Source organism: Amphritea pacifica, from assembly GCF_016924145.1.
Classification (GTDB): Bacteria; Pseudomonadota; Gammaproteobacteria; order Pseudomonadales; family Balneatricaceae; genus Amphritea; species Amphritea pacifica.
Map to the genome: position 1 here is coordinate 1 of NZ_JAFFZO010000003.1, position 177,678 is coordinate 177,678.

Annotated in this window: 162 protein-coding genes, 4 tRNA genes and 2 pseudogenes; 71 read left to right on the forward strand and 97 right to left on the reverse strand. The window is 50.8% G+C overall.

Features of this window, described 5'->3' with window-relative positions; translation table 11 throughout:
* From JW499_RS01780 to trmJ, 3 genes are all read right to left on the reverse strand, one after another.
* The coding region (locus tag JW499_RS01780) for a beta/alpha barrel domain-containing protein (RefSeq protein WP_463427518.1) at nt 1-602 on the reverse strand (602 nt) is incomplete at its 3' end.
* A gap of 555 nt (nt 603-1,157) precedes the next feature.
* Entirely contained in the window at nt 1,158-2,315 is a 1,158-nt protein-coding gene (locus JW499_RS01785; protein WP_205208979.1) for a ribosomal protein uL16 3-hydroxylase, read from the reverse strand.
* On the reverse strand, nt 2,312-3,079 hold the full coding sequence (trmJ, locus tag JW499_RS01790; protein ID WP_205208980.1) for a tRNA (cytosine(32)/uridine(32)-2'-O)-methyltransferase TrmJ: 768 nt from the start codon (nt 3,077-3,079) through the stop codon (nt 2,312-2,314). The genes JW499_RS01785 and trmJ overlap by 4 nt, the downstream gene beginning before the upstream one ends.
* Before the next feature lie 202 nt (nt 3,080-3,281).
* Here trmJ and JW499_RS01795 point away from each other — a divergent pair, with 202 nt between their 5' ends.
* Nucleotides 3,282-4,571 carry an MBL fold metallo-hydrolase gene (locus JW499_RS01795; RefSeq protein WP_205208981.1) on the forward strand — a complete coding sequence of 430 codons (1,290 nt, stop codon included), beginning with the start codon at nt 3,282-3,284 and terminating at the stop codon, nt 4,569-4,571.
* Here the strand turns inward: JW499_RS01795 and JW499_RS01800 are convergent.
* From JW499_RS01800 to JW499_RS01820, 5 genes are all read right to left on the reverse strand, one after another.
* A complete protein-coding gene (locus tag JW499_RS01800) occupies nt 4,568-5,407 on the reverse strand; it encodes an alpha/beta fold hydrolase (RefSeq protein WP_205208982.1) in 840 nt (279 codons plus the stop codon). The genes JW499_RS01795 and JW499_RS01800 overlap by 4 nt on opposite strands.
* A 79-nt stretch (nt 5,408-5,486) precedes the next feature.
* Complete coding sequence (gene purB, locus JW499_RS01805) at nt 5,487-6,851, reverse strand: adenylosuccinate lyase (protein WP_205208983.1); 1,365 nt, start codon at nt 6,849-6,851, stop codon at nt 5,487-5,489.
* Between the two features lie 126 nt (nt 6,852-6,977).
* On the reverse strand, nt 6,978-7,649 hold the full coding sequence (gene hflD, locus JW499_RS01810; RefSeq protein ID WP_205208984.1) for a high frequency lysogenization protein HflD: 672 nt from the start codon (nt 7,647-7,649) through the stop codon (nt 6,978-6,980).
* A gap of 17 nt (nt 7,650-7,666) precedes the next feature.
* Nucleotides 7,667-8,809: a tRNA 2-thiouridine(34) synthase MnmA gene (gene mnmA, locus JW499_RS01815; protein WP_205208985.1), complete on the reverse strand. Its 1,143-nt coding sequence runs from the start codon at nt 8,807-8,809 to the stop codon at nt 7,667-7,669.
* A gap of 72 nt (nt 8,810-8,881) precedes the next feature.
* On the reverse strand, nt 8,882-9,340 hold the full coding sequence (locus tag JW499_RS01820) for an NUDIX hydrolase (protein ID WP_205208986.1): 459 nt from the start codon (nt 9,338-9,340) through the stop codon (nt 8,882-8,884).
* A gap of 153 nt (nt 9,341-9,493) precedes the next feature.
* On the opposite strand from JW499_RS01820, the gene moaE reads away from it, so the two are divergent.
* On the forward strand, nt 9,494-9,949 hold the full coding sequence (gene moaE / locus JW499_RS01825) for a molybdopterin synthase catalytic subunit MoaE (protein WP_205208987.1): 456 nt from the start codon (nt 9,494-9,496) through the stop codon (nt 9,947-9,949).
* A 19-nt stretch (nt 9,950-9,968) separates the two neighbouring features.
* Here moaE and JW499_RS01830 read toward each other — a convergent pair whose 3' ends face one another.
* A complete protein-coding gene (locus JW499_RS01830) occupies nt 9,969-10,649 on the reverse strand; it encodes a pseudouridine synthase (protein ID WP_205208988.1) in 681 nt (226 codons plus the stop codon).
* A gap of 130 nt (nt 10,650-10,779) precedes the next feature.
* On the opposite strand from JW499_RS01830, the gene icd reads away from it, so the two are divergent.
* The gene (gene icd / locus JW499_RS01835; RefSeq protein WP_205208989.1) at nt 10,780-12,033 is read left to right on the forward strand and encodes an NADP-dependent isocitrate dehydrogenase; all 1,254 of its coding nucleotides are present in this window, start codon (nt 10,780-10,782) and stop codon (nt 12,031-12,033) included.
* Between the two features lie 150 nt (nt 12,034-12,183).
* Here icd and JW499_RS01840 read toward each other — a convergent pair whose 3' ends face one another.
* Entirely contained in the window at nt 12,184-12,414 is a 231-nt protein-coding gene (locus JW499_RS01840; RefSeq protein WP_205208990.1) for a cold shock domain-containing protein, read from the reverse strand.
* A gap of 244 nt (nt 12,415-12,658) precedes the next feature.
* Here JW499_RS01840 and clpS point away from each other — a divergent pair, with 244 nt between their 5' ends.
* Together clpS and clpA are read left to right on the forward strand one after the other, a co-directional pair.
* Nucleotides 12,659-13,015, forward strand: a complete 357-nt coding sequence (gene clpS, locus JW499_RS01845; protein ID WP_205209117.1) for an ATP-dependent Clp protease adapter ClpS — start codon at nt 12,659-12,661, stop codon at nt 13,013-13,015.
* A gap of 13 nt (nt 13,016-13,028) precedes the next feature.
* Nucleotides 13,029-15,287, forward strand: coding sequence for an ATP-dependent Clp protease ATP-binding subunit ClpA (gene clpA / locus JW499_RS01850; RefSeq protein ID WP_091359139.1), 2,259 nt, complete (start codon nt 13,029-13,031; stop codon nt 15,285-15,287).
* Nucleotides 15,288-15,340: 53 nt separating this feature from the next.
* On the opposite strand, the gene infA is transcribed toward clpA, so the two are convergent.
* From infA to trxB, 4 genes are all read right to left on the reverse strand, one after another.
* Nucleotides 15,341-15,559 (reverse strand): translation initiation factor IF-1, encoded by a 219-nt coding sequence (infA, locus tag JW499_RS01855; RefSeq protein ID WP_091359137.1) that lies wholly within the window; start codon nt 15,557-15,559, stop codon nt 15,341-15,343.
* Nucleotides 15,560-15,843: 284 nt separating this feature from the next.
* On the reverse strand, nt 15,844-16,554 hold the full coding sequence (locus tag JW499_RS01860) for an arginyltransferase (protein WP_205208991.1): 711 nt from the start codon (nt 16,552-16,554) through the stop codon (nt 15,844-15,846).
* A complete protein-coding gene (gene aat / locus JW499_RS01865) occupies nt 16,551-17,264 on the reverse strand; it encodes a leucyl/phenylalanyl-tRNA--protein transferase (RefSeq protein WP_205208992.1) in 714 nt (237 codons plus the stop codon). The genes JW499_RS01860 and aat overlap by 4 nt, the downstream gene beginning before the upstream one ends.
* 10 nt (nt 17,265-17,274) lie before the next feature.
* Entirely contained in the window at nt 17,275-18,228 is a 954-nt protein-coding gene (gene trxB, locus JW499_RS01870) for a thioredoxin-disulfide reductase (RefSeq protein WP_205208993.1), read from the reverse strand.
* Nucleotides 18,229-18,484: 256 nt separating this feature from the next.
* Here trxB and JW499_RS22990 point away from each other — a divergent pair.
* The 7 genes and pseudogenes from JW499_RS22990 to JW499_RS01900 form a co-directional block, all read left to right on the forward strand.
* Nucleotides 18,485-19,090 (forward strand): annotated as a pseudogene (locus tag JW499_RS22990) (DNA translocase FtsK 4TM domain-containing protein); the annotation flags it as partial.
* 657 nt (nt 19,091-19,747) lie between these two features.
* Nucleotides 19,748-21,238, forward strand: a pseudogene (locus JW499_RS22995) (DNA translocase FtsK); the annotation flags it as partial.
* Nucleotides 21,239-21,240: 2 nt separating this feature from the next.
* Nucleotides 21,241-21,897 carry an outer membrane lipoprotein periplasmic chaperone LolA gene (gene lolA, locus JW499_RS01880; protein ID WP_205208995.1) on the forward strand — a complete coding sequence of 219 codons (657 nt, stop codon included), beginning with the start codon at nt 21,241-21,243 and terminating at the stop codon, nt 21,895-21,897.
* A complete protein-coding gene (locus JW499_RS01885) occupies nt 21,897-23,243 on the forward strand; it encodes a replication-associated recombination protein A (RefSeq protein WP_091359117.1) in 1,347 nt (448 codons plus the stop codon). Before lolA ends, JW499_RS01885 begins: the two co-directional genes overlap by 1 nt.
* Nucleotides 23,244-23,246: 3 nt before the next feature.
* A complete protein-coding gene (gene crcB / locus JW499_RS01890; protein WP_205208996.1) occupies nt 23,247-23,621 on the forward strand; it encodes a fluoride efflux transporter CrcB in 375 nt (124 codons plus the stop codon).
* Nucleotides 23,622-23,643: 22 nt separating this feature from the next.
* Nucleotides 23,644-24,915, forward strand: coding sequence for a serine--tRNA ligase (gene serS, locus JW499_RS01895; RefSeq protein ID WP_205208997.1), 1,272 nt, complete (start codon nt 23,644-23,646; stop codon nt 24,913-24,915).
* Nucleotides 24,916-25,114: 199 nt separating this feature from the next.
* Complete coding sequence (locus JW499_RS01900; protein ID WP_205208998.1) at nt 25,115-26,338, forward strand: UbiH/UbiF/VisC/COQ6 family ubiquinone biosynthesis hydroxylase; 1,224 nt, start codon at nt 25,115-25,117, stop codon at nt 26,336-26,338.
* 94 nt (nt 26,339-26,432) lie between these two features.
* Here JW499_RS01900 and JW499_RS01905 read toward each other — a convergent pair whose 3' ends face one another.
* Nucleotides 26,433-27,053, reverse strand: a complete 621-nt coding sequence (locus tag JW499_RS01905) for a phasin family protein (RefSeq protein WP_205208999.1) — start codon at nt 27,051-27,053, stop codon at nt 26,433-26,435.
* 364 nt (nt 27,054-27,417) lie between these two features.
* Here JW499_RS01905 and JW499_RS01910 point away from each other — a divergent pair, with 364 nt between their 5' ends.
* Together JW499_RS01910 and JW499_RS01915 are read left to right on the forward strand one after the other, a co-directional pair.
* The gene (locus JW499_RS01910) at nt 27,418-30,324 is read left to right on the forward strand and encodes an insulinase family protein (protein WP_205209000.1); all 2,907 of its coding nucleotides are present in this window, start codon (nt 27,418-27,420) and stop codon (nt 30,322-30,324) included.
* A 55-nt stretch (nt 30,325-30,379) separates the two neighbouring features.
* Nucleotides 30,380-31,264, forward strand: a complete 885-nt coding sequence (locus JW499_RS01915; protein WP_205209001.1) for a DMT family transporter — start codon at nt 30,380-30,382, stop codon at nt 31,262-31,264.
* A 3-nt stretch (nt 31,265-31,267) separates the two neighbouring features.
* Here JW499_RS01915 and JW499_RS01920 read toward each other — a convergent pair whose 3' ends face one another.
* Nucleotides 31,268-32,215 (reverse strand): 5'-nucleotidase, encoded by a 948-nt coding sequence (locus JW499_RS01920; RefSeq protein WP_205209002.1) that lies wholly within the window; start codon nt 32,213-32,215, stop codon nt 31,268-31,270.
* Between the two features lie 153 nt (nt 32,216-32,368).
* On the opposite strand from JW499_RS01920, the gene mtgA reads away from it, so the two are divergent.
* The 3 genes from mtgA (at nt 32,369) to JW499_RS01935 (ending at nt 34,261) form a co-directional block, all read left to right on the forward strand.
* Nucleotides 32,369-33,061 carry a monofunctional biosynthetic peptidoglycan transglycosylase gene (mtgA, locus tag JW499_RS01925; protein ID WP_205209003.1) on the forward strand — a complete coding sequence of 231 codons (693 nt, stop codon included), beginning with the start codon at nt 32,369-32,371 and terminating at the stop codon, nt 33,059-33,061.
* Nucleotides 33,062-33,211: 150 nt separating this feature from the next.
* Nucleotides 33,212-33,442, forward strand: coding sequence for a DUF350 domain-containing protein (locus JW499_RS01930; protein WP_091359092.1), 231 nt, complete (start codon nt 33,212-33,214; stop codon nt 33,440-33,442).
* A gap of 6 nt (nt 33,443-33,448) precedes the next feature.
* Nucleotides 33,449-34,261 (forward strand): transglutaminase-like domain-containing protein, encoded by an 813-nt coding sequence (locus tag JW499_RS01935; RefSeq protein WP_205209004.1) that lies wholly within the window; start codon nt 33,449-33,451, stop codon nt 34,259-34,261.
* A gap of 68 nt (nt 34,262-34,329) precedes the next feature.
* On the opposite strand, the gene metH is transcribed toward JW499_RS01935, so the two are convergent.
* From metH to JW499_RS01950, 3 genes are all read right to left on the reverse strand, one after another.
* A complete protein-coding gene (gene metH / locus JW499_RS01940) occupies nt 34,330-38,046 on the reverse strand; it encodes a methionine synthase (RefSeq protein WP_205209005.1) in 3,717 nt (1,238 codons plus the stop codon).
* Nucleotides 38,047-38,295: 249 nt separating this feature from the next.
* Nucleotides 38,296-39,123 (reverse strand): FTR1 family iron permease, encoded by an 828-nt coding sequence (locus tag JW499_RS01945; RefSeq protein ID WP_205209006.1) that lies wholly within the window; start codon nt 39,121-39,123, stop codon nt 38,296-38,298.
* 19 nt (nt 39,124-39,142) lie between these two features.
* Entirely contained in the window at nt 39,143-39,463 is a 321-nt protein-coding gene (locus JW499_RS01950) for a cupredoxin domain-containing protein (protein ID WP_205209007.1), read from the reverse strand.
* Between the two features lie 469 nt (nt 39,464-39,932).
* On the opposite strand from JW499_RS01950, the gene panD reads away from it, so the two are divergent.
* From panD to JW499_RS01980, 6 genes are all read left to right on the forward strand, one after another.
* The gene (panD, locus tag JW499_RS01955; protein WP_091359212.1) at nt 39,933-40,367 is read left to right on the forward strand and encodes an aspartate 1-decarboxylase; all 435 of its coding nucleotides are present in this window, start codon (nt 39,933-39,935) and stop codon (nt 40,365-40,367) included.
* Between the two features lie 338 nt (nt 40,368-40,705).
* Entirely contained in the window at nt 40,706-42,595 is a 1,890-nt protein-coding gene (locus JW499_RS01960) for a propionyl-CoA synthetase (RefSeq protein ID WP_205209008.1), read from the forward strand.
* Between the two features lie 158 nt (nt 42,596-42,753).
* A complete protein-coding gene (locus JW499_RS01965; RefSeq protein ID WP_205209009.1) occupies nt 42,754-43,134 on the forward strand; it encodes a VOC family protein in 381 nt (126 codons plus the stop codon).
* Between the two features lie 224 nt (nt 43,135-43,358).
* Nucleotides 43,359-43,925, forward strand: coding sequence for a hypothetical protein (locus JW499_RS01970; RefSeq protein WP_205209010.1), 567 nt, complete (start codon nt 43,359-43,361; stop codon nt 43,923-43,925).
* A gap of 244 nt (nt 43,926-44,169) precedes the next feature.
* A complete protein-coding gene (locus JW499_RS01975; RefSeq protein WP_205209011.1) occupies nt 44,170-44,403 on the forward strand; it encodes a hypothetical protein in 234 nt (77 codons plus the stop codon).
* A 177-nt stretch (nt 44,404-44,580) separates the two neighbouring features.
* Complete coding sequence (locus tag JW499_RS01980; protein WP_205209012.1) at nt 44,581-46,758, forward strand: alkaline phosphatase family protein; 2,178 nt, start codon at nt 44,581-44,583, stop codon at nt 46,756-46,758.
* 53 nt (nt 46,759-46,811) lie between these two features.
* Here JW499_RS01980 and JW499_RS01985 read toward each other — a convergent pair whose 3' ends face one another.
* The gene (locus JW499_RS01985) at nt 46,812-47,846 is read right to left on the reverse strand and encodes a deoxyribonuclease II family protein (protein WP_205209013.1); all 1,035 of its coding nucleotides are present in this window, start codon (nt 47,844-47,846) and stop codon (nt 46,812-46,814) included.
* Nucleotides 47,847-48,130: 284 nt separating this feature from the next.
* Here JW499_RS01985 and JW499_RS01990 point away from each other — a divergent pair, with 284 nt between their 5' ends.
* On the forward strand, nt 48,131-49,885 hold the full coding sequence (locus JW499_RS01990; RefSeq protein ID WP_205209014.1) for a hypothetical protein: 1,755 nt from the start codon (nt 48,131-48,133) through the stop codon (nt 49,883-49,885).
* Nucleotides 49,886-50,778: 893 nt separating this feature from the next.
* Here JW499_RS01990 and JW499_RS01995 read toward each other — a convergent pair.
* Both JW499_RS01995 and JW499_RS02000 read right to left on the reverse strand, forming a co-directional pair.
* Nucleotides 50,779-51,621, reverse strand: a complete 843-nt coding sequence (locus JW499_RS01995; protein WP_205209015.1) for an SDR family oxidoreductase — start codon at nt 51,619-51,621, stop codon at nt 50,779-50,781.
* A gap of 74 nt (nt 51,622-51,695) precedes the next feature.
* Nucleotides 51,696-54,950, reverse strand: a complete 3,255-nt coding sequence (locus JW499_RS02000; protein ID WP_205209016.1) for an EAL domain-containing protein — start codon at nt 54,948-54,950, stop codon at nt 51,696-51,698.
* 373 nt (nt 54,951-55,323) lie between these two features.
* Here JW499_RS02000 and fahA point away from each other — a divergent pair, with 373 nt between their 5' ends.
* Nucleotides 55,324-56,634, forward strand: coding sequence for a fumarylacetoacetase (gene fahA, locus JW499_RS02005; protein WP_205209017.1), 1,311 nt, complete (start codon nt 55,324-55,326; stop codon nt 56,632-56,634).
* Nucleotides 56,635-56,692: 58 nt separating this feature from the next.
* Here the strand turns inward: fahA and JW499_RS02010 are convergent, their stop codons facing one another.
* Nucleotides 56,693-56,863 (reverse strand): hypothetical protein, encoded by a 171-nt coding sequence (locus tag JW499_RS02010; protein WP_175483538.1) that lies wholly within the window; start codon nt 56,861-56,863, stop codon nt 56,693-56,695.
* Nucleotides 56,864-56,934: 71 nt separating this feature from the next.
* Nucleotides 56,935-58,023 (reverse strand): site-2 protease family protein, encoded by a 1,089-nt coding sequence (locus JW499_RS02015; RefSeq protein ID WP_205209018.1) that lies wholly within the window; start codon nt 58,021-58,023, stop codon nt 56,935-56,937.
* Between the two features lie 120 nt (nt 58,024-58,143).
* On the opposite strand from JW499_RS02015, the gene JW499_RS02020 reads away from it, so the two are divergent.
* Nucleotides 58,144-58,821, forward strand: coding sequence for a glutathione S-transferase (locus tag JW499_RS02020; protein WP_205209019.1), 678 nt, complete (start codon nt 58,144-58,146; stop codon nt 58,819-58,821).
* A 6-nt stretch (nt 58,822-58,827) separates the two neighbouring features.
* Here the strand turns inward: JW499_RS02020 and JW499_RS02025 are convergent, their stop codons facing one another.
* The 3 genes from JW499_RS02025 to JW499_RS02035 all read right to left on the reverse strand — a co-directional run bounded on the left by JW499_RS02025 (nt 58,828) and on the right by JW499_RS02035 (nt 60,461).
* Entirely contained in the window at nt 58,828-59,244 is a 417-nt protein-coding gene (locus tag JW499_RS02025; RefSeq protein WP_205209020.1) for an EVE domain-containing protein, read from the reverse strand.
* Nucleotides 59,241-59,612 carry a VOC family protein gene (locus JW499_RS02030; RefSeq protein WP_205209021.1) on the reverse strand — a complete coding sequence of 124 codons (372 nt, stop codon included), beginning with the start codon at nt 59,610-59,612 and terminating at the stop codon, nt 59,241-59,243. Before JW499_RS02030 ends, JW499_RS02025 begins: the two co-directional genes overlap by 4 nt.
* Before the next feature lie 162 nt (nt 59,613-59,774).
* Nucleotides 59,775-60,461 carry a helix-turn-helix transcriptional regulator gene (locus JW499_RS02035; protein WP_205209022.1) on the reverse strand — a complete coding sequence of 229 codons (687 nt, stop codon included), beginning with the start codon at nt 60,459-60,461 and terminating at the stop codon, nt 59,775-59,777.
* 606 nt (nt 60,462-61,067) lie between these two features.
* On the opposite strand from JW499_RS02035, the gene JW499_RS02040 reads away from it, so the two are divergent.
* The 3 genes from JW499_RS02040 (at nt 61,068) to JW499_RS02050 (ending at nt 63,370) form a co-directional block, all read left to right on the forward strand.
* Entirely contained in the window at nt 61,068-61,481 is a 414-nt protein-coding gene (locus tag JW499_RS02040; protein ID WP_205209023.1) for a universal stress protein, read from the forward strand.
* A 67-nt stretch (nt 61,482-61,548) separates the two neighbouring features.
* Nucleotides 61,549-63,174 carry a BCCT family transporter gene (locus tag JW499_RS02045; protein WP_205209024.1) on the forward strand — a complete coding sequence of 542 codons (1,626 nt, stop codon included), beginning with the start codon at nt 61,549-61,551 and terminating at the stop codon, nt 63,172-63,174.
* 7 nt (nt 63,175-63,181) lie between these two features.
* Nucleotides 63,182-63,370 carry a hypothetical protein gene (locus JW499_RS02050; RefSeq protein ID WP_205209025.1) on the forward strand — a complete coding sequence of 63 codons (189 nt, stop codon included), beginning with the start codon at nt 63,182-63,184 and terminating at the stop codon, nt 63,368-63,370.
* Here JW499_RS02050 and umuC read toward each other — a convergent pair.
* A complete protein-coding gene (gene umuC, locus JW499_RS02055; protein WP_205209026.1) occupies nt 63,346-64,608 on the reverse strand; it encodes a translesion error-prone DNA polymerase V subunit UmuC in 1,263 nt (420 codons plus the stop codon). The two genes, JW499_RS02050 and umuC, sit on opposite strands and share 25 nt — an antisense overlap.
* Before the next feature lie 7 nt (nt 64,609-64,615).
* Complete coding sequence (gene umuD, locus JW499_RS02060; RefSeq protein ID WP_205209027.1) at nt 64,616-65,053, reverse strand: translesion error-prone DNA polymerase V autoproteolytic subunit; 438 nt, start codon at nt 65,051-65,053, stop codon at nt 64,616-64,618.
* 240 nt (nt 65,054-65,293) lie between these two features.
* Between umuD and JW499_RS02065 the strand changes: the two genes are divergently transcribed.
* On the forward strand, nt 65,294-65,746 hold the full coding sequence (locus tag JW499_RS02065) for an Mpo1 family 2-hydroxy fatty acid dioxygenase (protein WP_205209028.1): 453 nt from the start codon (nt 65,294-65,296) through the stop codon (nt 65,744-65,746).
* Between the two features lie 237 nt (nt 65,747-65,983).
* On the opposite strand, the gene JW499_RS02070 is transcribed toward JW499_RS02065, so the two are convergent.
* The 4 genes from JW499_RS02070 to JW499_RS02085 all read right to left on the reverse strand — a co-directional run bounded on the left by JW499_RS02070 (nt 65,984) and on the right by JW499_RS02085 (nt 69,937).
* Complete coding sequence (locus tag JW499_RS02070) at nt 65,984-66,223, reverse strand: hypothetical protein (RefSeq protein ID WP_205209029.1); 240 nt, start codon at nt 66,221-66,223, stop codon at nt 65,984-65,986.
* Between the two features lie 64 nt (nt 66,224-66,287).
* Entirely contained in the window at nt 66,288-67,001 is a 714-nt protein-coding gene (locus JW499_RS02075) for a response regulator (protein WP_416135396.1), read from the reverse strand.
* A complete protein-coding gene (locus JW499_RS02080; RefSeq protein ID WP_205209030.1) occupies nt 66,976-68,478 on the reverse strand; it encodes a sensor histidine kinase in 1,503 nt (500 codons plus the stop codon). Before JW499_RS02080 ends, JW499_RS02075 begins: the two co-directional genes overlap by 26 nt.
* 7 nt (nt 68,479-68,485) lie before the next feature.
* On the reverse strand, nt 68,486-69,937 hold the full coding sequence (locus tag JW499_RS02085) for a TrkH family potassium uptake protein (protein WP_205209031.1): 1,452 nt from the start codon (nt 69,935-69,937) through the stop codon (nt 68,486-68,488).
* A 300-nt stretch (nt 69,938-70,237) separates the two neighbouring features.
* On the opposite strand from JW499_RS02085, the gene JW499_RS02090 reads away from it, so the two are divergent.
* The 3 genes from JW499_RS02090 to JW499_RS02100 all read left to right on the forward strand — a co-directional run bounded on the left by JW499_RS02090 (nt 70,238) and on the right by JW499_RS02100 (nt 73,591).
* Nucleotides 70,238-71,134 (forward strand): DMT family transporter, encoded by an 897-nt coding sequence (locus JW499_RS02090; protein ID WP_205209032.1) that lies wholly within the window; start codon nt 70,238-70,240, stop codon nt 71,132-71,134.
* Between the two features lie 122 nt (nt 71,135-71,256).
* Nucleotides 71,257-72,162 (forward strand): dienelactone hydrolase family protein, encoded by a 906-nt coding sequence (locus JW499_RS02095; protein ID WP_205209033.1) that lies wholly within the window; start codon nt 71,257-71,259, stop codon nt 72,160-72,162.
* A 187-nt stretch (nt 72,163-72,349) separates the two neighbouring features.
* Nucleotides 72,350-73,591 carry an MFS transporter gene (locus JW499_RS02100; protein ID WP_205209034.1) on the forward strand — a complete coding sequence of 414 codons (1,242 nt, stop codon included), beginning with the start codon at nt 72,350-72,352 and terminating at the stop codon, nt 73,589-73,591.
* A 94-nt stretch (nt 73,592-73,685) separates the two neighbouring features.
* On the opposite strand, the gene JW499_RS02105 is transcribed toward JW499_RS02100, so the two are convergent.
* From JW499_RS02105 to JW499_RS02115, 3 genes are all read right to left on the reverse strand, one after another.
* On the reverse strand, nt 73,686-74,348 hold the full coding sequence (locus JW499_RS02105; RefSeq protein WP_205209035.1) for a carbonic anhydrase: 663 nt from the start codon (nt 74,346-74,348) through the stop codon (nt 73,686-73,688).
* 89 nt (nt 74,349-74,437) lie between these two features.
* The gene (gene oadA / locus JW499_RS02110; protein ID WP_205209119.1) at nt 74,438-76,243 is read right to left on the reverse strand and encodes a sodium-extruding oxaloacetate decarboxylase subunit alpha; all 1,806 of its coding nucleotides are present in this window, start codon (nt 76,241-76,243) and stop codon (nt 74,438-74,440) included.
* A gap of 100 nt (nt 76,244-76,343) precedes the next feature.
* Nucleotides 76,344-77,759, reverse strand: a complete 1,416-nt coding sequence (locus JW499_RS02115) for an acetyl-CoA carboxylase biotin carboxylase subunit (protein WP_091359006.1) — start codon at nt 77,757-77,759, stop codon at nt 76,344-76,346.
* A gap of 138 nt (nt 77,760-77,897) precedes the next feature.
* On the opposite strand from JW499_RS02115, the gene JW499_RS02120 reads away from it, so the two are divergent.
* From JW499_RS02120 to JW499_RS02130, 3 genes are all read left to right on the forward strand, one after another.
* Nucleotides 77,898-78,839, forward strand: a complete 942-nt coding sequence (locus JW499_RS02120) for a LysR family transcriptional regulator (protein WP_205209036.1) — start codon at nt 77,898-77,900, stop codon at nt 78,837-78,839.
* 212 nt (nt 78,840-79,051) lie between these two features.
* The gene (locus JW499_RS02125) at nt 79,052-80,509 is read left to right on the forward strand and encodes a two-component system sensor histidine kinase NtrB (protein ID WP_205209037.1); all 1,458 of its coding nucleotides are present in this window, start codon (nt 79,052-79,054) and stop codon (nt 80,507-80,509) included.
* Between the two features lie 105 nt (nt 80,510-80,614).
* Complete coding sequence (locus JW499_RS02130) at nt 80,615-81,082, forward strand: DUF3465 domain-containing protein (RefSeq protein ID WP_205209038.1); 468 nt, start codon at nt 80,615-80,617, stop codon at nt 81,080-81,082.
* Nucleotides 81,083-81,353: 271 nt separating this feature from the next.
* On the opposite strand, the gene JW499_RS02135 is transcribed toward JW499_RS02130, so the two are convergent.
* Nucleotides 81,354-82,394, reverse strand: coding sequence for a hypothetical protein (locus tag JW499_RS02135; RefSeq protein WP_205209039.1), 1,041 nt, complete (start codon nt 82,392-82,394; stop codon nt 81,354-81,356).
* A 370-nt stretch (nt 82,395-82,764) separates the two neighbouring features.
* Here JW499_RS02135 and JW499_RS02140 point away from each other — a divergent pair, with 370 nt between their 5' ends.
* The 3 genes from JW499_RS02140 (at nt 82,765) to JW499_RS02150 (ending at nt 86,531) form a co-directional block, all read left to right on the forward strand.
* On the forward strand, nt 82,765-84,408 hold the full coding sequence (locus tag JW499_RS02140) for a fatty acid--CoA ligase (RefSeq protein ID WP_205209040.1): 1,644 nt from the start codon (nt 82,765-82,767) through the stop codon (nt 84,406-84,408).
* Nucleotides 84,409-84,570: 162 nt separating this feature from the next.
* Nucleotides 84,571-85,881: a sulfite oxidase gene (locus JW499_RS02145; RefSeq protein ID WP_205209041.1), complete on the forward strand. Its 1,311-nt coding sequence runs from the start codon at nt 84,571-84,573 to the stop codon at nt 85,879-85,881.
* Between the two features lie 11 nt (nt 85,882-85,892).
* Nucleotides 85,893-86,531 carry a c-type cytochrome gene (locus tag JW499_RS02150; RefSeq protein WP_205209042.1) on the forward strand — a complete coding sequence of 213 codons (639 nt, stop codon included), beginning with the start codon at nt 85,893-85,895 and terminating at the stop codon, nt 86,529-86,531.
* Nucleotides 86,532-86,709: 178 nt separating this feature from the next.
* Here the strand turns inward: JW499_RS02150 and JW499_RS02155 are convergent, their stop codons facing one another.
* Complete coding sequence (locus tag JW499_RS02155) at nt 86,710-87,516, reverse strand: ion transporter (protein WP_205209043.1); 807 nt, start codon at nt 87,514-87,516, stop codon at nt 86,710-86,712.
* Nucleotides 87,517-87,999: 483 nt separating this feature from the next.
* Here JW499_RS02155 and JW499_RS02160 point away from each other — a divergent pair, with 483 nt between their 5' ends.
* From JW499_RS02160 to JW499_RS02195, 8 genes are all read left to right on the forward strand, one after another.
* A complete protein-coding gene (locus tag JW499_RS02160) occupies nt 88,000-90,312 on the forward strand; it encodes a diguanylate cyclase (RefSeq protein ID WP_205209044.1) in 2,313 nt (770 codons plus the stop codon).
* Nucleotides 90,313-90,581: 269 nt separating this feature from the next.
* Complete coding sequence (locus JW499_RS02165) at nt 90,582-90,761, forward strand: type I restriction-modification system subunit M N-terminal domain-containing protein (RefSeq protein ID WP_232846178.1); 180 nt, start codon at nt 90,582-90,584, stop codon at nt 90,759-90,761.
* Nucleotides 90,762-90,858: 97 nt separating this feature from the next.
* Nucleotides 90,859-92,415, forward strand: coding sequence for a type I restriction-modification system subunit M (locus tag JW499_RS02170; protein ID WP_205209045.1), 1,557 nt, complete (start codon nt 90,859-90,861; stop codon nt 92,413-92,415).
* Nucleotides 92,412-93,569, forward strand: a complete 1,158-nt coding sequence (locus JW499_RS02175; RefSeq protein ID WP_205209046.1) for a restriction endonuclease subunit S — start codon at nt 92,412-92,414, stop codon at nt 93,567-93,569. The genes JW499_RS02170 and JW499_RS02175 overlap by 4 nt, the downstream gene beginning before the upstream one ends.
* A 1-nt stretch (nt 93,570) precedes the next feature.
* Nucleotides 93,571-94,746: an anticodon nuclease gene (locus JW499_RS02180; protein ID WP_205209047.1), complete on the forward strand. Its 1,176-nt coding sequence runs from the start codon at nt 93,571-93,573 to the stop codon at nt 94,744-94,746.
* Between the two features lie 340 nt (nt 94,747-95,086).
* Nucleotides 95,087-96,088, forward strand: coding sequence for a RhuM family protein (gene rhuM, locus JW499_RS02185; RefSeq protein WP_205209048.1), 1,002 nt, complete (start codon nt 95,087-95,089; stop codon nt 96,086-96,088).
* A gap of 19 nt (nt 96,089-96,107) precedes the next feature.
* Nucleotides 96,108-99,206: an HsdR family type I site-specific deoxyribonuclease gene (locus JW499_RS02190; protein ID WP_205209049.1), complete on the forward strand. Its 3,099-nt coding sequence runs from the start codon at nt 96,108-96,110 to the stop codon at nt 99,204-99,206.
* Between the two features lie 243 nt (nt 99,207-99,449).
* The gene (locus tag JW499_RS02195; protein ID WP_205209050.1) at nt 99,450-100,427 is read left to right on the forward strand and encodes a restriction endonuclease; all 978 of its coding nucleotides are present in this window, start codon (nt 99,450-99,452) and stop codon (nt 100,425-100,427) included.
* A 208-nt stretch (nt 100,428-100,635) separates the two neighbouring features.
* On the opposite strand, the gene JW499_RS02200 is transcribed toward JW499_RS02195, so the two are convergent.
* The 6 genes from JW499_RS02200 to JW499_RS02225 form a co-directional block, all read right to left on the reverse strand.
* Nucleotides 100,636-101,538 carry a methylenetetrahydrofolate reductase gene (locus JW499_RS02200; RefSeq protein ID WP_205209051.1) on the reverse strand — a complete coding sequence of 301 codons (903 nt, stop codon included), beginning with the start codon at nt 101,536-101,538 and terminating at the stop codon, nt 100,636-100,638.
* A gap of 407 nt (nt 101,539-101,945) precedes the next feature.
* The gene (locus JW499_RS22795; protein WP_205209052.1) at nt 101,946-103,172 is read right to left on the reverse strand and encodes a tyrosine-type recombinase/integrase; all 1,227 of its coding nucleotides are present in this window, start codon (nt 103,170-103,172) and stop codon (nt 101,946-101,948) included.
* A 1,176-nt stretch (nt 103,173-104,348) separates the two neighbouring features.
* A complete protein-coding gene (locus tag JW499_RS02210; RefSeq protein ID WP_091358946.1) occupies nt 104,349-104,627 on the reverse strand; it encodes a hypothetical protein in 279 nt (92 codons plus the stop codon).
* Nucleotides 104,628-104,678: 51 nt separating this feature from the next.
* Complete coding sequence (locus JW499_RS02215; RefSeq protein WP_205209053.1) at nt 104,679-105,344, reverse strand: response regulator; 666 nt, start codon at nt 105,342-105,344, stop codon at nt 104,679-104,681.
* Nucleotides 105,345-105,420: 76 nt separating this feature from the next.
* On the reverse strand, nt 105,421-105,879 hold the full coding sequence (locus JW499_RS02220; RefSeq protein ID WP_205209054.1) for a response regulator: 459 nt from the start codon (nt 105,877-105,879) through the stop codon (nt 105,421-105,423).
* A 20-nt stretch (nt 105,880-105,899) separates the two neighbouring features.
* Nucleotides 105,900-106,772: a DNA-binding protein gene (locus JW499_RS02225; protein WP_205209055.1), complete on the reverse strand. Its 873-nt coding sequence runs from the start codon at nt 106,770-106,772 to the stop codon at nt 105,900-105,902.
* Nucleotides 106,773-106,957: 185 nt separating this feature from the next.
* Here JW499_RS02225 and gap point away from each other — a divergent pair, with 185 nt between their 5' ends.
* The gene (gap, locus tag JW499_RS02230) at nt 106,958-107,974 is read left to right on the forward strand and encodes a type I glyceraldehyde-3-phosphate dehydrogenase (RefSeq protein WP_205209056.1); all 1,017 of its coding nucleotides are present in this window, start codon (nt 106,958-106,960) and stop codon (nt 107,972-107,974) included.
* 36 nt (nt 107,975-108,010) lie between these two features.
* Here the strand turns inward: gap and JW499_RS02235 are convergent.
* The 7 genes from JW499_RS02235 to JW499_RS02265 form a co-directional block, all read right to left on the reverse strand.
* Nucleotides 108,011-108,086, reverse strand: a tRNA-Gly gene (locus JW499_RS02235).
* Nucleotides 108,087-108,126: 40 nt separating this feature from the next.
* Nucleotides 108,127-108,213: transfer RNA gene (locus JW499_RS02240), tRNA-Leu, on the reverse strand.
* A 10-nt stretch (nt 108,214-108,223) separates the two neighbouring features.
* Nucleotides 108,224-108,297, reverse strand: a tRNA-Cys gene (locus JW499_RS02245).
* A gap of 42 nt (nt 108,298-108,339) precedes the next feature.
* Nucleotides 108,340-108,415, reverse strand: a tRNA-Gly gene (locus JW499_RS02250).
* A 112-nt stretch (nt 108,416-108,527) separates the two neighbouring features.
* Complete coding sequence (pgsA, locus tag JW499_RS02255; RefSeq protein ID WP_205209057.1) at nt 108,528-109,076, reverse strand: CDP-diacylglycerol--glycerol-3-phosphate 3-phosphatidyltransferase; 549 nt, start codon at nt 109,074-109,076, stop codon at nt 108,528-108,530.
* 55 nt (nt 109,077-109,131) lie between these two features.
* Nucleotides 109,132-111,093 carry an excinuclease ABC subunit UvrC gene (uvrC, locus tag JW499_RS02260; RefSeq protein ID WP_205209058.1) on the reverse strand — a complete coding sequence of 654 codons (1,962 nt, stop codon included), beginning with the start codon at nt 111,091-111,093 and terminating at the stop codon, nt 109,132-109,134.
* Nucleotides 111,094-111,118: 25 nt separating this feature from the next.
* On the reverse strand, nt 111,119-111,439 hold the full coding sequence (locus JW499_RS02265) for an excinuclease ABC subunit C (protein WP_091358934.1): 321 nt from the start codon (nt 111,437-111,439) through the stop codon (nt 111,119-111,121).
* An 83-nt stretch (nt 111,440-111,522) separates the two neighbouring features.
* Between JW499_RS02265 and JW499_RS02270 the strand changes: the two genes are divergently transcribed.
* A complete protein-coding gene (locus JW499_RS02270) occupies nt 111,523-112,485 on the forward strand; it encodes a DUF1853 family protein (RefSeq protein ID WP_205209059.1) in 963 nt (320 codons plus the stop codon).
* A gap of 88 nt (nt 112,486-112,573) precedes the next feature.
* On the opposite strand, the gene JW499_RS02275 is transcribed toward JW499_RS02270, so the two are convergent.
* Together JW499_RS02275 and JW499_RS02280 are read right to left on the reverse strand one after the other, a co-directional pair.
* Nucleotides 112,574-112,717: a hypothetical protein gene (locus JW499_RS02275; protein ID WP_205209060.1), complete on the reverse strand. Its 144-nt coding sequence runs from the start codon at nt 112,715-112,717 to the stop codon at nt 112,574-112,576.
* A 200-nt stretch (nt 112,718-112,917) separates the two neighbouring features.
* On the reverse strand, nt 112,918-113,781 hold the full coding sequence (locus tag JW499_RS02280; RefSeq protein ID WP_091358931.1) for an NAD(P)-dependent oxidoreductase: 864 nt from the start codon (nt 113,779-113,781) through the stop codon (nt 112,918-112,920).
* A gap of 98 nt (nt 113,782-113,879) precedes the next feature.
* Between JW499_RS02280 and JW499_RS02285 the strand changes: the two genes are divergently transcribed.
* The gene (locus JW499_RS02285; RefSeq protein ID WP_205209061.1) at nt 113,880-114,416 is read left to right on the forward strand and encodes a TlpA family protein disulfide reductase; all 537 of its coding nucleotides are present in this window, start codon (nt 113,880-113,882) and stop codon (nt 114,414-114,416) included.
* Nucleotides 114,417-114,484: 68 nt separating this feature from the next.
* Here JW499_RS02285 and JW499_RS02290 read toward each other — a convergent pair whose 3' ends face one another.
* The 3 genes from JW499_RS02290 to JW499_RS02300 all read right to left on the reverse strand — a co-directional run bounded on the left by JW499_RS02290 (nt 114,485) and on the right by JW499_RS02300 (nt 117,456).
* Nucleotides 114,485-115,666 (reverse strand): pyridoxal-phosphate-dependent aminotransferase family protein, encoded by a 1,182-nt coding sequence (locus JW499_RS02290; protein ID WP_205209062.1) that lies wholly within the window; start codon nt 115,664-115,666, stop codon nt 114,485-114,487.
* Between the two features lie 63 nt (nt 115,667-115,729).
* Complete coding sequence (gene mtnN, locus JW499_RS02295; protein ID WP_205209063.1) at nt 115,730-116,488, reverse strand: 5'-methylthioadenosine/S-adenosylhomocysteine nucleosidase; 759 nt, start codon at nt 116,486-116,488, stop codon at nt 115,730-115,732.
* A gap of 182 nt (nt 116,489-116,670) precedes the next feature.
* Nucleotides 116,671-117,456 carry a pseudouridine synthase gene (locus JW499_RS02300; RefSeq protein WP_205209064.1) on the reverse strand — a complete coding sequence of 262 codons (786 nt, stop codon included), beginning with the start codon at nt 117,454-117,456 and terminating at the stop codon, nt 116,671-116,673.
* A 199-nt stretch (nt 117,457-117,655) separates the two neighbouring features.
* Between JW499_RS02300 and JW499_RS02305 the strand changes: the two genes are divergently transcribed.
* The 8 genes from JW499_RS02305 to JW499_RS02340 all read left to right on the forward strand — a co-directional run bounded on the left by JW499_RS02305 (nt 117,656) and on the right by JW499_RS02340 (nt 122,145).
* On the forward strand, nt 117,656-118,336 hold the full coding sequence (locus JW499_RS02305) for a Bax inhibitor-1/YccA family protein (RefSeq protein WP_205209065.1): 681 nt from the start codon (nt 117,656-117,658) through the stop codon (nt 118,334-118,336).
* A gap of 96 nt (nt 118,337-118,432) precedes the next feature.
* Nucleotides 118,433-118,825, forward strand: coding sequence for a sulfurtransferase complex subunit TusD (gene tusD, locus JW499_RS02310; RefSeq protein WP_205209066.1), 393 nt, complete (start codon nt 118,433-118,435; stop codon nt 118,823-118,825).
* Nucleotides 118,826-118,827: 2 nt separating this feature from the next.
* Nucleotides 118,828-119,196: a sulfurtransferase complex subunit TusC gene (gene tusC / locus JW499_RS02315; protein ID WP_205209067.1), complete on the forward strand. Its 369-nt coding sequence runs from the start codon at nt 118,828-118,830 to the stop codon at nt 119,194-119,196.
* 2 nt (nt 119,197-119,198) lie between these two features.
* On the forward strand, nt 119,199-119,492 hold the full coding sequence (gene tusB / locus JW499_RS02320; protein ID WP_205209068.1) for a sulfurtransferase complex subunit TusB: 294 nt from the start codon (nt 119,199-119,201) through the stop codon (nt 119,490-119,492).
* Nucleotides 119,492-119,827, forward strand: a complete 336-nt coding sequence (locus JW499_RS02325; protein WP_205209069.1) for a TusE/DsrC/DsvC family sulfur relay protein — start codon at nt 119,492-119,494, stop codon at nt 119,825-119,827. The genes tusB and JW499_RS02325 overlap by 1 nt, the downstream gene beginning before the upstream one ends.
* A gap of 13 nt (nt 119,828-119,840) precedes the next feature.
* On the forward strand, nt 119,841-120,761 hold the full coding sequence (locus tag JW499_RS02330; RefSeq protein ID WP_205209070.1) for an NAD(P)-dependent oxidoreductase: 921 nt from the start codon (nt 119,841-119,843) through the stop codon (nt 120,759-120,761).
* A gap of 41 nt (nt 120,762-120,802) precedes the next feature.
* Nucleotides 120,803-121,579, forward strand: coding sequence for a hydroxypyruvate isomerase family protein (locus JW499_RS02335; RefSeq protein ID WP_205209071.1), 777 nt, complete (start codon nt 120,803-120,805; stop codon nt 121,577-121,579).
* Nucleotides 121,580-121,590: 11 nt separating this feature from the next.
* Nucleotides 121,591-122,145, forward strand: a complete 555-nt coding sequence (locus tag JW499_RS02340) for a chemotaxis protein CheW (RefSeq protein WP_091358908.1) — start codon at nt 121,591-121,593, stop codon at nt 122,143-122,145.
* A gap of 94 nt (nt 122,146-122,239) precedes the next feature.
* Here the strand turns inward: JW499_RS02340 and nhaC are convergent, their stop codons facing one another.
* The 18 genes from nhaC to JW499_RS02430 all read right to left on the reverse strand — a co-directional run bounded on the left by nhaC (nt 122,240) and on the right by JW499_RS02430 (nt 138,181).
* Nucleotides 122,240-123,751 carry a Na+/H+ antiporter NhaC gene (nhaC, locus tag JW499_RS02345; protein ID WP_205209072.1) on the reverse strand — a complete coding sequence of 504 codons (1,512 nt, stop codon included), beginning with the start codon at nt 123,749-123,751 and terminating at the stop codon, nt 122,240-122,242.
* A gap of 303 nt (nt 123,752-124,054) precedes the next feature.
* A complete protein-coding gene (locus JW499_RS02350) occupies nt 124,055-124,477 on the reverse strand; it encodes a secondary thiamine-phosphate synthase enzyme YjbQ (RefSeq protein WP_232846179.1) in 423 nt (140 codons plus the stop codon).
* 69 nt (nt 124,478-124,546) lie between these two features.
* A complete protein-coding gene (locus JW499_RS02355; RefSeq protein ID WP_091358902.1) occupies nt 124,547-125,647 on the reverse strand; it encodes a malate dehydrogenase in 1,101 nt (366 codons plus the stop codon).
* A 201-nt stretch (nt 125,648-125,848) separates the two neighbouring features.
* The gene (locus JW499_RS02360) at nt 125,849-127,051 is read right to left on the reverse strand and encodes an MFS transporter (RefSeq protein ID WP_205209073.1); all 1,203 of its coding nucleotides are present in this window, start codon (nt 127,049-127,051) and stop codon (nt 125,849-125,851) included.
* 78 nt (nt 127,052-127,129) lie between these two features.
* Complete coding sequence (locus JW499_RS02365) at nt 127,130-128,038, reverse strand: radical SAM protein (protein ID WP_205209074.1); 909 nt, start codon at nt 128,036-128,038, stop codon at nt 127,130-127,132.
* Between the two features lie 2 nt (nt 128,039-128,040).
* Nucleotides 128,041-128,823, reverse strand: a complete 783-nt coding sequence (locus tag JW499_RS02370; RefSeq protein ID WP_205209075.1) for a TatD family hydrolase — start codon at nt 128,821-128,823, stop codon at nt 128,041-128,043.
* Nucleotides 128,824-128,838: 15 nt separating this feature from the next.
* Nucleotides 128,839-129,189, reverse strand: coding sequence for a PilZ domain-containing protein (locus tag JW499_RS02375; RefSeq protein WP_205209076.1), 351 nt, complete (start codon nt 129,187-129,189; stop codon nt 128,839-128,841).
* 95 nt (nt 129,190-129,284) lie between these two features.
* Nucleotides 129,285-130,304, reverse strand: coding sequence for a DNA polymerase III subunit delta' (locus tag JW499_RS02380; RefSeq protein ID WP_205209077.1), 1,020 nt, complete (start codon nt 130,302-130,304; stop codon nt 129,285-129,287).
* The gene (gene tmk / locus JW499_RS02385) at nt 130,297-130,935 is read right to left on the reverse strand and encodes a dTMP kinase (protein WP_205209078.1); all 639 of its coding nucleotides are present in this window, start codon (nt 130,933-130,935) and stop codon (nt 130,297-130,299) included. The genes JW499_RS02380 and tmk overlap by 8 nt, the downstream gene beginning before the upstream one ends.
* A gap of 40 nt (nt 130,936-130,975) precedes the next feature.
* Entirely contained in the window at nt 130,976-132,007 is a 1,032-nt protein-coding gene (mltG, locus tag JW499_RS02390) for an endolytic transglycosylase MltG (RefSeq protein WP_332874405.1), read from the reverse strand.
* Nucleotides 132,007-132,864, reverse strand: a complete 858-nt coding sequence (gene pabC / locus JW499_RS02395) for an aminodeoxychorismate lyase (protein ID WP_205209079.1) — start codon at nt 132,862-132,864, stop codon at nt 132,007-132,009. The genes mltG and pabC overlap by 1 nt, the downstream gene beginning before the upstream one ends.
* 36 nt (nt 132,865-132,900) lie before the next feature.
* Nucleotides 132,901-134,139 (reverse strand): beta-ketoacyl-ACP synthase II, encoded by a 1,239-nt coding sequence (fabF, locus tag JW499_RS02400; protein ID WP_205209080.1) that lies wholly within the window; start codon nt 134,137-134,139, stop codon nt 132,901-132,903.
* Nucleotides 134,140-134,227: 88 nt separating this feature from the next.
* Nucleotides 134,228-134,461: an acyl carrier protein gene (gene acpP / locus JW499_RS02405; RefSeq protein ID WP_091358884.1), complete on the reverse strand. Its 234-nt coding sequence runs from the start codon at nt 134,459-134,461 to the stop codon at nt 134,228-134,230.
* A gap of 160 nt (nt 134,462-134,621) precedes the next feature.
* Complete coding sequence (fabG, locus tag JW499_RS02410; protein ID WP_205209081.1) at nt 134,622-135,365, reverse strand: 3-oxoacyl-ACP reductase FabG; 744 nt, start codon at nt 135,363-135,365, stop codon at nt 134,622-134,624.
* Between the two features lie 24 nt (nt 135,366-135,389).
* Nucleotides 135,390-136,322: an ACP S-malonyltransferase gene (gene fabD / locus JW499_RS02415; protein ID WP_205209082.1), complete on the reverse strand. Its 933-nt coding sequence runs from the start codon at nt 136,320-136,322 to the stop codon at nt 135,390-135,392.
* Between the two features lie 108 nt (nt 136,323-136,430).
* Entirely contained in the window at nt 136,431-137,462 is a 1,032-nt protein-coding gene (gene plsX, locus JW499_RS02420; RefSeq protein ID WP_205209083.1) for a phosphate acyltransferase PlsX, read from the reverse strand.
* A 2-nt stretch (nt 137,463-137,464) separates the two neighbouring features.
* Entirely contained in the window at nt 137,465-137,647 is a 183-nt protein-coding gene (gene rpmF / locus JW499_RS02425) for a 50S ribosomal protein L32 (protein ID WP_091358877.1), read from the reverse strand.
* 18 nt (nt 137,648-137,665) lie between these two features.
* Complete coding sequence (locus tag JW499_RS02430) at nt 137,666-138,181, reverse strand: YceD family protein (RefSeq protein WP_091358874.1); 516 nt, start codon at nt 138,179-138,181, stop codon at nt 137,666-137,668.
* A 121-nt stretch (nt 138,182-138,302) separates the two neighbouring features.
* Here JW499_RS02430 and JW499_RS02435 point away from each other — a divergent pair, with 121 nt between their 5' ends.
* The 3 genes from JW499_RS02435 (at nt 138,303) to JW499_RS02445 (ending at nt 140,201) form a co-directional block, all read left to right on the forward strand.
* A complete protein-coding gene (locus tag JW499_RS02435; RefSeq protein WP_205209084.1) occupies nt 138,303-138,881 on the forward strand; it encodes a Maf family protein in 579 nt (192 codons plus the stop codon).
* Between the two features lie 103 nt (nt 138,882-138,984).
* A complete protein-coding gene (locus tag JW499_RS02440; protein WP_205209085.1) occupies nt 138,985-139,584 on the forward strand; it encodes a YiiX/YebB-like N1pC/P60 family cysteine hydrolase in 600 nt (199 codons plus the stop codon).
* A gap of 26 nt (nt 139,585-139,610) precedes the next feature.
* Complete coding sequence (locus JW499_RS02445; protein ID WP_205209086.1) at nt 139,611-140,201, forward strand: YiiX/YebB-like N1pC/P60 family cysteine hydrolase; 591 nt, start codon at nt 139,611-139,613, stop codon at nt 140,199-140,201.
* A gap of 17 nt (nt 140,202-140,218) precedes the next feature.
* On the opposite strand, the gene JW499_RS02450 is transcribed toward JW499_RS02445, so the two are convergent.
* On the reverse strand, nt 140,219-141,139 hold the full coding sequence (locus JW499_RS02450; protein ID WP_205209087.1) for a cation diffusion facilitator family transporter: 921 nt from the start codon (nt 141,137-141,139) through the stop codon (nt 140,219-140,221).
* Nucleotides 141,140-141,320: 181 nt separating this feature from the next.
* On the opposite strand from JW499_RS02450, the gene JW499_RS02455 reads away from it, so the two are divergent.
* Nucleotides 141,321-143,726 (forward strand): fatty acid cis/trans isomerase, encoded by a 2,406-nt coding sequence (locus JW499_RS02455; RefSeq protein ID WP_205209088.1) that lies wholly within the window; start codon nt 141,321-141,323, stop codon nt 143,724-143,726.
* A 137-nt stretch (nt 143,727-143,863) separates the two neighbouring features.
* Here JW499_RS02455 and JW499_RS02460 read toward each other — a convergent pair whose 3' ends face one another.
* The 12 genes from JW499_RS02460 to paaN form a co-directional block, all read right to left on the reverse strand.
* Nucleotides 143,864-144,271 (reverse strand): GFA family protein, encoded by a 408-nt coding sequence (locus JW499_RS02460; RefSeq protein ID WP_205209089.1) that lies wholly within the window; start codon nt 144,269-144,271, stop codon nt 143,864-143,866.
* Nucleotides 144,272-144,308: 37 nt separating this feature from the next.
* Nucleotides 144,309-144,854, reverse strand: coding sequence for a GNAT family N-acetyltransferase (locus JW499_RS02465; RefSeq protein ID WP_205209090.1), 546 nt, complete (start codon nt 144,852-144,854; stop codon nt 144,309-144,311).
* A 57-nt stretch (nt 144,855-144,911) separates the two neighbouring features.
* Nucleotides 144,912-145,193 carry a hypothetical protein gene (locus tag JW499_RS02470; protein ID WP_205209091.1) on the reverse strand — a complete coding sequence of 94 codons (282 nt, stop codon included), beginning with the start codon at nt 145,191-145,193 and terminating at the stop codon, nt 144,912-144,914.
* A gap of 125 nt (nt 145,194-145,318) precedes the next feature.
* Nucleotides 145,319-147,229: a bifunctional glutathionylspermidine amidase/synthase gene (gss, locus tag JW499_RS02475; RefSeq protein WP_232846180.1), complete on the reverse strand. Its 1,911-nt coding sequence runs from the start codon at nt 147,227-147,229 to the stop codon at nt 145,319-145,321.
* A gap of 107 nt (nt 147,230-147,336) precedes the next feature.
* Nucleotides 147,337-148,176, reverse strand: coding sequence for a DUF817 domain-containing protein (locus JW499_RS02480; RefSeq protein WP_205209092.1), 840 nt, complete (start codon nt 148,174-148,176; stop codon nt 147,337-147,339).
* A gap of 776 nt (nt 148,177-148,952) precedes the next feature.
* Nucleotides 148,953-149,627 carry a class I SAM-dependent methyltransferase gene (locus JW499_RS02485; protein ID WP_232846181.1) on the reverse strand — a complete coding sequence of 225 codons (675 nt, stop codon included), beginning with the start codon at nt 149,625-149,627 and terminating at the stop codon, nt 148,953-148,955.
* A 233-nt stretch (nt 149,628-149,860) separates the two neighbouring features.
* A complete protein-coding gene (locus tag JW499_RS02490) occupies nt 149,861-150,247 on the reverse strand; it encodes a cupin domain-containing protein (protein WP_205209093.1) in 387 nt (128 codons plus the stop codon).
* Nucleotides 150,248-151,092: 845 nt separating this feature from the next.
* Entirely contained in the window at nt 151,093-152,100 is a 1,008-nt protein-coding gene (gene sppA / locus JW499_RS02495; protein ID WP_332874406.1) for a signal peptide peptidase SppA, read from the reverse strand.
* Between the two features lie 38 nt (nt 152,101-152,138).
* Nucleotides 152,139-152,801, reverse strand: a complete 663-nt coding sequence (locus tag JW499_RS02500; protein ID WP_205209094.1) for an HAD family hydrolase — start codon at nt 152,799-152,801, stop codon at nt 152,139-152,141.
* Between the two features lie 100 nt (nt 152,802-152,901).
* Nucleotides 152,902-153,648, reverse strand: a complete 747-nt coding sequence (locus JW499_RS02505) for an SDR family oxidoreductase (RefSeq protein ID WP_205209095.1) — start codon at nt 153,646-153,648, stop codon at nt 152,902-152,904.
* Nucleotides 153,649-153,790: 142 nt separating this feature from the next.
* Nucleotides 153,791-154,576 (reverse strand): enoyl-CoA hydratase-related protein, encoded by a 786-nt coding sequence (locus tag JW499_RS02510; RefSeq protein ID WP_205209096.1) that lies wholly within the window; start codon nt 154,574-154,576, stop codon nt 153,791-153,793.
* A 39-nt stretch (nt 154,577-154,615) separates the two neighbouring features.
* A complete protein-coding gene (gene paaN, locus JW499_RS02515) occupies nt 154,616-156,295 on the reverse strand; it encodes a phenylacetic acid degradation protein PaaN (RefSeq protein WP_205209097.1) in 1,680 nt (559 codons plus the stop codon).
* Between the two features lie 419 nt (nt 156,296-156,714).
* On the opposite strand from paaN, the gene paaF reads away from it, so the two are divergent.
* From paaF to JW499_RS02545, 6 genes are all read left to right on the forward strand, one after another.
* Entirely contained in the window at nt 156,715-157,494 is a 780-nt protein-coding gene (gene paaF / locus JW499_RS02520; protein WP_205209098.1) for a 2,3-dehydroadipyl-CoA hydratase PaaF, read from the forward strand.
* Between the two features lie 4 nt (nt 157,495-157,498).
* Complete coding sequence (paaG, locus tag JW499_RS02525) at nt 157,499-158,290, forward strand: 2-(1,2-epoxy-1,2-dihydrophenyl)acetyl-CoA isomerase PaaG (protein WP_205209099.1); 792 nt, start codon at nt 157,499-157,501, stop codon at nt 158,288-158,290.
* A gap of 14 nt (nt 158,291-158,304) precedes the next feature.
* A complete protein-coding gene (gene paaH / locus JW499_RS02530; protein ID WP_205209100.1) occupies nt 158,305-159,819 on the forward strand; it encodes a 3-hydroxyacyl-CoA dehydrogenase PaaH in 1,515 nt (504 codons plus the stop codon).
* A 1-nt stretch (nt 159,820) separates the two neighbouring features.
* Complete coding sequence (gene paaI, locus JW499_RS02535; protein ID WP_205209101.1) at nt 159,821-160,264, forward strand: hydroxyphenylacetyl-CoA thioesterase PaaI; 444 nt, start codon at nt 159,821-159,823, stop codon at nt 160,262-160,264.
* Between the two features lie 359 nt (nt 160,265-160,623).
* Nucleotides 160,624-160,908, forward strand: a complete 285-nt coding sequence (locus JW499_RS02540; protein WP_205209102.1) for a c-type cytochrome — start codon at nt 160,624-160,626, stop codon at nt 160,906-160,908.
* 64 nt (nt 160,909-160,972) lie between these two features.
* Nucleotides 160,973-162,265: an NAD(P)/FAD-dependent oxidoreductase gene (locus JW499_RS02545; protein ID WP_205209103.1), complete on the forward strand. Its 1,293-nt coding sequence runs from the start codon at nt 160,973-160,975 to the stop codon at nt 162,263-162,265.
* A gap of 72 nt (nt 162,266-162,337) precedes the next feature.
* Here JW499_RS02545 and rraA read toward each other — a convergent pair whose 3' ends face one another.
* A complete protein-coding gene (gene rraA / locus JW499_RS02550) occupies nt 162,338-162,829 on the reverse strand; it encodes a ribonuclease E activity regulator RraA (RefSeq protein ID WP_205209104.1) in 492 nt (163 codons plus the stop codon).
* A 92-nt stretch (nt 162,830-162,921) separates the two neighbouring features.
* On the reverse strand, nt 162,922-163,476 hold the full coding sequence (locus tag JW499_RS02555) for a class I SAM-dependent methyltransferase (protein WP_205209105.1): 555 nt from the start codon (nt 163,474-163,476) through the stop codon (nt 162,922-162,924).
* Nucleotides 163,477-163,565: 89 nt separating this feature from the next.
* Between JW499_RS02555 and JW499_RS02560 the strand changes: the two genes are divergently transcribed.
* Entirely contained in the window at nt 163,566-163,799 is a 234-nt protein-coding gene (locus tag JW499_RS02560) for a hypothetical protein (protein ID WP_205209106.1), read from the forward strand.
* A gap of 35 nt (nt 163,800-163,834) precedes the next feature.
* Here the strand turns inward: JW499_RS02560 and ydiJ are convergent, their stop codons facing one another.
* On the reverse strand, nt 163,835-166,894 hold the full coding sequence (gene ydiJ, locus JW499_RS02565; protein WP_205209107.1) for a D-2-hydroxyglutarate dehydrogenase YdiJ: 3,060 nt from the start codon (nt 166,892-166,894) through the stop codon (nt 163,835-163,837).
* Between the two features lie 106 nt (nt 166,895-167,000).
* Here ydiJ and JW499_RS02570 point away from each other — a divergent pair, with 106 nt between their 5' ends.
* The gene (locus tag JW499_RS02570; RefSeq protein ID WP_205209108.1) at nt 167,001-167,966 is read left to right on the forward strand and encodes a LysR family transcriptional regulator; all 966 of its coding nucleotides are present in this window, start codon (nt 167,001-167,003) and stop codon (nt 167,964-167,966) included.
* On the opposite strand, the gene JW499_RS02575 is transcribed toward JW499_RS02570, so the two are convergent.
* The 5 genes from JW499_RS02575 to JW499_RS02595 form a co-directional block, all read right to left on the reverse strand.
* Nucleotides 167,954-168,514 carry an acyl-CoA thioesterase gene (locus JW499_RS02575; protein WP_205209109.1) on the reverse strand — a complete coding sequence of 187 codons (561 nt, stop codon included), beginning with the start codon at nt 168,512-168,514 and terminating at the stop codon, nt 167,954-167,956. The genes JW499_RS02570 and JW499_RS02575 overlap by 13 nt on opposite strands.
* 68 nt (nt 168,515-168,582) lie before the next feature.
* Nucleotides 168,583-170,397, reverse strand: coding sequence for an SLC13 family permease (locus JW499_RS02580; protein WP_205209110.1), 1,815 nt, complete (start codon nt 170,395-170,397; stop codon nt 168,583-168,585).
* Nucleotides 170,398-170,443: 46 nt separating this feature from the next.
* On the reverse strand, nt 170,444-171,331 hold the full coding sequence (locus tag JW499_RS02585; RefSeq protein WP_205209111.1) for a DMT family transporter: 888 nt from the start codon (nt 171,329-171,331) through the stop codon (nt 170,444-170,446).
* Nucleotides 171,332-171,405: 74 nt separating this feature from the next.
* Complete coding sequence (locus JW499_RS02590; protein ID WP_205209112.1) at nt 171,406-171,813, reverse strand: GNAT family N-acetyltransferase; 408 nt, start codon at nt 171,811-171,813, stop codon at nt 171,406-171,408.
* Nucleotides 171,814-171,861: 48 nt separating this feature from the next.
* Nucleotides 171,862-172,731 (reverse strand): AraC family transcriptional regulator, encoded by an 870-nt coding sequence (locus tag JW499_RS02595; protein ID WP_205209113.1) that lies wholly within the window; start codon nt 172,729-172,731, stop codon nt 171,862-171,864.
* Between the two features lie 150 nt (nt 172,732-172,881).
* Between JW499_RS02595 and JW499_RS02600 the strand changes: the two genes are divergently transcribed.
* Nucleotides 172,882-174,021, forward strand: a complete 1,140-nt coding sequence (locus tag JW499_RS02600) for an aminotransferase-like domain-containing protein (protein WP_205209114.1) — start codon at nt 172,882-172,884, stop codon at nt 174,019-174,021.
* Nucleotides 174,022-174,203: 182 nt separating this feature from the next.
* Here JW499_RS02600 and JW499_RS02605 read toward each other — a convergent pair whose 3' ends face one another.
* The gene (locus JW499_RS02605; protein ID WP_205209115.1) at nt 174,204-176,810 is read right to left on the reverse strand and encodes an MFS transporter; all 2,607 of its coding nucleotides are present in this window, start codon (nt 176,808-176,810) and stop codon (nt 174,204-174,206) included.
* A gap of 186 nt (nt 176,811-176,996) precedes the next feature.
* Nucleotides 176,997-177,416 carry a hotdog fold thioesterase gene (locus JW499_RS02610; RefSeq protein WP_205209116.1) on the reverse strand — a complete coding sequence of 140 codons (420 nt, stop codon included), beginning with the start codon at nt 177,414-177,416 and terminating at the stop codon, nt 176,997-176,999.
* Nucleotides 177,417-177,678: the final 262 nt, after the last annotated feature.

Consider the following 177,678-nt stretch of genomic DNA (forward strand, 5'->3'; position numbering starts at 1 on the left):
TGCTTGGCCATCAGGTAGGTTGCTTCAGCGTTACCGAAACCGGCATCGATATCGGCGATGATAGGCACTACGTGAGTGATATGGTTATCGATTTTTTCCTGAGCGGCCGCTTCAGCAGCGCTGTCGCTGGCCTTACGGGCAGCATCGACTTCACGGAACAGGCCGCCCAGTTCGCGGGCATCAGCCTGACGCAGGAAGGTGTACAGCTCTTCAATCAGGGATGCTACGGAGGTTTTCTCGTGCATAGACTGGTCAGGCAGGGGACCAAACTCAGAGCGCAGTGCAGCAACCATCCAGCCAGACAGGTAGAGGTATTTACGGTCGGTGCTGTTGAAGTGCTTCTTAATAGAGATCATTTTTTGCTGACCGATAAAGCCGTGCCAGCAGCCCAGAGACTGAGTGTACTGAGAAGAGTCGTTATCGTAACGCTCCATGTCTTTGCGCATGATAGCGGCGGTGTATTTAGCGATATCCAGACCGGTTTTAAACTTGTTCTGTGCACGCATACGGGCAGCGTATTCAGGGTTGATCGCGTTCCAGGCAGAACCGTAGGTCTCTTTCAGCGCGGCAACTGTTTCGATATCTTTATTCAGACTAGACATGGTAAATCCTTATATTGATAGCTCTCTGAATCAGCGTTTATGCTTTATAGATTCTGATCAGGGAGCGGTTTACTTCTTGCGTCAGCATATTGTCGAAGTGGCAGACGCCTCACGGAGAGCCCATGATGCGGAGTTTGAACGGGTGGGTCAAAGCTTTTTTGTGCAGGGCAGCAAAGCTGTAGTTGTACTACAAAATCTGATTAAGCTGACTTGTAATTTAATTACACAGGGGATGCTGTGTTGCATTGCAGCAAAGCCAGAAGACATCAGTGATCAGCGCCTTATAGTCTAAAGTCTAGCGACTTTCGGTGGGGTGGATAAACCGTACATTTACACAGAATTTTAGTTATAAAAACATATTGATTATATAGCTAATTATTATAGGCGGTCTTTGACTACAACATCCATAAGACCCTGAAAGTGCGGCAGATCAGAAAAAGATGATAAATATCAGTTAACTAAAACAGAAAAAGGCCAGAGTATCTGACCTTTTTTGGTAAATTGCTGATGACTGCTCAGGGGGAGCCAGAGAGTGAAACCTATAACCCTATGAGGTTATTCTGTATACAGCGATCCCTGATTATACAGATCAGCCAGTAACTGCAGCTGCTGTTCACTCCAGTCTCCCTGATTGATCACAATCAGAGGGGACTGGCAAAGACTGGTGGCTAAAGTGCCGCAGCTTCCCGAGACTTTAAAACAGCTTCCATCGGCATAGAGCTGAATCTCATCACCCTCACCGGCACTGTAGGAGAAGCGACTTCCCTCATTGCGGATAAAGCAGAGATCACCCTCCTTGAGAGCTTCACGAATCTCGTCTACGGTGGCGGGCTGTTCCGGACGCTGATCCAGTTCAGGGTATTTCGGATCAGTGACGAATTTCCCCAACCACTCGCCCAGCCGGGCATCATCCTCAAGGTAGGAGGTAAAGATCTCGCGTACTTTTTGCAGGGCCTCGGGCCGGATTTCGCCGGGATTATCCTGCAGGGTCAGATCAGGATCGGTATAGCGGGACTCTGAAGTCAGCTTTTCACCGATGAAATCGGTAAAGCTACGCATAATCTCAGCGTGTGAGGGCGCTCTGAAACCCACCGAGTAGGTCATGCAATCATCGGACTCACCTATGCCGTTGTGGCCAACCTGTGGTGGAATATAAAGCATATCTCCCGGTTCAAGTACCCAGTTATATTCTGGCTCCCACTCGGTCATGATCATGACCGGCGTATCGGGGCGACGGGGCGAATTTTGATCAAAGAAACCGCCAACCTCCCAGCGGCGCTTACCCTGGGTCTGGATCAGAAATACATCATAATTATCATAATGGGGACCCACGCCGCCGCCCTGACTGGCGAAGCTAACCATCAGGTCATCGTAGCGCCAGTTAGGAATAAAGCGGAACTGTTCGACAATCTCACTGGCTTCAGGCACCCAGTGATCCACCGCCTGTACCAGGAGTGTCCAGTGGGAATCGGGAAGGTTGCTAAAGGTGTCTTCATCAAAAGGCCCATGCTGTATCTGCCAGTCACTGCCATCCGGGCTCTGGACAACCAGCCTTGACTCAACATCCTCTTCAAGCGACAGGCCTGCCAGCTCATCTGCTCCGACAGGAGCTTCAAAGTCAGGAAAAGCGTTGCGAACCAGTAGCGGCTTCTTCTGCCAGTAATCACGCAGAAACTCTTCGATTGAGATGTCGCCGAAAGGTGAATCACTCATTGATCAGATCCTTTATCCTGGGATTGTATAGTCTCTTGCTTAGCGTCAGCTAACTCAGAGGTGGTTTCGTCTATCGATGTCAGAATGCCCCGCAACATGTTTAACTCGGTGCGTTCCGGCCGGGAACGGTTAAAATAGCGGCGCAGTTTATCCATCACCTTGCCCTCATGCTGAGGGATGATGAAGTGGGTTTTGCGCAGTGCACTTTCCAGGTGTACGTAGAACCGTTCCATATCCCGGGTCAGGGGGTAGGGCTCATCGCGTTTAATAAAGTCCTGCTTGCTATGGGCCTGCCAGATCTCGTAACACACCAGCTGAATAGCGGCAGACACGTTAAGCACCGGGTATTCAGGATTGGCCGGGATATAGACATGGTAGTTGCATCGTTGCAGTTCAGCGTTATGCAGCCCCATCGTTTCACGACCAAAGATGATGGCAACCTTGCCATGCTCCGCTTCACCGACCACCTTGCGGGCACAGTCATGAGCATCAAAAATGGGCAGATCAAAGGTGCGGTTGCGGGCGCTGGTACCGATCACCAGTTGGCAATCAGCTATCGCCTCATCCAGAGTGCTGACCACCACTGCACTATCAAGGAGGTCTTTGGCGCCTGCCGCGCGGGCATCGGCTTCCACATCCGGAAACACCCTGGGTTCTACCAGGTAGAGCTGACTTAAGCCCATATTTTTCATCGCCCGGGCGGCGGCTCCGATATTGCCGGGGTGAAAGGTATTGATCAGTACGATACGGATATTGTCTAGCATAGTGTCATCGTTAGTCAGTTCAGGCGGCTATGATAGTCAGTTACGGCCTGGAAGTTATTGTTTCAGATCAGGGTTACTGGGCGCTGATGATCTGCAAAAGGTCGCACACATCGCGTTCCGGTTTGCCAGAAACGAGAGGTTTGTCTGAGTGTATGGTGGTCTGTCGTGGCTGGTTTAAGGTGTTCAGAATGGCGTAAGTTTAATGAGTTTTGAGTCGACAATCCAGAATGATTCCGTTGCGATCCGAGGTCAGGGAGCGTCAACGGGAAAAGAATCGCCAGAGAGGTATAAACCGGTCTCTGGCCGCAAAGATCAATATATTGACTGTATAGGTAAATCCGAAGCCGCCGCTGTCCGGTTTAAACATGCTAATCTGAACGGCCAGTGGATCGCTCTGGCTTTCGACTCAATCCTGATTCTTGAGGGTGTTATCGTGAATTCAATAGTTACCGCCAAATACGCTGTGCCGGAGCCCGGTCAGTTGCTTGAGGTGGCCCCCGGCGTATTGTGGCTACGGATGCCGCTGCCTTTCGAGCTGGATCATATCAATCTCTATCTGATCGATGATACCGATGGTTGGGTTGTGGTGGACTGCGGACTGGGAAACTCTGACACCCGCGCTGTGTGGCAGAACGTCATAGCCAGCTACTTGCAGGGGCGGCCGATTAAAAAAGTTATCCTGACTCATGCTCACATTGATCATATCGGCGCGGCGGGCTGGTTGTGTCAGTATACCGGTGCTCCGCTCTGGATCACGGCAGGTGAGCAGGCGACTGCTGAAGAGTATTTCCAGTTAGAGGGCGAGTGCGGCGATACCATTAAGGATCAGGCTCGTTGTTTCCTGCACAGCCTGGGAATGGATCAGCAACAGGTCACCGGGATTATGGGGATTTTTAGCGGTATCTCATCACTGGTTCATCCGCTGCCGGACACTATCCGCGAGCTAAAAGAGGGTATGGGTATTCAGATCGGTACTGCTGAGTGGCGGGTGATTGTCTCAGAGGGGCATTCAGAGGCCCATGCCTGCTTGTACTCGGAGGCACTGGGCGTACTGATCTCCGGCGATCAGGTGTTACCCCGGATAAGTTCTAATGTCAGTGTCAGGGCGGGGAAGCCTGATGCTAATCCGATGCGGGCCTGGATCGGATCACTGGAGCGGCTGCAAGCGCTACCGGCTGACACTCTGATACTGCCGGCCCATGAACGCCCATTTTATGGCCTCAGACAGCGGCTTGACGAGCTGATTGAGGAGCATATGGAGACCCTGCTGAATGTTGAGCGGGCCTGCTCTGAGCCGGTAACGGTCATGCAACTGGCGGGGCTGATCTATCAGCGCAAGCTGACACTGTTCGACCTGTTGCTGGCGGGAGGGGAGTGCCTGGCTAATCTGAACTACCTGCTGGCAGAAAAGCGTCTACAGTGTTTGCCGGATGCCGATAGTGTGCTGGTTTTTTCCCAGCTCCAGTCTCAGCAGCGTCAGTCAGACGATTAATGGTTTAGTTTCCGGGCAAATTTTTGCAGATCCCAGATAAACCGCTCGCGGTGGAATAGCTGAGGCGAGTGATCTGATTTTTCGTAGATATGCAACTCAGAGGCGGCAATATTATCCCGCACGTACTCTGCCACCGATTGGCTATAGAACTGACTCTCATCACCATATATCAGTAGTGCGGGGATCGTTATGGATGGCAGTATATCTCTGTAGTCTGCAGCGGTAAGGCTTTCCCAACACCGTATCAGAGGTTCACTCTCCAGGGTTTGCAGGTGCTCCCGCATCTGCTGAAAACCCCGCGAGTTGCGACGGTAGTTCTCAAGGGACTTACCGTTATAACCATTGGCGACCAGTTGCAGCAATCCTTCGGCAAAGTTATCACGCAGTCTGCCAACAAACTGCTTATTGGCGGTCTGATCAAAATTGCCATAAATACCGTTTTGCCAGTGCCCATCGGTGATAAGTCTGGGAGACTGATCGATAATGCAGACGCCGGCTAAACGCTGACAACCAAAATCACGGATATATTGCCACAGGGTCAGTGCGCCCATGGAGTGGCCGACCAGTAACACCTTTTCCAGATCGTGGTGTTCAATCAGGGTTTGCAGGTCGTTAGCCATATCGCTGACATGGTTGCTGATGTCAGGGCTTTGCTGATGGCCGCCGTGGCCCCGGGCATCCCAGCAGATCACTTCATGCTGATCAGCCAGTGCGGAGGCGAAGGGGAGCCAGTCTTTTGCGCTGGCACTCCAGCCATGCAGAAAGATAACCGGGCTGCCTTTTCCCAGTCGCAAATAGTGTATTTTTGCCCCATCGGGAGCAGTAATTATTTCCATTATTTCAAATGCTTGTGAAATTAAGTTAAAGCAATAAAAAAGCAGAGCCGGAGCTCTGCTTTTATACTACCAGCGATCTTCAGATCGCTTTAGCCTGCTCGACAGCGTTGCCGATGTAGCTGTGTGGTGTGAGCTGTTTAAGCTCCTCCTTCGCTGCCTCAGGCATCTCCAGAGTATCAACAAATGCCATAATGGTCTCTTTGTTCATCTCCTGGCCACGGGTCAGGGCTTTAAGTTTTTCATAGGGTTCTTCAATCCCGTAACGGCGCATCACCGTCTGAATCGGCTCGGCCAGCACTTCCCAGCTGTTTTCCAGATCGGCATCCAGGCGGGCCGGGTTCAGTTCCAGCTTGCTGATACCTTTAAGGCTGGACTGGTATGCAATCAGGCTGTAGCCAAAACCAACGCCCATATTCCGCAGAACTGTCGAATCGGTCAGGTCGCGCTGCCAGCGCGACACCGGCAGTTTGGCCGCCAGGTGTTGCATCACGGCGTTGGCAATTCCCAGATTACCTTCGGAGTTTTCAAAATCGATCGGATTAACCTTGTGCGGCATAGTGGAAGAGCCCACTTCGCCAGCAATGGTTTTCTGCTTGAAGTAACCCAGAGAGATATAACCCCAGATATCACGGTCAAAGTCGATAATGATGGTATTGAAGCGGCATACCGCATCAAACAGTTCAGCGATATAGTCGTGGGGCTCGATCTGGGTGGTATAGGGGTTGAATGTCAGCCCCAGACTCTCGACAAACTCCTGCGCATTCTGTGCCCAGTCAATATCGGCATAAGCTGACAGATGAGCGTTGTAGTTGCCTACAGCGCCGTTGATCTTGCCCAGCAGCTCAACCTTTTTGATCTGATTGATCTGCCGTTGCAGACGGTAAGCGACGTTCGCCAGTTCTTTGCCGACAGTGGTTGGCGAAGCGGTCTGTCCATGGGTACGGGATAGCATGGGCTGAGCGGCATAGTTGCGGCCCAGCTGTGCGATCTCATCCGTTACCTGTTGCATGATTGGTAACATCACTTCCTGACCCTGTTTCAGCATCAGCGCATGGGACAGATTGTTGATATCCTCGGAGGTGCAGGCAAAGTGAACAAATTCACTGACAGCAGCCAGTTCGGCATTATCGGCAATATGTTCTTTAATCAGGTATTCAACCGCTTTCACATCATGGTTGGTGGTGCGCTCAATCTCTTTTACCCGGTTAGCTTCAGTTTCGCCGAAATTATCAACCAGAGCGTTCAGAACTGCATTGGCTGCATCGCTTAGTGCTGGCACTTCAGTCACTTGAGGGTGAGCGGCCAGTTTCTGCAACCAGCGAACTTCAACGGTTACACGGGCGCGTATCAGACCGAACTCACTGAAAACCGGGCGAAGATCGGCAGTTTTGCTGCCGTAACGACCATCAACTGGAGAGATCGCAGAAAGAGAAGAAAGATCCATATCGAGTAGATACCTGACTGGGTTAAATTTTTGAGGGCGAATTATAGCTAAAATAGCTCCACAGGGAAAATCCGATGGGTATTTATTTATCGCTGAGTAAAATCGATTAAGTGCCGGGGGCGCATATCAGTCCCGCCCGCTGATCTGCCGCACCGATGGACGTAGTCTGGATTTAAAAAATAACAGGTGCCAGCGTTTACCACCTACCTGTCGCCACAGCATGGCGGAGCGGATGCCCGCTAACAGAAGCGCCCGTATTTTGGCCGCATTTTCTGCATTCTGAAGATGGCGGGGTTCGCCGGTGACCTGTATGCGAAAGCTGAATGTACTGAGGGTATCCTGATAGAGACTGGCCAGATTTGCCACGACGCTGGGATGAGTATAGGCCGCAGGATTGTCTTTGAGGCTGGTGCCGGCCTCGGCAAAATAGCTGGCTTGCTGAGCGATCTTGTCGATACGCCCACCAATCACCTTCAGCAGATCCGGCCGCTTATTCAGCTTTCTCTCAAGATGGATAAGGCTCAGGCCATAACGGATGATATCCTGATTCTGGTCGGCACGACTCTTGTCCAGCAGTTCCTGAAGTCCGCGAAATCCCTGACTCAGGTTGATCGGAAGATCATGAACACCACCAAAGATCTCTTCGGTGGTCTGCGGGTTGGTGACAAAGATGCTGGCCAGCGATGTTTCAAAGCTGTTCTGCGACACCATTCCCCGGGTTGCAATCTGTTCCACCAGGCTGGCCGCCTGAAACAATCCGGCCAGGGCGATTGCCTGTTGATCTTCTGCTCTGGACATATTATCGATCGATCTCCCTATGCTGCTGTGGAATCTGTTTTCCCGGTGGTTTCAATAACGCCACCGCCAAGACAGATGTCGTTATGGTATATCACAACTGACTGCCCCGGGGTAACAGCTCGCTGGGGCTCGTCAAACTCAATGCGAAAGCTGTCACCCTCAGCGATGACAGTGCAGGCCTGATCAGACTGACGGTACCTTACCTTGGCGCGGCAGCGAAAAGGCAGGGTGGGGGAGTCGCCACTGATCCAGAAGATCTCGCTGGCGGTCAGCCAGTTACTGAACAGTAACTCATGCTGCTGCCCCTGCACTGCAATCAGTACATTGCGTTGCAGATCTTTTTCCGCCACAAACCAGGGCTCTTCCGGATAATCTTTCAGGCCACCGATACCCAGCCCCTGTCGCTGACCAATGGTGTGATACATCAGTCCCTGATGCTGGCCGATGATATCCCCCTCCGGTGTTTCGATATTGCCCGGTTGGGCGGGCAGGTATTGCTTAAGGAAGTCAGTGAAACGGCGTTCGCCGATAAAGCAGATGCCGGTGCTGTCTTTCTTGTTATGGGTAATAAGGTCGTGCTGTTCGGCCAGACGGCGCACTTCGGGCTTTTCCAGTTCGCCCACCGGAAACAGTGTCTGTGCCAGCTCTTCAGAGCCAACCTGATGCAGGAAGTAGCTCTGGTCCTTGTTGTTATCCAGACCTTTAAGCAGTGCTGCTTTACCATCGATCTCACCCCGTCGTACATAGTGCCCGGTGGCTATCATGTCAGCACCCAGCATCTTCGCATATTCGAGGAATGCCTTAAACTTAATCTCACGATTGCAGAGAATATCGGGGTTTGGAGTGCGGCCTGCTTTATACTCTTCGAGAAAATGTTCAAATACATTATCCCAGTACTCCGCGGCAAAGTTAGCGGTATGCAATCTGATACCCAGCTTATCGCTGACCGCCTGAGCATCCGCCAGATCGTCCATTGCCGTGCAGTATTCAGTACCATCATCCTCATCCCAGTTTTTCATAAACAGGCCTTCAACCTGATATCCCTGCTGTTGTAGTAACAGCGCAGAGACCGATGAGTCGACACCGCCGGACATGCCGACGATGACTTTTATGGCTGCAGGATCATGTGTTGCAGGGGTGTTGTGTGCTGCTTCTGACATAGGGAGTATATGCGACCTTAAAGCTGTGTATGTTCTGATTAATATGCGACCGGAGTCATGTAATTCAATGCTTCACTGCCGATTTGCTTCAACAATGACCGACAGAGGGAAGCGGATGCCCGCCAGGTAATCATCGATGCAGCGGGTGACCATGGGGCTGCGCAACCTGTCTTTGTGCATCTCCAGCTCCGCCCGACTCAGCCAGACAGCCCGTTCAATACCGGTATCCAGTGGCTGTTCAGGATTATGACTGTCCGTCTGCGCGGCGAAGCAGTAGCGGTGGTACGTGATCCCGTTGGCGGGTGCCGTATAGACATAGATGCCTATCAGGGCAGTGGGGGTGACGCTCCAGCCTGTCTCTTCCTGCGTTTCGCGTATCGCAGCTTCGATAAAGGTTTCATTCGCTTCGACGTGACCAGCAGGTTGATTGATAACCAACTGCTGCAGTGATAACGACTGCTCTTCGACGCAGAGGAACTTACTGTCCCGCTCAATAATGGTTGCCACAGTTACGTGGGGTGTCCAACGCATTCTTCATCCCGTATATTAGGGGGCATAAAACTTTGTGAAGCCCCGTTGTTTCGATTTTGTTTCGATCACCAGCAGGCCATTTTTCACTGCAGTGTGTACAGGCGGCCAACCTTACCATTTTTGATCACTTTTGGCTGTATTTTGGAGTCCCCATTGTTCAAAGATTTTGTTTCGGTTCAGACAGATGATTTCTCCTTAGCTGAGCTGGCTGATCAGGTCAGATCAGAAGATGCCAGTAATGGTGCAGTTGTGACCTTTACCGGTATCGTGAGGCAGCTCACCAGTGGTCCGGGGTTGCAAGCGATGTACCTTGAGCATTACCCCGGAATGACTGAAAAGGCGCTTAATGGGATCATATGTCAGGCTCGCAGTCGCTGGTCGCTAGGGAATGTGGTGGTGGTTCACCGCATTGGGCGCCTGGAACTGAATGAGAATATTGTCTTTGTGGGGGTTGGTAGCGCTCACCGGCGGGCGGCGTTTGAAGCCGCTCAGTTTATTATGGATTATCTCAAGCGTGATGCGCCGTTCTGGAAGAAAGAGATCACGGTTGAAGGCGAGCACTGGGTTGAGGCTAAGCAGAGTGATCTCGATGCCGCTGAGAAATGGTAATGGGCCGCGCACTATAGGGTTAGCGCGGCCTGTTTTTTGCGGTGCGGCCAGTGTTGGAGGCTCTGGATTTCGTGGTTGCAGATCTGCCTGAGGGAGATGTCCTGGCTGCATCCCGGTTTTCACTGCGCCTGGCAGATAGTTTTGGCGCCGCAGCGGGGATGTAAACTTCTTCAATCCGTAGCTCACCGGGTTGTAGTCCCTCCAGGCTCCAACTGCCTATAGCGACACGGATCAGCCTGAGTGTGGGAAAACCCACCGCAGCGGTCATCCGTCTTACCTGGCGGTTTTTCCCCTCGGTGATTTTCAATTCAATCCAACTGGTAGGCTGGTGCTTGCGTTGCCTGATTGGGGGGGTACGAGGCCAGACGGCGGGGGCAGCCATTTTTTTGGCAGCAGCGGGACGTGTTACCCCATCCTTAAGCTTCACGCCCTGGCGTAACTGTTTTAACGCGTTGTCATCTATATCACCTTCAACCTGTGCCCAATAGGTCTTCTCAAGCTTAAACTTAGGATCGGCCAGTTTATGTTGTAGCTGGCCATCATCCGTCAGGATCAGCAACCCCTCTGAATCGTAGTCCAGTCGCCCGGCTGCATACACCCCTTTGTGCTGAATATAATCAGCTAACGTCGGGCGGCCTTCGCTATCGGTAAACTGGGTCAGCACCTGAAAAGGCTTGTTAAACAGAAGTATACGGGACATAGAACTTTCCAGTGCAGCAATTGGATTGTACGGGCAAGCAGATTATCAGCGTCTATACTGTCTCTGCAAGTTGATCATCGCAAGTAGCAAAAACTGCGAAATTACAGGACAGATAAAAGGAGGGTGAACGATGGCTTATTCAAAGATCACAGTTCCACAGGGCAGTAAGATTACAGTGAATGACAATAACTCACTGAATGTCCCCGACCATCCGATCATTCCCTATATCGAGGGTGATGGCATCGGTATCGATGTCTCCCCGGTGATGCTGGAGGTTGTTGATGCCGCCGTGAGCAAAGCCTACGGAGGGCGGCGTAGCATCGCCTGGATGGAAGTGTATGCCGGAGAAAAGGCCACCGGCATATATGATCAGGATACCTGGCTGCCGCAGGAGACGCTGGAGGCTTTTAAAGAGTTTGCCGTGGGGATCAAGGGGCCACTGACCACGCCGGTCGGTGGTGGTATACGCTCACTCAATGTCGCTTTACGGCAGGAGCTGGATCTGTATGTCTGTCAGCGTCCGGTGCGCTGGTTTAAAGGGGTGCCCAGTCCGGTTATAAACCCCGGAGATGTTGATATGGTGATCTATCGCGAGAACTCTGAAGATATCTATGCCGGTGTTGAGTGGAAAGCGGGAAGCCCGGAAGCAGACAAAGTGATCCGTTTTCTCAAGGAGGAGATGGGGGTGAGCAAAATCCGCTTTGACACCATGTGTGGTATAGGTATCAAACCGGTCTCTGAAGAGGGTACCAAGCGACTGGTAAGGCGGGCGCTGCAATACACAATCGATAATGACCGCAGCTCGATGACTCTGGTGCACAAAGGCAATATCATGAAATTTACCGAAGGGGCTTTTAAAGACTGGGGCTATGAGATTGCCAGAGATGAGTTTAGCGCTGAATTACTTGATGGCGGCCCCTGGATGAGCATGACAAACCCCAACAACGGTAAACAGATTATCGTCAAAGATGTGATAGCCGATGCGATGTTGCAACAGATCCTGCTTCGCCCTGCAGAGTATGATGTGGTAGCTACCCTGAACCTGAATGGTGACTATATCTCTGATGCCTTAGCTGCAGAGGTTGGAGGGATCGGTATTGCACCGGGGGCTAACCTGTCGGATAAGGTGGCGATTTTTGAGGCAACTCATGGCACGGCGCCAAAGTATGCTGGCAAGAATATGGTGAATCCCGGTTCTATCATTCTCTCTGCTGAGATGATGCTGCGTCATATGGGCTGGTTTGAAGCTGCGGATCTGATAATAAAAGGGATGGATGGAGCAATTACTGCGAAAACAGTGACATACGATTTTGAACGTTTGATGGAGGGCGCCACCCTGCTTAGTAGCTCTGAATTTGGAGAGGCAGTTATCCGCCATATGTGAAGCAGTTGTCCGGAAATCTGCTGAGGATATTCAGCCCTGGATTCCGCAAACCGGGTAGCTTAGTTGCAAGAAAGGCAGTTAATAAACTGCCTTTTCTGTACTCAATGGGGAATGAAACACCGCCTGACCTGAGAGGTGTGTGGCCTGCTGTTAATCAATCTCCTCAGTTTCTGATAATGCTAATAGTCTGATATTTATAGCGTGAATGCCTTTTGGCCCCGGAGTCGTTTCAAACTGAACGCTCTGTCCTGCTTTGAGACTTTTGTATCCTTCGCTCTGTATTACTGAGTAGTGCGCGAACAGATCCTCTTCAAAGTCCGGTGAAACAATAAAGCCGAAACCTTTGGCGTTATTGAACCATTTTACTTTCCCTGTGTGCATTGGTGCCCCCCCAATTTCCAAATTACATAGACCCAATTGCCTTTGGGCCTGTCACCACAACAAACTCTCTTGCTACAATAAAGCAATATGAGTGAGATTGTTCCTTGTCATCATGCAGGGACAACTGATACTGCACATACTCTTAACTCCTGCCCTTGCATTATATCATTGGGCTGGAGGCCCCGGATAACAAGGGGTGCCCATAATGGTGCATGAAAAACTGTTAATTTTTTTGAGATATGATATGCGTCAAGAGCTTTGCGAGATTAAACTTTCAGGTGATGCAGACGATTTTAGTGACCATAATAATACGGGTGTAGTCACTGAAGAGGCCAAGCCTGAACTGAAGAGACCCTCGATGTATCGGGTGGTATTGCTAAATGATGACTATACTCCAATGGATTTCGTGGTGCAGATTCTGATGGGTTTTTTTGCAATGAATCAGGAAAAAGCTACACAAGTGATGCTGGCGGTCCATACTAAAGGGAAGGGGGTATGTGGTGTATTTACCCGCGATATAGCTGATACTAAAGCAGCGCAGGTTAATCAGTGCGCCAGAGAGAACAAACACCCTCTTTTGTGTGAAGTAGAAAAAGCGTAGCGGAGCGTTAGGTATGTTAAATAAAGAGCTTGAAGATACGCTGAGCGTTGCCTTTAAAAGTGCGCGCGCTAAGCGTCATGAATTTATGACAGTAGAGCACTTGCTATTGGCTCTGCTGGATAATTCCGAGGCCCGTGCAGTTCTGGACGCCTGTGCAGTTGATCTTGAGAAGATGCGAAATTTATTGAGCACCTTCATCGAAGACACGACGCCTCTGCTACCTGAGAATATTCCCGATGTAGAGACCCAGCCCACCCTTGGATTCCAGCGGGTATTGCAGCGGGCGGTATTTCATGTGCAGTCTTCCGGCAAGGCTGAAGTGAATGGTGCCAACGTACTGGTGGCAATCTTCAGTGAGCAGGAGAGTCAGGCTGTTTATGTGCTCAATCAGCAGGGCATTGAGCGCATCGATGTGGTCAACTATATCTCTCACGGAATCTCCCGTGTCGAGGAGGACGACAGTCGTCCCAGCGACGAGGGGCTGCTGGAAGGCGATAATGCGACCGATAAAGAGAAGAGCCCGCTGGCGAACTTCTCTGTCAATCTGAATGAGCAGGCATTATCTGGCAGAATCGACCCGCTCGTGGGGCGTGATGATGAGATTGAGCGGGTGGTGCAGATTCTCTCCCGCCGCCGTAAAAATAACCCTCTGCTGGTGGGTGAAGCGGGTGTGGGTAAAACGGCTATTGCTGAAGGGCTGGCCAAGCTGATTGTTGAGGCTCAGGTGCCGGATGTTATCGCTAAGAGCGTGGTGTATTCGCTGGATCTGGGTGCGCTTCTGGCAGGGACTAAATACCGGGGGGATTTCGAAAAACGACTGAAAGGCCTTCTCAATGAGATAAAAGATCAGGACCATGCCATCCTGTTTATCGACGAGATTCATACCATTATAGGTGCGGGGGCTGCCTCTGGTGGCTCAATGGATGCGTCCAATCTGCTCAAGCCGCTGTTGAGTTCAGGGCAGTTGCGCTGTATCGGCTCAACGACCTTCCAGGAGTTCCGTGGAATTTTTGAGAAAGACAGGGCGCTGGCGCGGCGCTTCCAGAAGGTGGATGTTCTGGAGCCTTCGGTAGAGGATACTTATCGTATTCTTCAGGGGCTTAAAAGCCGTTTTGAGGCCCATCATGATGTGAAATATACCGATGAGGCGCTGCGGGCCGCTTCCGAAATGGCTGACCGCTATATCAATGATAAGCATATGCCCGATAAGGCGATCGACGTGATCGATGAAGCGGGGGCCTATCAGCAACTGATGCCTGCAGAAAAACGCAGTGCGATTATTGATGTTGCCGAGGTCGAAATTGTGGTGGCTAAAATTGCCCGGATTCCAGCTAAAAGCGTTTCTGTGTCTGATAAAGAGCAGCTTAAAAAGCTGGATAGCAACCTTAAGATGGTGGTTCTGGGGCAGGATCAGGCGATCGATACGTTGTCTGCTGCCATCAAGCTCTCCCGTGCCGGGCTGAATGAGCCAAATAAGCCGGTGGGCTCATTCCTCTTTGCCGGTCCGACCGGGGTGGGTAAAACTGAGGTGACCACGCAGCTGGCCCGTATTATGGGAATTGAGCTGATCCGTTTTGATATGTCTGAATATATGGAAAGGCATACTGTCTCTCGTCTGATTGGTGCGCCTCCCGGGTATGTGGGTTATGATCAGGGCGGATTGCTGACAGAGGCGGTTTCGAAGTCGCCCCATGCCGTGTTGCTGCTGGATGAGATTGAGAAGGCGCATCCGGAAGTGTTCAACCTGCTGTTGCAGGTGATGGATAACGGCACTCTGACGGATAATAATGGCCGCAAGGCGGACTTCCGCAACGTCATCCTGGTGATGACGACCAATGCCGGTATTGAGCAGATGACACGTGCATCTATTGGCTTTAGTCAGCAGGACCATACAACGGATGGAATGGAGGCAATTAAGAAGTTGTTTACTCCTGAATTCCGCAACCGTCTGGATGGTATCATTCAGTTTAAATCACTCTCTCCGCAGGTTATCACGGGGGTTGTCGATAAGTTCCTGACCGAGCTGCAGGCCCAGCTGGATGATAAAAATGTGGTGCTTCATATCGATGATGCTGCCCGTCAGTGGTTTGCTGAGAAAGGCTATGATGCCACGATGGGGGCACGGCCGATGAAACGCCTGATTCAGGAAAAACTGAAAAAACCGCTGGCTGAGATGATTCTCTTTGGCGAGCTGGCAGATGAAGGGGGTGAAGTGGATATCACCGTTAATGCGGATAACGATATTGAGATACATGCGGGGGTGGCGGTTTAATGCCGCCAGCCACCGTATAGATATAAAAAAACGGCCTGCGGGCCGTTTTTTTATTAGCGGGCGCGGTAGGTAATGCGGCCTTTAGTCAGGTCGTAAGGCGTCAGTTCAACCTTTACCTTATCGCCAGTCAGGATGCGGATATAGTTTTTACGCATCTTGCCAGAGATGTGAGCTGTAACGACGTGACCGTTTTCCAGTTCTACCCGGAACATTGTGTTAGGCAGTGTGTCGGTCACAACGCCTTCCATTTCAAAGCTGTCTTCTTTAGACATTCATTACCTACCTAAGTTAATTAATTGCAATACTACATTTTGCAGCGCAGTATTTTGCCCTATTTTATTATCTATATCAAAGAGATTTGGTAAAAATAGCAAACAAATCCTGAGTACCTGTTAAACCGGCGTCGATTATATTGTGGTTATGCAGCGGGAATCCAGCCTCAGGGTGTCATGGCGTATACCAGAAGGGTTGAATCATTACAGCAAAGGGCCTGGGCTGGCTTGCTGTTTATCGCTGATAGCCGAATACTGCTACTGATTCTGCTGATGGGGGCGTGTTAGTCAACGACTATCCACTGCCCATGCAGCAACATTTCAATGGGGTTATAGGCTATTTTATAGGACATCTTCTGACACTCGCGTATCCAGTAGCCCAGATAAAGATACTCCAGCTCCAGCCGCTTAACTTCCTCAAGCTGCCAGAGTATCGCGTAGCTGCCCAGGCTGCGACGATCCTCTTCGGGGTCGAAAAAGGTATAGATGGCCGATAGTCCCTGCGTCAGATAATCGGTGACCGCAAGCACCAGCAGTTTATCGTCCTGATCTCTGAACTCGTAAAAGCAGCCTTTCTGCCCCCCCTCTATCAGGAAAGCGCTGAACTGCTCCGGTGTAGGAGGGTACATATCGCCGTCACGGTGACGGGTGTTGATATATTTTTCATACAGGGCGTAGTATTCATCAGTAAACTGGGGAGGTACTGCTGTAACCTGCAGGTCTTTGTTTTTATTGTAGATTCGCTTCTGGCTTTTACTGGGTCTGAACTCGCGTCCATTTACCCGCACTGAAATGCATGCCTGACAGTTGCTGCAGTAGGGGCGGTAGATATGTTTACCGCTGCGGCGAAACCCAAGGTCTGAAAGCTGGCTGTAGGCGTCGGTGGAGATGACCTCCTGGGGGTCAACAAACAGCGTTTTTGCTTCAAATCCTTCGAGGTAGCTGCACTCATGTTCCGGTGTTGCATAAAAATGCAGGGTTTTCAGGTTGGTCACTCAGTTCTTACCACGTCTTCTTTATCTATATCAAAATGCCAGCGATGGCTTAATTCTGTTTCCAGATGGGTATCAAGATACTGCTTAAACTCTGTCCGCGGAATGCTGTGAGCTCCCAAACTGGTCAGATGATCATTTTCAATCTGGCAATCAATTAAAGCATAGCCCCATTTTTCCAGTTGTCTGGCAAAAAATGCAAACGCGATCTTGGATGTATTGGTGGCCCGGCTAAACATCGATTCACCAAAAAACAGGCGTCCCATAGCGATGCCGTAGAGTCCGCCGGTCAGGGTGCCATTTTGCCATAACTCGACCGAATGGGCGTAACCCCTAAGATGCAGCTCGTTGTAAGCTCTTTGCATCGGAACGCTGATCCAGGTGCTGTCGCTGTAATGCCTGGGGGCAGCGCAGGCTTCGATCACCTGGTAGAATGCCCGGTCAAAAGTAATCTCATATTCAGTGTTTCGAATCGCCTTGCGCAGACTTCTTGAGATATGTATCTGCCCCGGAATCAGAGTGCAACGGGGATCTGGCGACCACCAGAGAATAGGCTCTCCGGGGCTGTACCAGGGAAATATCCCCTGTCTGTATGCCGCAATCAGACGCTCTGGGCTGAGATCGCCTCCCGCAGCCAGTAAACCATTAGGATCATCCAGCGCCTGAGTGATCGGGGGGAACTGGTTGCTGTTGGGATCAAGCCACAGAATCATCCGTTGCTACTCAGGCCTGATCGTCCAGGTAGCGCTCAGCATCCAGTGCTGCCATGCAGCCAAAACCAGCTGAGGTGATCGCCTGACGATAGATGTGATCCGCCACATCGCCCGCGGCAAACACACCGTCAACCGAAGTCTGGGTTGCATTACCGTCGCTCCCGGATCTGATTTTCAGGTAGCCATTGTTCATCTCCAGCTGACCGCTAAAGATCTCAGTGTTGGGTTTATGGCCGATAGCAACAAATACGCCCTGAAGTTCGAGCTCGCTCAGTGCAGCATTCTCTGTGCTTTTAACCCGGATTCCGGTGACGCCCATCGGATCACCCAGTACTTCGTCCAGTTGATGGTTCCAGAGAATGTTGATGTTGCCATTTTCAGCCCGCTCAAACAGCTTGTCCTGAAGAATCTTTTCGCAGCGCAGTGAATCGCGTCGGTGAATCAGGGTGACTTCGGCAGCGATATTGGACAGGTAAAGGGCTTCTTCGACAGCGGTGTTGCCGCCACCGATTACCGCCACTTTCTGACCGCGGTAGAAAAATCCGTCACAGGTAGCGCAGGCACTGACCCCTTTGCCCATAAATGCTTCTTCTGAAGGCAGTCCGATATACTGAGCGGATGCGCCAGTGCAGATAATAAGAGCATCACAGCTATACTCTGCCATGTCGCCTTTAAGACGGAAGGGGCGATGACTGAGGTCAGTCTCACTAATGTGATCAAAAATTACCTGAGTGTCGAAACGTTCTGCATGGGCCTGCATCCGCTGCATCAGCTCAGGCCCCTGAACCCCCTCAGCATCTCCTGGCCAGTTATCTACATCGGTCGTGGTGGTTAACTGACCGCCTGCCTGCATGCCGGTAATCACAACGGGGTTAAGGTTGGCCCGGGCTGCATACACTGCAGCGGTGTAGCCTGCGGGGCCGGAGCCGAGAATAATCAATTTATGGTGTTGTATTTCGCTCATTGGTGATCCGTTCTCTGTTCACACATTATATTGACGCCTATTATGCCCGTTTCATGGAGCGGACAAAACAGGAATGAGTGCTGAATTTTTTTATCTGTTGCGGGTCTGACTCTTCCTGTCGGGGCGATTGAACAAACACACCTCAGAGGATGGATATTGAGTAGGGCGTTGTTGTTCAGTTTATGCTCAGTCTGGGCCGGTAAGCTGAATAAAGCGTGTAAAAGGCACTATTGTGTCTGGGGGGCTGGGGCTAAATATGTTATTTTTTAGCTCTTATTTATGGATAGTTGTAAGGATATTTTTCTTGTCTCAGAGTGGTCAAACAAATAGTCATGAAGCCAGTGTTAAAACTGCTGCGAACGAAACCAGAATTGTGTCGTTTTCTGAGCTGCTAGGTCGGGTAGTGAAAGAGGGCGGGCTGATCATTGTGATTGGCTTCGCTGTTTTTCTGCAGCTTGCGCTGCTTGGCTATGATAGCCGGGACCCGGGTTGGTCACACCTGGGATACCAGCCTGAAGCGCGAAATTTCACCGGTTATGTCGGTGCCTGGCTGGCCGATCTCGGTCTGTCTGTGTTTGGTCTTGCCGCCTGGCTTATACCACTGATGCTGATTGTACCTGCGTTACGCTTTATGGTGCGACGGCATGTCTCGCTGCTGGATGGGATCCCCTTTATGATGTTGCGGGTTATCGGAGCGGTACTGGTGCTGCTCTGTCTTGCCACCCTGGCTGCAACCCATCTTTCTAATGCTACTGCACAGCTGCCCTTCAGTATGGGGGGGCTGGTCGGGCAGGCCGTGTCTGATCTTGCAGTCTCTCTGTTTAGTCTGATCGGTAGTTCGGTGGTGATCTGGACAGTACTGCTATTTGGCATCACTCTGATGCTTGAGCTTTCCTGGTCGCACCTGCTGGAACGGCTGGGAGGGCTGTTGTTCACAGCCGGAGCCGCATTGAAACCCGCTGCACGTGAAAAGCCTCAGAAACCCGCGGTTAATCCTTACGCCGCAGAGGATGAAGAGAAGCGCAACCTTCTCAGAGCTGCTGCCCGACAGGGACGTTCAGCTGATGTCTCACAGCGTTCAGAACCCGTTGTTGATATTGACCTGCCGACCCTGAAAGATCAGCCCGTCCGGGACGGTTTGCACAGGGCGGAGCAAAAACATGAAGCACGCCGTCAGGAACCGTTTTTTGAGCAGCCATTGATGGAGCCTCAGGACGTTCCAGTTGCTGCCGACAATTACTATGCTGATCAGACCATCACTGAGCAGGTGTTTGACCGGGCAGACTATCCCGCTGCCCATGATCCGGGCCACACTGAGGATATTCCTCTGGTCACTGAGTATGCTGATGCGCACAGCGGACAGGCTTATATGTCTGAGTTGGATCAGCCGCTGACTGTCGTCGATCGCAAAGGTGTCAGGGTGGTGCCGCTGTCGGAAGCGCATACGCCAATGAAGGACAGCGAACTGGGGCTGGATCATATTTCTCAGGTCACCCGTCGGCGCGAACCCCGCAGAAAAATACCCTCGCTGGATCTTCTTGATGCTCCAGAACTCAAACAGGGGCACTGTTACAGTGATGATCAGCTGGAGGAGATGTCGCGTCTGCTGGAAAGCAAACTGAAAGACTTTGGTATCGTAGCTGAGGTCGTCGAGGTTAACCCGGGCCCGGTTATTACCCGGTTTGAGCTACAGCCGGCACCGGGTGTCAAGGCCAGCCGGATAACCAATCTGGCCCGCGATTTGGCACGATCTATGGCGGTGATGAGCGTGCGGGTAGTCGAGGTCATTGCGGGTAAATCGGTGATCGGTATCGAGATACCGAACGAAGAGCGGCAAATGGTGCGCCTGAGCGAAGTGCTCAACTCTAAACCCTATAAAGAGGCCTCATCCAAGCTGACGCTGGGGCTGGGTAACGATATTGCCGGTAATCCGGTGGTTGCCAATCTGGCGAAAATGCCTCACCTGCTGGTAGCCGGTACCACCGGCTCCGGTAAGTCGGTGGGGGTGAACGCGATGCTGCTGAGTTTGCTGTTTAAGGCAACGCCGGATGAAGTACGGCTGATGCTGGTCGACCCGAAAATGCTTGAGTTGTCGGTTTATGAGGGCATTCCGCACCTGCTGGCACCGGTTATTACCGATATGAAAGAGGCCGCCGGTGGATTACGCTGGTGTGTTGCTGAGATGGAGAGGCGCTATAAACTGATGTCCAAAATGGGTGTCAGGAACATTGCAGGTTATAACGATAAAGTCAATGAAGCGCGCGATAAAGGCACTCCATTGCTGGACCCTCTGTGGAATCCGGAAGAGCAGGGGTTACCATCCGACGCACCGGCACCCTACCTGGAGACACTGCCCTATATTGTGGTGTGTATCGATGAGTTTGCCGATATGATCATGGTTGTCGGCAAAAAAGTTGAAGAACTGATTGCCCGGATAGCGCAGAAGGCCCGGGCCGCCGGTATCCACCTGATTCTCGCAACTCAGCGCCCCTCGGTGGATGTTATTACCGGTCTGATCAAGGCTAACATCCCCACCCGTATCGGCTTCCAGGTGTCCTCAAAGATCGACTCGCGGACGGTGCTTGACCAGAGTGGAGCGGAGCACCTGCTGGGTAACGGCGATATGCTCTATCTGCCGGCAGGTAGCAGCCTGCCAAACCGGGTGCATGGTGCGTTTGTCAGTGATGACGAAGTGCATCGGGTGGTCGAATCCTGGAAGAAGATCGGCTCGCCTGACTATCTGATTACCGATCTGTCAGAGGTTGTGGAAGGCGGGAGTGGTGGCTTTTCCGGCGATATGGATGATGAACAGGATGCCTTGTATGACGAAGCGGTGGCGTTTGTTACCGAAACCCGCAAAGCCTCAATTTCCTCTGTACAGCGTAAACTGAAAATTGGTTATAACCGGGCCGCCCGGATGATCGAAACCATGGAAGCGGCTGGAGTTGTTTCTCCGGCCAGTCATAACGGCGCCCGTGAAGTACTGGCTCCACCACCGCCTAAGGATTGATAATGATGTTTAAAAAAATAGCAGCTGTCGCTCTGCTGGGGTGTTCACTGAGTTTCTCTGCGCTGGCTGATATCCAGGAAAATGCGGGGCCGCAGCTCGACAATCTGCTGGCAAAGTTTGACAGTTTCAGCGCTGACTTCGATCAGGTGTCTGGCAGTGAAGATAGCCGCCGTATGGAAAACTCCCGGGGGACCCTGTTGCTGGCCAAACCCAATAAATTCAGATGGATTGCTACCGAGCCATTTGCCCAGACACTGGTCAGTGATGGTGAAACGCTGTGGATCTACGACCCGGATCTGGAACAGGCAACCCGCCGCAAAGTGGCTGATAGTGACTCAGGGGTTCCGGCTCTGATTCTGAATGGTCAGATAGACCAGTTACAGTCTCAGTACCGAATTCGGTTATTGCAGGAGAAGGGCGGTAATCAGCTGTTTGAACTGCTTCCCATTAATGATGCTGAAGTCTTTACCCGTATCCGTTTGCTGTTTACTGATGGTCTTATTAAAGAGTTGCAGATGGAAGACTCTCTTGGTCAGAAAACTTCAATAATGTTTAATAATCAGAAGCTTAATCCAGACTATTCAGAAGATTTCTTCACATTTGTGCCGCCTGAAGGCACCGATGTTATTATCGAGAACACCGCGGAGCCTGTTAACTGATGGCAGACCTGTTTGACGATCTCCAGCCGCCCGGATATGAACCCCTGGCCGCCCGGATGCGACCCCGGTCGCTGGATGAATACTGCGGCCAGCAACATCTGCTGGGGCAGGGCAAGCCACTACGCAAAGCCCTGGAGCAGGGGACTGTTCACTCAATGATTCTGTGGGGACCACCGGGGGTGGGTAAAACAACCCTGGCCCGCCTGCTGGCCCATCAGGTGGATGCCCATTTTATTATTCTCTCGGCGGTGTTGTCCGGAGTAAAAGATATTCGTGCGTCAGTCGATCAGGCGTTGCAGGTGAAAGCGCAATCCGGGCGCAAAACCATCCTGTTTGTTGATGAGGTGCATCGTTTTAACAAGTCTCAGCAGGATGCGTTTCTGCCATACATTGAAGATGGCACCTTTCTGTTTGTCGGTGCCACCACAGAAAACCCCTCCTTTGAACTGAATAATGCGTTGTTGTCCCGGGCCCGCGTCTATCTGTTACGCAGCCTGGAGCAGGACGATATCGAGGCGCTTTTGCAGCGCGCACTGCATGATCCTGACCGGGGTATTCCTCAGCAACCGCTGGTCTTCCAGGATGGGGCGCTGGATCAGTTGGCCGCGGCCGCAGATGGTGATGGTCGGCGGGGGCTGAACCTGCTAGAAATCGCTGCCGATCTGGCTGATTTTGATGGCACTCAATACACTATCGGACCGCAGATTATTGAAGAGGTGCTGAAGTCCAGTGCGCGCCGCTATGATAAGCAGGGAGACCTGTTCTACGACATGATCTCAGCCTTTCATAAGTCCGTGCGCGGCTCGTCGCCCGATGGTGCCCTGTACTGGTATTGCCGGATGCTGGATGGTGGCTGCGATCCGCTCTATATCGCCCGGCGACTGGTAGCGATCGCGTCTGAGGATATTGGCAATGCTGACCCCCGGGCGATGCAGGTCGCCCTGTCGGCCTGGGATGCCTTTGAGCGGGTCGGGCCTGCAGAGGGCGAGCGGGCGATTGCCCAGGCCGCGATCTATTGCGCCAGCGCGCCGAAGAGTAATGCGGTCTACCGGGCCTTCAATCAGGCAATGGCGGATGTGCGCAGTGATCCCGGTTATGAGGTCCCGGTTCACCTGCGTAATGCGCCGACCAGTCTGATGCAGGACCTTGGATATGGCGCTGAATATCGTTATGCTCATGATGAACCGGATGCCTATGCAGCCGGGGAGTGCTATCTGCCTCCGGAAATTGCCGAGCGTCACTATTACCAGCCACAACCCCGGGGACTGGAGATCCGCATCGGTGATAAACTTGAACATTTGAAAGCACTGGACCGCTCCAGCAGCAAGCAACGATATAAGGATTAGCCAATGCTACACCTGCTTTCAGTCGCCGCAGGCGGCGCTACCGGCGCTCTGGCCCGCTATTGGGTGAGCGGGGTGCTGATCAATAATGCCCAGTATAAGCTGCCTTACGGTACCATGCTCTGTAATGTACTGGGCTCCTTCCTGATGGGAGTGTTTTTTGTGCTGATCATGGAAAAAGCCCGTATCAATCCGGAATTAAGGCCGATTCTGATGGTTGGTTTTCTGGGGGCTTTCACGACTTTTTCCACCTTCTCGCTGGAAGCCGTGACCATGTTGCAAGAAGGGCATATAATGTCCGCCGCAATTTACATATTAATGAGCGTGGTGCTCTGCATGGTCGCCCTGTACAGCGGCCTATGGTTTACTCGCCTGTTCTGACTTTAAGGTTGTTTCTGACATTATGCTAGATCCTAAATTTATACGTTCTAATCCGGAGGAAGTAGCGCAGCTGCTGACCAAGAAGGGTTATAAGTTTCCGGTTGACGAGTTTAATGCGCTGGAAAATCAGCGTCGCGATGTGCAGGTTGAGTCTGAGCGCTTGCAGAACGAGCGCAACACCCGCTCTAAAAATATCGGTAAGGCGAAAGCTGCGGGTGAAGATATCGCCCCTCTGTTGGCTGAAGTCAGCACCCTTGGAGAGCAACTGGATGCCGCTAAAGAGCAGCTGAAAGAGGTGCAGGAACAGATGGATGCGCTGCTGATGGGGATGCCGAATATTCCCCATGAGTCAGTACCTGCCGGTCTGAGCGAAGATGATAATATTGAGATCCGTAAATGGGGTGAGCCAACCCAACTGGATTTCGAGCCTAAAGATCACGTTGATCTGGGGGAGCAGAATGGTGAGCTGGACTTCGCCACCGCCGCGAAAATTACCGGCGCCCGTTTTGCGGTTCTGCGCGGCGGCATCGCCCGTATGCACCGGGCATTAATTCAGTTTATGCTGGATACCCATATCACAGAACACGGCTATGAAGAGACCTATGTCCCTTATCTGGTCAATGCAGATTCATTGCGTGGCACCGGTCAGTTACCCAAGTTTGAAGAGGATCTGTTCAAGGTTCCGGGCGAGCGTGACTACTATCTGATCCCGACAGCAGAAGTGCCGGTCACCAATATCGTTCGCGATGAAATTGTTGATGCCGGGCAGATGCCGCTGAAATTTGTTGCTCATACGCCCTGTTTTCGCAGTGAAGCGGGCAGTCATGGGCGTGATACCCGTGGCATGATCCGTCAGCATCAGTTTGAGAAAGTTGAACTGGTACATATCGTAGAGCCATCACAGTCATGGGATGCGCTGGAAGAGCTGGTTGGTAATGCCGAGAAAATTCTGCAGAAACTGAATCTGCCATACCGCGTAGTCACCCTGTGTGGTGGTGATCTGGGCTTCAGTGCTGCAAAAACATACGATATTGAAGTATGGCTGCCAGGTCAGCAGAAATATCGTGAGATCTCTTCTTGCAGTAATATGGGAGATTTCCAGGCCCGGCGGATGATGGCGCGCTGGCGCAACACTGAAACCGGCAAGCCAGAGCTGGTGCACACGCTGAATGGCTCCGGACTGGCTGTTGGCCGTACTCTGGTGGCGATTCTGGAGAACTACCAGACGGCTGAGGGTAAGGTTAGAGTCCCTGAAGTACTGCTTCCATATATGGGCGGTATTACCGAACTCTGAGTTAAGCAATGAATGTCTTAATCGATAAATAAAAAAGCGCAACTGGCGCTTTTTTTGTGTCTGTAACCATCCTGTGTAGAGATCACCCGACAGCCGTTCAGCGTAGCGGTCCAGGTTGCACAGTAAAACCGCTTTAGAAGCCGCGGACTGAAAGGTACAATTCACTGCTATTTGAGCAGGCTAGCGCTTCGGAGAGAAAATGAAAAACAGGTATGATCTGTTAATAGTCGGTGGGGGTATGGTGGGGGCAACCATCGCTGCAGCACTGGGGAACACCGATCTCAGGATCGCCGTGGTTGAGCAGCAATATCCGGCATCTTTCCAACCGGATTCTGAACATGACCTGCGGGTTTCAGCATTGAGCGTCGCCTCTGAACAGATCTTCAGAACGCTGGGTGTCTGGGATGGCATTGTTGCCCGAAGAGTCTGCCCTTATCGGCGGATGAAGGTGTGGGAGAATGATGAGAAGCGAGCCTCTACAGAGTTTGTCAGTGATGATATCGGCGCGGATCATCTGGGTTATATTGTTGAGAACCGCGTAATTCAGCTGGCACTGCTGGAACAACTTGCTCGCTTCGATAATGTCGATCTGATCTGCCCGGCTGAAACCGTGGACATCGATTACTCGCCTGGCTGTAGCATGTTGCGCCTGACGGATGGCCGGGAACTGATAGGTAAGCTGATCATTGCCGCCGATGGCGGTGGGTCCAGAGTCAGAATGGCCGCTGGAATCGGCGTGCATAGCTGGGATTACGACCAGCATGCACTGGTGGCTTCCGTGGCAACTGCATTGCCTCAGCAGGATATTACCTGGCAACAATTCACGCCCGATGGCCCGCTGGCATTTCTGCCACTGTCGGGTCACCGCGGCTCTCTGGTATGGTACAACCATCCGTCACAGGTCAGGCGACTGCTGAATCTTGATAGCACCGCCTTTGTCGATGAACTGACCCAAACCTTTCCTGAGTGTCTCGGCGGGATTGAGAATCTGATTGAGCGAGGGGCTTTCTCCTTGCGGCGTCAGCATGCTCAGCAATATGTCAAAGAGGGGGTGGCTCTGGCGGGGGATGCTGCCCACATGATCAACCCGCTGGCGGGTCAGGGCGTCAATATCGGTCTGTTGGATGCGGCAACCCTGGCAGAGGTAATACTTCAGGGGCATTATGCTGGGGTTGAGATCAGTGATCTGTCGCTATTACAGCAGTACGAACAACAACGGCGGAGTCACAATCTGATGATGATGCAGTTGATGGATGGCTTTTACCGGGTCTTCTCCAATAATCTTCTGCCGTTAAAAATATTGAGAAATCTGGGGCTTGGAGCAGCTGAGCGAATTTCACCTGCAAAAAACAGAGTGATGCGTTTTGCGATGGGACTGGAGGGGAAACTGCCGGCCCTTGCCAGAGGGGAGCCCCTTAGATAATTTGCGGTTATTCAAACAGCAACGAAAGTTTGTTCGCAGAAACAGAAACGGAACCCTGAGGTTCCGTTTGTTTTTTTAATTCTGATAGTAAATCTTATTTAGCTTCATCAGCCTTGGGAGCTGCGACAGCAGCAGGTGCTGCGGCTTTCTTCGCAGGCGCTTTCTTGGCGGCAGGTTTTGCCGCTGGCTTAGGTGCAGCGGCCTTTGCCGGAGCAGGTTTGGCAGCAGCTTTTGGTGCTGCAGCTTTTGCTGGAGCAGGCTTGGGAGCTGCAGCTTTTTTGGCCGGAGCAGGCTTGGCAGTCGCCTTAGCTGCAGGCTTTGGGTCAGCTTTTTTAGCTGTAGGCGCTGCAGCGGTCATGAACTTACTCAGGTCTTCAAAGTAGTTCATATCTTTCAGGCCGAGGCCAGCGAAGCTTTTCTCAATCACAGCTGTCAGTTCAGCTTTGGCTGAATTCAGTGCTGCCATCTCTTCTTCAGCAACATTGGTCAGTTTAGTTTCAAGCGTCTTAACATATTCAACCTGAAGATCGATCGCTTCTTTCGGGTCTTTGATAGAAGACAATGCCTGCATTTGCGCCATGGTCGCGTTGACAAAGTCAGACACATAACCAGACTGCAGCTCGATCAGTTTCTCTGCTGCTTTTTTGTTGATTTCAGCCATATCAACAACTGGCTTCATGTTTTCCTGAACGTCTTTCATCATTTCTTCGTACATGTTTTTTCACCTGTGATCGCAAGAGTTTCAATCTTTGTGCGTTGCAGCAATTTTGCTCACTATATTCGGCGAACGCAATAATGTCAATTATCTTGCTGCGGTGCAGCAAAGCGATATTTAACAAAGAACACAACTGTTTGGCAGAAGTTCCCGGCAATACTAACCTAAAGATCATAGATGAAATAAAGATGACAACAGGTTAAAAAAACTACGGCCGGAGGGTTCCTGATAGTTACTTTAGCTCAGATATCTGATGGCGTATCACTAATCGGCGATTTCTTTGATGTGAGCGGGTCAAAAGAGATTGATTTAGTTACAATGATCGCAATATCTACCATTGAGATCACTGACATTGGATAACACTATGACCTGTCACCCGGCTTTTCAACACAAGCGCACCGAAACAATCGAATCACTGGGCATCGATGTTCAGGAATATGTGCATACCGATACCGGTGCGCTTCACTATCATATTGCTGCTGATAACCAGGAAAATGTTTTCCTTGTTGCTTTTCGTACTGTGCCGGAAGATAACTGCGGAGTTGCCCATATTCTGGAACATACTGCGTTGTGCGGTAGTCGCAACTATCCGGTACGCGATCCCTTTTTTATGATGAGCCGGCGCTCCCTGAATACCTTCATGAACGCCTTCACCAGCAGTGACTGGACTGCCTATCCATTTGCCAGCCAGAACCGTAAAGACTTTTTTAACCTGCTGGATGTTTATCTGGATGCGGCATTTTTTTCCCGTCTTGACCCGCTGGACTTTGCTCAGGAGGGACACAGGATTGAGTTCAGTGAGACGAATAATAGCGATAGTCCGCTGGTCTACAAAGGGGTGGTTTACAATGAGATGAAAGGGGCGATGAGTTCACCAGTCTCATACCTGTGGCAGACCCTGACCCGTTATCTGTTTCCATCTACCACCTATCATTACAACTCCGGAGGGGATCCCGAAGCGATTCCTGATCTCAGTTACGAGCAGTTGCTGCACTTTTATAAGACCCATTATCACCCATCCAATGCGGTGTTTATGACCTTTGGTGATATCCCGGTTGAAGAGTTGCAGCAACGTTTTGAAACCCAGGCGCTATCCAGTTTCGACAAACTCGATGCGGAGATAGCCGTCGGTGACGAGAAACGCTATTTCTCTCCGGTCAGAGTTGAGGAGGCCTATGCCCTGGATGATGAAAATACCAGCGCTAAGACCCACCATGTGCTGGCCTGGTTGCTGGGCCCGAGTATCGATCTTGAGCAGCAGTTAAAAGCGCACCTGCTGTCCCGGGTTTTGCTGGATAACAGCTCCTCTCCATTACGCTATGCCCTTGAATCCACCGAACTTGGAACGTCGCCTTCACCGCTTTGCGGCCTGGAAGACTCAAACCGGGAGATGGGCTTTATGTGCGGCATCGAAGGCAGTGAACCTGATAAGGCAGCAGAGTTTGAGCAACTGGTGCTGGATACGCTGGCCAAAGTTGCGGAGGAAGGCGTACCTCAGGAGCACCTCGAAGCCGCATTGCACCAATTGGAACTGAGTCAGCGCGAGATCAGTGGTGACGGATACCCCTACGGCATGAGCCTGATTCTGGCTTCGTTGTCATCTGCGATTCATCGCGGTGATCCGATTGCACTGCTGAATCTCGATCCGGTGCTGGCTAAGTTGCATGAAGAGATTACTCACCCGGACTTCATTCCGTCGATGGTACGTGAGCTGCTGGATAATCCTCACCGGGTCAGGCTGACGCTGCGGCCGGATGCTAAGCTGGCGGCAAAACGCGATGCAGCGGAAACGGCGAAACTGGAAAAAATTCGCCAGTCGCTGGATGAGAAACAGAAACAGGCGGTTATACAGCAGGCTGAAGCACTGGAACGGCGGCAGAACCAGGTAGACGATGAAACCCTGCTTCCAAAAGTGACCATCGTGGATGTGCCGGCGCAGATGCGTATTCCTCACGGGACGGAAGAGTCACTACAGGGCTTCAGATACCACTTCTATCCTCAGGGGACTAATGGTCTGGTATATGAACAGGTGATTATCGATCTGCCTGCCCTGAGTGAAGCGGAACAACAACTGATCCCACTCTACAGTCACTGTCTGACTGAACTGGGTTGTGACGGTAAGAGTTATCAGGACACCCAGGCCTTGCAATCGCAGGTGTGCGGCAGCATCAGTGCATACTCTTCGGTGCGCGGCAGTATTGAGGATGAACAGAAGGTCAGCGGTTATATGACGCTGTCAGCCAAGGCGCTACTGAGCAAACAGGCTGAAATGACCAGTCTGGTGTATAAAACTCTCACCAGTGTCCGTTTTGATGAACTGAGCCGGATTCGTGAGCTGGTATCGCAGCAGCGTACCCGCAAGGAACAGAGCGTGACAGGGCAGGGACACAGTCTGGCAATTATGGCTGCGGCCAGTCAGTTGTCACCTGGCGGGCAGTGGTCGCATAACTTACGAGGGTTACAGAGTATTCGTGCAATCAAAGCATTGGATGAAAGTATTCGTAACGAGGATAACCTGAAGCAACTTGCCAGTGCACTGGAAACGCTGCATCAGAAGCTGTTAAAAGCGCCGCGGCGCTTCCTGATTGTGACAGAAGCTGAACATCAGCAGCAGGTTGCTGAAACCCTGGCTTCACAGTGGCAGGATGTTGCGACTGAGGATGGTTTTGTTCCTTTTACTCTGCCCTCAAGCCGCAGTTGTGTTACCCAGGCCTGGACCACGAGTACTCAGGTGAACTTCTGTGCTAAGGCTTATCCGACGGTTCCGGTGGAGCACGCTGATGCGGCAGCGCTCACTGTGCTGGGGGACTTTTTGCGAAATGGTTTCCTCCACAGAACCGTGCGTGAAAAGGGTGGTGCCTATGGTAGTGGTGCCGGGCAGGATTCGGCGGATGCGGTATTCCGCTTCTTCTCCTATCGTGATCCTCGCCTGAGCGAAACTCTGGCGGATTTTGATGCCTCTCTGGTTTGGTTGCAGGAGAGCGAACTGGAAGCACAAAAGCTGGAAGAAGCGATTCTGGGGGTTGTCAGCAGTATTGATAAACCGGGGTCTCCCGCAGGAGAGGCGAAACAGGCTTATCACAGTGCGCTGTTTGGCCGCACGCCAGAACAGCGCGAACAGTTCCGTCAGCGTATTCTCAAGGTCACCCTGGACGATTTGAAGCGGGTGGCGGCAACCTATCTCAAGCCGGAACAGGCCAGCGTTGCGGTAGTGACCAGCCCGGCTGCGGCAGCCAAACTGGATGAACAGTTTGAAATCATCGCTCTCTGACTGTCTGCTGGAGTTCAATAGCCCCTCTGAGTGATACAGAGGGGCTTTGTTATTTATGAAAAATCATAGTTTTCTGATCGGTGCGGCTCTGATCCTGATATCAGAAATGTTTCTGGTGCTATCCGGCATGGTGATACGACAGGTTTCTGCTGAGTTGCCTACCGAGATGATCGTATTCTTTCGTAACCTGCTGGGGCTGATGCTTTTTGTACCCTGGATGCTGCGTAATGGTATCTCAGTCCTGCACACCACCAAGCTCCACTTTCATCTGATGCGCGCGGGGGTAGGAGTAACAGCAATGACCTGCCTGTTTTATACCTGGGGTCATCTTCCTCTCGCTCAGGCGGCACTGCTGAAACAGACGGCCCCGTTTTTTATGCCGCTGATCGCCTTATGGTGGCTGAAGGAGCGGATAAACCTGCAGGTGAAACTGGCGATTCTGGTGGGGTTTATCGGCGTCGCGTTTATTATCAATCCAACAGAGACAGCGGTGAATGTCGGCATTTTAATTGCCCTGTTTGGTGCCTGTCTGGGGGCGCTGGCGAAAGTGACGGTACGCCGGATGCGGGACACAGAATCACCCCAGTTAATCGTGTTCTATTTTGCGCTGTTCGCCGCAGTGTTGTCGGCTATTCCGGCCTGGCTGAGCGGGGCAGGTTTAACCCTGATTCAGTTTGGCTGGCTGGTGTTGCTGGCGGCCACCTCAACCGTAGCGCAGTTATTGCTCAGCAAAGCCTATGGTATGGCTCCGGCCGGTCAGTTAGCACCCTACACCTACGGTTCGGTTGCCATGGCTGCGGTTCTTGGCTGGCTGGTATGGGATGAGGTGCTGGGACTGCATACCCTGCTGGGCATTCTGCTGGTTTGCTGTGCGGGGATTGTGGCGATGGCGGGGAAACGTTCGCAACCGGTAAAGCCGCTGACAGACCCGGTCCTGTAACGGTTAATCCTCCCCGGTTTCACTGTGGGAGGCCTGAGGCAGGCTGTTGATCAGTGAATCGCTGCGGTAGGGAACCTGACTGCTGGGAACCCGTTTTGAGGCTGATACCAGGTGCGCGGGCTGATCGTCAAAAAAGATATGGGGACGTAAAGCACTCAAAACCGGCTCTTTACTCATCCCTCCGAGAAAAAAAGCCTGATCAACATTGACTCCCCATTGCCGCAAGGTCTTAATAACCCGCAAGTGCGCCGGGCCGTTGCGGGCCGTCACGATGGACAGTCTCAGGGGAGAGCGATCTGCTCCCAGTTTACTGTTGAGTCTGGAAAGCACTCTGACCAGTTTGGCAAAGGGACCATCGGGAAGCACGACATCTTCATTGTCTGACTCATTTTCCTGAAACCGTTCCAGCCCTTCGGTTTTATAGATATATTCTGACTCATCAGAGAATAGTACCGCATCAGCATCAAAAGCTATTCTGATAGTGTCATGGTCCGGCTGAAAACTCTCGGGGGGATCGTATATCAGCGCCGCAGCACAATCCTGGGTATCGATCGCCACCTGCGCATCATCCGGGTGTCGGGTTAACAGCAGATCGACACTGTATGCCTGCAGGAAAGGGGCGAGTGATTCACCTCCGGTAAAGGCTGATCGGGTAATATCCAGGCCGTAGTGCTGAATTGATTTCAATACGCGCAAACCGGTATCAGGGCTGTTTTTAGACATCACCACCACTTCGACCAGTCGCTCGTCGGAAAGGGTGTTCAGGCTGAGCAGCGCTTCCACCAGATGAAAGGCGGTCCCTTTCTCGAGAATTTTATTCTCCTGTTCAAACTGGTAACGGCGGTAAGCCTCTACATCCTGTTGCTGGTAGATACGGTTTTCATGTTCCAGGTTAAACAGCGCGCGGCTGGAAATACCAACCACCAGAACCTCATCCAGGGCAAGTGTCATGTTACTGTCCATTATTATGATCGCCAGATCTGTGTTGTTAGTTAACCATACAACGGGTCGCGAATCATTATTGATCGCTGTTCAAAAAATGGACTGTGTTGGGTATGATCAGTTCTACATCTATTGTGCCCCTAACTCTGCGGTAATCCGATATTGACTGTTTCCCGTTTCTCTATTCGCAAGTGGCTGATCCGAGTGCTGCTCATACTGATTCTGCTTCCGGTACTACTGGTGCTGATGCTGCGTTTTATCGACCCGGCTATATGGATGTGGAAGATACAACGGGACCTTAATCCGCCACAGGGATATCCGGCTCACAGTCAGCATATCTGGGCGCCTCTTGATCAGATTTCCGGGGCGATGCAGCTCGCGGTCATCGCCTCTGAAGATCAGAAGTTTCCGCAACATTGGGGGCTGGATCTGGAATCAATAGCAGATGCCCTCAGTGACAATGAGAAAGGCGGCCGAATCAGAGGCGCCAGCACCCTGACACAGCAGACCGCAAAAAACCTGTTCCTGTGGCCCACCAAAAGCTATCTGCGCAAAGGACTTGAGGCGGGGCTGGCGGTGTTGATGGAGGCCCTGTGGACCAAGCAGCGTATTCTGGAGGTTTATCTCAATATTGTCGAGTTTGGTCCGGGGATCTATGGTGTTGAAGCGGCCAGTCAGGCTTATTTCCATAAACCGGCTCAGCGACTGTCCCCGATCGAAGCGGCGCGCTTAGCCGCGGTGTTACCCAACCCGTACCGTTTGCGTGCTGCCAACCCCAGCAACTATGTCTGGCAGCGCATTCGCTGGATCACCCATCAGATGCAGTTGCTGGGGCCGGAGCACTGGAACCCGTAACGCGGGCCATAGCAGATTGCCTGATGTCACAAAAGATATGCAAAACTGACTGGATTAGTGACGCCTATTGATTCAGAATCAGCGTCAGCCAGACTGATTTGGCTGGCTATCTGTCTTGTCCTGCTAACCTGAATTTAAGGATCGTCCTCTATGGAAATGGAGTTTTTCAGCGCCTCTCTGATCAATCTGTTATTGAATCTGAGTTACACCATCATCGCTCTGGTGGTGGGAGTGTATGCTCTGTTATGGATCGATAAGCGGTTACTCAAAAATATCGATATTGAGGAGGAGATGAAGAAGGGCAATATCGCGGTTTCGATATTTGCCTCAACCGTACTGATCTTCGTCGCCATTATTGTTGCCTCGGGTCTGAAAGGGTAACCGGCCATGTTAAAACGCCTGGGTCAGGGCGCGCTGTTTATTCTCGTCATCATACTGACCTCAGCGCTACAGCAACACCAGCGCTCGCCGGATCTTATGATTGCCGAGGCATTAGAGCGTCTGCCACTGCCATCTGACCCCAACGCATCTCCCGGGTTATTACGCAGCGGATCGCTCCAGTTAATGGCGAATGGCATCACGCTGAATCAGTTGGATATTGATAAGATTCTCAATAAACACCGGGAAAAACCCAGCATCTATCTGTTTGGTCAGGCCGACCTGGGAGCATATATCATGATCGCTCCGGGTGTCGACCGGCGTTATCATCTGGTGAACAGCTATTTTGATGGCTATATGCCGTTCCGGGTTGAGAATCCGGTACTGGCGCTCTATACGGTAGCCCGTCGAAAAAAGTATCAGTTTGACCATATCACCTATCCGGGCCGCCCTGAGGTCTGGCAAAGTAGCCAGCAGGCGTTTTTTTCTGAGGTAGGGGACTGTGAAGACCACGCCATTCTGGTGGCCGACTGGCTCATCGGCCTGGGCTACGATGCCCGGGTTGTCGTTGGCGACTATGATGGAGAGGGGCACGCCTGGGTTGTGTTGTTTGCAGAGGGCCAGGAATTTCTGCTTGAAACAACCCGAAAGCGTGGCCTCAATCGCCTGAAAGCGTTTCCACTGGCTCGCTTGCAGACTAAATATCATCCCACCTTCATGTTTAACAACACTGATTTCTGGCAAAATCAGGGCTCCCGCTTTACCACTGATTATGCATCGTCTGACTGGGTTAAGAGAAGTCACTATCTGGCCGATAGATAGTGGCTGACTGAGGCCGGCACCGGTAAAAAAAAATCCGCCACTGAGGGCGGATTTTTTTGCTCTATCGATCAGCTATCGTCCGGTTCATACCCCAGGTTTGGTGATAACCAGCGTTCCGCTTCGGTTTTCTCCATACCGGTGCGTTTGGCATAGGATTCCAGTTGATCTTCACCGATCTTGGCGACACCGAAATACTGTGATTGCGGATGGCTGAAATACCAGCCGCTGACCGAAGAGGTCGGCAGCATGGCATAACTATCGGTCAGCTGCATACCAATCCGGTTCTCGACATCCAGCAGTTTCCACAACAGTCCTTTCTCGGTGTGTTCCGGGCAGGCTGGGTAACCGGGGGCAGGGCGGATGCCCTGATATTTCTCTCTGATCAGTGCTTCGTTATCCAGGCTTTCATCAGCCGCATAGCCCCAGAACTCACGCCGGGTACGGGCGTGCATATACTCAGCCAGTGCTTCGGCTAACCGGTCCGCCAGGGCTTTCACCATAATACTGTGATAATCATCGTGATCGGCTTCATAGGCGTCGATCATCGCCTGATCACCAATACCGGCGGTGACCGCAAAAGCGCCGAAGTAGTCAGCTTTACCACTCGCTTTCGGTGCGATGAAATCGGCGAGGCACATATTTGCCTTGCCATCGGTTTTCTCGACCTGCTGGCGCAGATGATGCAGGTTCACTAGCACCTCTGAACGACTGTCATCGGTATACAGTTCAATATCGTCATCGTCGACACTGTTAGCCGGGAACAGACCGATCACCGCCCGGGCTTCCAGCTTCTTGTTGGCGATAATATCATCCAGCATCTGCTGAGCATCATGAAACAGGCGGGTCGCCTCTTCACCGATAACCTCATCTGTCAGAATGCGTGGGTAACGTCCCGCCAGCTCCCATGAATGGAAGAACGGGGTCCAGTCGATGTAGTCACGCAGCTCATTCAGGTCGATATTCTCGAAGATCTGGATCCCCGGCTGTGCGGGGACCGGAGGGGTATAGCTATCCCAGTCGATCTTGAATTTGTTGGCCCGGGCCTGAATCAGTGAAATCCGACGCGCCTGGCTTTGGCGTTCAGCATAACGCTGTCGTACGGTTTCATAATCCTCCTGTATCTCCTGCACATAGGCCGCTTTTCGTTCTTTGGACAGCAGGGTGCTGGCAACGTTTACCGCCCGCGATGCATTGGTCACATGGACTACCTGGTCACGGCTGTATGCCTGATCAATTTTCACTGCGGTATGCGCTTTAGAGGTGGTAGCCCCGCCAATCATCAGCGGAATATTAAAGCCCTGGCGCTCCATCTCTCTGGCTACATGGACCATCTCATCCAGCGATGGAGTGATCAGACCAGAAAGACCGATAATATCAACATTCTCTTCACGTGCGGTGCGCAGAATTGTCTCTGCCGGCACCATCACGCCGAGGTCGATAATTTCGTAGTTATTACACTGGAGCACCACCCCAACGATGTTTTTACCGATATCATGAACATCACCCTTTACCGTGGCCATGAGGATCTTGCCGGCAGTTTCGCTGGCCGCGCCCGCTTTCTCCTCTTCGATAAAGGGCATCAGATAGGCGACCGCTTTTTTCATTACCCGGGCAGATTTTACCACCTGAGGCAGGAACATCTTACCTGCGCCGAATAAGTCACCTACCACGCCCATGCCATCCATCAGCGGGCCTTCGATCACCTGGATAGGGCGGTCATAGAGGTGGCGGCACTCTTCGACATCGTCATCAATATATTCGGCGATCCCTTTTACCAGCGAGTGGGACAGACGCTCCTGAACCGGAAGGCTCCGCCATTCCTGGGTTTTCTCCTCAACCTGAGCACCATCACCGCGATATTTCTCAGCAATTTCCAGCAGGTTTTCGGTAGCCTCATCCGAGGTGTTGAGGATCACAGCCTCAACCGCAACCCGCAGCTCTTCCGGCAGGTCATCGTAGATTGCCAACTGACCGGCGTTAACGATACCCATATCCATCCCTTGCTGAATCGCGTGATAGAGGAATACACAGTGGATCGCTTCCCGCACCGGGTTATTACCGCGGAACGAGAATGACACGTTAGATACGCCGCCAGAGATCATCGCATAGGGCAGATTCTTCTTAATCCAGCCCGTAGCGCGGATAAAGTCCAGCGCATAATTATTGTGTTCCTCAATCCCTGTCGCCACGGCAAAGATATTCGGATCGAAGATAATATCTTCTGGTGGAAAGCCGACCTTCTCAGTGAGCACTTTGTAGGAGCGTTCACAGATCTGGATTTTGCGCTCTTCTGTGTCCGCCTGGCCATCCTCATCGAATGCCATGACCACCACCGCAGCACCATAGCGACGCAACAGGTTGGCCTGATAGATAAACTTCTCTTCACCCTCTTTAAGGCTGATGGAGTTCACCACGCCTTTACCCTGAATACATTTCAGGCCTGCTTCGATCACCTCCCATTTAGAGGAGTCGATCATGATCGGAACCCTTGAGATATCCGGTTCAGAGGCGATCAGTGTCAGAAAGCGAACCATCGCCGCTTCTGCATCCAGCATCCCTTCATCCATATTGATATCGATGATCTGGGCACCGTTTTCAACCTGTTGACGGGCAACATCCAGAGCAGTTTCGTAGTCTCCCTCTTTAATCAGGCGTTTGAACATTGCCGATCCGGTGACGTTAGTCCGCTCGCCGACATTAACAAACAGGGTGTCTTTATTGATATTTTGCGGTTCCAGGCCGGAAAGGCGACACTCAACAGGAATCTCAGGAATCTGTCGCGGAGCGAACTCATTAGCGGCATTACCCATAGCGGTAACGTGTGCCGGTGTTGTGCCGCAGCAGCCACCGATAATATTCAGGAAGCCCGCCTGAGCCCACTCACGAATCTCTGTCGCCATCTGTTCGGGCGATTCGTCGTAACCGCCAAAGGCGTTTGGCAGACCTGCGTTCGGGTGAGCGGATACATGAGTGTCTGCGATACGGGAAAGCTCTTCCACATACTGACGCAGCTCTTTAGGCCCCAGGGCGCAGTTCAGTCCGATTGACAGGGGCTTGATATGACGCACAGAGTTCCAGAACGCTTCAGTGGTCTGGCCGGACAGTGTCCGTCCTGAGGCGTCAGTGATGGTGCCGGAGATCATCACCGGCAGGCGCATAGTGTTATCTTCAAAATACTGGTCGACCGCAAAGATGGCGGCTTTGGCATTCAGCGTATCGAAGATGGTTTCGATCAGAATGATATCCACGCCACCTTTTATCAGGCCGTCAATGGACTCGGTATACGCCTCGACTAACTGATCAAAACTGATATTACGGAATCCTGGATCGTTCACATCCGGAGAGATAGAGCAGGTACGGTTAGTCGGGCCAAGAACGCCTGCGACATAACGGGGTCTATCCGGGGTTAACGCAGTAACCTCATCAGCCACTTTGCGGGCCAGTTGGGCGGCTACCCGATTGATCTCATGGCTGATCGTCTCCATCTCGTAATCAGCCATAGCGATAGCAGTTGCGTTAAAAGTGTTGGTTTCCAGTATATCGGCACCAGCATCCAGATAGGCGCGGTGGATATCGCTGATAATATCAGGTTGCGTCAACACCAGCAGATCGTTGTTTCCCTGCAGATCGACCTTCCAGTCGGCAAACCGTTCACCACGAAAATCAGCCTCGTTCAGTTTGCGATCCTGAATCATGGTGCCCATACCGCCATCGAGAACCAGTATGCGTTCTGACAGGGCTTGTTTCAGTTGAACTGTTTTATCTACAGAAGTATGTGCCGACACGTATAAACCTACCAATAACCTATTGTAAAGGCGGCTATTTTAACTAAATTATCGGGCTTGTGGGTGAGTTACACTCAATTGATGATGAAATATATTTGTAGAGCCTGACAGATCAGTGCTCAGAGAACTTTTTTGTCGTTGATATACTGGCTGCGTTTGAAAAAACGGTCATTGCAGAAAGACAAAACCCACTCAGCCAGGACAGGGCGACTGAGTGGGTTGTAGAGGTCAGATCGCTGATGTCTGAAGTTAAGCGCCTGAGTTTTGCAGTCTCAGATTAGAGCGATGACCTACCCAGCGCATACCCGCTATGATAGTGCACAGCGTAACCAGATAGAAGATCAGATGGATCGCAGTAGGGCGCTCCTGATATCCGATCAGAATATGCAGTAGCTGGCCTGTAATCGATTTTTCTGAGAGCAGCGCGCCACTATCCCAGAGTGGAGCCTGATAGGGCAGAATACCTGCCTGCATCAGATAGCCTGAAGCGGACGCTGCCAGACCGGCTGCCAGTAACAGAATCATCCAGCCGGTATACTGGAACAGGCGGGCGGTAGGGATTCGCAATAACCCGCTATAGATCAGACGTCCCACCAGAATACCAGCGATCACGCCGAGGATGCTGCCGGTCATCATGGAGCTTGCAGAGCTGCCGCTGGCAGTGACGCTATACATGAACAGCACCACCTCAGAGCCTTCCCGCAACACTGCCATACCAGAGGCAACCGCGAGAAAGTAGAGAGGTAGTGAGCCGTCAGTTATTTTAGCGCTGACGTTTTTCATGTGGGCGACCAGTTCCCGGGCGTGATGAGACATCCAGATGTTGTGCCAGGCCAGCATCAGAACGGCTATCAGAAGAATGGAAGCATTCATCAGTTCCTGGCCGGTCCCCTCAAAAGCACTGGTGATGGAACCTGCGAAAAGCGCGACAATACAGGCACCGGCCAGTCCCGCGATAAGGCCCGCACCGATCCACAGCGTCCGGCGGGGCAGGCCACAGGTAGCCGCCAGCAAGATACTGACAATCAATGCCGCTTCAAGCACTTCACGAAATACGATAACAGCGGAGCTTAACATAGGTCTGCCTCAGCAATAATTACTCAACGATCAGGACACCTTTGGCTGTGTCTTCATGAAATTCCCCGACAAACTCATAACGACCTGGCTCAAAGGGCCCAACCATAATAGTTGCTTTACTGTTTCCTGGAATCACTTTTTCCAGAGTGAAGTCTTCCCCTTCAAACTCTTCAGGGGTGGCGTCTTCATTAGAAACCACCAGTTTCACCCGCTGATTCGCCGGTATAGTGACTTCGGCAGGCGAGAACATATGATCCTTTATCGAAATCTCAAAACGGGTTTCAGCAGCCATTGCTGTTGTGGAAGTGGCAAACAGGGCAGCAATCAGAAGTTTTTTCATAGCAGGGTCTCGAAATTAGGTTGAGAGTTAATAATAATGATTATCATATAGATTCGCGAAAGCGAGTGCAACATCCTCCGCATCAGAATCTGCATAACAGAGTCGGAAAGCACTATCCGGGGATTTAATATACGGATGAGTTGCATAGTCTCTCTTCGTTAATAAACCCCAAGGGTTCAGTGTCTCTGATAAGTTACTTAAATTTTTTAAATTAGCTGGTACAATTGCTTCCGTCAAAAGGTAAGTAAATCTATAACGTTAGTTATTATAAAAATTACCTTATGGCTGCCTATAGTTTCAGTGTTGTAAACAGACCTGAAAAACTATTCCATAGCTGCGGCTATGATGGGGCCGATGGATCGGCCTGGGGCCAGTGATCGCGGAATGACGTGATACTGGCAGAGGTATGCTGAATATTTCAGCAAGGTTTATGTCGGTGATCCGGCTGATTGAGACTCAGGTCATTAATATGCTGCAAACTTTCTTAAAAGCAAAACTCCATCGGGTTACGGTTACCCATGCGGAGCTTCACTATGAAGGCTCCTGTGCCATTGATGGTGTATTACTCGAACGCTCCGGCATTAAAGAGTATGAACAGATACATATCTACAACATCAATAACGGTGAGCGCTTCACTACATACGCAATTCGTGGTGAAGACAACAGCGGTATTATCTCTGTTAACGGGGCTGCGGCACACCGTGCTTCAAAAGGTGATCTGCTCATTATCTGTTCCTATGTGCAACTGGATGAGCAGGAGGCTGAGAGTTTTCAGCCAACCCTCTGCTATTTCGAAAATGCTAAAAATGAGAACGATGCTCACCGGGTCAGTGATGAAGAACTGCATCAGCGCAATATCATGACGGGCATTAAAAACAGCATCGCAGTTCAGGAAAATAACTGATAAAACCCAGGCAAATCTGTTTCCTTAAGCTGCCTTCGGGCAGCTTTTTTTTATGCCGTTTTGAACAGCATGTCCAAAATTACGAGGCCCAGATTGTCGACAATTGATCTGTATCATTATTTAGTTATCACGGATTTAGTCATAAAAAAGCAGTTTGTCTGAAATTCATCGCCATATCGTAGACAATTTAGCCTTTTGTAGTAGTTTATTTTACCTGCTTCTCGGTTAGAGTGTGACACATGAGGCGACACCTGCAGACAACCATGATAAGCCTATAACAAAAGCAGGTGATGCCGGTCTGAAACATATAATAATGGTTACAGCGAAGGGCCAGTGCTATGTCATATAAAGAAGAATACAGAAGATCAATCGAAACTCCTGAGGCTTTCTGGGCGGAGAAAGCTGAAGCGATCAAGTGGTTTAAGACCCCTGAAACGATCCTGAGCAAAGATGAGAATGGTATTGATCGCTGGTTTGCTGATGGTGAGATGAATACCGCCTATCTGGCTCTGGACTACCATGTTGAAAGTGGCCGTGGAGATCAGGACGCACTGATCTATGACTCCCCTGTCACAGATACTAAACAGCGCTACACCTATTCTGAGTTGCGCGATGCTGTGGCAACCTTTGCTGGCGTCCTCAAATCTCAGGGCGTAGAGAAGGGCGATCGGGTGGTTATTTATATGCCGATGATCGCTGAAGCGGTTATCGCTATGCTTGCCGTTGCCCGGCTTGGAGCGATCCACTCCGTTGTGTTTGGTGGCTTTGCCCCCCACGAGCTGGCGGTACGTATCGATGATGCCGAGCCAAAAGTGGTTGTCACCGCCTCCTGTGGTATTGAGATCGCCAAGGTGATTGAATATAAGCCGCTGCTGGATGAAGCGATTGAGAAATCCGCCCATAAACCTGATAGCTGCATTATTTTCCAGCGTCCTCAAGTGACCGCATCAATGCTCGAAGGTCGTGATATTGACTGGGCGCAGGCGGTTGCCACAGCAGAGCCAGCGGATTGCACACCCGTTAATGCGACAGATCCTCTCTACATACTGTACACCTCTGGTACGACCGGCAAGCCAAAAGGTGTGGTGCGTGATAATGGCGGACATGCCGTAGCACTGAAATACAGTATGAAAGCGATCTACAACATGGAACCGGGCGAAGTGTTCTGGGCGGCTTCCGATGTTGGCTGGGTAGTGGGGCACTCCTATATTGTTTATGGTCCACTGTTGGCGGGTTGTACCACCATCGTTTACGAAGGTAAGCCGATTAAAACGCCGGATGCCGGCGCTTTCTGGCGTGTCTGTGCAGAGTATGGTGCTAAAGCGCTGTTTGCAGCACCTACCGCTTTCCGTGCGATCAAGAAAGAGGATCCCGACTCAGAGCTGCTTAAACAGTATGATCTGAGTAAGCTGCAAACAGTCTTTATGGCGGGCGAGCGACTTGATCCGCCTACCTACCACTGGACCAAAGAGACTCTGGGTAAGCCGGTTATCGATCACTGGTGGCAGACGGAAACTGGCTGGGCGATCTGCGGTAACCTGACCGGTGTAGAGATGCTTGAACCCAAGCCGGGTTCAGCGACGGTGCCAGTCAGTGGCTTTAATATCCAGATTCTGGACCATGAGGGTAACGAGCTGCCTAATGGGGAGCAGGGCAATATTGCCATTAAACTCCCTTTGCCGCCAAGCTGCCTGCCAACCGTGTGGGGAGATTTTGAACGTTTCCGTACCGGTTATCTGTCAGAGTTTCCTGGTTATTACTGCTCGGGAGATGGTGGTTATAAAGATGAAGATGGTTATGTATTCATCATGGGGCGCACCGATGATGTGATCAATGTCGCGGGCCACCGGCTCTCAACCGGCGAGATGGAAGAGATCGTCGCTGACCATCCGGCGGTTGCCGAATGTGCCGTTATCGGCATTAATGATCCTCTGAAAGGACAGCAACCCATCGGCCTGGTTCTGCTTAAGAACGGTGTTGAGATCGATGCAGAGCAGCTCGAATCAGAGCTGGTGGCGATGGTGCGTAAAGAGATCGGCGCCGTAGCCTGCTTCCGTCGCGCCATCGTCGTTCAGCGCCTGCCTAAAACCCGCTCGGGTAAGATCCTGCGTAAATTGCTGCGCCAGATCGCCGATGGGCAGGATTACACAGTCCCGTCTACCATTGATGATCCGGCATCTCTGCCAGAAATTCAGGAGATCATGGGGCGTAATGGTCTGGTAAGCTGATCTCGACGGATTAAAGTGTTTTACTACCTTCAGGCAGCCATATGGCTGCCTTTTTTATTTTGAGCTACAGTGTATATCAGCACCGCTGACATACACTTTTCCACCCATAGAGGGACTACTAATCGTCAGGCGGTAAGATAACCATTGAGGTACCGACTATGTCTGATAACCCTGTTGTGTGGTTTGAAATTTATGTAGACCAGATGGCCAGAGCACGAAAGTTTTATGAAACTGTGCTCGGCGTTCACCTGGAACTATTGAGTAATCCTGAAGATTCCAGTGTAGAGATGCTGTCTTTCCCAGCAGATATGGACAAATATGGCGCGACCGGTGCTTTGGTCAGAATGGAGGGCTTTGCCGCAGGAGGAAACAGTACGCTTATCTACTTCTCCTGCGAAGACTGTGCTGTTCAGGAGTCAATAGTTAATGCTGCTGGCGGCAGAGTTCAGAAAGCAAAAATGTCAATTGGTGAGTATGGATTCATCTCGTTAGCAATGGACACCGAAGGGAATATGTTTGGTCTGCATTCGATGAATTAAATAGTGCATTAATGCCCGGCACACATATTCATAAATTCTGCTTAATCGACGAACATTGGCTTCCGGTATCAACTATTCGGCGAATACTTTTAGCCGTCATTCTGTCGGGTTGCTACACAGCACTGCGATATTTATTGGCTCATATAAAAGTCTTCTGAGAGGTTACGCTGGCCTCTGAAGATTCATCTGAGAATCTGAATGTTCACCCAGGTGACGCTGCATTCATGAGTGTTAAGCTGCCAGCAAGCTTCGCTCTATACAGTATGGTGATCCATATAACCCTCCTGGCGGTAACCGAGTATATGCAACGAAATAAAGTGATAGCACTGTTTGCATGCGCTATATCTGTCTCAACTGCGGTTGGAGGCAATGAGTCCAGGCAGTTCGACGCCCAACAGCTGGTCGGAACCTGGAACTGTACCCATACTATGGAAGAGGCCGATACAGGGATGAAAGTAGATTATGTCATCAACTATAAGTCTGATGGTCAGGCCAGCGGATCAGGAACATTAAAGCTGAAATTAGCCAATTTTCCCGAGATCCAGTATGGCGTATCAAATCGCTCCAGCTGGGAAGTTAAAGGTAATTCTCTTATTTTATCTGCAACCCTGTTAAAAGTAGTCAACCAGAGCCATCCTGAACTGGATAGTTTTCTCAATATAAAAAGTATGATCCCGCATCGTCTGCGGGAGTCATCCACAATACTTGAGTTAACCAGATCAAACCTGGTAGCCAGATCTGACTCTTACGGCGGTGTTTATTCCTGCTCAAAACGCGTATCAGATTCCTGATACTCAGGCTCTCGATAACCGGGAGCCTATAAATCACTTCCCTCCCTCCCTTCATGTCGTTGTATCATTGACAGAGCAGCTTCCGGTTTTATCCTGAAAGACCATGACGCCAGTTTGTAGCGGCTGCTATTCATCCTGTTTTATAGACAAATCCTGTATAACCTATTGAAGCATAAAGATCTTATATCTAAGATTGGGGAGATCTGACTTTTTTAGACGACCATAACAATAACAGGGAAAACCTATGTTAAATACTATAACCAACAGCCCCTACCTGATCCTGTTAAGTGCACTCATTCTTTTTATCACTTCCGGATATGAAACGATTCACACGCTGGATGACTTAACGCTGGGCACTCATCACGGTATATTGATTTTTAGCATTATCCAGATCATTAAAGTGATTCCTGAAATTATGCATGGCTTGCAAGAGATAGAGGAAGCAGATGAGCTTAGGGAAAAAAGGCTATCCAACTAGCCGCAAAGCTTATTCAGTCGCGAAAATTATGCGGATACTCACTCAAACGTGCTTCGAAAACCATCATCGGCAGTCGATGCGATAGGGTGGGGTGCTCCAATCATTAATTGAGTACTCAGAGTAAGCAGATAGCTTTTCAATCGCCCACTATATGTCACTATAAAAAAGAGTAACACTATGAGCCAGCCCTCCCAAAGAAGACCCTCTTTCGACTTTTTAATCTGCCGCAATCAGAAAGACGATGCCTATACACTGTACCGGGTAGATCCCCATGCGGAGGCGCTTTTCACCCCGGTGACACTGGCCGCAGATACCTCTTTTGACTGTAACTGGCGTATGGCTCAGATAGGGGGATATCTTTTGCAATGGAGTCCTCTGTGTAAACAGCACGAGGATGAGGGTTATCAGTTCAACCTGATCGAGTTCAACCCCGAAGCTGCCGACCCGCTCAATGGCACCTCAATCGAGAGCGGTTTCTGGAACAAGACTAAGTTCTGGGGAAAATACCGTCACACTTATAGCAGCAACCCGGATGAGGGCCAGAATCTGGACCTTATTCCTATGACCAGTTTTGTTCTCAATTTGATTCCCGCCAGGGGGCGTGGAACCTTTGAACTATGGAATTTCGACCCCCAGGGCATTTCAGACTTCAAAGCCGATCCTCTGCCGGTATCCTATAGTCCGCAGAACGGTTTTCCACTGATAAAGTCGGGTCACACACTGATTCCGATTGGCAATTATGTCCTGGACCGCCTGCCTGATCGTAAAACGTTTCGTTTGTGGAGTTTTGACCCGCAACTGGCAACTCCGCTTTCATTACCCGTGGTGCAACAGGGTCAATGGGACAAAGTAGATGAGAGCAGTGAGCTCACTGCGATCGGCTATCATGTACTGGAGTGGAACCCTGCCAAAGGCAGCTATCGTCTGTGGCAGTTTGACCCTGAACAGCCGGAGGTACTCACGGGGCCGGTACATGAGGGTGCACTGCCATCAGCTATTGATGGTAACAGCCTGCTGACCAGTTATCAGCCCCGTATTCCGGTGCAAACAGAGCGGGCCACTACACCTGGCAGTCTCGATTTTATGCGCTCCAAAATTAAACATGTGGTCTATTACATGCTGGAGAGCCGCTCCTTCGATAACGTTTGCGGCTGGCTTTATGAGAAGGGCGATCAGGGTTGCCATTACATCGGTTCACAGGAACCATTTGATGGCACCAGTCGCGAATATTTTAATAACGATGGAGACAATCGGGTTTTCGTCAGCAAGTTTCAGGCCGGTGAGCTGAGTACCCAGTATAACCTGGTCGCTCTTGATCAGGATCCATTTCACGACACCACCGATAATCTGCAACAGATGTTTGCTGAAGAACCGGGGTACTGGGGGCGCGCCACCCCGGATATGGGGGGATTTATCCTCAATAACGCCAACCCACAGGTGATGGAGACCTTCAGTCCGCAGCAGTTGCCGGTGCTCAATGGTCTGGCTCGTCATTTCGCCATTTCTGATCGTTGGTTCTGTTCAATGCCGGGAGGGACAGACGTCAATCGCGCTTTCTCAATTACCGGTTCTGCCTTTAACAGACTGGGCACCTGGGAGGGGGGGAGTATTTACGCTAACTGGCCGGAATCTTCCCACCGCCAATCCATCTGGAAAACGCTCTGGAGTCAGGGGATAACCGATTGGAAAATATATAACTCAGTGCTGTGGGAGAACGTGGTCTTTACCTACCAGTTGTATCTCCAGGGACAGGTTCCTTCAGTCGACGCAAACCCAACACAGTTTCTATCCAGTATTGACCAGTTTAAGCAGGATGCCCGACATGGAAATCTGCCAGCATTCAGCTATCTGGAACCCGCCTGGATCGCTCCCAAAGGGGCGACCTCTTACCACCCGGGAGGGGATCTGGTCCCCGGAGAGAGGGAACTCAACGAAATCTACGAAGCGATCAAGAGTGGACCTGGCTGGGAAAACACCCTGCTGGTTGTTACGTTCGATAAGAACGGCGGCATCTATGACCATGTTGCGCCACCTTACGCGAAGAAACCCTGGCCAAACGATCTTAACAATGGTTTTGCCTACGACCTGATGGGACCACGGGTCCCCACCATTATGGTTTCTCCCTGGATCCGGGAGCAATCTGTGATCAGAGCAGAGGGGGAGACTCCCTTCGATTCAACCTCTTTTGCCGCCACGCTGCTGGACTGGTTTGGTGTTCCTAAACCTTTGTGGGGACTGGGTGATCGTATTGATGTTGCCCCCACCTTTGAGACAGTCTTTCAGGCGGATCAGGCGCGAACCGATGCCCCGACATTAATACCACCTTATGATAAATCCTTCCCCCCTGATCGTTAACATATGAAGGCGGGTGGTGCTAAAGCAGCATCATCCGCGCTCAGTGAAAAGCACTATGTCTTAACCGAATCCGGCTGAGCTGGCTGGTGTAGCTTCTCTTCGGCATTTTTCAACGCTTGCCACAACTGACTGTCCTGGAAGCATAAACTGCCACCACCGCGTTTCTCCTGGGATACCATGCGATTGAGATCGGCAATGCATACCCAGGGTAACGAGGAGGTGTTGTTTTTCAGCGCCACCGCCCATTTGGCGTGGTCCCTGGTATAGTGCCACTCATAGTTAAGTGATGGGGGGATTTTGAAGTCCAGAGTAAGTGCATCTTCATCATACTCCGCGGATAAACCGTCCTGCAGGGGCGTCACCGCGCCTCTTCGCCAGGTCTCAACCACCAGATCGCATTTCAGTTGCGGTGAAACCAGATCGAGCCAGAAATCTTTACCCCATTTTCGACTTTTGGCTGTCAGCAGAAACGGTTTACCTCCCCGGGAACTGAAGGACAGCGTTGAGGGTATCTCCGATTCGTTGATCCCGCGCCCGTGAAACAGTTGCGAAAGCGGTTCATCATCCTGCAGCGAGGGGGGGATACGCGAGCATTCTGTCAGCACCTGCGGGTTTTGCTGACTCAGCATCTGTTGAGCGATACGATTGGCCGTCTGGTAGTCGGGTAGAGTGATACAGATAAAGGTCTGCCCATAGATCATTTCGTCGTTGGGCAGTGTCGCCTCTTTGTTGACGGGAAACCTGGGGGTTGAATGCAGGAGATAGAGCGCTGAATCACTCGCCTTGTCAAAGGCAAGTACCCCTTTGCAATGGCCTTTTTCCGACTTGTTTTTTTCCGCATCGCTGTGCTCGTCGTTATAGGCAATATAACCGGTGCTCTGCGGGGCGTTAAAGATTTCGGTCAGGGTGTATCCCAGGGCCTGGTTATCCTGGTCCAGCCCGGTCGGTGATAAATCCAGGGCTGCGCTTTGCGAATCAAAATAGAAGAAGTCGTACCCCTGATTTTCGGAGGTTCCTGTATGCTCAGGAGTTTTATAGATAAACCACCAGTCCACTGGTGTTCCCTGTTGATTCTTCGCACCCACCATCCGCGGCTATCTCCATATTATTTAAATTGAAAAACAATTGTATACCATGCAAACCAGATAGCACTATGGCTATTCATTTCCCTCAGGTTTCGGTACTGTTGATGCTTTCGTCGGTACCCGGCGCAGGCTGATTAAGAGAGTGCAGCGGTCACGAGCGGCTCAGGATCTCAGCCTGGCAATGACCAGCCAGTGAGTACAGACAGAACGTTACTATCAATAATAACGGGGATGCTCAATTATGTTTGGCCCGAACGGGTATCCCTGCTCTAACAACGGAGTAGTAGATGTCTCAATCAGAATGGAACCCCCAGCCAGCGACCGGTGAATGGAACTCCAGCGCCAACTGGAGCCCTGCGGAGCTACCTGCCAGTAAAGCTGTTTTCAACGGTTCATCTCAAACAGCAATTACTTTCGCAGGGGATAGCAGTGCGACGGTGGAGAGTATTGAATTTAGCGAGAGCGCTACAGCCTACACCTTCTCTTTAGGTCCCGGCAAAGTGCCAGGTCTGATCATTACCGGCTTGGGTGTCAGCAATTGTTCGCGTAATCAGCAGAATTTTATTGTGGCGGCGACCAGCAGCGGCCATGATAATCCGCAACTTCTCTTTACCAATAATGCGACAGCGGGTACTGATGATATCTATTACTGCGCAGGCCCGATCAGTGAACAGGGCTACGGCGGCGGCGTGATCAGCTTTTGCGATAATGCCAGAGCCGGTTCTGCCCGGTTTAAAGTCTGGACCGGCGCCGAGCCGCCGCCCCAATTCAGAAAAGAAAATATCCCCAGCACCGTCGGTGGCGAAGTGAGTTTCAGCAACGCATCCTCGGCTGATAACGCAGCGTTTACCATCTACGGCAGCCTCGGCATTGATGGCGATACTTTTGCGAATGTGGTCTTTCACGATACTGCCACCGCAGGCAAGGCCTCTTTCACCAATGTGGGCGGCACGGTCGCCGGTGGTGATGGCGGGAATACGCAGTTCTACGGCAGCTCCAGTGCAGATCATGGTGTCTACAACAACTGGGGGGGGACGCATGAAAAAGCAAATGGCGGCGATGTGGCTTTCGACAGTACCGCCACTGGTGGTGAGGGGTATTTCTACAACTATGCTGCTGAGGTGGCTGGAGCCTACGGTGGGGTAACCAGTTTTAATAACAACCCTCCATACATGGATGCCTCTCAGGGCGCCTCTGCGGGTAATGGTTGCTATTTTAACTACGGTGCACGTCAGGGTGAGCAGGGCGGTGGTGGCCATCTTGAGTTCAGTGCAAGATACGGTTCACCTACCGGGGCAGATGCGACGATAGTTAACTATGGTAGCGCCATTGCAAACAAATCCAGCGCCGGTCACACCATATTCTCCATCAACCTGCCCAGCAAATACTTTCCTACGGCGGGAAATGCAACGATCTGGAATCACCCTGGCTCAGGTGAGCTGGGCGCTGCCGGGTATACTGAGTTTTCGGTTTACAGCAATCAGAATGACAGTGACAGTACCTGCGAGAATTTTCCCACCGCAGGAAACGCTACAATATTCAATCTGGGTGGTTGCACATCCGGTGCTGCCGGCGGCTACACCGTCTTTTCCGGACAGTCCAGTGCAGGCGGTGCCTCCCTGATTGCCTATGGAGGAACGAACGAGGGTTATGGTGGCCGGATCGTGTTCTATGATCGATCTGAGGGGGGGAGCGCTAAGGTCTGTCTGTTCGATGATGCTGAGCTGGATATCGCCTATCATACCGGCGACCTCACTATAGGAAGCCTGGAAATAACTGGTGGCGTGATTGCCACCCAGCTGGGCTCGCAGATGCCCGCTCTCTCGATAGCAGGGGCGTTGTATGTTAACTCGACACAGGTGAGTTTTCGTCTCGACAAGCAGAAAAATGGAGGCTTTGCCTTCAATACACCCTACACACTGCTGACATGCTCTGAACTTTGCCACCTGACTGCGGAACGGTTTCGCGCGAATAGCATAGACGGGGTTGAACCCAACTTTGCTATTGTCGGAAATACGCTGCAGGTGACCTTTGCGCAGTAATAAGGAAAGAGACTAAGTCAAAAAGTACGGGGACAAACCCTTTAGCGGAGTTTGTCCCTGTTGACTGAGGCTGGTCTAATGGGTCTCAAGGAGAGCGAAATCCACACTCTTTGAAGCCACCGGTGCAGCTTGACCATTGATAGTTGCCAGTACCATGGCAAGCATAAAACCCGGTATTTGTTCTGCCCGGTTTTAGTATTGAGTCAGAGCCACAGTTCCATTGCCCATCTTTTCGCTCCAGACACATTTTTACATAGACGTTTTCACTGCATTTGTTGGTGACTTTAATCTGCAGTGAATCTCTGGACGCACAGTTATTCCCTTGTTCCCGTGTGAGCACCACGCAGTCAGACGTATCTGCAGCGAAGGCACTGGCTGTCATGAAAAGAGAGATGCAAGGGATTAATCCAGCGAACTTGAACATAAGATATCCTCTTACCGCCCGATTGACGTGTATATGACTGGTGCCGGGCGCGTGAAGCACCTGATAGTCTGATGACGTATAAAATTAGCAAGGCCAGCTTGAAGCAGTGAAAAACACTCACGGAATATTCAGAAACTGGCGTGAGTTGTGACAATACACCTGGCCGTACTCTCAACAGAGCCGACTGAAGCATATAAGCATAAGGGTGTTAAACAATATCGGAGAGAATAACCACAAACTGATAAAGAGATAGAATTGCTCCTGTTGCTTCTTCAATGAAACTATAGGCAATAAAACGCTTAATTTCTACACCTGACCGGCGGGATTAAACACTGAGGGTTTCCGCAGTTAAAAAGCCCTCAATAGGAATCAGACAGAGCCCGTAGAGTTTGGAAGGCCGGGGATAGGACCAAGCTGTGTTCGGCCGCTTGGCCGTATTTCAGACAGTACAGCGTTGATATGCCCGGCCCTATTTATTCTCCGATGCCGATGCCCGTAACAAAATCCAGTCGAGCATCCGGGTCGACAAAATACGGCGCAGAATACCAAACAGATAGGTTGGCAGGGTGACATAATAGCGGGGCCTTGGGCGTTTACTCTCCAGCGCGTGAATCACTTTATCCAATACCGCTTCAGGTCCCAGTGTAAACGGATCGTCCCCGCCATCGTGACTGCTTAAACGTTTCAGCACTTTTTGATAAATAGTGCGAAACGGGCTGCTTTCTATATCAATATTGTCACGAAAGGCTTTGAATGCGTTTTCTCTGAACTTGCTCCTGACCGGGCCGGGCTCGATCAGTGATACATGGATATGGGTATCGGCAAGTTCCTGCCGCAGGGTATCGCTGTAGCCTTCCAGTGCAAACTTACTGGTGTTGTAAGCCCCGCGAAAGCGCATCGTGATCAGCCCCAGAACCGAACTGTTCTGAATGATGCGGCCAAAACCCTGTTTACGCATCAGTGGCAGAACCCGACAGGTAAGCTCATGCCAGCCCAGCAGGTTGATCTCCAGCTGCTTACGCAGCAGATCCCGGCTAAGATCCTCAATCGCTCCGGGCTGGCCATAGGCACCATTATTGAACAGGGCATACAGGGCTCCGCCCGTTTCTGCCTCAACCCAGTCCATGGCCTGTTGAATCGATTCAGAATGCTCCAGGTCCAGCTGAACGGACTCAAGTCCCAGCTGTTGTAGCCGCTCAACATCCTTTTGTTGTCGTGCGGTGGCGATAACCCGATAGCCTCGTTGTTGCAGGCCGATTGCTACGTGGTAGCCAATGCCGCTGGAACAGCCGGTAATCAGTACTGTTTTCATGGATCTCCCTGATCTGTGTACTCAAAGATGCTGATGTATGAGGTGCAGAGCTTAAGGGGTTCCGACTAAGCTGGCTAGACCTTTTTCAGCAGCGACAAAAAGCTGTGCTCCGGAACACCTTTACTGAACAGAAAACCCTGGGCGTAGAGGCAGCCTTCCTCAATCAGGAACTGGCGCTGCTGTTCCGTTTCCATTCCTTCAGCAATCACCTCCAGGCCCAGACTGTTTGCCAGTGCAATAATGGCCCTGGAGATCGCCTGATCATTTTTATCTTCGGGAATATCACTGATAAAGGACTGATCAATTTTTAACCGGTCCAGAGGCAGGGTTTTCAGATAGCTCAGAGAGGAGTAACCCGTGCCAAAATCATCGATTGCCAGGCGGATACCCATCTCCCGCAGCTGCTTCAGCTCTTTACCCGCACGGCTGGGGTTGTTCATAATCACACCTTCGGTAATCTCAAGCTCAATCAGCTCACTGCTACACTGATGATGATCAAGTATTGCAGCCACCTCATCTGCAAGAATGTTAGAACCAAAATGGCGGGCTGAAATGTTGATCGATATTCGTGGCACCCGATACCCCTGTTGTTGCCATTGGTGAATATTGTGGCATACGGTATTAAGCACCCAACGATCTATGTTCTGGATCATCCCGGTTTTCTCCGCCACCGGGATAAAACGAGAGGGGGGAATTGTGCCCATTTGCGGGTCGTTCCAGCGGATCAGGGCCTCTGCTCCTATTATGCTGTTATCCCGCAGGTCTATCTGTGGTTGATAGTGCAGCACAAACTGCTGATTCTCGATAGCATTACGTAGTGCGCCGACCATCAGAAATCGTTCAAAGGCCTGATCGGTCATCTCCTGAGTATAAAACTCATAGCGGTTTTTACCGGCTGTTTTGGCCCGGTACATCGCGGTATCAGCGTTACGGATCAGTGCTTCTGGTTGCTCGGCGTCATCCGGGTAGAGGCTGATACCGATACTGAGGCTGATATGTAGCTGCTCATCCAGATCTATAGGTTCATTAAATGCGGCCAGCAGGTTCTGGGCAATGGTAGCCGCGTCATCAGCGTTCATCAGATCTTCGACAATGATCGTAAACTCATCACCGCCGAGGCGAGAGATCGTGTCATTTTCGCGAACATGGTGTTTGAGCCGTTCTGACACTTTTTTGAGTAGCTGATCGCCCAGATTATGGCCAAAGCTGTCGTTAATCTCTTTAAACTCATCCAGATCGATAAACAGCAGGGCGACGCCGGTTTTATTGCGCTTCGCATGGCGTACAGCCTGTTTAAGCCGGTCGCCGAACAGTAACCGGTTGGGTAACTTGGTCAGGGGGTCGTGATGGGCCAGAAAATCAAGGCTTTTTTCTTTATCAAGCAGGGCTTTGCGGATAGACACATGGTCAGAAATATCCCGGCTTGATTCTACCAGCCCGGCCAGCTTGCCATCGGCATCGTAAAGCGGGCTGGCCATCAGCTCAAATGTCCGGACCTCGCCGCTCTTACAGGTATGCTCATGAATACGGGTGGTGGACTTCCTGCTGCTCATCACATCTGTCAGCGGACAGTGTTCGCAGGGAACTCCCTGTTTATGAAACATGTGATAGCAGGAGCTATCGCCGCTGGAGAGGCAGTTAAAGTAGTAATCATTTGCCGCCCGGTTTGACTTGATTACTTTGTAATCCGTATCGATAACCATCACCGGGTCGCCGATACAATCAATCACTGCCTGCAGGAAGTTGCTCTCATTGCGCGCTCGCAGCTCAGCCTGTTTACGTTCGGTAATATCACGCACGGTAGACAGGACCACCTGTTTACCATTGATCATCTGTAAGGTGGTGCTGATCTCAACAGGGACTTTACGCCCGTCAGAGGTAGTATGAACTGCCTCAAACAGTCCTCCCCGGGCATCAATACTAGCCAGACGTTTCCGCCAACGGGAAAGATCAGGCGATAGATCACTGATATCCGTGATTGACATTTTAAGCAGCTGTTCACGCTTATAACCCAGATAATCACAAGTGGCCTGATTGATATCGAGAATTCGGGAGCTTTCTGCATCGATAACAAACAGGGCATCATGGCTTTGATCAATCAGTTGGCGAAACAGCTGAAGCTGCGAGTCCATTTTATGTTTCTCAGTGAGATTGGTCAGCAGGCAGTGGGTCTGGATAAAATTACCACTTTCATCCCGCATTATCTGACCATCTAACTGAATATCCAGGATCTCTCCCGTCCGGGTTCGTAGCTGATAATGAACATTTTCAACGAAACCATTATTTGAGAATGAGGCAAAGCAGTGCCTGAACTTCTCCTCCTGACCGGCGGTCAGCAGTTGTTTGAATGCTGTACCAATAATCTCTCGCTTTTCATACCCCATCAGTTTACGCCAGCAAGCGTTGACCTCAAGAATATAGCCATCAGCGTCGAGCGACTGGTAGGCGAGGGGAGAGTTCTCAAAAAAGCCCTGATAGTGATTGACCTTATTGCGGCTGCTTTCGAGTTTTTGATTCAGGTGGCTGATCGCATCCCGCATCATTTTGATAAAGTGGGTTTGTAGCCGGTCAATCAGGTGTTGCCGGGTCAGGAGTCCTATTATCTGCCCATCCGTATCGCAGACCAGCAGACGGCGTATCTGTTTTGTCTGCATCGTTTGCCGGGCTTGCAGCAAAGAGGTGCCCACGCCAATAAACTCAACCGGTCTGCTCATATAATCGCAGACTCTGGCGGTATTCAGATCTATCTGGTCATCCAGCAAGCGGACAACGTCCCGCTCAGTGAGAATACCTGAGGCATTATTGCTGTCGCCTACCACAACACTGCTGATCTTCTTATCACTCATTACCGAGAATGCGTAGCGCAGGGTACTATCCTGGGGGACAAACATAATCACCCGTTCCATGACCGCTTCGACATGCTTGATTTCGGCCAGATATTCAAACCCCAGGTGTTGAACAAAATCGGTTTCAGTCGCTATTCCTCTGAGAGAGCCATCCCGATTGATGACAACAATATGGCGCAGGTTTTCCCGCTGCATCTGCTCATAGGCATGCTGAAAATCACAATCCCCGAAAAGGGTTTTCACCGGTGATGTCATGATATCACCGGCTTTCAGTTCACTCAGATCAGTTTCAGCAGAGCTGACCAGGCGGAGGATATCTTTCTCGGTGATAATACCTATCGGTTCTCGCTGATCAATAATGACGATCGAGCTTACATGAGATTTGCGCATGCGATGCAGGACCTTTAAAGCGGCATCGGTCGGGTGGGCGTGCAAAACGTCCAGGCTGCAAATGGTATTCAGAGTAACTACTGATTCCGACATCAATCTTATGTCCTTACGTCCCAAACCTTCGAAAAACGTTTCCAACCCTGTTGGATTTAAAAACTATACCTGCAGACACCTTTGATATCTCCCCTTGATAAGCAGAATTACCGGGTAAAACTAGTGCCAAAGCTATCACAGGAGCAGAGATAATGTATTGATCAGGCTCGTTAATGTAACCATTTCGCGCTATTGACAGTTATTCTTTACTCTTTGGAATTAGTCATTTTATATCCGGGCATTGAAGCTTGCCTGTCTTCTGGTAACGTACAAGCGGATAATAAAAATTAACATCAGACCTTCGTGGTGAAGCCCTTGATGCTAAAAAGATCTAAAAGGGCGCGCTGCTGAACAATTACACCAGAGAGTGAGCATGCCTGTACTGAATGAAACCCATCATCCTGATTTGCGCAGCTGGGTGAGCTGTGCAAACCACCCGGATACCGATTTCCCTATCCAGAACCTGCCATTTGCTGAGTTTCGCCGCAAAAACTCGGAAGAGTCATTCAGAGGAGGGGTGGCGATTGGTGATCAGGTGCTTGATCTTGCCGCCGCCCAGCATCTGTTCTCCGGTGAGGCGGCGGTCGGGGCAGCGGCGTGTGCCGCGCCAACACTGAACCACTTTATGTCACTGGGCAGGTCAGTTTGGTCTGCTTTGCGTCTGGCGCTATCGAGGGGTCTGCGTGAAGGCGCAGAAGAGCAGGGGGCGCTGCAAGGCTGTCTGATTCCGCAGCATGAGGTCGAGTACAGTCTGCCCTGTACTATTGGTGATTACACCGATTTCTATACATCAGTGTTCCATGCTACCCGCGTTGGCAGCCTGTTTCGTCCCGATAACCCGTTGCTGCCAAACTATAAGTGGATACCGATCGGTTACCATGGGCGCAGCTCTTCTATTGATGTTTCGGGGCAAACATTCAAACGGCCACAGGGGCAGATCAAAGCCCCGGATGCTGCTGAACCCTCCCTGAGCCCCTGTCAGCGGTTGGATTATGAGCTGGAGGTTGGCATCTATATCGGCCAGGGCAATGCCCTGGGTGAACCGGTCGTTCTGGATGACAGTGATCAGCATGTGTTTGGTTACTGCCTCTTTAATGACTGGTCGGCCCGGGATATTCAGGCCTGGGAATATCAGCCTCTGGGGCCGTTTCTGGCGAAAAACTTTGCCTCGACCGTGTCGCCCTGGATTGTCACCAATGAAGCTTTATTACCCTACAGAACAGCGTTTAAGCGTGATGTTGCTGATCCTCAGCCGCTGTCCTATCTGTCATCCAGAAAGAATAGCGAGGAAGGCGCGCTTGATATCAGGCTGGAGGTGCTGCTGCAGACTCAGCAGATGCGCCACCATAACCAGGAACCTGCTAAACTCTCTGAGTCTAATTTTGTTTACTCCTACTGGACCGTTGCCCAGATGGTGGCTCACCACACGGTGAATGGCTGCAATCTGCGTCCTGGCGATTTTTTTGGTTCTGGCACGCAATCCGGACCGGAGCATGAGCAGGGAGGATCATTACTGGAACTGAGTTGTGGTGGTAAAGAGCCTGTTACGCTGCCAAATGGTGAGCAGCGAACTTTCCTGGAGGATGGTGATACCGTAGTGATGCGTGGATACTGTGAAAAAGAGGGCGCGGCACGCATCGGTTTTGGCGAGGTTGCCAGTACCGTACTACCGGCAAGCAACTGATGTTATAGCCCATAAGTAAAACGGCAGCCGTTAAAGGCTGCCGCTTCTGACAAGTGATCTATTGTTTCGGCTTCTTTTTAAACAGGCTCAGTAACTTCTGTTTCGGATCCTGCTCTTCGGTAGGAAGCGCTTTCTCAAACTTACTTTTCAGCTCGTTGAGTTGCTTCTCTTTACGCTTATGGCGCAGATCGTCCCGCTTACTATTGATATCGACAACGTTATCGCTCATATCTACCACTCATGGCTGCTCTTGATAACTGCTTCTGAAGCCTGCTTGTTTTAGCCTCAACAAGTAACAGTTTAGCTCTGCAACACCTTTAACGGAAGTCCTAACAGCGCATCGCCCATGCCATGAAAATACCAGATAATGGCAATCAACCCTCCGATAGTGAATAGATACCAGAGTGTGGAAACGATCTGACCATAACGATCCAGTGGCAACAGCAGGCTATGGTGCCGGCTACGCCATTCGAAAAGCACCTCAACAGTGCCGATAATCAGAAGAAAACCCAGCAGTGCCAGACCGAAGGTATAGCTGAGCCAGATGCCGCCCGCTGCCGCAGCCCCACAGAGCACGATTCCCGCCAGCGAGTTCATTGAGAAGGCGATGCTTTTCAGTACATGTCCACCGTCCAGCGGCAGAATCGGCAGCAGATTAAACAGGTTCAGCAGGGCATTGAATGCACTCAATCCGGCAAAAAACATCGACCCGGTTACCCAGTAGGCGACCAGGCTCAACAGTGACAGCGCAAAACCGAAAAATGGCCCCATCAGCGAGATACAGACATCCTGCCAGCGGGTATTGATACGGGCATCGCTCAGGGCCAGGCCCCCAACAAAGGGGATCAGATAGATCCCTTTGGTTTTCATACCAAAATGTTTCATCGCCCGGATATGACCATATTCATGCACCACCAGGCAGAAGATCAGAGCCAGGGCAAAGGGCAGGGAGAAAAACCAGGAGTAGGCGGCCAGACTGGCACCGGCCATCACCACCTTGATCACCTTGGCACTTTTCAGTAACTTCAAGCCCAGTGCACCAAGACCGACAATACTTAATGAGGCTTTCTCCTGACGTATCGGCGCCTGAGGCACTTTTTGCTCCATCGCTGCGCGGCCATGCTCTGCGTGGGCAACCAACTGGTCGCCCATAAAGAAACGGTAGCGAATCCTGACCGGGTCCCACTCAATCTCCGTTTCCAGACGACAGATCAGCGTTTCTCCCTGATCATTCTGCAACTCAAACCGATGTTCACTGATACCGTCAAAACAGCTGTCTGCATCCCGCCGGGAAACCGGGGTATTGTTCCAGTACAGCAGTTGCCAGCCCGCCATCGAGCCTTCCAGGCGCAGGTTGTGCCCCTGATAATCCAGATTAAGTAGTTCCACTTCCGTTTCCTGCCAAAAGGTATCGGCCGGAATGGTTGCATAAGTTGATGGCAGTTTAAAGTGACTTCTTCTGCCAGGCAGGTAGACTGCGTTTTTTGTAATCAGCTAATCATTATTGCTATGACACCAGACCTTCCTATTCTTTATTCTTTTCGCCGTTGTCCCTATGCCATGCGTGCCCGGCTGGCGGTTGTCTATAGCGGCATCGTTGTTGAACTGCGCGAAGTGGTATTGAAAAATAAGCCCGCCGAACTGTTGCAGGCCTCGCCAAAAGGTACCGTACCGGTTTTAGTACTGCCCGCTTCGTCTGAAAAAGAGGGGCGAGTGATCGATGAGAGCAGAGATATTATGCGCTGGGCGTTAAGATTGAATGATCCGGAAAACTGGCTCTGCGCTGATGATCCGGATCGCCTGTGGCAAAGAGAGGCTCTGATTCAGGAGAATGACGCTGTCTTCAAGCAGCATCTGGATCGTTATAAATACTTTGAGCGTTATCCGGAGCATCCGCAACACTATTACCGTGAGCAGTGTGAAACGACTCTGGTCAAATTTGAACGCCTGCTGCAGCAGCACGACTTTCTCACCGGAGACCACTGTCGTCTGGCTGATATGGCGATCTTCCCCTTTATCCGTCAGTTTGCCCATGTGGATCGGGAGTGGTTTTACAATGCGCCGTACCCGTCGCTGCAACGCTGGCTGGATCACCACCTGCAATCGCCACTCTTTATCGAAGCCATGAAAAAATACCGGCAATGGCAAGAGGGGACGGAGCCACAGCTGTTTCCCGCCCCTCAGTAGCATTAATCAGTGCCCCATTGCTACGCAGATCTGGTGCATATCCTGTTCGCTAACCTCAAACAGTCCAAAGCGGAACGGGTAGCCCCAGTTTTTCTTACCCGCAGAGAACTCCAGCCGATCCAGCAGGGGCAGAATCGACACCTCCCGGGTATCAAACCAGCTAAGATCCCGCCTGAATGGCTTAAACCCATTGCCCATATCAACCTGATAAGGCTCCCCCGGTTTTACACGACCACAGCCGGTGAATGCCTGCAGTCTGGTTTTATCACCCAGAGTCTCCACAGGGGAGTAATAGGCAACAAGGTCCCCCGGAGTGATTCGCTTCAGTGGAGCCGCTTTGCCATGACAGACCTGCATAAATCCTCCTGCGCGGCCCGTTCTGACATGGTCTGCTGAAGCAACAGCAATCCAGTTACGACTCATGATTCAGCAGGGGAGAAAACTCTGAGACGATTGCCATCCGGATCCAGGGCAACAAAGGTATAGCCGAACTCCATTGCGGTGGGCTCCTGTATCATTGTCAGCCCGCGATCTTGCCAGCGGTGGTAAATACGGCTGACCTCTGCCTTGTCAGGCAGTGGAAATGCGATCTCTCCGCTGATGCCCAGTGTCTCGACGGCGGGCTGCACATCCTGCTTTTGCCACAGGCCGAACTTCATGCCGCTATCTAAAACAAACAGGGCAAAATTTGGCGAGTTCTCTACCGGGGATTTCTCCAGTAGTGTGCTGTAAAACTCAACACTGTGGGATGGGTTTTCTACGTAAAGAATAATAAAGTTGCTATCTGGCATGACGGTATCCTTGTGTAATTCAGTAGAGGGAGCATCTTCTGATGCCCGACATCTGCAGAGTACAGAAAGGTACTGTCAGTTTTTGTCAGTAGTGTTTTATTTCTTCTTAAAACAGAGGGTAGGGAGATCACTGTGCAGAATTGTGTGACTCAATACCCATTATCAAGTGATACCTTCCGCTGTTCGCCACTCACTCAGCAAGTGTCGCCGTCGGCGGGGGTAATGCTCTGCGCACATTTCAAACTGTAAAATTCTATCGGTACGAAAGTGACGGAAGGCCTGACGCAGCTCGCACCATCCGACTAACACCCGCAGATTATCGAAATAGCCCAGAGCAAATGGCCAGATCGTCCGGGTTGATTCCTGTTCTTGCAGGTCGAGATAGTGAATGGTGATTTTCTGTTCTGTACGGATCGCCTGGCGAATCTGCGAAAATTCCGCTGGCTCTGCTGTTGCAGGCTGTTTTGATGGGCCGATAAGCAGGGTATTTTCATCCAGTGAGTTTTTCAAATCCTTTGGCAGAACCGAGGCGATCTTCACCAGCGCGCTCCGGGCACTGTCACTCAGCTCTGAATCAGTGCGACTTGCCACCCAGCGGGAGCCCAATACCAGCGCCTCTAACTCCTCTTCGGTAAACATCAGCGGAGGGAGCATAAAACCAGGCTTGAGCACATAACCCAGCCCCGGTTCTCCCTCTATACTGGCCCCCTGTTGCTGCAAGCTGGCGATATCCCGATAGAGTGTTCGCAGGCTGATACCCAGCGTTTCCGCCAATTGATAACCCGGGGCAGGGTAGCGATAACTCCGTAACAGATGGATCAGTTTGAGTAAGCGTTCAGAGCGTGACACGGATTAATTCCATTCAAAAATAAGGCTGTCAGTATAGCCAATATGCTGACAAAAAATGACAGCATCGGTTTTATTACATACGTATTTAAAATACTAAAAAACGTCTTATCAGGGCCGTTATTGTGGCGCACGCGTCCTCTAAAAAGCATTAAAATAAAAATCTATTATATTGTTTTATATGTATATTTATCTTTAGATTATTGTATCCAACTTGTTTTTTGCGGTGGCATAGGCAGGCGAGAGCTGATTGTCAGACAGCACGCACAATATCCCTCGGACCGGGCTGATATAAAGTGACAGCTCTATTACGATGACGGCTGATTAACCTGTTGCATTGGCGAAAACGGACAGCCGGCATGATTGCGTCAAAAACCAGAGTCTTAGCCGCACAATTCAGGTGTTTCATCCTGTCGTTACTGCTTGCAGAGCTGACTGATAGCCAAAGCGGTCGTTTGACAAAGGCAAGATATGCCTACTAAGGTAATATGTTAAGGGTATTCAACCAAAAGAGGTATCGATTTATTACGCCTCGCTGTTGCTGCTGAAGCGCGATAACAGCACGAATACAGGAACCATCCTTACTAAGAAAAGAATCAGGAGGCGATCATGTATTCAAATATTATGGTTCCGGTTAGCCTGGCCCATATCGATCAGATCGATAAGGCGTTAAAGGTTGCCGCGGACCTCGCCAGACACTACGGAGCTAAAGTGCACTATGTTGGCGTAACATCGGCTCTGCCGAGCGAAATCGCACACAATGCCGAAGAATATGCAGAGAAGCTAAAGGCATTCGCGAAACAACAGGCATCCACCCATAACATCAATGCCGAACCGCATACTCTCATTTCTCACGATCCGGCAGTCGATCTCGATCTCATACTGGAACACGCTGAAGTAACCATCTGCGCTGATCTGGTGGTAATGGCGTCTCACCTGCCCAGCTTTGCTGACCATCTGACGGGCTCACACGGAGGCCATCTGGCGTCTCACTCACAAATATCTGTCTTTGTTGTCAGGTAATTCGGGAATAAGGAGAAAATTCGGGCCAATGGGTCGAATATAAGCGCTATACAATCCGGGAGAATAAATGACTATGTCATCTGAATCGCAAAACCCTGCAGCACCGTCTGCGGAAATAGATACTGACTATCTCATTGGCCAGGACAACATCCAGCCCAGCATCGGCCCTCTCAAGGTCGACATTCACAACCCCGTATTTGCATTAACAGCAGGCTCGGTTATCGCCCTGGTGCTGTTCTGCCTGATATTCGATAAAATAGCGGCTGATATATTCGGCGCGTTGCGTCCCTGGCTAACCACTCAGTTTGACTGGGTGTTCGCTATCAGCATGAACATCTTTGTGGTTTTCTGCCTGTATCTTGTTGTCTCGCCGCTGGGCAAGATCAAGATTGGCGGCAAGAGTGCCACCCCTGAATACTCCTATCCGGCCTGGTTTTCTATGCTGTTTGCCGCAGGTATGGGGATTGGTCTGGTGTTCTACGGCGTGCTTGAGCCACTGAACCATTCACTGACCCCCTCCTTTAACCAGCCCGGCATTCTCGATGCCAGCGGTAATATCGCAGATGCGGCAACGGTTGATGCCGCCATCAAACTGGGCATGGCATCAACTATCTTTCACTGGGGACTGCACCCCTGGGCATGTTACAGCGTTGTCGCGCTCGCTCTGGGTATCTTCGCCTACAACAAGGGGTTGCCACTGACGATCCGTTCCGCTTTCTACCCGATTCTGGGGGAGCGGGTCTGGGGTTGGCCAGGCCACCTGCTGGATTCCCTGGCAGCGCTGGCGACACTGGCGGGACTGGCAACATCCCTCGGCTATGGCTCATCACAGGCGGCTGCCGGTTTGCACTACGTGTTTGGCATTGAGGCCACCGTTGAGCTTCAGGTATCGATTATTATCGTGGTAACCGGGCTGGCGATCACTTCCGTTGTCCGGGGTCTTGATGGTGGCGTGAAAATACTGTCTGAGGCCAATATGCTGTTGGCGCTTGCGCTGTTCCTGTTTGTGCTCATCTTTGGGGCCACCTCCGGTATCCTTGGAATCTTTGTCGACGGACTGGTCGCCTATGGTGTCAATCTGCCAGCGCTCTCCAACTGGGTAGGCCGTGACGACGGCTACTATTTCCACGGCTGGACCACCTTTTACTGGGCCTGGTGGATCGCCTGGTCTCCTTTTGTGGGTATGTTTATCGCACGGGTATCACTGGGTCGCTCTGTTCGTGAGTTTATTATCTGTGTATTGCTGATACCGACGCTTGCCTGTGTTATGTGGATGGCCGTGTTCGGTGGCACCGCGATCAGCCAGTTGGTTAATGACGGTTACACCGGCGTCCAGCAGACTATCGCCAACTGGACGCCGGAACTATCGTTATTCCATATGCTTGAGCTGCTGCCGCTGCCGCTGTTTACTTCAGTCGTTGGTATTGTGCTGGTGCTGGTGTTCTTTGTAACGTCGTCTGACTCTGGCTCACTGGTTGTCGATACGATTTGTGCCGGCGGGAAGGTCGATGCGCCGATGCCGCAGCGTGTTTTCTGGGCCAGCTTCGAGGGGCTGATCGCTATCGCATTGCTGCTGGGAGGCGGACTGGGATCTCTGCAGGCACTGGCGATCGCTACAGGCTTCCCGTTCGCCATCGTGACCGTTTCGATGTGTTACTGTATCTGGCAGGGGCTGCGTACAGAACCTGTTTGATAAGGTCATGCTTGATAAGGTCATTAAAGCGATCCGGCTGGCATCCGTCAGCCGGATTTTTGATGGCCTCACCATCTTAACCGGTGAGTACTCTGCTACATTTCTGCCGGTGTTTAAATCGTCCTATATGGCCGCTGACCGCTTTTTTATATACTCAGGCGCAGATCATATTTATGCCCTGACCACTGGCAACTGATCCCAGCGGGTCGTGTAAGCGGGAGAAAGGTGATTGCGCTGCATCTGCCAGCCGCTGCTGAGCAGCTCTCCGGCAAAGCGAACCTGGCCCAGACCGCTGTGATTGATATTGTCGACAGTCTGCATCAGCCGCATCGCAGCAGGTGATTCCGGCGCTTCAAACAGAGAGGGCTGGAAGTGTCCCGGCAGATAGAGATCAGACAGCATAAGCCCCGCTTTCATATAGCGATGACCGGGCTGCCAGATCGACTTCAGCAATCGTAGTGCCGTGGCTGTCAGTCGCCGGGAGTCCGCGCTTGGGACGCCCAGAATGCGACTGGCACTGTTGCTGTAGAACCTCTCGTGCTGGCTATGAGGGTTGGTGCGGATAAACACCGTTACAACTCTGGCCAGGTGGTTTTGCTCCCGCAGTTTCTCCGCGGCCCGGGCTGAATACTGGGCGATAGCTGAACGCATATCGTTATATTCGGTAATCCGGTGAGAGAACGAGCGACTGCAGAGGATCTGTTGCCTGGGCGGCGGACACGCTTCCAGCTCCATGCAGGGCTGACCATTCAACTCTCGCACGGTGCGTTCCAGGGTGACAGAGTAGTGGCTGCGAATCCAGGCGGGAGAGCAATCTGCCAGCGCCAGAGCAGTTGTGACTCCCTGCTGCTCCAGACGGCGTGATAAACGCCTTCCAACCCCCCAGACCTCTCGTAGCGGCATAAGACCCAGCAGCCGATGCTGTCGCTGCGGATCGCTCAGATCGACTACGCCCTGTGTGGCGGGATACTGTTTCGCGGCATGATTGGCCAGCTTTGCCAGGGTTTTGGTCGGGGCGATACCCACTGAGACATGGATGCCGGTATATTGATAGACCCGTCGCTTTATCTGTAGTCCGTATTCGACCAGCGAAAAGTGGGGGGCAAGCCCGCTCAGGTCGAGAAATGCTTCATCGATTGAATAGACCTCTACTGCGGGCGCTTCCTGCTCCAGAATGGTCATCACCCGGGCAGAGATATCGCCATACAGGGCATAGTTGGAGGAGAATACCGCCACATTTTCCCGGTCGATCTGCTCCTGCACCTGAAACAGCGGCACCGCCATTTTGATACCCAGCCGTTTCGCTTCAGCGCTGCGGGCCACCACGCAGCCATCATTATTGGACAGCACCACAATCGGACGGCCTTGCAGGTCCGGCCGGAACAGTCGCTCACAGCTGGCGTAGAAGTTATTGCAGTCGACCAGAGCAAACACCGGATAACTAGCCTCGCTGCCGCACCGGGTGAATCACGGTGGTGACCACACCAAACAGCTCCAGGGTGCTGTCCGGACCAAAATGGATCGGAGCGTAAGCCGGATTATGCGCCAGTAACTGCAGTGCAGGGCGGGTGCGCAGCTCTTTGACGGTAAACTCGCCATTAACACAGGCGATCACAATATCGCCATCCACCGCTTTCAGCGAGCGGTCGACTACCAGAATATCGCCGGAAAAGATGCCGGAGCCCTGCATCGAATCACCCTCTGCACGCACAAAATAGGTGGCGGCCGGGTGGCGGATGCAAAGCTCATTCAGATCCAGTGTACGCTCAATGTAATCCTGCGCCGGAGAGGGGAAACCCGCCGTAACGGCGTTCATGAATAGCGGCAGCGCAACCGATGAAGCGGGGTGCAGATAGCGCCCCAGTAATGTAATAGCCATAGCAAAACAGACACCATACTGTATATATAGACAGTATAGTAGTAGCCCCTGACTGGCGAGTAAAGCAGTTAATGATCTGATCTATAAGCTTGTACTATTAATACATAATACATATTTTGTGCTTTTATGATTAAGGCCCGGTGACGTTCAGTCAGCCCGCAATTGTCAGTAAAACTGAAGCGATTCGTCAGTGTCATAACGAGCCGTTCTGATAGATTACAAAACAAAAAAGGCTCAGTTATGTCGACAACCCGCGTCCAGCTTCTGCTCACCGAATATGGGAGCAGCCACCAAAACCCCGCCAATAAAGCGATCCACCGGGTGATGGTGCCACTGATCTATCTGTCTCTTGTAGCGCTTTTATGGGGGATTTCAATCGCAAGCATCAATGCTGCGCTGCTGCTCAGTATTCCGGCAATGATCTACTACCTGATGCTGTCCTTCAGATTGGGGGCAGGGATGCTGCTGTTTAATATAATCTGCCTGGCGCTTTGCTGGCTGGCTGAGATCTATATACCCATCGCGCTACGGAAAATTGCCGTTGGGTTATTTATTCCTGCCTGGATATTTCAGTTTATAGGTCACAATATTGAAGGCCGGAAGCCCTCTTTTTTCAGAGATATTCAGTTCCTGCTGATCGGCCCCATGTGGCTGATGTCAGCACTTTATCGCCGACTGGGAGTTGACGTGTAGCGGCGTATCTCAACGGGATATAAGCAGGGAGTGAAGGTGGGTATATCCCCCTGAATTGCCCAATAAATAAAAGCTATCAAAAGTTAATCTGATTTATTGGTTATTAATATATCCGACTGTTTTTTTAACAAAAATAAATGATATTTAGGCAGGTATTCTACAGCGCTTTATCTGCCTGAATCTTCAATGGCTTAAGGCGTAAAATAGAGTGGCGGGCTTTTCGAGTGTGTTGAATTCTTAACGTTTTTTAAGCGGCTGAGTAGTTGCTGAAAGGGCTTTTTCTCCGGCAAGCGTAAGACGGTAACGAAAGCGGGTTGGCATGATGGGCAGCGTTATCGATCTGATCGATTCAACCAGCCCTCTGGTTATCAGCGGCTGCAACTCGGACGGCATAAGTGAGACATTATCAAAATCACCCTGGCGCACTTTCTTCAGCAACCTTATTTCGTCCGCAGTTATAATGGAGTTATGTTTCATCGGGTTCTCCCTGGCATCGCCGTTATACAGTCAGATGCAGTGCTTTCCCTTTAGGGTTCTCTCTTTACGGGTGTTGCTTCTCCAGCCCCTGTTTTTCGATGCCGATAAAGCGGTAACCAACCCCCGCTTCGGTTTCGATATAGTGGGGATTGGTGGGATCATCTTCCAGTTTGCTTCGCAGCCGCCCGATAAAAATACGCAGGTAGTGGGTGTCCTTGGTATGGTGAGCCCCCCAGATCTCCCGCAACAGGTGTTGCTGGGTGAGAATACGGCCCGGATAGCTGATCAGCATCTGTAGCAGTTCAAACTCCTTTTTAGAGAGATGCACATCTTCCCCGTTCAGGGCAACCCGGCGATTGAGCAGGTCCACCACCAGGCGGCCATCATCATAGCCCGTGGGCGGCACCTCAATACCGGAAAATGTACGCAACACCGCCCGAATCCGCGCCAGCAGCTCATTGACACCAAAGGGCTTTTCAACATAATCGTTGCAGCCGCTGTCGAGAGCCATCACTTTCTCCCGCTCACTGTCACGCACCGAAAGCACGATCACCGGACCTTTAAAGAAATCCCGCAGGCTTTTTAACACCTCCTGACCATCCATATCGGGTAGTCCCAGATCGAGAATAATCATATCCGGCGCGTCAAGTGCTGCGGCCTTGAGGCCTTTGGCGCCATCCTCCGCTTCCAGAATAGAGTAGCCCTGGGAGCTAAGGCTTATATTGAGAAAACGCCGGATTTGGGGTTCGTCATCAATCACCAGTATACGTGTCATCATCGTCGCTCTTTGAGGATAATTGGGTTTCAGGAAGGGGCAGGGACAGTCGCAGCGTGGTACCCGAAGTAGAATCGCTTTCAAACACCGAAGCACTGCCTCCGTGGGCCCCCAGAATGCCCTGACATATCGCCAGCCCCAGCCCTGTGCCAGCGGGATACTGGTCGCCGTGAGCCATGGTAAAGAACATATCAAAGATACTGTCCCAGGATTCAGGTGGTATTCCGGGCCCCTCATCGTGAATATCGATATGCAGCTGAGTATCCGCAGTGAATGCACTGACCGTGATCGCCGTACCCGGAGGCGCAAAACGGATCGCATTTTCCAGCACATTGAACAGTGCCTGCTCAATCAGCGCCGGATGCACATAGAGAAGTGGCATCTCGGGGGGCAGGCTGATATCCACCGTGACGTCCTGCAATAGAGGCTTACTGCGTTTGATAACCACGCTGAGAATATCATCAAGCCCCACCCAGTCGCGATCCAGAGTCAGTTCGCCATGCCCCAGCCGGGTCATATCCAGCAATTTCTGGATATAGCGATTCAGTCGCTGAGCCTCACTGAGAGTATTCTGTAGCAGTTCATCCTGCTGTGCCTGATCCAACGCGTCCCTCAGCTCTATCAGGCTGGAGACAGAACCGATCATCGTTGCCAGCGGAGTCCGAAGATCATGGGAGATAGAAGAGAGCAGTGCGGAGCGTAGCTGTTCCCGCTCTTTGACAGTGATCTCCTGCTGCAGGGTTTCACTCAGCACGACGCGGCTCCAGGCCAGCCGTGCCAGCCCGATAAAACCATCCAGACCAGAGCGCTGCAAGGAGGTCAGCGGCGCATCTGACTCAATTTTCAACAACCCCATACAGCCACGATGATTATTAAAAGCCACCAGCACCCGGGCTTTATCCTCTTTGAAAATAACCTCGGTGGCCGCGCTGGCGATATGCGGTGAGCTCAGTCCATATTTAGCGGTCAGCGACGTCAGCTCATCACTGCCCGGATAGTACGTCTGGGTTGTAAAACTGAAGCACTGAGTCAGATGCTGGGCCAGAGTTTTCATCACAGAAGGCCCGTTAACGCAGGCGGACAACTCCTGTGCCAGCAGCATCTGCTGCTGATTCCAGCGACTGCTGTCTTCCAGAGCGATCACTTTTTCCCGCAGCCGTGCCGCGAGGTGCCCGGTTACCACTGCCACAAATATCAGCAGTGTGACCGTGAGAATATCCTCTTGATGCACCATAAAAAAGGTGAAATGGGGTTCTGTATGAAAGAAGTTGTAGGTGAGAAAACTCAATACGGCGCAAACCAGTGCCGGTTTTACCCGGGTTGTCACTGCCGTTAACAATACTCCGGCCAGGTAGATCATGGCGTAGTTTGCTTTCGGCAATACAGGGGATAATACCCAGGAGATCAGGGTCGCGATCAGCGGCGCTAACCAGGGCATGGTCCAGACTAAGCAGCGTTCTCGAATATTGGGTAATCCCATGATTTAGTTATCCTTTCCAGAAAACCGGTGAGAATAACACTATAACAGTCAGTAGCTCCAAACGCCCCAGAATCATCGCAAAAGAGAGTATCCATTTACCCAGATCGGGAAGGGGCTCAAAGCTGCCCGCCGGGCCGATAATATCGCCAAGGCCCGGGCCAACATTGGTCAGAGCGGTAGCCGCTCCGGTAAAGCTGGTAACAAAATCGATGCCGATAGCGGTCAGTAGCAGGGTGGTAATGGCCAGCGCCAGAAAGAACATAAAGGAGAACGCCACCGCCGAAAAGATAATATCGTCATGCACCAGCTTGCCATTGTAATGGATGGCAAATACGCCGCGGGGGTGAACCAGCTTGCGGAACTGATCCCCCAGAAATGAAAACGACAGCTGAAAGCGGAAGATTTTCATCCCCCCGGCAGTGGAGCCCGAACAGCCGCCGATAAAGGTCACGATAAAAAACAGAGCGATACTGAATTCTCCCCAGAGGGTGTAATCAGATGATGCATAACCGGTGGTGGTGATCACCGATGTAACATTGAATGCTGTGTGCGTCAGCGCTTCAAAAAACGGCATCGTGTCGGTAATCATCAGTTGCGCCGTCAGAATTGCGACCAGCCCGGTGACAATCATTAAAAACCCCTTTACCTGCTGATCCGACAAGCTTTTGAAGGAGGGGTTAACCAGAAAACGGATAAACAGCGTGAATGGCAGGCCACCCAGCAGCATAAAGAAGACTGAAACCCAGAGAATCATCGGGCCAAATCGTCCCATGGAACGATCATCGGTGGCATAGCCTCCGGTCGACACGGTAGTGAACGCGTGGTTTATCGCATCAAAGGCGTTCATCCCGGCAATCCAGTAACTCACCGCACAGAGGGTGGTGATCAGCAGATAACTGAACAGCAGCGTTCTGGCCAACTCATGAAAGCGGGGCAGGGACTTTTCCGCCCAGTCCGATGACTCGGTCTGGAACAGACGCATACCACCGATACGCAGAAAGGGGAGGATGGTCACCGCCATACCGATCACCCCCAGACCGCCAACCCATTGCAACAGCGATCGCCACAGCAGCAGACTGGGTGGGAGGTCCTGCAAACCACTCAACACCGTAGAGCCGGTAGTGGTAATACCGGAGACCGACTCAAACACCGCATCAGAGAGTGAGAGCGGGTGATGGCAGAGCATCAGAGGCAGCGCGCCAAGAAACGACAGCAGCATCCAGCTAGAGCTGGTCAGCAGGTAGAGCTGGCGTGATGTCAGGGTAAAGGATGAAGATCTGAACAGCAGAATCAGAACAATGCCGAGCATAATACTGAGCCCGGCAGAGAGAAGAAAAGGGATCATTTCCGGATCATGGCTGATGAAAAAGGCATAGCCTGCCGGTATCAGCATCAGCGCTGCCATTATCAATGACAATACCCCGCAAACATACAGGACAGGGCGAAAGAGCTTAATCATTGCAGTGCTACCTCAAGAATCCATACCTTAATTATCCGCCCAACTGCTGTAAATATTCGATTGTGAAAACAGCATCGGGACGTAAATTTTCCGTAAATATGCGGCTAAACACTGCAATTAAAATCTGCAACAATAGCGCTCTGTCTCTATCGAACTTTATTTATTTACCCCTATATCATGACGCGCCATTAATTTAATCTTCGATGATAAAATATCAGTGACGACAGGTCTCCCCATCTAGGCTTTTTCCTCTCCGATACTCTCATAGATAACAATCACAACGCCAGGTAATCACACTTGATGAAAAACAGTTCGCAGGCCGCTGCCAACATGAAAGGTTGTCTCTTTATGCTCCTGGCGATGGCGGCATTTTCGCTGGAGGATATGTTCATAAAAAGCGCCGTTGCCGTTGTGCCACTCGGATATGCAGTGCTTGCATTTGGCATTGGTGGCGCTTTGACATTCCTCTGTCTGATGAAGTCCAGAGGCGAGTCAACCGTGCCGCCGGATATCCTCAGCAGGGCGATGCTGGTTCGGGTGATCTGCGAGATCATCGGTCGCTCATTTTTTGCTCTGGCGATTATCTTAATGCCGCTTTCCAGTGCTTCGGCCATACTTCAGGCACCCCCCCTGGTGGTTGTGCTGGGGGCGGCGGTTTACATGAATGAAAAGATCTCTGCATCGCACTGGCTGGCGATCTTTGCAGGCTTTCTCGGAGTGCTGATGATTGTCCGGCCCGGTCCGGCGGACTTTAATCCCGCTTCTCTGTTTGCGGTGGCCAGCACACTGGGCTTCGCCGGTAGCGACCTGGCCACCCGGGCTGCATCACCCAAACTATCCAATTATCAATTGGGTTTCTATGGCTTTCTGGTGCTGATAGCGTCAGGCGGCTGCCTGTCACTTATCGAAAATAAAACCTTTGCTATCGATTCCTCCTCGGCGGTACAGATAGCCGCAGCGATCCTGTTTGGTGTGATCGCCTACAACGCTCTGACCATCGCCATGCGTTCCGGCTCAATCTCCGTCGTTGCACCGTTTCGCTATTCTCGGGTCATCTTTGCTCTGATTCTGGGGATAGTTATATTTGACGAACAACCCGACCTGATGACGCTGTCAGGTACCTTAGTAATTGTTATCAGCGGTATCTTCATTCTCTATAGCCGTCGCTTAAAACGGGCGATCGCCGGGCGCAATTAAACCGCAACATTAAGCCCTAAGGCTCTTTTTTCCTCCATAGTCTATATTGCTTAAGCGGGCTCAGCGCTCATCAACATGACGCTAAGCCAGAAGAGCTGGTCGCAATACTATCAGGAGGCAGCATGAACAACCGCAATGATAAAGTCGCCAACATTACAATTCCACAAGAAGCATTTGACTGGTACGACGAGTATGCCCATGGCGATATTGATCGGCGTACTTTTATGAAGCGGCTGGCGACACTAGGTATCGCAGGGCTGACGCTTAGCACGATTTCCGGAGTGTTGATGCCTGACTATGCGCTGGCTGAACAGGTCTCCTTTAATGACCCCGATATTAAAGCCAGTTATGTTGAGTTTGCGGCACCTGAGGGGCATGGCAAGGGGCGGGGATATCTGGTGGTGCCTGCCGGGGTCAGTGCGGAAAAACCCGCCCCTGCAGTGTTGGTAGCCCATGAAAACCGAGGCCTGAATCCTTACATTGAAGATGTCGCCCGACGGCTGGCAAAGGTCGGGTTTGTCGCCTTTGCGCCTGATGCTCTGTATCCGCTGGGTGGATATCCCGGCAACGACGATGATGGCCGGGCGATGCAGAAAACCCTGGTGCGTAACAAAATAGAGGGCGATTTCGCCGGGGCAGCCCGCATGTTAACCGCGCACGAACTGACAACCGATAAACTGGGAGTCGTCGGTTTCTGTTTTGGCGGCTATCTGACCAACCAACTGGCAGCGATGTTGCCGGAGAGTGTCGATGCCGCTGTGCCCTATTACGGCACGCCTCCGCAAAGCCCGGTGGCTGATATTAAAGCGGTAATGCAGCTACATTTTGCCGGGCTGGATACCCGTGTGAATGGTTACTGGCCCGAGTACGAGGCGGCATTGAAAGCGGCAAAGACAGACTATACCGCCTATATCTACCCTAATGTAAACCACGGTTTCCATAATGATTCGACAGCCCGCTATGATGAAAAAAGTGCCGAGCTTGCCTGGAGCCGGACGCTGGAGTTTTTCAAGCAGTATCTGAGTTAAAAACAGAATCACCTTATTTGAGACGGTGAGGGGATTTTTACTGCACCGGGTTTATAGCAGATAACTGACCATCAGTTTTACACTGTTTTGAGCGCAATCTGTATCTGTCACTGATGATTTTCTGTTTATATAATCGTCCTAACTCACCGCCTCCCGGCCTCCCTAAACCCAAGCCGAAATATATCTTATGCCTACTGTTACCAATGCCGGCCATGTAAAGCTTCTCAGTCTGTTTGTCGTTGCGTCCTGCCTGATCCTGGCGATCAATTTTGGTCTGCGCTCCTCTATGGGCTTTTTTATGGCGCCCATTTCCGCTGAGTTTGGTTATGGCCGGGAAGTATTTGCTTTCTCGCTGGCGCTGCAAAATCTCTGCTGGGGCCTGTTTCAGCCGCTTACCGGAGCATTTGCCGACCGTTTTGGAGCCTTCAGGACACTGGTTATCGGAGCGTTGCTCTATGCCCTGGGTATCTATATCACCGCGACCACTGACAGCGCCTGGAGTCTGCACACCGGTGCCGGTATTCTGATCGGCATGGGTATTGCGGGAACCGGATTCGGCGTTATTCTGCCTGCGCTGGCAAGGATGGTCGCGCCGGAAAAATGTGCTTTCGCTCTGGGCCTGGGAACCGCTGCCGGTTCTGCAGGACAGTTGATGGTGATTCCGGTGGCTCAGGCGTTTATCAGTCTCTATGGCTGGCAGACTGCACTTTTACTGATGTGTGGCGGAGCGCTGATGATGATTATCCTGGCCACTACCTTTCGTCATGTAAATGAAGCAGAAACAACGGCTGAAGAGGTTTCGCCTCAACCGCTGAAAGAGGCGCTGCAAGAAGCCGGAGGCCATCTGCATTACTGGCTACTGATCGCTGGCTTTTTTGTCTGCGGTTTTCAACTGGCCTTTATCACCGTGCATATGCCCTCATTTCTCGCCGATCAGGGGTTTGATGCGACGGTTGCTGTAACCAGCCTTGCGCTGATCGGACTGTTTAACATATTTGGCTGTCTGCTGTTTGGTTCCTGGTCCGGACGCTACTCAAAGAAAAAGCTGCTGGGAATAATCTACGGGCTACGTGCGGTGGTCATCGCTCTGTTTATGCTGCTGCCAATCAGCACGACAACGGTATACCTGTTTTCCATTGCCACCGGGTTTCTCTGGCTGGCTACCGTGCCAGCCACCTCTGGCCTGGTGGCGCAGATGTTTGGTCTGCGTCATATGGGGACGCTCTATGGCATTGTTTTTCTGAATCACCAGCTAGGTTCATTCGTTGGGGTCTGGGTTGGTGGCTATATGTTTGATCAGACCGGTAGTTACAGCAGTGTCTGGTGGGCGGCTGCCGCGATCGCCTTGCTAACGGCGGTGATTCATATCTTTATCGATGAGCGCCCGGTAAAACGACTGAGGGCAGGGCAGGCTGCAGCAATGGGTTAAATCAATCATGCCCATAACAGTCAATGCCAGCGAAAAAAAAAGCGCTTTCTGAAACCAGCAAAGCGCAAACATAGGAAGGAACAACAGGGAAAACTTAATCTTCGATCTGTGCAATCAGATCGGCATAGTGTTTATCAAAACTTCTGAACACCATATCATTATGGCTGCAGCAGCGAATGGAGCCGGTTTTGATGTTGTACACCCAGCCATGGACTTCGACTTTACCGGTCGCCAGTTTCGCGGCTACGACCGGATGGGTGCGGATATGCTGCACCTGCTGAAGCACGTTTTCCTCAATCGCTTCGTTCAGATGTTCTGATCCCACCGGATGATCATGAGGGATATCGTGCCGCTCCCGCACAATCTCCATCGCCGAACGGCAGTGTCCCAGCCACTCTTTAACATGAGGCAGACCATTCAGGGCGTTCAGATCCAGAGCCCCTTTGATTGCACCACAGTCGGTGTGACCACAGATAATGATATGACGCACCCCCAGCACCGCAACTGCATACTCAATTGAGGCGGTCATACCGCCGGTTTCGTTGCTGTGGGGCGGAATGATATTACCTGCGTTACGGCAGATAAACAGATCGCCGGGTGACGTACCGGTCAGCAGGTTAGGATCGATACGTGAGTCGGAGCAGGTTGCAAACAATACATCAGGGCTCTGCCCATCAGCCAGAGTACCAAACAGGTCTTTATGTTCGGGGTATACATTCTGACGGAAGTTAATCACGCCTTTTACGATTTTATCCACGCACAGATTCTCTCAGCTTTGTAGTGTATAGATATACGGTTATGGGGGTAGCCTCCCATAACCGCTGCATAACGCAGAGCTTTATAGCGTTATTCGATTTCAGCAAGCACTTCGCCGGGGGTGACGCGGTCACCTTTGGCGACGTGAATCGCTTTAACCGTACCGGCGATATTGGCGTGAATCTCCATCTCCATCTTCATCGCTTCGGCCACCAGAATGGCCTGGCCCGCCTCGACCACATCGCCCTCCTTAACCAATACTTCGAAGATGTTGCCGGGCATCGCAGTGGTGACATGTCCAGGCTGGCTGGCGTGTTTACGGCCACTGCTACCTTCGGAAACAAACTCGTTCTGAGGTTCAAAGATTACCTCTTCCGGCACACCGTCCATCGACATGTAGATCTTACGTTTACCGCTACCAAACTCTCCTACGCCGGTAACCGCGATATCATAGACCTCACCATGTACCTCAATCTTAAACTCAGAGGCACCGGCCTGACCCAGTTTTGCACCTTTAGCGGCATCCGGGGGTAATAGCTCCTCGGGTTTCAGGGTCCCCTCTGCACGCTGCTGCAGGAACTCACGTCCCAGATCGGGGAACATCGCGAAGGTGAGAACATCCTCTTCGGTTAACGCCAGATCGCCGATATCCTCACGCAACTTATTCAGCTCAGGCTTGAGCAGATCCGCCGGACGACCAACATCAACACTTTCGTTGCCGATCGCTTTCTTCTGCAGTTGCGCATCCACTTCAGCAGGCGCCGCTCCGTACCCCCCCTGGAGGTAACGCTTAACCTCATTCGTGATGGTTTTGTAGCGTTCGCCCGCCAGCACGTTATATACCGCCTGTGTACCAACTATCTGCGAAGTCGGCGTTACCAGAGGAGGGTAGCCCAGATCCTTACGCACCCGGGGAATCTCAGCAAACACTTCGCGGATTTTGTCCAGTGCGTTCTGCTCTTTCAACTGGTTAGCCAGGTTGGACATCATGCCGCCCGGAACCTGATTGATCTGTACAGAGACATCTTCGCGGGTGAACTCGCTCTCAAACTGATGATATTTCTTACGGACTTCACGGAAATAGTCAGCAATCTCAGCCAGCAGCTCCAGATCCAGTCCGGTGTCGTACGCGGTACCCCGCAGGGCTGCTACCTGACCTTCGGTGGCCGGATGACTGGTGCCGTTGGCAAATGAGGAGATCGCCGTATCGATGCGATCAGCGCCCGCTTCAATAGCTTTCAGCTGACACAGCGGCGCAAGGCCTGCGGTGGAATGGCTGTGAACCACAACCGGCAGATCCAGTTCTGCTTTCAGTGCGGCAACCAGATCATAGGTTGCATAAGGTGTAAGCAATCCCGCCATATCTTTAATAGCGATGGAGTCAGCCCCCATATCGCGCATAGCGATCGCCTGTTTTACAAACAACCCGGGGGTGTGCACCGGGCTGGTGGTGTAGCAGATAGTGCCCTGAGCGTGTTTGCCTGCTTTTTTTACCGCTTTCATGGCGGTTTCCAGGTTGCGGATATCATTCAGCGCATCGAAAACACGGAATACATCGATACCGTTTTTAGCCGCTTTGGCAACAAACGCTTCAACAACATCGTCAGCATAATGACGGTAGCCCAGCAGGTTCTGCCCCCGCAGCAGCATCTGCAGACGGGTGTTTGGCAGGGCAGCACGCAGCTGGCGCAGACGCTCCCAGGGGTCTTCCTTCAGAAAGCGCACACAGGCATCAAAGGTAGCGCCACCCCAGACCTCCAGAGACCAGTAGCCCACCTGATCCAGTTTTTCACAGATCGGCAGCATATCTTCGGTGCGCATACGGGTCGCGATCAGGGACTGGTGGGCATCCCGCAGAATCACATCGGTGACTTCAATTTTCTTTGCTTGATTCATGTTTACAGTACTCACTGTAGTTTCTCCTGCAACCGCTCCGGCGGTCAGCTGAAATTAGTTTCTTTGCTATCAGATGCGGCTGGAAACGCTTAAACGCGCTTTACCAGCCCGCATGGGCCGCAATCGCAGCGGCAACCGCCAGAGCCATCTCACTGGGATGACGCTTGTCGGAATAGCCCAGCAGCTCTGGATGCTCCGGAACAAAGCTGGTGTTAAAATTCGCGTCCTGAAATTCAGGGTGCTTGAGAATCTGTTGGTAATAGTTGGCGGTGGTTTTAATACCGTGCAGGCGCATATCATCCAGGGCTCGCTGGCCCCGGGCGATTACTTCCTCCCAGGTCAGCGCCCAGACGACCAGCTTCAGACACATGGAGTCGTAGTAGGGCGGTATCTCATAACCGGTATAAATGGCGGTATCCACCCGCACACCAGGGCCTCCCGGCGCATAGTAGTGAGAGATACGGCCAAAGCTTGGCAGAAAGTCGTTTTTCGGGTCTTCAGCGTTGATCCGGAACTGCAGGGCATAACCTCGATAGGAGATATCTTCCTGGCGGTAACTCAGGGGCAGACCCGATGCGATGCGCAGCTGTTCGCGGACTATATCAACCCCGGTAATCTGCTCAGTGATGGTATGCTCAACCTGAACCCGGGTATTCATCTCCATAAAGTAGACCTGATTCCCGGTCAGCAAAAACTCTACAGTCCCGGCATTTTCATAACCAACGGCCTCAGCTGCTTTAACAGCAAGACCACCGATATACTGACGCTGTTCCGGGGTTAGCTGCGGGCTGGGCGCGATCTCGATAAGCTTCTGATTACGCCGCTGTATTGAGCAGTCCCGCTCATACAGGTGGACCACATTACCCTGACTATCAGCCAGCACCTGCACCTCAATATGGCGCGGGTCAACTATGCACTTCTCCATAAACACTTCAGCAGACCCAAACGCTTTGGTCGCTTCGGAGATAACCCGGGGGTATTGCAGTTTAAGTTCTTGCGGTGTATCGCAACGACGGATACCGCGGCCACCACCACCGGAGGTCGCTTTGATCATGATTGGATAGCCGATCTCATCCGCCAGCTTTAATGCCTCATCGACATCAGCAAGGTTTCCCTCTGAACCGGGTGTAATGGGAACACCCGCGGCACGCATCGAGTCACGCGCCTGGGTTTTGTCGCCCATCTTGTGGATGACATCAGATTTAGGCCCGATAAAGGCGACGCCATGCTGTTCACACAGGCGGGCAAATTCAGCATTTTCTGACAGGAAACCGTAGCCCGGATGGATGGCATCACAGCCAGTTTCCAATGCCATATTGACGATCCGGCGTGGGTCAAGATACCCGGCCAGGGGATCATCACCCAAAGAATAGGACTCATCAGCACGTTTGACATGCAGTGCGTAGCGGTCAGGCTCGGTATAAATCGCCACAGAGCGGATGCCCATCTCGGCACAAGCGCGGACGATACGCACCGCAATCTCACCCCGGTTGGCGATCAGTACTTTTTTGATCATGAAACTCTCCTCTGCCTCCGGCTCGTTGCCGTAAGTGTGTAAATAAATCCTAGTCGCAATCTTTGATAAGTTGAAATTGATATTTTTTTGTTTATCTATAAGGTATTACTTATAGATAACCCCTATGAGGTCTATTTTGTGCCACTTTCTATTCAAAAAATGACCAGTCGCCTGAGTTTTCGTCAGCTTCAGGTGTTTAAAGCGGTCTATGAGCTGCAAAGCTACAGTAAGGCGGGCGAACTTCTGGGGCTGACACAGCCCGCGGTCAGCAGCCAGATCCGCCAGTTGGAGCAGGGCGTGGATCAGCCCCTGTTTGAGTATGTTGGCAGGCGCCTTTTCTGTACCGCAGCGGGCGAACGTTTGTACGAGAGTATCAATGCGATCTTTATCGAACTGTCAGACCTGCAGACCGATCTGGGGGCTCTGAGAGGCAACATCGCTGGCGAGTTAAAGCTGGTGGCCGTGAATACAGCGCAATATATGGTGCCTTACCTGTTGCGGGCATTTCTCGACCTGCACCCGCTGATCAGTGTACGGATCAGGGTGGTCAACCGGGCGACAGCCCTGCAGGGGCTGAATGAAAATAACGATGACCTGGTGATTATGGGGATGGTGCCGACCGATAAACCCCTGGCATCGCTGCCATTTCTGGATAATGAGCTGGTTCCGGTCGTCCCTCAGGGACACCCGCTGCTGGAGCAGTCTCAGATCAGTCCACAGCAGTTTCTCAATAGCGGACTGCTGGTGCGGGAGCAGGGGTCAGGCAGTCGGCTGGCACTTGAACAACACTGTCAGCAACAGCGGTTACGCTTTCCTCACAGTATGGAGATAGGCTCTAACGACGCATTAAAGCATTCGGTGATCGCCGGGCTGGGGGTTGCGGTATTGCCCAAGCTGAGCATCCTCTCTGAACTTGAACTGGGACGACTTATTATTCCTCATATTGACGGATTTCCTTTGCGCCGCAGCTTCTGTGTGGTGCATCCTCAGGCCAGGCATCCAACCCCGGCGATGCAGGCCTTTCTGGATTATATTCAGCAGAATATTAAACAGTTTGAGCGAATGTTTCTGGGGGATTAAAGCCATGAATGGGCGGTTCAGAGAATTTTTCACAAAAACTATCGATGTTAATGACGAAATGTGCGGCAGATCCTATAGAATAGGTCGCAATTAAAGTCAGGTTAAGCTGGCATAGATGAAGCTAAGCTCGTTCGTATCTGCGTTTCTTTATCCAACCGCCCTGACAGAATCATTCAGGTTTCCTTATTCAGCAGGATTAGTTAATTATACATATGATTAAACAAACATTATTTATACTTGCTCTGTGCCTGCAGAGTTCCTGGGCGGTTGCCGCTATCGACTGGTTTAAAGATGAGAATGGTAAAACCAAGTGGCAACATCTGGCCAATTTCAGCAGCGGCACCCTGATCATAATCCTGTCGATTACCGCTATCTATCTGTTGGTCTACAGTCGTCGTGCGCACCGCGCCAATCGTGAACTGACTCTGATTAAAAATGAGCTGGAACAACGGGTTGAGGAGCGTACAGCAGCGCTTAAGGAATCCAACAGCAAGCTGATCGAGAGCAACCACCTGCTGGAGTCAGAAGTTGCACAGCACGTGATTACCGCCAATCAGCTGCGTTCATCCGAGTCATATATCAAGGATATCCTGACCTCAATGCCGCTGATGCTGGTGGGGCTGGATAAAGAGGGGCGGGTCACCCAGTGGAACCGTCGGGTTGAAGAGCTCTCCGGCGTCCCGGCACAAAAAGCACTGGGTAAAACCCTGTGGGAAGCCTATCCCACTATGACCGTGGTGCCCGAGCATATTCAGCAAGCGATTGAACAGAATAAAACCATCCACCTGAAGCAGAGCCTGCGTAGTCTGTCCCATTTTGATATCACCATCTACCCCCTGAACGGTCCGGAACCCGGTGTTGTTATTCTGGTGGACGATGTATCTAAAGAGACCACCGCCGAAAACCTGCTGATCCACAATGACAAAATGTCATTTATGGGGGAGCTGGCATCCTCTATGGCTCATGATATCAACATCCCGTTGCAGGCGATTCTGATGGACCTGAAACGGTTTAAGAATATTATGGCGGATAACCATCTGGCGCTGGAACAGGGCGGTAATGACAAAACCGCGCTGCTGGAATCGATCTACAATGATATGTCGGATAAGGGCGATCAGGTTTCCAAAATTATTCATAACCTGCTGACCTTTGCCCGCAATCGTCATTCAGAAAAACAGATGGCAGATATCGTTGATGTGATGGAGCATACCGTCAATCTGGGCAAAGAGGTTATCTCGGTCTCTGATGGTTTCCGGTTTAACCAGGTGAAGCTGGAATGGCAGGTTGAAAAAGGGCTGCCTCAGGTTCCCTGTTATATTACCGAACTGCAGCAGGTGTTTCTCAGCCTGTTCCGCCACGCCTGTATCGCACTCCAGAAAAAGAGCGCCAGTGAGAGTTTTGAGCCGATCATAAAGATAATTCTTTCAGAGAGTTACGATAATATGTGGATCAAGATTCAGCACAACGGAACAGGCCTGACCAACGAACAGCAGATGAGTTTGTTTGAACCCTTTTTCAGCACCACTCAACAAGCTGACAGTTTTGATACCGGCGAGCATCTCTCATTTTCTTACTACATCATTACCGAGCAACATCAGGGACATATGGCGGTTACTTCTGACGTGGATGTGGGTTCAACCTTCCATATGCAGATTCCGATTACACGATAACAGGCTCTATGCACACGGATGTTGATATTGCATCAGCCGTCTCAAGCCCTGAAGGAGAATAAAGCCTTTTTGAACCACCAATGCGTGCGTCACAACGGCAGTGCTATGCCGAAGTTACTGGTCGTTTCCGCCATCATCGCAGCCATTGCCGGGGGCACAGTTTACAACGTTTTGCCCGGCAGTGCGCTCCCGGGCCGGGATAGCGCTGCTGAGATTCAGCCACCATCCACCCCAGGCGGTAACCGCACGTCTATCCTGCAAGCCTACCAGAATCACCAGAGCAATCTGCAGGTCAGCGGCACGGGAGTGGTGGTTAAAGTCTTAGCAGACGACCTGAAGGGCAGTCGTCATCAACGTTTTATTCTCAGACTACCGTCAGGCATCACTATTCTTATCGCTCACAATATCGATCTGGCACCCCGCCTGGATTCATTGAGAGCGGGAGACCGCGTTAGCTTTAATGGTGAGTACGAATGGAATCCGCAAGGGGGCGTGGTCCACTGGACCCACCGCGACCCACAAGGCAGACATGTTGACGGCTGGCTGGAGCACAACACCAGGCGATATCAATAAGCGGCCAATAACAACGGTGAAAAACGGAGAAGGGGAGTAATAAGTAAAGAGAGGGGTGCCTGAAGAAAAGGCAAGGGAGTTGTAGCATCCGTACTACGCCCCCTTAAATCAGCCATCCATTTCCATGTAGCCGTTGCTTCCTGCTATCCTTCTGGCTACGTTGCTGAGTTCCGTAATCAAATCCCTGATTACCCTGAACACGTTGCGCATAGTAAGGTCTGTGCCGTTATTTGTAACTAGGACAAATTCCTATTTATGCAAATATTTTCAATCAGTTAAGCATTACCGGTGAAAATGTAAATACAGTCTCACTGGCGGGGTTAACGGTCATCTCAATCCAGCTGTTATCCTCCTCCCCAAACACCTGTACGCGGGTAAAGTTAGCAGTCAACTGGCCGTTGGGGTTGTACATCGGCTTATCCATTTTGAAGAAATGAGAATCGCCGTTAATCAGTACAACCTGACCGTCATAGCTCTGAGTTTCGCTGATCAGCGTGTTGAAGAAATCAGTGAAGCCGTTTTTATCGTCCAGGCTTTTCATAAAGTCATCTTCATATCCACCATCAGAGAGCTCAAACGGGAAGAAGATGTCAGCCTGAATAATGATCGCTATACCGGCAAGCTGATCTTGCTTCGCTTTCGCAAACGACTCCTTAAGCCACTCGATGTTTTTAGCATTTCGCGCTTTATACTCTTCGCTGGCAGCCGCACAGTCTTCAGCACTGCGTTTAGATTTCTTGGTGCACTGTTTTTCAGTCACCACCAGATTGTTGTTACTGCCAGTGACCGCGAGGGCAACAAACTCAACGTTGCTGGCGACGAAACGGCTGTTTTCACTGTAGGCTTTACCCAGCTCACCCTGACGCTCAACCGCAATGGGGTTCTTACCCTGGGTAGTCGCTTTATTGAAAAAGGTTTTACGCAAAAATGACAGACGCTCAAGTGGGTCGTAAGCACCATTACTGGTGCGGTGGCAATCGGTCCACTCATTATCACCCAGCGTATACAGTGTCGGCATATCAAGCCTGTTGTATACACTGATAATATCGTCACCAATCGCTTTGTCGCTACATTCGCTGCTGCCGTTTTTAGTGTCTCCGGCATACATGGTGAAGTTCAGCTTATGGGCATTCATGGACTCGATAGTCTGACTTGTCCGCTGTGCTTTTTCTGCGGCGTCTTTGCTGTAAAACTGATCCCCCCAGAGGCCAACTTTCAGGGTTTCAGCGCGCTCTTGTGCCATCACGAGTGGAGCATTAGCCGCCAGCAACAGGCAGGAGCCGGATGCAGCTAGCAATAGTTTTTTCAGCATAATCGGTTTAATCCCATAGTTCAGTTTACCGGCACTGTGCCCCGTCAGAATCTACCGATACACAGACCATATATTCAGCAAAGGCATGCTAAATAGTGTCGGTGACAGAGCGATGACGTATAGATGACAGATTTGTTAGGCGTGTGATTACAGGAGATCTGCAAATTGCCCGAAAGCGATGAACTGATGACTATACTCTATCTTCATAGTGGTTCTGCACAAAGAAGATAATTATCAATCTATCAGACACTTAAAAGACGTGATAGGGTCGAATTATCAGATTTAACCTTGTGGGCGAGGTCCATACAATCGTAACGACTACGATGACGCAATGCGTCAGAGGGAAATAACCATTCACCGAGGGAAAACGATGAAAACAAAAATAATAGAATCTGCTGAAAATGCCTACCATTACCCGCTGTTGATTAAAAACCTGCTGCTATCGGGCAAGCGATATCAACCCGACCAGGAGATTGTCTATAGCGATCTGTTCCGCTATGACTACCGCACGCTCTATCAACGTATCTGCAAGCTGGCGCATGTCTTAACCGATGCCGGCGTAGAGCCGGGGGACACCGTAGCACTGATGGACTGGGACAGCCATCGCTACCTGGAGGCCTACTTCGCTGTGCCAATGATTGGTGCCATTTTACACCATGTTAATGTGCGTCTTAGTCCCGATCAGATCCAATACACGATGGACCACGCAGAGGATAAGCTGGTGCTGGTTCATGATGATTTTGTCGCCATTGCTGAGCAGCTATCGACCGATTTACCCCATGTCACAGGTTTCATCCAGCTAACTGACGAAGACCAGCCGGTAACCACCTCTTTGAACGTCTTGGGTGAATATGAAACGCTGCTAAAAGGCGCCAGCGATCAGTATGAGTTTCCAGATTTCGATGAAAACTCGGTGGCAACCCTGTTTTACACCACTGGCACCACCGGTAATCCCAAAGGGGTGTACTTCTCTCATCGTCAGTTGGTGTTGCATACCCTGAATGGTGCGGCAACCCTGGGGCTTTATGATGGTCAGCCAATGCTGCGTTCGGATGATGTCTATATGCCGATGACGCCGATGTTTCATGTACATGCCTGGGGAGTGCCATATATCGCCACGCTGCTGGGGGTTAAGCAGGTTTATCCGGGCCGTTATGAACCCAATAAGCTGGTGAAGCTTTATCGTGACGAGAGTGTGACCTTCTCCCATGGCGTGCCGACGGTATTACAGATGATTCTCAACTGTGAAGAGGCTAAAACCACGGATATGACTGGCTGGAAAATGGTCACCGGTGGCAGCGCCCCGACACTGGCCCTGGCACAGCAGATGGCCGAAAAAGGGATCCTCTTCCATACCGCCTATGGTATGTCCGAAACCTGTCCACTGTTAACCACAACCTATCTGCCTGCGGCGGCCCGTGAGCTGGATATGGTCGATCAGATGCCGTTGCGCATCAAAACAGGCGTGCCTAATGCGATGGTTGATCTGCGGATTGTAGACCCTGCTGGCAACGAAGTCCCCCATGATGGGGAAGCAGTAGGCGAGGTTGTGGTACGGGCTCCCTGGCTGACTCAGGGCTACTATAAAGAGCCGGAAAAGGGCGCTGAGCTCTGGCAAAACGGCTGGTTACATACCGGTGATGTGGCCTCGATGGATGAAGCCAGTGTACTGGAGATTAAAGACCGCATTAAGGATGTCATCAAAACCGGAGGCGAGTGGATCTCATCCATTGAACTGGAGAGTCTGATCAGCCAGCATCCTCTGGTTTCAGAAGTCGCAGTGGTCGGCGTTCCTGATGAAAAATGGGGCGAAAGGGCCTTTGCTATGATTGTTCCTGCCGCGGGCAATACAGTTGACGCTGACGCAATCCAGGCACATCTGCAGCAGTTTGTTGACAGTGGCAGGATTAACAAATGGGCCATCCCCGAAAAGATCAGTGTGGTGTCGGAGATACCCAAAACCAGTGTCGGTAAGCTCAATAAGAAGGTGATTCGTCAGCGGTACAGCGGCTAAGCCAGCGCCCCTTATCTGGGGGCAGCTTTCAGCCTTCATTTGTGCTCCGGTTTATATCTCAGCTGAGTTAGCTGATTGTCGATTTTTTAACTAAGCTATATTAGCTGTTATGAATATTCGAAACAAACGCTCTTCTGACAATAAAAACCGGAGCTAATGACGATGAACACCAAGAATAAAAAATCGGTAGGCTTACACGCACTATATGAAGATGACCCTGTCTCAGCAGACCTGAAGGTTTTCGGACGTGTCGCTAATCAGGACCGGCGGGGCTTTCTGCGCGGGGCAGGCCTCACCAGTATGGCAGCGCTACTGGGCGTGTCATTCATTCCCTACCACCGCAACATGCCTCAGGGTCTTATTCCCGCAGCGATGGCCGATGATACGACCCCGTTCTCTATCGAGGGGAAAGAGGGGCTGACCATTCTTAATGACCGTCCGGTCAATGCGGAAACTCCCGCACACCTGCTGGACGATGCGGTCACACCCACCAGCCGCCATTTTATCCGCAACAATGGCGTCCCTCCCGTTGAAGTGGATGCGGACCGCTGGCAGCTGACGATCGATGGGTTGGTTGAAAAGCCGCTCACGTTGTCCATTAAAGATCTTCAGGATAAGTTCGAGGTGGTGACCCGACCGGTTGTCGTCGAGTGCGGTGGTAATGGCCGTGCGGCCTTTGACCCACCTGCCAGTGGTAATCAGTGGACCTATGGTGCGGTTGCCTGCGCTGAATGGACCGGTGTCCGCTTAGCCGATGTGCTCAGCGCTGCCGGAGTTAAACCCGGCGCGGTCTATACCGCTCACCACAGCGCCGATAAACACCTGTCCGGCAAAGAGGGCAAAGAAGCGATCTCCCGCGGTGTGCCTATCGGGAAAGCGATGGACCCCAATAACCTGATCGCATTCGCTATGAATGGTAAACCGATCCATCCAATGAACGGCGCACCACTGCGACTGATCATTCCCGGCTGGCCCGGTTCCTGTTCACAGAAATGGCTGCAGCGCATCAATATCCGTGATCAGGTACATGACGGCGCCAAAATGACCGGTACCGCCTATCGCGTCCCCAAACACCCGGTTGCAGCGGGGGAAAAGGTCGCTAAAGAAGACTTTGTTATCATCGAGCGGATGCCGGTTAAGTCCCTGATCACACATCCGGCCACCGGAACCATGCTCAGCGAAAAAAAACTGGAAGTGCGTGGCAACGCCTGGTCCGGCGAGCGTAAAATCACTCAGGTGGAGATCTCCATCGATTTCGGTGCCACCTGGATCACAGCCGAGCTGGGCGAACAACCTAACTTTGGCGCCTGGCAACGCTTCAAAGCCCAGGTGACGTTCCCTGAGCCCGGCTATTTTGAGATATGGGCCAAAGCCACCGACGACAAGGGTGTCAGTCAGCCATTCGGGATCGCCTGGAATCCCAAAGGCTATCTCAACAATAGTATGCACCGGGTGGCAGTCAGAGTCAGTTGACAGGGTGCGATATGATCAGACAACTCTCCACCGCATTGCTATTCAGCGTGCTTGCCGGGTCGGTTAGCTTTCAGTCAGCCTTTGCCGATCAGGCAAACCTTGCAGCCAGGGGCCAGCAGCTGGTCCTGGTCTGCAAGGGCTGTCATACCTTAGCAAAGGGAGAACCACACAATATCGGCCCTAACCTCTGGAATGTTGTTGGCCGAAAGGTTGGCGCAGCTGCAGGTTTTGAATACTCTGAAGCGTTTAAACAGTTTGAAGGGCGCTGGACAGAGGACAACCTGAAACACTATCTGGCATCTCCCGCCACCTTCATCCCCAATAACCACATGGCCTTTTCGGGTATCAGTTCCGAAACCGATCGCTCTGCGGTGGTCGCTTATCTGAAAACACTGACTGATGGTGGACCTGTGGTTGGCGCCTCCAGCAGTTTCGACTACGGCGGACTAAAAGAGGGGGTTGGACGGGAGGATGTTTACTCCGTCTGTTCTCGCTGCCACTCCATTATGTTGGTGAAACAGCAGGGCATGAGCCGGTCCCGCTGGACGGACACTCTGGTGTGGATGGTTGAAGAGCAGGGCATGGATGAACTGCCCAGCGACCAGCATGAGCGTATTCTCGACTATCTGGCAAAATATTACGGAGGGTAGACGTTGCAAGCCTGCATCAGGGGATATAAAAGAGGATTGCATAGAACAACACCAGATTGCCACTATCCGCCAGCAGGTGCTGACCTCACACATTGATCCGCTGCCCGACTGGGCGGCGGAACTGCTGACCGACCTCGTCTAATCAGCCAGGAGGCATCAGCGATTCAGTAAAAGTCCGCTACTTTGTCTGCTGTTTCAGCAGCAACTTAATCTCTTCAAGTTGCTGTTGCAGATCGGTAATGGTGGGTTCATGAGCATCGATGGCGGCCTGTTTTCTGACCTTGGCATGCTCCTCATCCAGGACATTCACCACGATGCCGATCACCATATTCAGAAACGCAAACGCCGTGAAGAAGATAAAGGTCAGGTAGTAGATCCAGCTGAGCTTATAGACCGTCATCGTTTCATACATGACATCGGTCCAGTCCTCAAATGTCATCACCCGAAACAGGGTCAGCAACGAGATAGTGATGTCGCCCCAGAGCTCAGGATTGATATCTTCAAACAGTGTGCTGCCGATCGCCGCGTAGATATAAAAGATGATAAACATCAGAAGGATAACATAACCAAGCTGAGGCATCGCTTTAATCAGGGAGTTGAGCAGCAGGCGTAATTCAGGGATAACTGAAACCATCCGCAACACCCGGAAAACCCGAACCAGACGAGCCACCAGTGCCATGTCAGTATTATCAATCGGAATCAGGCTGATGGTGACAATCAGTGTGTCAAAAATGTTCCAGGGATTTTTGAAAAAGTCCTTTTTATTCTCTTCCCCCAGGAAGCGAATACTGATCTCAATCAGAAAGAAGACCGTAATCAAACGGTCAAGCCAGACAACCATCGTGATCGCTAAAGGGGAAAGTTCATAGGTTTTAGCACCCACTAACAAAGCTGAACTGATAATCACAATCACAACAAATAGCTCAAACGCTTTATTGCTTCTCAGGGTAGTAAATTTAGACTGAAGCCGGGCAAAATCTATCATACTAAAAAGTTCCAGAATCACTAAGAGCTTATATAAGCCCTTATATAAGTGCTTATAAATGGGTTTGCGGGATGGAAAGATAACCGAAGCTATTTTTGAAAGCGACATTTAATGAAGAAATGAAACCACGTGAGTACATGCTGAGCGAAGCCAGTAGCGAATAAAACGAGAAACAGCGCGTGCCAGCATCCACAACGCCATCGTCCTGAAACGGTAAATAGTTCTGACACACCTCAAGAGCCTTCCACAAAGGCACTAAAATGATGGATTTTAGCACCGTCTTTAGACTAGCCTTTACTCAGGAGAGACTGATTGGAAACCGGGACCTCAACGACGAATGGACAAAAGAATAGTCTCAATTCGTTGACCACTGCGCCATAGCGCAATAAAGTGAACTGATTTATGGAAACCAGAGGGCGTGCCTGCTTTTGGCACTATCGCCCAGAAGAGTGACTGCCAGGAAGGCTTTTTGAGATGTAACAGATGAATAAAATTCCGGTTAACGGCTCTGATGATTACCGTATCGAGAAGTTACTCGATATAACCAGCTTTGCAGAGCTGCTGGAAGGTTATTATCAGGCAACCGGAATACCGAATGGCCTGGTCGGGCCTGGGGGTGAGCTGATCACCCAGGCCGGCTGGATCGATGCCTGCACACGTTTTCATCGCGGTCACGAAGAAACAAACCGCCGTTGCGTCGAAAGCAATTGCACCCTCCTCGAACAGGCCCAGACTCAAAAAGTTTGTAACTCTCTTTGTAAAAATGGCCTCTATGACTACGCCACCCCCATCAATATCGACGGTAAGCATATTGCCACCCTGTTCATGGGACAACTACTGCATCAGCCACCCGATCTTAGCTATTATGAGCAACAGGCAGAACGCTTCAATTATGACAAAGCGGCCTATATAGAGGCCATTAAGCAGGTTCCGGTCATTCCCAAAGCGCAACTGGAAAAGCAGCTTAACCATATGGTTCAGGTGACCACTGTGCTGGCCAAAAGTGCACTGAGCACTATCCGAGAGCACCACCTTCAGGAAGCCCTAAGCCACAGCAAAAAGCAACGTATTGAGATAAAAGACCTGCTTGATAACTCACCCACAGGTATCAGTTGGTGCGACGAAGCATGCAATATCGAATATATTAATCACACATTTACCCGGATACTGGGCTACACCCTGGAAGATCTCCCAAATGTTGATAGCTGGTATAAGACCGCATATCCAGACCCTGAAGTCCGTCATCCGATAGAGAAAATATTTAAGAGATGGCTCAACAGTCAGAAAAAAAGTAACGGCGCCTTTATGCCTCCTCTTACCACGGAGACTACTGTCCGCTGTAAGGATGGCACCAGCAAAAGAATCTCAAGCCAGGTATCGGCGATTAACCAGAAGATACTCTATAACTGCACCGATATCACAGAAAAATGGCGAATCGAACAGCGCAATCTGACCCGCAACAGAATGATGGAGCGGGTTGCGCAGGGGGAACAACTTAACAGTATCATGCATCAGCTGATAACCGATATTGAGTCAGATGATCCCTCAATTCGCTGCAGCATCCTTTTATTGGATAGCGAAGGCAGGCATCTCTTAAATTGTGCGGCACCGAGCCTCCCTGATTTTTATAACGAAGCGATTCACGGCGTTGAGATAGGCGAGGGGGTTGGCTCCTGCGGTACAGCGGCCTTTCTCGGTAAACGGGTTATCGTTGAGGATATTGACATCCATCCATACTGGACACCCTATCGTGAACTGGCAGCCCGTGCCGGCTTGAAGGCGTGCTGGTCCGAGCCCATTATCTCTTCAACGGGTCGTGTCCTGGGTAGTTTTGCCATCTATCACAATACGCCAAATAAGCCGGACGATCACGATATTGAAATGATATCCTTTGCAGCTAATCTGGCATCTATTGCAATAGAAACCCTCAAAAACCGGGAAGAACTGGTACGTAGCGAACAAGCCTACCGCAGTCTGGCAGAGAACGCTCCGGACGCGATCGCGCGCTATGATGGAGCAGGCGATCTGATCTACACCAACCCAAACTTCGCTGCACTGTTCGCAAGTGATATGTCAGAAAATGACAGCTATCTTGAACATTACCGCTCAGTGATCAGAAAAGTGATCAGAACCGGCACCCCTCAGCAGGTGGAGATCTGCATCCACGCAGGATCAAACCACCGATATCTGATGTTTAATATCGTTAGTGAAGAGAATGAAGGAGGAGGGGGAGCACTGGCCATCGGGCGGGATATAACATTGCACCGGGAGATGGAGCATAAGCTGGAGAAGCAAGCCCGATCCGATTTCCTGACCCAGCTTATCAACCGGCGTCATTTCTTTGAACTGGCAAACCGGGAGATGCTGGTTGCCAGCCGCTATAACAATGCACTGTCTCTCATCATGTTCGATCTTGACCATTTTAAACAGGTCAATGATACCTACGGACACGCCATTGGCGATCTGGTACTACAAAGAATAGCGGATGTCAGCCTGACGACTGTTCGCGCTGCGGATATTCTTGCCCGGTTAGGCGGCGAGGAGTTTGTTGTGCTGATGGTGCAGACCAGCCATGATGAGGCCCTGCAAAGCGCTGAAAGACTACGGCAGGCAATAGCCAGTACAAGCATCGCACTGGGCAGCGGTGAAGCGATCTCGGTAACCGCCTCGTTTGGAGTTACTACCATACATTTTGATAGTGGTGACAGCCATACCATCAACCATATGATTTCCGATGCCGACAAAGCGATGTATCGCGCCAAACAGGAAGGGCGCAACCGGGTGGTCTACGCCTGATCTGCATTGCGCAGAAAGAGACTGTCTCTGGTTGAATACCAATCGGGTATGTTTAACCTATATCATAGTTGAGCACAGCAGTTTCCAACTGAAACAATCACTATCTCAGGTATCAAAGGGGTTCTGAACAAGAGCAGAGTTTTTGATGTCTGCAGTACCCTGACCACTGTCCCTGTAGTACACTGATTCCCAATCAAAAAGAGGCAGCGGACGCTTCATCTTTTTCCCGCTGCTCTCATTACCAATTGCTGTATAAGGTATAAGCATCGATGCAAAACTTCTCTCAAACGGCTGCATTCATCTGGTCGGTGGCCGATCTTCTTCGGGGTGATTTTAGACAGAGTCAATACGGGCGGGGGATTCTGCCGTTTACGCTGTTACGCCGCCTTGAGTGCGTGCTGGGGACTGATTTTACGCGCAATAGATCAGAATTCTCAACAGCTCGCTAATCTCCCTCGATAAGCTGGATGCTGTTACATCAACCAACAAACGTCTTAACGAAACCTAACAGACGATACAACTAAGAAAAACAACGAGAAAATACTCATGACAAGCACCCAACAACGCGCCGCTCTTCAACGTCAGATCTGGGCCATTGCCAATGATGTACGCGGTGCCGTCGACGGCTGGGACTTTAAACAATACGTCCTCGGCACCCTGTTTTACCGCTTTATCAGTGAAAACTTTGCCGCCTACATTGAGGGCGGTGACGACAGCGTTAACTACGCAGAACTGCCCGATAGTGTAATCACGCCGGAAATCAAAGACGATGCCATTAAAACCAAGGGTTACTTTATCTACCCCGGCCAGTTGTTCGCCAATGTGGCCCAAAATGCCAACAGCAATGAAAGCCTGAATACCGATCTGGCGGCCATCTTTGCCGCAATCGAGGCCTCGGCCAGTGGTTACCCTTCCGAGCAGGATATTAAAGGCCTGTTTGCCGATTTCGATACCACCAGTAACCGCCTGGGCAATACCGTAAAAGATAAGAACAAGCGCCTGGCCGATGTACTCAAAGGCGTGGCGGGGCTGGAGTTCGGAGACTTTGAGGGCAGCCATATCGACCTGTTCGGCGATGCCTACGAATTTTTAATCTCTAACTATGCCGCCAACGCCGGTAAATGGGGCGGAGAGTTTTTTACTCCGCAGCATGTGTCTAAACTGATTGCCCAGCTCGCTATGCACAAGCAGACCAGCGTTAATAAAATTTACGACCCTGCCTGTGGTTCTGGCTCACTGCTGCTGCAAGCTAAAAAACATTTCGACGCCCATATCATAGAAGAGGGCTTCTTCGGCCAGGAGATCAACCACACCACCTTTAACCTGGCGAGGATGAATATGTTTTTGCACAACATCAACTACGACAAGTTCAATATGCAGTTGGGTAACACGCTGATCGACCCGCATTTTTTGGACGACAAACCCTTTGATGCCATCGTCTCCAACCCGCCTTATTCCGTGAAGTGGATAGGCGCTGACGACCCCATATTAATTAATGATGATCGCTTTGCGCCCGCAGGAGTCCTTGCGCCTAAATCCAAAGCTGATTTCGCCTTTGTGCTGCATGCACTCAGCTACCTTTCCAGCAAAGGCCGCGCCGCCATTGTCTGCTTCCCTGGTATTTTTTACCGTGGCGGTGCCGAGCAGAAAATCAGAAAGTATCTGGTAGATAATAACTATGTAGAAACGGTGATCTCCCTGGCACCCAATCTGTTTTTTGGCACCACCATCGCGGTGAATATTCTGGTGCTGGCAAAAAACAAAACCAGCACCGACACCCAGTTTATTGATGCCAGTGGTTTGTTTAAAAAAGAGACCAATAATAACATCCTCACCGATGACCATATTCAGCAAATCATGGCGGTGTTTGATAGCAAGGAAAACGTCGATCACCTGGCCCGTTCGGTGCCGCTTGAAGAAATTTCAGGCAACGACTACAACCTGTCGGTCAGCTCTTATGTAGAAGTCAAAGACACCCGCGAAGTGGTGGATATTGCTGAACTCAATGCCGAGCTAAAAACCACCGTCGCCGGGATTACCCAGCTGCGCCAAGAGATTGATGCGATAGTGGCGGAGATTGAAGGTGAGGAGCAGGACGCATGAGCAACATTAGCTTTATGGAAAAGCTGCTGGATGGGATTGAGGTGGAGTGGCTAGCGTTGGGAGGGCTAGCAGAAAATCTGGATTCAATGCGAAAACCGATAACCAGTGGATTGAGAGAATCAGGTGAAATTCCGTACTACGGAGCCTCAGGCATTGTTGATTATGTGAAAGATTATATTTTTGATGGTGACTTTTTACTTGTTTCTGAAGATGGTGCCAATTTACTTGCTAGAAATACACCTATTGCATTCAGCATAAGCGGTAAAAGTTGGGTAAATAACCATGCCCACATATTAAAATTCAACACTTACGTCGAGCGTAGATTTGTTGATATTTACCTCAACAGTATTGATTTGACTCCATACATTTCTGGTGCGGCACAACCAAAGCTTAACCAAAAAAACTTAAATAGCATTCCAATCCCCATCCCCTGCCCAGACAACCCTAAAAAATCGCTGGAAATCCAGGCCGAAATCGTCCGCATTCTGGACGCATTTACCGCCATGACCGCCGAGCTGACCGCCGAGCTTAACCTACGCAAAAAACAATACAACTACTACCGCGATCAGTTGTTGAGTTTTGAAGAAGGGGAAGTGGAGTGGAAAACATTGGGGGAAGTGGCCGAGAACCTCGACTCAAAAAGAAAGCCAATCAAGAGCGGCTTGAGGGAAGCCGGAAATATTCCGTATTACGGAGCGTCTGGAATTGTCGATTACGTTAAAGACTATATTTTTGAAGGCGACTTTTTGCTTGTTTCTGAAGATGGTGCAAATCTATTGGCAAGAAATACACCAATAGCATTTAGCATTAGTGGCAAAACTTGGGTTAACAATCATGCTCATGTGCTTAAATTCGATACTTATGAGGAAAGAAGGTACGTCGAATATTACCTGAATAGTATCGATTTGACGCCCTATATTTCTGGTGCTGCACAACCGAAACTAAACAAGAAAAACTTGGAAAGTATCCGTATACCAACCCCTTCGCCAACAGAAAAAGAGCGAGTCGTATTAGTTCTTGATAAATTTGACGCCTTAACCAACTCAATCACAGAAGGTTTGCCCCGCGAAATCGAGCTGCGTCAAAAACAATACGAGTATTATCGTGATCTACTGCTGAGCTTCCCTAAACCGAATACCGAGGAAGCTGCCTGAAATGAGCAAGACGCTGACCAAGATTGCAGAGCAGTTAAATACGCCAAGAAAGGTGAAGAGTAAGAAGACCACGGAGGTCGAAGTCGTCACGCAGGTGCCTAAAGTACAGCTAATTTATGCATTCAACGGCACGGGCAAAACCCGCCTGTCTCGTGAATTTAAACAGTTTGTTGCACCGAAAGGCAATGGCGAGGATGACGAAGCTATTTCGCCACGGGAGAAAATCCTTTACTACAACGCCTTCACTGAAGATCTGTTTTATTGGGATAATGATTTAGAAGAGGATGCTGCCCCCAAACTTAAAATTCAGCCGAATACCTATACCGACTGGCTGCTCACCCTGCTGAAAGATCTTGGTCAAGATGCGAATATCGTCAAGTACTTCCAACACTTTGCCAATGATAAGTTAACCCCGCATTTCAGTGAAAACTATGCCGAAGTCACCTTTACCCTGGAACGAGGTGACAATGAAGGTACAGAGCCTCTGAAAATATCCAAAGGCGAAGAAAGTAACTTTATCTGGAGTGTTTTCTACACGTTGTTGGACCAGGTGATTACCATCCTCAATGTTGCAGAGCCAGAGAATCGTGAGACTAGGCAATTTGATCAGCTGGAGTATGTGTTTATTGATGACCCGGTTAGTTCATTAGATGAAAACCACCTGATCGAGCTGGCTGTTAATCTGGCGGGGCTGATCAAATCCAGTAAGTCAGACCTGAAGTTTATAATAACCACCCACAGCCCACTTTTTTATAACGTGCTCTACAACGAGCTGAATAGTAAAGCCTGTTATCTGTTGGAACGGTTTGAAGATGGCACCTTTGCGCTGTTGGATAAGCACGGCGATTCCAATAAAAGCTTCTCTTATCACCTGCATCTAAAGCAGATACTGGAAAAAGCCATCGCTGAAAACACTGTGCAGAAGTACCACTTCACGCTGTTGCGCAACCTGTATGAAAAGACGGCCAGCTTTCTGGGGTATCCCAAATGGTCAGAACTCTTGCCCGATGACAAGCAGGCGTATTTAAACCGTATTATTCAGTTTACCAGCCACTCAACATTGTCGAATGAAGCCGTTGCCGAACCCAGTGGCCCAGAAAAGAATACGGTTGCCTTGCTACTGAATCACTTAATAAGCAATTATGCCTATTGGCAGCAGGAAGATCCAAATGGTTGATAACACTACGCCTATCGCTGAATCGAACAGTTCTATTGTTTTCGACAAGCGGAGCTTGAACGCGAGCTGATTGAAGTTTCTGCTAATCAGAGCTATGAATATTTGTCTTACATAATTAACCCGCAGGCCAAGCTGGCGAATGTGACAGGGCTAACGCAACTACTCAATAAGGTCAGTTTTTTTAGGGTGAGTGGTTGCGTTTTATTGAAATCTCCCTCAATACGAAAGCAGTAGCCTGTTATGAGCAAAGTTCTGAGAGACATAGGCCTGCGGTTAACAGATGCTGTTACAATGCTGTACATGCTCTTCAGCCAGCAGCATAGCAACACGGAGGGAACCGATGGCTAACCCGATCGAAATTTATCAAACGAGCGAGCAGCATATTGAGATCAAGCTCGACCTTGATTCAGAAACCCTGTGGCTGACTCAGCGACAAATGGCCGAGGTGTTTGAAAAGGATGTGCGCACGGTCAATGAACACTTGAAAAATATCTATGAAGAGCAGGAGCTGACAAAAGATTCAACTATCCGGAAATTCCGGATAGTTCAACTAGAGGGTTCGCGGAAGGTGAGCCGTGAGGTTGATCACTATAATCTTGATGCGATTTTGTCCGTTGGCTATCGAGTGAGTTCTAAAAAGGGGACTCAGTTTCGTCAATGGGCCTCGCACATCCTTAAGCAACATTTGGTTGAAGGTTATACCCTAAACCATCAGCGCCTTGCGCAGCGGGGCATTGAAATAGAACAAGCACTTAGCTTGTTGTCTTCTACTCTGCAAAACCAGCAAATGATTAGTGAATCTGGCGAAGCGGTATTAGCCATGATAAGTGATTATGCACGCAGCTGGAGTTTATTGCAGGCCTATGATGAGCAATCCCTGGGGGATTGCCTGCAAAAACAAAGCGATATGCAGGCACTTGATCTGGATTCGGTGCTATACGCCGTTGCTGAGTTAAAAAAGGAGCTAATCGCAAAAGGGGAGGCGACTGAGTTGTTTGGGCAGTTGCGTGGTCAAGGCCTGGCCTCTGCGATCGCGACTATCGAACAGGGCTTTGGCGATCAACTGTTTTACCCTAATGCCGCAAGTCGCGCGGCGAATTTGTTATATATGGTGATTAAAAACCATCCGTTTGCAGATGGTAATAAACGCACAGGCTCCTTTTTGTTTCTTTGGTATTTGCGGGTTCATCAGCACTTGTTGGCTAAGCCGGTGGAACAATTGATTAATGACAATACGCTGGTTGCACTCGCTTTGCTTGTGGCAGAAAGTAAGCCCGGACAAAAAGAATTAATGATACGCTTAATCGAACACTTCATTTTATTAAACGATAAAAACCACTAGGACAGGCAGAGAGCAAGCTATGGCAGAGTACAAAACGATTGCCGAGTCGAACAATTTTATTGTTCTCGATAAATACACCAAGGAATGGAAAGTTACTGAAAGCTACCAGAGCGAAGCGGAGCTAGAACGCGAGCTGATTGAAGATTTAGTCAATCAGGGCTACGAATATTTGCCTTCCGTCAATAACCCGCAGGCCATGCTGGCGAATGTGAGACTGCAACTGCAGATCCTCAATCAGGTCGAGTTTCTGGAGGGTGAGTGGAAGCGTTTTGTTGAAACCTATCTGGATAAGCCCAGCGACACCATTGTCGAGAAAACCCGCAAGATCCATGATGACTATATCCATGATTTTGTGTTTGATGATGGCCGAATCAAAAATATCTATTTGGTCGATAAAAAGAACATTGCCCGCAATAAAGTACAGGTCATCAAACAGTTTGCGCAAACCGGTCACTTTGCCAACCGTTACGATGTGACCATTCTGGTGAACGGCTTACCCCTGGTGCAAATCGAGCTGAAAAAACGCGGTGTGGCGATTCGCGAGGCCTTTAATCAGGTGCATCGCTACAGCAAAGAGAGCTTTAACAGCGAAGATTCGCTGTATAAATATTTGCAGTTGTTTGTGATCTCTAACGGTACCGACAGCCGCTATTTTGCCAATACCACCCAGCGCAATAAAAACAGTTTCGACTTCACCATGAACTGGGCGAAGGCTGATAACAGTCTGATTAAAGACTTAAAAGACTTTACTGCGACGTTCTTTCAGAAAAACACTCTGTTAAATGTACTGTTGCACTATTCGGTGTTTGATGTCAGCAATACGCTGCTGGTGATGCGCCCTTACCAGATTGCCGCCACCGAACGTATTATGTGGAAGGTAAAAAGCTCTTTTGAGGCCAGGAACTGGAGCAAGCCAGAGAGTGGCGGCTTTATCTGGCATACCACTGGCAGCGGTAAAACCCTGACCAGCTTTAAAGCAGCGCGCCTGGCGACAGAGCTGGAGTTTATCGACAAGGTATTCTTTGTGGTAGACAGGAAAGACCTCGACTACCAGACCATGAAGGAGTATCAGCGATTCTCACCCGACAGCGTGAATGGCTCTGACAGCACCGCAGGCCTCAAACGCAATCTGGATAAAGACGATAACAAGATTATCGTTACCACCATTCAGAAGCTTAATAACCTGATGAAAAGCGAGGGAGATCTGGCTATCTACTCAAAGCAAGTGATGTTTATTTTCGATGAATGTCATCGCAGTCAGTTTGGTGAAGCACAGAAAAACCTGAATAAAAAATTTAAGCGCTTCTATCAGTTCGGTTTTACCGGTACGCCTATCTTCCCACAGAATGCTCTGGGTGCAGAAACAACGGCGAGTGTGTTTGGCCGCGAACTGCATTCCTATGTAATCACCGATGCGATCCGTGATGAAAAGGTGCTGAAGTTTAAGGTGGACTACAATGATGTGCGCCCAGCTTTTAAAGAGATAGAAACTGAGCAGGATGAGAACAAGCTCAGTGCGTTAGAAAATAAACAGGCTTTGTTGCATCCAGCACGTATTCGCGAGGTTTCTCAATATATATTGAATAACTTCCGTCAGAAAACCCATCGCCTGAACGCGGGCGGTCAGGGGTTTAATGCGATGTTTGCGGTCAGCAGTGTGGATGCTGCCAAGCTGTATTATGAATCACTCAATAAGTTACAGCAGGGTAGCGAAAGACCGCTGAAAATTGCCACGATATTTTCCTATGCAGCTAATGAAGAGCAAGATGCCATTGGTGACATTCAAGACGAAAGCTTTGATGTCTCAGCCATGAACAGCAGTGCCAAAGAGTTTTTAACTGCAGCCATTGCTGACTACAACACTCACTTTAAAGGTAATTTCAGTGTTGATAGCAATGGTTTTCAGAATTATTACCGCGATTTAGCCAAGCGGGTTAAGTCCCAGGAGATTGACCTCCTGATTGTGGTGGGCATGTTCCTCACCGGCTTTGATGCACCAACCCTGAATACACTGTTTGTCGATAAAAACCTACGCTATCACGGTTTAATGCAGGCTTACTCGCGCACTAATCGCATTTACAATGCCACAAAGACCTTTGGCAATATCGTCACGTTCCGCAACCTGGAAAGGGCGACGGTCGATGCTATCACCCTGTTTGGTGATAAAAACACTAAAAACGTGGTGCTTGAAAAAAGCTATCAGGAATACATGGAAGGCTTTACCGATGTAGTTACCGGTCAGGCGCGACGTGGTTTCATGGCGGTGGTTACCGAGTTAGAGCAGCGATTCCCAGACCCGGGGGCCATAGAAAAAGAAACAGACAAAAAAGACTTTGCCAAACTCTTTGGCGAATACCTGCGCGTTGAAAACATCCTGCAGAACTACGATGAGTTTTTCAGTCTGAAAGCCCTGCAAAACGTGGATATGAGTGACCCGGAAGCCGTCGAAGCGTTTAAGGCCGAGCACTATCTGGATGATGAAAAGCTGGCGGAATTACAAACCATACGCCTGCCTGCCGAGCGTAAGGTTCAGGATTACCGCTCGACCTACAACGACATCCGCGACTGGCAGCGCCGTGAGAAATCCGCAGACGAAAAAGAGAAGTCCGGCATCGACTGGGATGATGTGGTGTTTGAGGTAGATCTGCTTAAGTCGCAGGAGATCAACCTCGATTACATTCTTGAGCTTATTTTTGAGCACAACAAGAGAACCAAAAGTAAAGCGGATCTGGTGGATGAAGTTCGCCGTCTAATCCGTGCCAGTCTGGGCAACCGCGCTAAAGAAAGCCTGGTGGTGGAGTTTATCAATCAAACCGATCTGGACCAGATTGGTGACAAAGCCAGCGTGATCGAAGCATTTTTTTCCTTTGCTCAAGCAGAGCAGCAGCGCGAGGCGGACGAACTGATCAATACAGAGAATCTCAATGCTGAAGAAGCCCGCCGTTACATCACCACCTCACTAAAGCGGGAATATGCCAGTGACGCTGGTACAGAGCTTAACTCGATTCTGCCTAAAATGAGCCCACTAAACCCGCAATATCTGACCAAGAAGCAGACAGTGTTTCAAAAGATCGCTGCATTTGTGGAGAAGTTTAAAGGTGTGGGCGGGAAGATTTAATGGCAGATATAGGTTTTTATCGTCGCTAAACACTGTATCACTGACAAACTGGACTGAAGATGACATGCTCAACTACGCCCGGACGGTTGCTGACAAAGTAGGGGAGAACGAAGCCAGGTGGCCAGGAACTTTATCAGAGTTGTGCCTGCCATGCCTCCTGATAGAAATAAATAACTGCAATTTATCAATGCAGTAGAATTTGCTTGTAAAGCTGTTTATACATATAAAACTTACGGAAAAGTTATGTCTATCCCTAAATACAACGAAATCATGCCGAATATTCTGCGTTATCTGGATAAGCATGGTGAGCAGAAATTCAGAAGCCTGGAACAGCCTTTAGCTGCTGAATTTGGCCTCAAGGATGAGCAGATAGCTCAGGAATATGAGTCAGGCAATGGCACTGTATTTCTGGACAGAATCAGTTGGGCGCTTAGTTACCTGACCAACAGCGGCCTGACTGAAAGGCCACGGCGGGGCGTATACAAAAACACCGAGATCGCCCGAACCTTCTTAGACAAATCCACTGAAGAGATTCAGCAGTTTGTAAACAAGCAAATGGCACGCAGAGCCGCTCAGCAGAAAATCAGAGCAGTAGAAGCAGGGCAACTGGGTGAAACATCCAATGTTCTGATGGAAGATAACCAAACCCCTCAAGAGATACTCAATGCAGCGCATGAGAGCATCCGTCAGTCCACTTATGAGCAGATCATCGATACCATACTCAGTAAGACGCCATCAGAGTTTGAAGGCCTTGTTGTTAAGCTTATGGAGCGGATGGGCTATGGTGGACAGATAAAAAACGCAGGGACGGTCACACAAGCCTCAAATGATGGTGGTATCGACGGCATTATCAAAGAGGATGTCCTCGGTCTGGGAAAAATACATATACAGGCTAAACGTTATGCAAAAAGTAACACGGTAGGACGTGAAGAAGTTCAAAAGTTTGTTGGTGCTCTGGCAGTAGCTCAGTCTAATAAAGGTGTGTTCATCACGACTTCATCATACAGTGCTGGCGCAACTGCTTATGCTGAGAGTCTGAATGGCACTACCAATTTGGTTTTGATCAATGGGGAACAATTGGCTAAGTATATCTATGACTACAACCTTGGCATGCAAACCAAGCAACATATCGAAATCAAGGAGATGGATTCAGATTACTGGGATGGAATGCAGAATGCGGAAGTTCAGGTGGCCAGTCAGAGAGATGAGAACACTGCTTGAAGCCCTTCCTGATCCAGGCATCAACATTCATTGGCCCGTCGATGTTTATGCCGACTAGCCCCCTGTTATTTTGTGTTAAGGCGTTAAAATTCGTATTTATGCGGAGTTACACCTGTAATTTTCACTATACCCATGATTTATACCCGTGAAATTCAGTTGTTATCAGAATAGTTGATGCTCTCGTCCTGCTTCACGGTGGATGCTATTTCTACTGACCTGAGGAGCTGTCCGGTACTGGCTGACCACTGCAAACCCGGGAATTCATCCAGCGGACACTTTCCTTAATGCCGCCGAAAGGGTAGAGGTGGTATCTAATATCTCCAGGTTCCTGCTCTGCCAGACCGCTGACAAGATCTGCCCATAAGTAATCTGCGACAGACTTACGCAGCAAGGTCGCTAAAGAGAGACCGTAGCGCCCGGCAATTTCCGTGGATGCGACTACCCCAAACTGCTTTGCATATCGGAGCAACTGGCTGATACTTGCTGGCCCTGGAACGCCGATATTAACAGGGGCGTCGATGCCGCGATCGCGTAGTTGCCTGATCCAGCGCACGATAGCCTCAGTATCGAAACCAAACTGAGTGGTTATCTCCAGCGTGCAATTAGCATCTCGAAGGAAGTGATATTTCCATTCCAGTGCGTGCCAGAGCTTATCTGCACTGATATTCGGATGCCCATCGGGATAGGCGACGATCCCAACATAGTGAATGTCATGGCGTTGTAATACCCCACTTGCGAGGAGGGCCAGCGAATCGCTGTATGGACCCGCTGGCGTAGCGGGATCTCCTCCGACGAAAATAAAGCGCGACGGACGGGCTGCGCTGTTTAGCTGGGTAATCAGGTTGTTGAGATCCTCTTCCGAGCGTAAGCGGCGCGAAGAGATGATGGGAACTGGCTCTAAGCCACATTCCCGAATGACTCTGGCGGCATTAACTCGCTGATCATGGTTCTCATTGCCCAGAAACGCGATGTTGATCGGCGTGCCCGGTGGAATATGTGGTGCAGCTATTTCGATCTGGCGGATCTCCTTGCCCGTCACTTCAAGCGTGTATGCCGCTGTTTTGGCCACCTTTTCAATGGGCGCTATGTTGTCCGGTTGTACTATATGCATAAATCCACACTCTATGAAATATGATGTGACCGGCTAGCCCGTTATGAGCTGGCGAAATATCAACGTCAGGATATAGGTTGTCGGGACGCTGATGAGCCAATCAACAGTAGCCAGAAAGCGCCTCTGATCTTTGATTGGGGCAAGATTACGCCTGAACAGAAAACAGGATCAGGCATAAACGAAATAATTATAATGAGTACAGATTGGTGGAAGTGGCGAGAGTAACGCGCATTTCATAAATGCGTAGTCCGGGGCAATCCATTTTGCATTGCATTGCATGATCGTGTTGGGCTTGCGTCCGCCCGGCATATTTGCAGCCACTACCTTTCAGCAACGACAACAATAAAGAGAGATATTTCCTGATATAGTACTTTAATAAGTCTAAACAACCTACTGTATTATCGAAATTATACCTCCTGACTCTTAGCACTCGATGCCCGTTCCATATTATCCGAATCCACATAAAGCTCGTCGGTTGTTCTGATGCTGCCGTGTCCCAGGTCGGCCTGAACGTGTGCCAGATTACGACCCGCAGCGACCTCCATCGAGGCGCCTGTATGCCTCAACCAATGCGTGGTGGCGGCACGCAGCTCTGAGGCTTCGACATCAAAACCATCGGTTATCAGGGAGTGACAACCTTCATTCAATGCAACTTCGACAATGTTGCGCAGCTGGCGACTACCAATGCCGCGGTTTTTAACCCGGGATTCGATAACCGGCTCAGCCGAGTCTTTAGAGGGAAGGGGGGGCAGGCCTCTGTGGATACGGTAGCGCTGAAGAAATCCGATATATTCGTTGGAGATTGAGACATCGCGCTCTTTAGAGCCTTTGCCATAGGCGCGGAACCACCAGTTACCTTCGTGATCCCGGTGAAAATGGGACATCACCGGCAACCAGTTAGGCCGCTCAGACAGCTCTGAGATACGCAGTTTAAGCGACTTGAGTGTGGCGATAACAAACAGTGTCCGTTCATGCTGTGGATCAGCCGCGGCCAGGGATTTAGCGGAACTGAGCAGATATTCCCATTGCAGCTCAGACAACCGGCGGGCGGTATTGATTCCAGTTTCCTGTCTCAGATAGGGGCAGTTTTTCTTAACAATCGGAACCTGATTACCGGGCGCATAATCTTCTGCCATCAGATAGTTAAAGAATACACTGAGGTTAGAGAACAATCCCTGCCATGATTTCGTGTTGAGTCGTCCTTTGCCAGCCCCCGCAGCACGAAAAGGGCGCCAGTTGCTGTTCGGCTCACGTAGACCGTTGACAGTCGCAAAACGTCTTTCTATGGTTTTGGTCTGCCAGCGAGGATCGGGGCTGGCGACAAAGTCCGTATATTCCTCGAGATCACGTCTGCGCAACCCAACAATGGATTTCCTCTTGATTAACCAGGCCCAGAGCAGGAGTCGTTCTGCATCACCCCGGAACTTCTCGTAGGTGTCCTGGCTTTTCTTGCTGTAGCTACTGAGAAAGTCTTTGGTGTAGCGGTAGTCATCAAGCGCACCATCAACAGCAATACCGAGAACAAACGCTTCAACAGCGGGTGCCTGGTCAGGGAACACTGCATTTCTGGGTATCTGATTAAAGTGCTTAGCGGAATCGAACAGCGGCAGGCCAGGGAACTCTGTAATCGACACGGGCATTGAACCTTGAGTTACTTGAATTAGTTGTCTGAGATAAGAACCTGATTGTATGTAGAAGTCTCTTCAATTACCAGTAGTGTCTACTACTGGTAATTATATAAAACACACGTACGGCACCCATTAAGAGCGCTAAGCCTGCTTTTAATCATAGTTGCTTAATGCTCAGCTATACCAATATCGTCACTGTCGAAGACTGTCAGTATGTCGTGTAGATAGTCCTGTCTCAGCCACCAGGCTAAACATTTGGCAGCAATACCATTCATCCTTCTTTCCACTACTCAGTTCTTAATTATGAAATGACATCAACATGACACTGTCGGAGGTTCATTTGAAGCGAACCTGCTGATTAGATTTCGCTGAGTAACAGAGTCACCCTGAAAATTTAAATCGACGATACTGTCCGCTCGCAATTATCCAAATATGAATTAAGCATTTTGCTTTGACAGAACAAGCGATGGAATAACCGGGAATAATGTCCGGATTGAGAAAACCGCTGGCATCCATATTTCCGGAATAGAATATCAAAGCTTCTGGTTTCAGATAGCACTTAATCAGATCCAATTTTAGAAGAAAGTGGCGCACGTGAATCTATGCTTTTGATCATCGCAGGAGCTTTCACGCAGCGGCAGATTACCCACAAAATTAAATTCTTCGACACTCTCCGCACGATCTGTTTTCAAGCTTAAGATCTCAAGTTTCAGACGCTACCTGGCAACTGAGGATATAACACCAATCTCAAGCAATCGATGTTAACTGTCAGACACAAGAACAGGGCCGGGTGCAGGGCGATGTTCATTGCTACCAAGCCATACTGCAGCCCCATGTTGAACCGCGCTTTCGAACCGCATTACTGCCGGGCAGCACCTCTATCATTTTCACCTTTATAAATATTATATTTAACATAATATATATTATACGAAGTTATATATTTATAGAGATTAGCGCTATTTAGGTTATTTCAAGCTAGCTAAGACTTACTACTGATTTAATAAGAGACGATGGAATTTGCGTGCGCTACGTGAAAAATCTGACGATCTTTAAGGTAAACACTGCCGAACGCGAGTCTGCGCACGACAAAAAAACAGGCGGATAAAAATCCGCCTGCTCTGCTGTGTGCTGCTTACATTAAGAAGGAAATATCCGGGCAAGTCTGGAGAGGAAAATTGCTGATCAGGAGATCAATATCGGCTGCTCAGGTGATTCATAACTGCACACAAGGAATGGTGAAACCGCAACCAGTTCATGGGTTTGATATGACTGAACAATCAGCTCCTGGGCGCCGCAGGTTTTATCTATTTTGGCCAGCACCTGGTAAGGTGCACCCCGGCATAGCAAACGCCGGTTGCTGCTGTAAAAGTCAGCATCAAGATAGATCTCATCTCCAACGCGAATTTCACGCCAGAGAAAATCCGCTTCAAGAATAAGCTCAGACTGGTCCTGATCGTACATAGATTACGCCTCAAATTGGCACGCGATTATTGTGCGGTCTGAATGAAATACTCAGGCCTCTACAATACTATGACGGATAGCGATATGTACAAGTTCAGAATTGTTATTGATACCCAGTTTGCGCAGGATATTGGCCCGATGGGCGTGTACAGTTTTAGGGCTCAGAAACATCTTTTCAGCGATCTGAGCTGCCGACTGCCCCTGAGCGAGGCATGAGAAAATCTGAAACTCACGCTTAGTAAGCTTGTTGAATGGGGAATTACCGTCCGCTGCGCCAGGAGCCAGCATCTCACGAATACTTTCTGCATAGTATGTGCGCCCTTCTGAGACCTCATACACGGCCTTCAGAAGCTCGTCAGGGGCGCAACGCTTGGTCAGATAACCTGACGCTCCCGCCTGAACAACATGCGCGGGAAATGGCTCACTTTCCATAACCGTCAACACCAGGACTTTGGCTTCGGGATCTTTAGCCCTGATCACCCGTATGGCTTCAAGACCACCATAATTCTGAACTCCATCACCTTCAGAGCCATCGGAAGGCATAGAAAGATCCATGATCACCACATCCGGACAGACGGAAAAGTACTTTTCCACCGCTTCCTGGCCACTGCTGGCCTCGGCAATGATATCGATGCCGCTGTCATTATCCAGCAAACGTTGAAACCCTGCTCTGACAACAGGATGGTCATCAACCAACAATACCTTGATAGCTCTCATGTATAGCTCAGATCCCTTTGAATATTCTATCTATGACCAATTATACCGATCAACGATCAGTAATGTAGTGCCTTGATTAAATGTTGTTGTCGTTATTATTAATCACACTATCAGCCCCGAAATAGACACCGTGCGTGTCAATATCCAGTGCTACAGCGGGAGACACATCATCAGAACTCACCACTACCGGCATAGCAACCAGCTCATCACTGTATCCGATAAGCTTGATACCTTCCTTTTTGCAGTGCTGCAGCACTTTTTCAAGCGCTCTGATAACTGCCGTCTGACGTGTGCTCAGATGACTGTCGCTTGGCTGATCGTCGGAGGGCTTTTTACTGGTAACCTGGCGGGTAGCATAGCCCTGCTCGTCAACCAGCTGCAGGGTAATACCAACCAGTTTCTCCTTAACAAGCACTACCTTGGCAAGATTGAAAACAGGCTCATCAGTACAGCAAACAGCACCGTCAGGATCACAACTTTTAATCCCTTCAAGAATCTCTCCGTACGATGATCCTTTCTCCAGATATGTATCCATAGTCTCAAATATTCAATTAGTTATGACTTTAACTTAATGTTTTCTAATAGGGAGTGAAGCCGTTCAACCTCACGCTCTTTTTCTTGTAAACGCACCTCAAGCAATGAATCCACACTGCCTGAATTCAGCTTCTGCTCAATCTCACGATAGCGCATATCCTGCTGACTGATCACCTGTTCCAGCTGATGTTTCTCTTTAAAGCTTTGCCGCTCAACGTCGAGCAGCGCATCTCTCAACTGACGGTTTTCATCCTGCAGAACCTGATTATGTTTTTCAAGCCTTGAAGTCTCCCCTTCAAGGTACTGATTTTTATGCTGATACTCCAGCACTTCCTGCTGATGATTACCACCACCATTGCGTTCGAGCTGCTCAAGGGTAATCTCAAACTCTTTTATCTGACGCCGCAAATCCCGATTTTCGGATTCGAGGCGCATCTCTCGCTCATCCTGCGCCAGCTGCTTTTTTTGCAGCTCTGCGATAGCCGCCAGACTCTGCTGGTTTTCACTCAGAAGCTTATCGGACAAATCCTGCAGGCGGCGCAAGTCATTATGACTCTCGGTATTACGCCCTTCCAGCTCAGCTTTTAGCGCCAGATAACGCTGCTCAAGCTGCTCCCGCTGATCAGACAGCTGGTGCTCAGCATAGGCCAGTGCCTGCTGCCACAGCGTGTTAGCGCTATTAAATACCGGCTCAGGAATATCCGGCCGGGCATTCAGCTCAATCAGCCGCTTCCCCAGGCCCTGCCACCAGTCATTCAGTGCTTTATTAATGGTCGTCAGGCTGCCCGCCCCCAACTCATTGCGCACCATCTGCTGGGTGGGTTTGCGCCCCTCAGCAAGCAGATTGTCGGCGATTTCAAATACTTTGTCGTAGGTCTTGGGAGTCATTGTCATGATATTAAAAATACATAATACATATTAGATACTTATCTTATATGAGCAATCCTGCCACTACCAGCTGAATCAGCAGAGACACACAAAATAGTGAACTCTCCCTCCGACGACAGCGGTTGTTACTTTGACTTCAGCCATTATCGTCTTATGCTGAAACAAAGCCAATGCAGCAGAAGGAGCATGCCATGACAATCAGAGTAGCGATTAACGGGTATGGTCGTATAGGGCGCAATATTCTTCGTGCCCTGTATGAATCAGGTAAGAACAGTCAGATTGAAATTGTTGCCATCAACGACCTGGGGGATAGCCGGGTTAATGCACACCTCACCGAATTCGATAGCGTACATGGTCATTTCAATTATCCGGTCAGCGCCGAAGGCGACACGATGAAGGTGGCCGGAGACAGTATAAAGATCCTCAGCGAAGCCGACCCTCACTCACTCCCCTGGGCCGGGCTTGAGATCGATATCGTCTACGAGTGTACCGGCCGCTTCACCAGCCGCGAGGCCGCTGCGGTCCATCTGGACCAGGGTGCACAACGGGTACTGGTATCCGCACCGGCCAAAAACGCTGATGCAACCATTGTTTATGGTGTTAACCAGTCGATTCTTAAACCGGAACATAAGGTGATCTCAAACGCCTCCTGCACCACCAACTGTCTGGCACCGGTTGCAAAGATTCTCAATGATCATATTGGTATCACAGAAGGCATTATGACCACTATCCATGCCTACACCAATGACCAGCATCTTTCCGATGTTTACAGCAACGATATCTATCGTGCCCGGGCCGCCACCCTGTCAATGATCCCTACCCGCACCGGCGCCGCTGAAGCGGTCGGCATCGTTATGCCTGAACTGAAAGGCCGGCTGACCGGAATGGCGGTAAGGGTGCCGACAGCCAATGTGTCACTGGTTGATCTCTGCTTTGTGCCACAAAGAAAGACCTCTGTAGAAGAGATCAATCAGCTGATGCTGGACGCTTCAAAAAACAGCCTGAAAAACATTCTTGAATATAATGAGCTGCCGCTGGTCTCTGTCGACTTCAACCACCACTCAGCCTCATCGATTTTTGACAGCACTCAGACGCGGGTAATGGATGGCCTGGTGAAAGTATTTGCCTGGTATGACAACGAATGGGGCTTTTCCAACAGAATGCTGGATACGACCTTAGAGCTATTCAGAAACAGAGAGACTGATTAATTTATACAAATCAGGAAAGACAGAGGGAAGTGAAACTGGAGCGGAATATCGGGCTCGAACCGACGACCTGAACCTTGGCAAGGTTCCGCTCTACCAACTGAGCTAATTCCGCTTCACTTACCTTTTTTACACCAGATCGAACGATCTGTAAATGGTGCCCGGAGCCGGACTTGAACCGGCACGGCCTTGCAGCCGGGAGATTTTAAGTCTCCTATGTCTACCGATTCCATCATCCGGGCAAAGCAAATATGGAGGCGCGGGTCGGAATCGAACCGGCGTTCACGGAGTTGCAGTCCGCTGCATGACCACTCTGCCACCGCGCCTTTAGGTAAACCATATTACCCTCAACCCTGCCTGAGCAGGACTGGAGCGGAATATCGGGCTCGAACCGACGACCTGAACCTTGGCAAGGTTCCGCTCTACCAACTGAGCTAATTCCGCATGCTTCCGAAGAAGTGGTGCGTATTATAGACAGCTCACCTTTTATGTCAACAACTTTTCCGCTGCAAAAAAGTGCAATCAGATTAATAAGTTAGATCTGCCTGTCGATTGATCAAATATCGTCCGTCAGGTCTGGCCAGGCGGCTTTCAGATAGACATACATCGACCAGAGCGTCAGAACTGACGCAATATAGAGCGCCCCGATACCAATCCAGGAAAACAGCGAATAAGGCACAAAGGCGAGCATGATGAAGATCGACAGCATCTGCAACGCTGTTTTTAATTTGCCGATATAGGAGACGGCTATATTGGCCCGCTTACCCAGCTCAGCCATCCACTCACGCAACGCAGAGATCACAATCTCCCGGCCGATGATGACGATGGCTGGTGCAGTAATCCAGAAAACAGAATAGGTATCAACCAACAACACCAGCGCAGTCGCTACCATCAATTTGTCAGCGACCGGATCCAGAAACGCACCAAACGGCGAAGTCTGATCCAGCCTGCGGGCCAGATAGCCATCAAACCAGTCAGTAACAGCCGCCAGAGCAAACACCAGGGCAGCCGCCATCGGCCCCCAGGCATAGGGCAGATAATAAACCAATACAAAAACAGGAATCAGAACTATGCGCAGCAGAGTCAGGATATTGGGTATTTTCATCGACGTTCAGCTTTCCTGTAAATACGGGACAGAGTTAGCGGAGTATATTTCGCCATTAAGGATCAGGATGCAGGGTAGCATAAATATCTTCGGCAATTTTGCGGCTTATAGTAGAGACTTTTCCAATTTCTTCAATACTTGCGGTTTCAATCGACTGCACACTGCCAAAATGTTTCAGCAGCTCCCGGCGCCGCTTAGGCCCGACACCGGGAATTCCCTCAAGGGAAGATTTTCGCCGCGCTTTACCCCTTCTGGCCCGATGCCCCGTGATAGCGAAACGATGCGCTTCGTCACGGATATACTGAATCAGATGCAGCGCCGGTGAATCCGCACGCAGGGCTACTTCGGCACCGCTATCGCCCATAATCAGGGTTTCCAGTCCGGCCTTCCTGTCGCTCCCCTTGGCAACCCCGACAATCAGAACCTCATCAATCTGTAGTTCCGCCAGCACTTCAACCGCCTGAGTCACCTGCCCTTTACCACCATCGATCAGCAGAATATCCGGCAGCTTGCCCTCGCCTTTTTTCAGCCGGGTATAGCGCCGGGTGAGCGCCTGATGCATAGCGGCATAATCATCACCGCCGGTAATACCTTCGATATTGAAATGTCGGTAATCGGACTTCAGCGGACCATTGCGATCAAATACCACACAGGATGCTACTGTAGCTTCCCCCGAGCTGTGACTGATATCAAAGCACTCCATCCTTTGAGGAATAGTATCCAGTTGTAGTACATCCTGTAGCGCCAGGTAGCGGTTATAGATGTTCTGCTTGCTGGCCAGATGGCTTTGCAGATTCTGCTCCGCATTTGTTTGTGCCAGTTTTTGCCAGCCCGATTTATCTGCACGAACCTTGTGCACCAGCGTGACTTTACGACCACTGCGCTCACTCAGCGCCGCTTCAAGAACCTCACGATCAGTCGCCTCGGCTGCAGTGATCAGCAGCGGCGGGATCTCACGGCCACTTCCCAGATACCACTGAGCGATAAACGCTGCCAGCAGCTCCTCTGGCGTCTCTTCAATACTGAATTTGGGATGATAGACCTTACTGCCGATAATCCGCCCCCCGCGAACAAACAGCATATGCATACAGACTGCGCCCGATTGCTGGGCGCAGCCAATCACATCGGCATCACCACTCTGACCGCTGACATGCTGCTGCTCCTGCACCTGCTGCAGACTGGAGATCTGATCACGATAAATGGCTGCGTCTTCAAAATTGAGCGCCTGAGAGGCCTGGTCCATCTGCTCTGCCAATTCATCCATGATGGTATTGTTTTTGCCCTCCAGAAACATCATTGCATGGCGGATATCCGCCTGATACGCCTCCGGCGTTGGAATGCCTACACAGGGGCCGCTACAGCGTTTGATCTGGTATTGCAGGCAGGGCCTGGAACGGTTTTTGAAGAAACTTTCCTCACACTGACGAATACGAAACACCTTCTGCATAATCGCCAGGCTATCACGCACCGCACCACTGCTGGGAAAGGGACCGAAATAGCGTCCTTTTTGTCGCTTTGCCCCCCGGTGAAAGCGGACAGCCGGATACTGCTGCTCGGTAGACACGAAGATATAGGGGTAAGATTTATCATCACGCAGCAGAATGTTATAGGGAGGACGGTTGGTTTTGATCAGATTCTGTTCCAGCAACAGCGCTTCGGTCTCACTGTTGGTAACCGTTACCTGTATATCGGCAATACGGCTGACCAGCGCCTGAGTCTTAATGTTGAGTCCAGTGGAACGGAAATAGCTGCTGACTCTGTTTTTCAGGTTTTTGGCCTTGCCAACATAGAGTATTTCGCCGCTGCTGTTGTACATCTGATAGATACCCGGCCTGCGGGTCAGCCGGGAAAGAAAACTTTTACTGTCAAAGGATGAGCTACCACCCTGCTGATCCTGCTTATTCAGTTCGGCCAGGGAATCACCAACATCAACAGCGGCGCTGTCAGAAGTGCTGTCATCAGGCTCTGCACGGTTCAGATCGGGGCGATTAGTGTGATTATCAGGAATCTCATTCATCCGTGTATTCTAACTGTGCGCCCTTCTATTCCTCAAGGATATTCAATAACTTATTGGCATCCATATGGTAATGGGTTGCCTCTGTATGAATTTTTTCCAGCTGTTTACGGGTACCATCGGCGATACCCGCCCCACGGGACAAGCTAACTTCAAGGTAGACGCTGATCTCAGCATAATAATAGAGCCTGGCATCGAAGCTGCGTGCACGCTTTAACTTAGAGAGCGAGATTTTAGCGCCATTCAGCATAATGGTGTTGATGTCAGAATCACTCATCAGTGGGTGACGATCTTTTTCATTAGGCAGAAGTTGCTGTTGATTCGCGCGTGTACGTGTATTTGCTGCCATAAGACATCCTGATAAAAGTAGAGTAAAGTTATTGGTATCGTATCACTTTATGAGCTTTTCACATCAATGTGAATATATGATTTATGGGCAGAAATAGCAGCCATAACATCGGTCACTCAGCGAAGGGTTCCATTTCGGAATCCGCCATCCTTGAGTCAGGCTCAGTGTATCAGCAGGAAGTGATCCGCGATCTGCACTGGCTGATCTACAGCCCTTCACTGATGACTCCTCCAGACAACGAGTCTTCCGACTGGCTTTTCAATATCCCAGAGATCGATTCACACCTTGCCAGACTGGATCAAAACCCTCAGCCACTGATAGATGAGTTGCGCCAACAGGCACAGTTCAGGCTCGGCTATTATTTCGAAGACCTGGTGAGATTTTACATAAAAACTTTTATTCAACCCATTGAACTTAAATACAATATACAAGTATCAAGAGAGAAAGCCACCGTCGGTGAATATGACTTCCTGATGGCTTTGCAGAACAGCATCAACGTGCATATTGAAGCCGCAGTAAAGTTTTATTTGTGCACAACCACTGATGTAAACCACTGCCATCTGAGGGACTTCATCGGCCCTAACCGCTCCGACCGACTGGATCGTAAATGGCAACGGCTCACCGAACATCAGCTGCAACTGTCGAAAACCGATGCCGGAAAAACTCAGGCGATGGCGCTGGGGCTGCTGCCTGACCGACACTCACTCTTACTACGGGGCTATCTGTTTTACCCCTTCGCCCAATGGCAGGCATACAACCCTCCTGCCCCGGTCAACCCGGATCATCTTAAAGGCTGGTGGATCAGAGCTTCTGAAACGGATGCTCTGGGGGAACATTATCAGTATATTGTTCTGATGAAGCCCCGCTGGCTGGCCCTGGACCGCTGCTGCTTTCAGGAAACCCTGTCGCGTGCTGAGCTTGCAGAGATAACTGAGCGTAGTATTACCACACCGATGCTGATCGCCCGCCTGGTGTTTAAAGAGGGCCGCTGGCATGAAGCTGACCGGGGTTTTATTGTGCCAGATAACTGGAACCTGCAGATCTGACCCCGCTCTGCGCAACTTCCCCCACCCGACAGAAAACAGCAGGCACAAAAAAAGCAGCCAGGAGCTGCTCTTTTCAAAAGACGGCTTATTATTCAGCGCGCTGAGCGGCTTTAGCAGCGTCTTTGGCAATGCATTTACGCAGGTAGTGAATCGCAACGAAGGTTCCAACAACCATTGCAGCCACAATTACCATGCTGGGTGCGAAAGAGATCATAGTGTATTTATCGGCCATAGAACTGTCCTCATGGGTTATTACCGTAATCATTAATTACGTATAATTTCAGGTTTATCTGTTTTAGTTATAGGGCGCGATTATAGAGCATCCTCCCTCAGGCACAATAGTCAAAAAGATCTATTAATAAATTTCAGGCAGACGCCTATTATCCAGCCCTGGTTTTGAAAACCGCCTGCCCGCACAGGTTTCGGGACAGATTAAGAATCGAGCCGTTTCACCAGACTGGAGGTATCCCAGCGATTGCCTCCCATCTTCTGCACCTCTGAATAGAACTGATCAACCAGTGCTGTTACCGGCAGCTGAGCACCATTACTGCGTGCTTCATCCAGCGCTATTTTCAGGTCTTTACGCATCCAGTCGACGGCGAAACCGAAATCAAACTGATCATCAATCATGGTCTGATGACGATTAACCATCTGCCATGACCCTGCAGCTCCATGCTGAATAACATCAAACACAGCGGCGGCATCAAGGCCAGCCTGTTTTGCAAAATGAACTCCTTCAGCCAGCCCCTGGACCAGCCCCGCAATACAGATCTGATTGACCATCTTGGCCAGCTGACCACTGCCTGCCGGGCCGAGTAATTTGGCAGATTTTGCATAGCAATCAATAACCGCCGCCGCTCGTTCATACACCGCGGGCTCGCCACCAATCATGATACTGAGAACACCGTTTTCAGCCCCGGCCTGGCCACCGGATACCGGAGCATCGAGAAACTGAAGCCCTTTATCGGCAGCGATAACCGCCAGTTCACGGGCAACTTCGGCAGATGCCGTCGTGTGATCAACCAGAATGGCATTCTGGGCCATGCTGCTGAAGACCCCCTGAGGCCCTGCAACCACCTGACGCAGGTCGTCATCGTTGCCAACACAGGTAAATACAATCTCTGCATTGCGCGCCGCTTCAGCCGGAGTGGTTGCCCGGTTGCCCTTATACTGCTGACACCACTGCTCAGCTTTCGTCGCTGTGCGGTTGTAGACCGTGACATCATGACCCGCATTGGCCAGATGACCCGCCATCGGATAGCCCATCACTCCCAGACCGATAAATGCAACTTTCATACGTTTTCCTCTCCACCCAAGGGCTGACTATTGCTATGATCAGGGTATTCTATGCTAATGGTATATATTGAAACACCTCTAATTTTCAGGGTCATGTGATGCAATCTGACAAATATACTCGGCGACCAGCAACCCTTTTCAGCGGCACGATTTTGCTATTGCTGTGCACGCTGGCAGCGCCGGTATCAGCCACAGAATCATTTTACGACAAACTCAGGGTGACCGATCTTGAGGGTAATACGGCCAATCTGAATCAGCATAAGGGCGGCCTGGTACTGGTTAACTTCTGGGCGACCTGGTGCCCCCCTTGCGTTAAAGAGATGCCTTCATTACAGCGACTACAGCAGCAATTTGACCCCAGTGAATTCAAAGTTGTGCTGATTAATCTGGGACAGACCGCCACCACGGTTAACAGTTTTCTAGAGGAGCAAACTTTCGATTTCGACCTGCCGGTCTATCTTGATGATAAAGGCAGTGCCTTTACACAGCTGGGCATTGAGGGGATGCCTTCCAGCTTTCTGCTTGATGCCAGCGGCATGCAGATTGAAACCATTAGCGGAGCGCGGGAGTGGGATCACCCGGAAAATATTAAAGCGGTACGCCAACTGATGAGCAGTCTGATGACCGAACACTAAAACAGCTTTACCGCAGTTTCGGATCACGGACAAGCGCAGCGTTCAGACATCGGACTTCTGCTTTTAAATCATTGCGCGTTATAGACCGCTTGTGCTGCCGCAATCGCCTTGCCTGCAGGGATATCTGCCCCCATAGCCGACAAGGTACTTTCCAGCGCACTCAGACAGAGCAGCACGTTCTTCTTGTTACACGCAGCCCCCATCAGACCGATACGCCATACCTTGCCAGCGAGAGCCCCCAGTCCTGCGCCTATTTCCAGACTGTAATCGGCTAACAGACGGCTACGCACTTCCGCTTCGTCAATCCCTTCAGGAACAAAGACTGAGTTAAGTTGTGGCAGGCGGTAAGGCTCTTCTACAAGGAATCCTATTCCCATCGCTTCCAGACCATCACGCAACGCATTATGATGATGACGGTGACGTGCCCAGGCATTCTCAAGCCCCTCTTCTTCCAGCATCACCAGCGACTCATGAAAAGCGTACAGCGCATTAACCGGAGCCGTGTGGTGGTACGCTCGCTTCGCACCGCCACCCCAATAGCCCATCACCAGCTTCTGATCCAGGAACCAGCTGGGGGTTTTAGTCTGACGCTTTTCAATCACTTCAATAGCACGCTGATTAAAGCTGATGGGGGAGATCCCCGGCGGGCAGGAGAGACATTTCTGCGTTCCGGAATAGACCGCATCGACGCCCCAGCCATCAACATCCAGCTCACTGCCGCCCAGCGATGTCACCGTATCGACAATCGTCAGTGCACCATGATGCTGTGCGATCTGACACAGTGTTTTCGCATCAGACAGAACGCCGGTAGAGGTCTCTGCATGGACAAAAGCCAGAATTTTAACATCGTCATGGGCTGCAAAAGCGGCTTCCACTTTGGCTGGATCCACCGGCTTACCCCAGTCATCCTCAACCATAATCGCTGTGCCGCCAAAGCGCTCAACATTCTCTTTCATCCGCCCGCCAAACACTCCATTCTGACAGACGATCACCTTATCACCCGGTTCGACCAGGTTTACAAAGCAGGCCTCCATACCGGCAGACCCTGGCGCTGAGATCGGCATTGTCAGCGGGCTTTCGGTTTTGAAAGCGTACTGCAACATCTGCTTTACCTCGTCCATCATGCGAATAAACTCAGGATCGAGATGGCCGATGGTTGGCCGGGAAAGTGCCGCCAGAACCCGCGGATGTACATCAGAGGGGCCGGGCCCCATCAGCGTTCGTTGGGGGGGATAGAAAGAGGTGGTCATAGTCCGTTGCCTTTTGTAATTACTGTACTGAGTGTCTGTTTACCTGTTATTCCAGCGGAACGATCAGGCTGCTTCATCCGCAATGGTCTGAACAATCGCCATAACCATCTCCGCCGAGTGCTTCGCAGCAACCACCAGAAACTGATCAAACGACAGGTTAGACTCTTTACCGGCGATATCCGACAACGCCCGAATCACAATAAAGGGAACATCAAACTGATAACAGGTTTGTGCAATCGCTGCGGCTTCCATCTCAACCGCCTTCATGGTCGGAAAATGCTCGCGGGTTTTGGCGACCCGCTCAGGGCAGTTCATAAATGAATCGCCGGTAGCAATCAGCCCTCTTACGGTTTTAATGTCAGCCATGCGGGAGATACAGCGCTGGGCAACATCAGCCAGAAAATTATCGGGAATAAAGGCGGCGGGCAATCCGGGAACCTGACCATGTTCGTAGCCAAACACGGTAACATCCACATCATGGTGACGGACTTCAGTTGAGATCACTACATCACCCACATCCAGCTCAGAGGTAAAACCGCCGGCAGACCCGGTATTGATCACACAGGTGGGTTGAAACTCCTGCAGCATCAGCGTTGTGCCGATCGCAGCATTGACCTTGCCAATTCCAGACTTGAGCAGGACTACCTGGATACCGTGCATAGTGCCGGTGTAGAGGCTATAGCCGGCAATCGTATGCTCCTGACGTCCCTCCAGTGTTTGTTTCAGTAGTTCGACCTCTTCGTCCATCGCGCCGATAATACCGATTTTAAGCTGATCAGACTGAGCGTGCAGACGCTCAGCAAAGGAGGTGTTGTTGGTCATTCAGGTGATTCCATCACGGCTAGTGTAAAAGTGCGTATTTTTAAGGGTTAAGGATACGCAAATTAAACCGGTGGACAATAGTCAAAAAGCAGAAAAAGACAATAAAACCATCAGTATTATTCGAGTCTTGCTGCCACTGAACGACACAGCGCCGATTCGCACAGCTTCAGGATACCGTTCAGCTACGAAAAACGGGGTTCACTTTCAGGGACGCCGGCCTCCTGGCTGGAATTGGCTGTTGCCGGATAGTGCCCCTGCCAGCCAAACTGTGTAAAGAGCTGATCCACCCAGGGCGACACCGGCGCATTGATCTCAATATTCTCATCAGTAAAAGGGTGAACAAACTCCAGCCTGGTGGCCATCAGCAACAACCGATCCAGACCAAAATGGTGACGAAACAGCGCATTATGTTTGCCATCGCCGTGCTGCGTATCCCCCACCAGAGGGTGAAATATATGTTTCAGATGGCGACGAATCTGGTGTTTGCGTCCGGTTTCCGGTTTAACTTCAACCAGCGAATAACGCGCTGCAGGGTATTTGCTGACAGGAATAGGCAGTTCCACAGTGGCCAGACGACGATAGTGGCTTACGGCGTCTTTTGCCGGCTTATTCGGATTTGCCATTTTGTCAGCCACCTTATCAATAATCTCTTTCAGCGGATAATCGATCACCCCCTGCTCTTCTGTATACCCCCGGCAGACGCACAGATAGGTTTTCTGCACCCGGCGCTCAGCAAAACAGAGATTGAGTTTATTGGCAGCCTCTGAGTATTTAGCAAAGATCAGCACACCGGAGGTCGGCCGGTCGAGACGGTGCACCGTAAAGGCTTTAACCCCCAGCTGTTCGCGAATCAGCGCAACCGCATTGGGGGCACGGCGCTCGATAGGACTGGGGTGTACCAGCAATCCGGCGGGCTTATCGATAGCGAAAAAGTGTTCATCTTCAAAAAGAATATGGATGGGATACATCGTGATACTTACCTGATCTGATCAAGGCGCGCAGCTTAACAATAAATCATCTGATTGCCTATGAACCTATATAATATGATCCAGTCATACCTATTAACACGTAATACCTGTATGGTTGAAATACCGAAAAAAACCTATATATATAGAGTATCCTATAACTTTAAACGGCACCTAAAGCCTTAATATTCAGAGGGATAAAATGCGTAATATCGATACAATGACCGTCCGTTCAGAACAGTCGGTTCTGGCAACCAATAAGGTGATAAGAAACACCTACCTGCTGCTTGCCATGACTCTGGTATTCAGCGCGATGACCGCCGGTATCTCTATGGTCATTAATCCGCCGATGATCTTAGCTTTGGGGGCGATGATCGTGGGTATGATCCTCACCTTTGTTATCGCTAAAAAACAGAATAGTGCAGCGGCACTGCCGTTGGTGTTTGTATTCACCGGCCTGTTTGGCTTTGCCCTGGGTCCGATCCTGAATGCCTATCTTGCCATGAACAATGGCGGCCAGATCGTCATGACTGCGATGGGGATGACTGCAGCGACCTTCCTGGGTCTGTCAGCCTATGTCCTCACCTGCAAGAAAGACTTCAGTTTTATGGGTGGTTTCCTGGCTGCAGGCTTAATGGTTCTGCTGGTATCCATGGTAGTGCTGATCGCCCTGCCATTCTTCGGCATCCACATCCCTGCGCTTAACCTGGCGTTTTCCGCTGCGGTTGTACTGCTGATGTCCGGTTTCATTGTCTATGACACCAGCAACATAGTGAATGGCACCTATACCAACTACATTATGGCCACGGTCAGCCTGTACACAAGCATCTTCAACCTGTTCATCCACCTGCTGCAACTGGTAGGCTTTCTGAGTGACGACTAAGCGTTTCTGTTTAGTTTTCACCTGCTGAAAACAACACACAAAGCCCTGCAATCCTGATAAGATTGCAGGGCTTTTTAGTTTACAGACATCACTATTATGATTTTTTCAATCGTTGTTACCGGGGCTCCCTATAGCTCCCAGGCGTCAGCCAGCGCTTTGCAGTTTTGCAGAAGCATTTTAAAACTCGGACACAGGATACATCGGGTGTTTTTTTACGCTGATGGCGTTCACAGTGGTTCAGCGCTGGCTGCCCCGCCGCAGGACGAAATCAATATCCCGGCCGAATGGGCGGCGCTGGCCCGCGAGCATGAACTGGACCTGGTGGTCTGTATCGCAGCCGCAGTCCGGCGTGGGGTTCTCGATGAAAATGAGGCCCGACGCTATGAAAAGAGCGGCCATAATCTCAGTTCCGGTTTTACTCTCTCAGGACTGGGCCAGCTGGCTGAAGCGGGTATCCTCTCCGACCGTGTCGTCACCTTTGGAGCCTGATAATGAGTGAGGCTAAAAAATCATTTCTGATTATCAATCGTAAGGCCCCCTATGGCAGCAGCGCCGCCCGGGATGCCCTGGATGTCGCGCTGACAATCTCAGTCTTTGAACAACCCCTGAGCCTGCTGTTTATGGGTGATGGCGTATTACAACTATTGCCTGAACACATCGCCTCTGAGATTGGTCAGAAAAACCTCTCTGCAAACCTTGCAATGCTGGAGATGTACGATATTGACAGACTCTATGTTTGTCGCCAGGCACTGGAACAACGGGGCATCCGTCCTGCTGATATTCGATTAAATATTACCCTGCTGGATCAGAACGGTATCGCCGCTCTGATCAAACAACAGGACCAGGTTCTGAGCTTCTGATTATGACACTACACCTGATTAACAAAACCCCATCGGAGAGCAGCGCCCTCAGCGATAGCCTGTCAGCCGTGAGCGAGGGCGATGCCCTGCTGCTGATTGAGAACGGCGTTTATGCGGCGCTACAGGGTTATGCCGAACTTTTCACCCGCCTGCCAGGCTCGGTGCAATGCTACCTGCTGGAGCATGATGCCGACGCCCGGGGCCTGAAACAGCTCAATCAGGAGTTTCTCCCTATTGACTATGACGGCTTTGTCGAGCTGAGTTGTCGTTATGGTAAAGTAGTGAGCTGGTTCTGATGGAAAATCTCGATGTAAACGGTCAGGCCATCGCCATCGACAACGAAGGCTACCTGCGCAATCTGGAAGACTGGAGCAAAGAGGCTGCTATGCAGTTGGCTCAACAGGAAGGGATTGAGCTAACTGACGCCCATTGGGAGATTCTGCATCTGTTGCGTGACTTTTATCAAACCTATGAGATGTCACCCGCCATGCGACCTCTGATCAAAGCGGTAGCTGCAAAACTGGGCAGCGATAAAGGCAAAAGTATCTATCTGATGTCTCTCTTTCCGGGAAGTCCGGCAAAACTTGCCAGCAAGATAGCCGGTTTACCAAAACCAACTAACTGCTTATAACGGAACCCTGTCGATGAAAATAGCGTTTCTCGGAACAGGCCTGATGGGCCGGCCAATGGCTATCAATCTGCTCAATTCGGGTTATAAACTGACGCTCTGGAATCGCACCCGCAGCAAGGCTGAAGCCCTGATCAGCTATGGTGCGGAGGTTGCGGACACGGCCGCTCAGGCGATCGCTGATGCGGATATTACCATTACCATGCTGGAAAATGGCCCGATCGTCGATCAGGTGCTGTTTAATACCGGGCACCCTGCCAGTTTTAAACGCGGCAGTACGGTCATCGATATGAGCTCTATCCCCCCGGAGCTTGCCAAACAGCACTTTGCCCGTTTAAAACATATCGGCGTCAACTATCTGGATGCCCCGGTATCGGGCGGTACCGTAGGCGCACAACAAGCCTCCCTTGCCATTATGGTGGGTGGCGAGAAAACAGTTTTCGATCACTGCCACACCCTGTTTACAGCCCTGGGCAAAGTGACCTATATCGGCCCTGCAGGCTCGGGCCAACTGGCCAAATGCGCCAACCAGGCGATTGTTGGTATTACCATCGGGGCGGTTGCCGAAGCTCTGCTGTTAGCGGCACAGGGGGGAGCCGATCCCGCCGCTGTGCGTGAAGCCCTGCTGGGCGGCTTTGCCAGCAGCCGGATTCTTGAACTACATGGTCAGCGAATGATAGACCGGGAGTTTAATCCCGGCGCAACCTCCCGGGTGCAGCTGAAGGATCTGCGCACTATTCTCGATACTGCCCAAGCGGAAGCGCTAAGTCTGCCGCTGGTACAACAGACCTTTGAACAATATCAGGATCTGGTTAACAACGGTCTTGAGGAGGTCGATCACAGCGGCTTACTATTGCAGCTTGAGAGGCTCAACGGCAACCGCACACTGAATAATAAGCCTACGACCTCACCCTACGATTCAACTGATCACACCTGACCCGGACCCAATCGCCCGAACGCTTAGCAGGAAGATATATCATGCCCGATTTTGCCGTTAACCTGAGTATGCTTTTCACTGAGGTCCCCCTGACTGAGCGCTTCGCCGCTGCGGCGGCAGAAGGATTCAGCAAGGTCGAAATTCAATTCCCCTATGAACTACCCGCCCCTCATATTCTTGATCTGTTACAGCAACATAAACAGCAACTCATCCTGCTTAATGCCCCCGCTGGCGACTGGCTTGCCGGTGATCGGGGCATCGCATGTCATCCAGACAGAGTGGCCGAGTTTCGTCAGGGTGTAGCGCTTGCCATTGAGTATTCAGAAAAATTAAAGTGCCGTAATATCAATATATTATCTGGTATAGTTCCTGAAAATTGTGACTATAATTTGGCTGAAAAAACCTTTATCGCTAACCTCCGCTTCTGTGCTGAAGAGTGCGACAAGGCCGGAATTCAGCTGCTCACTGAAGCGATCAACACTCAGGATATCCCCGGGTTCTTCCTCAACAACAGCCGTCAGGCATTTGCGCTTTTTGAGGTTGTTGGCCATGCCAATATCAAACTGCAATACGATATCTATCATATGCAGATAATGGAGGGAAACCTGATTCAGACACTGCGCAAAAACCTGCATAGAATCGGCCATATTCAGTTTGCTGATGTTCCCGGAAGGCATGAACCCCAAACTGGTGAACTAAATTTCAGCAATATTTTTAAAGCTCTGGATGATATGGGATACTCTGGTGTAACAAGTCTTGAATATAATCCCTCTGTCAGCACGACTGAAAGTCTTGGCTGGCTAGAACAGATAGCATAAGAGAGTAATCTATGGGTCTTGAAGACGCAGCTAAACAACTACAGCAGATCCAGGCAGAGCTCAGCAACAATGTTTATGAGCAGCATAAGAAGAATGGTGAAACTCAGGAGGCTTATCGCAAATGGGCAACCTTTTCGATAGCCGATGAACTTTATGCCATCGATGTTATGCAGGTTAAAGAGGTATTGCGCTTCACCGATATAACGCCGGTTCCAGGCGCTCCTGCGGGCATTCTCGGCATCATCAATCTGCGCGGTAGCGTCGTCACTGTGATTAACTCACGTACACTGTTTAAGCTTGAAGACAAAGAGATCGACCATAACACCCGCATCGTGGTGGTTGAGTTTGAAGATCAGGAAGTGCTCGGGATTCTGGTCGATGGCGTGGATGAGGTTCTCAACCTCCCCGAAAGTGAAACCGAGCGAGCGCCCGGAGTATTGCGTGAAGACAGTCAGCGCCAGTTTGTCCAGGGAGTCTGTTATCGGGAAGAACAGTTAATCATTCTGTTGGATCTTGACCGCATGCTGGCAGGCTTTAAGGCTGTTCAGCCAGAGCAGGAACAGTAGCACAATCACCACTTTCACAGATAAACTGGAAAGAGTGCACGCATAAAAAACCCCGGATATTCCGGGGTTTCAACAGTACGATGATCGTCCAGACTTATACTGTCACTTCCCTTTCAACAAAACTATCCTCGACCATTTCAGTCGCAATAATCTCCCCCTGATGCTCCCACATAAGGCGCTCTGCATCAGTCGCTTTAGGTGAAAACAAGCCTGTCTGAGCGTAGATCAGACCGATAACAGGCGATACCCAGCAAGCAAATGCCAGCGGGATATACAGCAGGTTTTCGACATGACCATCAGCAATGCCCAGCCCCAGCGCACTAATCACAAACGCACCACCGGCATTCCATGGAATCAGCGGCGAAATAAGCGTGCCACCTTCCTCAATCGCCCGGGAAAGGTTCAGGGTTGAATAGCCCATACCCCGGTAGATCGGCGCATACATACGACCCGGCAGAGCAATTGACAGGTAGGGGTCTCCGGCAACAAGGTTGGTCGATATAGAGGTGCAGACAGCGGCGGTCTGAACACCTTTAAACCCTTTAACCTTAGTCATAATGGCTGCAATAATCGCTTCCAGACAACCGGTTTTCTCAAGCGCACCACCGAACCCCAGTGCGATCAGCACCAGCGAGATGGTCCACATCATTGACTGGATACCGCCACGGTTCAACAGGCTATCGATGGTACTGATACCGGTATCAATTGAGTAACCACTATTGGCAAAGGTCAGCAACTGATGAATACCCGCCCCCTGAGTGATCATCGCAGCGACAGCGCCCGCCAGAACACCGGCAAACAGCGATGGAATCGGTGGCATACGCTTAACCGCCAGCACAATAACCAGCAGTGCTGGCAGCAACAACCAGGCCGAGATGGTAAAGTTTGCATCCAGTGCAGCAGTGATCGCATTGATCTTTTCAAAGGATGCGCTCTCGCCATCGATCAGGGTAAAACCTGCAACCAAATAAATGGTAAAAGCGATCAGCATTGAGGGTATAGTGGTCGGCATCATGTTTTTGATATGTGAAAAGACATCAGTGCCGGTAACAGCCGGTGCCAGATTAGTGGTGTCTGACAGAGGCGAAACTTTATCGCCGAAAAAGGCTCCGGAAACGACAGCACCTGCGGTCCAGTAGACCGGGATATCAAAACCCGCACCAATCCCCATCAGTGCGAGCCCCACAGTTCCAACTGTTCCCCAGGAGGTGCCGAGGGAGAGGGATACTACTGAGCAAAGCACCATGGCAGCCGCCAGGAATATCTGTGGAGACAGCAGCGTCAGGCCATAATAGATCAGTGTTGGCACCGTACCACTGGCGATCCAGACGCCGATAATCATACCCACGCAGATCAGCACCGAAACCGAAGGCAGCGAGACATGAATAACATGGAAAACGCCCTCTTCAATATCTTTCCATTTAAGCCCCAGCCTGATGCCTACCAAACCGGTTATCGCTAAACCGATGGCCAGTGGAATATGAGGGGTAAAATCACCAAAATAGAACAGCTGTATACCCAGCACCATGAGAGTCAGAACAACGGGAATCAGAGCTAATCTAAGCCCCGGCTTTTTCACGTCAGAAACTTGCAGATGATCATTCATGAGCGTATCTCTCTTCTGGCAGATATCACAACACTCCACCAATCAGGCTAAGAGTCTTTTAGACTGGTGTTTATGAGGCTTTTCTGTTGATCAAATCTGAATATTATTTTTGTTAGCCCGACCTGTTTAATTATTAGACAATTAGACTAGGATATGGCGCTAAAAACCTATATTCATTTACATTTATGACTATATATAAGCTTTTATTGAGAGATACAGACTATTTGTAGGAAAATAGACAAAAATAATACTCGCTTCGGTTGAAAGCGTGGTAACCAGAATGACATCAGAGCTGACAGATGGCTAACCGATATGTACCGCAACAGATCTGATCTGCCGACCATGACGATGCTCCCAGCAATACACTCCCTGCCAGGTTCCGAGCAGCAAACGCCCCTCACTTACCGGAATCGATAAGGTAGTTGCGGTGAGCGCTGCTTTGATATGAGCAGGCATATCATCACGCCCCTCAAACAGATGGGTGTAGAGCGGATCGCCTTCAGGCACCAGCCGGTTCAACCAGTTTTCCAGATCCTGTTGCGCACTGGGATCAGCGTTTTCCTGAATCGTCAGACTGGCACTGGTATGTTGAATCAGCAGAGTACACAGCCCCTCCTGAACCCCACTACTGTTCAGTTGCTGCTTCAGCCGATCGGTAAATTCATATAACCCCTGGCCCTGGGTTTCTATCCTGATTATCTCGACCATTCGTGAAATATCCATCATAAAAAAGCCCCGTCAGAGTAATTCCGACAGGGCCCTAAAGTCGCTTTGAATCTTGCTTACCCCAGCAGATCAAAGTACCCGGTTATTGCTCATGAACTTACTTTCCTGGCTCGGTCCTGTGCCATCGGCATATAGCGTAACACCCGATTTCAGACAGATAGTCAGGTTCATGTGGGACTCTTCAGTCTCTTTTGGCAGCAGGTGTTCAACGACCGCTTTTTCTTCCAGTAACTCAAGCTCGGTGGCGGTGAGTTTCTTACGGCTGAAATCACTGATCTCAAGTCCATGAACAATCTGATAACGACCATAGTTACAACGCACCGGGAAGGAGAAGAAAACCCCTTTTTCAATGCCGTAACTACCATCACTCAGTATTCCCATGCTGACGATTTCGCCGGGATCAGTCCCCTGAGTCCAGTTATGCATCTGATCAACAATTGCCTGCGCAGCCGATGCAGCACTGGATAATCCACGTGCCTTGATGATCTCGCTACCCCGCTCCTGCACACGGGGAATAAACTCATTGCGATACCAGGAGGTATCGATCTGCCCCATAGCAGGCTCACCAAAGACAGTTGCATGATGCAGATCCGGGTACTGAGTCGGAGAGTGGTTACCCCAGATAATGATATTCTGAATATCACGGGCGGTAACGCCACACTGGCTGGCCAGCATACCTTTAGCGCGGTTATGGTCCAGGCGTGTCAGACAGGTAAACTGCGAGGGGCTGAGCTTGGGCGCGTTACGGCTGGCAATCAATGCGTTAGTGTTCGCCGGGTTACCGGTGATCAGAACCTTTACGTCACGGTTGGCAAAATCATTCAGCGCCTTACCCTGACGGGCAAAAATCTCTGCGTTGACTTCCAGCAGATCGCTACGCTCCATACCGGGTCCCCGGGGACGGGCACCCACCAACAGTGCATAGTGGCAATTGCTGAAACCCTCTTCGACATTATCGTGAAGGGTTATGGTATGCAGTAATGGATAAGCGCAATCTTCCAGCTCCATCGCCACACCACGAAGCGCCTCCATGGCATCAGGAATCTCGATCAGTTGCAGAATAACCGGCTGATCGCGGCCCATCATCTCACCTGCAGCAATTTTGAACAACAGGTTGTAACTGATTGCACCTGCCGCACCAGTAACAGCAATCCGTACGGGTCTTCTCATGGCTTATTACCTTTTGTTATATACTTATGAGAGCTAACTCTTATACAAAAGTATAAATCAATGGGTTTCGGATGTAACTACTACCCAATGAGGATTATTTATAACAGATGGATATATGGTTAGAATACCGCAAAGATTTGCTGCCAGACTGCCAGAAAACGACACTAAAGAGTCACTTTTGAGGAAGCAAAGACCAACGCTTCAGTGTTGCTCTTTCAGCCGGGCCGAATTCCCGGTCAGGCAAATAAGCGTTACGACACAAAACCCCGCCCCGGCATAAAATGTTACCGATGCGCCGTAATGGTCCCAGAGCAATCCGGCGATGACACTGGCCAGTAACATCGCAACGCCGCCAACCAGATTGAAAATACCAAAGGCAGTGCCGCGCAGTTCGGCATGTGCGGTATCGGCAATCATGGTGGAAAGTAGCCCCTGGGTGATCCCCATATGCAGTCCCCAGAGTGACACCCCCAGCAACACAACTACCCAGTGCCCACCACTCGCCAACACCAGGTCGGCAGCAATCAGCATCAGCAACCCAATGGCCAGCAACCAGGTATGACTGATCCGGTCAGATAACTTGCCAAACGGATACGCTGACAGTGAATAAACCAGACTCATAACCACCATCACCAGAGGTACGAATGCTACAGGGATATCCGCCTGCAACGCCCGCAATACCAGAAACGCCTCACTGAACCGGGCCAGAGTAAATAGCCCGCCAATACCCACCACCCACCAGTAGGACTGACTGAGTCGTTGGAGACTGCCCCGGCGGATCGGATTGCGGCGCGGTTTTATATCGGTGGGGGCTGGTTCATGTAAGCCAAAAATCAGCAGCCCCACGGCAGCAAAAGCCGGAATGGTTGCAACCCAGAACACCGCCCGGAAGTCATTGGCCCACAACAGCATGAGGCCCACCCCCAGCAACGGCCCAAGAAAGGCCCCAACCGTATCAAGGGACTGACGCAAGCCAAAGGCAGCACCCCGAAGATGAGCAGGCGATATATCGGCAACCAGAGCATCCCGTGGCGCGCCACGAATACCCTTACCAAGCCGATCCAGCAGGCGAGCCGACAGCAATATACCTATTCCCGGAGCCAGCGCAAACAAAGGTTTGGAGAGCGCCCCCAGACCATAGCCGAGTACCGCTAACCCTTTTCGTTTGCCCAGATAATCACTCAGGGAGCCGGAGAAAATTTTAACGATCAGAGCCGTGGATTCCGCCAGGCCTTCGATCATGCCGATGGCAAACGCGCTGGCCCCCAATGTTGTCACCATAAACATCGGCAACAGGCTATGGATCATTTCGGATGAAACATCCATTAACAGACTGACGCAGCCGAGTATCCAGATACCGCTGGGAATCTGCCTCAGTGACGAACCTCTGGCTTCAGTTTGCATAGGCCTGCGATCTTCCTGGCGCTATTAATTTGATGTTTGTATCAGCGGGCGTGGACCATCTGCAGGGTAAAAGCGCGCTTATAGTCCGCGCTGATAATCCTGCCGCAGAGATACCCTGTCAGGTGTTTCTATCGCGGCGCGTAACTGTCTTAATAGTGCATCAAGATCGCGGTTTAGCACACCCTTTAAGACCAGAAAGTTTGACGCGTGATCACTGCGAAAAATAGTCTTCTCCAGCGTCAGATTTGACAGAAACAACTCCATCTCCTGAAACAGCTGGCGCTGAGTTAACGGGGTAAAGTCACCATCATAGCCCACAGCAATCCGTTGATTACCACGACGGGAAAACAGCACCAGTGTCGCCAGGTAATCCGGCTGAACCGCATTAACCAGTTGCGCAGAGGCCAGCGCATGCTGCTCACTCATTCGCTCCCCACCCAGGCCATTAATCAGCATAACCGAGGTTTTAATCCCTGCCTGCTTGGCTTTGAGCAAACCATCCCGTGTGGTTGCAAAGGATTCACCTTTATCAATACAGCGCAGAACCTCATCATCTCCACTTTCAGCCCCCACGTAGATCAGTTTCAGACCCAGCTCACGCAGCACCTGAAGCTCCTCAACGGTTTTATGTTTGAGGTTGGCAGGCAGTGCGTAGGTTGAAACCCGTGTCACAGAGGGCATATAGGTGCGGATAGCTTCCAGGATAGTTTTCAGACGGCGGAATGACAGCACCATTGGATCACCATCCCCGAGAAAAACACGCCTCACACCAGGCAGTTGCTGGCCGCAACGGATGATCTCCCCGAGCAGCCGATCTTCACTTTTAGGCTTAAATTTTTTCTGCGGATCGATATACATCTCGCAGAAGGTACAGCGATTCCAGCTGCAACCATTGGTGACCTGGAGAATAAGGGAGCTGGCTTCACTGGGAGGCCGGAACACCGGCTCGATATAGCTGACGGGAGGGGCGACTGGAGGCCAGCTCATCGTCAGCCACTGACCGCTTTACTGAACAGACGGTCGAAGTTGTTGCTGGTGATCTCGGCCACCTCTTCTATCCGAAGACCTTTAATATCCGCAACACACTGTGCCACTTCAACGACATATTGAGGCTCATTCGGTTTACCACGATAGGGCACTGGCGCCAGGTAGGGAGAGTCCGTTTCGATTAACAGATTTTCCATCGGCACCTGTCGGACAACCTCCCGCAACTCAGCGGCGTTACGGAAGGTAATGATCCCGGAAAACGAGATCATAAAGTTCAGATCCATCGCCTGCCGTGCCATCTCCCAGTTTTCGGTAAAGCAGTGCAACACGCCGCCAACAGTCGTATCAACATGCTGACGCAGCATGCTAATGGTATCGTCGCGGGCATCGCGGGTGTGCACGATCACGGGCAAGCGCGACTGCGCTGACGCTTGCAGATGGTTAACAAAACTTTCCCTCTGCTGCGCTACGGTATCTTTCTGGTAATAGTAATCCAGGCCAGTTTCACCCAGGGCGATCACTTTCGGCTCCGCAGCATAACCAAGCAAAGTAGCAACATCCGGCACACCATCAGATACGTGAAGTGGATGAACCCCCGCCGACGCATAAACATTATCGAAGCGATTAACCTTTTCAAGCATCTCTGGAAGGGTCTGCATATCGATAGCAACACACAGCATCCGGGAAACGTTTTTCTCGGTGGCGGCATCAATAACGGATTGAAGCTGATTATTCCGGACAGACAGGTCCAGCCTGTCGAGATGACAGTGAGAATCTACAAACATGAGGGTAACTCTGAATTACATTGTATTGGTACGTCTACCCGAATTCATCAGTGTCGCAATATAGGTTTCGATCTTGGAGATCAGCGTCGCGTCATCCTGTGAGAGCTGAATGCCGATACCCGGGACTCGCCCGCCCTGAGCTGCCCGGGGAGTAACCCAGATAACTTTACCGGTGACCGGGATCTTATCGTCCTCATCGATCAGACTCAGCAGCATGAAAACTTCTTCGCCCAACTGATAGGTACGGGTAGTAGGAATGAATAACCCGCCATTTTTGATAAATGGCATATATGATTTATAGAGATCTTCCTTGGTCTCAATTGCCAGGGAGAGAATCCCATGACTCATGCGGGGTACAACTGACATAGGCCGTATAGCCTCCCTAGTACTTATTTCATCCTAAACTCAGACTGTCTATATATTACTATTGCTTTGTGCTGCTGTATATCCTGTCAGGTCAGTTAGTTAGCTCTTGGAAGAGCATACCAGTCACTTAACAGCTTCTCCATCAACAACTGCTTGTTTGGATTGCGCCTGAACATCAGATCCTTACGTGCGGCCTGTACCTGATCAGAAAATTGATAGAGTTTCTTACTGCTGACCTTACGGGCCAGCGCCAGTAACATATTTTTAGCATCGGTATGTCGCAACAGTTCGGGGTCGGCCTGATTTTCTGCTGAGCGGGCAATATCTACAACCCAGCTGTAGATCCAGCCAAGCACCAGCTCCAGATCCTCTTTATAAAGCGACTGCGCCACCTCCACCGCACTGCTGCGACTCTTGAGAATATCCGCCAGCCCTTTAAGTACCTTAGCCCGCAACCCCAGAAGATCATCCTGCTTATACGCCAGCGCCTGCAGGGGCGAATTATGGGCGATAACTAACAGCTGCGCGGCTTCCGCAGCATCGACTTCAAGCTGAGTAGCCACCCACTGAATGGCCATTGAGTTGTCGGCCGGCGGCATATCAACCCGCTGACAACGGCTCTTGATCGTCGGCAGCATCTGCCCCAGGCGATGCGTCAAAAGCATTAACAGGGTGTTAGAACCCGGTTCTTCCAGCATTTTTAACAGGGCGTTGGCCGCATTAACATTCATACTGTCGGCGGGATCGATGATCACCACCCGATAGCCACCCTGCTGTGCGGTTGAGTAGATAAAGTCTGTCAATTCCCGGATCTGATCAATTTTGATCGGCTTTCCTGATTCTTCGGGCCTGAGCAGGTAGAGATCCGGATGGCCACCACTACTGGTCAGCTCGCAACTGCGACAACGGCCGCAGGCAACACTCCCCTGAGGATTACGACAGAGAACATAGTTAGCCAGCGCCAGCGCAAAACAGGCCTTACCAATCCCCTCAGGCCCGTTGATCAGCAACGCATGAGGAAAACGGTTCTGCGCTTTCAGCTCGTGCAGATATTCCCAGCGCGGTTTCAGCCAGGGCAATACTACCGGTCGGTCTTCCCAGATTGAATCACTCACCTGTCTGCTCCTGAAGATACTGTTCCAGCACTCCCCTGATCTGGTGCTGCACCTGCTCCAGTGTGCCTGAAGCATCGATCACAGCAAAGCGTTCCGGGTCGGCAACTGCCCGCTCAAGATAGGCGTTGCGCACCCGCTCGAAAAAAGTGATGCGCTCATTTTCAAACCGATCCAGTGCTCCCCGCTGACTGGCCCGGGCCAGGCCAACCTCTACCGGCAGATCCAGCAGAATCGTCAGATCAGGCTGCAACCCCCGCTGCACCATCGCCTCAAGCTGACCAATCATCGCTGTGCTGAGCCCGCGCCCACCGCCCTGATAGGCAAAAGTGGCATCGGTAAAACGGTCACACAACACCCATCGTCCCTCGGCAAGAGTTGGCCGTATCACCCTTTCAAGGTGTTGCGCTCGCGCGGCAAACACCAGCAGTAACTCCGCATCGTCAGCAACCACTTCATCCCGATTAGCCAGTAGCAGTTCGCGCATCTGCTCCGCCAGCGGCGTTCCGCCAGGCTCACGGGTTAACTGATAACGGATCTGATGCTGTTGCAATACAGATTCAATGAACCTCAGATTAGTTGATTTGCCAACCCCTTCGGTACCTTCCAGTGTAATGAAACGGCTTGAACTCATACTATCCAACTCATCTAATCAAACTTAATCGTACCCGGCGTTACTGATCCGGACTCGAACGGTAATCACTGCGACGCTTTAGCTGATACTGCTTAACCGCCCGGTTGTGCGCTTCCAGGGTCGCTGAAAACTGATGACTGCCATCACCCTTTGCCACAAAGTATAGCCACTTACCCTGATCGGGATGCAGGGCTGCCCGGATCGCTTCCCGCCCGACCATCGCTATCGGTGTCGGCGGTAACCCAGCAATAGTGTAAGTGTTATAAGGGGTGGGACGGCGCAGATCCGCACGACGGATATTGCCTGTATAACGATCTCCCATACCGTAAATCACAGTGGGATCGGTCTGCAGTTTCATCCCTTTTTGCAAACGCTGAACAAAAACACCGGCGATAGTGGGTCTCTCGCTGCTCAGTGCCGTCTCTTTTTCAACGATAGAGGCCATAATCAGAGCCTCATAAGCCGACTTGTAAGGCAGCTCTTTAGCCCGCTCCTGCCAGGCTGTATCCAACTCAGCCTGTAGCAGAGCATGGGCTCGCTTAAGCAGGTCTACATCGCTCATTCCACGATGGAACTGATAGGTATCAGCCAGGAACATCCCCTCCGGATGCTGTCCCTCAAGCCCCAGTGAAGCCATTAAATCGCTATCACTGAGATTATCCTGGGTGTTTTTTACCTGTTTATTTTCTCTAAGTTGTTCACGTAACTGCTTGAAAGTAGAGCCTTCTATGATCGTAAAGTTATACGTAATAATTTTACCGGAAACCAGTTGCACCAGCAGCGTTCTGGGAGTTGTACCAGGAACCAGCTCATACTCACCCGCTTTAAGAAGATGCCCCACTTTTTTCAGGCGAACAAAAAAAGCAAACCAGTCAGGTTTCTCCATCACCCCTTCAGCGGCCAGTTGCCCCGCAACACGTTTAAAGCTACTTCCCGGCTCAACCAGAATGGTCCGCGACTGGGACAGGGTCAGCGGTGTATCCAGATAACTCTGCAGTGATCGCCAGCCAGAATAAGCAAGCGCGACAACAACCATCAGAGTAATAACAAAAGAGACAACAACTTTACGCACTAATAAATTCCTTCAGCGACCAACCGGGACTGCAACAGACGGGTTAGCGGCCCAACCGGCCACTCAGGAGAGCGGCCCTGATCAGTGATAAGCCGGGTGACTGGCCAGATAGCAATAACACTGTTGCAGACAAAAACCTCATCGGCAGCAACCAGGGTATCTGCAGCATACAGCCCTTCACATACCGTTACCCCTATCTGTTCAGCAAGCGTGAGAATAGTTTGGCGGATAATACCCGCGACACCACAACGATCAAGTTGCGGAGTATAAAGCCCCCCTCCTTGTGCCCAGAACAGATTACTCATGGTTCCTTCTACCAGAAACCCCTCACTGTCCAGCACGATACCTTCGCGGATTCGGCTATCATTCCACTCTGCCCGCGCCAGCACCTGCTCAAGACGGTTAAGGTGCTTAATGCCAGCCAACAGCGGCGATAACGCCAGGCGAGTCTGACACAGCCTGACAGAAACCCCCTTTACAGAGGGCTGTTCTGGATAATCAGGAAAGGGATTCAGCTGCACAATCCGGTTGATTGGAACCCTGTCATCGACCGCATATCCACGCCCCCCGCATCCCCGGGTGATGGTTATTTTCAGCACCTGACGGGAGCCAGAGGCTGGCTGCAGTTGCAGCAGCTTTGCCAGATCCGCTTCAAGCAACGACTGAATATTCGCCGGCAGAGGAATGCCAAGGCGGTCAGCGCCCTTGCACAGCCGATCAAGATGCGCCTGCCAGACAACCGGCTGAGAACCGTTCAGAGTAATGGTTTCAAAAAGGCCGTGACCATAAGCAAGCCCCCGGTCAGTTACCGGGATTGACTGCTCTGACTGACCATTTATCAGGATATAGGATCTCATAGGGAGAACGGGCGCGCACCAGGCACGCCCGTAAACTCAGATCTTACGGAATACCAGGGTACCGTTGGTACCACCGAAACCGAAAGAGTTGGATACCGCAGCGTCTATGGCTGCTTCCTGAGCGGTGTGAGGGACATAGTTCAGGTCACAACCTTCAGACGGGTTATCCAGATTGATCGTGGGTGGAGCCACCTGATCACGGATAGCCAACACGGAGAAGATCGCCTCAACCGCACCAGCCGCCCCAAGCAGATGACCAATCATCGACTTGGTTGAGCTCATACGCACGGTTTCAGCAGCACTGCCCAGCACCAGCTTAGCAGCATTCGACTCAGCAATATCCCCAGCAGGGGTCGATGTACCATGGGCGTTAATGTAATTAACCTGATCGGGGTTAATCCCCGCATCTTTGATCGCATTAGCCATCGACATCGCTGCACCCGCTCCATCCTCAGGAGGCGAAGTCATATGATAGGCATCATCACTCATACCAAAACCAACCAGTTCGGCATAGATGGTTGCACCACGGGCTTTAGCAGCCTCATACTCCTCCAGCACAACCACACCAGCACCATCCCCCAGAACAAAACCATCACGGTCCCGGTCCCAGGGACGACTGGCAGCCTGCGGATCATCATTACGGGTTGACAATGCTCTGGCAGCAGAGAAGCCGCCAACCCCCAGCGGAGTTGTTGCCATCTCGGCACCGCCAGCAATCATCACATCCGCATCGCTGTTCTGAATCATTCGCGCAGCAAAACCAATATTGTGAGTACCGGTCGTACACGCCGTAGTAATGGCAATGTTCGGGCCTTTAAAGCCATATTTAATGGCCAGATTGCCGGCGATCATATTGATGATGCTACCGGGTACAAAAAACGGCGAAATGCGACGCGGGCCACTGTTGTTAAGTGTATCGTGGGTCGCCTCAATCATCGGCAAGCCACCAATACCTGAACCAATTGCAACACCGATACGGGGAGCATTTTCTTCAGTGACTTCCAGTCCGGAATCTTCAACAGCCTGAATTGCTGCCACCATACCGTACTGAATAAACAGATCCATCTTCCGTGCATCTTTCGGGCTCATATAGCCACTGAGATCCAGCTCTTTAACAGAGGCGGAAAAACGGGTGCCAAACGGCGTAGGGTCAAAGTGGGTGATTTCAGCTGCACCACTTTTGCCGTTAAGAATATTGGCCCATGTCTCCTGGACAGTGTTACCTACCGGGGTCAGCATCCCCATACCCGTAACAACGACTCTTCTGCGAGACATCAAAATCCTCCTGCTTTACCGGGCGAACAAAAGAAAAGCCGCACTATATCACTATAGTTGCGGCTTCTCGGTAATCTGGTTGAGTCGATTACTGATGTGCGTTGATGTAATCGATTGCCAGTTTAACAGTCGTGATTTTCTCTGCCTCTTCATCAGGAATTTCAGTTTCAAATTCCTCTTCCAGAGCCATAACCAGCTCTACAGTGTCCAGAGAGTCGGCACCCAGGTCTTCAACAAAAGAAGCTTCGGTGGTCACCTCTTCCTCTTTAACACCCAGCTGTTCAGCAATGATTTTCTTTACGCGCTCTTCGATGTTGCTCATAACTCTTCCTATTATTTATCGACATCCACACCCGAAGATGTGAACAGGGATTTTATTAGAATCCGCCGCTATGGATCAAGCCTGACGGCGATATTTCTCCAGTGAGCTGCGGCTCATTATCAACACTTTTGCAAAAAAAACAATTCCCTAGGGGAAATCTTTACGACATATACATCCCACCATTGACATGAATCGTGTCTCCGGTGACATATCCGCCGGCATCACTGGCTAAAAAACCAACAACAGCAGCAATCTCTTCAGGCTGCCCTAAACGCCCCATTGGGATCTGTTTTTGCAGCGTTTCTTTATGTTCCTCTGGCAGACCACTGGTCATATCAGTATCGATAAACCCGGGTGCTACACAGTTGACCGTAATATTCCGGGAAGCCACCTCACGTGCCAGCGCCCGACTGAAGCCCTCCATCCCAGACTTAGCAGCAGCATAGTTTGCCTGTCCGGCATTACCCATTGAAGCAACCACCGATGATACATTGATGATGCGCCCCCAGCGCGCTTTTGTCATGCCACGCAAACAACCTTTCACCACCCGATAAACGGATTTCAGATTGGTATTCAAGACTGAATCCCACTCATCTTCTTTCATGCGAAGCATGATGTTATCCCGGGTAATGCCTGCATTATTGACGATGATCGTTACAGATCCAAACTGATCCTGTACTGCCTTCAGAACCTCATCAACCGACTCGTTCGAACCTACATCAAGACATAATCCGGTTCCGGAAACGCCCGCTTCTTTCAGGTATGCCGCAATAGAAGTGGCACCATTTTCACTGGTCGCAGTACCCACAACAACCACACCCTGACGCCCCAGCTCCAGCGCAATCGCTTTACCGATTCCCCGAGTAGCACCGGTAACCAGAGCCACTTTGCCTTCGATACTCATATTCTGTTTCCTATATTTCAGAGATCAGGCGCTCAGCGCCTTCTCAAGACCCGCAGGATCGTTGATCGCAGCAACCGTCAGGGTGCGTTGAACTTTCTTATTAAGCCCGGATAACACTTTACCAGGGCCGCACTCTACGGTGCTCTCAATACCCTGCTCTATCATATTCTGCACCGAGTCTGTCCATAAAACAGGGCTATATAGCTGCGCCAGCAGATTTGCGATCAGCTCATCAACACTCTCAGGCGATTTCGCAGTAAAGTTCTGGACTACCGGAATAGCAGGCATCTGCACTGATATTTTTTGCAGCTCAGCAGCCATCTGCTCAGCGGCTGGCTTCATTAGCACACAGTGCGAGGGAACACTGACCGGCAGAGGTATCGCCCGCTTGGCTCCCGCAGCCTTACAACCTTCAATAGCACGCTCAACTGCGGCTTTATTGCCCGCAATCACAACCTGCCCCGGACAGTTAAAGTTTACCGGGGAAACAACCTCGTCAGCGGCAGCCGCTTCACAGGCCGCCTGAATAGCATCATCGGCAAGACCGAGAATAGCAGCCATTGCACCAGTGCCTGCCGGAACCGCCTGCTGCATAAACTCGCCCCGCAACCGGACAAGGTTTACCGCATCTGTAAAGCCGATAGCACCTGCACAAACCAGCGCTGTATACTCACCCAGACTATGCCCTGCCATCAGCGCAGGCGACTTACCCCCCTGCTGCTGCCACAAACGCCAGAGGGCAACTCCAGCAGTGAGTAGTGCGGGCTGCGTACGATCAGTCTGATTCAGATCCTCTTCGGGACCATTCTGGGTCAGCGCCCATAGATCATATCCAAGAACCTCAGATGCTTCAGCGAAAGTTTCCTGAATAACAGAGTGTTCGGCGGCCAGTTCGGCCAGCATTGCCAGGTGCTGAGAGCCCTGACCGGGAAAAACAAAAGCGAGGGATTGTGGCATTGTTACCTCAATGTACAGATAAACGCATAACAATTTAAAGGTCGTAGTTTACAGGATTCGCGATGAATTAAAACGTTTGTCTTATAGATCAAATATTTCCGCCCTGCTTCAGCTGATCTGAGATTCCAGCTGGCGATTGATACTGCCTGGAACATCCATTCGGACCTCCGCAACAGCCTGATCAATCGCATAGCCAAAGCACTGTCGATTAGCCGAGCCATGACTCTTCACAACGATCCCCTGCAACCCCAGCAGGCTTGCACCATTGCGACGCGCCGGATCAATATGGGCGCGTATCTCTTCCAGCACAGGCCCGACAAGCACCGCCATTATTTTACGCCACAGCGAGCGGGCAAAACTCAGACGCAGTTGACGACCGATGAGGCGTGCAACCCCTTCACTGCTTTTGAGCGCGATATTGCCAACAAAACCATCACAGACCACGACATCCACCTTACCGGTAAAGATATCGTCACCTTCGATAAAGCCAATGTAGTTCAGGCCGCCATGCTCACGTATCAGCCGGGAAGCCAGTTTAACCTGTTCATTCCCCTTAATCTCTTCAGCGCCGACATTGAGCAGCCCGATGCGAGGCTCCTCAATTCCTTCAACGGCACGGGTCATCACCGACCCCATAATTGCAAACTGCAGCAGGTGTTCGGCGCTGCAATCGACATTTGCCCCCAGGTCCAGCATATAGCTGACGCCGTTAACGGATGGAATGGCGGTAATGATAGCCGGGCGATCGATCCCCGGAAGCATTTTAAGCGTAAAGCGCCCTAGCGCCATCAGCGCCCCGGTATTACCGGCACTCACACAAGCCTGCGCCCGACCTTCCGCCACCTGCGTGATGGCGCGATACATAGAGGTGTCACGACGCTTACGCAGTGCATGAGAGGGCCGCTCATCATTGGCGATAACATTCTCTGCATCAATAATCGAGATACGAGAAACGAGGCTTTTATCGGAGCGTTTTTTCAGAGAGTCAGCAAGCAGAGGTGCAAGAACAGCTTGTTGACCAATCAGTTGCAGGGTCAAGCGGGGGTGACGCTTCAGGGCGTCTACTGAGGCAGGAATAACAACGCGGGGACCGAAGTCCCCGCCCATCGCGTCTATGGCGATGCAAATGCTGTCAGACAAGTTTACTCGTCGTCTTGCTGTGCAACAACCTGCTTACCACGGTAGAAACCGTCAGCACTTACGTGGTGACGACGGTGAGTTTCACCAGTAGTTGCTTCTACGGAAAGAGTTGGGTTGCCCAGTGCATCGTGTGAACGACGCTGTCCGCGACGTGAACGAGTTACTTTGCTCTTTTGTACTGCCATGGGTATATAGCTCCTATTTCACTTATCAGCCTTCAGTGAGGCTAATACACTGAAAGGGTTCGGTTTATCAGTTTCATTGTCAGTCGTAGCCGCTTCACCGAAGGAAGTCTGCACACTGCAATCGTCATGAAATGGCACAATCGGAAGCGTTAGAATCAGCTCCTCTTCCACCATCGGCAACAACTCCAGCTCATCTCCCGCTACAATCAGATGATCATAGTACCTGGGTAGATTCTTTGCATGCTCCTCAGTGGGAGCAATAGCCAAATTGAACTTCGCTTCGATGTCGATCTCAACTGGCTCAAGACAGCGCTGACAGGCCATTTTCACCTGAGTGACAGCAGTGCCTTTTATTGTACGGATACGCAGTTCATCAAGATCAAACTGCAGATCAACAGCAACCCTGCCCTGCGAATCAGTCAGCATTGTGACCAGATTTGGCAGCAGAGCAAGCTCAGCGTCACCTTCAATCCGTACTCCCCGATCAGCAAGCTTACGCGGGTCAATTTTCTTTGGTAATGGGGCGTTCGACATAAGCGCGCAATTCTAGGGATCAAAAACCAGTCTGTCAAAGGAAATAAGGCTTTAAAAGCGAAAAAAACAGGCTAATATCTGCACCTTATCGCAACCGCTCACTATTTGGAGAAAATCAGGTATGTCCCGGCTGATTCTGGCATCCAGTTCACCTTTCAGAAAAGCGATTCTGGATAAACTCAATATTGTTTACGAAGCGGTTTCTCCCGATATTGATGAAACACGTTTAGATTCTGAAACACCACAACACTATGTTGCCCGGCTTGCCCGAGAAAAAGCAGAAGCGTTGCAGACGGATTACCCCGATGCACTGATTATCGGTTCAGACCAGACCGCTATTATCAACGGTAAAACGATTGGCAAACCTGGAAGCTTTGACAACGCCTGTCAGCAACTGCGTGAGGCATCTGGAAAGAAGATTACCTTCCTGACCGGACTCTCACTGCTGAACAGCCAAACCGGTAGCTGTGAAACGGATGTGATTCCGTTTCATGTCTACTTTCGACACCTGACACCGACAATGATTGAAAACTATCTTACAGCAGAGCAACCCTATAACTGTGCCGGCAGCTTTAAATCTGAAGGACTGGGGATCGCTTTGTTTGAAAAACTGGAGGGGGATGATCCTAACGCCCTGATCGGCCTGCCGCTGATTCGCCTGATCAGAATGCTGGAAAACCAGGGAATCAACGTTATCTAAACCGCTGAGTATTACAATACGATACTTTTCACCACTAAGTTCATGAAACACCTCTTATCTCAGAGAATCAACTCCATCGAAACAGGTAATCACGGAGTTGAACATGAAAAACGCTAACCTTAACACGCTGGAACAACAGGTCGCTTCTGCCCTACAGGAGGGCGATCTACTGTTTATCTCCATCGATGCTTTCCTTTACAAGCAGGTTGCCAAGGGCACTGGAAGCTGGTGTTCGCATGTAGGTTTTGCCATTAAAGAAAATGACCAGTGGCTGGTAATTGAAAGCAAAGTCCCGTTTGTCAGCAAAACCCCATTGCGTAAATTTCTCAGTCGCACCTGCAACGGTGAAGTGATGATTCGCCGCCTGAAGCAGCCCCTTTCAGCAACAGAGCTTGAGCAGTTGAAACAATCGGCAGATAAACTGTCCGCAACACTCCCAACGACGCTATACCATCTGGGATTCGATTTAGATTCCGAACGTCAGTTCTGCTCTAAGTTTGTCCATCTGGTTTATAAAGATGCCTTAGGTATTGAACTGGGCAAGGCACAAACACTTGAGCAACTGCTGCAGGAAAATCCTCAGGCTTCAGTGAGATTCTGGCGCTGCTGGTTTGTGGGATTTATTCCCTGGAAACGTCAGACACTCACTCCGGCCAGCCAGATTAATGATCCGCAGTTAAATACAGTATTTTGTACCTTATAAATCAGGCTTCAGGGAGGATTCAGGCAATGAAAAAAATAAATAACGATCAGCTCTCTGTTCAGGTTAACAACCTGCTTAAAGAGGGAGATATTATCTTCTCTTCAATCGACCTGTTGGTCTGCCGGCAAGTCGCCAGAGAAACCGGTAGCTGGAGCTCTCACGTAGGATTTGTTCTTAAAGAAAACAATCAATGGATGGTTGTAGAAAGCAAAGTCCCTTTCGTCTGTAAAACACCTTTAAGAAAGTTTATCCAGCGCACCCGGGACGAACAAATCATGGTCCGTCGCCTGAAACAACCCTTAACCGAAAAACAGGTCGGAAAACTTAAACAGCTAACAGAAAAGCATATTGGCAAGCTTTACCATTCCGGCTTCGATTTCGACTCGGATCGTCTCTTCTGTTCGAAGCTTGTCTACCTGATATATAAAGAAGCAACCGGCGTTAAGCTGGGCCAAATTCTCACGCTTGAAACACTGATAAATCAAAACCCACAGGCATCTTCAGGCTTATGGTATCTATGGTACTTTGGTTCGGTACCCTGGCAACGCCGAACGTTAACCCCGGCCAGCCAGATTAATGATCCACAGCTAATCACCGTTTACTCTACGGTTGGCTAAATACTACTCAGCCGTATTCAGGGCGGTGTAAAATTATCCAGCATACAGTTTTGTTCCTCCGTAGAGGATTCAATCTGTATCGTGGAATGCGCTATGCCAAAATGATCATGAAGATATTGCTGCTGATCACACAAAAAGCGGTTATCAAGCTTGCTATCACTGACTACCAGATGAACGGTCAGCGCGATCTCCGTGGTACTTAAAGGCCAGACATGCAGATCATGAATACGCTCCACTGATTCCAGGCCATTGAGGTATTGCTTTAAGGCGGGGATATCGACACTATCCGGCACTGCATCCAGAGCATAGTTCATCGAATCCTTAAGCAGCCCCCATGTGCCAACCAGAATAACGGCAACGATGATAAGACTGATGACCGGGTCGATCCACAGCCAGCCTTTAAACAGAATAAACAGGCCAGCGATCACCACCCCGAGGGAGACCACCGCATCGGCTGCCATATGCAGAAAAGCACCTTTAATGTTCAGATCATCTTTCTGCCCGCTGAAAAACAGCAGTGCTGTCAGTGTATTGATCACCACACCGATCGCGGCCACCACAATCACCGTCATGCCCCCAACCGGAGTCGGATTGCTAAAGCGTCCTACCGCCTCCCAGGCAATACCTCCAAGGGCGATAAGTAATAGAATAGCACTGGCCAGTGAGGCCATTACCGTTGCCTTACGCAAGCCATAGGTACGCTTTTCAGTGGCTGCTTTTCTGGCAAGAAAACTGGCTCCCCACGCCAGTATCAGACTGAATACATCGCTGAGATTGTGTCCTGCATCTGCGATCAGTGCCAGCGATTCTGACAACACCCCATAGATGACTTCAATCACCACAAACATAAGGTTAAGGACGATGCCAATGGCAAATGCCCGGTTGTAATCGGTAACCTGATGACTATGGCCCGGGTGATGACTGTGATGGTGACTCATACAACTCCTCAACATGTCTGTTGAACTAAATAAGCTTATAAAAAACGCGGCAAAAAGATAAAGCCGTTTAGTGACTGGCTTTTGTCAATTACTCCGCAAGAATATGGGCGCTGGTAACCTGTTGAAGTAATGCCCGTATTTGTTAATCTGTCTATTCGATTAGAGTGACATAAAGTAGCGCATGAAAAAACCAGTACAGGGAAGAATCTACGCCAGCGTTATTCTTGTCGCCAGCATTATCTTCTTGCTTCCCGGTTATCAGCAGCCGGAAGAACAGGTTAAGCCACGGGTTATTGCAGAGACTCAAACCTACAGCTTCGTCAACAACGTCAAACCGATCCTGGACAACAAATGCCTGGCATGCCACTCATGTTATGATGCGCCCTGCCAGCTGAAGATGGAGTCATGGCATGGTGTTGAACGTGGTGCCTCAAAACGCCAGGTGTACGATGGCGGCAGACTTAAGGATGCCTCGCCAACCCGCCTCTATATTGATGCTCAGACCGCGCAGGAGTGGCGGAATAAAGGCTTCTACTCAGTATTATCCGAATACGTTCACGAAGAGGATCAAACCACCCTGCCACTGATGCAGCAGATGTTGGACCTCGGGCAAAGCAACCCTCTGCCGCTTAACACCAAAGTGCCGGATACAATTCAGCTCGGTTTTGATCGGGTTAACTCTTGCCCCGCCCCAGGCGAGTTTAATGATTATGCTGAGAAGTTTCCCCATGGAGGGATGCCACTGGCAGTCTCTGGTCTGGATAAACAAGAGTTTAAGACGCTATCGACCTGGCTAAAGCAGGGAGCAAAAATAGACTCTCAGCCGATCACCCTCAGTGACACCGACCAGTTGATGATCAAGCGCTGGGAAAGCTGGTTAAACCAGAGCGATAAACGTTCAAGGCTGTTATCCCGCTATCTCTACGAACACCTGTTTCTCGGGCACCTGTATCTGACCCGTGCAGATCAGTCAGGCAATTCCACGCCAGCGTTCTACCAACTGATACGCTCTTTTACGCCCCCGGGAAATAAAGCTGTGATTGTGCCTACGGTGCGGCCTAACGATGATCCTGAGCAGCCGTTCTATTATCGACTGATACCTGTGCCCGGGACCATCGTCCATAAAACGCATATCACCTACCGTTTTGATGCCGACCGACTCGAACACTACCAGCAGCTATTTTCCAGCGCAGACTGGAATGTCGAAACCCTGCCCGGTTATGGCTATGAGGAAAGGTCTAATCCTTTTATCACGTTTGCGGCGATTCCCGCAAAGCTGCGATACCGCTTTCTACTCAATGATGCCCGTTTCTTTGTCAGAAACTTTATCCGGGGGCCTGTGTGCCGTGGACAGATCGCCACCAACGTTATCCGTGACCAGTTCTGGGTAATGTTTGAAGACCCCGGGTTTGAGCTCTACAGCAACAATCCCCAGTACCAATCATCGGTGAATGACTATCTTGGCCTGCCGGGGGAGAAGAGTTCGCTGCTGGATTTTGGCAGCCAGTGGTTTAATTATAATAATGACCGCAACACCTATCTGGACTTGCGTCAGAAAGCCTATCAGCAGGCATACCCATCCGGCGCAGCACTGCAGCATATCTGGGATGGTGATCAAACCAATGACAACGCTTTTTTAACCGTATTCCGCCATCACAACAGCGCATCGGTGACCAGCGGCTGGCAGGGCGAGATCCCCCTTACCGCCTGGGTGATGGGCTATCCCCTGCTGGAAAGAACCTATTATGAGCTGGTGGTTAATTTTGATGTGTTTGGCAGTGTGTCCCATCAGGCACAGACGCGCCTCTATTTTGACCTGATCCGCAACGGCTCAGAGACTAACTTTCTGCGTTTCATGCCCGCCGCCTCACGCCAGGCGATCTACTCGGACTGGTACCAGGCCAGCGCTAAAATTAAGGCAAAAATCACCTACCATGATCTGGATAGCCAGACACCCAGTGACATCACCTACAGCAGTACCAAACCTAAAGAGGAGTTACTGCAAATCTTGATGCACAGGTATCCGACACTCACCAGCGCAGAGGATAGCATCAATCGCTGCAACGCCTGTAATGATCCGCCAACCCGGTCAGCTGCAACTCAGGCCAGCATAGCTTTGCGCAGCATCGCAGCAAAACCGGCGTCGACATTAGCGGGAATAAAGTGGTTACCTGAAGCCACATTTGTGCGTATCAATTCTGTTCAGGGTGATGGCTTACAGCATGCCGCTAAACCCTTTCTGGCCTATACCCTGCTGCGCAACCGTCGTCACAGCAGTGTTGCCTATTTGCTGGGTGAATCGTTACGTTATCAGGAAGATCTCGATACGCTGACCATTCTGCCAGAGCCAGTTGGCAGCTATCCCAACCTGATCCTGCAACTGGATGTGTCACAACTGGATGATTTTGTCACATCGTTCAGCAACATTGATTCAAAGCGATCGTTCAACCAGTTTGTACAACGCTGGGGAGTCGGACGAATGAACCCGCAATTCTGGCAGGTATTTCACAGTTTCACCGACTATATGCAGGCAACTAACCCGCTGGAAGCCGGTGTATATGATATGAACCGCTACGGGCACTGGTAAGCACACTCGGGGAAAGATGATTGCGAACCCGCGCGTATATGGAGATCCAATCGCCCACATAGCGGGAGATTGGATTCTACATCGGACCTTAAAAGTGAAACGCCTGTCAGCTGGTTAAAACGGCATCTACGTCCGTCTTATGGTTGTTTATCAAACACTTTCACACCTTCCGGGATGGTAAACCAATCCTGCTTTTCACTCACCCAGACATGGGCGACAGGATTAATAATACTGGTATCGGACAGATTCGATGGTTTCAGTTTAATCTTATCCGGCTCAGCGGGATTAAAATGATAGATCCGGTTACCACAGGTCGGACAAAATTTAGCGCCACTGGTGTTGCCGCTGTCCGCTAAGCGGCTCCATTCAGCCATCTCACCTTCAAACTCCAGATCAGACGCATTTACCATGGCGGTGATACTGAAAGCACTGGTTGAGAGTTTCTGGCACTCTTTGCAATGACAGGCTACAACCATCTGCGGCGCTGCTAACAACCGATACTTAACGCCACCACACTGGCAAGAACCCTCAATTGGATAGGTCATACTGTTCACCCTGTTTGTCATCAATTAATAAAATCACCTACGCCCCGCAAGCCTTGCGATAAGCAGGGAGTGTCAGCGTGTAATACAGCTGCACAAACGGTTTGTCTTCAACCGCTTTATTCTCTTTATGTGAGTAGATTGCCCCAAGCTTTTCAACGGCTTTTACCGAGCGGATATTCTCCTCCGCAATATGAAACCAGACAGTATCAGCATACTCAAAAATATGATTCAGCATCAGCGCTTTCATCTCGGTATTAACGCCCTTGCCCCAATAAGCCTGCTCAATAAAAGTAAAGCCTATCGCAACCTCACGCTGCTCAGGATTCCAGTCATAGAAACGGGAAGAACCGATCATCCTGGCCGTGCGGTTATCAATCACAGCCAGGGCGCCGCCACTACTGATCGCGCCATTAAAAAAACGCTGCTCAAAAATATCCCGCTCGTAGCGAAGGGAGTCTGGATGCATTGCCCAGATGACGGGGTCCGAGGCGGCCTCATAAAGAGACTCAAAATCTTCGTCCAGCAGCGGTCGAAGGGTTATCAACTTACCGGTCAGCGTGGGCTGAAGATAGATTCCTGTCATATCGATCACTCCTTTTGATTGTACGCGAGGCGGTATCTGCCAGGCATCCGGGGTTTGCTAACTAACCGCAATCACCTCTGATTCTGTGACCGTATTTGCCTCAGCCCGTTCAATGATTTTCAATAGCGTGGTCTGCATAACTTCATCTTTCCTGATATCCGTTTTTGCGGCAAACCGCTGTTCCTGGGGTTCAGCGCCCTCTGCAGCAATAAACTGAATCACAACCTGTGTTGCACACTCTGTCGTTTCTCCTGAATAACACAGAGAGATCATCGGATACCCCCTGAAACCTTTCTTCACATGCTTCTCGATCCGCTTTCTCGCTTTATCCAGATTCATACCACACCCTTGTGTTAAACACGTCAGAATATATTTGTGACATATATTTGCTCCAGTCTGCCCGGAACGGATTCTGTTATATATTGCCCCTCAACCCGACAAGATGAAACCGGTTTAATGACAAGCTAACTGCCCGCTAAAAACTGCTTATCGGAGATAAACTGTAAAGCCAGACAATCACTGTCTTTATCAATGACCCGTGACTCGCTTACCCGCATACCACTACCCGAATAGACCCCGGCAGACATAAAGGTTGATATCTGGGTATAAAAGCCATCAAGCTGCGGCAGCTGAAAAAACTGCTGGTAGACTTTATCCTGTTCGCCAAAGCCACCCACAGTCGACTCAATCAGCTCTGAATCTTTATTAAACAGGGAGATATTGGCACCACAGCGCCCTACAATCGGCTTAGCCACATAGCCGCTGGCAGTTAGTTCATCGGTCAGCTCGAAAGAAGCATTCAAAAGTAACGGATGATTGGGAAACAACGACCATAACACCGGCAGAATCGCCTTATTACTGGGTATCAGTGACCAGAGAGGCTCAAACACCATAACCTGTTTGTGAAACAACACATCCGACAGCTGCAGCGGCTTGTCCAGTTTTCTGCCCGGTTCATAGACCTCTGGTTGTTGACCTGTGACCTCGAGTTCATCGCGAATCTGATCCAGCGCGGTTTCCCAGGCCCAGGTTTTCCAGACCCACTGTACGGGCTCTCCCGCGGCATCAATAATCTTGTCTTTTGCATCCCAGCTCAGCCCATCAAGCCCCTCTATTATCTTGCTACGCAGCCCCGCGGCACGAATCGCATCTTGCATAAACAGTGCATGATAGACCTCTTCAGGATCATCATCTCTCAAAATATGCACCAGCCCTTTGGCATGGCTTTTTTTCCACGCCCGCACCAGATCGGCAAACAGATCTTTACCGCCATTTTCCCCCTCGGTGGCACCAAAATGGTTCAGCCACTTCCCCTGCACTTTGCCCGCTTCCATATAACATGACGCTGAGTCACAGTTATATTCGTATACCTTTAACCCCTGTTGCGTCAGGGCAAAGTCAAAGCGGCTGGTGATCACCTCATTCAGACGGTTATCCCAGGACTGACGTATTTTTGGCAGCACCGCACCCGGCAGATTGAATTTCGCCAGCAGGGCATCATCGGACAAGACATATTCGGTGGCGTGCATAAAGAGTCCATGCAGTTCATTACTGGCATGTTCCAGTCGCTGCTGTGTGGTGCGGGACAGCACCAGATAACGATCCTGTTCAGATGGCTGGTTGGTAAGGTAATGCCCGCCCATCGCTTTAACAAACGCCGCTTCGTCGCGGTTGGCAATATTCAGCCAGGATTTTTTCTTTGCGGCGGGGTTATCAACCCGGCGGCTGTTAATGCAGCTCAATTGAGGGTCAGGTGTTACAGTTGGTTCGGCGAAGCGGGAATCATCGGTCTGAATCATCCAACCGAGAATCTCAGCATCACCGTAGGAACAGGTAATCCAGTACTCCCCCTCCTCAGTCACCACCGCGTTCAGCTCACGGGCATAATCACAGCCAGCAGCCCAGCGGCCATGACCAACATTCTGCTCAGCAATACGGACATAGCCCGGCGTCACTTCGGTAACAACCGCGACATGTCCGGTATCTTCAAACTCACCACCCTCTTTCCAGATCAGCAGACAACCCGCTTCCGGATGACGCTGGCTGCCATTCGAAAATGCGTTTAAGGGCAACAGCGTGTTGGCCTTAACATCACGCACTGTGCGCAACTCAAAAATATCGTAAGCCATCGCTACATCATCGAAGATGTAGCCTTTATTGATATAGATCCAGCGCCGGGCAAACTCGACACACTGCCACTTATACCCCATATAGATGCCGTCATAATAACTGCGATAGGACGTTCGCTTTGGGTACTCAATATCTGACGCGGTATGGTAATCTGAAGAATAAGCGGGGACGCCACCTGGAGCATATCCCAGCAAAGTACCAAAAGGCTCAAGCGCCTTACCCGCGTTGTCACTCATATAGCTCATAATACCAACCAGGACCATAACTTCAGAGATGCGCCACAGTGACGCTCTTCACCTTGCGAATCTACGCCGAAATAATCAGTGCCGCCACAAAAAAAGTGGCAGACAGATTAATCAGATTTATGAATCACGCGGCCTTTTGAATTGGCCAAAGATGCAACGCGGGGCTCAGGTGAGCGTATGTGAATGGTATTGATGATCGACACCAGCACGAAACTGAGCAACATCAGTAAAAACCATGAGCTGAGCTTGGCGACAGGCACCATACGCCACTCGTCAACCTGATTGGGGTAGATCCAGATATTGGCATAGGTGGCGATATTCTCAGCAAACCAGATAAACAGCGCGACCAGCAACCAGCCCAGCAGGATCGGCATCTTGCGGTGGGTTTTACGAACCCTGAAATAGATATCGGTCTTATAAAACAGCGCAACTGTGACTCCCAACAGCAGCCAGCGCATATCCCAGATGTAGTGATGGCTGAAGAAGTTCGCATAGACCAGAATTACCAGCAGAACAGTCAACCATTTTGACGGATAGCTGGAATACTCAAACTCGAAGATTCGCCAGATACGGGCGATATAGCTGCCCACAGCGCTATACATAAAGCCGGTAAACAGCGGGACATTGCCAATCCCAAAGAGATACTCTTCGGGGTAAACCCAGGACCCGATAGCATCGGACGTTTTGAAGAGTTCCATCAGGGTCGCTACAAAATGAAACACAATAATAACAACCGACTCACGCAACGTTTCCAGCTTAAAGGCTAACAAAAAAAGTTGAAAAGCGATGGCCGCGAGAAAGATAAAATCATAACGGTGCAGGCTTTCTAGCGGATACCATAGCCGGGTAACAATCATCACCCCCAACAGAAAACCACCAAAAATTGAGGCATATGCCTGTTTAACCCCGAACAGCCAGAACTCATGGATAAAGTGTTTACCGTTCATATTGCCTGGCTGCTCATGTTGCTATCTCTTCAGAGGACTCCAAGCCTACAGAGAAAGCTCATATCTTTTCTCAGCAGCCTCAGGAGTAAAGACTATCTGTTTTTGAAGGTGTACAAAGCCTGAACAGCCGGAACTATTCGTTACACGTTATAGCTTTCGAGTTTTCCTTTAGCTTCTTTTGATATAACCACAGAGGACACCGAGGGCACAGAGAAAACTCATATGCTGGAATTTTCGCCCTTCCTTTGTGTAATCAGTGTCCTCGATGGTTAAAAAGCTTCTATCTTCAAAGCCAGAGCAGCCGGAACTTATCGACAGACAGTTTAACGGACGGCTAGTTATGATTTCACCACAGAGAACACCGAGGGCACAGAGAAAACTCATATGCTGGAATTTTCGCCCTTCCTTTGTGTACTCAGTGTCCTCGGTGGTAAAAAAGCTTCTACCTTCAAAGCCAGAACAACCGGAACTCATCGACAGACAGTTTAACGGACGGCTAGTTATGATTTCACCACAGAGAACACCGAGGGCACAGAGAAAACTCATATGCTGGAATTTTTCGCCCTTCCTTTGTGTACTCAGTGTCCTCGGTGGTAAAAAAGCTTCTACCTTCAATGCCAGAGCAACCGGAACTCATCGACAGACAGTTTAACGGACGGCTAGTTATGATTTCACCACAGAGAACACCAAGAGCACAGAAAGATCCGACCAAGGAACCTTTCCTCTGTGTTCTCTGCACCCTCTGTGGTAAACGGCTTTTATCTTCAGGAATTAACTCAGGCACGAGCAATTAACATCTGTGTCGCGCCCTTCTGAAACTGGTAGTCGACGGTCTGAAGGCACGTCTCAATACCCTCGGTGGATAGTGCCTCCCGGACCGCAGGCAGATAATCTGATGGTTTGCCATCCAGTGTCAGTAACGGATACACCCGCACCTCTTCGGCGACACGGCAGAGTTCCCGCATACTTTCAATATGCTGAACAAGAGAGAAATGCTCACTATAGAGAAACAGAAAATGGGAACAGAGCGCCAGCTCAAACTGCCGGTCTCCGAATGGCAGATCCGGCAGTGAAGCGGTCAGGTATCGCCCTGCTTCAAGGCCCGTTTCAAAGTCCGCCAGAAACTGCTGCATTGCATCCATACGGGTGGCTCCAAGCACTTCGACGCTGCTGATACTGTCCCAGATATAGTGGTCAGCGTTCTGCTGCATCTGTAACATGACCTGAGGATATACCCGCTCGATCTGCGCCCATATTTGCTCCGCTGAGAACTGGTAGACCGGGTCAACAGACACCACCCGGCCACCGCGCGCACTCAGCCCCGCATTAAACGCCGCAGGGCCATCACTACACCCCAGAATATGCTTTTTCAGGTCCGCATCAGACAGCATAAACATAGATCTGTACTCTGCTAAAGAACGCCCCCAGGGGACAATGCTTTCAAGTTGCAACGCTGAAACTCCTTTTCTTTAAAGATTAAACTCAACCCCGCCACTTGCATCCGCGAAGAGACGCTTACATATTGGCGGACTGATTTGACCCTATGGTATAGAGTAAAATGACACATGGACAGACCCTCGCCTTCAGCCATCGATCAAGGCGTGTTTTGGTGTGTGAAACAGAGCCTTCAGTGTTTCAGACAACGTTGAGAAATCTGTAATTCAGGGTACTTAGATGTAGATGCTCAACCACTCACCTTCTCAATCATATGATTGATTACATGGCCGTGTTTGTCCTGCGGACTGAACATCACAATCTCAGCATCGGCGGTGACTTTTACATTATGGCCTGGAGGCCAGTAGAACAGGTCATGGGTATTGACCGTTTCCTCTTTGCCATCGGCACCGGTGGTGGTCAGTTCGCCCTGGATGACATAGCCCCAGTGCGGACACTGGCACATATCGCCATCCAGCCCCAGAAACAGAGGTGTGGTATCCACCCCGGCTGCGAGACTGAAGTATTCTCCACTGATTTCTCCCAACCCGGTGGCATCACCAAATCCGGTTTGCTGACGAATCACAGCACCGGGAATTTCCATTTTTACGTCGATATCATTTTTAGCGATTCTCATACGGTTTACCCCTTGGTTTCAATATCAGTGACGGTGTAAATAATGATGGATATGGAAAATCACCGGAATCGCGATACAGGCGCAGGCCTGGCAAGCAAAAACGGTGCTCTATTGCTATTACTGTTCGCTCTACTGTTAGCTCAACTGTTAGTGCCAGGGAATATTTAACCCAGCGGGTTACCGCGGGGACGCTATAAACTCTTCCATGATAAACGCGTAGATGCGGCGCTGACTGCGACCGGCTGGCACCGGGTCAGTCAGATCCCGTTCGCGAACGATTAAGCGGTTCCTGTGAGAGTAAGAAAGGAACAAATATGAAGTTAACTACCCCAGCTTAGCCCATGATCAACTGATTCGCATGATAATCATGCTGCACAGACAACAAAAAGACCGGCTGATTTTGATTTCACCACAAAGAACACCGAGGGCACAGAGAGATCAGACCAAATAATCTTTCCTCAGTGTTCTCTGTGTCCTCTGCGATAAGCAGTTTTATCTTCAGGTATTAACTCACATCTGCGTAGCGCCCTTCTGAAACTGGAGAACACGGAGAGCATAGAAAAAATCTGATGAGTAACGTTTCTCAGCATCCTCTGCGGTAAAGCCTTTATTCCTACGCCTTCGCTCGTGACGTCAGACTATCAGATGCTCGCCAGAGTGGTTTTACATCACTTTCTGTTCCACAGCGAGCGATCTCATTGCAGGAATCTTTTGTTGTCCGGCGGAGCACCTACCGGACTTAATCGTGAAGAGCTCTACGTTTTCTATAGGCTTCCCATAACTCGCGAAGAACCAAAAAAAAGCCGCTGCATCTCTGCAGCGGCTTTCAACAAAAAAGGATTAACTTAGCGCAGTTGAACTGAGCCGTTTAGCCCCAACTGGGTGGCAATGGTTTTTCCGAAGCTAACGCCCAGCCGGTCAATCAGTTGCTCCAGCGGCGTACCTTTAGGGGTGAAATCGACCAGTTTTTCAGCACCGACAATCTCCCGGGCCACATAGCTACTACTGCCCAGCCCATCGATCAGACCGAGATCCAGCGCCTGTTCACCCGTCCATACCAGACCGCTGAACAGCTGATCATTCTCTTTCAGACGGTCACCCCGGCCTTTACGCACCTGCTCGATAAATTGCCGATGGGTAGTATCAAGCACGGTCTGCCAGAAGGCTCGGTCTTTTTCTTTTAAAGGTGAAAATGGGTCCAGGAAGGTTTTATTCTCACCGGAGATCAGGTTTCGCCGTTCAACCCCAACCTTCTCCATCAGATCAACAAAACCAAACCCAGACGAGACCACACCGATAGAACCGACCAGGCTGGCTTTATCGGCGTAGATTTCATCGGCAGAGGCGGCGATATAATATGCCCCTGATGCACCGATATCCAGAATCACCGCGTAGACTTTTTTCTCTGGGTGCAGAGCCCGCAGACGTTTAACCTCATCGTAAACATAGCCTGACTGCACCGGACTGCCACCGGGGCTGTTGATGCGCAGGATAACCGCTTTAGTCCCCTCATCTTTAAACGCGCGGCGCAGTGCTCCGATAATATTATCGGCACTGGCATCTTCACCATCGGCGATGGTGCCGTTCACCTGCACCACCGCGGTATGCTCTCCGCCTTCACCCATATCCGGGGTGAACGAGTCGGCAAACAGGTAGATGCCGAGAATCACAAACAGATAACCAAAGGTCAGTAGCTTAAAAAAGATTCCCCAGCGACGAGCGGCACGCTGCTCTTTCTGCAGCCCCATCATGGTTTTCTCAATCAGTCGCCACTCTTTGGTTTTGCTCTCGTGCGGTTTTGCTGTTGCTTCTGTTTCCTTGCTGTCTTCAGCTTCCCAGGGATTTGAGCCCACGCTGCTCTCCTTAATATGTTTGAAATTTACGTTACATTTTACGGACGGTTGAGCGATGTTTCTGTCAGCCAGTTTTCCAGCTCTGCAAACTGATGCATCACTAACACTGGCTTATACTGCAACAACCGGTCGATATGATGGGCACCATAACTCACCGCAATCGTATCCATACCCGCTCTGACACCCATTTCCAGATCAAATTCCGTATCGCCGATCATCACCGCATCGGCAGGGCTTAAACCCGTTTCCTCTAGAATCTCTTCGAGCATATGGGGATGGGGTTTTGAAGTGGTTTCATCGGCACACCGGGAGGTTTCGAACAGAGATTCAAGACCCGTTTCAGCAAACACCCGATCCAGTCCACGGCGACTTTTTCCGGTAGCGACCGCCAGACGAAAGCCCTTGTGCTTAAGGTTAATCAGGGTCTGTTCAACACCATCAAACAGAGCAGTAGGGGTATCATCAGCCCCGAGATAATAGTAGCCATAGCGTTCCCGCATCAGTGGGATAACGGCATCATCTACACCCGGAATCAACATCTGAATCGCTTCAGGTAAACCCAGTCCGATAATATTACGCACCGCATCATCGGTCAGCTCTGGCTGATCCAGATCCCGGGCCGCTTTTTGCATACTGGAAATAATCCGGGCAGCAGAATCGATGATGGTGCCATCCCAGTCAAAAATTAGTAACTTGTACAAAATAGATATCCAATCTGTTAATCGTAAACCTGGAAACTGATCTTACGTTAACAACGCGATAAAGATAACCTCAGGTTGATAATTAGCCTGGCAAAACCACTTAATTCTCCTGCACCAGCGGGCGGATCAGCAACTCGCTGACATCCACGTGATCGGGCTGCGTCAGCGCATAGAGAATGGCATTAGCAATATCCTCCGGCTGGAGATTGGGCATACCCTCGCCATACATATTCTCTTTCACCGCAGCACGGATCTTCTCATGAACGATACTATCCGGCAGTTCGGTATCCACCGCTCCCGGCTGAATATCGGTGACACGAACACCGTAGCGTATCGCCTCTTTACGCAACGTGTCTGAGATCGCCCGCACCGCATGCTTGGTGCCGGCGTAAACTCCGGCACTGGGATAGGTCAGCCGCGCAGCAACCGAGCTAATGTTGACAATATGGCCCTGTTTACGTTCCGCCATACCGGGATAGACTGCGTTAATGGCATACAGCACCCCTTTGATATTGGTGTCGATCATCTGCTCCCACTCATCCACCCGGCCGTTGATAATCGGACTGATCGGCATGGTCCCGGCGTTATTGATGAGGATGTCGACACCGCCCAGTGAGGTGATCAGTTCACCTACCCTCTGCATCCTCTGACGGTCAGATACATCAACGGTTGCCACGGTAACTGTGCGCCCCAGTGTGCGGATCTCATCGGCCAGTTGTTGCAGGCGATCATCTCGCCGGGCACTGATCACCAGATCGGCACCTTCTTCGGCTAACAACCGCGCAGAGGCCTGACCGATACCGGAACTGGCACCGGTAATCCAGGCTAATTTACCTAATAATTTCATAGCATTAACTCTGACTATTTATCTGAATTATAGAAATAAACCGTACCTTTCCAGAAACGCAAAAGCCGCCAGAGTAATGACCCGGCGGCTTTATCAGAGCAGTCTGGCTGCCCTTTAAGTCTCTGCTTTCAATATATGCATATCAGCGATTTTTGAAGACCGGTTTTCGCTTTTCAGCAAAGGCATTCATCCCTTCTGAGCAGTCCTCGAAGGCAAAGGTTGCTTCAAATGCCCGGCGCTCGAAACGCATGCCATCATCCAGTGAGCAACTCACCGCCATATTAATACTCTCTTTGATCAGCATCACCGCAGGTTGTGACATCGAAGCGATCTTAGAGGCCGTTCTGAGTGCCTGTTCAGCCAGAGTGTCTGCCGGAACGATACGTGCAACCAGGCTGGCCCGTTCCGCTTCTTCGGCATCCATCATTCTACCGGTCAGGCACATCTCCATCGCTTTGGCCTTACCGATCGCCTTCGTCAGGCGCTGAGTCCCTCCGGCACCCGGCATCGTACCAATCGAAATTTCCGGCTGGCCAAACTTCGCGGTGTCAGCGGCAATAATAAAATCGCAGGCCATGGTCATCTCACAACCACCACCCAGCGCAAACCCGGCAACGGCAGCAATCACTGGTTTGCGGGCATCCTCAATAGCACGCCAGCAATCGCGCTGAACCCGGGGAAAGTCTTTACGGTGCAGATCAGTAAACGACTGATCTTTCATCTCTTTAATATCAGCACCGGCAGCAAACACCTGGCTGCCCCCGGTGATAATAATGCAGCCAATGGCCTCATCCGCTTCAAACCGGTCGACCGCCTCGCCCACCTCACGACACAGGGTCGCATTAAGTGCGTTCATCACCTCAGGGCGGTTGAGGGTAATAATCCCAACCCCCTGATTGACTTCCGTCAGAATACATTGATAACTCATAACCAACCCTCTTCCGTTAGTTTTCGCTGGTGTCGCCGTTCAGGCGTGCTTACGACTCTGAATAATGCGGAAGCGGTTGGCAACATAGGCCAGATCTGACAGTGACGCATTAGCCGCCGGATTGCAGCCGGTAGCATGGAAGTCACTGAATGCAGCACTCTGGTTCACATAAACACCAGCGGTCAGGTTGATCGAGAGCGCGACACCGGCATCCAGTGCAGCCTCTTCAATCTGCTCCAGCACGGCATCACTGGTTGAGTAACAGCCCATGGTAATCGCACCATGATTCTTCACGGCTTTATGGGCCAGCTCAATCGAGTGAGCGGTGCTGTCGGTGCGCACCAGGAAGCTGATCGGGCCGAACAGTTCCTCCATATAAGCGTCTTCTTTATCGGCATCCACGGCGATCAGCAGCGGACTACGCATCCGTCCCTCTTTAAACCAGGGATTTTCAGGACGGTCTGATTCGCGAACCACGGTACCGATCTTTTCACCCAGCTGCCGGGCGCTGTCGATACGCTTGTCGGTTACCTCTGCCTGGATGCAGCCCAGCACCATGCCGGCCCGCTCGGGGTCAGACAGGAACCGGGTAATACCGGTACTCAGTGCATCTGCTACCTCATCAAAACTCTTGTGTCCCTGGTCAGTTTCGATACCCTCAGCTGGAATAAAGATATCCTGCGGCGTGGTACACATCTGACCGGAATACAGACTCAGGGTAAATGACAGATTCTGAATCATCCCCTTAAAGTTGTCGGTTGAGTCGATAATAATAGTATTAACACCAGCTTTCTCAGTGTAAACCTGCGCCTGATGGCAGTTCTGTTCCAGCCAGTCACCAAACGGGGTATTACCGGTAAAGTCGATCAGTTTAACTTCTTCACGCTGCGCCAGCGCTTTAGTACACGGCTGGGCCGGATCGGCATCGATAACCAGCGATACGATATGCGGAGGCAGGCCTTGCTCTCTCAGTACATCCTGAGCGATCTTTACGCTGATCGCCGCTGGCAGAATACCTGCCGGATGGGGTTTAACCACCACCGGATTGCCGGTAACCAGCGAAGCAAACAGACCCGGATAGGTATTCCAGGTGGGGAAGGTTGAGCAGCCGATGACCAGAGCCACGCCCCGCCCGGCAACTGTAAAGGTTTTGTTCATCACCAGCGGATCATGCTTACCCTGCGGTTTGGTCCAGGTAGCCGCAGCGGGAGAATGGATCATCGCATCATAGCCATACGCAACCGCTTCAAGCCCACGATCCTGAGCATGGGGACCACCGGCCTGAAACGCCATCATAAAGCCCTGACCCGAGGTATGCATCACTGAATAGCCGATCTCAAAACTGTGCTGGTTGATGCGTTTAAGAATCTCAAGACAGATCCCGGTGCGCGCTTGTACACCGATATCGCGCCAGACTTTACGCGCTTCATTCATCGCCGGCAGCAGGATATCGATATCAACGGTGGGATATTTGATACCCAGCTCGAAGCCATAAGGGGAAACCTCGCTGCCCGCCTCACCAGTGATTCCTGGCATGTCCAGCTCAAATGAACGGTTCAGATGCGCTTTGAAGGCCGCCTGACCATCTTTATCGGCGGTTTCACCATATTTACGCGGGCTGGGACTCTCAGCATAGGCGCTGTAATAATCACGGGTGCGGAGTGCGTTCAGTGCAGCATCAAGTTTTGCTTTGTGCAGATCAAACAGGGTTTGGCTCATACTGGATTCTCTTTATTTTAACTGGCCCTGAGGCTTTATCTTGGTGCAGAAAAAAGGGTTAACCGAATTTTCTGTCAACATACGGTTTATTGTCTGACAGGTTATAAAAGATAGTACTTTTTTCAGCAGAGTTTGTTTCAACCTGACCTAAACTGCCTGACGAATATCTATAAAACAAAAGATACACTAAACAAAGTGATACGAAAAGATAAATTAATAACAATATATTTGTATCCCTTTAGTGTTTTACGGTAACCTTTAATCTGGCTGCAAGAGTGATCAGTGCCGGACCAAAAGATTCGGCTAACAGAGCCAGAAGATGCTTTGCTTAAGTTGCATCCACTAAAATAATAATGAACGTGAGTCTGTTTGCCTCGGGCTGACAGCCGATTCCGATACTCAATATGCTGAGATAAACCATGCCTGATTATCAAGATATTCTGGTCACCGGGCCGGATTCCGGGGTTATGACCATCACCCTCAACCGCCCTCAAGCGCGTAACGCCCTGTGTAATAACCTGCTACGCGAACTGGCAGATACGCTGGACGCCACCATCGGCAATGACAAAGTCAGAGCCGTAGTCATCACCGGCGGTGAAAAAGTGTTCGCCGCTGGGGCTGATATCAAAGAGATGGCTGAACTGGATGCGGTAGGGGTAATGAATGACATCCGTCCCACTTACTGGCGACGTATCGCTCAATACCCAAAACCTGTTATTGCAGCGGTTAACGGCTTTGCCCTGGGCGGCGGCTGTGAATTGATGATGCACTGCGATATCGTCATCGCCGGAGACAATGCCCACTTCGGTCAGCCGGAGATCAATCTGGGGATTATTCCCGGCGCCGGAGGTACCCAGCGCCTGCTAAGAACCGTGGGCAAGTCGATGGCGATGCAGCTGGTTCTTTCAGGCGAATTTATAAATGCCGAACAAGCTCGTGAATTTGGTCTGGTTAGTGAAGTTACCATTCCCGAGATGAGCTACCCAAAGGCTTTAACCCTGGCTAAAACCATCGCCTCTAAGCCCCCCATCGCTGTTCGCCTGGCGAAAGAATCATTGCTTAAAGCCTACGAAACAACATTGGAAACCGGTCTCAACTTAGAGCGAAAAGCATTTACCCTGCTGGCCGCAACAGAGGATCGAAACGAAGGCATCGCCGCCTTTATGGAAAAACGCCAACCCCATTTTCAAGGAAAATAATAAGATGACATATGAACATATCGAGTTTGAGATCACTGAAGGCGTTGCCGTCCTGACACTCAACCGCCCGGACAGTCTCAACAGTTTCAACACCCAGATGCATGCAGAGGTACGCGATGCCCTGAAACAGGTTAAAACCAGCGATGCGGTACGCTGCCTGCTGATCACCGGTAATGGCCGGGGCTTCTGTGCCGGCCAGGATCTTAGTGACCGGGCCGTCGACCCGGACGCCGAGATGCCTAACCTGGGCGAATCGATCGAGAAAAACTACAACCCTATGATCCGTACGATCAGTTCGCTTGAGATGCCGGTCATCTGCGCCGTTAACGGAGTCGCCGCAGGAGCCGGTGCTAATATTGCCCTGGCCTGCGACATTGTACTGGCATCCAAAAATGCCAGCTTTATTCAGGCGTTCTGCAAGATCGGCCTGATTCCAGACTCCGGTGGCACCTGGACCCTGCCCCGGGCGGTCGGTTTCCCCCGGGCAATGGCACTTTCTCTACTGGGTGACAAACTTTCAGCAGAGCAAGCCGAGCAATGGGGTATGATCTGGAAAACCTACCCGGCAGAAGAGTTAAAAGAGGTCGCGCTGGCCATGGCAAAACAACTGGCCACTCAGCCCACTAAGGGCCTGGCACTGATCAAACGAGCGCTGCAGGCATCGGCTAATAACAGCCTGAACGAGCAGCTTGATCTGGAACGTGATCTGCAAACACTGGCAGGCCGTACCGACGATTATCGCGAAGGTGTCAGCGCATTCATGGCAAAACGCCCGGCACAATTTACCGGCAAGTAATGGAGCAAACAGATATGAATCGCTTTACAACAGATTCGGTAATCGCCGTCATCGGTGCAGGCACTATGGGAGCCGGCATCGCACAGGTGGCTGCTAATGCGGGTCACCCGGTTCTCCTCTTCGATGCTGCAGAAGGTGCCGCTAAGCGGGGTATTGATAACACCGCTAAAGGGCTCGCGAAACTGGTCGAACGTGGCAAAATGAGTCAGACAGATGTGGATGCACTGCTGTCCCGCTTAACCCCGGTTGATGCGCTAACCGACCTGGCCCCGGCCAGCCTGGTGATTGAAGCGATTGTCGAACGGCTGGAAATAAAGCAACAGGTGTTTAGCCAACTGGAGGAGATCTGTGACGCGAGCACCGTGATTGCCACCAACACCTCGTCAATATCAGTCACCGCAATCGGCTCAACACTGAAGCGACCACAAAACCTGGTGGGCATGCACTTTTTCAATCCCGCACCGATTATGAAGCTGGTGGAGGTGATCAGTGGTTTAGATACAGACCCAGGTATCGCATCTGATATCTATGCCCTTTCTCACCGCTGGGGTAAACAGCCAGTACTGGCAAAATCCACCCCTGGTTTTATTGTCAACCGGGTTGCCCGGCCTTTCTATGCAGAAGGTTTGCGCGCCTACCAGGAAGGCGGTGCCGATATCGCTACTATCGATACGCTGATGCGTGAATGTGGTGGATTCCGTATGGGCCCGTTTGAACTGATGGATCTGATCGGCCACGATGTTAACTATGCTGTGACCTGCTCTGTTTTCGAAGCTTTCTACAATGATCAGCGCTTCCTGCCATCGCTGATTCAGAAAGAGCTGGTCGATGCCGGTCATCTGGGCCGTAAAACGGGCCGTGGTTTCTACAATTATAGTAGCGACGCTGAAAAGCCTGCCGCAGTTACCGCAGACGCCGCTCCTGCCCCTCTGTCAATCACGGTTGAAGGCAGCCTCGGCGTAGCTGAGCCGTTAATTCCGATGTTTGAAGCGGCTGGCATCCGAATTACCCGGATCGATAATGACGAGGTCGAAGGGATGATCTCCGTAGGTGATGCCACCTTAATGTTGACCAACGGTCAGTTCGCCACCCTGCGTGCCAGCGAAACCCTGCGCCCGGACCTGATCAATTTCGACCTTGCACTGGATTACACCAGCGCGCCCCGCATCGCGCTGGCACCCGCCGATCAGGCGTCGCCGGAAGCTCTACAGTCAGCCATCGGACTCTTTCAGGCAATTGGAAAATCGGTCACCGTTATCGATGATATCCCCGGCATGGTGGTGATGCGCACCGTTTGCATGCTCGCCAACGAAGGCTTCGATGCGGTTAATCAACAGGTCTGCGATGAGCAGGCGGTCGATATCGCCATGAAAGGGGGGGTGAACTACCCCTGTGGACCAATTGAGTGGGTCAATAAGCTGGAACTGAGCTACGCCCTTGATGTTCTGGATAATCTGATGGATGCCTATGGTGAAGACCGTTACCGGGCATCTCCCCTGTTGTTGAGAAAAGTGGCCGGAGGTGCCTGAGATGAAACCCAGCGAGATGACACCGCAACAGCTGGCAGAAGCCTGCAGTGCAGCACTCCACAGTGACGATCAGACAGCTCAGGCGATGGGCATGAGCATTGATGAAGTTGCTCCCGGCTACGCCAAACTATCGATGGTGCTGCGCAAGGATATGCTTAATGGTCATGCGATAGGTCATGGAGGGATGATGTTTGCCCTGTGTGATACAGCATTTGCACACTCCTGTAACACCTATAACCGCTCAACCGTTGCCAGCGGATGTAATATAGAGTTTATTGCCCCCGCTTTTGAAGGTGATACCCTCACAGCGATTGCGCAGGAACGTTCCCGCAGTGGCCGAACCGGTGTATATGACATCACCTTGTCTAACCAGAAAGGTGAGGAGCTGGCTTTTTTCCGGGGTAAAGCGTATCAGATAAAAGGCCATCTGATTCCTGAAGATTAGCCTCTTTTACCGTTATCAATCCAGCGATAAGGCCGCCAGCGCGGCCTTTTCTCTGTTTCCCCCATTACGACATCCCTTAAGCATTATTCGCAGCCATTGCCACTCAACTTGTAAAAAATATCGTTCCTCATCACGACTTGTTCAGGTTTGTTGCAAACCCCATTTTGAGTATTTTTTTTTTGATATAACCATTTTTGATGTCTATATATTAATGAGTGCTACATGATGTAGCTGGCTTATGGGGGGGTAAAAGTACATCGCAGTCGATACTGGCTGTGTCAACTTAACTCTATAAGTATGGTGAAGATATGAGAGTTAGCTCAACTATAACCTTCGGGAAGCTCCTGATAGCTCCTGCCGTGTTGATATTATCCATTCATTCAGCCATCGCTGAAGACCAGACTGTTAACAGAATGATCGCCTCGCAATGTGCTCAGTGCCACGGTACTAATGGGTATGCGCGCGGCTCCTATCCTGACCTTGGAGGCGATGAAGCTAAAGATCTCGCCGACCACTTATACGATATGAAAGGTGAAGACCGCCCCAGCGGTATCATGGATCATCAGGCCCTCGGCTATACCGACGATCAGATTCGACGCATCGCTCAGTATTATTCCACCCTACCCGAAAACGGTGGTGACTAAGCGGATTTCTAAGATCCTGATTCAATTGATATAGCTTGCTACCAGCACGCCGGAGGACTACAAAATGCCATTAACCAGACGTAATTTTATCCAGATGGTGCCTGCTTCTGCTGCGGCACTGACGTTAACTGGCGGCGCAAAAGCCGCAGAACCCATTCACCATGTTACAGTACTCGGAGGCGGTTTTGCTGGCTGCACCGTTGCAAAGTATCTGCGCATGTGGAGCGATGGTGAGATCGCTGTCACGCTGATAGAACCAAATTCAAATCATGTCTCCTGTATCATGAGCAACCTGATTCTCAATAAGCGCCTGAAAACAACCGACCTTACCTTTGAATATAATGATCTGCAGGTGAAGTATGGTGTTGAGGTCATTCATGACCGGGCATTAAGAATCCGAGGCCCACAAAAACAACTCCGGTTAAAAGAGGCTGGATGGGTCAGTTATGACAGTCTGGTGGTCGCCACAGGCATTCAGTTTGACAAGATTCCGGGGCAGGATTTCCGCAAAGTCCCCCATGCCTGGATCGCAGGAGGCCAGTCAAATAACCTGCGCAACAAGATCAACAGAATGCCTGATACCGGCACCTTTGTCATGACCGTGCCTAAAGCGCCTTATCGTTGCCCTCCCGGCCCCTATGAGCGGGCCTGCATCGTAGCGGACATTCTCGGTCGCCGCAGCGGTTATCTGGATGGCAGTAGCAGTGTCGCTCCCCGGGTTATTGTACTGGACGCCAACCCAGGCATCATGGCGGAGAAAGGCACCTTTACCAGTGCCTTCAATGATCTCTATGGCGATATTATCGAGTACATTCCGAATGCGCAGGTCGAGTCTGTCGACTCCGATAACCTGATTGTTAATACCTCTCAGGGCAGTTTTGCCGGGGATGTCCTTAACGTTATCCCGACCCACGGCGCTCAGAATATCCTCAGAGTGAGCGGACTCACCGGAGACTCTCGCTGGGCAGACGTTGATCCGGTTACCTATGCGTCAACTAACACACTGTTTCAGGATGTCTATGTTATCGGTGATGCACAAGGCACCGGGCAACCTAAATCCGGCCATATGGCTAATGCTCAGGCGAAAATCTGTGCCGACAGCATTATCCGTACCGCCCATGGTCTGTCCAGCTATACCGAGGAACGCTTACAGAATATCACCACCAACTCAGCTTGTTTCAGCCCGATCACGTACGATCAGGCATCCTGGCTGACCGCTGTATACAGTTATAACCCCGATACAGGCTCAATGGGGCTGGTACCGGGTTCGCTGGGTGAAGCGCATAACTGGAGTAGCCGCAACTTCAACGATATGTTTACCTGGTCCGATAACCTGTTTGCTGATACCTTCAAATAAGCGCTACCGCTAAACAAAAAAGCCTCTGCTGAGTATCGGCAGAGGCTTTTTTATACTTACCCATACCGGGAATTAAGCTTCACTCAGCTCAAGCTTCTCTGGAGACACCAGAATGCCGTTGTTATCCGCATATACATAATGACCGGGCTTAAAGGTTACCCCGCCAAAGGTCAGATCGACATTCAGTTCGCCAATCCCATTTTTATCGGTCTTCATTGGATGTGTGCCCAGCGCCTGCACGCCAAGGTCGAGCTCACCGATCGCATTAACATCGCGGATACAGCCGTAGATGATAATGCCGGACCAGCCATTCAGAACCGCCTTCTCTGCCAGCATATCGCCTAGCATAGCCCGTCGCATGGAGCCGCCACTATCAACAACCAGCACCCGTCCCTCACCCGGCAGAGCCACCTGTTCCCGCACCAGAGAGTTATCTTCGAACGCTTTCAGCGTGACGATTTCGCCACCAAAACGTTCACGACCTCCAAAGTTGCCAAACATCGGTTCCACGACCTGCACCAGATCTGGAAACTGGTCACAAAGTTCAGGTAATAAATCGTCCACAATGATACTCCTTAAATTTAGCCGTTAACGGGGTTCTATGATCGCTGATCTCAGCATATTTTGCACTTGCACCATAGGAGGAAAAGATGACATTAAAGGGTAAACAGGTAACTATCAAATACACTTCTTTTTAATAGCCCATTGTCGTAGCAGACCAGAGTCAACCGGGGTAACTGATCGATCAGTTGCTGCGGTTGTAAGCAGAAACGTAGTGGGAAACCGGATTGCAGGTGATGTTCCTGATTAAAGGTGGTGATCAGCAGATGGGCACCGGGCTTCATCAGATCAGGAAGCGTGTCCAGCAGAGTCCGCTCCGGCAGGTAGCGAACGATGACAATATTATCAAACCGCTCCAGCCCCCTAAGCTCATCGGGATTATTCAGGTCGCACCTTTGGCTTTCAACGGTAACGCGGAGATCAGCGGCAAACTGCTGCAGACGTCTGAGTCCCGCCTCGGCAAAATCCACCGCCATCAACTGATGACCGGCAGAGGCAAGATAGAGCGCTGCGGCACCATCGCCACAGGCCAGATCCAGTGTGTGTCCCGGGACTAAGGAGTCAAGTTGACGCTGCAACTCAGCAGGCAGTACCGGGGCGGTATCGGTTTTATTAAGATATCGCTTGTTCCAGAGATCGGCCCGGCTCATGATATGACTGTCCAGAAGGGTGAAAAAGAAACAGAGAAAACGTTACTATAGCGTTGTTAAACGGGCTTAATCCAGAATATGGGCTGAAAATGGAACACTATAAACTCTTCATTGTAATCCTGTTTATCCTGTTGATGTTTGCACCTGTCACCTGGCAGGCGATCATCAGGCGTAAACTGAATCCGCCCCCTATGGCCCGTAATGATCGCAAACTCTACCGTCTGTGGCGCTCCGATCCGCAGGCTTACGAACGTCAGTATGGCGAGATGGACCGCCAATATCAGCAGGCTCAGAAGGAAAAAAACCGGACCACTGATCTGTAGTCCGGCCGACAAACAGAACGGTTGCAACTGCCCGGTTACGCCGCCTTCAGCAGTTGCAGCAACAGCTGTAAAGGATGCTGCAACTGCTGCTCATCAAGCCGTTTAACCTGGCTGCGGCAGGAATAACCGGTCGCAACCAGCCGGCCCTCATTCGCCGGATCGTTCACGACCTCTGCCCAGCTCAGATCATAGATCTTCCTTGAGGTATCGACATTTTCGGTTTCGTGACCATAGGTTCCCGCCATGCCACAACAACCGGTTGCCTGCAGCTCGAGCGTCTGACCCATTGCCTGAAAAATTTTTTTCCAGTCAGCAATGGAAGCTGCAGCCGAGGTCTTTTCAGAACAGTGGGCCATCAGTTTATACTCATTTTTTGGCAACCCTTCCGCTTTCTGATTTAACTGATCGCAGTGTCTGGCCAGCCACTCCTGAATCAGCTCAACCCTGACCTGCTGACGAGTCCCGTCATCAATATATTCCTGCCGGTAGGTCAACGTCATGGAAGGGTCAACCCCGACCATGGCTATACCGCTGCTGGCCAGTGCCTGCAACATCTGGGTATTCTGGTCAGCCGCACGGTTAAAGGCCGCCTTAAACCCATGGACATGTAGCGGTTTACCGTTAGGTTTAAAGGGTGCAACAAAAACGTTAAAGCCGGTTTTACGCAGCAGATCAATAATATCCAACACCAACTGGGTTTCGAAAAAGCTGGTAAAGGCATCCTGAACAATAATCACCGAATGCTCACACTCTTCCGGGAGAATTGTGGCGAGGTTCTCTGGCGTGGCAAAACGGATACCCCGCTGTTCGATCCCCTGTTTCAGAGTGTTGGTACAGATCGCAGGGCTATCGACCATCCCTCCCCAGCGCTGCAGAACTGAGCGCATCATAGTATTGTTCATCATCCAGTTATAAGGTGCCGGGAAGCGGGACAGATATGGAATCATGTACTCCAGTCCACCGACCATATAATCTTTCAGCGGACGCAGATAGCGACTGTAATAAGCTTCAAGAAAGCGGGAGCGGAAATCCGGCACATTCACTTTAATCGGGCACTGCGCCACGCAGGATTTGCAGGCCAGACAGCCCATCATCGCTTCGTGCACTTCGTGGTTGAAATCATACTCGCCCTGCTTTTTCTTCCAGCTGTTTTTGATGCGTCCGGGTAAACTGGTAATAAACGAGCCATAACGGGCTTTACTGCCCTCGGCAACCACATCGACGCCCTGCAGCGACATCAGCCGCAGCCATTCGCGAATCAGCGATGAGCGCCCTTTGGGCGAGTGTTTACGCTCCCGGGTGGCCTTCCATGAGGGGCACATCGCATCATTAGGGTCATAGTTATAGCAAGCACCGTTACCATTACAGAACATCGCCTGACTGTACTCTTGCCGGGTATGAGCCGGAATCTGGCGGTCATACTGACCACGGGTCGGTACCTGATCAATTTTTAACAGTTCAGCGCCATCGATCAGAGGGGTACAGATCTTACCGGGATTCAGCTGATTGGCCGGATCAAACGCGCCTTTAATGATCTGTAGTTGCGGATAGAGTTCGCCAAAGAAAGCCGGGGCATATTCAGAGCGAACCCCTTTGCCATGTTCTCCCCAGATCAGACCATGATACTTTTGCGTCAGGGCAACCACCGCATCAGAGATGGTTCGGATCAATCCCTCCTCGGCCTCATTTTTCATATCAATAGCCGGGCGAACGTGCAGCACACCGGCATCCACATGACCAAACATACCGTAAGCCAGATTATGGCTATCCAACAGCGCACGAAACTCTTTGATATAGGCGGCCAGATTTTCCGGGGGCACAGCGGTATCTTCAACAAACGGGATAGGACGGCGCTCCCCTTCGGCATTCCCCAGCAGCCCCACCGATTTTTTCCGCATTCCCCAGATCTTATTAACCTCAGCAGCCCCGAAGGTAACCGTATAACCGAAACTTTTACCCGGCTGACCGGAGACGCTGTCCAGATGGGTGGTCAGCTTAGCGACTTTTGCTCTCAACTGGTCTTCATCATCGCCGGTGTATTCAATGAGGTTAATCCCCTGAATCGCCGGTTCTCCCTCGTGTTGAGGGAAATAGTCTTTAACCGTGTCCCAGACAATATCGTTCATCGCCAGATTCAGCACTTTGGAATCAACGGTTTCGATTGAGGTAGGCCCCCAGGCCATCAGCTCAGCCGCATCTTCGAGGGAATCCTGAAACCCCGCATATTTGAGGTTGACCAGCGCCGAATATTTTGGAATTGGCAGAACATTGAGTTTTGCCTCAGCAATAAACGCCAGCGAGCCCTCGGCACCACACAGGACGGAGTTAAGATTGAAACGCCCCTCATCATCACGGATATGAGCCAGGTCGTAGCCAGTCAGACAGCGGTTCAGTTTGGGAAACTTAGCATCGATCAGGTCACGGTGCTCATTAAACACCTGATCAACGGTACGGTGTACTTCACCCACCCGGTCATCGCGACACTTTATCTCCTCCAGCGCCTTATCGCTCAGTGGAGCTGAACTCCACAGAGTGCCATCGAGAAAGACCGATTTCAGCTCCAGCACATGGTCACGGGTTTTACCGTACATACAGGAGCCCTGACCACTGGCATCGGTATTAATCATGCCGCCAATCGTTGCCCGGTTGCTGGTAGAAAGCTCTGGGGCAAAAAACAGCCCATAGGGTTTTAGTACGGCGTTGAGCTGATCTTTCACCACCCCTCCCTGTACCCGCACCCAGCGCTCTTCAGCATTAATCTCAAGGATCTGGTTCATATGTCTGGAAATATCAACGACCAGACCATCGGTGAGCGACTGACCGTTGGTTCCGGTACCGCCGCCACGGGCACTGAGTACCACCTCTTTAAAACGAGGCTCTGCCGCAAGGCCTGCCAGCAGTACCAGATCTTCAACGGATTTGGGAAACACCACCCCCTGAGGCAGTACCTGATAGATACTGTTGTCTGTAGAGAGCACAACTCTACTGGCATAATCAGGATTAACTTCACCCTCAAAATGACTGTTTTTTAAGGATTCCAGAAAATCCAGATAGCGTTTCTGGGTGGGATTAATTTCGGCAATACGTGGGATCATCGCTCAACCTGTGACATCTTGGCGGATAAATAGATAGCCATAATGCAGAATTATCATTTATCATTCAAACGATAAAATATGATTAATTAATTATTAATTCCGATAAATGAACACATCGCTTTCGATCAGACACCTGCGCGCCTTTACAGAAGTGGCCTGCTGCGGCAGTTTCACCCAGGCTGCCAGCCGGCTTCATCTGACTCAGTCTAGTCTCACCGCAACGGTCAAGCAGCTGGAGCAATCGGTCGGGCTGACCCTGTTTGACAGGACAACCCGACGCGTACTGCTCACGGCTCAGGGGGAACAGTTCCGTCCTGTTGCGGAGAAACTGATCTCTGATTTTGATACCGCCATAGGCGATCTCCAGGCAATTGCCGGGCAGCAACAGGGGCAGGTCGCGATTGCAGCATCCCCCTCAACAATCAGCCGGCTGCTCCCTCCGGTGATCGACGATTACCGGCAACAGTTTCCTGAGATTGCGATCTCACTGCGGGATGATAGCGCCGGACAGATAGAACAACGGGTATTGGATAACGATGTGGACTTTGGTATCGGCGCAAACCATTCGGCCAATCCTGAACTGAATTATCAGCCGGTACTGACCGACCGATACGGCGTAGTTGTGCCGGAAGAGCACCGTTTTGAAGGGTTTGAGTCGGTTCAATGGCAAGTGCTGATAGAGGAAGAACTACTGTTTCTCTCAGCTGATACCGGCATCCGGGCACAACTGAATCAGTTTCGCCAGGCGGGCCAGCTCCAGTTGTCAGATCAGAAAGCGATACTGGAGGTGTCAAACCCCGCGGGGATCGCCGCACTGATTCGCCAGCGCATAGGCATCTCGGTACTGCCCGCGCTGGCAGCCAGTACCGAATCATTCAAAGCGTTGCATTTTATCCCGCTGGTTGAGCCGCAGATGCGCCGCGAGATCTGTCTGGTGAGTCGTAAGGGTCGCTCACTGAGCCCGGCAGCCTCTACCCTGCTCAGTTTCGTCCGACAACATTTTCTCACCATGACACTGCCGGCCTATCTGGAAAGCACCGCTCAGTCTCAACACTCAAATCAGGATTTATAAAGACGACAGTTTTCACCGTCCAGCGCATTAATCTCTTTAATCAGATCGAGACTTCCACGGATTTTCTTCATCTCTGCACGGTGTGCCGATTTAAGCTGCTTGCGGATTTTGCCCTCGATGAAGCGTTTTATTTCCTGTTCATCCTCAAGGATTAAGCCAGGCACCGGCACAGGCTTGCGGCTCTCCTCATCCATCGCGACCATGGTGAAATAGGAGGTATTGGTATGCTTCACTATCCCCAGGCGAAAGTCTTCTGAAACCACTTTGATACCGATCTCCAGTGACGAGTTACCCACATAGTTGACCGACGCCGACAAGGTCAGCAACTCGCCCACCTCAACCGGGTTAAGGAAGTTGACCGAATCAACCGAAGCGGTCACACAGTAACCTTTGACATGGGATGCGGCACAGGTATAAGCGATCTTATCCATCAGCGAAAGAATCACACCTCCGTGTACTTTTCCTCCGAAATTAGCGTAGGAAGGCACCATCAACTCTTTCAACACCGTTTGTGATGACTTCACGGTACGATACTCACGATCACTCATTATTTAAACCTATCAGATTATTATGTTATGGGTTGTCAGATAATACATTTATATCGCGTGAATGCAGACTAAAACGGAAATATTAACGGCGTAACCGACAGCGTTATCAGCATCGACATTATCTGTAGCGGCAATCCGACTTTGACAAAATCGATAAAGCGATAGTTACCCGGCACCAGCACCAGAGTATTCACCGGCGAGGCTATCGGCGTCGAGAACGCAGTCGATGCGGCAATCGCTACTGTCATCATAAATGGCTCAGGGTTCATCTCCAGTCCCTGGGCAATGGCAATTGAAATTGGAGCGATCAAAACCGTTGTCGCCGTGTTAGAAATAAACTGACTCAACACTGAGGTCAGCAAAAACAATCCGGCGCAGATCAGCATCGGGGTACTTGACCCCAGCAGTGCTAATAAGCCTGTCACAATCAGATCCAGAGCCCCGCTCTTCTGCATCGCCAGCGCCAGTGGCAACATCCCGGCAATCAGCACCAGACTGCTGGCATTCAATGAGCGATAAGCCTCATTCATATTGATACAGCCGCTGAGAACCATCGCCACCGCAGCCAGTAGTATCGCACTAAGACTGGACATTGCACCGCTAATCATCAGTGCCAGCATAGCGACCATAATAGTCAGGGCAATCGGAGCATGCCCCCAGCGCGCCGATGTCTCAGTCATCTCCGCCGGGGTTTCCAGCATAACGAAATTCTGGCGATCATCCAGTGCTTCAATATAGCGCCAGCCGCCTGCCAGTAACAAAGTATCGCCAAACTGCAGCGGCTCACCGGCAAACCGGGTGACTAAGGGTTTGCCATCGCGCAACACACCAATAACACTGAGATTATACCGTTCTCTGAAACGCCCCTCCTGGATAGTTTTGCCGATAACCGGAGAGCGGTTATGCAACATCACCTCAGCTACACCAAACTCCTTATCCATGCGGGTACGTTCGTCATCGGGAAAACCAAAAAACATACACCCGGTTTCGATGCATAAGCGTTCGATACCGTCCGCTTCGCCATAGGCCAACAGCACATCACCACTCTCGATCTGTGTTTCACTGAGCACCGGCATAAACGATGACACCAGCTTTCCATCGCGACGAATGGCAAAAACCGTCACCTCAAAGCGGCTTCTCAGACGCATATCCGAGACCGTTTTACCCACCAGTTCAGAATCTTTTCTCACCCGTAAACGATACAGGTTATCCTCTATCCCATAGCGTTGAGCAAACTCTTTCAGATGGGGATGTGCAGCCTCCCGAACGCCGGTTTCGGGCAGCAATTTAGGCGCGATAAAGACCAGATAGAGGGTGCCAAACAGCAGAATAACACCACCGATCGGAGTGAAATCAAAAAAACCGAAGGGCTCCAGTCCCGCTGCCCGCAGCTGAGTACTGGCAACCATATTGGGTGGCGTACCGATCAACGTCATCATCCCGCCAATCAGCGACGCAAAGGAGAGCGGCATCAGCATTTTGGAGGGCTGTAGCCTGGCGGAACGACAGATACTCAGCACCACCGGAATAAACAGCGCTACCGCACCGGTGGAACTCATCACCGCAGACATCCCGGCCACCACAGGTATCAATACCAGCAGTAGCCTTCGCTCACTCTGCCCACCCATACGCAGAATCCAGTCGCCCACCGCCGCGGCAACACCGGTGCGGAACAGTCCCTCACCAACAACAAACAGACCGGCGATCATTACCACCAGTGACTGGCCAAAACCGGAAACGGTCTCTGCCGGCGTAATAACCCCCGATACGGTCAGCACCACAACCACCATCATCGCCACCATATCCATGCGGATGCGGTCCCAGATAAACAGACCGATAGTGGTCAGCAGTAGCGTTAAAACAAACAGAATCTCAATATTCACACAATCTCCTGTGCGGCATTTGCTGTTTATCCATTAATGCGGTCGGTTATCTCGCAGGCCCCGATGCCGGCCTGAGCACCAGGTACACTCCGGCGACGGTCACGCCGATCGCCACCACCTGAATCCAGCTGAGCGCTTCACCAAACAGAATCCAGGCTTCCAGCGAGGTGACCGGTGGGACCAGATAGAAGTAACTGGCAACACGAGCCGCCTCCCCCTCCCGGATCATGAACATCAATAGCAAAATCGCCGAGACCGACAAACCAAACACCAGCCAGGCAAGAGACAACATCAGCGTTATATTCCATTCAACGTGACGCTCTTCAAACAGAAACGCCAACAGCGCCATCGCTATAGCCGTTGACAGATATTGCCAGATCGATCCCGTTAACAGATCAACCTTACCACCAAAACGTTTCTGATAAAGCGTGCCAAAAGAGATTGAAAAAAGTGCAATAAGCACCGCGGCAACCGCCTCAGGTCGAAAAGTGATCACCTCACTATGCTGACCATTCAGCAGGATAACCACCACCCCGGCCAGCCCCATAACCAGTCCCATCCACTGTACGCCGCGCAGTCGCTGACCCAGCCACTGCCAGCCGATCAGTGACGTCAACAGAGGCTGTAAACCAACGACAATGGCGGCAATCCCGGCTGGCATCTGCCATTTGATAGCAGCAAATACCCCGCCAAGATAACAGGCATGCACCAGAAACCCGGTGACAGCCTGATGTCCCCCCTGGCGCAGTGAGGGCCAGGAAGATCGGTAAATCAGAGCCAGCAGGGTAAACACTGCCAGCGTCATAAGCATCCTGATAAACAGAAGATAGAACGGCTCAATATAGGGCAGTGCATATTTTGCCCCGATAAAGCCTGTGCTCCAGAGCAACACAAACAGTACTGGAACCAGTTGGGTAAAACGGGAATGGCTCACACAGGTCACCGATCTATAAAAACGTTACTGTACTTGTTATCCGGTTAAAACTCACATTTTAAAGACAACCGTGGTTAATGATCATCGCCATCATAGATCCACATCGGTTCGGTTTTACCTGCCCGACTAAAACCAAGCGACTCATAGAAGCCTATCGCATCACCATCGGCAGTTAACATCTGCTGATGAAAACCCTGGTAACGTTGTTGCATCGCCTGCATCAACTGCTTACCAATTCCCTGCCCCTGATAGTCCGGAGAGACCAGCATATGAGGGTAATAGACCACCAGATGGCCATCGGAGATCGCGTTACCCAAACCGATCAGTTTACCCCCGATCCGGGCGGTCACCAGCGAGTGAGACCCCTCCAGCGCAGCCATTAACTGAACGGGCTTTTGTGCCGCAGACCAGCCATTATCGCGGTAAAGCTGAACCACTTCGTCTTGCCGAAGATGATCGTTGAAACTGATTTCCGTGTTCACAAGTAAAGATCCTGTATTAAACCATTAATGTTAAAGGTTAAGGCCTGATCAGTAGAACTGAACAGGCTGAAAATATAACAGTTCAAACCGTTCCTCTGGATCAAGGAACTGATTGCGCTGATACTCGGCAAATGCGGGCGTAGCCCCTGATTTAAGGCCCGAAGCGACCAGCCACTCATCCTGAAGCCGGGTAATCCAGGGTAACAGTTCACCATACTGCCCGACAAACCTGAAACGAGCATACAAGCCCCCAGGAATCACCATCGAGTTGACCAGCCCGCGACGGGCAACCGGACGATCAATCACCAGGCAGGCGACATAGCGACACCGGTGTAGCGGCGTCCAGGCGGGATTGGAGTGATGCAGGCCGATCTGTTTTTCAAACGGACGTTTCTCTGCCGTTGCCCACGCCTGCAGGATCTGCCAGGCATTGCGAATTGAGCGACCATAACCCAGATGCCGGACATAGGCCACCGGTTGATCTGGCAGTTCAATCAGATCCGGCAGAGGCAGAGCCACCCCTTTAATCCGCTCGGCACCTGCAGCAATTTCAGGGTCTGCCAAATAGGGCTGAGTATGAGGACGCTCCTGAGTGCGCCAGCGGCCAGGGCTGATGCCGAACTGCTGGGAAAACACCCGGGTGAATGAAGCCAGCGAATTATAACCGCACTTCAGAGCGATATCCCGTATCGGCGTTAACGGTTCAAACATCAGCAGATTAGCGCCATGCTCAAGCCGGACCCGACGGATATAACAGTGCAGAGACTCGCCGGTAACCCGCTTAAACAAGCGGTGAAAATGTTGCTCAGAATAGGCCGCCACACGTGCAAGACCGGCACCGGTCAGCGGTGCACTCAGGTCCCGGTGAATACGGTGCAGGACATCGTTGATGCGCGCGGTCTGCTGAGTGTTTGGCATTGCCAGTCTGATCTCTCAAGTTCGGTTAATCGCTTTAACCCTAACGAAAAATAAGCTTAAACAGATAAATAGTAAAGCATAAATGGATAAATAAATAGGAACTCTCAGATCTACACTTTGACAAAGATAAATAAGCCACAGGACAGAGCTATGAAGTTTGCCAGACTTGCCAGGGCATTAAACCCATCCTATATCAGGGAGATCCTCAAAGCGGCGGTACAACCCGATATGATCTCAATGGCCGGTGGGCTGCCCGCATCCTCTTTGCTGCCGGTCAAACTCATACAGCAAACCTGCCAGTCACTGGCAGATAACGTGCATCTGTTTCAGTATGGTAGCAGCCGTGGTTATCAGCCTCTGCTGGATACACTCAGCCAGTCTGACCCGCAACACCCCCATCCCTGGTTAATCTGTAATGGCAGCCAGCAGGCCCTCGATCTGCTAACCCGGGCGCTTTTGGAACCGGGTGATGCTGTGGTTGCCGAAGTGCCTGCTTATCTGGGCGCATTGCAGGCGTTTCAGCTCAGCGGTGCAACTATCTGCCCGTTGAACAGTACCTCAGAGGGCCCGGATCTGGCGCAGCTCGAAGACTACCTGAAACACCCCTCAGTCAGACTGTTTTATGCGGTGCCTGACTTTCACAACCCTACCGGACGGGTATGGTCTGGCGGGGTGAGAATCGAAGTTGCCCGATTGTGTCGCCGCTACGGAGTGACGCTGATCGAGGATATTCCCTACCGGGAGTTACGTTTCAGTGGCGAACAGCAACGCCCCCTCAGTCAGCTCTGCCCGGAACAGACAATCACCCTGAAATCATTCTCCAAGATCGGGTTTCCGGGGTTGCGCGTCGGCGCGATGAGTGGGCCCGCTGAATTTATCAGGGTTGCTGAACGGATTAAGCAGGCGGTCGACCTGCATACCGGTATCCCTCAGCAGGCGATCATCAACGATCTGTTGAATCACCCGGGATATCCGGATCACCTTGCCAGTCTGCGATTTGGATATCAGCAGCGCTATCAGCAACTGAGCACGGAGCTAACTGAGCAACTGGGTCAGCAGGTGGAGTTTGAAACGGTTGAGGGTGGCATGTTTATCTGGTTAAAGTTGCGCAAAGGCAGAGGCAGTGAAGTAGCCGCCCGTGCCCTTGAACATAAACTTGCCGTTGTGCCAGGCGCCGCGTTCTACCCTGACGGGGCTAAAGAGACAGATAATGCTATCAGGCTCAACTTCAGTAATACTGAGCCATCCCTGGCTACTGAAGCGGTGACACGACTGGCAAGATCATTGTAAATCGTTAAAGCTGTCAGACTTCAGCTTAAACATGAACTTAACTTAAGCAGGCAAAGATCAGCGGGCGTCCCGGCCCGCTGATCCTCTGTAACGGCAGATTATGCGGTGTTTAACGGCGTTCCTATTTACTGCCCTTTTCTTGATGCCCTTTTCTTAATGCTCTTGTCTTAACGGCCTTTCTCTTAATTGTCTTTCTCTGATTTTTCAGCATCATCACCAGAGGGTTCATCCAAACCGTCGGCACTACGGTTATCTACCTGCCGTTCACTATTCCGGTCAATAGAGTCTACCCACTCACCCTCTGTGGACTGATCGCCAGCGCTGATCGCATCGACAACGTCAGAGGCGGCCTCTGGGATGTTTTCAACCACGGCGACAGCGACCTGTTCGGCACTCTCAGGTGATACCTCCCGAAGGCGGTTAACCAACTCAACCGCATCCTGAATTTCACTGGCAGGTTTGTCATTTAAACCGGCATTGTCGATCTGATAACTTTCATGTAGCAGCCGGGCAACTTCAGCCGCGACATAGCGTGCACTTTCCGGTACGGCTTCCACAATTTTCACCGCCAGATTCAGTGACATCTCAGGCGATAGTTCAGACATCCGGGTGAGCCACTCGATTGCTTTCTGATGCTCATCCTCAATCTCTTCTGCCTGTTCAGACGGTTCAGTATCGGTGTCAGAGCCGCCGACAGGCGTTTCAGCGACATCACTATCGCTGTCAGTCACATCATCAGCGTCCTCATCGGTTGATGACAGATATTCCTCAGTCACTTCGAACATCGATTCAGGCACCGCTTCTACAACGGTTGCGGCAACATCCATCGCCTGTTCAGGGGCGGCTTCAGAGAGCCTTGAAACCCACTCAACCGCATCATGATAATCGCTCTCATCCCCCTCAGATGCTCCATCTGAAGCGCTGTCAGCCCCTTCGCTGTTTGCCTCAGATTCGTAGTGGGACATATACTCTTCTGTCATGGCCACCGCAGACTCAGGCACAGAGCCTGCCACGGTCACGGCAATATCCAGAGCCTGATCCGGATTGGCATCCCAGAGTTCAGTTGCCATGTTCAGTGCATCGGCCTCACTGGTATCATCTTCACGGTCAGCCGGACGCATCGATTCACGCTCTTCGGCAATCAGACGGGCATAGTATTCAGCCACCTGAGTGGCAGATTCAGGCGCAGATGCAACGGCAATACGCGCCATCTCAATCCGCATTTCGGGAAATACCCGTCCCACTTCAATCGCCACAGGTATCACCTGCTGCGGATACCATTCAGCCAGACGAGATACCAGATCGGCTGCCAGATCAGGTTTGGCTTTGACAATCGCCTGAGTGATCTCAAGAATCTGATAGGGTGCCGCCTCTTTCATAACCTCATAAAGACGCATGACATCGATACCCGGTACTTTGGCAACAGCCGCGGCCACCTCAGTACCTCTTTCAGGATTCTTAACGGTCAGTGCCCGTGCCAGTTTAACAGCGGCCGCAGGATCAGATTCTGCGATACTGATTGCAAGTTCGGCCTCTGCACTCAGTTGCGCTTCAGGCTCGGTATACTCGGTCCGGGGGTCGAGGTAAACCGACGTGGTCAGTGCCTCACCCTGCATAACAAATCCTTCCTGATCCTCGACTGGCAGCGCCTTACTAACAGACATACGGTAGATTGTGAACAGCGCCAGAAGCATCTGTGAAACCGCGAGAAAATAGAACAGGCTGGAACTGCCAAAAGCGGACATCACCAGAGACGCTGTATAGGGGCCAATCGCGCCACCGATACCAAAGGCCAGCAGCATGCTGCCCATGGCGGATACCATCTCAGATTTTTTCAGTTTATCAAACGCCTCAGCAACGCTCAGCGGGTAATAACAGGCCACCATCCCTGACGTCAGACCACAGAGAATAAAGATGCCGGTCATCATATGCATCGCCGCCAGCGGGATAATTGCAACGCCAAGCACAGAGGAAAGCAGTAGCAAACCCAGCAATATGGTCCGTCGATCTAAACGATCTGACAGGGCTCCCACCGGAAACTGCATGCTGAAGGCGCCCAGGATGGCACAGCCCATAAACAGTGACAGCTGAAAACCGCTGATATGATACTCAGCAGCAAAAACCGGCAACAGGTTAAACAGTGCAGAATAGACCGCGCCCGATGTTAAACAGGTTACCACCCCCAGAGGGGATATTTTGTACAGAGAGATGATCGACATCGGCGCGACAGTCTCAATCACCGGGCCTTTAGAACGACTGAAAAGAACCGGCAGCGTGGCCATACAGAACAGGATACCCACCAGAACAAACAGTGTATTGTCAGACGGTTCAGCAACCCCCATCAGGAACTGTCCGCAAAACAGACCGCCCATGATACAGGCATTATAAACAGCCAGGATTTTCCCCCGGGTCTCTTCGGTAGCGCTGTCACTGAGCCAGCTCTCCATCGCGGTCAACAAACAGGCATGACTGAAACCAAGCAAAACCCGCAATACTCCCCACAACAGTGCGTTAGCATCCAGGGTGAAAGCCAGTATACAGATCGCTTCTATCGCCAGGCTGCCAGCAAAGACTCTGATATGGCCGACCCGTTTAACCAACTGTTTACTGTAGATGGCACCGGTCAGCATCCCCACGAAATACATCGACAGCACCATACCGATGGTGTCGGTTGAGATCCCTTCCAGTCCCATGCGTGATGGCACAAGAATGTTCATCAGGCCAATACCCAGATAGAGGATAATACAGCTGCTAAACAGGGCAATTAATGACAACAGAGCTTTACGCACGAAGATTTCTCTCTTCAGAAATATAAAATTATGGCAGAAACGCGTTCAGTTTCAGGTTTTAAAAAATGCAAAAAGCCGGCTTAATAGGCCGGCTTGTTAAGTCGTCAGTCTAACACCCTAAATCGGTCATATACACCCCTAAAGTGCCGATTCAGATCATAATCAAAGCTGTTTTTCTAAATCAGATTAATTCCCTAATACCGCGACGGTTAAGCGGGAAACGCAAATCGCCTTTTCCTGCTCATCGACGATGCGGATATCCCACACCTGAGTTGAACGACCGATATGGACAGGTGATGCGGTACCATAAACATGTCCGGTGCTGATGCCTGACAGATGATTCGCATTTATCTCAAGCCCGACACACCGATGGCCGGGTTCGGCGGCCAGTTGTGCGGCAACACTCCCGAGTGTTTCCGCCAGAACTACCGATGCGCCCCCATGCAGAAGCCCCATCGGCTGGTGTGTTCTGCAATCGACCGGCATAGAGGCTGTGATATAATCGGGGCCGATTTCGGTGATCTCAATTCCCAGGTGGTCGATCAGTGTATTTCTGGCGAACACCTGTAACTCGGCAACACTTTTTTCTGTTTTCCAGATAGACATATACACCTCCGCTGCAAAACAACTAAATTATCACTTCAGCCAACCGCTAAAAATATCATTTCCGGTCAATTTGGTGTCACAACGGCTCAGTGTCTGATTTTGCTGGCAGGCTTCAGATAAGGGTGCGAATAAGCCGAGATATGGTGATTTCTGGTGTATGGAGAAAGATAGAGAGGGTGGCGTATCCTGTTGATTGATCTCGCCAGATCGCAATCAACAGAAGAGAGATACGCCATGAGTAAGTTTACCCTGACAGCCCGGA

Coding starts and splice junctions, on each gene's coding strand:
- JW499_RS01785 (WP_205208979.1), bottom strand. CDS start 2,315: ATGAGTGATTCACCTTTCGGCGACATCTCAATCGAAGAGTTTCTGCGT.
- trmJ (WP_205208980.1), bottom strand. CDS start 3,079: ATGCTAGACAATATCCGTATCGTACTGATCAATACCTTTCACCCCGGC.
- JW499_RS01795 (WP_205208981.1), top strand. CDS start 3,282: ATGAGTTTTGAGTCGACAATCCAGAATGATTCCGTTGCGATCCGAGGT.
- JW499_RS01800 (WP_205208982.1), bottom strand. CDS start 5,407: ATGGAAATAATTACTGCTCCCGATGGGGCAAAAATACACTATTTGCGA.
- purB (WP_205208983.1), bottom strand. CDS start 6,851: ATGGATCTTTCTTCTCTTTCTGCGATCTCTCCAGTTGATGGTCGTTAC.
- hflD (WP_205208984.1), bottom strand. CDS start 7,649: ATGTCCAGAGCAGAAGATCAACAGGCAATCGCCCTGGCCGGATTGTTT.
- mnmA (WP_205208985.1), bottom strand. CDS start 8,809: ATGTCAGAAGCAGCACACAACACCCCTGCAACACATGATCCTGCAGCC.
- JW499_RS01820 (WP_205208986.1), bottom strand. CDS start 9,340: ATGCGTTGGACACCCCACGTAACTGTGGCAACCATTATTGAGCGGGAC.
- JW499_RS01830 (WP_205208988.1), bottom strand. CDS start 10,649: ATGTCCCGTATACTTCTGTTTAACAAGCCTTTTCAGGTGCTGACCCAG.
- icd (WP_205208989.1), top strand. CDS start 10,780: ATGGCTTATTCAAAGATCACAGTTCCACAGGGCAGTAAGATTACAGTG.
- JW499_RS01840 (WP_205208990.1), bottom strand. CDS start 12,414: ATGCACACAGGGAAAGTAAAATGGTTCAATAACGCCAAAGGTTTCGGC.
- clpS (WP_205209117.1), top strand. CDS start 12,659: ATGCGTCAAGAGCTTTGCGAGATTAAACTTTCAGGTGATGCAGACGAT.
- clpA (WP_091359139.1), top strand. CDS start 13,029: ATGTTAAATAAAGAGCTTGAAGATACGCTGAGCGTTGCCTTTAAAAGT.
- infA (WP_091359137.1), bottom strand. CDS start 15,559: ATGTCTAAAGAAGACAGCTTTGAAATGGAAGGCGTTGTGACCGACACA.
- aat (WP_205208992.1), bottom strand. CDS start 17,264: ATGATTCTGTGGCTTGATCCCAACAGCAACCAGTTCCCCCCGATCACT.
- trxB (WP_205208993.1), bottom strand. CDS start 18,228: ATGAGCGAAATACAACACCATAAATTGATTATTCTCGGCTCCGGCCCC.
- lolA (WP_205208995.1), top strand. CDS start 21,241: ATGATGTTTAAAAAAATAGCAGCTGTCGCTCTGCTGGGGTGTTCACTG.
- JW499_RS01885 (WP_091359117.1), top strand. CDS start 21,897: ATGGCAGACCTGTTTGACGATCTCCAGCCGCCCGGATATGAACCCCTG.
- crcB (WP_205208996.1), top strand. CDS start 23,247: ATGCTACACCTGCTTTCAGTCGCCGCAGGCGGCGCTACCGGCGCTCTG.
- serS (WP_205208997.1), top strand. CDS start 23,644: ATGCTAGATCCTAAATTTATACGTTCTAATCCGGAGGAAGTAGCGCAG.
- JW499_RS01900 (WP_205208998.1), top strand. CDS start 25,115: ATGAAAAACAGGTATGATCTGTTAATAGTCGGTGGGGGTATGGTGGGG.
- JW499_RS01905 (WP_205208999.1), bottom strand. CDS start 27,053: ATGTACGAAGAAATGATGAAAGACGTTCAGGAAAACATGAAGCCAGTT.
- JW499_RS01910 (WP_205209000.1), top strand. CDS start 27,418: ATGACCTGTCACCCGGCTTTTCAACACAAGCGCACCGAAACAATCGAA.
- JW499_RS01915 (WP_205209001.1), top strand. CDS start 30,380: ATGAAAAATCATAGTTTTCTGATCGGTGCGGCTCTGATCCTGATATCA.
- JW499_RS01920 (WP_205209002.1), bottom strand. CDS start 32,215: ATGACACTTGCCCTGGATGAGGTTCTGGTGGTTGGTATTTCCAGCCGC.
- JW499_RS01930 (WP_091359092.1), top strand. CDS start 33,212: ATGGAAATGGAGTTTTTCAGCGCCTCTCTGATCAATCTGTTATTGAAT.
- JW499_RS01935 (WP_205209004.1), top strand. CDS start 33,449: ATGTTAAAACGCCTGGGTCAGGGCGCGCTGTTTATTCTCGTCATCATA.
- JW499_RS01945 (WP_205209006.1), bottom strand. CDS start 39,123: ATGTTAAGCTCCGCTGTTATCGTATTTCGTGAAGTGCTTGAAGCGGCA.
- JW499_RS01950 (WP_205209007.1), bottom strand. CDS start 39,463: ATGAAAAAACTTCTGATTGCTGCCCTGTTTGCCACTTCCACAACAGCA.
- panD (WP_091359212.1), top strand. CDS start 39,933: ATGCTGCAAACTTTCTTAAAAGCAAAACTCCATCGGGTTACGGTTACC.
- JW499_RS01960 (WP_205209008.1), top strand. CDS start 40,706: ATGTCATATAAAGAAGAATACAGAAGATCAATCGAAACTCCTGAGGCT.
- JW499_RS01965 (WP_205209009.1), top strand. CDS start 42,754: ATGTCTGATAACCCTGTTGTGTGGTTTGAAATTTATGTAGACCAGATG.
- JW499_RS01970 (WP_205209010.1), top strand. CDS start 43,359: ATGAGTGTTAAGCTGCCAGCAAGCTTCGCTCTATACAGTATGGTGATC.
- JW499_RS01975 (WP_205209011.1), top strand. CDS start 44,170: ATGTTAAATACTATAACCAACAGCCCCTACCTGATCCTGTTAAGTGCA.
- JW499_RS01980 (WP_205209012.1), top strand. CDS start 44,581: ATGAGCCAGCCCTCCCAAAGAAGACCCTCTTTCGACTTTTTAATCTGC.
- JW499_RS01985 (WP_205209013.1), bottom strand. CDS start 47,846: ATGGTGGGTGCGAAGAATCAACAGGGAACACCAGTGGACTGGTGGTTT.
- JW499_RS01990 (WP_205209014.1), top strand. CDS start 48,131: ATGTCTCAATCAGAATGGAACCCCCAGCCAGCGACCGGTGAATGGAAC.
- JW499_RS01995 (WP_205209015.1), bottom strand. CDS start 51,621: ATGAAAACAGTACTGATTACCGGCTGTTCCAGCGGCATTGGCTACCAC.
- JW499_RS02000 (WP_205209016.1), bottom strand. CDS start 54,950: ATGTCGGAATCAGTAGTTACTCTGAATACCATTTGCAGCCTGGACGTT.
- fahA (WP_205209017.1), top strand. CDS start 55,324: ATGCCTGTACTGAATGAAACCCATCATCCTGATTTGCGCAGCTGGGTG.
- JW499_RS02010 (WP_175483538.1), bottom strand. CDS start 56,863: ATGAGCGATAACGTTGTCGATATCAATAGTAAGCGGGACGATCTGCGC.
- JW499_RS02020 (WP_205209019.1), top strand. CDS start 58,144: ATGACACCAGACCTTCCTATTCTTTATTCTTTTCGCCGTTGTCCCTAT.
- JW499_RS02025 (WP_205209020.1), bottom strand. CDS start 59,244: ATGAGTCGTAACTGGATTGCTGTTGCTTCAGCAGACCATGTCAGAACG.
- JW499_RS02030 (WP_205209021.1), bottom strand. CDS start 59,612: ATGCCAGATAGCAACTTTATTATTCTTTACGTAGAAAACCCATCCCAC.
- JW499_RS02040 (WP_205209023.1), top strand. CDS start 61,068: ATGTATTCAAATATTATGGTTCCGGTTAGCCTGGCCCATATCGATCAG.
- JW499_RS02045 (WP_205209024.1), top strand. CDS start 61,549: ATGACTATGTCATCTGAATCGCAAAACCCTGCAGCACCGTCTGCGGAA.
- JW499_RS02050 (WP_205209025.1), top strand. CDS start 63,182: ATGCTTGATAAGGTCATTAAAGCGATCCGGCTGGCATCCGTCAGCCGG.
- umuD (WP_205209027.1), bottom strand. CDS start 65,053: ATGGCTATTACATTACTGGGGCGCTATCTGCACCCCGCTTCATCGGTT.
- JW499_RS02065 (WP_205209028.1), top strand. CDS start 65,294: ATGTCGACAACCCGCGTCCAGCTTCTGCTCACCGAATATGGGAGCAGC.
- JW499_RS02070 (WP_205209029.1), bottom strand. CDS start 66,223: ATGAAACATAACTCCATTATAACTGCGGACGAAATAAGGTTGCTGAAG.
- JW499_RS02075 (WP_416135396.1), bottom strand. CDS start 67,001: ATGATGACACGTATACTGGTGATTGATGACGAACCCCAAATCCGGCGT.
- JW499_RS02080 (WP_205209030.1), bottom strand. CDS start 68,478: ATGGGATTACCCAATATTCGAGAACGCTGCTTAGTCTGGACCATGCCC.
- JW499_RS02085 (WP_205209031.1), bottom strand. CDS start 69,937: ATGATTAAGCTCTTTCGCCCTGTCCTGTATGTTTGCGGGGTATTGTCA.
- JW499_RS02090 (WP_205209032.1), top strand. CDS start 70,238: ATGAAAAACAGTTCGCAGGCCGCTGCCAACATGAAAGGTTGTCTCTTT.
- JW499_RS02095 (WP_205209033.1), top strand. CDS start 71,257: ATGAACAACCGCAATGATAAAGTCGCCAACATTACAATTCCACAAGAA.
- JW499_RS02100 (WP_205209034.1), top strand. CDS start 72,350: ATGCCTACTGTTACCAATGCCGGCCATGTAAAGCTTCTCAGTCTGTTT.
- oadA (WP_205209119.1), bottom strand. CDS start 76,243: ATGAATCAAGCAAAGAAAATTGAAGTCACCGATGTGATTCTGCGGGAT.
- JW499_RS02115 (WP_091359006.1), bottom strand. CDS start 77,759: ATGATCAAAAAAGTACTGATCGCCAACCGGGGTGAGATTGCGGTGCGT.
- JW499_RS02125 (WP_205209037.1), top strand. CDS start 79,052: ATGATTAAACAAACATTATTTATACTTGCTCTGTGCCTGCAGAGTTCC.
- JW499_RS02130 (WP_205209038.1), top strand. CDS start 80,615: ATGCCGAAGTTACTGGTCGTTTCCGCCATCATCGCAGCCATTGCCGGG.
- JW499_RS02135 (WP_205209039.1), bottom strand. CDS start 82,394: ATGCTGAAAAAACTATTGCTAGCTGCATCCGGCTCCTGCCTGTTGCTG.
- JW499_RS02140 (WP_205209040.1), top strand. CDS start 82,765: ATGAAAACAAAAATAATAGAATCTGCTGAAAATGCCTACCATTACCCG.
- JW499_RS02145 (WP_205209041.1), top strand. CDS start 84,571: ATGAACACCAAGAATAAAAAATCGGTAGGCTTACACGCACTATATGAA.
- JW499_RS02150 (WP_205209042.1), top strand. CDS start 85,893: ATGATCAGACAACTCTCCACCGCATTGCTATTCAGCGTGCTTGCCGGG.
- JW499_RS02155 (WP_205209043.1), bottom strand. CDS start 87,516: ATGATAGATTTTGCCCGGCTTCAGTCTAAATTTACTACCCTGAGAAGC.
- JW499_RS02160 (WP_205209044.1), top strand. CDS start 88,000: ATGAATAAAATTCCGGTTAACGGCTCTGATGATTACCGTATCGAGAAG.
- JW499_RS02165 (WP_232846178.1), top strand. CDS start 90,582: ATGCAAAACTTCTCTCAAACGGCTGCATTCATCTGGTCGGTGGCCGAT.
- JW499_RS02170 (WP_205209045.1), top strand. CDS start 90,859: ATGACAAGCACCCAACAACGCGCCGCTCTTCAACGTCAGATCTGGGCC.
- JW499_RS02175 (WP_205209046.1), top strand. CDS start 92,412: ATGAGCAACATTAGCTTTATGGAAAAGCTGCTGGATGGGATTGAGGTG.
- JW499_RS02180 (WP_205209047.1), top strand. CDS start 93,571: ATGAGCAAGACGCTGACCAAGATTGCAGAGCAGTTAAATACGCCAAGA.
- rhuM (WP_205209048.1), top strand. CDS start 95,087: ATGGCTAACCCGATCGAAATTTATCAAACGAGCGAGCAGCATATTGAG.
- JW499_RS02190 (WP_205209049.1), top strand. CDS start 96,108: ATGGCAGAGTACAAAACGATTGCCGAGTCGAACAATTTTATTGTTCTC.
- JW499_RS02195 (WP_205209050.1), top strand. CDS start 99,450: ATGTCTATCCCTAAATACAACGAAATCATGCCGAATATTCTGCGTTAT.
- JW499_RS02200 (WP_205209051.1), bottom strand. CDS start 101,538: ATGCATATAGTACAACCGGACAACATAGCGCCCATTGAAAAGGTGGCC.
- JW499_RS02210 (WP_091358946.1), bottom strand. CDS start 104,627: ATGTACGATCAGGACCAGTCTGAGCTTATTCTTGAAGCGGATTTTCTC.
- JW499_RS02215 (WP_205209053.1), bottom strand. CDS start 105,344: ATGAGAGCTATCAAGGTATTGTTGGTTGATGACCATCCTGTTGTCAGA.
- JW499_RS02220 (WP_205209054.1), bottom strand. CDS start 105,879: ATGGATACATATCTGGAGAAAGGATCATCGTACGGAGAGATTCTTGAA.
- JW499_RS02225 (WP_205209055.1), bottom strand. CDS start 106,772: ATGACAATGACTCCCAAGACCTACGACAAAGTATTTGAAATCGCCGAC.
- gap (WP_205209056.1), top strand. CDS start 106,958: ATGACAATCAGAGTAGCGATTAACGGGTATGGTCGTATAGGGCGCAAT.
- pgsA (WP_205209057.1), bottom strand. CDS start 109,076: ATGAAAATACCCAATATCCTGACTCTGCTGCGCATAGTTCTGATTCCT.
- uvrC (WP_205209058.1), bottom strand. CDS start 111,093: ATGAATGAGATTCCTGATAATCACACTAATCGCCCCGATCTGAACCGT.
- JW499_RS02265 (WP_091358934.1), bottom strand. CDS start 111,439: ATGGCAGCAAATACACGTACACGCGCGAATCAACAGCAACTTCTGCCT.
- JW499_RS02270 (WP_205209059.1), top strand. CDS start 111,523: ATGGGCAGAAATAGCAGCCATAACATCGGTCACTCAGCGAAGGGTTCC.
- JW499_RS02275 (WP_205209060.1), bottom strand. CDS start 112,717: ATGGCCGATAAATACACTATGATCTCTTTCGCACCCAGCATGGTAATT.
- JW499_RS02280 (WP_091358931.1), bottom strand. CDS start 113,781: ATGAAAGTTGCATTTATCGGTCTGGGAGTGATGGGCTATCCGATGGCG.
- JW499_RS02285 (WP_205209061.1), top strand. CDS start 113,880: ATGCAATCTGACAAATATACTCGGCGACCAGCAACCCTTTTCAGCGGC.
- JW499_RS02290 (WP_205209062.1), bottom strand. CDS start 115,666: ATGACCACCTCTTTCTATCCCCCCCAACGAACGCTGATGGGGCCCGGC.
- mtnN (WP_205209063.1), bottom strand. CDS start 116,488: ATGACCAACAACACCTCCTTTGCTGAGCGTCTGCACGCTCAGTCTGAT.
- JW499_RS02300 (WP_205209064.1), bottom strand. CDS start 117,456: ATGTATCCCATCCATATTCTTTTTGAAGATGAACACTTTTTCGCTATC.
- JW499_RS02305 (WP_205209065.1), top strand. CDS start 117,656: ATGCGTAATATCGATACAATGACCGTCCGTTCAGAACAGTCGGTTCTG.
- tusD (WP_205209066.1), top strand. CDS start 118,433: ATGATTTTTTCAATCGTTGTTACCGGGGCTCCCTATAGCTCCCAGGCG.
- tusC (WP_205209067.1), top strand. CDS start 118,828: ATGAGTGAGGCTAAAAAATCATTTCTGATTATCAATCGTAAGGCCCCC.
- tusB (WP_205209068.1), top strand. CDS start 119,199: ATGACACTACACCTGATTAACAAAACCCCATCGGAGAGCAGCGCCCTC.
- JW499_RS02325 (WP_205209069.1), top strand. CDS start 119,492: ATGGAAAATCTCGATGTAAACGGTCAGGCCATCGCCATCGACAACGAA.
- JW499_RS02330 (WP_205209070.1), top strand. CDS start 119,841: ATGAAAATAGCGTTTCTCGGAACAGGCCTGATGGGCCGGCCAATGGCT.
- JW499_RS02335 (WP_205209071.1), top strand. CDS start 120,803: ATGCCCGATTTTGCCGTTAACCTGAGTATGCTTTTCACTGAGGTCCCC.
- JW499_RS02340 (WP_091358908.1), top strand. CDS start 121,591: ATGGGTCTTGAAGACGCAGCTAAACAACTACAGCAGATCCAGGCAGAG.
- nhaC (WP_205209072.1), bottom strand. CDS start 123,751: ATGAATGATCATCTGCAAGTTTCTGACGTGAAAAAGCCGGGGCTTAGA.
- JW499_RS02350 (WP_232846179.1), bottom strand. CDS start 124,477: ATGATGGATATTTCACGAATGGTCGAGATAATCAGGATAGAAACCCAG.
- JW499_RS02355 (WP_091358902.1), bottom strand. CDS start 125,647: ATGAGAAGACCCGTACGGATTGCTGTTACTGGTGCGGCAGGTGCAATC.
- JW499_RS02360 (WP_205209073.1), bottom strand. CDS start 127,051: ATGCAAACTGAAGCCAGAGGTTCGTCACTGAGGCAGATTCCCAGCGGT.
- JW499_RS02365 (WP_205209074.1), bottom strand. CDS start 128,038: ATGAGCTGGCCTCCAGTCGCCCCTCCCGTCAGCTATATCGAGCCGGTG.
- JW499_RS02370 (WP_205209075.1), bottom strand. CDS start 128,823: ATGTTTGTAGATTCTCACTGTCATCTCGACAGGCTGGACCTGTCTGTC.
- JW499_RS02375 (WP_205209076.1), bottom strand. CDS start 129,189: ATGTCAGTTGTACCCCGCATGAGTCATGGGATTCTCTCCCTGGCAATT.
- tmk (WP_205209078.1), bottom strand. CDS start 130,935: ATGAGTTCAAGCCGTTTCATTACACTGGAAGGTACCGAAGGGGTTGGC.
- pabC (WP_205209079.1), bottom strand. CDS start 132,864: ATGAGATCCTATATCCTGATAAATGGTCAGTCAGAGCAGTCAATCCCG.
- fabF (WP_205209080.1), bottom strand. CDS start 134,139: ATGTCTCGCAGAAGAGTCGTTGTTACGGGTATGGGGATGCTGACCCCG.
- acpP (WP_091358884.1), bottom strand. CDS start 134,461: ATGAGCAACATCGAAGAGCGCGTAAAGAAAATCATTGCTGAACAGCTG.
- fabG (WP_205209081.1), bottom strand. CDS start 135,365: ATGAGTATCGAAGGCAAAGTGGCTCTGGTTACCGGTGCTACTCGGGGA.
- fabD (WP_205209082.1), bottom strand. CDS start 136,322: ATGCCACAATCCCTCGCTTTTGTTTTTCCCGGTCAGGGCTCTCAGCAC.
- rpmF (WP_091358877.1), bottom strand. CDS start 137,647: ATGGCAGTACAAAAGAGCAAAGTAACTCGTTCACGTCGCGGACAGCGT.
- JW499_RS02430 (WP_091358874.1), bottom strand. CDS start 138,181: ATGTCGAACGCCCCATTACCAAAGAAAATTGACCCGCGTAAGCTTGCT.
- JW499_RS02435 (WP_205209084.1), top strand. CDS start 138,303: ATGTCCCGGCTGATTCTGGCATCCAGTTCACCTTTCAGAAAAGCGATT.
- JW499_RS02440 (WP_205209085.1), top strand. CDS start 138,985: ATGAAAAACGCTAACCTTAACACGCTGGAACAACAGGTCGCTTCTGCC.
- JW499_RS02445 (WP_205209086.1), top strand. CDS start 139,611: ATGAAAAAAATAAATAACGATCAGCTCTCTGTTCAGGTTAACAACCTG.
- JW499_RS02450 (WP_205209087.1), bottom strand. CDS start 141,139: ATGAGTCACCATCACAGTCATCACCCGGGCCATAGTCATCAGGTTACC.
- JW499_RS02455 (WP_205209088.1), top strand. CDS start 141,321: ATGAAAAAACCAGTACAGGGAAGAATCTACGCCAGCGTTATTCTTGTC.
- JW499_RS02460 (WP_205209089.1), bottom strand. CDS start 144,271: ATGACCTATCCAATTGAGGGTTCTTGCCAGTGTGGTGGCGTTAAGTAT.
- JW499_RS02465 (WP_205209090.1), bottom strand. CDS start 144,854: ATGACAGGAATCTATCTTCAGCCCACGCTGACCGGTAAGTTGATAACC.
- JW499_RS02470 (WP_205209091.1), bottom strand. CDS start 145,193: ATGAATCTGGATAAAGCGAGAAAGCGGATCGAGAAGCATGTGAAGAAA.
- gss (WP_232846180.1), bottom strand. CDS start 147,229: ATGAGCTATATGAGTGACAACGCGGGTAAGGCGCTTGAGCCTTTTGGT.
- JW499_RS02480 (WP_205209092.1), bottom strand. CDS start 148,176: ATGAACGGTAAACACTTTATCCATGAGTTCTGGCTGTTCGGGGTTAAA.
- JW499_RS02490 (WP_205209093.1), bottom strand. CDS start 150,247: ATGAGAATCGCTAAAAATGATATCGACGTAAAAATGGAAATTCCCGGT.
- JW499_RS02505 (WP_205209095.1), bottom strand. CDS start 153,648: ATGAAATTATTAGGTAAATTAGCCTGGATTACCGGTGCCAGTTCCGGT.
- JW499_RS02510 (WP_205209096.1), bottom strand. CDS start 154,576: ATGAGTTATCAATGTATTCTGACGGAAGTCAATCAGGGGGTTGGGATT.
- paaN (WP_205209097.1), bottom strand. CDS start 156,295: ATGAGCCAAACCCTGTTTGATCTGCACAAAGCAAAACTTGATGCTGCA.
- paaF (WP_205209098.1), top strand. CDS start 156,715: ATGCCTGATTATCAAGATATTCTGGTCACCGGGCCGGATTCCGGGGTT.
- paaG (WP_205209099.1), top strand. CDS start 157,499: ATGACATATGAACATATCGAGTTTGAGATCACTGAAGGCGTTGCCGTC.
- paaH (WP_205209100.1), top strand. CDS start 158,305: ATGAATCGCTTTACAACAGATTCGGTAATCGCCGTCATCGGTGCAGGC.
- paaI (WP_205209101.1), top strand. CDS start 159,821: ATGAAACCCAGCGAGATGACACCGCAACAGCTGGCAGAAGCCTGCAGT.
- JW499_RS02545 (WP_205209103.1), top strand. CDS start 160,973: ATGCCATTAACCAGACGTAATTTTATCCAGATGGTGCCTGCTTCTGCT.
- JW499_RS02555 (WP_205209105.1), bottom strand. CDS start 163,476: ATGAGCCGGGCCGATCTCTGGAACAAGCGATATCTTAATAAAACCGAT.
- JW499_RS02560 (WP_205209106.1), top strand. CDS start 163,566: ATGGAACACTATAAACTCTTCATTGTAATCCTGTTTATCCTGTTGATG.
- ydiJ (WP_205209107.1), bottom strand. CDS start 166,894: ATGATCCCACGTATTGCCGAAATTAATCCCACCCAGAAACGCTATCTG.
- JW499_RS02570 (WP_205209108.1), top strand. CDS start 167,001: ATGAACACATCGCTTTCGATCAGACACCTGCGCGCCTTTACAGAAGTG.
- JW499_RS02575 (WP_205209109.1), bottom strand. CDS start 168,514: ATGAGTGATCGTGAGTATCGTACCGTGAAGTCATCACAAACGGTGTTG.
- JW499_RS02595 (WP_205209113.1), bottom strand. CDS start 172,731: ATGCCAAACACTCAGCAGACCGCGCGCATCAACGATGTCCTGCACCGT.
- JW499_RS02600 (WP_205209114.1), top strand. CDS start 172,882: ATGAAGTTTGCCAGACTTGCCAGGGCATTAAACCCATCCTATATCAGG.
- JW499_RS02610 (WP_205209116.1), bottom strand. CDS start 177,416: ATGTCTATCTGGAAAACAGAAAAAAGTGTTGCCGAGTTACAGGTGTTC.